The following is a 188686-nucleotide window of genomic DNA, read 5'->3' on the forward strand; positions in this document are numbered from 1 at the left end:
GACCTATCTCTTTTAGAAAGCGTTTACTTAACGCTAGCTATATTAGAATAGCAATTTCATTCAACATTGTCAAGAACTTTTATGAATTAACAATACTTGTTTGATACTCGCTGTTCCAACACAACTTAATAATCATATCTCATTAAATAATGATTGTCAACATTTAATTTCAATTGATTATTATTGAATTTAAATTAGGAATGTAATCTTTCCTCAAAACTCAACTTTTTAATAATACCGAATTTACAAAGTAATTGCAAGTGTTTTTTTGAAAGAAAATCAATCTAATTGCATAACACCCGTCATATCAACATTTTTCAAAAAATCAACAACATCTTTTGCATTAACAAATTGCAAACCTAGTAAACTCAATCGATCCAAATTCAATGCTTCTGAGTCAATAGGTTCAAAAGTATAAAGAGAAATTAAATCTTCAGTTGTTTCTAATCCTTGTGTATGCCACGCTGCTAATTCTCCAAAACGTAAGTTATCCATATTAATGCCTAATTCATCCTGCATACCATTAACGATTGAACCTAGAGCGGTATCACCATCATGCTTGTGCATTTTAACCGTATAAAACTTTGGCTCTGGTACTTCGTCCGTCACTAAAAAATAAGACTGTTCGTCCCGAGTAAATATTATTGTACCTGCAATGAGTGACATATCTGTCTCCTTATATTCTATTTTATCTATTGATGCAATCGTTCAAGAGCTTCGTTAATCATTGATTGTCCGGATTTGGAAATGGTCTCAAATCCAATATCTAGGTGTTGGTTAGTCCAATAATGATGTTGTGTATATTTATGTTCTTGATTTATTTTTTCAGTATAGGTCTTTTTTTTATCATAGCCATCAAGAACCGTGCGCCTCGAAAGAGATATCTTATGACTATATAAGTCAATATCTAGAATCATAACCCGGACTGGCTGTCCAACTTTTATTTCATCCTCAATCTCATGAATAAAAGCTGATCGACATTCAGATATATGGATTAACCCTTGATGCTTTTCATCAAGTTGTACAAAAGCTCCATACGGCTGTATGCCCGTGACAACTCCCTCCAAGACCTGACCAACATGAAACGTCATCGTTATACCTCCTATTAATTATTACTAAAATATATGTATCCGAGAACTTATCTCGGTCTGACAATTAATCTGTCACAGTTGCCTTTAAAATTTGAATAGCCGTCTTTGGCTTATCTGCAAAGTCAACTTTTTGAGTTGCCATATTATCAACCACATTCATGCCTTCGATAACCTGACCAAATACAGTATGGTGATTATCTAACCAAGGTGTACCACCATTCTCACTATATGCTTTTACAATTTCATCAGGCACAGCTCCTGAAAGTGATTGCAACATACGTTCTGGTACTTTGTGAGCTTGGACAATGAAAAACTGTGAGCCATTTGTATTAGGACCAGCATTGGCCATTGATAGTGCGCCACGTAAATTAAAAACTTCATCAGAGAATTCATCCGCAAACGATTTTCCCCAAATAGATTCGCCACCCATACCAGTACCAGTTGGATCACCACCTTGAATCATAAATTCATTAATTACACGGTGAAAAATGATGCCATCATAATATCCTTTTTTAATCAACCCAACAAAGTTTTCGACTGTCTTTGGGGCTTGCTCAGGAAATAGTTGTACTTTGATATCACCTAACGTTGTTGATAAAGTTGCAATTGGTCCTGAGACTTCACTCATATTTAATTGTGGAAAAGCCATTATATTTCTCCTCTTAAGTTATGTTAAATACACTGGGAATATTATAACATATAACTTACAGGGGCTTAAAAAAGTGCTAAACTAGTAGCTAAGTAATTTTTAGTCAATTGACAAAATATAGGAGTTTAAACACAAAATGGTTCAAATCATCGACATCTTCCTCCATCTTGATGTTCATTTAAATAATTTAGTAAATATGTGGGGTGGTTGGTCTTATGCCGCGTTATTTGCTGTAATTTTTATCGAAACAGGCGCTGTTGTTTTACCGTTTTTACCAGGTGATTCACTGTTATTCGCGGCTGGATCAATTGCCGCTTTATCAGGTAATTCACTTAACCACTGGGTTTTAATGTTATTATTTTGGCTTGCTGCGACCTCTGGAGATTCACTAAATTTCTGGTTAGGTCGAACCGTGGGGCTAAAATTAGTCCATCACCCAATTTTAGGACGCTTTATTAAAGAAAAACATTTACAAGATGCTAATGAATTCTTTATAAAGCATGGGAAAATGGCCATTATTCTAGGTCGTTTCCTGCCAATCATACGAACTCTAGTCCCTTTTACAGCTGCCGTATCTGGTTTTCGTTACCGTAGCTTTATCGGATTAGAAATGATTGCTGTTACCTTATGGGTGGTCATTGCTGTCGAAGCTGGTTACTACTTTGGTGGCAATCAGTTTGTGAGTGAACATTTTTCGTTAGTACTAATCGGTATTTTGCTTGTCTCAGCCTTACCTGCAATTATTAGTGCTGCCCGACAAATGATCGTATCTAAAAAACAAAAACAAATTAATAAGTAAACATTGTATACAAAAAGAGGAGGACCACTTAGGTTCTCCTCTTTTTAAGTACTACTTTAAATTATTTAGTTGTATCATCAATAACAACATTACCAGCTTCAATTTCTTCAAAAGCTTGTCCAATTGGTTTAACTGAATCAAACTTTGACAAAGTAGGTAATTCACCTTGTTCTAGCTCATGAGCCCGCTTTGCGCCCAGAGCGATCAGTTTATAACGAGAATCAACTTTCTCTAACAATTTATCAACAGATGGGTATAAAATCATGCTTCTAACTCCTCAATCATTTTAATATACTCTGGCAATACACGATTAACACGTAATCGCTCAACCTTAATAATATCCTTGATACGATTAACGGCTAATGAGACTTCATCATTAACAACTGCATAATCATAGTTTGCCATCATACGAATTTCTGCAGTTGCTGCTGATACACGGCGATCGATAACATCCATCGCTTCAGTGCCACGACCGATTAATCGTTCTTTCAGTGCAGCTAAATCAGGCGGTGTTAAGAAAATATATGCCCCTTCTGGCATCTTTTCCTTCACTTGTAGTGCACCTTGTACATCTATTTCCAATAGAACATCTCGTCCTGCCGCTAATGTTTGGTCAATAAACTTCTTAGGCGTACCATAATAATTTCCTACATATTCAGCATATTCCAACATATCGCCATTTGCAATTTCTGTTTCAAATTCATCGCGGGTTACAAAAAAATAATCTTCACCGTTTACTTCACCATTTCTAGGCTGTCTAGTAGTCATTGAAATAGAATATTGAAAATCAATATCTGGTTCCTCAAATAAGGCCTTCCGTACGGTACCTTTACCGACGCCAGACGGTCCAGATAGTACGATTAATACGCCACGTTTCATGGTACACTTACTCCTAACTTTTTATTTAGCTATTTAAGTAGTCATTTTACTCGTTTTTTCTTGTAGAGACAACTTTATTCATTCGAATTTTTATTGCCATGGGCTCTTTTTAACAGGTCACGTGCATTTTCCTTCGCAGCAGATGTCAATTCATTTCCTGATAGCATGCGTGCTAATTCATCAATCCTTTGATTCTCTGGCAATTGTCGAACAGTTGTTTCTGTACGTTCCCCAACAACCTGTTTCTCAATAAAAAAGTGATGATCAGCAATGGCCGCTACCTGTGGTAAATGCGTAATCGTAAGAACTTGGGAATAACGACCAATAACTGCAATTTTTTCAGCAATGGCTTGGGCAACTCTCCCAGACACACCCGTATCTACCTCGTCAAAGATGATTGATGTCACACCTTGCTCACGAGAAAAAATTGTTTTCATGGCCAACATCATACGTGAGAGTTCACCACCGGATGCAATTTTAGCTAACGGCTTGGCACCCTCACCTAAGTTTGTTTGAATATAAAATTCAACATTATCAAATCCAGTTGCGTTCAAACGTTGTTGCGCAAATTTCACCGAAAAAATAGCCTTTTCCATATACAAATCCTTTAACTGTTCATGGATTTGCTTTGCTAGTGATGTTGCAGCGTGACTACGAATATCATGTAGTTGAGTAGCAAGTTGACTGGCCTCTTTTTTGGCAAGTTGTAGCTCTTCTGCTAAAGCAGCAGCACTTTGCTCGCTACCACCCATCTGCGCTAATTCCGTATCTACCTTTTTCTGATGTTCTAGAACATCTTCAACCGTGGCCCCATACTTTTTTTCTAACGAACGAATTAAATTTAAACGGTCATCGACAAATCGTAACCGTTCTTCATCAAATTCCAATCCATCACGTACCGTCAAAATTTCAGAACTTGCCTCTTGTAGTTCATAATATGCACCACGAACAGCTTCGGTCAATTTTGCATACCTGGGAGATAATTCTTCAATATCTTCTAATTCACTCATGGCAGTTGCAACCGTTTCTAGGCCATTATGTTCCCACTCACCGTTCAATGCTTCATAAGCTGTTGACAAAGCTGTTAAAACATCTTGAAAATTTGAAAGCTCTTGATATTCTGTTTCAAGACGTTCCTCCTCACCAGCTACTAGCCCTGCCTCATTAAGCTCATTGCTTTGGAAACTTAACATGTCTAGACGTTGTGCCCAAGCTTGTTCATCTGCTTGTCGTTGATGATACGCATCTTCCAATTGTCGATACTTTGCGTAAGCCTGACTGTATGCAGTCATAACGGGCTGTATCTGATTCTTCGCAAACTCATCTAATAAACTCAAATGCTGTTCAGGTTGCATCAATGCCTGATGCTCATTTTGACCATGAATATCAACCAAATGACTACCCAATAATTTTAATGCAGTCGCATTGACTAACGTATTATTAACGCGAATAACATTGCGCCCATTTCGATGTAACTCTCGATGAATAAGCAATTGATTATCTTCCAATTTAATTCCTAAATCATCAAGGATTGCTGATAGCGCCGTATTCGGTTCAACATCGATCAATCCTTGTAAAACAGCAGTATCAGTTCCTTCCCGGATATAATCTTGCGATCCTCGCCCACCTGTTAACAACCCAACCGCATCAATAATAATAGACTTTCCAGCACCAGTTTCACCCGTTAAAACCGTCATGCCTGGTTCAAAACTAATATTTAATTTTGGAATAATCGCAAAATTTTGAATCGATAGTTCTTGTAACATGCGTCCTCCTCAATTTTATACAAATATTATTGTAACTGTTGCGTAACAAATTCCGTTGCTTGTATATTTTTCTTTAAGATAATTAAAACATCTGAATCATCCCCCAGCATGCCAAACAACTCATCAAAATCAGCTTCTTCTAAAGCCAATTTCAAAGCTGGACCTGTACCGGGTAACACTGTAATCATTACAAAATTATCCTGTGTACGAATCGTCGTGGTTGGTTCTTGAATGATTTTTTTAATACGTACTAAGGCATCCGTTTGTGCAACTACTGCATAGGCAAAGCCCCCCGCTTCAAGGGGAACTTTGACTAACTGCATTTCAGTAATATCCCGTGAAATTGTTGCCTGTGTCACTTCCCAACCAACACGATTTAATTCAATAACCAAGTCCTCTTGCCGTTGAATATTTTTTTGCGTAATCAACTCACGGATTGCTAATTGTCTTTCTTTTTTAGTTTTTCTCATCTATTTTACCCTCACGATGAGCATTTAATTGGGCGTGAGCAGATTGAACAACGGCTTCTCGTTCAGCCATAGTCATAGTACTTTCTCCACCATCTAATACTAGATGTGCTAGGAACTCAATATTCCCTGAACCACCCTTAATTGGTGAATAGTCTAGCCCAATCATGCTAAATCCGGCTTGCTTCGCATAATCAGCCACTTTATCAATGACTTGACTGTGTGTCGCCGCATCCTTCACAATACCATGCTTACCAACCGCTTCACGACCAGCTTCAAATTGTGGTTTAATCAATGTCGCTACTGATCCGCCCGCCACTAAAATTTTAGATAGTGGTGGCAAAATAAGATTTAGCGAAATAAAAGAAACATCGATAGTTGCTACTTCTGGTTGTCCGTCTTGGAAGTTAGCTAATTGTGAATAGCGAAAATTTGTATTCTCCATAACAACAACCCGTTCATCAGAACGCAAAGACCAAACCAATTGATTAGTACCAACATCCAATGCATAGACCAACTTGGCACCATTTTGCAATGATACGTCAGTAAATCCTCCGGTTGACGAACCGATATCTAAGATTATTTTATCTGACACGTCAATGTTAAATACACGTAACGCCTTTTCTAATTTGAAGCCACCTCGTGAAACATATGGCATGGGTGCACCTTTCAAATGAAGTTCTGTCGTTACTGGTATTTTTTCACCTGCTTTATCCATCCGCTGTTCATTCGCACCCAAAATTTCACCAGCCATAATCGCCCGTTTGGCCTGTTCACGTGAAGTAAATAATCCCTGTTGCACCGCTAAAACGTCAACACGCTCTTTTTCTATTCCCATGTTTGCTCCAATGTTTCTGTAAAATAATCCAAAAATGATGCTAATAATGTCTTATCCAAGCCTGTGATATCTTCAAACTTTAAAAGCAGACTTTGGGCAAGATCGACTTGCTTCTGTAATGCCACCACTGTTTCTGATAACCCAAGAATTGTTGGATAAGCTTGTGATTCAATCTTGCCAGGTTGATAATCATCAATATCGTCTTTTATTTGAAAAGCCAATCCATAGGCCATCCCAAAATCATGCAATATATTTTGAATATCTTCATTTGCATTAGCCATAATGGCACCTGCTTGTAGTGCGTATGCAATTAATGCACCTGTTTTATGATAATGAATGGCCTGTGTTTCAGCTAATGTCACTGCGGACGTTTTCATCGCCTCAATATCTAGTACCTGTCCAGCAACCATACCAGCTCCACCAGCAGCTTGCGCCATTGCAATAACTAGCTGTACTCGCTGGGCATCATTCAAAGGTTGATCTAAATCCGTTAACCATTCAAAAGCCAATGGCTGTAGGGCATCCCCAGCTAAAATAGCAGTATCCTCACCAAATGCCCGATGCGTTGTCGGCTTGCCACGTCGCAATTCATCATCATCCATTGCTGGTAAATCGTCATGAATTAAACTATAGGTATGAATAAGCTCGATTGCACTGGCTACTTTAAGATATTCATTAACTGGTAGCCCGTAAGTTTGAATAACAGCCAATGACAGCATTGGACGAAGCCGTTTACCACCAGCCATTACCGCATAGCGCATCGCTTCTTGTAATTCTGCTACCGAGGCACTCTTAGCAAGTTCATTTTCTAAAGTATGTTCAATTTGAGGGACAATATTTGTCGAGAATTCTTTAAATTGCATGACTTATTCTCCATCACCAAAGTCACTGATGCTACCATCCTCATTGACAATTTTTGCGAGACTTGTCTCAGCATTTTGTAATGTTTTTTGTAAATCTTGGCTAATTTTAATGCCAATTTCGAATTGTTTTAATGCCTCCTCTAGAGGGACATCACCCTTTTCTAACTCACTAACAATTTTTTCTAAGGTTGCTAGGTTTTCTTCGAATGTTTTCTCTGCCATTTTACTTCTCTTTCTTTTCCGTAACCCGTGCAAGAATTTCGCCGTCTGATACCTGAATTGAAATATTATCATCCAACGCAACCTGGTCTAATTGCCGAACTACTTCTGATTCTTTTTTTGTCACACTATAACCACGGGCTAAAATAGCTAGTGGACTTACCAGTTGTAAACCAGCTGCAGCTTGTCCAAAACGTTGCTGCGCCTGCTTCATTTCATGATCCATACTCATTTTTAGTCGGGGTTTCAGTGTCGCTACTTGTTGTTTTTGCTGATTGATTTGTAACGATGCCGTCCGAATTAATTTATCTTGCGCAATGTCCAGGCGTTGTAGATATCCTTCATATAATCGTTCAGGATTGGTTAACACGTAACTTTGTTGTAACCGTGACAGATAATCTTTCCGTTGCGCAATTTCGCGTTGCAGGATCATCACCAATTTTTGTTGGTCTTGTTGAATAGCTAACCATAAATCTGCTAATGGCATTGGTGTCGCTAATTCAGCAGCAGCAGTTGGCGTAGCTGCTCGTTTATCGGCGATAAAATCAGCGATGGTCGTATCAGTTTCATGACCGACAGAGCTAATAACCGGAATTTTTACTGTCAGTAATTGCCGCGCAAGTTTTTCATCATTAAACGCCCACAAATCCTCGATTGATCCCCCACCACGTCCAATAATCAGGACATCATAATCACTAGATTGATTAACAGCATCAATTTGCTGACATAGTGATGGCACTGCACCATCTCCTTGGACAACCGCTGGGTATAGCACAATTTCAGCAATTGGATAGCGCCTTTGTACTGTGGTCATAATATCACGAATAACCGCCCCACTTGGGGATGTAATCACTGCAATTTTTCGTGGAAATAACGGTATTTTAGCTTGTCTTGCTTGAAATAAACCTTCTTTTTCTAATTTCTCTTTTAATTGCTCATATGCTTGATACAATGCCCCAACACCATCTGGTTCAATTGTTTCAATAATCAAACTATATGAACCATTGGGTGCGTAAAGATCCATATGTCCAGTAACATTAACTTTCATCCCTGGTTCAAGTTGAAACTTCAAACGACTAAAAGCCGACTTAAACATTGTTGCTGAAACAACGGCTTGGTCATCCTTAATTTTAAAATATTGATGACCAGGTCGTTGGCGATAATTTGATATTTCTCCAGTCACATAGACTTTCTTTAGATATGGATCTGCTGTAAACTTACGCTTTAAATAGGCTGTTAATGCTGATACTGTTAAATATTCTGCCATCCTTGCTCCAATTCTATTTGGTGATGCTCAGCTGCAAGTTCGACAGTTGTTTGTAATAATGTAGCAATAGTCATCGGACCAACGCCACCAGGGACAGGTGTGATTGCACTTGCCACCTTCTCAGCAGTACCAAAATTTACATCTCCAACTAATTTATTATTTGGTAACCGGTTAATACCAACATCAATAACCACGGCCCCTGGTTTCAAATCAGCTCCCATTACCAAATCCGGGACACCTGTTGCAACCACAACAACATCTGCGGTAGCCAATAATTCACGACGTAATGCGGCTGGTGTGTAACGATGGAGTAGCGTGACACTTGTATCTGCCGCTTGTAATAAGGCGAACATTGGTCGACCGACTAAAATTGATCGACCAATAACTACTGCGTGTTTATTTAGCAGATCAATTTTTTCATGCTGTAGCATTGTCATAATGCCCCGCGGTGTATTAGCAATAGGATAATATCCTGCTTGGTTAGCATATAAACGACCCACATTTTCAGGATGGAAACCATCAACGTCTTTACTTGGAATGATCGCTTCTTGAACTTTTTGTTCATTGATTTGTGATGGTACAGGACTCTGTACTAAAATCGCATCGATTGTATCATCCGCATTCAATTCAGCTACCTTATCCAAAATTTCTTTTTCGGTAGCTGTGCTTGGATATTTAAAGGTTACTGCATGAACGCCAACCTTTTTAGCCGCACGTTCTTTGTTTCGTACATAAATTTCACTAGCCGGATCATCACCTACTAAAATCACCGCCAAACCAGGAATAACTGATTGTTCTTTTAAAATAGCAGCTTGTTCTGAAACTGCAGACCGTAATTTCTTAGCAATCTCTTTACCATCAATAATCTTTGCCATATCATCCTCGCTTTTATTCATTCTTGTGCATAAATTTTATCACACAATTACTTTTTTCACCATGTACAATTAAAGACAAAAAAACGAATGAATCGCTTAATCTTAACGGTTCATTCGCTTTTTATCTTTATTATATAATTTGGACTTAACTAATTGATGATGTGCATAAATATCAAGGTTAATCAACAGCATAATGCTGGTAAATTTTAAACAAGATGGTGCCAACAATTGCAATCGCCAAGAAATTCACAACAACAATTAAGCCACCTTCTTTCATTGATTCTAACAATGAGAGGTTATAAACCCAATGATCTCCTAAAGGTGCAATAATCAACCAAGCAACGACATTGGCAACTAATTGCCAGATATTAAATAACACTAACTTTCGTGTTGTTAACTTTCCAATAAAAATCGCTAATCGACGGGTAATCAGTCCGATGAATAATCCAAATAAACTATCTGCAATCGTCCATGTCCACCACACGGTCGACGTTGCACTATTAGTCAGCATATCGCTAGTTGCATGTCCGATAAAAGCGGTCACTGCTCCTGATACGGGACCAAATATCGCAGTTACTAACGACAACCATGCTGGTGCCAAAGTAGCATTGTCTTTGGTATCACCAATTTGTACTGCTAAATATTTAAACAGAATTATGAAAACAATAATACTAATGATCGTACCAATCACTTTATGTGATGCAATAACATTATGTTTCATCATTTAATTCCTCCAATGTGACAAAAGGGCACAACATAATATGACCCCACAAACTCAAAAATTTATCTCACCCTATTCAGGACCAAACTAATCGTCACATCCGTCAGTTTGATTCGTCATGTTCTGCTTGATCAACTGAATTCTCCTCAGCGTCTGCTGCTATTTTATTTTGATTAATAATTTCGATTTGTTCATTGAAAAATGATGCTATTTTTTCTTCAACAGAAGCCGAATCGTCTAAAAATGATTGTACCGAAGCTGCTTTTTTAATAATTAAATGCGACTTAGTAACTAGTGGATGTTCCACAATCATATACAATGACACTTCTGTTTCTGGATCATTGATAACAATTTTACGAATTGCATTTGTATAACGAATTGGCAAATTAATTAAACTTGTTTCCAAACGTAAACTAATTGGTTCTTCTTCATTGATTAATACTTCTGCGCTAAACAATTGATTTTCAGCTGTTGCCTTTTCAACAAAAGCAAATAAATCATCCAGGGCAATCGTTGCTTGGTCTGCAGCTTCAAACGTCTTTTTTGTATACGTTTCTTCAGTTAAGACCTCAATGAAATCATTTCCTGTCATTTCCATGGGTTAACCCCTCTTCTCTAACTTTATATACAAGTTTAGCACATAGACCATGTTTTACACTAGCCACCATCTATACGGGTAAGCGAATAATGAGCTTTTAAATTCAGACATCAGTAGTCAATATTTTCGAAGCACACAGACGTTAGTATAGAAATAGAAAACAATTATATTAATAGAGCGATTGAGATAGTAAACAAAAGGGGTTGGGACAAGATGATGTCCCAACCCCTTTTTGCTAAAAACGTCTTAATTATCAGCCTATAATTTTTACAGTACCGTGATATTTTCACGATTCTTAATTTTTGAAGCAGCTGCGTGATCAACAATTACGGTCACATCCGCATGTGTTTGTAAAGCACTTGCTGGCATATCTTCCGTCACCGGACCTTCAATCATAGCCGCAACAGCATCGGCCTTATTTTCTCCATAAGCAACTAGTAGAATTTTCTTAGACTTTAAAATACTACCAATTCCCATTGAAATTGCACGACGAGGCACTTCATTTTCATTCGCAAAAAAACGTGCATTAGCCGCAATGGTTGATGGTGTTAAATCAACTGCATGTGTTTGACTATCAAATGGTGTTCCAGGTTCATTAAATCCAATATGACCATTTTGACCTAAGCCCAATAATTGTAAATCGATTGGGTGATTAGCGATAATATTATCATAACGCGCTGTCTCTTCAGCAATGTTTTCAGCCAAGCCATTAGGTACATAGCTTTCTTTAAATGGTTTTGCATTGAATAAATTTTGGTTCATAAAATAACGGTAACTTTGATCATGAGTACCCGCTAAACCTTGATATTCATCTAAATTAATTGAAATTTTATCTGAAAAATCAACATCACTAGCAACCAATTCTTGATAAATTGAAATTGGCGTTGAACCTGTTGCTAACCCAAACACTTGCGCATTATCTGCTAATGCTTCTTTAAAGATATTAAATCCAGCCTTACCACCTGCTTGTTGGTCTTTTACTTCAATAATTTTCATAATTACACTCCATTTATAACGTTTTGGTATAGACCAATAATATACCAATCCCGTTAAAATTGCAATCAAAATACTTTGAAAAAATTAAAAGAGCTTGGAACAAAAAATGTTCCAAACTCTTCTTACTAAATTTGTCTGAATTATAAATCGATAATTTTTATAGCATAAACGCGTTTAAAAAGTTTGAAGCCTCTATGCAACGAAATTATTCGCCTTTAACTGCCTTTTCAAGGGTATCTAGTGCACGTGAATGATTAGCGATATCAGCAAGCAAGTCTGTCTCAAATTGATCAACTGACTTAACACTAGTATCACGTGAACCAAAACGACGAATCGTTACTGTATCATTTGATACTTCTTCATCTCCAATAACAAGGGTGTATGGAATCTTTAATGATTGTGCATTACGAATTAAGTAACCTAATTTTTCATTACGACCATCATAATCAGCACGAATATCTTGCTTAACCAAACGATCTGTCAATGCTTGTGCAAACTCACCGTGTGCTTCACGGTTAACTGGAATAATACGTACTTGATGAGGTGCTAACCATGTTGGGAATGCACCCTTGTACATTTCAGTTAGGTATGCGGTAAAGCGCTCCATCGTTGAAATAATACCACGGTGAATCATCACTGGACGGTGCAATTCACCATCTGATCCAACATATGTGACATCAAAACGTTCTGGTAATAGGAAATCAAGTTGAATCGTTGATAACGTTTCTTCACCACCTAAGGCTGTCTTGATTTGGACGTCTAACTTTGGACCATAAAAGGCTGCTTCACCTTCAGCTTCAAAGTATTCTAAGTCCATATCATCCATAGCACCTTTCAACATACGTTGTGCTTTTTCCCACATTTCGTCATCATCAAAATACTTTTCTGTATTTTTAGGATCACGATATGACAAACGGAAACGATAATCAGTAATGTCAAAGTCTTTATAAACATCAACCATTAACTGCAAAATCTTCTTAAACTCATCCTCAATTTGATCAAGCATCACAAAGGTGTGACCATCATTTAGCGTCATTTCGCGAACTCGTGATAATCCAGTCAAGGCACCTGACTTTTCGTAACGGTGCATCATACCAAGCTCTGCCACACGGAATGGCAAGTCACGATATGAACGTTGATGGTGCTTGTACACCATGATATGTGATGGGCAATTCATTGGACGCAATTCCAAGAATTCCCCGTCCCCCATATCCATTGGTGGGAACATATCATCACGATAGTGGTCCCAGTGACCAGATTGCTTGTATAGATTTAGATTTGACAAAACTGGTGTGTAAACATGTTGGTAACCGTCTTGTACTTCACGATCAACTATGTAGCGTTCTAGTGTGCGACGAATTGCTGCCCCATTAGGCATCCATACTGCTAACCCTGAACCAACTTCTTGTGACGTAAAGAAAAGATCCTGATCAGCACCAATCTTACGGTGATCACGCTCTTTAGCTTCCGCACGGCGTTTCATTTCAGCATCTAAGTCATCAGCATTCCAAAATGCGGTTCCGTAAATACGTTGTAGCATTGGATTAGATGACTTACCACGCCAATAAGCACCAGCAACAGATGTCAACTTAAAGTGCTTGATCCAGCCAGTTGATGGCACTAAACCACCACGGTCTAATTCAACATGTTCTCCTTGAACTGCAATTGAAATATGTTCATCAGCTGGCAAATCATTAATTAATTCAATCTTGTATGGATCATTTTTGAACATCTCTAAAGCTTCATCGCGACTAATCTCACGAGAAACAATTGGTAAATTTTCTTTGACAATACGCTTCATCATTTTTTCAATTTCTGGGAATTGATCAACTGATATTTGATTACCTTCAACCTTGTCCGTATCATAGTAGAAACCGTTCGCGATAAATGGTCCAACACCATAATGAATTTGGTCTGGATACAGACGATTCAATGCCTGCGCCAACAAGTGTGAAACAGAATGGCGAAGTAGTTGTAATCCTTCTTCATCATCTTTAGTGATTAATTCAAAATTACCACCTGTTGTCATTGCATCATTCATACCCACATATTGGCCATTAAGTTTTCCAGAAACTGCTTTCTTAGCCAATGATGAGGAAATGCTTTTTGCAATTTCCAATGGTGTCACATTTACTGGAAATGACTTTTCCGCACCATCTGGAAATGTAATTTGTACATCTGCCATAATTATTTCTCCCTTAATATCTGTTGTTGATTCAATCACATCAGTCATAAACAAAAAGCGCCCCGTCATCAGAATTTTTCTGATAACGGGGCGCTTGTACGCGGTACCACCCGAATTCATAACAGCATAACTGCTACACTCATATCCCTTAACGCGGGAAACGTTGCCATTTATATCACAGCACACTCGGAAATAGTACCACCTAACTTATGTTGCCAACTTACACCAACATTGGCTCTCTTTTAACATAACTTGTCAAGCGACATGTTTTCTTCAACGTTTTTATATTCGACTATTATTATACCCGAAAAGTTTAAAAATAAAAGGATTTTATTTTTCTTGTTGTTTTGCGGTCACAATAAGTTGCTTTGTGAAGGTCTGCAATGCTTCGGTAGCAGCTGCATCTGGGCTCAAATTGACCTTCACACCCTTAGCTCCCTTGGTTGCACCAGTTTTCTCAAATTGTTGTTCAAATTTATCGATGGCGACAGCAAAATCATCACCATAAAAATCATCACCTGACCCTGAAACACCATAAACAATGCCACTTAAATCTGTATCAACTAAATCCTCATAGAAGTCAAGTGCTTCATCAGGTAGTGAACCTTTATCAAACGTGTATGGCACCACAACAACAATATCCGTATCTGTGCTTGAAATATCCTGTGGGTCAATCAATTGAATATCTTCCTTAGTTACATCAACAGATTCATTTTTAAATGTATCCACAATAACGTCTGCAACATCTTCATTATTACCAGTAATCGTTGCAAAAAAAACTCTGGCTTGCATATACTTCTCCTCTTACTTATCTATATAAATTAAAATGGGTGATTATCATATTCAACCCATGATTCATGAGAATCCTGAATCCGCTTAAACATTTTTTCCATATCTGTATTTGTGAATGAAACTAATACTGGGCGTCCATGTGGACAATTATATGGATTTTGAGCTTGTGCCAATTGCTTTAATAAACCACGCGCTTCATAGTCGTTTAAAGCCCAATTTGCTTTGATTGACCGTTTGCACGACATCATGATTGCTGTTTTTTCACGAAAATCCTTTGTGGTGATATTACCATCACGTAATAACCAGTCAACCATCTCACGAATTGTCGCTTCCTCTTGCCCCTTTTCAATCCAGGCAGGATGTTCACGCACAATTACTGCATCATCCCCAAATGATTCTAGATTTAAGCCAACTTGTTCAAGCTGACTAGCATGTGCTTGTATTTTTAAAATATCTATTTTCGGATATGTCAGTACAATCGGTACCAATAATTTTTGACTTTCTAAACCGACCTTACCGATTTCTTCACGATAATATTCATATTTAATTCGTTCTTGAGCTGCATGCTGATCAACAATATAAAAACCTTCTGGCGATTGTGCAAATAAAAATGTACCATGCATCTGACCAATATATTGCAAATCAGGGAATGGTTTATCGTGCCGACTATCATCAACTAAATCAGTATTTGTGAATGATAAACTAACCTCTTCTGCAGCCACAGGATCAGCCGCTTCAGTAAATGGCAGACTAGGTGTTTCAGCTGTATACTTTGCAACAAAATCTCGGACTGATTTCTTTACTAAATCCTGCGACTTTGTAATCACAATTGGTACAACCTCATCATTTTGTGTTTGCGTTGTACTTAAATCAGGGTCATTAGCTATCGGTATTTCTGGTATCTCAATCTCATCACTACTTATATTTTGCAAGCTACGACCTGTTTCCTGATGAAAAGTTACTGAAGCTTCTTGTAACTGGGTCATAAATTGGTCATTATCATGTTCTGGTACGACATAACTATCGTGGTTCCCTTGCATGTAATTCTCATAAGCATTGGGAATAAGATTTTCGTTAACAAAACGCTGGACAACCATTTCTTCTATCAAAGACATCAATTGGGTTTCTTTAGATAAACGAACTTCATGTTTTTGTGGATGGACATTGACATCAACTAATAATGGATCCATTTTAATTTGTAAAATTGCAATTGGAAATCGTCCCACCATTAACTTTGATCCATAGCCTTTAACAATGGCCTTGCTCAAATTATAATTTTTAACAAACCGCCCATTGATTAAGATAGAAATATATGATCGGTTAGCGCGAGTTAACTCTGGTAAAGAAATAAATCCATTTATTTCAAAATCATTGTCATGGGCAGAAACTGATAACATTTTACGTGCTTGTTGCACGCCATATACACTAGCGATGACTTGCTGTAAATTGCCATTGCCTGCTGTCTGTAATAATTCTTTACCATTATGAACCAAATGAAAGGCAACATTCGGATAACTCATTGCTAAACGATTGATGACATCGACAATCTGGGATAACTCAGTTGCCTGTGACTTTAAATACTTTAACCGCGCTGGGGTATTAAAAAACAAATCTGACACAGTGATATCTGTTCCTTGTCGTGCATTCGTGCCGGTTTCCTCAATTATTTTACCACCCTGATAATGAATCTTAGCACCTTGTTCAGCATCAGCCGTTGCTGTTTGTAGAACAACATCTGCAACTGACGCAATGGAAGGTAGCGCCTCACCTCGAAATCCCAGTGACTGCACTCGGAACAAATCTTGTCTTGAGTTGATTTTTGATGTAGCGTGCCTTAAAAAAGCACGTGCAACTTGATTGCCAGGAATACCATCCCCATTGTCAATTACACGAATTGATTTAACACCAGCCTCTTCAACTAACACGTCAATTTGTGTTGCATGAGCATCCAAGGCATTCTCGACTAATTCTTTAACAACAGAACCCGGCCGTTCAATGACTTCACCAGCTGCAATTTGATTTGCAAGAATTTCCGATAATTCATGAATTTCAGCCATACGTCTTTCTCCCATTTATTGTACTGTTTGCTGCCACTCATTTAATTTCATCAACGCCTCCAATGGCGTCATAGTTGCAACATTAATGTTTTTCAATTCATCAACAACTTGTTTAGTTTCAGGGTCAATTGGATCAGGCAAATCAAACAAAGCTAGTTGTGCATTATCCGTTGATTTTTTCTCATGTGATGTTTTTTCATCATCCGTTACCATCGCCGTGGCAGTATCAGCTAATTGGGTTACCGGCATGGGTGCAGTTCTTAACGACACATCCTGCGATTCTAAATTGGCTAAAATTTTAGCAGCACGCTTAATTAATGTTTCTGGTAATCCAGCTAACTTGGCGACGTTGATTCCATAACTTTGATCAGCCGGTCCGGGCAATACCTTATGTGAAAAAATTAATTCACCATGCTCCTCGGTTGCACCAACATGTACATTACGTAACGCAGTCAATTCATCAGCCAGTGCTGTCAATTCGTGATAATGCGTTGAGAACAAGGTCTTTGCTTGAGTATGTTGATGAACATATTCAATAATAGCTTGCGCTAGCGCCATACCGTCATAGGTTGCGGTTCCTCTTCCTAATTCATCAAATAATATTAAAGAGTGTTTCGTGGCGTTCTGTAAAGCTGTATTTGCCTCAGACATTTCAACCATAAACGTAGAATTTCCTGAAATCAAATCATCTGCAGCACCAATACGCGTAAAGATTTGGTCAAAGATCGGTAACGTTGCTTCACTAGCTGGCACAAATGAACCGATTTGAGCCATCACAACAATTAGCGCTAATTGGCGCATATATGTTGACTTTCCAGACATATTTGGACCAGTAATCAATAAAATTGTATCATCCTGTTGCATATCCACATCATTAGCAACATAAGATTGATGACCTAACACCTTTTCAACCACTGGGTGTCGACCATCTTTAATAGCAATGGTTTGTTCATCAGTCAAAGTTGGTCGAACAAAATGATATTTCTCAGCAACTGTTGCTAAAGACTGGATCACATCCAATTGTGCTAAATTGGCCGCTAGTGTTTGAATCCGTTGAATATTGTCTTTAATAATTTGGCGTACCTTTGTAAATAGCTGATATTCCAATTCACTTGATTTTGATTCCGCTTCCAGAATCATTTGTTCACGTTCTTTTAATTCTGGCGTAATAAATCGTTCAGCATTAACCAAGGTTTGCTTACGTGTATATCTCTCTGGATCCAACTTTGGAATATTAGCCTTTGTTACTTCAATATAATAACCAAAAACCTTATTAAAACCAATTTTTAGTGAATTTATGCCTGTCTCTTCACGTTCATGTGCTTCTAACTCTGCTAACCAACTCTTACCATTCGTCATGATATCACGATAACTATCTAATTGTTCGTCATACCCCGCACGAATAACGCCACCATCAGTTACTGAAATTGGTGGTTCATCTGTAATTGATTCACTAATTAACGTTTCAATATCTGCTACCGGATCGATTTGTGAATGAAGTTCACCAAAAATTGCTGGATCAAGATCTGCTAAAATAGCTAGGATATCCGGAACTTGACGCAATGAGTTGCGTAATTGTAATAAATCACGACCATTTGCTGTACCATAAGCAACACGACCGGCTAATCGCTCTAAATCATATACCGATTGTAAAGCTTCTTGTAATGCCGAACGTCCAAAGAAATCTTCAATTAACTCGCCAATTTTGTCGTAACGCTGCATTAAGATGTCAGCATCCAACAATGGTTGCTCTAACCACTGTTTAAGCGCCCGTCCCCCCATTGCGGTTTTGGTTTCATCTAATAGCCACAACAAGGTCCCTGAACGTTGTTGTGTTCGCAAATTGACAGTTAACTCTAAATTCGCACGTGAATGTCGGTCCATTTTTAAATATTGCGCCACTTCATATGCGCTAGCTTGCTGCAAATGATCTAATGATCGTTTTTGCGTATCAAACAAATATTGCAACAAAGTTTCAGCTGCTGTTTTTTGCGCTGTCTCTGTCAAATGCTGTGTTAAAAAAGCAATCTCCGCATGTTCACTAGCTTGTTGATCAATTTTAGACACCAGAATTCCCAAGTTAGTTAAACTAGCTTGTAAATCACTAGGTAACTCATTGGCTGTCACAACTTCTTTAGTTTCTAAGCGACTAATTTCATTTAAAATACCATTAACACTTTGTAAATCAGTTGCCTTAATTTCACCAGTTGATAAATCAGTATAAGCTAGCCCATAATCATCCGGTTTCGTTGTTGCTAACCCAACTAAATAATTATTTTCCTTTGCCGCATCAGCTGTGGTCTTCATTCGCGTTCCTGGCGTAACTAATTGCACAACTTCACGCTTAACCATTCCTTCTGCGTCTGCTGGATTCTCCATCTGCTCAACCACAGCAACTTTATACCCCTTATCAACTAAAATATCAATATAGTTTTGGGCGGCATGGTGTGGCACACCTGCCATCGGGATCGGCTGTGCAGAATTTTTATTGCGTTGTGTTAATGTTAATTCGAGAATTTGTGATCCAACAATTGCATCCTCATTAAACAACTCATAAAAATCTCCCAGACGATAAAATAAGAAGGCATCAGGGTACTGTGCTTTTATCTCGTTGTATTGTGCCATCATCGGAGTCGTTTTTGATTTAGCCATTCTAAAGCAATCCTTTCTCTAACAAACAAGACCAGAACACGATTTGCTCTGGTCTTGTCCCTATTATATGTTTATCAACAAACAATTACCAAGATTTATTTTTCATCATCTTTAAATAGATCAGCTAAACCTGACAAAGGTGTATTTTGTTGTTTGGTTTCTTGTTTTTGGTTTTCATACGTTTCTTCTGAAATGACTGACCAATCTTTACCAGCAGGCATTGTATTGTTTTTTGCCTCTTCATCAGTCAAAACTTGTAGTGGGATTGATAGGACAATGTATTCAAGGATGGCTTCATCAAAATTAATTTTACCATCATCAACTAAAATCACTGATTCTTCATCACTGTAGCGATCTTCGTGTTGCTTATCTTGAATGTAAATCTCATCAATATCCAAATCAATTGGCAATGTAACTGGTTGCAATGATCTTGTTGAAGGGGTTACCAGCTCTCCTGTTACATGCGCATGAATAAAGACGTCATCATCTTCGGATTGTGCAAAACCAGAAACAGTTACTGGCGTTATATCCTTGATCACATCCCCAAATTTACTTAACAAGTCTTCCTTAAGCGTCACCGTTTCATTAAAAGGTAGTGGTTCATCTTTATAAGTTTGTAATTCTGAAAATTGCCACTTCATATACTTGTTTCCTTTCTTATTCACTAAATAGCGGAATACGACCTGTATCCATCGCTTGTTGTACTGGCTGTCTTGCCATTAATTCATACAACTTTCCGGCACGATAATCCAATGTCAAAATGCCCGTCGTATCCTCACTGGTCACTCGATTAATAACTGGCAATGATACGTCTTTTCGATGCTGTTTAATAAACAATCGACCTGCTTTACTAGCACCCAATAAGCGCAAGTAAGGCTGTGCTAAAGCAGTTTGCATCTCCTGCTGCTGAACATTCAATAACGTATATAGTAACGTTCGCTGCAATCTTGACCAAGTATATCGTTTACTCTTAAAGGTTGTCATAAAAGTTTCATAACTACTATCTGTTTGACGAGTTATTTGCTCTTTCAAGCGATTGGCTAACCCATCGTTCAGCTGATAAATTTGTTCTAACTCTTCAACTGGTGAGGTTAATACCTTGTATTGCAACAACGAATACCAAGCAGTCGACCAATCTTTTGTTTGCTGACCTTGGCTAAGCAAATTTGCTGCCTTTTTAGAAACAAACGCCCCATACTCTTCTATAGAAACTTGTTGCTGCATAAGACTTCGCAAAGCGGTCGCACTGGCAATTTGACTGTCAGTTATTTTAGTTTGATGATATGATGCCCCAATTCGCTGGATTGGTAATAATTGGATTTTATTTGCTAAACCAAGTTCTAAAACAGCTGTTGCATAGGCAAAACCAAGCAAGTCATTGGGTTCAGAAATACGTGCACCCGTTGCTTGTGCTAACACATCATTGAATACTGTTGCATAGGTTTGGGTATAATCCGATTGAAAAGCTGCATTATTCATTAATAAAGTATGTGCTTGCTTTGCCAAAGAGAGAAAATCTAATTGTGCATGTTCTGCACCAAAAACAATTGTATCAACTCCGGCATCGGCTAGTAGTTGGATTGCACCACGCGCAAATAAATGTGCGGGTTGTACCGCAAAGGCAAAGGGCAATTCGTAAACAACATCAGCACCACCTTCAAGCGCAAGTGCTGTGCGCTGCCACTTATCAAAAATGGCTGGTGTCCCACGCTGCACAAAATTCCCCGACATAACGACAACAGCAGTATTTGCACCAGTTAACAATTTTGCTTGCGCCAAATGGTACGCATGCCCATTGTGAAACGGATTATATTCTGCAATAATACCAACTGCTGTCATCACACATCTTCCTAACTTAAGCTTTTATCGCACTGAAAAACCAGCGATCTGACTCTGGTGTTACTGCGCTTCTACCAAAATCAGCTGAAATTTGGATATCTTTAAATCCTGCCTTTTTCAGTAACCGTTGATACGTTTCAATATCATATGTTCGTTCAGTATGAATTTCTTGAATTTGTTGATAACCATCAATATCTTCATTATAAACAAAGAAAGTCAACTCATGCTCAACTGTATGTTGACTACCTTCAACACCATATGATGACCACATAAATGCGGTCTCTTCATCATGCCAATTATACATATAACCTGGATAATATACATCCGTCTGCCATGGCGAGATAACATCAAAAAGGAATTGACCATTAGGTTCAAGGTGACTAGCAACTTGCTTAAACGTTGCTAACACTTCTTGTGTATTCGCTAAATAATTCAAAGAATCTGCAAATGAAGTAATTGTTACATACTTTTGTTTTAAATCCGACCATTCACGCATATCACCTTGAATTAAAGGTAAATCAATTTGAGCCGCTTCAGCATGTTCAGCAGCCAATGTCAGCATTTCAGGAGATAAATCAAATACGGATACATCCTTAAAACCATTTTGTTTTAACAAAATGGCCAAACGACCAGCACCACCCGCTAATTCAAGGAGCTTGCCGTCTTTTGATTGAATATGTGTTTGTGCATACGATTGCCAATCCGCATATGCTTCTTCATCAAATAAATCATCATATAATTTAGCGAATGTTTGGTAATTCATTAGAACTCTTCCTTAATAATCCATTGATCAATTGCGACTTCTGGAGCAGCTTGCCAATTTTTTTCGAGACGATAAAACTCACGGGTTTCCGTCTTAAACACGTGGACAATTAAATCACCAAAATCTAGTAGCACCCACTGCCCTTCACTACGTCCTTCTTGACGTACTAGGTCAAAGCCTGCTTCTGCCATCTTGTCGATTATTTCATCAGCAATAGCGATAACCTGTCGCTCAGTTGGGGCACTCAAAATTAAATAATCATCAGTAATGATGCTCATTTCATGAATATCTAATGCCACTAAATCTTCTGCACGTTTGCTATCAGCTGCTTTTACTGCTACTGCCAACATGTCATTAACATTACTTGTCATTTTTTTATTTAACACTCCATGTATTGTACGTTAGTAAGGTGCCAGGATAGATTCTTACTTGCTTACCCATAAGATAAGCCAGCGTATGTGCTGTTTGCCAGCCAACACTAGCACCCAAATCCTTAAATGCAAGTGCACGTACCTCAGTGACACCTGGGAAATCACGAGCCTCTTCAATATAATCAGCCATGTACAAAATTTGACTCAATTTAGTCATTGCCGATCCACCAGTGGTATGTTGACGAATCGCATTTAAAATATCTTCATGGTAAATGCCTAATTCATCTTTCACCATTTCAGCGCCGACCACACCATGCCAAACATTATTGCCCCAATTATTCAAATTAGGATCCAACTTTTTTTCACTAATTTTGGCCAAAAAATCAGCATCTGAACGCTCTTTTGCATAATCATGTGTCAGCGCTGCAATTGAAGCTAATTCCTCGTCAACTTGCCAACAATCAGCTAACTCTGTTGCCATTTTTTCAACACGTAAAACATGTTGAAAGCGTTTAGCTGATAAAGCTGCTTTTACTTCGTTTATTAATTCTTCTCGTGAACCATTATAAATATTTTTTGTATAAACTAATTTATCTGTCATTTAAATACAACCCATTTTCTACAATATACGCAGCGACCAAATCAGGTACCAGGTAGCGAACACTTTTATGATGTGTAATTCGTTGCCGAATATCAGTGGAACTTATTGCTAAATTAGGCACATCTACCCATAAAACGGGATAAACTGACTCCCGTGATTGACCAGGGCGATTGACACCCACAAACTTTACTAAATGCAATAAATCATCAATCCGATACCATGTATTCAGATACGCTACCTCATCCCCACCAATTATAAAATAATAATCATAGTTAGGATGTTCTATCGTTAATTGTAACATTGTATTATACGTATAACTTTTTCCACCACGTTGCACTTCTAATAACTCAATATCAAAATGACTGTTACCCGCAATGGCTGCTTGTACCATGCGCGCACGATCGATCGGATCAATGGCTTCTTTCGTGTCAATGTGGGGTGGCTTCGCATTTGGCATAAAATATACCTTGTCCAAGCCAAGTTTATCTGTAACTTGCTCAGCAATGATGAGATGACCAACGTGGGGCGGGTTGAAAGTACCACCGATAATCCCTATTTTTTTCTTTTTATCAGCAGATTCGGGTTCTACCTGAACCTGCGTAACAAATTCTTTCAATGTGGTTACCATACGCCATCTCCCATTGATTATTTCTTAAATTTTTTGAACAGTCACTGAATAGTGACGGTTCTCCTTTTCTTGAGATTCACCAAACAATACCAATGTATGTCCAATTGTTTGGACAACTTGAATATTTGAATTACTTTCAATAAAGTCTTTCAATTCCGTTGTATCAACATCAGAATTCGCTAGAATATTGACCTTAAAAAGTTCACGCTTATTAATCGCATCTTCTAATTGATTTAGCCAATTTTCAGTTAAACCTTGCTTACCCACACTAAATAGTGGTCGCATATCATGTGCTGCTGCTCGTAAATATCGTTTTTGTTTTCCGCGTATTGATATCATTTTAAATCATTGCCCTTCGTGTTAATACTGAAACACCCTTTGGTGCCCAGCCTGCGACTACGGTATTTGCTGGTACTGTTAACCAACCCAAACCATCAATCACAATATCTGTCTTTTCAGTTGTTTTAAATTCATGCCGTTGTAATGGTGGCAATTTATCTAAGTTTTCTGTTGTTGGTGGTGCTAATAATTCACCCGCATGCTTGTTATAGAAAGCATCCGCATTAGCGAGCTTAGTTCGGTGAATCAACAAGTTATTCTCAAAATAAGCAGTAATACCTGTACGATCACCTTGAATATAATCAAAACGTGCAAGAGCTCCCATAAATAATGTCTGCTCGGCGTTTAATTGGAATGTCTTTGGCTTAATTTCTTTTTGTGGTGACACATATTTCAGGTCTTTAACACCGAGATAATGTGCCATTTGGTCTTGATGAATAATTCCTGGTGTATCAATAATGTTACTATCATCATCCAATGGAATCTCAATCCGATCAAGTGTCGTACCAGGGAATCGTGATGTGGTGATAACGTCTGTGCGATCACCAGTCACTTCTTTGATAATTTGATTAATCAAGGTTGATTTACCAACATTTGTCACACCAACTACATAGACCGAACGACCTTTACGATACTTGGCAATTAAATCAAGTAGGTTCGCAATGGCATCCCCATTCTTACCTGAGGTCAGTGCAATATCAATTGGACGTAGACCAGCAATATTAGCCTGCTGTCTCATCCAATCTTTAATTTTTGTTCGTTTCAAAGAGCGTGGTAAGACATCCACCTTGTTACCAACGAGCAAAACGTCATTATTACCAACAAAACGATGTAATCCTGGAATAAGTGAGCCAGAAAAATCAAAAACGTCCATCACATACACAACAAGTGAATCCGTATCTGCAATTTGCTCCAGCAAACGGCGAAAATCATCATCTGTCAAATTAACTGGTTGAATTTCGTTATAGTGCCGTAGACGGAAGCATCGTTGACAAAACACCTCGTCATTTTCAAAGCTCTTCAAAAGCGCTGACATTGGGGTGTAGCCAATCTCATCTTTATTATCTGTTTGAATCAGAGCACCACAGCCAATGCACCGTAATCCTTCATCAATATACTGACGTACAGTCTCTTCACTAATCAAGCTCTTTCCTCCATTGCAATTGTGGGTTATTCTTCAACATATTGCGCTTCACGCCTTTCTCAAAAAAGCGATTGATTTTTGTATTCCATTGATCAGTTTCAATCAACGGCTTTACTAAAATGCTTCGTATCCCCGCATTATGGGCTGACCAAACATCCGTTAATAACTGATCTCCTACCATCACTACCTCACTGGGTTGTAACTGTAAAATTGTTGTTGCTTCTTTTAAACCACGTGTCATTGGCTTTAGGGCTCGAGAAACAAAGTTTAACTTTAATGGATCAGCAACTCGAGCGATACGACTTGCTGAATTATTTGAAACAATCATCACTGGTATCTCTGCTTGTTGCATTTCCAACAACCAATCATGAAGTTCTTGCGTGCCGTCTGGATTATTCCAAGCCACTAATGTATTATCTAAATCTGTTAAAACAGCTTTAATATTATGCTGACGTAATTGTTCTGGCGTGACACAATAAATTGCATCAATCATCCATGTTGGGGTAAATGAATTCGTCATTTTTTGTCCTTTTCCACTATTAATCTTATTATAAAGTATACGCTAAATGAACGATTTTATAAAGAACCCAGCTACTGGAATCCCTTGATAACTTCTGATGCCAACTGTCGTTTCAACAAAAAGTAATCCTTAATTTTTTACAGTTTGCAATCGTGTTTAAAATAAATAAACCACACCTCAATCGAGATGTGGTTTATTTATTTTCTTATTTAGCTACTTCAGCATTATACTTCTTTTCACCCATTTGTTCTTCGCCAAGAGAAACAAAGTCGTATGACAACTTGTTCTGACGGTCAAATTCAGCGATACCATATGCAATTAGTTCATCAATCAGATGTGTATAGCTAATGCCAGAAACTTCCCACATTTGTGGATACAATGAAATATTAGTGAATCCAGGTAATGTGTTAGGCTCACCAAGGTATGGCACCCCATTCTTATCAATCATGAAGTCCATACGTGTCAATCCAACTAATCCAAGAGCCTTGTAAGCCCTCAAGGCCATATCGGTAATTTCATCAGTTAGTGCTTGATCCAATTCAACAGGTAACTCAAATACCATACCTGAAGCGTCAACAAACTTATTGTTGTAATCGTACCAAACATCTTCCTCTGGTAGTACAATACCACCTAAGCGTGAAGCACGTGGATTCTCGTTACCTAAGATTGAGATAAATACCTCACGAGGCTTATCAAGAGCACCTTCCACTAAGATTTTATAATCATATTGGAATGAATCCTTCAAGGCTGCCTTGTACTCATCTTCATTGGTTACACGAGACACACCAACGGATGAACCTTGACTAGCTGCCTTAACAAACAAAACTTCTGAATCCAGTTCCTTAACTAATTCGTCGTAAGTGTAATCTTGATAATTTTGATCAGTTAATAGTACGTAGTTTGTATTACGCACACCAGCTTGGTTCAAAATTCGTTTCGTCAAGTCTTTATCAAATGACATGGCTGAAGCTGCAATACCAGGTCCTAAGTAAGGCTTTTTCAACAAGCGGAATAGCGCTTGTAGTGTTCCATCCTCACCCAAGTTTCCATGGACAACTGGGTAGAAGAAATCAATATTGGCCATTTCCCCCAAAACAGCAATTGGTGCAAGCGGATTAGATAGGTCCATCTTCTCCTTAGCTGCCGCTACGATTTCATCCTCATCTTCGCCTTCGAAAACACGCCATGAGTCTTCAGCATTAATCATAATACCGTCTTTTGAAATCAAAAAGACTGTGACATTGTATTTCTCCTTGTCCATAGCATCATAAATATTATGAGCTGAACGCTTTGAAACATCGTGCTCTGATGAGTTACCACCAAACAACATTGCAATATTTAATTTTTCTGACATAATGGTTGATCTCCCTTGTCTGTCAAACTGATTTGTCTAGAAACCTAAGTATAACATATAATTCCTGTTTTTGGGAACACTATGCCAAAAAATTCCGAGATTCATTTAAATAATTCAAAATTTTTTGTGGTAGATTCTCTCGCATGAGTAGTCCTTGTAGAAAACGTTGCTGATTATATAAACGGTGCCAATCACTTTCAGAGTCTGGCTGCATTTGGCGAGTCATCTCTTGTCGCCATTGCTTTAGTTGTTTCAAAAAGTATTGTGCATATAAATCATTCGTATTTACTAATTCGGTAATAAAGCCAATCAAACGACGATTCTCCCCCATAATCAAGGGCGTGTCTAGACGCTTTAATTTCTCAACCAAAATAGTCAACAAAAATATTTTATCAGCGCGCGGTAACTTATCATCATGAGCTAGTTCGTCCAATAGATTACCGATATGCATAAAAGCATGCGCCCAGCCCTTTTCACCAACAAATCCTCTTGTATCATGCTCCAATGCAATGTAAGTTGCAAAATTTAATAACAGCGTCTCTTCAACCTCTTCGCTGATAAAATGAACGCTGCCCTTACGGTTTGCATAATGCAACATTGATAAAATAAAGATACTAAATGATCGAAAAAAGACACCGTCATTTTCCATTTCAGTGATGTGATTAAACAGCACGTTATCTTGTAATAAATAGCGAACCATTAATAATAATTGATTTGGTTTAAATACGTTATTTTGTAACCCGTCACTAATAAAGAAAAAAGCTCCTTTATCACGGATTGCTGGGTCAGTTTGGCGCAAGCTATTCAGTAGGTCCAAAACATCCTGATTACTAATAGCAACTGGTTGTCCTGCGTAAAGTATTTGCTGCCAATCTAAGACCCGTTGCTTAATTTCTGTCGCTTCATTAGTTGATAATTGTGCAACATCAGTTGGCGTATCGTAATCGAATTGGTCAAGCAACCGACCAATTTCACTTCCTAACGAATCAAACAATGTTCCTGCATGTACACGTGATCGAATCATTTTTAATTCCTCACGAACATCATCAATCGTATATTCCATGTTTTGATCCTTTCTCTTATTATTTTAGTCTAATTTAGATTAACACAACCATATAAAATAAAAAACATACTAGTTCTTTCACCCAAAGATTTATGGGTTAAAAACCAATATGTTTTATTATTTATACTTTACTACTCTTTCAAATGGAAATAATAAGTTGACACGGTGATATCGCGAGATGCTAGTGCTGTACGTAATTTCAAACTATTTTGATTGTGTAACGCATTTTGCCAACTATGGTGTGGCACAAATTGTGGGATCAAAATTGTTAAAGAGTGATTTCGTTCTTTTGAACCCTTAGCAATTTCATCAACAAACCGCATGGCGGGTTTAGTAATTGAACGATAAGACGAATGAATATCAACATACCGTACCTCAGGAAACTCACGCTTAAATTCAACACCTAGGCGATGCTCCTTTTGTGGGTTTGAATCAAACGAGACGTGCATCGCTAACACTTTATCACCAATTGATTTTGCATAATCAACCGCATCAGCTGTTGCTCGTGTCAAATTTGATACTAACACAATAACAGTCGCCCCATCATAATGACTCCGCTTTATTGGTTCTTGCGACAGCACACGTAATTGCTTAGCCACCAACTTATAATGACGATTAATAACCCAAAACATTCGCAATAGAATTGGCATAATAATCAAATATGGCCAAACTGAGTTAAAGTGCAAGGCAAATAGGGTCACGACCAACACGGCTGATATTAAGGCCCCAACAAAATTAATCAATGACTTCATTAGCCAATGACCATCGCGTTCGCGCCACCAGTGAATAATCATCCCTGATTGTGACAATGTAAATGGGACGAACACACCCACAGCATATAATGGAATCAATGCCTCAGTCGATCCATTAAAAATAACTAGCAGCACAATCGCACCTAGAGCTAGTGACATAATACCATTTGAATATCCAAGTCGATCCCCTTTATCCATATAGCTATGTGGCATAAATTTGTCTCGTGCCAGATTGTAAGCTAACTGTGGGAAGGCTGAAAATCCTGTATTAGCCGCTACAGCCAAAATTAATGCGGTAGCAATTTGTAATACATAAAAGAGAACGCCATGACCAAATACTTGTTGACCAATTTGTGCCAATACAGTCACATGTGCATCAGGCTTAATACCATAAGTAAATGATAAAAATGTAACCCCGACCAAGAAGAATGCCAAAATAGTCGCCATAATGACCAGTGTGATCGATGCATTTCTAGGCTTTGGTTCCTTAAAATTCGGTACAGCATTCGAAATTGCTTCAACTCCGGTCAAAGACGATGACCCGCTCGAGAATGCCTTTAAGAACAATAAAATCGAAGCACTGCCTGTTGCAACATGCCCAGTAATGGTTGGTTGATAGTTAACATGTCCAGTCAAAATATTAACTAATCCCCAAACAATCATAACTACCATCACAACAATGAAGAGATAAACCGGTACCATCAAGGCACCTGCAGATTCGCGTAAACCACGTAGGTTAATCCCAGTTAAGGCAAGAATGATAATAACACCAATTGCGACATTATATGGATGCAATGCTGGAATAGCAGATATGATCGCCTCAGTTCCAGATGCAACCGAGACAGCGACGGTCAACATATAATCAACTAACAAAGACCCACCAGCTACCAGACCTGCATTACGTCCCCAATTTTTAGAGGTAACTAGATAAGCACCACCTCCAGTTGGATATGCATGGATAATTTGGCGATATGATAGCGTAATTGCCCCTAAAAGGACTAACACTAATGCCACAACTGGTAGCTGTAGCCATAGTGTTGCGACACCACCAACAGCCACAAGTACCGTAATAATTTGTTCCGTTCCATATGCAACAGATGACAAAGCATCTGATGATAACAGAGCCAACGCTTTTGTTCGACTAAGATGACGAGCACCTTCGTCTAAAGTTTTTAACGGCTTACCAATTAAAAACCTTTTAAATAGTGGCCACATGTTTCTGCTCCTCAATAAATGAATTTTTCCAGTAGAAGTTAAGAATAATCTTAATCATAATGGTCTATTTCTACAAGGGTCTATTTTAGTTCTCTGCCAATCGATTGTCTATCTTTTTATATCCTTTTTATTTTACTTTTTTATGACATAAAAAAATGGTAACGACTTACATAAAGTCATTACCATTTTACGTCAAACTGTGTGTAGCCTTCTTAGACCTAGACCAGTTTACATCATTCCTGGCATACCACCTTGAGCTGGCATTTGCACATCTGAATCATTCTTTGGTTGCTCAGCGATAACTGCTTCAGTCGTTAACAATAATGCAGATACAGAGGCAGCATTTTGCAAAGCAGAACGTGTCACCTTAGTTGGATCAACAATACCCGCTTTGATCATATCAGCCCATTCACCAGTTGCCGCATTGTATCCAATGCCAACCTTTTCGTTCTTCAATTGGTTAACAATTACTGAACCTTCAACACCAGCATTTTCTGCAATTTGACGAACTGGCTCTTCTAAGGCACGTTTAACAATATTAATACCAGTTTGTACATCACCATCTTCTGAAAGTGCAGCAACGGCAGGGATAGCATTAACCAAGGCAGTTCCACCACCTGAAACGAAGCCTTCTTCAACCGCAGCACGAGTTGCATTCAATGCATCTTCAATACGGTACTTCCTCTCTTTAAGCTCAGTTTCAGTTGCAGCACCGACATTAACAACAGCAACGCCACCAGCTAACTTAGCAAGACGTTCTTGCAACTTTTCACGATCGAAATCAGAGGTTGTCTCAGCAATTTGACCCTTAATGGTTTCAACACGTTCACTAATCGTTGCAGAATTACCATTACCTTCAACAATTGTTGTATTATCTTTTGTCACAGTAACCTTTGCTGCTTGTCCTAATTGGTCAACAGTTGTATCTTTCAAACTCAATCCCAAGTCATCAGTAATTACTGTTCCACCTGTTAGAATGGCGATATCTTCAAGTTGTGCCTTACGACGGTCACCAAAGCCAGGTGCCTTAACAGCAACAACATTAAATGTACCACGCATCTTGTTCAAAACAAGTGTTGGCAAAGCTTCGCCAGTAATGTCATCAGCAATGATCAACAAAGCACGACCTTGCTCAACAACACTTTGTAGCAATGGTAAGATTTCTTGGATATTACCAATCTTCTTATCTGTAATCAAAATATATGGATTATCCAATGATGCTTCCATCTTATCATTGTCAGTTACCATGTATTGTGACATATAACCACGATCAAATTGCATTCCTTCAACGACGTCTAGTGTTGTTTCAATACCCTTTGATTCTTCAATCGTGATGACACCGTCATTGCCAACCTTTTCCATTGCTTCAGCAATTAACTTACCAACTTCTGGATTAGCAGCAGAGATAGATGCAATTTGCGTAATCTCTTCCTTCGTTGAAACAGTCTTTGACATCTCATGCAATGACTTGACAGCGGCTTCAGTTGCCAATTCAACACCACGACGAACGCCAACTGGATTAGCTCCTGCAGTAACGTTCTTCATACCTTCATTAATAATGGCTTGTGCCAAAACCGTAGCCGTTGTTGTACCATCACCAGCAATATCATTTGTCTTTGAAGCAACTTCAGCGACTAACTTAGCCCCCATGTCTTCAAAGTGATCCTCTAATTCAACAGCCTTAGCAATTGTCACACCATCATTTGTAATTGTAGGCGCACCATAGCTTTGCTCGATAACAACATTGCGTCCCTTAGGACCAATTGTTGTTTTTACTGTATCGGCAAGCTTATCAACACCTGCTTGCATTTTTGCACGTGCATTTTCTGAAAATTCAATATCTTTTGCCATATTTACTACCCTCTATTTTATTAATTATTTAAATTACAACACTGCCACGATATCTTTTTCGTGAACAACCAAATAATCAACACCGTCAACACTAATTTCGGTACCAGCAAACTTATCAAAAATAACACTATCGCCTTCTTTTACAGCGGCTGGTGCTGTCAAGTCGCCAACTGTTTGTGTAGAAACAGCGACTACTTTTCCTGTAACTGACTTTTCTTGTGCATTAGAAGCTAACAAAATTCCCCCAACTGATTGCTCAGGTGCTTCTGATACTTGCAATACAACACGATCTCCTAATGGTTTCAACATGTTATCTGACCTCCACAGGTTATTTTTTCTTTTATTAGCACTCTTTGAGTTAAAGTGCTAATCAACACTATTAATAATAACACATTACCTATTATTTGCAAACATTTGTTAAAACTGGCTTGAATCTTAGTAAATTAAGTTAAAAGACGCATAAAGACCCAAAATCTTCCAAAATTGAGAAAGATTTTGAGTCTTTATGTTCAAGATTTATTTTTCCGCTATAAATGTTTCTAAAGCAATGCTTGCTTCAGTCCATTGATCCTCAATTTCTGTTAATGGGGCATCGAGGTCTGCTATTCTCTCTGAGAGTTCTGTTAATTTCGCTAAATCAGACCCATTTTCAGGATCATTCAAGGCAACATTTAACGTATCACGTTCATCAGTAAGAGCTGCCATTTTATCTTCTAATGCTGTAACAGCTCGTTCTAACCGCCGTTGCTCTCGTTGCTGATCTTTTAAAGCTGCCCTTGATAGCGTCTTTTGTTGCACATCTGATGATTCATCAATTGTTGTTTGCTGTGTGGTATCCGCTTTTGTTTCATTCTCGCCAGCAGTTTTTTCAAGATAGTAATCATAATCACCATCAAAAAAGCGTGTACCTGATGGTGACAATTCAACCACTTCAGTTGCCACTTCATTAATGAAATATCGATCATGAGACACAAAGAAAATAGTCCCATTATACTCATTCAATGCTGTTTCCAATACTTCTCGTGAATCTATATCTAAATGATTGGTTGGCTCGTCAAGAATCAAAAAGTTAGCGTGCTCTAGTGCCAGTTTAGTCAGCAAAAGGCGGGCTCGTTCACCACCAGATAGTGCGGCGACTAACTTTTCTACTGCTTCACCAGAAAACATAAACGATCCCAATATTGATCGTACATCCTTCTCAGCCATTTTGGGGTGTTCATCCCAAATCGTATCGATAACTGATTTTTTACTATCAAGCGTCTGTTGCTCTTGATCATAATAACCAACTGTAACATTTGCTCCTAGTTTTATTTGCCCCGCTAATAATGGTAATTTCCCTAAAACAGTCTTGATAAAGGTTGATTTACCAACACCATTTGGTCCAACCAAAGCAACCGCATGCTGCTTATCTACGGCAACATTTACGTTTTCAGCCAAAACATGTGTCATGTCATAACCTAATTTCACATCATTAACTCTTAGCACCTCATTACCAGAATCTTCATCAGCCATAAATTGAATATGTGCAACGCCAGATTCATTTTTAGGCGCTTCGATGCGATTCATCCGTGCCAACTGCTTGCGTCGTGATTGTGCTCGTTTCGTCGTTGAAGCACGCACAATATTACGTTTCACAAAATCCTCTAGTTTGGCGATCTCAGCTTGTTGCTTATCGTAAGCTTTCTGTTCTTGTAGTATCTTAGCCGCCTTCTGTGCCATAAATTCACTATAATTTCCTTTATAGTGATCTAATTGACCAGAATGCATATCATAAATCTCAGTTACCACACGATCTAAGAAATAGCGATCATGAGAGACAATCAACAAGGCCCCCTGATAGTTTTTTAGATATTGCTCGAGCCACGCTAGCGTTTGCATATCCAAATGATTCGTTGGTTCATCTAAAATCAGTAGATCAGGGGTTTCCAATAATTGTTTCGCAATAGCTAAGCGTGTCCGTTGACCGCCAGATAAGGCAGCTATTTTTTGATCATAAAATGTTTCATCAAAGCCAAAGCCATGTAACACTGACCGAATAGTCGCATCATAGCCGTAACCATTCTTTTCATTAAAATCATGTTGTGCTTGATCATAGGCCGCCAACAATTCTTTGTATGCATCACTTGCATAATCTGTTAATGTGGCCATTTGCGTTTCCATTTGTCGCATTCGTTCTTCCAATGCAATAACATCAGCAAATGCTGTTAACATTTCATTGTAAACTGACAGGTCAGAATCCAATCCAGAATTTTGTGCTAGATAAGCTAACCGAATGCCTTTTTTCATTGACACTTCACCTTCATCAGGTGTCGTTTCACCAATCAGCATCTTTAATAAAGTTGATTTTCCTGCCCCATTACGTCCAACCAAACCAACCCGCGCCTTATTTTGAACTTGCATCGAAATATTATCAAAAAATGTGACGCCGTTAAAACGACGTGCAACATTACTTGCTTGCAAAATAATCATATTTATCACTCCATCTTAGGCATAAATCTTCCATTCCTGCCCCATCTCATTTCTCAGTCTACTGTACCAAAACAATCAGTAAGGTGCCAGTTTTCAAAAAAACTTCAGTCTAATATTGAAAATGCTTGTCGTACTTCAGAGACAAAATACAAAGATCCTGTGAACAAAATCAAATCGTCTGCATGCATCTGTGATGTCACCGTTTCGTAACCTGTTTGCCAGTTTTTATGCAAAGTGATGTCATTCATTATCTTATCTTTCGCTAGATTCTTGGGGTCTATCGGTTCACGATTATTAGGTCCTTGGAATCCGACAATATGTAAATCAACATTGGGCAGCTCATTCAATAGTTGTAACATTTTGGGATAATTTTTATCAGACAATGCACCAAATAAAACATGGATTGTTCGCGTGCTAAAACGTGTCCGAAGTGTTTCTACTAATGCTTTGACTCCCGGTTCATTATGCGCCCCATCCAAAATAATTTCTGGGTCATTTGCAATTTTTTCAAAACGAACTGGCCAAGTGACCGTTTTCAACGCTGACATAATGATCGTCTCTGTTAATGAGCGATCAAAGTGCTCACAAACAATTTGGGCTGTCTGAATGGCGACTGCAGCATTGTCAATTTGATAGCGCCCGATTAAATCGACAAACAAATTTTGATAGTTGATTGTGCCAGTTATTTGAAATCTTTCTCCCCGTTCACCAATATTGGGTAATGCTGTCACATCAAACTGTTCTCCGAGCCGGTATATTGGTGCTCCCATAGCTGTGGCAACAGTATCAAGTACATGGTTGGCTTCCTCAGGTAAACGACCGATGACCACCGGACGTTGTCTTTGAATAATACCGGCCTTTTGCGTAGCAATTTGTGCAATAGTATTCCCCAGAACATGCATATGATCTAGGCCAACCGTTGTAATGACCGCGGCAATTTTATCTGGAATAACCGTTGTTGAGTCCCATGTACCCCCAACACCAACTTCTAAGACCACCACATCCACGGGATGTTCTGAAAAATACATAAACATTAATACCGTTAATGTTTCAAACTCAGTGAGACCAGTAGTGAGTTGTTTATCAAATTCGTCAATAATAGGCGCTAATTTTTGTACTAAGTGCAGCAAATCATCGTCTTTTATATTACCTTGATCATCTTGAATTCGCTCATTAAATTTTAAAATGTAAGGTGAAGTAAATAAGCCCACTTTTAACCCACTTGCCCGCAAGAGCTGTGCAATCATTTTACTTGTCGATCCCTTACCATTTGTACCTGTTACATGAACATACTGCAATTGTTTTTCAGGATGTCCTAAATAGGCAAGAATGCTATTCAAGCGTTCGAACGTTGGTGTTTTGGACCATTTATGCCGACCATGGATATAGTTAATTGCATCCTTAACCGTTTCAATTTTTACCATTATGAGCCCCATTTTATTCAAAGATAAACAAAAACGCCGTCTACATGGTAGATGGCGCTTCTGTTTGTGTAATTTACTGCATTGTAACGACGAACCGCTTAAATTCGTTATTCACAATATATTAAATTATACACTTAAATAATTTAATCGCAAGTACCTATTAACTATGCTTTTGCATCTTGTAATTGTCGTAAACGATCTTGTGTTGCTTGTAGCTTGTTCTCCCAATCCGCTAACTTTTCACGTTCTGCAGTGACAACCTGTTCAGGCGCATTGTTAACAAATTTTTCATTACTTAATTTACCAGTAGCACGCTTTACTTCGCCTTGGAACTTCTTTACCTCATCTTGCAAACGGGCAATTTCTTCATCCAAATCGATCAGCTCTGCTAATGGTACATAAATTTCAGCACCAGAAATAATTTGTGTCATGGCTAGATCGGGTGCAATAATATCAGCTGAAATTTGCAAATTCTTTGGCTTTACAAAACGATTAATATAGTCTTCATTTTCCTTGAAGATACGCTGTAAATTCTCATCAGCTGTTTTAATCAAGACATCAATAGTTGTTGACATTGGTGCATTTGCTTCTGTACGAATTGTACGAACTGCTTTGATTAAGTCAATCAAACTATTAAAATCTGTTTCAGCTTGTTGATTTGCCAACGTTTCATCAACTGTTGGGTATGTCGCCGTCACAATCGTCTCACCTTCGTGTGGCATTTCTTGCCAAATTGCTTCAGTTACGAAAGGCATGATTGGGTGTAGCAAACGTAACGTATTATCTAGTACATAAGCAAGGATAGATTGTACGGTTGTTTGTGCATCAGCATCATCCCCGTTTAACGTCTCCTTAGTCATTTCGATATACCAATCAGCAAAATCATTCCAGATAAAGTTGTAAAGTGCACGACCTGCTTCACCAAATTCAAACTTATCAAAATTCTTCGTTACAGCAGCAATTGTTGCATTCAAGCGTGACAGGATCCATTGATCAGCCAATGATAACTTTGTCCGGTCGGCTGGTAATTCTGCCTTTGTATCATCTGATAAATTCATTAGCACATAACGAGAAGCATTCCATATCTTATTAATGAAATTCCAAGCTGAATCCATCTTTGTATATGAGAAACGCACATCTTGTCCAGGAGTTGAACCAGTTGCTAAGAACCAGCGCAAGGCATCCGCACCATACTTTTCAATCACATCCATTGGGTCAATACCATTTCCCAACGACTTTGACATCTTACGACCTTGCTCATCTCGAATCAATCCATGAATCAAAACGTTCTTGAATGGCCGACGACCAGTAAATTCCTTTGATTGGAACATCATACGTGCAACCCAGAAGAAAATAATGTCATATCCAGTCACAAGTGTATCTGTTGGGAAATAACGCTTAAAGTCCTCTGCGTCTGTATCTGGCCAACCCATCGTTGAAAATGGCCAAAGCGCTGATGAGAACCACGTATCAAGAACATCCGAGTCTTGCTCCCAATTTTCAGCATCCGCTGGTGCTTCCATACCAACATACATTTCACCAGTTTCTTTATGGTACCAAGCTGGAATTTGATGTCCCCACCAAAGTTGACGTGAAATAACCCAATCATGAATATCATCCATCCAACGTGTGAAAGTCCCTTCGAAACGTGGTGGATAAAAATCAACGCGGTCATCTGACTTTTGCATAGCCAAAGCTTGTTCAGCCAGTGGCTTCATTTTAACAAACCATTGTGTTGATAAACGTGATTCTACCTGGACACCAGTACGTTCAGAATGACCAACCGCATGCACGATTGGTTCAACTGATAGCATCCAGCCGCCAGCTTCTAGATCGGCAACCATTGCTTTACGTGCATCAAAGCGATCCATACCAACATACTTACCTGCACGTTCATTCATTGTTGCATCTTCATTCATCGTGTTGATACGTTCCAAATTATGACGATTACCAACGCCAAAATCATTTGGATCATGTGCAGGTGTAATTTTAACCATTCCTGAACCAAATTCGGGATCAACATACTCATCAGCGACAATAGGAACTTCCCGATTAACTAATGGTACAAGTACTTTTTTACCAACTAATGCTTTATACCGTTCATCTGATGGATGTACAGCAACAGCCACATCCCCAAACATAGTCTCTGGACGCGTTGTTGCAATTTCAATGTAGTGCTTACCTTGATAGGTTGTCTCTTTATCCACAAATGGATATTGCACATGATAAAAAGCACCTTCATCGTCTTGGTGAATAACTTCGATATCTGACAAGGCTGTCCGTGCCTTTGGATCCCAGTTAATGATGTATTCACCACGATAAATCAAGCCTTTTTCATAAAGCGTCACAAACACTTTTCGAACTGCTTCTGACAATCCTTCATCCAAAGTAAAGCGTTCACGGTCATAGTCGAGTGACAATCCTAGCTTGCCCCACTGTGACTTAATCGTAGCTGCATATTCGTTTTTCCAGTCCCAAACTTGCTCAACAAATTTTTCACGGCCTAAATCATAACGTGAAATGCCATCTTCTGCTAAACGTTGTTCAACCTTCGCTTGCGTTGCAATCCCAGCATGATCCATACCAGGTAACCACAATGTATCAAATCCTTGCATACGCTTCTGGCGAATAATCATATCCTGTAACGTTGTATCCCAAGCGTGGCCTAGGTGCAGCTTACCAGTTACATTTGGTGGTGGGATGACGATCGAATAAGGACGTGCTTTCTTATTTCCTGATGGCTTAAATCGTTTTTCTTGGACCCACTTATCATAACGTCCAGCCTCAACAGCTGTTGGATTATACTTTCCAGGCATATCAATTTCTCGCATAACCTTCACTCCTTATTTTTTAATCACTCTTTTTCATTGTTGTTCATTAAAAAAGCCCTGAACACACATTACTGTATGTTCAGGGCGAAATTATCGCGGTACCACCTGAATTAGAGTTTATTCTCTATCTCATTTTGACTTAACGCGTCCTCACGTCATCGGCTACTACAATATTCACCGACAAAGCCCACTAGCTACTTTCTAAGTCAAAGTCCTCAAAATCTCACACCAAATGATTTTGTCGCTGTTAGATACTTTGCTTATACTCTCTAGTGCATTGCTATAAAAGCAATTTTACAATGATAGATTAACAAAATCAACCCTAAGGACTGTCATGAGTTCAATTCTGTTGGAATAAAGCCATTTTATTTAGAAGATGTCCAATAATGCTTCAACTAATAAGTAAGCACCATAAATCAAAACGATTAGTCCAGATATAATATTTACCCAAACAAGCACTTTTTTAGGTAGACGTTCTTTTAACAAATTCATGAGAATCGTAATCGTATTAAACCAAATAAAAGTCGCCATAATCACACCAATAATAAATGGCCACACAGCATCTTTTGCCAAGGTACCTCGTAAAGCACCCAGCAACAAACTACCGTCAATCAAAGCCTGTGGGTTGGCCCATGACACAATAAAGGCTGTCATAAAAGCTTGTTTTACTGGTAATTTATTTTGATGGGCATTTAACTGGACCCCATCAGCACTGCGCAAAATTCCCCAGCCGATCCAAATAACTAGCAAACCACCCACTAGCATAACCAATAATCTCAGCCAAGTCACTGAACTAATGATGGCCCCCATACCGAAAAACGCTGCTAACGAAAATAATGAATCCGCAATCCATACAAAAAGAACATAAACTAATGAACGTCGAAAGGAATTAGTCAACGCATTATTAAACACGTACAAATTTTGCATCCCAATTGGTGCCACAAAAGCAAACCCAATCATCATACCCTTTATTATCGTCATTAACATCTCTACAAACCTCACATATTCCTTATAACCATTTTATTTAGTTTACAAAACTAGATGTAACGGTTATGATAATCATAACAATTAATTTAATTTAATCGATAATGTCCTTAATTAGATAAAGGAGAACCCCTATGCCTACTTTAACAAAAGAAAATCGTCGCTACCTCATTACCTACGAAACTTTAAATGCCGTTACCCACGGGATTGGTGTTATCGCCGCAATTATTGGTGCAACCTTATTAATCATCAACAGTGTACAACACCATTTTTCAACCTTTACAATTGTTGCGTTAACCATTTATGCAATATCGATCATTAGTTTTCTACTTGCTTCGACTTTGTTTCACGCACTCATTTTTACAAAGGCTGGTAAAATTTTCCAATTTTTGGATCATTCTGGTATCTATCTTGTCATTCTCGGTAGTTATACCCCATACACCTGGCTATTTTTAGATACTAAAATAGGCTGGCCAATTTGGCTAACCATTCTATTATGCACTATTTTAGGCTTTATTTACGACCTATTTTTTGTTGGTCGTTGGCCATGGGTATCGGTTATTATCTATGTCATCATGGGTTGGCTGATTATATTGGCCTTTCCTGCCCTTCATGCAGCGTTAACACCCTTCGCATTTTACTTATTACTAGCAGGTGGCATTACCTATACGCTTGGTGCCCTATTATATCTCATGCCAAAGCTGCCACTTGGTCACGTTTACTGGCATTTATTTGTATTATTAGGTGCGACACTCATGTATATTTCAATTTATTCAATGCTATTCAACTAACTACAAGGCATAACTTTAACCGTAAAGGGCCGAAGTCTTCCATATTTGGAATTGACCTCGACCCTTTTATTATTTATAAAAATTGCTGCATGAAACATAATAATCTTTAAATTATTTGTTCTTCTCAATACCAGCCTGGACCCACTTATTAAAGCCATCATCGGTTGCTTCAACCTGACCACCTTGTTGATGATTTTGGTAGTCATTTTTTTGTTGCTGCGAGAATGCATCCCAAACCGCACCACCAATTGAGTAATGACTGGCACTCAGTAAGACGTCTTTAATAGCAGGTTCAGCAGCTAACTTGTTAACGGTTGCTAATTGATCCTTTTGCCATTTTCCTGCTACTGCATATTCTAGACCATCTTCTAGTTTAACTTGCCGCGCAATCATCACTGAACTAATTTTTGATTGTTGACCAGCTGCCTTTAAAACTAAGCCAGTTGCCTTAGCATATGCCTTCATAAAATCATCAAGTGATTGTGTCCCATCATCAGCAAAGATAACCGTTAACTCACCATTGTTTTGATTGACCGAGACAATAGCAGGAACATTATTTTGCCCTTTTAGTATGTTTTTAACATCTAAATTCTCTTCTGCGCCAGTAGAACTTGACGACTTGTCAATAGTTGTAGAAGTTTTTGAAACTGCTTTGCCCTGACTGTTTGACTGTTGCTTCTTGTTAACGGCCTTAGAACTGTGTGACGAAGTTGCTGCAGTTGCCGCTTCTTCATGCGGCGTACTATTAAATACAATCGCAAAAATAGCAATTATTGCTGCCACTGCCATAATTCCAATAATCATCGTGATTTGTCGTTTATGCATTATGATTTACCTTTCTTTTCCTTAAACCATAATATTCTATCATAGATAATTTTACGTTTTTAATGACTATGTCACAGTTCCATTAACAAATGCTAACTTTTTATTAAATGAACGCCTGTCTTTGTCATAAAATTAACCTTTTCGACCAAAAAGGCGGGCAAAGAAGCCCCTAATACCACCACGTTTACGTCTTTCAACACGTGATTCTGTTGCGGCTCTCTCATTGTTTTCAGAATCCTTAGCCTCAGAATGGGACGATGTCTCAGCTGTTTTATCCGTTTCTTCTACTGCATCAGAAACATCTTTGTCAGACTCACTCACTGGTGGCGTTGCAATTTCCGTAGATGTCGCTACTTTTTTACTAGCTTCGGCCTCAGACTGATGTTTAACTTCCTCATTATGAACATATTCTGCAATCATTTCATCTGTCAAAGCAGGCATAGCGACTGTCTTTGATGTCACGCCAAGGCCAACAACCGTTCGACCAGTCTTGCCAGTCTTTTGATTCGTTGCATGCACTTCTATCTGACTTGGCAAAATATCATCTGGTAAGACTAACTCAAACTCCAGCCCATTATCAATAGGTAATGAAATGACATGTTCATCACCAATGAAATGTACAGAAATCGAAACATCTCGCTGATTGACACGCCCTTCAAGCAATCGTTGTCCATTTTGAGTAGAAATTACTGCCGTTACAACTGGTGCCGGTTGATCAATGACTAATGACACAACCTCTTTAGCTGATTGATCAGGGAACATTGCTGTTAACGTTACTTCATTGTCTGTATTTTCTGTTGGTATTTTAACAACAAAGCTACCCTTTTCATCTGAAGTGGTTGTATCAACATCATCATTTGCATACTTTACAGTGATCACAACATTCTCTGCCGCCACGTGACCAATAATGGTTGTCCCCAAACTATTTGTCAATGTTGATGCTACCAAATTTAGTTTTGACTCACTCATATTGCGATCTCCATCCCTTATAAACTGTCAATAATATATTTATTGTACCAGATATTTAAACTAACAAGAAATAATAGCCCCAACAACATAAATTGGTTTTCGTACAAATACCAAAAATAATCAAAAAAGCTGAGACAGAAATTCTGTCTCAGCTTTTACTATAAATTAATCTTAAAACGCTACTCATCATCCTTTGTTCGACGAACAATTAACGTATCAACTGTTGCGACACGTGTCACGAACTCAGTAACAGAACCAATCAACAAACGCTCAATAGCATTTAACCCTGTAGCACCAATCATAATCAAATCAATGGCATACTTTGCTGGTGCCTGCGTTGCAATGACGTCCTTAGGTGAACCATATTCAATTGAATAGTCAACGTTCTCAACGCCGGCATCCTTAGCCTTCTGCAAATATGCGTCCAACGTCTTCTTAGCAGTACCTGCGACTTGCTCAACCATTGTTGTTCTAAAATCAGTAACATTTTGGAATGATCGGGTATCAATAACATGCAAAATATGCAACTTTGTATCTGATCCATTCTGCTTAGCTACCTTGATAGCACGATCTAATGCAGCCTCAGCCTCCTTAGATCCATCAACTGGTACCAATATATTCTTGTAGTTTACTTTTACATCAGCCATAACAGTTCCCCCTGTCCGATTGACCATATGCGACTTTTTCTACACTTTTATTATAACGCATCTGTCACATTTTTTCACATAAATAATGTTTATTTTTGCCATTTGCGATATATATAAATTATTTAAATAAAAGACGAACAACAACAATTGCCAATACAGTTGTTAACAAAGTAGCTACGATGACAAAGAGTCCGCCTGGTAATGCAGCCCCTTTTGTTAAAAAAGTACTTATTAGTAATGAAATAGCATCAATCGTAAACAGCCAGCCAAACCACAGTGCCGGTTGTTTCGCATGTTGCTCTGAGATGCCCAAAAAACCATGGCGATGCGTCAACAAATAAATGCCAAGTATCCCAACCACCACTGCAAACAAAACATAAAGTCCAATAATCATATTTATATTCCTTTTCTTTACTGATAAAAAAGCCGCCCACCTTCGATATGTATATCGAAAATGGCCGACTATCGTCACTCAAAAACTTAAAGTTTTGAGAAACTATGAACACTTGATTGGTGCCGTTAGTAAATTCGACTGAGTTGGCTCCAGTTAAAGGAAAGTGGGTGAATAAGTCCGCGTTTATAACTACTGAGTGAAACAGCATGTTATAGCGGCATCCCGACATCCCCGAGCAAAAAGGTTGTAAAGCAACTACAGATGGTAGAATTACGCGTACACCCAAGGAATTCATTTATATTTCCTATTATACTTATAATTATACAAAATAAAAGCCTTGACAGATCATTAGGCGCGCTATTCTTCATAAGTGCCTAGTTTCCTTTTAACCCATCTCGTTGCGCTTTTTTTAATTTGTCATATTGTTCTTTATAAGCACGTTCAACCTTAGAGTTACCGGCTGGCTTAAAGTAGTTGGCTCCCATCAACTTGTCAGGCAAATATTGTTGTGGTACCCAGTCGCCAGGATAGCCATGCGGATAGACATAGTCTACACCATGACCTAATTTTTTTGCACCAGAATAGTGCGCATCCTTTAAATGATCAGGCACATCACCTGTAGCACCCTTTTTGACATCACTAATTGCTGCATCAACTGCTGTAATTGCTGCGTTTGATTTTGGAGATAGCGCCAATTCAATGACCGCATTCGCTAACGGAATACGTGCTTCTGGGAAACCAAGCTGTAAAGCCGCCTGAATTGCTGTCACAGTTCGCGCAGCAACGGCTGGATTAGCCACGCCAACATCCTCATATGCAATCACTTGTAAGCGTCTTGCAATGATTGGTAAATCGCCAGCCTCAATCAAGCGTGATAAATAATGTAGTGCTGCATCAACATCACTACCGCGGATGGACTTTTGTAATGCTGAAATAACATTATAATGACCATCACCATCTTTATCAGCCGTGATTGCTTTTCGCTGCACAGTTTCTTCGATAATCGGTAAAGTAATATGAATCCGCCCATCTTCGCTTGGATTAGTTGACCTAACTGCTAATTCAAGACCATTCAATGCTGAACGCAAATCACCATTAGTTGCATAAATTAATTGTTGCTGTGCTTCTTGATCCAAATCAACATCAAAGTCGCCCAGACCACGCTCTTTATCGGCTAAAGCACGAGCGATTGCCATTTGCATGTCAGCTTCAGATAATGGCTTCACCTCAAATATTTGTGTTCTAGAGCGAATTGCTGGCAAAATTGTCAAATAAGGATTTTCCGTCGTTGCACCAATTAAAACAATGCGCCCACTTTCCAAATGAGGTAGCAAAAAATCTTGCTTGGTTTTATCTAATCGATGTATTTCATCCAATAATAAGACCACTGTCCCAGACATTTTAGCCTCTTCAGCCACAATCTGTAAATCTTTTTTAGTGTCCGTCGCTGCATTTAAAATTCGAAAGGCATATTTTGTCGACCCAGCAATGGCACTAGCAATACTTGTTTTCCCGGTTCCAGGAGGTCCATATAGAATCATCGATGACAACATTTTAGCAGTTACCATTCGATTAATAATTTTCCCGTCACCTACCAGATGTTGTTGACCAACAACTTCACTGATATTTCGTGGGCGCATGCGGTAAGCCAATGGCTGTTGCATCCAAATTACCTCCTTTAACCGTTTAATTAACTAAATAGTCTTTTATACCACGGTTTTTTCTCATCTTTTTGACCGCTACTAGTCTCACTACTATCAATGGTATCTTCAATGGAAACAGGCTCTTGATGAACCGCTGAATGTGCCGCAAGAACTGCTACCACATCAGACTGATCATAGATTGCATCACTTTTAAGTGTAAATTTTGCCTGTTGTTTCGCAGCTAACTCAATATACTGATCTAACACATTTTTATTTAAATGACCATTTAAATACAGCACTGCATCAGGATGGGCATGCAACTGTTGCTCCCAGGCTTTCATATAGCGATCTTCACCAGCAGTTTCACGCGTCTGTAGTACATAGATGCGTTCACGGAAATTACCTAAGTAATGGTGTTGTTCATCTGGATTAATTTCAGGTGTTCCATATAGTCCGGTTTTGACGTGTGGATCCATTTCTTGTTTGTCCATGAATGTCTCTCCTTTAATTATTAGGTTTATTTTAACATAATCAGCTTCCAACGACAATTTCACTAGGTATGTCAGTATGTAGCTACTAAAACAGCGCATCAAAAAGTGTGATAACACAATCATCATTTAAGTTTTTGGGAACAAGTGAAGGGCTACCCCTCCACCAACAAATTGGTAGAGTGATAACCCTTCAATATACAATGTTCACCTATGGTCAAAACACAATTGTTTATCAAAAAAGAACCAACTAATTTGCACTATTCTCTGGCATTTGGTGATATTTTCTCATCATCTCTGCCATGTGTACTTCATGAACAACAAATTCGTGTGTTCGACAAACAAAGTCATGTTCACGGCCTATTTTTGCAATATAACCATTGATGTAGTCAACCTCCGTTGGGCGTCCCTTTGAAAAATCTTGATACATCGATGGATAATGATATTTGTACTCTTGACTAACAGTGATAACTGAATCAACTTGTTCCTGACGCGTAGCAATCAGATATATGCCGGCTCGTTCACAAGCATCATAGGCTTCATCAAAGAGTTGCTTGGCCATTTCTCGGACACCTGCATACTCAATAAACTGCCCCATCTGCATTTCAAACATTGTACACAATGTATTTGTCACCGCATTAAAAACAACCTTTGACATACACATTCCCAACCAATCATCAGTAACCACCGGATTTAACTTTGCTCGTTTAAAATCTGCAACGATTGCTTGAAATATTTGATCTGCTGAATTGTTATCATATTTAGCTAAATGCATGACTTCCGTCCCTTCGGCACCCATAAAATCCACATTGGCAGGACCATCCAAGCGAGTTGCAATCATTGCCGTACCACAAACAATATGATCTCCAGCAAAATAATTTGCGATTTTTTCAAAGTGCCCCATACCATTCATCGCCGAAAATACATATTGATCTTCATGAAAAATGCCTGCTGCTTTGTCACGTTTTAATTCTTCAGCTAGTTGCATCTGCTTTTTAAAAATAATCCATACATCAGGGTATCCATGATATTCCTCTGGATAGAAAATATTAATAGGTTCTATATGTCGATTCTCATGATCACGGGCAACAGAAACGCCACCTTGTTCACGAACGGCTTCAACATTGCGCTCCCAAGTATCAATGAAGTCAACATCAACATTAGCATTTTTTTGTAACATTACCCCAAACCTATATCCCATTGCGCCTGCTCCAATAATGCCGTACTTCATATTGACCACCTCTTTTTTATTATTTTTAAATCAAACAACATCAATCATGAACCTTAAAAATGTTTTTTTAATTTAAATATTTAGTGTAGTGTAGTCTTTTATGGCAGGTAGCGTCAATGATATATTATAAAAAATATTTATTTTCTAATTTTGAATGAAATAATTTCATCGTTTTTTAATATAAAATAAAAACACTTGTGATTAACAAATAGCGCCATTGGCTTTTATAATTGATCACAAGTGTTTTAATTTTTAGCTAACTAGCAACGTTACCATTCCGGCAACAATTACATATATTAAATATGCCCCAAATAGCCAATGTAATGCATTGAATAATTTTGGAAACCGTTTTAATGCCGAATGACCAGCAAAGTAAACTGCTGTTGGCATTAATAATATCACGGAAAATACCAATGCTCCCATTAGCCAATTCGTTGGCATAACAGGTAACATTAACGTCATAACTTTGCCTCCAATTTAACATCTGGGTACTTATTTGCAAACCAACGTTCAGCAAATTGATTTTCAAATAGGAATACTGGCTTTTCATGTCGGTCACGAACAAGTAAGTTTCGTGAAGAAGCCATTCTTGGATCCAACTGCTCTGGATCTATCCAGCGAGCAATTTTAGATCCCATAGTTTCTAATGAGACTTCGGTATTATATTCATTCTCCATTCGGAATTGGAACACTTCAAATTGCAATGCCCCAACTGCACCAATAATATAGTCTCCGGAATCCCAAGCCGTATACATTTGAATTGTTCCTTCTTGAACCAGCTGCGTAACCCCTTTATGGAATGACTTCTGCTTCAAAACATTTTTTGCATGTACGCGCATGAATAATTCAGGTGTAAATGTTGGCAATTCTTCAAACGTGACTTCATGTTTACCAGCGTATATCGTATCGCCGATTTGGAAATTCCCGGTATCATAAATACCAATAATATCACCTGGATAAGCCGTCTCAACATTTTCACGAGTATCAGCCATAAACTGAGTCACATTTGCTAATCTAATTTTCTTTTGTGTCCGTTGTAGGGTCACATCCATACCACGTTCGAACTGACCGGATACAATACGCAGAAAAGCAATACGATCACGATGGTTCGGATTCATATTTGCTTGGATTTTAAAGACAAAACCAGTAAATTGCTCGTTATCTGGTGCAATTGCTTCACCAGTAATCGTATGCTTAGGTGCGGGAGCTGGTGCAAATTGCATGTATGTTTGCAAAAAGGTTTCAATCCCAAATCCCTGCAACGCTGAACCAAAGAAAACTGGCGTCAATTTTCCACTCATAACGGCTGATTCATCAAATTGGTTACCCGCATCTTGGAGCATCTCAATTTCATCACGAGTCTCGTCCCAGAGTGAATTATTTTGAATAGCATTTGGTGTTGCTAAATCAACACCTTCCTCATTAAGTGGCAAAAAGCGTTCGGCCTCACTAGTTGGTCGATAAACTTCCACATTATTATGGTAACGATCAAATAATCCCGCTAAGATTTGTCCAGAACCAATTGGCCAATTCATCGGATAAGCATTAATGCCTAAAGTTGACTCTAGTTCATCCACCAAGTCCAATGGTTCACGACCATCCCGATCTAACTTATTAAAGAAAGTGAAAATAGGAATATGTCGTTCACTAACAATCTCAAACAATTTTTTAGTTTGTGGTTCAATTCCCTTTGCTGAATCAACCACCATGATAACTGAATCAACTGCCATGAGTGTGCGGTAAGTATCTTCAGAAAAATCCTCGTGTCCTGGTGTGTCCAGAATATTAATGCGCTTACCATCAAAGTCAAATTGTAAAACTGATGATGTCACAGAAATACCACGTTTTTGCTCAATTTCCATCCAGTCAGATTTGGCAAAGTTTCCTTTACGTCCCTTAACGGTACCAGCCTCACGGACAACTCCTCCAAGCTTTAATAACTGCTCTGTAATTGTCGTTTTACCGGCATCCGGATGAGAAATAATAGCAAATGTACGTCGCGTTTGCGTTGCTTCTTTTAATGATGCCATAATTAATCGCCTTTTTATTTTTTTATATTATTTTTAAAAAACTTAACAATTCAGTATAACTAATATTGTCATTTGTTTCAATAGGCCCGGTTGCAACGCAATACACTGATACAAACCGTCAGTAGTTCTCCCAATCATTCTGACACAAAAAAAGACTGCCTTGAATCGGTAGTCTTAATTAGTTATATTATGACAACTATTGTTGACTATTTCGACGTTTAATTTCTAAATAACGTCGATACCACAAGTCAATATAGGCATCGGAAAATGGTCCTTGCTGATTATTGATCCAATCGACTAAGATTTTGACATGCTCACGCACAATATAATCAATATCTGCTGGATAATGCCAACGTGCTTTATGTAATTCATATTCGTCTGTATCTAACAAACGCTTCTCACCATTTGGAAAGACTTTCACATCCAAATCATAATCGACATACTTCAACGCTTCTTTATCCAACACAAATGGGGATGCAAGGTTGCAATAATAAGACACGCCATTCTCACGTATCATCGCAACGATGTTGAACCAATATTTACGATGAAAATAGACAATTGCTGGCTCCCTTGTCACCCATCGGCGACCATCATCTTCAGTCACTAATGTATGATCATTTAAGCCAATAATTGCATTCTCACTGGTTTTCAACACCATCGTGTCACGCCAAGTCCGATGTAAACTCCCGTCATGCTTGTAGCTCTTAATAGTTACGAAGTCGCCTTCACGTGGTAATCGACTATCTTTCATTATTTTGAGCTTTCTGTGAATTTCACCAAATTTTTTTCTATTTCATTGTATCACGCGAGACGTTAAAAAACACTGGCAACTTAGTCTCTTTGCTTTAACCACCGATCAACTAAATTCAAATCATAGCCTTTACGATACATGGCCGCTTTTAATTTGTTTTTAAATTCCCATCCTTCAAATGAAGCGTAGCGATTTGCTGCTATCGTCGCATCTCGATCTAGATTTTCCCATTCTTGATCAGCATCAGGCGCTTCAATTGCCCGATGTTCACTGATTGCTTGTTGTATGAGGCGCTGGTCAAAACCCTGTTGTAGCAATTTTTGCTGCGTTTTTTGTTCTGCCAGAAATGTTGAATGACGGGCATTTTTTTCTAACAATTGACCAACCCTTTCTGCCAATGCATCAACTTGATCTGTAATCGTATATGCAGCTAATGCATCCTCAATCACAAATTGGTCAATACCTGCTTGTTGTAATTTAAATTTCACACCCCGTGGACCTAACTTACCTGCTGACTTTGCTTGATCAACATAGGTCTCAGCATATGTGACATCATCAAGAACATGGTCATCCTTTAAACGACTGATTACGTCCTTAATAATTTGCTGGTCATATCCTTGTTCTTTCAGTTTAAGATAGACTTGCTGACTGGTACGCATTTGACCAGTTGCATAAATTAATGCTCTTGTATAAGCTTTCTGGCTAAATTCTGCTGACTTTATTTGTTCAATGGCTGCATCATCTAAGGTCGCCCCTTTAAACAAGTTATATGTAATTAATATTTTCTCATCAACTGCAAAGGCATACTCATCATCTAAATAAATATTGTAGCGTCCCATTCGTCGCTGCCGAGTCACTTTTGTCACTGTTTGCATCGTGCCCTCCATTCATTCACATCCATTTTAACCGAAATAGCAAAAAACAGCGAACTAAGATTTAAGCTCACTGTTTTAATATTATATGGTATTAGATGAATGAAGATGTCCCAGGATTTAACTCAACAATCTTTCCTGTTCGCTTATAAATAATCCATTCAGCAATATCCGTCACATAGTCAGACGTGCGCTTTAGATAGCCAGCAACCACTAAATAGTCAGTAGCCGCCGTTACCTGTTCAGGATCAGCCTTGCTGGCATCAATCGAGAGCTCACGAATATGTCTCGTCGCATCCGAAACCCCTGAAGCGACTTCAGATATTCCCTCAGCTGCTACAGCATCATCATTAACATAATAATCTAATACTTGCGAAACCATCTTGGCAACGACTGAACCAGTACTACCAATTGTTTTTTCGATTTCAGCAACACGCTTATTACCTTTAACATGGATAGTTGACATAGCAATGTTTCGTGCGTTATCCCCGATACGTTCCAAAACAGACACTGCTTTTAAAACCGTCATAATTTCACGCAAGTCAGTTGTTACTGGTTGATACAAGGCAATCATTTCAAAACTTTTCTTCTCAATTGCGATTTCGCGCTGGTTGATGGCCTTATCACGTTCAATAATGTCTTGGGCGACAACGCGATCATGATCTAAAAACGCCTGTACAGCTTCATCTAAAGTTTCAGAAACAAGTAACCCCATTTCTTTAAAGGATGTATCTAAGTCTGCTAATTCATCATCAAAATACTGTCGCATACCAATATTTCCTTTCTACTGTTTCTCTTATCATACCCTAAGAAGCAACTTATCCAAAGCGTCCTGATATATAATCTTGTGTTTCTTGTTTATCAGGATCTAAGAAAATCTTCTTTGTATGATTGAATTCAACTAACTCGCCATCCATAAAGAAGGCAGTCTTATCAGATATACGAGATGCCTGCGCCATTGAATGCGTCACAATAATCATCGTTAATTGATCGCGTAATTGCATCATTGTATTTTCAACTTTACTAGCTGACCCTGGATCCAAGGCAGCAGTTGGTTCATCAAGTAGTAAAATCTCTGGATTAGTTGCCAATGCACGTGCAATCGACACACGTTGTTGTTGACCACCTGATATTGATAGTGCAGATTTGTGCAGATTATCTTTAACTTCATCCCAAATGGCTGCTTGTTTCAAAGATTTTTCAACAATTTCGTCTAGTTCAGCTTTGCTTTTTTTCCCAGCCGTTCGAACACCAAAAGCAACATTATCATAAATTGAAAATGGAAAGGGGTTAGGTTGTTGAAAGACCATACCAATTTTTTGTCGTAAAGCAACTGTATCTGTATTCGGTGCATAAATATCATTGCCATTGAACATGAAAGTACCATTGACAGTCACATAATCTGTTAAATCATGCATACGATTTAAAGCACGTAAATAAGTTGATTTTCCTGAACCAGATGGACCAATCAAAGCTGTTATGTCATTTTTATTAAAGTCAAGGTTGATACCATGTAAGGCTTCTTTTTTCCCATAATAAAGATGAACATTCTCAGTTGTTAAAATTTTCTGTGTCATCTTCTAGCTCCCTTTTTAACCAAAGTTACCATTTACATAATCAATGGTCATTTGTACCTTAGGACGTGTAAATATCTTTCTCGTCAAATCATATTCAAGAACTTTACCAGTATGAAAGAATGCTGTGTAATCCGAAATACGACTAGCTTGTTGCATATTATGTGTCACAATAATAATCGTATATTGTTTCTTTAATTCCATCAATGTATCTTCAATTTTAGCACTTGAAATTGGATCCAATGCTGAAGCAGGCTCATCCAATAATAAAATGTCTGGCTTCATTGCAATTGCTCGAGCAATAACTAATCTTTGCTGTTGACCACCTGATAAAGATAAGGCTGAATTTTTCAAATCATCCTTCACTTCATCCCACAACGCAGCTTGTTTTAAAGATGTTTCAACAACTTCTGCTAATTTTTCTTTATCACGCATACCATGTTGCTTTAGAGCAAATGTAATATTGTCAGTAATTGACTTTGCAAATGGGTTTGGCCGTTGAAAGACCATGCCAATATGTTTTCGCATTTCATACACATCAATATCTTGTGAGTTAATGTCTAAACCACGGTACATAATATTCCCCTTTACCGTAGCAACATCATCATTCATTCGATTTAATGAACGTAAAAAAGTTGATTTCCCCGAACCAGATGCCCCAATCAATGATGTAATCTTAAATCTTTCAAAAGATAAATCGGCATCTTGTAATGCTAAATGATCACCATAATAAACTTGTAAATCTTTTGTAGACAGAGCAATTTCATGCTCATTTTCGTTCATATGATAAATATGACGATCCGGTTGTTCACCCGTTAAGTTTAATCCTGCTGCCATAAATACCAATCCTCTTTTCTATCTTGTCGCAGTCAAGCGTTTGTATAGAACGCTACTTAAGAACCGTGCTAAAAAGTTAAATAGCAACACGGCAATAATTAAAACGGCAGAAGCCCCGGCTGAAACTGCTGTTGCATCAGGCATAATTCCTTCCGAATTAACTTTCCAAATATGAACGGCTAAAGTTTCAGCTGGTCGCATAATATTTAATGGACTAGCCGTATTGAATGGATTCCAGTTACCAAAGTCCAAAGCTGGTGCTGATTGCCCAGCAGTATATATCAAAGCAGCGGCTTCTCCAAACACACGTCCTGCTGAAAGGACAACCCCTGTCACAATAGATGGCACGGCAGCCGGTAGAATAATGTGACCAACTGTTTCCCAACGTGACAATCCTAATGCAGAACCAGCCTCTCTTTGTAAGTCAGGTATGCTCCGCAAAGATTCTTCTACTGAACGCGTTAATAGCGGTAAGTTAAAGAAAGTTAGTGCAATGGCTCCTGATAAAATCGAGAATCCTAGCTTAAACTGAACAACAAATAGCAAGAAACCAAACAACCCAACAACTACTGAAGGCAGTGAAGAAAGAATCTCAATTGCCGTTCTAATTAGCTGAATCAATCGACTCTTTTGATTTGCATATTCATGTAGATAAATGCCAGCTCCCAAAGCAATTGGAAAAGAAATGATCATTGTAATAATCAGTAGATAAAACGAATTAAACAATTGCACACCGATACCACCACCAGCTGTAAATGAAGATGACGGTGCCGTTAAAAAGTGCCATGACAAGTGTGGTACACCTTGTACAAGAATATAGCCCACTAATGCTGCCAATATCAATATGACTAATCCAGCAATTGCGTACAAGATAGCACTTGCTAATTTATCACTTTGTTTTGGGTTTAACATCTTATATCGCTCCCTTCTTTGCAATTGCTCTAATAATGATATTAAAGATTAATGACATCAATAGTAAGATAAGCGCTAAACTCCACAATGCATTATTTTCTAATGATCCCATCACTGTATTTCCAATACCTTGTGTCAATATTGAGGTCAAGGTTGATGATGGTGATGTTAATCCTTTAGGCATCAAAGGTGCGTTTCCAATAACCATTTGTACGGCCAATGCTTCACCAAATGCACGCGCCATACCGAAAACAACGGCCGTTAAAATTCCTGGCGTTGCTGAACGCAAGATAACTTTATAAATCATTTGCCATCTGGTTGCTCCCAATGCCAATGCAGATTCCCGATAATGACGGGGCACAGATTTTAGTGTGTCTACAGTCATTGATGTTACTGTAGGCAAAATCATAACAAATAGCACCATAGCACCCGCTAAAATACCAAAACCAGAACCACCAAAAATATGGCGCATAACAGGTACAATGACTGATAAACCAATAAATCCATAAACAACTGATGGAATACCAACTAGTAATTCAGTAACTGGACCTAAAATTTTGGCACCACGCTTAGGTGATATTTCTGTCATAAAGACTGCTGTCCCAATCGCAAATGGTGTTGCGACCAGTGCCGCAATTAGGGTCACCAAAAATGATCCAGTAATCATTGGCAAAGCCCCCGCTAAAGGTTCTCCTTGCGCATTTTTTTGCCCAGGGGCCCATTTTGTACCGGTCAAGAAATCCCAAAGATTAACTTTATTAGTAAAAAATGTTGCCAAACCTTTTGAGGCGACAAACCAAAAAATAGAAACAACAACAACTACGATCAATAGCAATGCTGAAAAAGTAATTACGCGACCGAATTGATCTTTCTTAGTAGCTTTCGACTTCTTTAATAATGATTCACGGATTAAATCCATGGCCTAACTCCTTAATCTACTTTATTTAACTTACCATTTTCATCGCGAGAAACTTTCATATCGTGAATTGATATATATCCTAGCTTTGGAACAAGTGTTTTTTGAATATGTTCTGAATCAATATAAGCAAGGAATTTCTTAACTTCGCCGGTTGGTTGACCTTTCGTGTAGATATGCTCATAGGACCAAATTGGCCACTTTCCTGAGATCACATTCTCATTTGTCGCAGCGACACCATCAATTTTTGGTGCAATCACTGACTTATTTAAGTAACCAAATGAAACGTACGAAATTGCGCCTGGTGTTGAACTAACCATTGACTGAACAGTTCCTGAAGAATCTTGTTCTTGTGAATCCGCTGATTTAGCACCATCAAGACCCCACTTCTCAAAAGTAGCTCGTGTACCAGAACCAGTCACACGATTAATAAGTATGATTGGCAAATCAGCACCACCGACTTGGCGCCAATTTGTCACTTTTTTTGTAAAAATTGCAATTAATTGTTTTTTAGTTAAATGATCAACTTGTGCTTTTTTGTTGATCATTGGTGATATACCGACGACGCTGACCTTATGATCAACTAGTTTCTTGGGATTAATCCCCTCTTTTTCACCAGCGAACATATCTGAATTTCCCAGGTCGACGGCACCGGATTGGATTTGTGCTAATCCGGTACCCGTACCACCACCTTGCACGTTAATATAGACGCCAAGATTTTTCCCAGCAAAATCCTCTCCTGCTGCTTCTACTAGTGGCTGTAATGCTGTCGACCCGACTGCAGTGATATTCACGCCACTATTTTTTTGTCGCGTTGCGTAACCAAATGTTAATAGGCAGCCAGCAACAACCACGATTGCAGCACTTATCAACCAATTGCGTTTCATTCGTGAACGCCTCCTAAATTTATTTTGCTATGACCATATATTTATTATCTCTAATCTTTGTAAATGTGATACCTATTTTTTGTAAATTTTTCCTTTACATTTAATAATTTTCCCAAATAACCGTCCAACATTGTCGTGAACATTGTATTTTCCGGTGCTGACTCATCACGGTTAATGGTTTGCTTGGTTGCACGACCATTTGCTGATTTGTTTGCCTGATTTTTATTTTTTGGCCATCACGGTCGAGCGTTAATTCACGCCTACCTAATAAAGGTAATCGTGGCCAATTTTCAATAACTAATCGTTCATCTACAAAGCAACCACCAATTAGTTGCTGCCAAAACCCAGTAAGAATTGGTACCCAGTCACATTGCCAAGTCAAACAATTAAAATCCCCGGTAACGTCTAACGGTGGTGCCCACAGTAATTGTTGAATTTCTGCAATTGATTTTACGAAATGTATTTCATACATTAAACGACGATATAATCTTGCCCAACGATAACCTGTTTCCCAGTTAATATCAAATAATTGCCAGTAATCTTCCCATAATTGACGGTGATGGCCAAATGTTTTTTTAAATAATTGCGTTTCTATTACTAGTTTATCATGTGCCGCATAAAAAACGTGGTTCCCATTTTTTCGTAATGGACGATTACTTACCCACGCATCTTTGGTTGATAAGCCAATTGATATAAACACCGGTTTACTAGATGTCACCATCATTCGTTGTCCTACCCACTGATTAGTTTCAACTGAGCGTATTTTCAAGATAGTTAGTTGACAGTACTGGGTCAACATATACGTTATGATTTGACAGCCATATAAATACTCTTCGCTCACTGTCCAAATTGTCTGGTTATCAATTGATAGGTGTTTTTGATTTAAATAAATTGTACGCAAATCTGCTGGTTTTAATGCGAACGATTGATCCGCTATGCCATAACACTGGCGTTCACACCACATGGCACTATCATTCAATTCACGCCATCGATCAGACTGACATACTGTGATGTGACACAACGCCGCCCAATTATATGCCCAAATCTTTGTTAAAATTATCCACTTCATCGGATTACTCTTTGCAAATCCGTCATCGATAATTTGCATGTACCCATTTGAACCAAGTGACTCACACGTACCGCGAAATTTTAGATACATGGTTTGATTAGTTGCATCAGTCCACTTACCTAAATAGGTCGTCTGCTCATAAACACCCATTGTCGTTAAACGAAAGATAATCTTTTTCATCAAAGTATCCCCGACATGTTTTAATTTGCCATGATTATGGCGCAACAACAAAAATAAAACGCCAGCACTAGCTATTTTTTTACTAACCAGACTGACGATTCGTCAATGTTATTTTTCAATGGTCCAATCATCTAATGAATCAACCCAATGTGTTGGTTGTTTAGCTTGTTTTAATACATCATCTTTTTTCGAAACACCCGAATAAACTAGTAATGTATCAATGTCCGCACTCAACCCTGCCTTAATATCTGTATTATAGTTATCACCAACCATAATTGCTTCATGACGTTTAATTTGTAATTTATCTAGCGCACCATCCATAATGATATGCTCCGGCTTACCAATCACGATTGGTGCAGGTCTGACTGCTGTCGCCAAAAAGGCAACCACTGAACCAGCACCGGGCACCATCCCCCGTTCCGTTGGCAAATTGGTGTCTGGATTAGTTGCAACAAACATGGCACCTTGTTGGATAGCCAATGTACCTTGCAGAATTTTTTCGTAAGTAACCGCTCGATCTAAGCCAATTGCAACTGCATCAGCAGGTGCTTCAGTTACTAGCTCAAAGCCCTTGGCTAATAAGGCTTGTTCTAATCCTTCTTCTCCAATCATCAATACACGATGAATTTGATCAAATTTTTCTAAGTAATCAGCCAATGCCATGGCAGATGTATAAACCTGATCTGGCGTTGTTGGAATTTGGTGATTATTGGTTAAATTTTCAGCAACCGCCTCAGGTGTTTTCGTCGAATTATTGGTCACAAACAAATATTTTGTTTGACTAGCCGCTAAACGATTAATGAAACGACGGCCACTAGGAAATTGTTTCGTTCCTTGATAAATCGTACCATCTAGATCAATTAAATATCCATCGTAGTGTGTTACCATATTATGCCTTATCCTTTGTTTTATTTTTTGAACGTTCCCTTACTTGAAAATGGCGTCGTTTCTTTGAACCAGAAGTAGCAACCGAATTTGAACGGTTTGCAACATGCTTTTCAGGATTGTGTCCTGAATTGATCCGTTCTTTCGTCACTGGTGTACTTTTATGCTTTTTATTTTCATGATGCGTACCACCATGATTCTGTTGTTTATTGGCATGCTTTTTATTTGCCGATCCATTACTACTATGACGATGTTGGCGACGACGTCTCTTAGACTTAGTACTTTCTTTTTCTTCAACATCAACAACTTCATGAGGTGCCAAATTTTCTAAAACAAAAAATGGTGCGCCAAAATTAGCTTCCTCATACAAAAAATCTTGCAAAGCTGATATTTGTTGACTACGTGCGATGCCTTTTGTGCCATCCTTGTAGAACCCTTGTAGTCGTAGTTGATCTGCCGCAATATCTCCCACAATAAAATCATATTTTTCTAAGAAGTCACTAAAACGAGCTGCCATTTTTTGTTGATCATAAGCTTCCCGATAATCTTTTACTAATCGATAAGGACGTTCATTAATAAAAATATCCTCTGGTGTATCACCCGTAGTAATTGCTGTGCCAGCTTGACGCTCAATAAATTGGGCATCAGCCAATTCTTTCATACGTTCTCGATTCATAGTTTTTTCTTTCTATAATTATGGTGCAAATTCTTTGTGTAAATAATTTGCAAAGTCTTCTCTTAATACAGTATCGTATGACAATGTATTTTGGCCCATAATTTCCAAAGTTGGGAAATATGGAATGAACAAATAGTGATCTAATCCACCAATCGTATAGTAAGCTGCCATATCAATTGGTTGATCATGAATAAAGACATCGCCATTTTCATCAATCGTTAACCCTGACCAAACGACTTGACCCCATAGGTTACCACGGAATCCCATCCCCTTTAAGCGATGATTTTCCAAAAAACGATTATTTTTCATGATTTCATGAGCTAATCGCCATAACTCACGTCCCTGTAAAATTGTTCGCATCGGATGAACAGCATGCGGCAATAGAGAATGCAAATCATTGGCTGTCACGACACCAGCTGGTAAATCATTTAAAAACATACCTGTCGATAACATAGCAATATCGGTTTTAGTGCGGGCCATTAGTGCTGCTAAGCCCAAATCAATCAGCCGATGATCGAAATCTAATTCCATATGGTAATCTTCCGGTAATGTTGCGACTACCTGTTTCGTTAGTTGCTCCTCACCGCTTGCTTGATAACCATTAATTTCGATAGCATCACCATAAACAGCTGGCAAATCATCAGTGACAATTGTACGTGCTTGCATGCTAACTAATTTACCATCCTCAACCTCAATATCAATTCGTCCAATATGATCACCATAACGACCAGCGGCCGCTAATAACGAATTAGCATGCTTTTCACCATGCTCAAGTAAATGGTGGGTATGGGCGCCAATAATCACTTGAATCTCACTATATCGCTCCGCAATATAGCGATCCATTGGCAACCCCAGGTGAGAAAGTAATATATTAAAATCAGTTTTACCTGCTAATTCAGGCAATATCTTTGCTAAGGCGATATCGATGCGCTCAGGTGTCCAACCTAGTAATGGATAAGTCAACTCGAATGGCGCTGTAAATCCCAGAACGCCAATGCGGGTCCCTTTATTAGTGGTAATAATACGATATGGCATTGCCCAGGCAGGTAATTCATTAGTTTGACGATCACGTAAGTTTCCCAAAATAACAGGGAAATTTGCCTCGTCATATAAATGGTTAAGCTGATCATGGTTTAACCCAAGTCCCTCATTGTTACCAATGGTGACACCATCATAGCCAATTTCGTTCATTAAACTAATATTTGCTCGACCAAATGTTGCCTCTGTCAACGGATGCTGACGATCCATAAAATCACCAATATCAAAAGTTAAGACACTATGTCCATCACGGACTAATTGACGTTTACGAGTTAATAAATGACGACGAATTTTTGGCCAGCGTTCCAAATGAGAGTGCAAGTCATTCGTATGCAAAATTGCTATTTGATCCGACATTCTTTCACCTCCGTTTTGCAAAATCGTCATGTTTACGTTGCATAATCACTTCAACTTCTTCTAGAGATAGTGGACTACCCCAGATTGGCTTTTTATCAGCTGGCAGATAATCCAAGTCGGCACTATCAACACCAACGTTAATATTCTCGGGGATTGCAACCATCGTATGATGAATATGGCCATGCAAATTAATACTGTTTTGCGTTTGTCCAAGAATCAATGGGTAATGCGTTAAGAAAAATTGATGATGATTGGCTTTGACAATACGCCCCACATCTTCAAAATCAAATTTTGCATTGCCATCAGCTAAAACCGGGCTATGTGCTGCCAAATACTTAAATAGCGATCGCGAATCATGATTTCCTTTAATAAAAACAATATGTCCTTTTAGTTGATTCAAGATATCGGCCACAAGTTCATGCGCATGTTTCTCGGGACGGACGTGGTTCATCATCGCGATATCACCAAGATGATAGACTGTATCCTTTTCATCAACACGTTGATTCCAAGCATCAATCAAACCAGCATGTTCATCTGGTAAATTATTATATGGGCGTGGTGAAAAATGTTCACTTAATAATAATTTTTCATGATAAAAATGTGTATCTGCAATAAAAAATTCCATTGTCAGCCCCTTTTCTTAACGCAATTTACCACCCGCATAACTATTTAGCCACTGTACAAACTGCGAAAAATTTTCTGGATAATCATTATAACCAATGATTTGGTATGGTTTTTCTTCATTATCCCGCTTTACTGTCAATCCCCATTCTTTTACAGGACCAGGGGATTGTTGCTGATATTCTGGCTGCCAATCGGCAGTTATTAATTCCAGTTGGCGTTCAATATTCGGCCATTGAAAAGTAATATTTTGCCAAACCGATGAGAATTGTCGTAAATCTTTATCAGTCAAAATATTGCGTTGATTTTCTTGTGAAAAATCGAAACTCTCTGCTGTGATATCCATAATTGCTGCATCAAGGCTAGCCGGTGCATTAATATAGAATGCATGATTTTCAACTTTCTTTGCATAAATATAATCGAAGCCAGTTGCTAAATTACCTTGATAAAAAGTTAAATATTCTAATGCCATATTTTATCTATCAATCACAATCAAATCTGTTGTGATGCCCTCAGTTAAGTTTTCAAAGCCATCCGGCGTTACGATAACATCATCTTCAATTCTAACGCCACCTTTATCAGTAACATAAATGCCTGGTTCAATTGTTAGAATCATACCTGTCTTAATCTGCTCTTCTGCTGGTACATGACCAGAAAGAATCGGTCCTTCGTGGATATCTAAACCAACACCATGACCTGTCGAATGAGTATATTGCTCACCATAACCAGCATCAGTGATTATCTGACGAGCCACATCATCTAAATGACTGACCGAAACACCATCTTTAATAGCTGCAATCGTTGCTTTTTGTGCGCGTAGTACAACATCATAAATGTTTTGTGATTCGTTATCTAGCTCACCAAAAGCAATCGTGCGCGTAATATCGGAAGTATAACCCTCAACATAATATCCAAAATCAATCGTCACTAATTCACCTTGAGCAATTGGCTTATCTGAATAAGTACCATGTGGCAACGCCCCTCGGTATCCCGAAGCAACGATTGTATCAAATGAAGGCTTGTCGGCGCCATGTTGTTTCATCTTATAGTCTAATAGATTAGCGACTTCACGTTCAGTCATCCCAACATGTAGTTCTGACAACAAATCATTGAAGCCAGCAACCGCAACATCCGCAGCATGACGTAACTTATTCAACTCTTCAGCATCTTTGATTTCTCGTAATGCTTCGACTAAATCTGGAACTGGTGCAATGTCAGTGCCAACAAAATTTTCATCGATATAATCAAAGTCGCGAAAGGCTAATGTATCTTCAAATCCCAACTTTTCAATCTTAAAACGACGTGCTGCAGCCATTGCCACACCCCAATAGTTACGGGTGACTAATAATTCAACACCTGCTGGTAATTGATTACGGTATGCGTCCTCATATCGTGAATCTGTAATCAATGCGGCCTTATCCTTACCAATTAAAACGAGTCCATCCCCAGTACCGCCAGTAAATCCTGTTAAATACTGCATATTAGTCCCATTAGCAACTAGTAACCCATCTATCTTTAAGGGTGTAAATACTTGCCGTACATTTTCAATTCTCGTAGTCATATTAGCCCTCATTTCTATATTACTTTCATTATATCAAATTGTAACACTAGCTTATTGGTAAACGATGGGTTCATGTATTAAATACTTCGCCACGGTCTGCCAATCAATTGCCACACCAATCCCATTATGCTCAGGTAGTGGTAAACATCCTTGATGTACGTAAGGTAAATCGCGGCCAATATCGGCTTCAAAATAATGATCAAACTGTGCACTATCAGCAGGTACCTGGTTCGCTCCTGGTAGACTGGCCAATGCCAAATCCACCGCGCGACCCAGGCCACTTCCTAACATGCCACCAATCCATGGATTTAATTTGGCTTTCGTTGCTAAATTAATTGCTTGGTGCGCTTGATTAATGCCTCCTAGTTTGCCTTGTTTAATCGTCAACGCACGAGTAGTTTGCTCAGTAATGGCTCGTTTAACATCTGCTAACCCATTTAACGATTCGTCCAAACTCAATTGTAACTGATCAAGCTGTTGTTGGACGCTTTTATGTTCAAACCATGCACTAGCCGGAAAGGGTTGCTCAATCAATGCTAACCCGGCATGATCCAACGTTTTTAAACGTGCAATGTCGTCTATTGACCATGAAGCGTTCGCATCCAGTGAAAACATTTGTTCTGGAAATTGTGCTAGTAATTTTTTTATACTCGTGATATCCGTCTGCTGGTCAATTTTAATTTTAATTCGCTGGTAACCCTGCCCAATCAAATTATTGGCAACAGCTTGCGTTTGCTGCCAACTATCCTGTATGCCAATTACCGAACTGACAGCAATTTGTTTTTCTTGACCACCAATCATTGACCATAGTGGCTGCTTGACTTGTTTGCCATAGGCATCCCAGAAAGCCATTTCAACAGCTGACTTTGCAAATGATAAATGACTGCTGTTTGTTAACCAATTAGAAACCATCTGTGGCGTATCAAAATCTAACGAAATTAACTGTCTAGCCATTCGCTGAACCATTTGCAGAGACTGCATATGGGTTTCAGGGACATATTGATCATCTATAAACGACTGTATCTCGCCATAGCCAGTAACTCCATTGGTTAAAGTAATCGCCACCAATGTTATTGGCCGTTGCAAGGTCGTCCCATGAGCCGTTTTAAATGGTGACTTCAAGGTTAAGGATAGTGGATAAATTTTTATTTGTTGCACCTGCAAAACGAATACCTCCCAACTCTTCAATTAATGATGTATTGCATTCAAAATATCAATCACTTGATCAGGTCGTTCGAAATGAACATTATGTCCAGCTTGTGGCACTTGACACCATTGTACGTTTGGCAGTTGTTGCTGCATTTTTTGATTAATCTGAGTAAATTTATGATCATCCATACCAGTTATTAAAGTAACGGGTATATGCATATACGCTAATTCTGGCCATAAGTTTGGCATCGCCCCAGTCCCAAAAAAGCGTAATGAATTAGCAACATTTTGTGCATTTTGGTTTAGCCGTTGTTCATGCATAAATAACTGTTGTGCAGCCGACATACTTTTTTGACTTTTAAATAATGGTAGTTGCTCCCATTCACGGATAAACGTTGACATACCAACTTGCGTAACGTGATCTGCCTTATGACCATCCGCAATAATTCTTTGTTGTCGCAAATCTTGGGTCATCAAGCCAGCTGTACCACTTTCTAAAACTAAGTGGCCGACTCGGTTGGGGACAGTATGACCAAAAACAAGCGCTAATCTGGCGCCCATTGAATATCCAACTAAGTTCACTTTATTAATTGACAGTTTATCCAATAGTCGACAAATATCTGTCACTTGTTGATGTCCCATAAAACGTTGGGATTGCTTGATTGTTTTAAGCTTAGAACCAAATCCTAATAAATTCATATAAATACGAGTACCAGTAGGTGTAATGCCTTGATAATCCGCTAAACTCCCCATAAATCCATGGAAAAAAAGCCAAGTTGGTTTCCCTGTCCCCTGAATTTCTAACTCATATTCATAGCCATTTATGATGACCTTTTTTCTCATGACAGCGCCTCTTTAATTGCACTTGTTAAATCATGGTGTGCGGTCACGTTCTTTTGACGATCACTTTGTACTTCGATTATTCGTAGTCGTGTGGCTGGTTTACGAATTAATTCTGACAACGTTTCGAGCTGATCAACCAATTTATACTCTGCATCATATAAACGTGCAATCCGTTCTATCACAATAGGCAATGGTGTCCCAAACATTGGTTCAAAGTAAGCAGCTGCCTCAGCTTGTGGCAAAAATGAAAAAATACCACCACCTTGATTATTGATGACCACAATTGTCATTGGAACATGTGCCTGATGACTTAACATCAATCCGTTCATATCATGAAATAACGTCAAATCACCCGTTAATAACGTGGTTGGTTTGCCAGACATAGCCATACCAAATGCCGATGAAACCGTGCCATCGATACCATTTGCACCCCGATTAGCAGCAATTTGAATTTGTTGCTCTGGCACAAAATAATTATCCATATCTCTAATTGGCATTGAATTAGCAATAAATAGTTTGGCATTTTCAGGCAAAGTGGCTAAAGCAGCCGGTACTTGGTACTCTATTGAATCTGTCTTTTCTGCCGCGACAACTGCCATGAGTTTACTTGTTAATTCTTGCCACTGAGTTAAGAAAGCTGCATTCTTAACTCCGGGTTCAGCTAATAAATCCGAAACGACTGCATTAGGATCTGCAATAACGGTCGTATGTGTATGACGACCATGGTCGTGTCCAGCATGTTCTTGACCGATTTGAATAACTGGAATTTCTTGATCCCGTAACCATGCAACCACTTTTGCCGAGACTGGTGTCCCACCAAAACGTAGCACCACATCTGGTACCAATGAGTCATCAATGACATCAGCAGCTAACAGACTGTCAATCCCATTAATTGCATATTCACTCGGTCGGAAATTACTTAAGACATCAGCTAAAACAGGTAACTGGTAATGTGCAGCTAACTGTTCTAACTTTTCAATGTCCCACCCAATTTCATCGGGTCCCAATAACATCATTGCTTTTGGCTTACGTAACAGAGCTGCAATTGCTTGAGTGTTTTGCCAACCAGCTTGTCGTTGACCAACTAAAATTCTTTGTGGTGTCACGGTTGGCCATGATTCAGCCAATTTTGGCATTAATGGTTTACGCAGTGGTAAATTAATTTGTATTGGTCCCATTGGATGCGTTAGTGCCATCCCCACTAATTCCTGAACATGATAATCAATATATGCCGTCACATCTTCATGATCATCTTGCATTTCAATAGCTGCATATGCTTTCGTATGGTGTCCATACAAATTTTCTTGTTGGACAGTTTGTGGCGCCCCAATTTGTTGTAATTCAGTTGGTCGATCAGTTGTTAGTGCGATTAAAGGCACATGGGAGATACTGGCCTCCATAAAAGCAGGTAAATAGTTACCAGTAGCTGTCCCTGACGTTGCCAATAAAACAACCGGTTGATGACTAGTTTTTGCAATACCTAATGCGAAGAACGCTGCTGAACGTTCATCGACATCAACCGTTACTCGAACATCATCACGAAGCTGTTGCATCTCAGCTAACAATAATGCAATAGGCGTTGTCCTTGATCCTGGCGAAACAACAAAATCATGAACTCCTTGTAAAACAAGTGATGTTAGTAAGTGCTTAATATTGCGTGTTAAACTGTCAGTCATTATTTATCTGCTCCTTCAATAAATTCATCATGGGTAATAATTTTAATCCTGTTTCTTGGTACTCCATCTGCGCATCAGACGCTGCTAAAATGCCTGCTCCAGCGAATAAAGTTGCTAGATTTTTACGGTACCACATTGATCTAATACCAACAATAAACTCACCATCACCATCCATAGTCATCATGCCGATGGGGCCACTAAATAAACCTCGCGGCATTTTTTCTATCTGGGCTATTTCTGCAAGTGCCCAATCACGTGGCTTTCCTCCTAATGCAGGCGTCGGATGTAACTCAGCCGCAATTTCTAGCAAACTTGAATCTGATGCTAATTGACCAGTAATCGGCGTATATAGGTGTTGAACCTGTGGGGTTTTCAAAATTTGTGGTTCAGTTGGTACCTGTAATGATTTTACATTGGCTGCCTGCAATCGTTCCTTAATCTCAGCAACGACTGTTTCATGCTCAACACGATTTTTTGAATCATGCCACAATTCATCAGCCAGAGCTTGATCACTAACTGAATCGGCGCCTCGCTTAATTGTGCCTGCTACAGCTGCTGTTGATAGCTGACCCCCTGTAACCTTAACTAACCGCTCTGGTGTTGCGGATACAAACAGCTCGCCACAATGCTTTAAAACAAAGTGATAGCTTGTTGATTGTGAATTTTGTAACTTTGAAAGTAATCGTTGTTCATCTAGTGGATCTGACAAAGTAACTTGACGTTGTCGTCCTAACACAACCTTTTCATGTTGTTTATTTTGTTTCATGTCATCAATCGCTGTTTGAATCCGTGATGGCCAATCCGTTTCATCCGTTATTTGCATAACGTTTGTATCGAAAGTTGTTGTCTGGCGAACTAAATCAATTGGCAGACCCAGCATTTCGTGGTTGATCACATCATAAACAACTGCTGGTTGAATAAAATAACCATTCATCAATTTCGAATCTGCAATTTGCTGTTTATCGAAGGCAAAGCCACCGAAGACTGGTTTGTTTTCATCGTTTTTAAGCGTTGCAAGCCAAGTTTTTACCTGGGCAAAAGAAGCTCCAATTAATTCAGCCTGCTTACCAAATCCATAATACTTGGTCTGACCATCAGGTGTTGCAAAATATACTGCATCATTGGCTAACGCAAAAGTCTTTTGTAGCTCTTCTTCTGTCAAAAATTTCACCATGATACCTCACTTATTTTTAATAATTGTTTCACTGTTGCAACGTTTTTTCCAACATAATTTTCTAATTTGTTACCTTTTGAGCAAAGTTTAGCGTATACTAAATTCATACAGGATAACGGTAGCGTAATACCCCTAACTGTTTTCCTGTGTCCAAAGCATGGAGATTAAGAACTAATTATTCTTAGTCTCTTTTTTGTGCTTCATTCACAGTTGCCCTAAACGATTTCTTAATTTATCATCCGCTGCTGTTAAATATAAACCTCTTGTGCCACGGGTTAATAGTATGTTTAATACATGAAACATCACTGACTGCTTCATTTCTTCCATTGCTTTTTCATCAGTGATATGGGGTGTTTTCTTATATATTTCACGATGGGTCACTTTATCCGTATCAATAAATATCTGGTCGTTTTCCTCATCATACATAAATGGTGGCCCTAAAATAACACCCGCGTAGTTTAAATCAAATCCTTGAATTGTGTATATTGATCCCACTTCATTGATGGATGCAGGTCGTTCTGCCCACGGTGTCGTTTGAACATCATATTCATCCCAAGGCAAATTAAAATCATCGAGATAGACATTGTGCTCAGTTGCTGAACGTTTTACAAAACCAGTCGTCGCCAGCATCCGAGATAAACCGACTGCTTCATTTCGCTGTTTAATTGTTGCATGCATATCGGCAGCCCGTTCAAAAATTTTTAAATCATAATGCCCCATATCTTTTGGTAATGATAATATTGTCCCTGCGGCCAATGCTGATATCCATGTTTGAACACTGGCTGGTGCTTGCATTCGATATTGCATGGTCAATTCAAAAGTTTGGTGTGGATAAGGTGCTAGACATGTTTCTAGTAATGTGCGATTCCAAAACATTTTTGATTGCATGACCTGGTTAAAATCAAACACAACGATCACAACCCGTGCCAATTTAATTAACTCACTCAGCTGATTATCCTGTTTAAAGCGAATATAAGGTTCTGGTTTAGAAAGTAACAAATGCCCCTCATCAACAACAATCACATCATAACGTTGCTTATTTTTATGCGCCTGATTAATTAAAGATGTTGGTCGCATATAGTCGCTCTTTTTTAAACTAGTAACCGTCTCAGATAATTCCTGATAAACTTTCAGTAATTCTGGATGATTCACAGTAAACTTATTCTTCAATCCATAGTAAGCACTATCAGGTTCTTTGGTACCCCGCTGCAATTTTTCAAATAATTTTGTTAAAATGACACTTTTCCCAGTACCCGCAGCACCTTCAATAACCACGACGCTATTAGTCGCTTGCTGCAATTGTTTTTGGATATAATTTTCTATTTTTGTTAATTGTTCCACTTGATTTTCCGTCAAAGCGGTGACATTAAATTTTTCTAGTGCAGAATTTGTCATAGTTCTAGTATACAATATGCAAGCCAAGTTTCACGGGCCATTTCACTTTTTTAAGATTAGACAATGACAGAAAAAATGGCAAGAATTTAAAACAAATTCTTGCCATAACAAATGATATTTAATTCAAGATAAATCTTTAGAATGGGAACCCACTTGCTAAGTACATACCAAATAATCCCAGTAATAAAATTAGCACAATCACGACAATCGCAAAATTTCTGTTTAATTGCTGTCGCTTTTTCTTGGCAAAACTCATTTCGACGATTCCAATCAACAAAATCGCTAAAATCACCTTCACAATTGTCAATATAGGGTTTGACTGATAAGCATAATGAAATAACCCAATACCTGTTACAATCGCCACAATGTAATCCAGACGTGCAATCATCATGCTAACGACACTTACCCGCTTATTCGAGGTAAAAACGGCTAGTGATGCAACGATAATAAGTACTACCCACGTCATGAGATGCACCCACAAATTGATCATATCCTACCCTCCTGTAGAAAGATTACCTCTATCGTACACCATACATTGATAAATACCTAATTACCCTTTAACTGTAAATCGACGGTCCTTTAATTCAATTTGAACATCAGCTTCTTTCGCAATATCACGATCATGAGTAATCAATATGACGGTCTTACCATATTCATGGGCCAATTCTTTAAACAGATCAACAATCAATTCTGAATTTTCATGGTCTAAATTTCCGGTCGCTTCATCAGCAGCTACAATCGGTGCATCAACAAGTAATGCACGAACAATTGCCACACGTTGCTGTTCACCACCAGAAAGCTTTTGAACATTTTTAAATGCTTTTTCTTTATCAATACCAACCCGGGCTAATTGGTCGACAATATACTGTCGATCACCTTTATGTGAAGAATCAGTCACCGCTAGCGCCGTTTCAATATTTTGATAAGCCGTCATTGATGTCAGTAAGTTATACGACTGAAAGATTGTGGCAACATAATGCTGTCGATATTTGGTCAATCCAATTTCATTAATTGGTTGACCATCAATAGCGATTTCACCCTCACGTGGTGCATCTAAACCAGCCAGAAAAGATAAAATCGTTGTTTTCCCTGAACCCGATTCGCCAACAATTGCATAGAACTTACTTGGCTCAAATTCAAGATTAACATCACTATACAATTTATTCGATTCGTCTGTGTACCAATGCGTTAATTTTTTTATGGTTAATGTCATGTTATTTCCTCACTCTCAGACTAATCAGCCTGCAAAATTTTCTTTGGTTTCATGCGTAGAATCGTAATACCGGCACCACTAACAGATAACAAAGCGATTAATATTGCCATCCCACCTAACTCAGCAATTGCTCCCGGTGTTAATACAGTATTTATATTTGTCATCTTGCCAGTTGTTCCAGCCATTCTCATGCCACCACCATTCATTGGGGCGCGGTTGCCTTGACCTTGACCACCTGATTTATTCATGCCACCACCAGGTGCACCTTGACTCATGGCAGATTGTTGCGAACTTTGTTGTTGTTGCAAGAGACTATTTGAAATTGGACCTGAGACTGCAGTTCCTGCAGCAGTTGCAATGCCTAATGCGACTGCCAAAACGATTAATAATTCAGTAAATAACTGTGCAACAACTTTCATTTTGGTTTCACCCAATGAAACTAAAATACCAATTTCACGACGACGCTCCCGTGTTATTAAGAGAATAATCAACCCTAGAATCAGAACACCGGCTATTGCAACGACCCAAACAATCTTTGATGCAAAGCTAGCAACGCCTTTCATTTGCTTGGCAGCCGCCTTATAAGCTGCAGCATCACTCGTCAAAGTCATGTCTGAATCGTTCAAAATCTTCTTAGCAGCTTTTGTAAAGGCCTGTGTCTTTGATGGATCTGACATTGTGTAAGTCACATTTGAAACCTTGCCTTCAGTTCCTGCCAATTGGTTTGACAACGTATATGATGCATAGATTGTATTTGAAGGATCTTGACGTGAGAATCCATTTGTTGTTGTCTTAGCCTTATAGATACCAACAATCTTCACTGACGTTTTCTTCGATGAATCAGAAGAATCAGCAACTTTGATGCTATCACCAACTTTTAAGTTATTAGCTGTAGCCAATTCAGATTCGATCACAACATTATTTTTATTTTCATCACTGGTCTTGATACCACGACCACTAATAATTTTCGCTGTATTATCCGAAAAACTTGATGAACCAGCAGTCGTGCTTACACCATTAACCTGAATGTTTCCAGAGCTTGAAGAGTTACCAAAAATTTGTCCACCCATACCATTTTGATTTGATGAAGATGTTGTTGAAACTGCATTAAAGCCACTCGCATTAACAGAAGTACTTGTCGATATATTGTATGATGCAACATTTGATAATGCCGCAATCTTTTTTACCTTTGTCACTGTTGTCGTTGCCTGAGTAAACGTTGGTTTCTGATTACTTGATGAAGTAGCTGATGACATTTGCTTTTGCATCTTTTGCATCATTTTTTCACGATTTTGTGACAAGGTAACTGTTGATCCAACAGAATTAGTTGCGGTTTTGGCCGACGTTAATGCCGCATTTTGAATAATCAAACCTGCCATTACAAACATCAAAATAACACTGGCCGTAATCATTAACAAAATCGTACGGCCTTTACGGGCCCACAGAGTGATCCCTGCTCGCTTTATAAAATTCATCTTTGTTTCTCCCATTCCGAATAATTTCTGTAATTTCAATATCATTATTCTATGTGACCGAACTTTCATAAATGTTAAACCAGGCTCAATTGAAACTTAAGTTATCCGAATTAGTCGGTGAAAAACCAATAAAAAAGAGGGCGAGACAAAAAGTTGTTTGAAGCCGGTGTGTAACGTGATTTGCGCCGTTTTTGGCCGTAGCAAAGCGAAGGACAGAAACGGCGTAAATCACGTTACATTGAGGCTTCAGACTTTTGGAACGCGTTTATGCTACCAAACTTTCATACTGATAATTAATACATTTTTAGCAAAAAGAAGTTGGAACACATTCTTTTGTCCCAACTTCGAAAAACCAATAAAAAAGAACCCTACCAACCGAAATTAGTAGAGTTCTTTATAGTTGCTAATTACTTAGCGATGATTTCTTTGTATTCTTCGCGAGTTCTTTATCGGTGCTTATTAATTCAATGAAAACGTTGATATAAAGCGACATACGAGCGACAAGTGCCCTATTTCAGGTGACATTTGTTGTCATTTTTGAGGTCAATTTTGAACAGTTTTCTACATATGAATAGGCTCATTTTTCAACAGCAGAGAGTTAAGTTAGTATGAAACATCATCCCAACTACCCCGACATCCCCCAATACAAAAGCACGAAGCTATTCACTCCGTGCTTTACTAGATCATTTACGCTATATCATTCAATTGCTCAATCATGTTAGAGACTTCTGCATTACTGGTTTCCGGCATTACCTTGCGATAGAATTCATTGACCACTGTAATAGTGTCTCCCAATATTTGGCTAACCACCTCCACACTCATGTTACCAAAGTCTTTGGAAAGCATGACCGAGGCAAACGTCCTTCGCAACCCATGTGGCGCAATACAATCACTAGGATCCATTCCCAAAACTTCTTGTTGCAGCTTTCGAAAATGGTAATTCAGTGATGCTGAATCAGGTACACAACCATTGTCATTCCTAATGAGTAAGTGGTTATCATCATGAGTCTGATTATGAATATTATCCCAAGTCACTAACTTATTAAGTAATGATTGTGGTACCTTGATTGTCCGATATGAATGCCGTGTCTTGGGATCCTTTATCGAGTGGCTTGCCCGAGACCACGCTTGCTTAACAGTCAATGTTTGATTTTCCATATCCAAACAATCAGCCGTTAAGGCCTGTGCTTCCTGCGTACGTAGCCCCGTAGATAACATGACTAAAATCAGCATTTGCCAACAATCTAGTCTTGATACCTCTGTTTGATTAAGATAACCAACCAACCGCTTATATTGCGTAATTGATAGCACACTCATCTCTTTTGGCGGCCTATTTTTAGCAGCGCTTCGACAATCAACTAAGGCGACATAGTTTTTCAATAAGACACCATGTTGGACAAGCATGCTCAAAGCTGCGCTTATATTGCTCTTATGTTTCCGCAAACTACGATTTGATAGTCCAGATTTTCCTAATCTATTGAATAATTTAAGCATCATATCATGATTCAAATTACCCAACTTCAGATCCGGTACTTGTCTGGATAGCATTCGCAATGTACTCTCATACGACTTATACGTCGCTGCTGATACCACAGGTCGCTTATACTTTAAGATAAATACTTCAAACGCTGAACAAAATGACACATTAGCATAGTTTATTGTGCGCGTTGTACTACGTAATAGCTGCATCTTACCTTCCCATGCTAACGCCTCCCTTTTAGTTGCAAAAGTCCGACTCTTTCTGACACGATTAGTACCACTACCTGAAGAAATGACAACCTTGTATTTGCCACTACTAATTTTTTGCATATCACCTATCCTTCCTATAATAAATCATCAAGTGATAAGAACTCTCGATAGTTAGTTGCAACATAGTCTACCTTATCCAACAGACCTTGCTTTGGAAATCTAATAGCCCGACCTACCTTAATTCGTGGGAAATCATACATGTCAGATAATTGTTTGAACGTTGCCCGTGATATTCCCAACATCTTGGCGGCTTGCGAAGCACTAATTAGTGTCATGCTATCATCAGCTTCACCCATCTCATCAAATTGCTTCATCGTTTGTATCTCCTGTAATTATCAAGTTTAAGAATTTAGGTGACGTATGCGAATTATTTTCAACGACTTCGATACCATTATTTTTCAAAACTCGTCGAAGTTCAGGAAAAAAGCGTCTGGGACTATCAAAACCATTTTTAGGTATATCTCTTTTTACACAATAATCAACAAATGCATCCAAGAGCTCAATACGCGTAACACTCTCATCATTCTTTTGCTGTAATCTCTCTGTTGCAAATGATGCCACTGGTGAATTATCCTGTGTCATGCTAGCAAACCATGCTTTCTTATCAGCCAACATCTTATGGCTCTCTTTTGGAACCATATCGTCGCGTCCCTTCATTTCCTTTAACGTTTGAATTAGTAACCCACCCAGCTGAGGTAGTTCTTCAATCATTCTTCGACCCAGGTCCTCATCCATTTCTTCTTTAGAAAAGGACTTCTCAAATCGCAGCAAGCAAACTTTACGTTGTACTGCATAAGTTGTTTCAACATTGTTGGTCTGTACGTCCAATGTGTTCATCGCAAACGTACACTGAACATTCATAGGCAATAACAAACTACTAGTATTCTTACGATCAACATTCATCACAGCATTCACATCGGCCAATCGTTTGATTTTAGACCAATCAATGCCCTTGTTAATGGCGTTTTCGTCGACCAAATTAGCTCTGACTACCGTTTGACGATCACCTTGAAGTAGGTATTCCAAGCCAAATTGTCTATCCAGTTGATACGTGGGTACACTCGCTGTTAACTGTGGTGAAAGCATAGCCCTAATCGCATCGAGAAGGAGCGTCTTGCCTGAACCCCCTGGTGAATAGAGGAAGAGCACTTTTCCTGGATTTTGCAAAAGTAAATGTGTTGCTAACCATTCCAGAATAAACGTAACGGTCTCTTCATCATTTTTCCATTGACCGTCCAAATACTTCTGCCAAGCAGGTGGCATTACCTGAGCATCTAAATCTGGTGTTAAGTTCAGCTGATAAGACGTCATATGACGAGCATCAAATGGTTCTAATTCAAACGTGCTTAAATTAAGATCACCTGTGACTAAGGTCGTATACGTACTATTCAACTTGGCAAAATCGAATCTATGCGCAATCTTAGCTAACGCAATTAAAGTTTCAGATTCAGATTGGCTAGTTGCCTTGACTCCCAATATCCTTGTTAGTAACGTCAACCAAAAACCTCCAAATGTTACCTGAAGAGATTGATAGTAATGAAGTGAATTATTATAAACCCTGATAGACGTAACTTCTATCGCTGCTTCAGTTGCTGAAGTCACAACATTCATTATCGAACGTAATCCAACAGCCACTTTACCAGCATCGATAGGCGTTTGATGGCCATCTCTGTTACGTGGCAATCCCAAATGGGTAAATAAGGCCTGCTTCAACAATTCATTTAATAATTTAACTACAGCATGATCCGCTTGATCAGCTTGGCCGTTCCGGTAATGAACCATCTTATCTAACGTAGTCAAATAAATATTCATGAATGACATTAGTTTTTCACCGTAAATAATGACTAGCTTAGCACCAGCATCATTCATCATACTTGGTGTTACTTGCTCAAGCTGCTCTTTAACGGTATCACTCAGATTAAAAGGTCTAAGTTCAGTTAACTCTTCTATCTTTGCTTGAGAAAGCAAAGGGGCAATGAACATGGCCACATCGTCTTGTAGAGTCATTGTATATTTGCTAGTACTATTCATGGTTATCAACTCCAAATCCTAGTCCTTGCCCACCATGATTTTCTAGTGCTGGCATTTCGTGAATCTTTACTAAGTTAATATAGGGTAAGGTGCCACTTTTATTATAGGTAACTTCCACTACAAATGTTGCCCCAATTAAATCATCAGTGTCATACTCTAGCCTGTTATACTTTTCTGCTGCAAATTCATTAAAGCGCTGAATAATAGCCAAGAATTTATCTCCGATATTTTCAAATGTTGCGTCCTCATGATCTGCAAGATACATGCGTGTTTTAAACGGACGTATGGTCGTGTCATTAGGAACCAGTTCAAGAATGTACGCTCGCCATGCCACTTCGCCAAATGAACCTGTTTCTGTATGAGGCTCTAAACTTACTAATTTAACTTCTACATGTTCCTTATCATTAACCAATCGTGGTGTGACATTCTTACCAATTTTCATTAATTTTGTCCTCCGAAATTTTTTATTGTCATTATATGTTCGTCAATGGGGAACTGAAATTTGCAATCATCAATTGCCATTTTCAATGCCAAAATGCCTTGATTCAGCACTGTTCCATCAGTTTCTGATTCAGGTATACTTAACCACAAAGCATCCCTTGGTATTTCATGTACCCATATTTCTGGATTCAATTCAATAAGCCTAGTTGCCCAACGTTTTACCAGGGCCGCTATGATACTTGAAGCCAAGTAAGATCGTCGTTGATTAGGTCGTTTGTCTGAAACATCGATCATAGAGGGTTGTCCTTGTAAAAAAGCGACCTGCATCTTGCTAACTTTTTCTAACAGGGATGTAGATTTTGGAAATAATCCCTGAAGTTCATAAAAAATATGATGAGCGTACCCAGTATCCAGCGAGATTTCTGCCAAAGTAGCAGCCACGCCAGTTAGAGATTGTCCGTACAGGAAGCCCATGAATAGCCGTTTAACGATTTTACGTGGTATTATAATTCCCGTATGCTCCAGTAAAGAGTTACCCACTGATTCGTATAACCCTTCAGAGATTGCCATTCGTAATTTTTCATCATCAGCAACACCAGCTAACGCACGCGGCTCAGCTGAGCCAATATCTAAAGCAACAAATCGTCTTCCAGTAGGTGCAACTAAATAATTTCGGCACCATTTTGGGATAGCTTGTGTGTTGGGGGCACTAGTACTTATCTGCATGGGAATATTAGCATATGCCTCATGTCTACCAACAACATGTACGACTCCAGCAGTCTCGTCAATTACTCGACCTTGCATATTTAATAATCCAGTAGACCATCTTCGAAATTCAAACGTATCATCTATTATTAACTTGTCACTGAGATAATCCTGAATGATTTGATAATAACTAATGGTAAAACCCTTTGAATTAAGTTGTGGTAAAATGTACTTATCAAATTGATCATCTTTACCATAAATTTTTTCTTTCAACTTTACATCCTCCGTTACTAATTAATTCACTCCTTGAATAAACATGCAGGCCTGCGTCAAGGAATATAACCATTGTAGTTTGAAATGCTTTAAGTCTTTAGGCCACTCCGAATATTCAAAGTGGCTTTTTTCAAAAGGAAAATATTTATGCACAAATTTACTGAAGAAGAATGCAAGCGATTAGCTTTTGCTATTTCACTCATTGTTACTTTGGAAACCCAAAGTAATTCGACAAGTACATATAAAATTCAAATCAGGTTAGACCAAAAGGATAATCCATTTGTACTAATTACGAATGGAAATGAAATTGATGAAGATGTTCTTTCAACAAATACAAAAATATTTAATAACTTTGATAAATATTTAATAGAAGATCCTAAGCATAAATATCGCTTTACTGAAGAAAAACGTTCACGTACATTTCGAAAGGGAGCAAATATTTATTTTGAGCTATTTCATATCAACTATGATGAAACCTTATCAATTTCTGACTTGCTAATTTTTTTGCTGCTTGATTTACCATCAGATTTACTTGATAAGATTCTTCGAATAACATATAGCCATTGGGAAACCAATCGGCTGGATATTAAATCTGCCCGAACACTTTTGCATACTCTATTTAAAGAAAATAAGTCTCTAACGAACAACCAAAAGCAAGACATTATTGAATTATTCTCAGGCTTTTCAAATGTAATATTAGACAAAATACTAGAAATTCATCTGGATGAACAAACAAATTCAAGAATAAGTAAAATTAACTTGATCAAAATAAGCGCTTTGCTCAAACTTAGCCAATCATTAGAGTATGATTTTTCTAGCCACCTATCCGGTACGTCCATGAAAAGTTACCCATTTGCTCATTATAAAGAATTCCCCTACATTGCTAGTGCGATGATTATTTATAATGATTGGATTAATATTCCAGTAAGGGACATACAAAGTTTTGGAATCATCATTCATGCATTAAATCAAGTTATTGAAGAGCATGATAATTTAGACGGCCTATTCAATCCTCTTGCTGACAGCAAATTTAACTCAAATAATTGGGGTTCTATGTTCGAATTCCTACACGATGGCATCAAAGAACGTTGCCATCAAGAATTACTCCAATCACAAAAAAATGAAGACATTACAAGTACATACATTCATATGGAATGGAGCTTTCCCAGTGAGATATTTACACCATTTGTTTCAACCCTCACGTTTTCATCAATTGACCAAGTGACTTCCTTATTTGAATTTTTACGCAATAATCAACTTCTGAACGGAATGGCAGATTATGCAATTCAATTTATGGTCGACAAGCAAATAGAAAAAAAGAGCCACTAAGCTCTTAGATAACTTCCAAAGCATCACGAACCACATTGGCTTGTGATGCTTTTTCTTCTGGCATCAAGTGCGCATACACTTCTTGTACCATTGCTTGGGTATCACCTAATACATTAGCGACATACTGTAACGACTGATTACCACCTTCACGTGATAATAAGTAGCTCGCATAAGTATGTCGAAGTGAATGTGTTGAAGTTGTTTGCCCCACTGGTATCTGACAGATTGTATGTTCTAGTTTTTGTACATAGTAATTCACACTGCTTGCATCTGGTACATTACCAAACTTGGTGATGAATAAATGCTGCTCGTGATTTCGATGACCATTCAGCATTAACAACCGATTTTGTTCAAACCGCCATTCTCTTAAGCGCTGCAATAAAAATTTGGGTATCGGTATTGTCCGATATGAATTTTTGGTCTTAGGTGCTTTACTATCGTGCACCGTTCGTGAATAACTTGAGTCAACGCGTAACGTCAGTTTGATTTCGTCAAGATCATCCTGTCGCAAGTCAATGGCCTCACTTACTCGCATACCGGTACATAAAATAACCAGTATAACCATCGTGTAAGGTGTCATCTGTGATATTGGTCGTTGTTTTAGTGCTTGCAGTAACTGTTTGTACTGACTGATACTAATAAATTTTTGATTGGCATCCTTACCCAAACGTGCCCCTCGAATGTCTATTTCTTGCATGGGGTTTCGCTTGATAACTCCTTCCGTAACCAAACTGCGACAATACTTTCCGACATGTACCTTGATTTTCTTAATCGTATTTTTAGTATAGTTATCAGCGATTAATTGATTGAACAACTTTTGGCAATGTCGACGATCTAGTGTTTTCACTAACCAACCTTCACAATATTTTGCAAGGATCTTTCCCGTAAAATAGTAGCCTTTTTCTGTTGCTGGACTGACCTTACTAGTCACAAAAGTAGCCACCCATTCATTATAAGCATCCGTGATTTTGGCATCATCGCCAACATAGGTTGTCCCTGAATGCATATCCGCATTCATTTCCAGTAACCATGCTTTGGCATCACTCACCGTCGTAAAACTTTTTGATTTACGTTTACGTGTGTTACCCGATCCAATGCTAGCGGTTGCCTTATATTTGCCACTTGGCATTAAATCAATTCCCTTGGGCAATTTCATTTTTATGACCTCCTTCTACAAAAGATAAAAAAATAAAGCATCCTCATTTTCAGGATGCTTTATCTAACCAATTTTTACGTCGTTGTATGAAAATATAGCTAATTCACTTAACGTAAATTAGCACTTACTTCAATTAACGCTTTGCCAACTGCAATCATCATTTCTTTCACAATAATTGAGATAATGTCTACTGCCATGTACTTTCACCCACTTTCTTTTCAAAGGCAACATCACCATGATACAAAGCTGCTTTACCGATATAATTGCCAGCCAAATCATAATAAACGACTACCAACAATTCTTCTTTTTGGTTGATCGTCCCAGCTAACATAAAACAATTGACTGTCTGCTTGGATAATAAAAAAGATGGCACCATAGTCGGTTCCATCTCATCAATATCCAGTCTGACATTATCCAGCCCTGAAAAGTCTATTCGTTGCACATTTTGCATATCTAACAAACTCACGGCCAAATATACGATATCTAATTCTATTTCTGGCACTATACGTGTAACATCCATATCTTCCTCCTATACAAAAAAGAACCAACAATGACATGTTGGTTCTTATAATTAATGTACTAATCATACATTTTTAAGATATGTGTCTGAAAAATTGTTAACAACCTACCTGGTTGTTGCTAGTGGTCATGTGCTAATCATTATTGATCGCTGGCCATTTCTCTACTACTAAATTATCCTTTACCTCTTGTGCTTGTTCCAATGTTAACCCAAATGTCTGACCTGCTTCATCAACCCCTAAGACAACAATCCCTGTACCAACTTGTGGTAGCAAAGCCATCCCAAAATATTCTTGTCCAAATTGCACACGATAGGCACTTGCAATACCGGTCGCTAAGGCATCATCACGAACCCAAGCGTCATATCCTATTTTTTCATCTGTCGCTAGACGTAACGCAATAATATCAACTGCCCCTTCAAATGTTTTATATAGTTGGTCGTTGTTTCCATTACCTGACCATTTTGTAATTGTTGGCACAATATACTGGCCAATCATATCGTATACCACTGCATATTCCATTGTTTGTTTCTCCAATACAAATTTTTAACAGATTATACTGTCATCATTAAAATATGTATTTGATACTTCAAAATCGTACATTTTTGAATCAACTTCGTTGCTTTTTATTGAATAACTCTGAATGATTTTAGTACCTCACTATACGATACAGTCAGGTAATACATTCAGGAGGTGACCTTATGTCACAAAAAAACACTTTACTTTTTCATGAATACTATCTTCAGTGGATGACACTTTATAAGGAGGGAGCTGTTCGTCAAATAACCTACGCCAAATATCAACAAACGCACAAGCAGTTAAGAAAATTAGTTCCCGATTTATGCTTATGTGATTTAAATCGCCAAGTTTACCAAGCACTATTAAACACTTATGCGGAAACTCACGAAAAGCAAACTGTACTAGATTTTCACCATCAGGTAAAATCTGGTATATTAGACGCTCTTGAAGATGGTCTACTAACCGTAGACCCAACCAGAAAAATTGTCATCAAAGGGACCATAACGCAACATCACAAAATTAAATACCTTAACCAGCAACAGTTAACAAAACTTCTCGCTCAGCTTAACTTAGGTGAAGAACTTTCAATTGATTATTTTTTCCTATTAGTTGCAAAGACTGGTCTTCGTTTTAGCGAAGCCTTAGGAATTACACCTGATGACTTTGATCTATCAAGGCTAACGCTTTCGGTAAATAAAACCTGGGATTATAAGTCAAACGAAGGTAGTTTCTCGCCAACCAAAAATACTGCATCAATGAGAAAAGTACCCATTGATTGGCAAATCGCGATGCAGTTTGCTCAGTTAGTTAAGGATTTACCTAAGAATCAACCAATCTTCATTACAAATGGCAAAAAGTTTTATAACGAAACTGCTAACGATAAGCTTGCCCGTTACTGTCAAAAAGCTGGTATTCCAGAAATTAGTGTTCATGGACTGCGCCACACTCACGCATCATTACTACTTTATGCTGGCGTTTCCATTGCCTCAGTTGCACAACGACTTGGTCACTCAAACATGAATACAACACAACGAACTTATTTACACGTTATACAGGAGTTAGAAAATGCTGATACTGACAAAATTATGCGTTATCTAACGACATTAATGTAATACAAAAATTTCATTACAAAAATATTATTCAAGACCATGTAATTTCGACATAAACCATGGTCTTTTTCTTTAGTCTAACGCTTATGGTAGATAAAATTGCAGCGATAAGGTGTCATTTCGGTAAAAAAAAATAAGCTTACTAATTCGCTGGTTGACAGTTATTAGAGTATCAAGGTACTGAAATAATGTTCCTATCTTAACTTGTTCTTTGTACTCAGGTAAATGAACCTCAAATATAGATAACGCTTCTTTGGTTATTGTCTTAATAGTTCCACCAGGAGCTCTACGTTTCTCTATTTCAAATTTTTGTTGCAAGGTGTATGCCCAAAAATATTCATTAGTTGGTTTTACATAGTTTTCGAAAATAAGTAATGTGCGATCGACATATGAATCATATTGAGTAATGGCAACACGTCCAATACTCCCTTGTAGGGTAATAACCACTTTACCCTTAGGAACAAATACACTCTTTGACTGAGCTAACTTACTAATTTTTTGTTTTGTATCATCTACAAGCGTTAATTTATTAGTAACATCGACAACTTGCACAAAGGGCATAGAATCTTTTCCACCATACCATTCTTTATTTCCATATGGTTGTGGAAAAGAACCACGTCTATAATTAGCGTACTCTCCTAACCTACGCTTTTCCCAAGTTTATATTATTGAAGTAATGTGTCCTTCTGTTATTACTTGGGAAAAGCGTAAATTGGGCGATAATATTATTCAGTATAATGAACATACTATTGAAAATAATCAGTACCCTGTTTTTACATCTTCAAGAAAAGGACTGTTTTTTCAAAAAGACTATTATGATGGTCATCAAATAGCATCAGTAGATAATACGGGATACAATATTGTACCAAAAGGATACTTTACTTATAGGCACATGTCTGATGATCTTATCTTCAAATTTAATATAAATGACTTAGCTGATTATGGGATAGTAAGTACTTTATATCCAGTATTTACCACGACTGAAAATTTAGATGCAATGTATCTTATGTATCAGTTAAATGAGGGAACAGAATTTAAACGGTTTTCACTTCTTCAAAAACAAGGCGGTTCAAGAACATACATGTACTTCAGCAAGCTTAAAGAATTGAAACTAACAATACCTAATATTAAAGAACAAAAGTCCATCAGTGAGTTATTCAAACAATTGGATAGTCTCATAACTGTCAACCAAGATCGAATATTAATTTTACAAAAATCATCAATTTTTAAATTAACGCTTTAAAAAATGCCATCAGAATTGACTGATGACATATTAAAAATATTCCTTTTTAATCTAAATAGTTGATGTATATCATGAATAGTGATTATCTATAGAAACGCAATATTATAAAAAAGAATAAATCATACACTGATTTCAAAAAATATTTACACAAACATCTTTTGTAATAAGGCTTTTTTCTCTTGTTTTAGAAGATCTACTCTACGCTGGTTGACAGTTATGAGGAAATCAAATAAGTATAGTAGTTCACCAATTTTTTCCTGCTCATCCAGATTAGGTATAGATATAGATGTATTTAAAATGTTTTTATTATACAATCTCTTGATTGTGCTTCCTTCAACTCCAGACCACCTAACTATTTTATAAAATTGTTCAAGAAACTTGTTGTCTATTTGGCCATCATGTTCAAGCCATACAATGTTAGAATCCTGAAAGTATGCGTCTTCGCCATGGTACACAACAGTTTTGCCTATGCTACCTGATGCTGATATCAATACATCACCATTTTTAGGAAATGGATATTTAGCCTTGTATTCTGTAAATTTTTCCCTTGTAATAAATGAGTCTGCTATTTTACCGAAGGTTCCAATTTTATAAAATGGTACATCACCATAATCAAAGGTTTCTGACTTAAATATCCGTTTGTTCATAGCAACAGAACCAATGTCACCTAGCTTACGCTTTTCCCAAGCGTCAGTGTATCCCGCAAAACGTATTTGAGGATAATTTTCCTCATTTTTTGGAAACATTTTTTGTAAAAAGCCTTTTTTCAATTCTTTCAGCAAATCAACTTTACGCTGGTTGACAGTTATCAGCTTGTCGATCTGTTTAAAAAGTCTACCTATTTTTTTCTGTTCAAAAATTACAGGAACAGATAGTGGAGTTTCTCTAAGTGCTTTTAAACCTAAATTTTTGATTGTCGTCCCTGTAAGACTATTCATAAAATAACTATGAACAGTTTTTGTTTGTAGATAAGCATAAATAAACTCTTTATAAAAATCAGAAACAGTAATGAATGCCGCACTCTTTCCAAGAGATATTTTCTCCCCATGATAATAGGCTAAGTTCCCTATAGTTCCATTTATTGACATTAAGATTGTATTATTTGTTAGCCCTTGGTCTACAGACGATTGGGCTGTTTCAGCAACGTGTTTTGTCTCTTTTGTAATCTTTATTTCACCATCAATAAAATTATTGCCATTTACAAAATAAACATTTCCCTTTTCAAAATATTTTGGTGTTCCATGTAATCCATCTCCAATTTTTTCAGAGCCATCCAATAACTTACGCTTTTCCCAAGCGTCAGTGTATCCCGCAAAACGTATCTCTGGTTTATCCTTTGGCATGATCAGTACCTCCAATTAAGTTCTTGGCTGCATTGATTATGTCTTTGTTATCATCATTTACTGCTAATTCATTCATCATTTGTAATAGAGATTGCTCAGTAGCTGCAATTTCTTGATTAACTTCGGTCATCTCTTGACTAACTTTAACCAAATCGACTGGCTCTTCCTCTTCAAATGTATCAACATAGCGAGGAATGTTGAGGTTGAAGTCATTTTCCTTAATTTCATCGAACGTCGCTACATGTGCATACTTATCTGCATCTTCACGTTTTAAGAACGTCTCCACAATCAAATCAATATCTTGTGCACGTAGCTTATTGTTATTCTTTTGTTTTTCAAACCCTTTAGATGCATCAATGAACAAGACATCATCGCTTGTACGATTCTTTTCTAAGACCATAATAATCGTTGGAATACCCGTGTTGGTAAAGATTTTTTCTGGTAAACCAATCACAGCTGAAATATTATGATTTTCAAGTAGTTGTTTACGAATCCGTCCTTCTGCTGCGCCACGGAATAATACACCGTGTGGCAAAACGATCGCCATCCGACCATCTTGCTTTAAGTGATACAAACAATGTTGTAAGAAAGCAAAATCAGCTTTTGACTTAGGGGCTATACCCGACTTAAACCGTGGATCGTCTTCTCGATTCGTGTTATCCCATTTTAGTGAATAGGGTGGGTTAGCCATAACAGCATCAAACATCCGTGGGCTATCAACTCCCTCAACAACTCCGTCTGGCCAATCCATATTCAACGTATCCGCATTATGAATATGAATATCATTGTACTCAACACCATGCATCATCAAATTGATACGTGCCAAATTATATGTTGTCGTAATGACCTCTTGCCCATAATATTTAATTGCGCCACGGACACCATCATTATGCATATATGAAGCCGTGGTCAACAGTAATGAGCCTGATCCCAGCGCTGGATCATACAAACTGTATTCCGCCATATCTTCACGACCAGCTGTCAAAATTCGAGCCATAATATCTGAAACTTCATGGGGAGTATAAAACTCTCCCGCTTTAGCACCAGAGTTGGCTGCAAACATACCAATTAGGTACTCGTACAAGTCACCTAAAACATCCGAACTTTCGTCTAGTTCAATTTGATCAATAAGACTTATCCAGTCCATTAAAGTCTTCGTACGAGTTTGCGTATTACTCCCCAAGCGACTTGATGCTAGATCCATATCATCAAAGATACCTTCAAAAGTACCCTTAGCACCTTGCTGAATACCTTGATTAAAATGGGTTAAAGAATCAGCCACGTTTGTAATGTTAAACTGGTCAATGTTAATAGCTGCTTGCCAATCACTAAACATATCACCTGGTTGAATAACATACCCTAGTTTACTTTGCATAAAACTAGCTGCTTTTTCAGGATTCTGTTGCCAAACATTTTCCCACGTTTCTCCACGTAATTGCGTATTCAACCAACTTTGCGCTTTTTCTGACAGAAATTTGTAGAACATTAAGCCGAAAATATAATTCTTATATTCAGATGGTTCAATCTTACCTCTGGTCTCATTTAAAGTTTTCCAAATTAATGTCTTTTTATCAGCAGTCAATACCATATTATTTTTTTCCTTACTTATTTGTTGTTATATCTGCAAAATACTTTAGTAGTTCATTTTCAAAATCGGCAGTACCAAAGAACCCAATCGCTAATTTATCTTCAATCTCTTGTAGCTTAGTATTCAACTGTGGATTATCCACCAATTCAACACCGGGTAAGTATAACTGATAAGCACTCATGATTTCATTACCATTGTAATTATGGTCTGCCGCCCATTTATAAACTTTCAGCTCTTGTTGCTCATGACGAATTTGCTTACGTACCTTCTTCAGGATTTCCGTATCAAAATGTTCTTGATAAGTACCATCTTCAATACCATCTAATACTGAATTAATTTCATCCCGACTAACTTGATCTAATGGTTGTACATGATCTTCAATTGCCTGACGCTTTTCAGTAGTTATCTGATCCATATAGTCATTTAACAAATCAACTAGCAAATCGTAATCAATAATTTCACTAGCAAATGATTCCATAGCAATCTTAATATTGGTCACATCGATTTTCTTCTCTGGGGGTAATAACTCATTAACATCATTTAAGCGAGCTTGTAAAGTATTTAGCTGATCAATATCTGCAATATTTAACTTTGTTTCTTGCCCTTGCACATCTTCGACTGAACTGCCGAGCGCATAGCCTTGTTGCGTAATTCTTTGTACCTGGCCATTAACCTCGGCTGCTGTTATAGCAAATTCAAGCCTATCTTTTTCAGAACGTGGTAATTGTGAAAAATCATCACCAGCTAATTCTTGCAATCTGGCAATTTTGGGGTTCAATTCACTAATTTGGTCAGCCAATCTTGGTGCTAACACATCGTCATCCATTAATTCCTGTTGTTCTTGTGCATTAAGTGGCTTGGTTGCATCTGTTATTGTGTCATTACCACCTTTAGTATAGATAACCAACGCATTTTTGACATTTTCCGTCATGACCGAACCTTTACGATAGAAACGTACTTTTCCATATGGTTTTGCATTTTTATTAATCGTTCGGTTGGTACGTGACATTGCTTGAATTAACGGTCCTTCAGCCATAATTTTGTCCATATAAATCACATTAACATACTTTGAATCAAAGCCTGTTAATAGCTGGTCAGACACAATAATCAAATCTAGTCGATCGTCATCATTTCCTTTGTTATATGGTTTTTTACGGGCCAGTCGTTTCGTAATATCATTCAAGTAAGCCCGTTCAGCATCTTGATCTTCTAAAAAGTTCCGGGTACCATAACGATTCATGTAATCCTGCATACCTTGCTTCAAAGATGCTTGCAAATCCGAAGTACCTACACCATTATTTTCATCGCGTGAATAGGTCATAGCCACTCGAATTTCAGGCGCAATTTTCTTGAATAGGTTATAATATGCTACTACTGCTTGTTTACCTGAAACAGCTAAAATCCCCTGAAATTGATTAGGCTGGCGGACACCCATTTCGATAGGTCCACTGGCAATTTTATCCCAATTATCCTTAATATCCTGAACCACCAATTGACGGAATGGTAAACTTGTATAGACTTCTTTTTCCAAATCAGCTTCTGAAAGCTTTGCTTCATTATCGGTTTCATAAGTAGACTCATAGTAGGTAACGTCGAACCCAAGCACATTACCATCACCAATGGCATCTTTAATTGTATAACGATGTAATCGCGGACCAAAAATATCAAAGGTTGAAATGTTCTTCGATGTTTTGACTTCATTAACTTCATCGCTATAAAAGTTAGGTGTCCCTGTAAAGCCGAACCAAGTTGTCCGTGGTAGGTTCTTTTTAATACGGTCTACTGCATCACCACTAGCAGAACGATGTGCCTCGTCCATTAAAATAACCATGCGATTCTTTGACGCAAGACCAGACTTAACAGCTCGATCTAATCCTTGCACAGTAATCAAATAGATATGGGATGTCTGCGTGTGCTTTAGCTCTCGTTTTAGTTCATGACCATTAACAACTTTGATTCTGTTTTCAAAAGTTTTATACGCAAATGATTTAAAATTTTCAAAGGTTTGATTAACTAGATCCACACGATCAACAATGAACAATACATCTTGTACACGCGGCATTGATGCTAACAATTGTGCAACCTTAAATGACGTAACCGTTTTACCTGAGCCAGTTGTATGCCAGACATACCCGCCTTCCTTTTCAACCAAATCGTTATTATTCATTTCACGCATACGATCGAGAATTTTCCGAGTTGCTTGAATTTGATATGATCGCATGACCATCAAATTATCATTGGCTGCATCCGGAATCATATTAACAGTAACAAGGCGGTGTAGTGCTGGAATGCCCATCACTTCATGAATAAATGCCATCGTGTCAGTAACATCTTTTCCATTTTCATCTCGCCAACCAAAAACAAAGTCACGATTATATGATCGTTCATTTTTGGGGCGTGCGAAATAGTGCGCTGAGTGCTGTGATAGAATAAATTGCACCTGTACAAAAGAAAAGAGCCCCGTATACATTCCGTCACTATCATATTTTTGTAACTGTTCAAAGGCATTCCATTGATTCTGTAAAGATTCGTCTTTTTCTTCAATATGTGCGACTGGCAATCCATTAATTAACAGTAAAAGATCAATTCGCCTTTTCGTACTCAAACTAAACGCTAGATGATTAAATGTAACCTGGTTAACCAATTCATAGCGTGAATGACCACCAGCTACTTCATCTCCATAAAAAATTTCTAACTCTAACTGGCTGCCATCATCACGATTCAAAGGTAACGTTCCGACACCGCCTGCACCTGCTAACATAAGCTGTGCATCATAAGGGGTCTTATTCTGATTGAGTTCCAACTTAACCTGTTCAAACTCATTATCAGTTAATGGCACGCCGTCTAACCGCTGCGCATTATTTTGATTCAAAATATCACGCCAATGATCATATAATCTATCGACCGTTACTCCTGAATAATCGCGTAAATACTCCCAACCTTCAGCTCTTAACTTTTGAATTACGGCTTGTTCAAACTTATCTTCTGCCATTCTTGATTATCCCTCTAATAATCTTTCTTTTTTATACGTCATCACTGTAATTATCTTACCATAATTCAATTTCTATATTTCTGATATACAAATTCTTTTCCTAATTTTTTTGGGGTTCTGAAAAGTGAGAAGCGGGCATTCTATCTTAATCTAGATCATCATGTGAATTTCTATGCTTTGTCTCTTCAGAAATTAATTCATTAGCTATATAGGCTTCTATATCTGCTGTATCTTCAGATGTATCATCTGCCGTATTATTGTCGACAATGCTACCTTCAACGTGTGGCGGAATAGAATTATATTCCACTATTTTGTGAGCGAACTTCACAGATAAATACCCAAAAACGATACAGGCAGTTATATCTTTGATTTTCGGAAATGATAAGGATAACGTCACTAGATGGGAGATAAATTCCCAAGCCCCGATTGCTAAAGAAAAATAGCCAAATATCAAAAATATTGGTGCAACATCTTCTAGTTCGTACATTATTTTTTTCATAAGTCTTACCCCTCTAGTCCATAAATTGAATCAACTGCAAAATTTCTGGTACTACTTAATTACATTGTACACACTATTTGATCTTCTTCATTCATTTTTGGGGTTATTGGGATGATTGGGGTGATATTTTTTATTAGCCCAAAAAATATCAAGATCAACCATGATCCACCCATTGAATAAAAGTAGTGACAAGCAGGTGACAACTGGTGACATTTTTGGAGTCAATTAAGGTCAATTTTGAACAGATTTACGATAACCACAATTTTCCTATTCAATATAAGTCATACGCATCAATTCTCACAAATCCTATCATAGCAACAAAAAATGACCTTACTAACCGAAATTAGTAAGGTCATTTTATTAGCTAATTACTTAGCGATGATTTCTTTGTATTCTTCGCGAGATACAACTGATACTTGGCGCTTGTCACGGCCCAAACGACCGAACTTTACAACACCATCAGTCAATGCGAACAATGTATCATCGTTACCACGACCAACGTTAACACCTGGGTAGATGTGAGTACCACGTTGGCGGTAAATGATTGATCCAGCTTTGATGTCTTGACCGTCAGCACGCTTTGTACCTAGACGACGACCAGCTGAGTCACGACCGTTGGCTGATGAACCACCACCTTTGTGGTGAGCAAGCATCGTCAAGTTATTCAAATTTAATTGCATGATTTAAATCCTCCTATCCGATGGCTTAGGCAATTGAGTCAATGACAACCTTAGTATAAGGTTGGCGGTGACCTTGCTTAGCATGTGAGTGCTTCTTTGGCTTGTACTTGAAAGTAACAACTTTCTTTTCCTTACCTTGCTTCTCAACAGTTCCTGATACAGTAACACCTTCAACGTAAGGTGCACCTACTTTGCCATCAGCGAAGACAACTTTGTCAAAGACAACCTTGTCACCTTCTGCGGCATCCAACTTCTCGACGTAAATAACGTCACCGGCAGAAACTTTGTATTGCTTTCCACCGTTCTCAATGATTGCATATGCTGCCATGAGTCTGTAGACCTCCATAAAAATTTTTGTAAAAACTTAGACTCACCAATGCCCGCGAATTCAAAGAATTACTTAATACAGGCCATGAGTGGTTGCAGTTTGTGAGATTCCACAAACACAACGTATACTATTATAACCTAATCATTGATCAAATTCAATGATAACAAGTTGATTGCCTTAAATAAGTACCATAAATTTACTGCAAAATAAAAAACAAGTCTTAGAAACGCTGTTGTATCAACATTTCTAAGACTATATCAATGCAACTGGTGGGACTCGAACCCACAACCGCTCGGGTAGAAACCGAGTGCACTATCCAGTTGTGCTACAGTTGCATATCAAATAGATGGAGCAAATATGCATCCGCCTCATCTATTGTACGTTTATTTGCATAATGAATCAAGCATAGTTGTCATTAAAATTTTCCTGCACTGCAAGATGAAGATCATGTTGCGAAATTTTCAACTCCACTAAGCCCAATTTCAGAAAGGAACGCCAAGCGTGCGAGAAGTCTGCTTGTCGCTTTTGATGATAACTATTGAGCAACATCGTCTTAATGCCCATAAATTGATGTGCCAAATGCCTTTGTGGAAAACGTTCAAACTGTGCAATGTCTTCATCAGTCATGACCATTAGGTGTGTCCACTGTTGTTTTAAACTGATGGTTAAAAACTGTACAAAAGCCTGACTATATAAGGCTAATATTTCTTGTTCATCACGCAAAGGCTGTTGTCCAGGTACATTCAATAGTACTGACTGCGTTTTAACTGCTAGCTCACTTAAACTAACATCTAAATTCAAATAGTCATTCAACAAAATTTGTTTTGGACCAATTGGTGTTTCCCATTGCATACTGACGTCGTGCATCATGACTCTAGTTTGTCGCAAATACATTGCAATATCTAACTCTGTCATCTGACTACGACTCCTCTGATGTAGTGAGCGGCTGAGGAGACAATACTTCTGGTTGCACCGTGTCCTTTTTGGCCGCTGCTTCTTCGTGTGCAGTTGCTTCTTGTAAGTCCTGATCAAATACAAGTGGTGCACTTTCAACCTCAATGTATTGTCTTTCAACCAAGTACCAAGCACCAATAAAGTCATAATCTAATAGGACATCCAACCATGACACACTATCCTTGCCGTCGATAACTTGGAAGTGCCACCTTTGTGCATCGGTTGCTGTGGCATCATTAACATAAAAGACACGAACTTCAACATTATTTTCCAAAACTAATCCTGCACCATTTGGAATTGCTTGTAAGAAATAATCCGAATCGGCTGATAACACAAAGAGCCGGTCTAAGATTCCTGCAGGCATTTCTTTTTGGCGTAGTGGGTATAGGAAATCATCTGTTGTCTCCAAAATATTGTAATCCACTTGATAACCAAATGTTGCTGCCATATACCGACCAAAATCGGTTAATAGCGTAACAAGTGGCCGAATACGAGCAACCGTTGTTTTCTTACGGAAATTTTCCACCAACAAATCCGTAATTGCTTCTGCGTTAAAGAAAATTTGTTTCCGAGTTAATGACCAATAGAATAAGCGCTTATCAGTTCCTAACTCTTTAAAATAAGCACCCCCATTTTGGTCTTGATTAACTTCAAATTGGAAAGTTGCTGGTACATCCAATTCTGGAAATACAAGCGTCAATTCTTCACGATCTGCCGGTGTTAAAATATCATATGCTGAGACTTTTGCAAAACTCAACAAGCGATCGAGTGCTAACATATACCAATCCGCTTGTGAGTATTGACGTGGTACAACAACCCATTCAGTATCAAGGGTCGCTGTTGTTAGTTGTTGTGCAAGCAAATGTACTTTCTTAGGATCATCTGCATTAGCCAATTCATTAACTTGAGCCAATAATTGCTGAATACGGCCAATATCATCAGCCAGAATATTAACATATGAATCAACACGTTTTTGTAGGTGTTCAGTCATCTTAAACACCTCCTTGCTCAGAAGCAACCGCTAAGCTACCAACATATTCCTCATACAAATTACCAACTGCTTGTTGAAACGCTTCAAACGTCCCAAAAGTATCCGTGATTGCTCGTTGCTCATAAATTAAAATCGTATCTTCTTTTGAATAATTCAAAATTTGGGTATTATTTTCAGCAATCAGTGCTGGTACCGTTTGCGCTTTAGCATCAGCTGAGTCCAAATGCTTTAAACGTTCTTTCAATACTTCACGTTGCTCTGATTGACCGCGGTTCCCAAATAAGCCGCCACGCTCCTCAGATGCTGATAATTGTGCTAGCAATTGTGTACGTTCCGCATCACGTTGATTTTGTTCATCAACAATTTTTTGCAACGTCTCATTTGCTCGGGTAGTATCTTCAATAACTTGTGCGTTATATCGTTGTCCACGTGCTGATAGTTCCACTGCCTTGACGAGCTTTTCATATTCATCATCATTAAAAATAAACTTAACAGATAATGGATCCAGGATACCAAAGTGGCGCCGATCCCACCAGTTTCCAAAGTACAATTGGAAAACACCTAACTTTGTTTCTTCATAGTAAAAGAAAGGGAATTTTTCAGATAAATAATTAATTAACTTTTGTCCCAAATGATGACTCAGTTCATCTTTCATATCATCAACTAAAACTGATAATGGTCGATTTATCTCTGCTTCAGACTTTTGACGTATTTTTAGATCATATTTCTGACTATCTAATAGTTCATATACCTGTCGGTCGTCCCCCGCAACAACCGCTGATTGAATACTAGTCAAGTAGTCTAGTTTCATCTGCAATTTTTGTTGTAATACGGATTGATTCGACGGTAAATCTGTCTGAATGTATGGCGTACTTTCCATCTCAACCCCTCCTATTTTTATAATCATTAATAAATTGATTAGATTTGGCGATTAAAATAATGCCTACTACTATCATACAACCTAAACTTAAAAAACAGCGCGACTTGAGGACAAGTTAGCGCTGTTTTTTATAAGTTTTAAACAAATTTTAGTATTGTTCTAGGTATGTGTCAATTTCCCACTGTGAAACTTCACGACGGTAAGCTTGATACTCAAGACGCTTAGCATCAACGAACGTACGACCCATGTGTTCACCAATTGCTGCCATAACAACATCATCGCTATCCAAGAAGTTAATTGCTTCGAATAATGTGTCTGGCAAATCAGTAATACCTGCACGACGACGCTCAGCATCATCCATTAAGTAGATATTACGATCAACCGCATGATTTGGTTCCAATTTGTTCTCAATACCATCTAATCCAGCAGCCAAAATAGCTGCGAAAGCTAAGTATGGATTAGCGGTAGGGTCCACAGAACGTAATTCAAGTCGGGTTGAATTACCACGTGATGCTGGGACACGCACCATTGGTGAACGATTTGATCCTGACCAAGCAACATATACGGGTGCTTCATAACCAGGTGTTAGACGCTTATATGAGTTAACAGTTGGATTTGTAATTGCTGTAAAGTTAGCTGCGTGCTCTAATACACCGCCTAAGAAATGGTAAGCTGTCTCTGAAAGTTGTAATTCACCATCTTCATCATAGAATGCATTACCTTCATCAGTAAACAATGACATATTCGTATGCATCCCGTTACCATTGATACCAGAAATTGGCTTTGGCAAGAAGGTTGCGTATAGACCATGCTTGCGAGCAATAGTTTTAACAATCAATTTGAATGTCTGAATATTATCAGCTGCATCTAAAGCATCAGCGTACTTGAAATCTACCTCATGTTGTCCTGGGGCAACTTCGTGATGGGCCGCTTCAACTTCAAAGCCCATTTTTTCCATTTCAAGTACGATTTCACGACGAGTATTTTCACCCATATCCAAAGGTGCCAAATCAAAATAGCCACCTTTATCATTCAAATTCATTGTTGGCTTACCGTTCTCGTCCATCTTTAGCAAGAAAAATTCGGGCTCAGTACCAATATTGAATTTCGTAAAACCATCCGCAGTCATTTGCTGTAAGACACGCTTTAAGTTATTTCGTGGATCACCAGAAAATGGCTCACGATCAGATGTGTAGATATCAGCAATAAGACGTGCCACTTTTCCACCATGTTCATCAGTTGCCCATGGGAAAATCATAAACGTTGATAAGTCAGGATAAAGGTACATGTCTGATTCTTCAATACGCACAAAACCTTCAATAGATGACCCATCAAACATTAAATTATTAGCTAAAACTTTCTCTAATTGAGAAACCGGCACCTCAACATTTTTAATGTTGCCAAAAACGTCTGAAAATTGCAGACGTAAAAATTCAACATTTTCATCAACAATTTTCTGTCGAATATCATCTTTTGTGTATGCTCTACGTACCATTAGTTCAATTCTCCTTTATCCTATATCACAACATCTTAAAATCTTTGTTGACCGTTAAATCGACCAATATTTAATAATTCGTCAGCTAATATATGACGTAAACTTTCCTCGGAAGGATCTGTATTCTTTTGTTTACGCTGTTGTTTTTGATCAACTTCATGAATTTCAGCAACAGTGTAACCCGCATCCAAATACTCAGCAATCTGTAGCAGACGATCAACATCTTCCAATGAAAAACGCCGTTGTTTACCCGCACCTCTGTGTGGTTCAATTAACCCCTGCTGGTCATAATAACGTACTTGACGATCTGTTAAACCCGTCAATTCTCGCACAACGCTCATTGGTAAGACAGCTAAATCACGTCGTAATTCTCGTCCACTCATATCACTGACCTCCCTATGACTAGCATATTACCACTCTCGCGCACGTTGTTGGTCATTAATGTCAGCTATTCTAACATAAAGTTGTTTAATTGGTCCATAATTTGGTCTAGTTCGTCAGGTTGTTGCACTAGGTCAAACCAGCGAATATCCTGGAACTGGTTATTAAACCACGTCATTTGACGCTTTGCATATCGACGTGATGCCTGTTTTAACCTCATCACTGCCTCTGCATAAGACTCATCGCCTGTCAGGTAACCGAATAATTCTTTATAGCCAATTGCTCGTTTTGCCGTACTTTCAGCCGGTAAATGATAAACTAATTCTGCCTCAGCTAGAACTCCTGACATCATCATGTCATCAACCCGTTGATTAATACGTTCATATAATAAAGATCGCTCAGTTTTCAGGCCAATAATGAACGCATCATATTGGCGTTTGGGTTCTGGCTGTAATGAAGAAAATGGCTGCCCGGTCTGAGTACTAACCAATAGCGCACGGACCAATCGACGAATTTGTCCTGGTAAAATTCGTGCTTCACTGACAGCATCAACTTCTTTTAAAGCATCTCTGACAACCTGCTCACCATCCCTATGAGCAATTTCTGTCCAATGTTGTACGAATTCTGGATCATCAATATCAGATGTTTTCGCTAAAGGTCGATCCCCTAATAATGCCTGGACATAAAATCCTGTGCCACCAACCAATATCGGTAATTTTCCCCGTTCGCTAATATCAGTGATTGCCTTTTGTGCAGCAGTCACAAACTTTGCTGCAGAATAATTTTCATCAGGATCTGCAATATTAATTAAGTGATGGGGAACTTCTAGTTGTTCAGCAACCGTTGCCTTTGCTGTGCCAATATCTAAGTTACGATAAATTTGCATGGAATCCCCTGACACAATTTCACCGTTAAACTTTTTGGCTAATTTAATTGATAGTGCTGTTTTACCAACTGCAGTCGGACCCACAATGACAACAATTTTTTTCATAATTAATTTTTATTTCCTTCTTCGATATTTCAGTGCTTGGCTTATATTATCAGTGATAATTGCCGAAACTGCCGTATGCATCAACAGCCACGTCACGCTTGGTCGATTAATTGTCCACCAATAAGTTGGTAACCACCAAGGTGAAAATATACGCAGCGGCGCATAACGATAATCCAGGTTAACTTGCTGAATAATTTTATTTTTTGCCAATTGCCAACTTAGTCGATTTGGATAATGTCGCAAATAACCAATGGGGATTTCTTTATCCAATGCCCGCCATTCACGTAATGGTCGCTCCCAAAATGATTGCAACATCAGCTCGTTATCTAGTGCAGCCTCCTGCAACTGCTGATAGAGCTCCTGCGCCCCTTCACTGCCTTTCAATTCAATTAACAGAAAGCCATGATACTTTGATGCTTTGATTAAGTTTAAAAATTCCTGAAAGGTCGGTAAATTCGCAGTTTCTTCTTCATTTATATCGTGCTTTAATACTAATCGATGATTGGCCAATTGAACATCAAGCTCTAATCCTTCTGCATCCATATCAATTGCGCGTTGGAAGGCAGCTAATGAGTTTTCTGGTGTCCCATGATCATGCACACCACGATGGGCAATGATTGTTTGTTTTGATAAATGCATTTTAATACCTCTATTTATTAAATGCTGTTAAATATGTTAGAATAATCTTAATAAAAATTTGGAGGATCATCGTATGAAAAAATTTGGGGTTGGCGTTCTTACCGGAGTAGCAAGTACTATTGCAGCTGCAGCAACTGCGGCTGTGACTTTCCATAAGATTGCAGTAAAACCAATTACCGATGAAGAGGCAAAGTTTGAAGATACTGAGCGTAAGGCTGCTCGTAAAGCCGCTCAATCACACGGTAACCGTTTCTAATAATTACATGATAACAAAAAACCAGCTAGATGGCGTATTAACCTTTTTCATAAAGTTAATACAATATCTAGCTGGTTTTACTTTTACTGATTGGTCTTTACTTTACCTTTGTAGTCAACAAATCCATTTTTTAAAACATACAATTGGTTGTAGCCTTCTTTTTTTAACATCTTGGCTAATCGAGCGGCAGTCTGCATATTCTCATCGTACAAAAATACTGGTCTGTCCTTACGCAGTGCAGCATGGTTTTCCTTTAACATTACGTACTGAATATTACGGGCACCAAAGACATGCTTTGACTTAAACTTGGCAGGTTCACGTATATCAACAATATCATGTCCGTGACTCTGTGATTCAAAATCCTCGGATGATAGAACTGTCGCAGATTTTTTCAACATGTTGTTTGTCCACAACTTGTTACCAACGTACCACAAGAACCAAAGTAAAATAATCGTAAATAGCGTTATCCACATGCTATAATTCCTCATTTCTTAACTCATACTTATAATATCATATCAAAAATTCGAACAGAAATCTTTTAAAAATCCTAGAACACTCAAAAAAGCTAGGACTCTGTTCTAAGATCCCAGCTTTTTTGAAATTTACTTCTCATTTATTATTTAAGGGTAATAATTAATGGATGAATGTCAAACCTGAGGCAGAAATTGTACGTGTATGATAAGCCATACCAGCGTAGTTACCTTCAGAAATTGTAATTGAGTTGCCGTTAACTGAGTCAACAACAGCAACGTGTCCCAAAGCACCTGCACCTTGCACACCTGCGCCAAAGACAACTACTGAACCTGCTGATGGTTGACCATTAACAACACGGCCTGCTGCGGCAGCAGAAGCACCCCATCCAGAAGCATTTCCCCAGTTGTTACCAACCCATGATAATGCGTTCTTCACAAACCATGTGCATTGTCCAGCTGGATATGAATTACCTGCTGTACTGTAAGTTGGTGCAGCTGGTGTTGCTACTTCAGTAGTAGCAACTTGTGCTGTCGTAGTCGTTGCAGTTTTTTCAACGTTTTGAGTTTGTGTGTTTGTGTTGTTAGTTGATGCCTTGTCATTAGTTGTAGTTGCTGAAGCATCCAACTTCAAAACTTCGCCAACGTGGATTGTATTTACGTCTGACACACCATTTGCTGATGCAATTTCATCAACTGACAAATCAGTTGCAGCAGCAATTGTTGAAAGCGTGTCACCTGACTGAACAGTGTATTCCTTACCAGCTGTTAGTAAGACAGATTTAACATCTTCAACAGTTTTTGCACGCCATGAAGCATGTGAGTCATTGCTATCTTTTGTTTCATCAGCAGATGCAGTTGTTGTTTGTGTCATTGGTAAAATTGCAGCGGCAGCAGCAGTTGCGGCGGCAATCAACCAACCCTTATTTGAACGTTGTGCGTTTGAAGTCATGTGTTTATTCCCCTTGATTTGTGATTGTTCTCTCAGCGATGTTTTTATAATAGCAAGTTGATTTAACATCCGAGTTACATTGATATAACAGTATTTTAATAAAAATTTAGGGTTTACTTGTTATTAAAAAATCAAGCGCCCTTCAAAAATGTTGTTATATCAACGATTAAAAGGAATTTTAAAGACTTTATTAAGAAAATAGGCAATCTTTACAAAAAAATAATTTGTAACATTTTGTTACAAATTATTCAAAGGTGTATTTATTTTTTAAGCCTGGGCTTGCAATGCCAAGGAAGCTGCACCATAAGCGCCTGCATCATTACCCAATTCAGCTAATTTCACTTCTGTCACATCACGTGTCATCTTAAAGGCAAAATCATTGAAATTCTTTTGTACTCGCGTTAGCAAGAACTCACCTGCTGCCGAAACACCACCACCGATAACAATTGCTGATGGATTCAACATGTTCGCAATATTTGCTGTGGCTAGACCAAGGTAAAAGGCAACCTTATCAACAACCTCATTGGCTAGGTAATCGCCTTCCTTGGCCAAGTCAAATACGATCTTTGAGGTGATTTCATCACCATTTGAGACCATTGCCTTCAATTTTGAATCACCAGCATAGGCATCTGCATAGTCATGTGCTAAGTGCACAATTCCTGTTGCTGAAGTGTATTGTTCTAGACAACCATAGTTACCACAAGTACATAGGTAACCACCAGGCTCAACGATCATATGACCAATTTCACCTGCTGATCCTTTAACACCATGGATTAATTTACCTTCATTAACTAATCCACCACCAACACCTGTTCCAAGCGTCACAAAGACTACTTCCGGTTGATTGTTTCCAGCACCACGCCATTGTTCACCCAACGCTGCCGCATTTGCATCATTATCAATTGCAACAGGGAAACCTAACCCAGCTTCCAAATCTGCCTTTACATTTTGTGGTTCTTTCCAATTTAGATTGAATGCTCCCTGTACCGTACCGTTCTTTTCATCGACAGTACCTGGTGTCCCCATACCAACACCAATGATGCGATCTTTATCTAATTGATATAAATCAAGATGATAATTAATTGACTCAATAATATCAGGAACAATATGGCTCCCTTCGTCAAGAATATTGGTTTGAATAGACCACTTCTGTTGAATTTCACCAGTTGCCGTCATAATTGCAAATTTAATTGTGGTACCACCCAAATCAATACCAATTAATTTATCTTTCGCCATGATTTAAAACCTCTTTTTCAAAAAAATATTATAAAATCTCCAACACTTTCTGTACCATTATAACGGTATCTAAACGATTACACAATAGATTTGTGAAAACGTTTACAAATCATTCTTGCGACGTTATCCCTTGACGACGCTCCTCCATCTCATGTTCATGAGTTAATACTAATTTAATTTGCGCATATTTCTTATTTTCTAATAACCCTGCTTTATACAAGTTATCAATTTCAATTGCTGCTAATTCAATGTCCCACAAACGATTACCTAGATGAATATAAATATCATATTTTTTCAGTAGCTGTAAAACATCTAAAAAAGTTCTCATTATTTTTACTCCTCAATTTAACGGTAACCAAAACCAAGCGTTAACAATATACTGATATAAATGATCAATCCAAGTGCCGCCACGATTTTTTGTTTACCTGTGGCTTGCCCCCTTCTCAACAGAAGTGGTGCAATTAAAAAGCCACTAGCTAACCCACCAATATGCGCACTTATTGCGATATTCGTACCCCCAAATATTGGTATTAGGGACAATATAACAAATATGCCCAACGTCTTTGCCTGTGTCAACCAAAATCCTTGTTTATCCAGTAATCCTAAAAGAAAAATCATACCAAACAAGCCAAAAATTCCGCCTGAGGCACCAGCTGAAATCGCAGTTATCGACCCAAAAGCTAGTGAATTCAAACTACCGATAATAATAGCAGTTATATATCCAATAAAATATTTCAAACTACCAAGGTACTGTTCCAATAATCGTCCCACATAATACAGCGTTATCATATTGAGAATCAAATGCATGAATGTTACGTGTAAAAATCCTGCCGTAATCAATCGCCACCATTGATGCATCATCACAACTGCTGGTGTAAACATCGCTCCTAAATGATACAGTGTCTGCGTTGAAACACCCATTTGTCCACTCACGACAACTTCACCAATAAAAATGACAACCATGAATCCGATTAATGAAGTAGTTACTGGCGCTTGTTGCCATGTTATTTTAACGTTTCTCATCACGATTCACTATCCAATACGATTACCTGATCAACCACTTGGTCGGTTTCTTCAATTGGCCAAATTGGTTGTTCATACAAATTTTTTGTCACAGTCGTAGAAACTTTGATAGCTTTAACTTTCGGTAACCAACGATCATAATAGCCACCACCGAAGCCGATTCGGTCACCATGACGTGTAAATGCCAAACCAGGTACTAGAACAAAGTCAATTTCACTTGGTGAAACGACTCGACCACCAACTGGCTCTAACATACCAAATTTATGTCTAGCATATACAGTTTCACGATTTATCGTTGTAAATTCCATCTGTCGCTTGGGTAGAACACGAGGCAAAACCACTATTTTATTTTGTAATAGCGCAATTTGAATCAAAAGTTCAGTAGATAATTCTTCATCTTGCGACATTGTTAGTGCAACCGTCTTAGCTTGTTGCCAAGCTGGTAAGGCCGTCACTTTTTTGACCATATTCTGCATCAGGTAAGTTTTCATCATATCAGACATTCCTGATAAATTTGCTGAAGCTTGTTCTCGAATTGATAATTTTGTTGTCATATTTCCTCCATATAGTAAAAGCACCGAATGTTGTCCCTTTCTTGATGATTGGTCCTCACTCAGTGCTTTCATTATATACTATTTTGTTGCTGAACCTGAATCTTGTACATCTTTCCAATAGGCAGCGTAAATAGCTTTTGCAATTTTTTGATTAACATTTTCATTGGCCTGATCAACGCCAGGTACAACAATTGCCATTGCAACATCGGAATTAGGAACAAATGAAATCAATGAGCTAGTCAATGTTGAATGTCCATCAGTAAATGTCTCAGCCGTTCCAGTCTTTGCAGAAACTGCAGGTTTAATATCCTTTAGTCCAGTTCCAGTTGCATAACTCGAACTACTGTGAACAACTTCATTCATACCATCCCAAATCATCTGACGCTGTGCCGCTGTCCAGTTAACGGTTCCCATAACTTCTGTTGGTATGGTCGTTGTAATTTTATTATTATTTCGGTCACGTGTCGTAATTGCCTGTACGATATGTGGACGAATACGATAACCCCCATTTGCAATGGTTGCCGCATATTGGGCAAGCTGCATCGTTGTATAGGTATCATACTGACCGAATGATTCATCCAACGCCTTACCAATATCTGAACGCGATGTTGAACCACGAATACCTGTAATTTCACCAGGTAAATCGATACCCGTCTTAACTCCTAAACCAAAGCGAGAAAAGCCATCACGCATCGTTTGGAAAACACTAGTTGGTAATGATGCCAATGACATCCCCTCATAGTAGTTCAAACCACCAAGTTTCAGCATAACCTGCATAACATACGTATTAGATGACATCATCAACGCCTTGTCTGCAGTTAGTGGCATGTTACCACTACCATTTTGATTCCACCAAGATGTTTTAGCAGCAGTTCCGGCAACCTTAATTGGTTGGTCGGTCAATGTACTATTTTGTGGTGTAATCACGTTGTTCATAAATCCAGTTGTAATGGTTGCTGGCTTAACAACAGAACCAACAACATTAGCCTGATTAACCGTTGATAGAGCGTCTGATGTTAAGGAACCAGTCGACGAGTCACGATTAATTCCTGAAGATGCGTAAACGCCACCAGTCTTAGGATTTAGAACAACCGCATATGCACCTGTTGTATATCCACTAGGAATATTATCTTTTAAGATTTGTTCCACATCATTTTGGAATTTATTATTAATTGTCAAATTAAGATTTCCACCGGCTTGACCAGCATAGAGTGTTTCTTCTGTGGTCTTATCATCCTTACCAGTGGTGACCTTAACACGACCCTTAGAACCCTTCAACGTATCTTCATACTGTTTTTCCAAATATGATGTACCAACGATATCATCTCGTGAGTAACCTTTGGTCAATAATTCGTTAACTGAATCTGATGGTAAACCACTTTTAGAAGTTGATGTTGCACCAATTAATGACTTAATATCATTGCCACCTGGATAATCACGTGTGTAGTAAATACCAACACGCACACCTGGCATCTTAGATTGTCGTTCACCAATGTTAGCAATTTCTGATTGCTTCACGTCACTTTCCTTAAGATAAACAGTAGATAGTGAATAGGCATTGGCCATCTTTTGGAAAATTAGCGCCTTATTTAATTGCGCATCAGTCAACGTGAATTGATCTTGATGTTTTTCAACATATTTTGTCAATGCATTAACATAGGCATCTGTACCAGGTGCGGCCGCCGTACCAGAAGCTTTTGCAACTTTTTGAGCACGCTTTGTAGATTGGATATAATACATGGCAAAATTAGCTCCAGATAATTGCTCAGAGCTTGTATCAATCGTGACATATTTACCAACCTGATTAGCAACTTTATACATTTGCTTATTTGTAATCGTCCGTGGCTTCGTGTAAGTAATGGCCTGTGAACCCTTATTCGTAACCAATACTTTACCAGTACTATCGTAGATTAATCCACGTTGCACGTTGGTTTTCTCAATGCTGGATTCAGCGCTAGTTACCTCTGTTTTATATTTGGCACTATCCGTGATTTGTAAATTAACCAATCGCCATCCTAATGCTACCAACATTAAAATCACAATACCCATTAAAACATTTAGCCGAACTGGTATCCGAGACATTGAACCTTTTTTGGTTTTACGACGGCTACCATGGCGTTTAGGAGATCGCATAATCTAAACCCTTTCCTTCATTCTCTAGTCTACTCATTGTAGCATAAATCAAGACGACCAAGCCTTAATCGAGCAACTGGATTTTCAAAACTCTCTAACAACTGATTATAAATCATAGTCGAGTGCCTGTCATTTTTATGTTTTAATAGTATTAACTGAAATTAACTTGGAGAACTATTTTATGTTTACAAATATTAATCCTCTCAAATGGCGAACATCGACCAAGGCACTTTGGATTAGTTTCCTATTACCAATAGTGATTATGCTTACCTATTTTGCAAGTCGTCATATGGCACCATTTGGGTCAAGTTCCATATTAACAGTCGATCTTGGCCAGCAATACATTGACTTCTATGCTGGTTTTCGTCAAACAGTATTACATGATCCCTTGCGCATCTTCTATGATTTTTCTAAAGGATTGGGTGGTGAGTCTTATGGTGATTGGGCCTATTATTTACTAAGTCCAACAAACTTTTTATTACTTCCTTTCTCAAATGTACATTTACCAGCTGCAATCCTCTTGCTAACTGTTCTAAAATACGGATTAGCTGGTTGGAGTTTTGCTTTTGCATTACGCAAAATGCACTGGCAAATTGGCTGGCGCCTACCACTATTTGCCGTTTCTTATGCTTTCATGGGCTGGTTTGTTGCAAATGATTTAAACTTATTGTGGTTAGATGCTGCCATTCTTCTGCCACTAATTGTCACTGGATTAGAATACTATCTTACCCATGAAAAAGGCTGGCCATTCGTGCTCGCACTAACAGCGGTCATTATTATCAACTACTATATGGCCTACATGATTGGTATCTTCTTGATTCTGTACTTTATCTGGCGTCTAACTTGGCAACCCTATCGTTTAAAAGAGCGCTTGACGATGTTACGCCGCTTTATTTTAGGTGGTGTCATTAGTATTGGACTAGCGACATTTGTCTGGTTGCCAACAGCTTATACACTAATGAACAGTAAGGGCCAGCACATGTTGGCTAACTTAAGTTGGAAGTTTGACTATCAACCAGCAGATATTATAGGAAAACTTTTTCTAGGCACATTTAACTTTGAACAAATGCCTACCGGTTTACCTAATATCTTCATTGGTAGTCTTCCCATTATCATTCTATGGTTTTTCTTTACCTTAAAAAATATTCGCTGGCAAACACGGCTAACCGCACTTATTATTACTGCGATTCTTGTTATCTCAATGATGTATGCCCCATTAAATCTCCTTTGGCACGGATTCCAATTTCCTGTTTGGTATCCCTACCGCTTTTCATATTTGTTCAGTTTTTGGATTTTATGGTTGGTTGCATCTGTCTGGTCACCATATTTACGATTATCTTGGTTCCAGTTTTTAACATTATTGATTCTTACTAGCGGTGGTTTCATTTACTTATTCTCACGAATGTCGAGTCTCAATTTCTTGACAACTGCCCAACTATATATTGGTGGTGGTTTCTTTATTGTTCTGCTATTACTACACGTGATGCCTGCAAAAATTAAATTCTGGTTACCAATCGTTACCTTATTAGTGATTGGGGAAATGACAACCAGCACTGTTTGGACCTTAAATAATTTTAGTTACCTTACCAATACTGAATATCAAACATATATTCGTAGTCTTAACGCGATAACAAAGGATTTACCAAAAAGTAAAACTGACTTTTACCGGGTTGCACAGTCTTTCCAACGAACAAAGGGTGATCCGCTTCAAGGCAATTTTAATGGTGCATCGACGTTCAGTTCGGCATTAGAACACCAGCAAAGCGATATTATGGCTGCACTGGGACAGCCTGAAGGTGATAACTATATCGCCTACTCAAGCGGTACATTAATGACCGACTCCCTATTAGGTATGCGTTATCTACTGCAACCCACTGGTAGTCAACCAGCAGTTAATGGCACACCAACAAATATGCAAACATACTCCCGATCAGATACAAATGGCACGTATCGTTTAGTTAAGCAAACCAAACAGGTCATTCTATCCCAGAATCCGAATGCATTACCATTGGGATTTGCCGCAAGTGATAATGTTCGAAACGTCAAATTTAAGGAAAATGATCCTTTGCGCAACCAAAACATTTTGTGGGAGAGTTTAAATGGGTATAATCAACAACCCATTTTTACGAGTGCTAATTTTTCAAAATCAAGCGCAAGTAACTTGAATGCACCATCAACTATTACCGGTGCCTATTTAACAAAGATAAATGCTGGTGAAGGTGCCTCACTAACATTAACCTATGTACCAACATCAAATAATCCATACTATCTGACACTAGGTAATGCTGTGACAAATGATAATTTGGAAATTCAACTAAACGGGCAAACTCTACCTGCTATTCCAAGTCATCGCCATACGATTATTGTGCCACTGCCTGCCGATACAAAAGGACAATCTCAGGAAATTACACTTTCACTGAAAAAGAAAGATATCTGGTTACAAAACGTTTCATTGTACCAAGGTAATAAAGCACAATTAAATCGACAATCAAAATCATTGCAACAGCATCCATACAAAATTAAGCATCAATCACCGATTAAAATTAGTGGTGATATTACGATTCCTAAAAACGATAGTATGATGATGACAACTATTCCTAAGGCAGCCGGTTGGCAAGTTTATGTTGATGGCAAAGCAACGGACACCGTTACTGTTGGTAAATTCTTTATCGGTGTACCACTTGAACCTGGTCACCATGAGGTAATTTTCAAATTTAAAACGCCTTTGTTTAAACTCGGTGCGATTATAACACTAGGTTTTCTTCTAATTATCATGGGCTTCAAATGGTCTGAAAGTAAGAAAAGACAGCACACATTGTTTTAAAAACCCCGAAAAGTTCTTTACACACGCATGTCTGCGTGGTAATGTAAACCTTGAAACTTTGGGGATACCATTAGTCTAAATAAATTTTTAATGCACAGGAGAACTTAGTCATGGCTGAAGAAAAAACATTTCCAATGACTCTCGAGGGAAAAGCCAAAATCGAAGAGGAATTAAACACACTAATCACAGAAACACGTTCTGAAATTACCGGACGTATTCAACTAGCACGTAGTTTTGGGGACTTATCAGAAAATTCTGAATATGCTTCAGCAAAGGATGAACAAGCCTTCGTTGAAGGTCGTATCAAAACTCTACAAAACATGCTTGATAATGCTGAAATCATTGATTCTTCAGAGATTGCTGATGATGAAGTTGCTGTCGGTAAGAAAGTGACTTTTAAAGAATTACCAGATGAAGAACCAGAATCATATAGTATTGTCGGAGCTGTTGAAGCTAACCCATCAGAAGGTAAAATTTCAAATGAATCACCAATTGCGGCTGCCCTAATCGGTCACAAAGTTGGGGATACAGTTTCCGTAACATTACCTAATGGTTTTGACATGGAGATTGAAATTCTTTCTGTTGAAATTGCTTAATTCTTAAAAAATAAAAGGCGAGCACAAATTTCTTTTAAAATTTGTGCTCGCCTTTTTATTTAAAACAATATTTTTATTTTAATAACTAATTTAACTATATGCGGCAGCAATTACCTGTAGAACATCTCGCCCATATTTATCTGCTTTTGCTTGACCAATACCTGAAATATTAAGTAACTCAGATAGTGTTTTCGGCTGCTGGCGTGCTAATTCAACTAATGTCCGATCATTAAAAATGATAAACGATGGTATCGCTGTTTTCTTTGACAATTCTAAGCGCCACTTTCGTAATGCAGTGAATACAGCTCGTTCAGCTTCATTTAAATCATCTTGCGTCAATGGCGATCCTGTTGTAACCCGCTCATCAATCGTTTGTTTTGACTGTCGTCGCATAACCTGGTGTTCTCCACGCAAAACCTGCAAACCCGTTTTCGAAACCATTAAACCACTATATTCGCCAGTTACTTGTAAATAACCCGATGCCAACAAAAAATCAATTAATGATGTAATCCTAACTCGTGGCACACCATGCATTAAACCAAATGTTGGTAATTGATCAAAATGAGCCCATTTAAATTTTTCCGGTACATGTCCTCGCAAGGTATCAGCTGTCACCATCTTGCCAAAGGCATCTTTATTTTGATGAGCATTTCGCATACGGACAACATGACTCAATACCTTTTGTGCATCAGTCGTCACATCAACTGCCTGTCGTGTATCCAAACAATTAGTACAATGTCCACAAGGTAAAGTTTCTTCACCGAAGTAACGGGTAATATACTGTTGCAAACAAATTGTGGTTGCCCCATAGTTCGCCATTTCTTGCAATTTATTTTTTTGCAAACGCTGATATTCTGGCGTTTGGTTATCACTATTTTCAATAAAAAAGCGTTGTGTTTGCAAATCGGCCGCCGCGTAAAGCAAAATTGCTTCTGCTGGTAAATGATCCCGACCGGCACGCCCAATCTCTTGATAATAAGCCTCAACCGATCCAGGCATGCTGTAATGAATCACAAAACGTACATTGGATTTGTTGATTCCCATCCCAAAAGCATTCGTCGCAACAACCACATTCGCTCGATCAAACAAGAAATCATCTTGTGCTTGATTACGTTCATCATCTGTCATACCTGCATGATATCCCACAACTGATAAATGTTGACTAGCCAAAAATGTTGTTAAACTAGTCACCAACTTTCGTGTTGGTACATAAATAATACCAGCCTCGTCAGCATGTTTTTGCAAATAACGTTTTACATAATCATCTTTGTCCTTCTTTTTTAACCCAGTTTCAATCCGAATTGTTAGATTATCTCGAACCACACTTGTACGAACAGTATGATCTATTGCCAAACGTTCTTCCAAATCATTTTGGACACGTTTCGTTGCCGTAGCGGTTAATGCCATAATTCGTGGTGCCGAGTTAAGATTGTTGATTAAATGAACAGCTTCTAAATAACTTGGTCGAAAATCATGCCCCCATTGTGACAACACATGCACTTCATCGATGACCACTAATGAAATTTGCAATCGATTTAATAAGGCATAGGTGCCCTCACTTTTTAACCGTTCAGGCGCTAAATAAAGCAACTTTGCTTGCCCGTTCAATAAATGATTCATAGCGTGACGATAAGCTTCTTCATCTTGTGTCGAATTCAAAGTAACCGCATCAATGCCGTTGGCAATTAACTCATCAACCTGGTTTTTCATTAATGAAATCAACGGCGAGATAACTATAGTAATACCTGGTAACATTAAGGCAGGAACTTGGTAAGTAATTGATTTGCCACCACCCGTTGGCATGATGCCTAGCGTTCGTTCACCAGCCAGAACTGCATCAATAATTTCAGCCTGTCCTTCACGAAAATCATCATAACCAAATGATTGTTGTAATATCTCTCGTGCTGACTGCATGTTCTCGCTCCTTTGTTGATTAATTAAATGACAAATAGAAAAGTCACATGTTAAAGTTTGACGACATAACATGTGACTTTATCTGTGCTCCGAAAGATTAAATTTTAATACCTAACCTGTCGTCCTTCTTTTTAATTATCTGCACTATTTCCTACGGCAGTATTACCAGCTTCTAGGTCGCTAGATTTACCTAAGTGTTCGTCATAAGTTGCAGAGTAATAAACTTTACCCGTCTTCAAATTAGCAACAAAGTATAGATAATTCTTATCTCGGTCCTTTGGATTCAACACCGCTTCGATAGATTCAGCTGATGGATTATTAAATGGTCCTGGACCATAACCCGAATACTTATAAAGATTATATGGATTTGTACTTTGTACGTCTTTATTAGACAAATTAGTCTTATTAGTTTTAAGTGCATATTTTGTTGCAATATCCGATTGTAGGGGCATATTCTTGTCAATTCGGTTCAAGAATACACCCGCAATGGTACGTCGACTATCTTGGTCAATTCCTTCACGTTCAACCAGCGAAGCAAGTGTCAATGTTTCATGTACGGTCAAGCCAGCATTCTTGATTGCGTCAAACTTACCCTTTAATTGTGTGTATGATTGGGCAACCATTTGATTGACTAATTCACGAGCATTATTAGAATCTTTCCAGTTATAAGTTGCTGGATATAAGTATCCTTCTAAGCGATAGCGAATATCCTTTACTTGTTTACTAGATGCCTCAGAATCAAGCAATCCTGGGTATGCAGACTTCAAACGATTAAAGAATGCTTTATCGTTAACTGCCTTTAAAAATTCTGCCTTAGTAAACTTTGTCTTTTCGCCCACCTCAGTCGCAATATCATCAATTGTCTCACCTTCACGAACCGTAACCGTATCTTGATTATTTAATGGTGCAGAGGCGCCACCTTGACGTAAAGTTTTAACAATAGCACTAACGGAATCTGAAGGTGCAAATAGGTAATAACCTGACTTCAAATTAGAAATATTATGTGCTGAGAGATAGTGCATAAATGCCTTTTTTGAGCGGATCAAACCAGCTTTGTCCAACTTATTAGCAATCTCTTCTGAGTTTTCCCCGTCTTTAATTTTAACCTGCTTATTTTTCTTATCTTGGCTATTCAAAGCTGAATAATCGCGCTTATCTTGATAACTCATTACGAAGCTAACACCACCAGCAATAAGGGCTATCAATATCAGGAAAAGAATGATTAACCGTCCTTTTTCTTTCCGACTACGCCGCTTCCTATTACGCGTACGTTTACCGTTGTTCATAATTATTCTCCTAAAATCATCTTTAGTCCATAACGAAAACAGTCGCTATTACCCAAGTATATCAGTAATAGCGGCTATTTATATTTTTTTAATTAATCTTTAACGAATTTCGGCACCAAATTGTTCAGCTAAAGCACCGGCAATGCGATCAACTGTTTGATTGGTTTCATCATCAAGCATCGTTTGTTCTGCATTAATGAATGTTAGGCCAAAGGCGATTGACTTCATGTCACTTGGGACGTTTTCACCAGTATAGACATCAAAGGTAACAATATCGTGCAGATGCTTACCACCAGCTTGCTGGATAGCCTCCTCAATGCGTGATGCAGGCACATCGCGATTGACCAATATCGCTAAATCACGTGACACAGCTGGATAACGTGAAATGACTTCATAGCGTCCTTGATTCTTTGGCAAGGCAATAATAGCATCCAAGTCTAATTCAAAGGCAAATGTTTCATTGATACGGTATACCTTCGCCGTTGTTGGGTGAATTTGGCCAACAAAGCCGATCAAAGTATTACCAACATAGATATCAGCCGTACGACCTGGGTGCATATCTTCACGGACAGTATTTGCCACAAAATGAATAGGCTCAACAAAATCATAGTTCTTCAACAATCGTTCAACAATTCCCTTAAGCATATAAAAATCAGCAGCTTGTGCTTTTTGTGCCCAAGTACGCTCAGTAACATTGCCAGAAAGAACACCAGCAATGTGCTCAATTTCTGCTGGTTGCTTTGTCAAATCCCCATCAGAAACAAAGACACGTCCTTGTTCATATAAAGCAACATCCGTTTGCTTACGAGCCACATTATAGGCAACATCGTCTAAAAGACCCGTTAGTAAACTACTTCGTGTTTGTTGACGATCTTGTGACATTGGGTAATCCAATTGAATTGGTTCACCATCATGTAACTTAAAGCGGTTGGCCTTTTCTGGCGTTGTCAAAACATACGAAATTGCTTGATTTAATCCCAAGCCTTCTAGTGCATGACGACTAGCACGAATTAATTGTTGTTTTGGTGTCAACTTACCCGGTGTGGTTTCACCAGTAGGTAAAGTTGCTGGCAAATTATCAAAACCATACAAGCGAGCAATTTCTTCAATCAAATCTGCTTCAATGGTAATATCCCATCGACGGGCTGGAATTGTAACTGAAAAGACGCCGTTATTTTCTTCGTAATCAAAGAACAGACGATCAAAAATAGCTGAAATTTCAGCCGTCGTAATGTTCGTACCAAGCACATGGTTCACACGATCAACACTCACATCAACAACTGGTGCTTCATAGGCGTAATCTTGTGCGACCACACGTCCGGCAGTGACCTGTCCACCAGCCAATTCAGCAACTAAGGCTGCAGCATGATCTAGCGCTGTAAAGGTATCTTCAACATTGACACCACGTTCAAAACGCATTGAAGCCTCTGAATGTAGATTTTGATCACGCGCAGTATGACGAATTGATTTTGGTTCAAAAATAGCCCCTTCAAGGACAATGTCCGTTGTTTCACGGGTCACTTCTGTTGTTTCACCACCCATAACACCAGCAAACATCAAGGCTTCATCACCAGAGGCAATCACAATGTCTTCAGCAGCTGCTTCACGAGTTACGCCATCTAATGTCCTAATCATTTCCTTATCATGTGCCCGACGAACATGGACTTCTGGTTCAGGTAAGGCATTCAAATCAAAAGCATGCATTGGTTGACCGTACATTAATAACATATAGTTGGTGATATCAACAATATTTGAAATTGGTCGAATACCCATTGTCCACAAACGGCGTTGTAACCATAGTGGTGAATCCTTAACAGTGACATTCTTAACCACACGAACAGCATACTTGGTTGCCAATTCGGCAGGAGCCGTTGCTGAAATCAAGTCGCTTGTTTGCTCGGCTGTCTCAGTTAATTCAAAATTAGGTAAAGTTGGTTCTTCTGAAAGAATGGCAGCAACTTCCCATGCTGTACCATTCATTGAAAATAAGTCTGCTCGATTAGGTGTGATCCCTGTCTCAAGGACATCATCATCTAATCCAAGCACAGTCAAAGCATCTTCACCTGGTTTCAAATCGGCAGCATCAACATCATTGAATACCCAAATCCCCTCTTCAAAATCTTTTGGTGCAACTTTATCTTCAAAGCCAAGCTCTTGTAATGCAGCTAACATACCATTTGATACTTCACCACGTAGTTTACCTTTACGAATTTTTTTATTATCGCCAATGACCGATCCATGCTTGGCCAAGATAACAGTTTGGCCCTCAGCAACATTTGGTGCACCAGTGACAACTTGAATTGGTTCATCTTCACCAGCATCTAGTTGTGTAATTACCATATGGTCTGAATCTGGGTGTGGCACAACTGATAAGACCTTAGCAATAACAACCTTTTTCATATTCCCCTTTGGTTGATACTGTCCCTCGATTTCAACCGCTGTACGAGAAATTTTTTCTGCTAATTGTGATGCAGGTAATGCAATTGGTAAATAATCACGTAACCAATTTACTGAAACTTTCATTTTGTCTTATCCTTTCTGATCAAATTGCGTTAAGAAACGCACATCATTCAAGTAGAAGTTACGAATATCTTCTACCCCATACTTAAGCATTGCGAAACGATCAGGGCCAAGACCAAAGGCAAAACCGCCATAAACGTCTGGATCAATACCAGACTTACGCAAAACATTTGGATGTACCATTCCTGCACCAAGGACCTCAATCCACTCAATATCCTCTGGATTCATATCTGGTGTCACTGCATGCCATGAAATATCAACCTCAACGGATGGTTCAGTGAATGGAAAGTATGATGGACGCAAACGAATATCATGGGCTTCACCAAATAAATTATGGGCAACTGCTAATAAGGTACCTTTTAAATCACCCATGGTAATATGTTTGTCAATCACAAGACCTTCCATTTGATGGAACTGATGTGAATGTGTCGCATCATCAGTATCACGACGGTACACACGACCAGGAGAGACCATCTTCAAAGGTCCTTTGCTAAAGTCATGCGCTTCCATCGTACGTGCTTGAACTGGAGAAGTTTGCGTGCGCATTAAAATTTCAGGTGTGATGTAGAACGTATCCTGCATATCCCGGGCTGGGTGATCTTTAGGTAAATTCATGCGTTCAAAGTTATATTGATCTTCTTCCACCTCTGGTCCTTCAATTACTTGATAACCCATGCCGATAAATTGATCTTCCAGATTTTCAATAATTTGTTGTAGCACATGTGGCTGACCTTGTTGGACAGTACGTCCTGGTAAGGTGACATCAATTGCTTCAGCTGCTAACTGCGCATCCAAAGCAATTGCTTCTAAGCGTGTTTGCCGCTCAGCAATCGCTGCCGTCAATACATCACGTACCTCATTGGCCAATGCACCAACTACTGGACGTTCCTCTGGTGTCAAATTTTTCATACCGCGTAGCACTTCAGTTAGCGGACCTTTTTTCCCTAACCAATGTACTCGTACTTGATTCAATGCTTTAACATCGGCTGCATCATTAATTTGTGTTAATGCTTCATCGCGCAATGTCGTGAGCTCATCTTGTAAACTCATTTCTCTTCTCCCTTAATATTCATAAACTTTTGCAAATAAAAATCCCTTCGATAAATAACTTATCGAAGGGACGCTAATTAACGTGGTACCACCCAAAAAATTCAGTAATCTTACAAAGATTACCCTCAGTTATCTGTTAACGGTGATAGACCGCATCAACTTTTCACTGATGAACTCCTGACTGAAATTCAGTGCTTTCAAAGACAGGCTCTCACCACTTCCTGCTCGCTAATCTTTAAAAAGGTACCTACTAGGTCATTCATTGTTTCTTGCTCTATTGTACAAACTTTATTTTAACTTTTCAAGTTTCTATTTTGCAGGGCACTGCCACTTATCTGACCACTCATGAATTGCCGTCATCATATCACGCATTGATTCACCACGTGCTGTTAACGCATATTCAATCAAAGCCGAATCATCATAAGTACGTCGCTCAACAATATCTGCAGCTTCTAACTCCTTCAAACGTTCAACTAACACGCGGTCTGAACATTTTGATACTGATTGTGCTAGGTCTTTAAAACGGCGTGGTCCATTGACAAGCAACGTTTCAATAATCATACCATTCCATTTGCGACCAAGAATTTCAAAGGTTGCGACAAACTTATCACATAATTTATTTTCACATAATTCTGCAGCATCGGTCGCCTTATCGGTTACAACTACCATATTTTTTCTCCTTAACTAGCTATATTTCTCTTCTCGTATATTCATTCTATGCTTTACTTACAAAAAATGCACGGAATAACTTCTAATTCCCACATGACCCATTATATCGTCATTTATTGCGCACGAAAAGAGGCGATTTGACAGAAGGTGTATAGTTATTTAGGAAATTTTTTTGAAAGATAGGTACAGTATTACGTCAAATAGTGACTCCTCTAGCATTTTTAATGCAACTTTTATTCAATTGTTTATTATTCAAATTCTTAGTATGATGACTTTTTACAGTCTATTTGTCATCATTGGTCCATATGCGGTTCATACCTACCATGTTAGTACAACCATTGCTGGCTTAATAACTGGTATGACCATTATTGGTACAATGGTGGCCCGCTTTAGTGCCGGTATCATGACGGCAAAATTTAGTGCTAAAAAATTAACGATTCTAAGCATGATTATTCTCGTACCAATCCTACTTGCTTATCAATACGAAGGTGGGATTATCTACCTGTTGATCATTCGTTTTATTCAAGGATTAGCAGTGGGCTTAACTGGTACAGTTACTAACACAGCAGTCATTAATGTGATTCCTCTTGCACGACGAGCAGAAGGCATCGCATACTTCTCATTAGCCACTATCTTAGGAACCGCATTTGGTCCTTTCTTAGCACTATTGATTGAACAGCATTATTCATATACCATCTTATTTTGGTTAGAATTTGTTACCGGTGTGGTTGCTTTGATTGCTTCATTTCTAATTGACGCAAAAAAAGTCACTATTAAAGCAACGTCAACAAATAAAAAATTTAATTTAAAAACATTGATTGAGCCAAAAGTTCTGGGTATCTCTTTGACCCTTGGCTTTGTTACATTTGGTTATGCTGCTCTACAATCCGAACTAGATTTTTATGCCAGTGATTTAAACTTAGTAACTTTTGCATCTTATTTTTTCTTGGTATATGCCCTGGCCATACTAGTTTCTCGGCCGCTAGTTGGTCGATTAATGGATAATAAAAATGAAAATTATGTTGTTTACCCAGCATTAATTATCTTGGCGATTGGTTTATTTATTCTTGGTAAAATGTCAAACGGCTGGATGATGTTACTTGCTGCCATTTTGATTGGTTTTGGATTTGGTAATTTTCAGTCTGCCGTACAATCAACAACGACACAAATGGTGCCTGCTGATCGTTTAACACAGACAACCGCCACTTATTTTATTTGTTATGAATTTTCATTGGGATTTGGCCCCTCTATCATTGGTTTTATCCAGCCAATGCTTGGTTACCAAAACTTATTTATCGTGATGGCAGTGATTGCACTAATTGGTATTATCCTTTACTACTTTATTCACGGTCGCAAAGTCAGCGCTCACTGATTAAAACAATAAAAAATTAAAAGGCTAGCTTTATTCTGATGATCAATACATCAAAATAAGGCTAGCCTTTTCTATTTTCTGTCACTTTTATCGTTAGTTCGTATGGAATAAACGTTTCATACGAGCTGACGCTGGTGAGAAAAATTCAGCAACTGCCAAATAATCATCAACCAAATCAACTAATAAACTTTCACGATAATGTGGTAATTCACTCGTGGCACCCCACATATGTTTTAAAATAATATCCTTTTCCATTGGAGAAAGATTGGTTATTTTTTCAGCATTACGCAGAGCAACTCGCGGATGAATAAACGCATGTGAGCCTAGTTCAAACTTTGTTTCACACCAATCGTAGAAAAACAAATCATGCAACACTCCTGCGCGTGCGACTGCTGTAGCATTTAAACCAAAGCGTAAAGCTAAGCGATAACTAACGTAAGAGACTGTAATACAGTGTGTTAATCGATCAGAATGATGATGTTGTGTATAATTTGCCATTTCCTGTACTTGCGGATGTGACAACAAATCTTTCACAATATCACTATATACTTTATCTTTTTGCCAATCTAGCATTGCTCTTCCCCCTCGCACAAACCTAGATTACTTTATAAATCTTTAACGAGCCTTTAATGCAAACATTGCGATACCAGCTGCAACTGCAACATTTAATGACTCAGCCTGACCGGAGATTGGAATATATAGATTCTGAGTTGTCATCTTTGCCAATTCTGGTTGCATGCCTTGCCCTTCATTCCCCATAATTAAAGCAAATTGTGTCTGCGCTGGCACAGTAAAGACATCTGCAGCTTCTGGATCTAATTGCGTGCCATAGACGTTCATACCATTTTGTGTAAATGATGCTGTCCAGTCTGCTAAATTACCAGTTGTTGTTGTTAGATGGAATTGTGAACCTTGCATTGCACGCAATGCTTTTGGTGAATATGGATCAACTGAGCCATGACCAAATACAACACCCGTAAATCCAGCAGCATCTGCCGTTCTGACCATTGTACCGACATTACCCGGATCTTGAATCGCATCCAAAAACAGCCAAGCACCATCATGAATAAATTGTGGTTCACGCGTGGCACTAGGTAATGACACTTCTGCAAAAATGCCTTGTGGTGTCACCAAATCCGATAACTTTTTCGCAATGTCATCTGTAATTTCAAAAACGGGTACGCCTAGCGGTAATTCCTCCTGGTGTTCTGCTAATTGTTCTGCCGTTCCCATCACTGCGTGTAATTTACCATCATGTTGAATAGCTTCTTGCACTAAATGCCAACCATCAAGTAGATAAGTTTCACTGGCTTGACGGCCTTTTTTAGTCTGTAATTTTTGCCATGCTTTGACACGGCTATTTTTTGCTGATTTAATAGTTTCCATAAAGTTCATTATACGCTAAAAACAATTTTATTGCCTATGTTATAATTCATAAGGAGATCTAAATTAGCCATATGCTAAAGAAAGAAGGATAACATGCCAGTTTTAGATTTAAGTGACACGGCAGCTGTCAAAAAATATGAAGAATTTGTGCAACACTCACCTTATGGCCAAGTCGGACAAGATCTAGGTTGGGCAAAAATTAAAAATAATTGGGAGCCACGTTACGCTTACGTCACTGACGAAGCCGGTAATATCATTGCTGCGATTTCAATGCTATTGACCCAAACAAAATTAGGTAAAAAATTTGCCTATGCTTCAAAAGGTCCGGTCATGGATATTACTAACCTTGATTTATTAGAACAATTAATGACCGAAGCAAAAAAAGCACTAGCTGATGATGATGCTTATGTCATCCGCATGGATCCAGAAGTTCTTTATTCTGATGAATTGAATACGCAACTTCAGGAACATGGCTTCGAAACACGCAACCGTAATGTTGCTGATGAAGGGATGCATGCAACGATTCAACCCCGTCTAAATATGGTGTTGGATCTAAAAGCAAAACCAGATGCAAAAGAGACCTTTGATTTATACCCATCAAAAACAAAGTCAAAATTAAAACGACCAATGCGTGATGGTGTAAAGGTCCGCTATGGTAGCGATACCGCCGCAATGGATGCCTTTTATGAAACTTATGTCAATATGGCCAATCGTCATGGTATCACTTATCGTCCGAAGGATTACTTCGAACGTATGCGTGATGCTTTTGGTGACAATGGTATCATGCGCGTTTACATAGCAGAACGCGAGGGTGAGTTACTCTCAACTGGTATTGGTTTTAAATACGGTCGTAAAATTTGGTACATGTATGCAGGTTCAAATGATGGTCCTACTTACTATGCTCCTTATGCTGTTCAAACGGCAATGATTCAATGGGCTCTCGATGAAGGTGTCGACCTGTATGATATGGGTGGAATTGAATCACAATCAACTGACGATGGACTCTATGTCTTTAAGCACACTTTTATTAAGGCTGATCCGCTAGAATACATCGGTGAAATTGATTTAGTATTAGACGATGCTGCCTATACTGAATTAGTTCGTAAATAGATACTAAAATGAATGCAACAAAAAACTGAATCCATCAACCTGTCCATCTCAATTTGGTAGGTTGGTGGATTCAGTTTTTTTGCAATAACCTTCAACACACTTTTTATTCAGGGTTTTGTTCTGATAAACGCCAACGTAGGTAAGCATTAATAAATGGATCTAAATCACCATCCATCACTGCTTGCGGATTGCCCGACTCGAAACCATCACGATGGTCTTTTACCATACGATAAGGTTGGAAAACATACGACCTAATTTGCGAGCCCCACCCATTTTCTAAATGGTCACCAGCAATCGCTGCACGTTCCTTTTCTTTTTTATCCATCTCTAATTGGTACAGTTTTGCACGTAGCATGGCATAAGCTGTATCTTTATTTTGAAATTGTGAACGCTGTTGTTGTGAAGCAACCACAATACCAGTTGGTATATGCGTTAAGCGGACCGCAGATGATGTTTTATTGATATGCTGACCACCTGCTCCTGATGCACGATAAACATCCATCTTAACATCAGCCGGATTAATATCTACCTCTACCGAATCATCTAGTTCAGGCATCACATCAATTGACACGAATGATGTATGCCGACGACCAGCAGAATCAAATGGTGAAATACGCACAAACCGATGTACACCACGCTCTGAGCGTAGATATCCATAGGCATTATGTCCCGTAATCATTAGTGTCACTGAATCAACACCAGCAACATCCCCAGGATGATAGTCCATAATATCTACTTTAAATCCGTGTTGCTCTGCCCAACGTGTGTACATACGCTGCAGGTTGGCACCCCAGTCAGCAGATTCAGTCCCACCTGAACCAGGATGAATCTCTAAAATAGCATTATTTTTATCATATGGCTCATTTAGTAACTGTGCTAAGCGATAAGCCGATAAATCTTCACTTAGTTTATCCAAATCATCAGCCATCTCGGTTGCCATATCTTCATCATAAAGTTCACTTAACAGATCAATGGCTGCCTCTACATTTTCAACGCCGTTTGCCAATTTTAAATAATCATCACGGCGCCCCTTTAAGACATTATTTTCATCAATAATTTTTTGTGCCGCAACATTGTCTTGCCAAAAATCAGGTTCAACCATTTTTGCTTCATTTGCTGCGATCTCATCATTCAATGCGTCTAAATCCAACGAATCACCGAATTTTTCGATTTCTGCGGACATGTCAGCTAATTTGCGACGTGCTTCAGATATTTCCATTATTTCCTCCCTGTAAGCATTACAAATAAACGCCAGACAAATGATGTCTCTACCAAAAGGCCTCTTTTGTGACACATAAAAGCCCGCAATCTAACATTAACTACCGCCAGATTCCGGGCTTGCCCGACTAAGAAATTATTCATTATTCTTAATCGCATCACTTTGTTTCAATAGATGTTTATTTACCGAACATTTTGACGGATTTCTGACTTCATAAATAGTCGCGTGACATCATATTCAACACCCGCAATCATTTCATCAAACATACGGAAACCTTCATTCTGATACTCAATCAATGGATTCAATTGACCGTAACCACGCAGTTGAATTGCATCACGAAGTTGGTTCATCGCTTCCATATGGTCAGTCCATTGGGCATCGACCACACGTAGAATAACTACTCGAGTAAATTGTAAGAGACGTTCTTCATCGTCACCAAGCGCATGGCGCTTTTCATCATACATATCCTTAGCGCGACGATAGATTTCATCCTCAATTTCTTGGGCTGACTTACCTTGTAAATCTGCAACCTTAATTGAATTAACCGGTACGATGGTTGCTTGCGCAAATTCAACGATTGCATCAAGATGCCATTCTTTTGGTTTACCGATTGTTTGATTCTTGATCACTCGATGTATCGTACGTTCAACCATTGGTAGCAATACGTCTCTTAAGGACTTTTCCTCATCAATGACTTGATTTCGGTTTGCATAGAAGGCGTTACGTTGTTGTGACATGACGTCGTCGTACTGCAACACATGCTTACGAGAATCATAGTTATTTCCCTCAACACGCTTTTGAGCAGACTCAACTGAACGCGTAATCAAACCATTACGGATAACAGCATCTTCATCACCCATATTCATACTTTCCATCAAATTCTTAATACGTTCACCACCGAAGCGAATCATCAAATCATCTTCTAGTGACAAGAAGAACTGTGAGTATCCTTTATCTCCCTGACGTCCAGAACGACCACGGAGTTGGTTATCAATTCGACGAGATTCATGTCGCTCAGTACCAATAACCGCTAAACCACCCATCTCAGCCACACCAGGGCCTAATTTAATATCGGTACCACGACCGGCCATGTTAGTAGCAATCGTAACCGCACCACGTTGACCAGCATTAGCAATGATTTCAGCTTCACGGGCGTGATTCTTCGCATTCAACACATTGTGTGGAATACCTGCTTTATCCAATAATTGTGAGAGCAACTCTGAAGTTTCCACGGCAACTGTACCAATTAGAATTGGTTGTCCTTTTTCATGCAAGTCCATAACAAGCTGTAATACTGCGTTAAACTTTGACTTTAAATTAGGATACAACAAATCAGGTTCATCCACTCGTTGGATTGGCTTATTTGTTGGAATCGTCGTAATTTCCATATTATAAATTTCACGGAATTCATCCGCTTCAGTCTTAGCCGTACCAGTCATACCTGATAATTTGTTGTATTGACGGAACAAATTCTGGTAGGTGATTGACGCCATGGCACGATTATCTTCTTGAATTTGTACTTGCTCCTTTGCTTCCAAAGCTTGATGCAAGCCATCAGAGAAACGTCGACCTTCTTGAATACGACCTGAAAAGGCATCAACTAATACAACCTCACCATCACGAACAACATAATCTTTGTTATTAAACATGGTGTAATTTGCACGCAATGCTTGATCAATATGGTGAGTCAATGCGACATTCCCGGTACCATAAAGATTCTCTAGATTAAAGTATTTCTCACCCTTGGCAATTCCTTCATCGTTCAACAGAACTGATTTTGATTCATGATCAACCTTGAAATCTTCATCTTCAGTTAATGACTTTGCAAAACGATCTGCGCGAATATATAGTTGCGTACTTGTTTGTGCTGGTGCACCAGAAATAATCAAAGGTGTACGAGCCTCATCAATCAAAATAGAATCAGTCTCGTCAACTAGCGCAAAATTTAAGCCGCGCTGAACACGATCTTCTTTACGTGCCACCATGTTGTCACGTAGGTAATCGAATCCAATTTCTGAATTTGTTGTATAGGTAATATCGCAAAGATATGCTGCACGTTTTTCATCTGGTGATAACTCAGTCAAGTTGATACCAACTGTTAGTCCTAACCACTTGTAAAGTTGACCCATTTCTTCACCATCTCGTTGGGTCAAGTATTCATTGACTGTAACAACATGGACACCTTTTTGAGGTAAGGCATTTAAATAAACTGCCATTGTTGCCGTAAGTGTTTTTCCTTCACCAGTCTTCATTTCTGCAATATTACCACCATGCAAAACTGCTGATCCCATAATTTGTACCCGGAATGGATACAATCCTAACACACGTTTTGCACCTTCACGAACAACCGCAAAGGCTTCTGGTAAAATATCGTCTAATGTTTGACCATTTTTCAATAAGTCTCGAAAATATGGTGTTTTTGCTTGTAGTTCTTCATCAGATAAGGCTGCCATTTCGTCGGCATGGGCTTCCACTTTATCAGCCAAGTGACCCAAGCGGCGTAATTTTCCTTTATCACTTTCAATAATTGTACGTAATGGATTAGCCATCTTTATCTTCCCTCTCATCGGTCATTATTAGCTATTTTTCGCTAATTATACTAAGTAACATTCTAACATACTGATGACCATAGTGACATGACTTTTAGTATAAAAGTGCCTGAAACGTTATTAACCATATATAAACTGAAAAAGACCATCAGCCTACCGCTTTAAAGCCAGTAGACTGATGATCTTGAACAAATCTTTATTACACTTTCATCTAAACAAACATTTATTATAAGAACTCGCGGATATTTGCTAAGGTCTGCTCACGACCTAGTAATTCAAGCAATTCTCCTAGATTAGGACCTTGCTCTTCACGAGTTGTTGCAATACGTAATGGATTCCAAAGTGCGCGACCCTTAACATCCATTTCATTTTGAATCTCACGAATTGCATGTAATACTGCAGTCGCTGTAAAGATTGGCATTTTTTCAATCTTATCGATGAATAGCGTCAACATATCCTTTACATTATCCCCATTCATCCACTCTTTAGCAGAATCAGGAATATCAGCAGCTGCTGGCATTTCAAAGAATACTGGCTTAATAAGCGGTACAATTTGTGCAGTGTATGAAACACCGTCCATATAGACATTCATCACTGAACGCAACCATTGCATCTTTTCAGCTGTCAACTCAGCAGGATCAACAACCTTTGAATAAACCAATTGTTTAATCAACTTATCAAAAACCATATTTTGGTCAGCGGTCTTGATCCATTGGTTATTAACCCATTCCAGTTTCTTATTATCAAATTTAGCAGGTGACTTTGATAAACGATTTTCATCAAAAATCTTAACCAATTGTTTCTTGTTGAAGATTTCCTTTTCACCAACTGGTGACCATCCAAGCAATACGATGAAGTTCAACAAGGCCTCAGGTAGGTAGCCCAAAGAACGGTATTGTTCGATGAATTGCAAAACTGTTTCGTCACGCTTTGACAACTTTTTACCAGTATCACCGTTAATAATCAATGTCATATGCCCAAAGATTGGTGCTTCCCAACCAAAGGCCTCATAAATCATTAATTGCTTAGGAGTATTCGATACGTGATCATCCCCACGCAATACATGAGAAATCTCCATCATGTGGTCATCAACAACAACCGCAAAATTGTATGTTGGCATACCATCAGCTTTTTGAATGACCCAATCACCACCCACAGTTGATGAATTAATTGAGATTTTACCCTTAACAATATCATCCCAAGCATAATCTTTATCCTCAGGGACACGGAAACGAACAACATAAGGCAAGCCTTTTGCTTCAGCATCAGCTTGGAATGCAGCTATTTCTTCATCAGACATATCTGCATATTCATAAACATAGTGTGGTGCTTCCTTTGCAGCAACTTGTGCCTCACGTTCAGCAGCCAATTCTTCTGAGGTTTTAAATGAACGATATGCTAGCCCACGATCCAACAAGTCTTGAATAAGTGGCTTGTAAATTGACAAACGTTCAGATTGACGATAAGGACCATACTTTCCTGGATTAGCTGGAGATTCATCCCAGTCTAAACCAAGCCAAGCTAAATTATCTAACTGTGACTTTTCACCATCAGCAATATTACGCGTCTGGTCTGTATCCTCAATACGGATGATAAATTCACCCTTATGGTGACGGGCAAATAACCAGTTAAATAATGCAGTACGGGCATTTCCAATATGCAAATGTCCAGTTGGTGATGGTGCGTAACGCACTCGAATTTTCTTTTCGGTAGTCTCAGCCATGCTAATCGACACTCCTCTTTATCTTATATTTCTAAATATATACCGACTACTAATATACCGCGCTTTCTCGCACGATTCAATGTGTTCTATTGATTAAATGTTTAATTTTTTTAAATTAACTGTTATTTTTCAATAACCGTACCAAAAATCATACGACCTGCATCTGTTTGCAAGGCCGATGTCACTTCAACTGTCACTGTTTTTTGTAGATATTTGCGTCCTTCTTCAGCAACAACCATTGTACCATCATCAAGGTATCCAACAGCTTGCTGGCGTTCGGTACCATTTTTTACCAACAAAACAGATAAATGATCACCCACGGCCACACGTGGACGTAGTGCACCAGCTAATTCGTTAATATTCAAAACTTGCACATTTTGAAACTTGGTAACCTTGTTCAAATTATAATCATTAGTAACTAAAACACCATTGATATCTTCTGCTAAACGAATTAATTTCTCGTCAACTTCAGAAATATCTTCATAGTCACCTTCCCACATTTCAAGTGGCACATTATTGTTTTCACGTAACTCATTTAGAACATCAAGTCCTCTACGACCACGCACCCGCTTTAATGATTCACCTGCATCAGCAATATACTGTAGCTCATAAAGTACAAAGTTTGGTACTAATAGCGTTCCCTCAATAAAGCCAGTTTTAACAAGATCAAGGATACGACCATCTATCAAAATATTGGTATCCAAAATTTTGTAATGATGGTAATTTGTCTCAACCTCCGTCAAAACATCGCCGCGACTGATTTCATCTTGTGGACGTACCTTTTTTGTTCGTCCCGTTAGCGTTGGCAACAATTTTCGCCATTCATCAATTCTTGTCGTACCTAATCGGAACCCTAAATACCCCAGTAATGCCATAACGATAACTGGTACCACGCCACTTAAGAAAAAGTTGTTCATATGCTGTAAAGGCACAGTGATTACAACCGCAATAACCAATCCAATTAAAGTTGTTAATGAACCAATTAGTAATAATAGTGGCGATTGCTTGTTCAAATAATTTTCAATACGATGAATCATCTGATCAACTGGTCGCCATAGTGGCAAACTTAATAAATAAAAAATAATAGCACCTAGAATAAAATTGACAATAATGTTATTAATCCATACATGGTCCGCTAAATTAAAAATACGCCATACTATTGGAAGTAATGTGATAGCAATTGCCCCACCAGCAAGTAAAAAAATTCCCTGAATAATTCGTTTCCGTAACATATCATACTCCTTTCTGCATTATCCCAATGCGTTTTGTAATGCCTCTGACAAAGTCTTAGTTGGCATAATTTGAATGCCATCAATTCCTGCTAATTGTTCTGACACATGTTGTGGAACAAAAACTCGTTTAAATCCCAGCTTTTTTGCCTCATTTACACGTTCAACAACATTAGGTACGCGTCTAACTTCACCAGTTAGTCCAATCTCACCAATAAACGCATCTGTTGATCGTGTCTCAACATCATTGTAGCTTGAAGCAATCGCAATTGCGACAGCTAAGTCAATTGCTGGTTCATCAAGTTTAACACCACCGGCAGCTCGTACATAGGCATCTTGATTCTGTAGCAACAAGTTAGCTCGCTTTTCTAAGACTGCCATTAACAATGATACACGATTTCGGTCAATTCCTGAAGCTGTCCGTTGTGCATTGCCGAACACGGTTGGCGTCACCAATGCTTGGACCTCAACTAAAATTGGTCGTGTGCCTTCCATGGCCACAACGACTGCTGAGCCACTCGCATCTGCCAGGCGTTCTTCTAGAAAGAGATCTGATGGGTTCGATACTTCAACTAAACCGCCATGTTGCATATCAAAGACACCTAACTCATTGGTTGATCCAAATCGATTTTTAACGGCACGTAGTAATCTAAAACTTCGCTGATTGTCACCCTCAAAATATAGAACAGTATCGACCATATGCTCTAAAATTTTTGGCCCGGCAATCGCACCTTCTTTGGTAACATGACCAACAATAAAAATTGTAATATTATTGGTCTTTGCAATTTGCAATAACTCTGCAGTCGTCTCACGAATTTGGGCAACTGAGCCAACTGATGAACTGATATCTGGCTCTTGCATTGTTTGTATCGAATCAATGACAACAAATTCTGGCTTGGCTTCATCAATTGCCTGTCTGATTTGCTTCATGTCTGTCTCTGGGAACAGTAAAAAGTCTGAATCGCCACGAACACCTAATCGTTCTGCACGTAATTTAATTTGTGACGCACTCTCTTCACCTGCAATATATAGGACTTTATTTCCCATATTAGCTAGCTGACCAGAAATCTGTAGTAACAATGTTGATTTTCCAATTCCAGGATCACCACCAATCAGTACCATGGAACCGGGGACAATGCCACCACCAAGCACGCGGTTAAATTCCTCATTATCTGTCTTAATACGTGGTGTTTCTTCAATGTTGATTTCATTCAATCGTTCAACCTTAGCTACTTGGCCAGCTAGATTGATTCGTGACTTACGATCCACCTTTTCCGGTTGCATAACCTCTTCGACAAACGTTCCCCATGCACCACAATTAGCACATCGTCCCATGTATCGCTGTGAGACAAAACCACAATTTGAACAAACGAATTGGGTTTTTGTTTTTGCCATAATTCACCCCTTAGTTAATACCAGAGCTACCAAAGCCACCCTGGCGTGTTTTTTTAATCTGTTTTTGGTCATCGTCTGTAACCAGAAATGGCATAAAAATACCTTGACCAATCCGTTCACCCTTTTTAATTGTCACGTCATGTAGGCCAAAATTAATCATTTGAATAAAAATTTCACCTTCATTTTTAGGATTATCAACATAATCAGCATCAATGATGCCAACCCCATTTGGTAAAATTAATCCTCGCTTCAACGGATTTGATGAACGATTAGCAATCATCAAATACTCATCATCACCCATATAGGCTTTAATACCAGTTGGTACTAGTAATGGCTTGATAATTTTTGATGCTTGTTCGTCACTTTCAGACGTGACGACATCATTATGTCTTATCTGCCATAAAACTTTCAAAAATGGCATCCGCCAAATAGATGGTAATATAAAGTCCTCTGCTGCTTGAAAATCATATCCTGCAGCATGTTCTGTACTTCGACTTGGCAAACTCAAATTAGCGTTTGCATACTTATTAACGACAGCAAATCCTCGTTTCATCACAATTCCTCTCAAATAAATACTTAAGACTAAGTATAACTTAATTTCAAGGAAATTAAAAAGCACCCGTCGAAATAACGCGTGCTTTCAAAACAAACTTAATCTTTATAAGCTATTTTTTGATATTCTGGATTTCTAAAAAAGGCTTGTCGCGCGTAAGTACATACTGGTTTTAATTGTACATTAGCCTTTGTTGCACGATCAACGACTTCTGCCAACATTTGACCTGCAATGCCTTGTCCCCGAAGTTCTGGATCAACATACGTATGATCTATTGACCAAACTGCACCACCTAAAATTTCAGGAAATAATATTTCGGCATCAACAATGCCATCAGTTTCATGAAATAAGCGACCAGGTTCATAAGTAAATTCCATATTGAAACCTCCTGTCCTTATTATAACTGAAAAATGGCTTCATGACTGTTTTAACTACCTTATCGCACCAACAAAATCTGGTAACCATTTTCTTGAAATAGACTTAATTGTTACTTTTTCTGTAAATACGTCCACTGTCACATACTTACCACCGCCAATGTAAATACCGGCTGTTGTAGGCAACAGCGCACTTCCCCAGACTAATAAATCACCTGGTAAGGCCTCAGAAACCTGAAATTGTGTAACAGATTTCATTTGTTCACCAACTTCATGTGGAAACCCTACACCAACGACTTTGTTAAACATGTACTGAATTAAACCACCCGTATCGAATCCTTTATCGACACTCTGTCCATCCTTTAAATATGGTACATCAAGTACTTCTTCTAAAATCACTGTCAAACGCTCACAAATATTTTCCATAATCATTTGGAGCATTGTTCTTTGAATACGAGCTCCTGTTGTTTTACGAGCAAAATTAGAAGCAGTAATTTGTACTGGTTTATCTGCAACTGGTGGCTCAAATAAAATCTCTGCATCAGCTTGATCAAAATCATTAAAATGAACGACCCGTCCAGGTTCAATCTTAAATGGCATTTGTCTTTCACTCCTTTAATTATATAAAAAAAGACCCGCTAACGAGTCTCCTTAAATAATGGCTTTTATTGGTGAATGAATCCTGAAACTGATGACAAAGAAATTGTACGTGAATTGTACAACTTACCTGCATAGTTTGCTTCTGAAATTGTGATCGTACCATCTGAATTTACAGAATCAACAACAGCAACATGACCGTAAGCGCTAGCGCCACCAACACCAGGTGCGAAATATGCTACAGCTCCAACTGACGCTGTACTATTTACAGTATGACCAGCTGCAGTTGCTGATGATGGCCATGCTGAAGCATTACCCCAGTGATTACCGACCCAGCTTAAATCACCCTTAACGTACCACGTGCATTGTCCATATGGATAGGTGTTACCAGTTGTATCTGCTGAAACAACATTGTTACTTGCTGTAGAAGTTGCAACCTTTTGTGGTTGAGCTGCTGCTGAACTTGCTGCAGCCAATGACGCGTTTGCTGCTGACGTTGCAGCTGATTGTGCGGCTGCTGAGCTTGCTGCGGCCAATGATGCGTTTGCTGCTGACGTTGCAGCTGATTGTGCGGCTGCTGCATTTGCTGCTGACGTTGCAGCTGATTGTGCAGCAGCTGAGTTAGCTGCGGCCAATGATGCATTTGCTGCTGACGTTGCAGCTGATTGTGCAGCAGCTGAGTTAGCTGCGGCCAATGATGCGTTTGCTGCTGATGTTGCAGCTGATTGTGCGGCTGCTGAGCTTGCTGCAGCTAATGATGCATTTGCTGCTGATGTTGCAGCTGATTGTGCGGCTGCTGAACTTGCTGCAGCTAATGATGCATTTGCTGTTGACGTTGCAGCTGCTGAACTTGCTACTGGGGCACTACTTGCTTGAGTTGCTGAAGCAGTAAGGTTGATTGAATCACCAACATAGATAATTGATGAAGCTTGCAAACCTTGGTTAGCTGACAACAATTCTGACAAAGTCAAACCATTAGCATTAGCAATTGCCCACAAAGTGTCACCAGACTTTACAGTGTATGATGTTCCCTTTGCGGCTGGCTTTGTTGCAGCTGAAGATGCTGTTGATTGAGCTGACGTTGCTGATGAACCTGGTAATTCAATCTTTTGACCAGTAAGGATTAGATTTGCGTTAGCAATCTTGTTTGCTGAAACTAATTCGTCAACAGTCACGTGATGTGCGGCTGCTAAAGCATATAGCGTATCTCCAGATTTAACAGTAATAGAGTCAGCTGAAGCAACAACTGAACTTCCAGCCAATGCAGCTGCAGCTCCGGCGGTTGCTAATAGCGTATTTTTTACAGATGCGTGCATATTAAGTACCCCTTCAAACTAATTATTTGTTGTCTATATATTAAATAAGATTTGCCCACGAGAACATTTCTTAAGATTTTCTTTATTTTTACTACAAGCACTATTGTACGTTAGAGACTTTTCAAAAAGTTGCATTTAATGTTTCATTTATGTTACACAACACAAAAAGCTTAATTTCTGCTTTAATTTATGCACTTTACCCACTCAAAAAATTTCAACGACCTTGTCATTGTACAAAAAAAGACAGCGTTTGTAGTCGCTGTCTATATGATATTTATCTTTTTTTAAACATATTATGAATTTTATAGGGTACTTTTTGTGCCATCTTCAATCTGGATATTGTCATCCACTAGCTTAGTGGTTAATTGCTTAATATCTGGATTATCGAGATAAAAGTCTGCAATTTGATCTTCTAATTGTTCTTGAATAACACGACGTAGTGGTCTTGCTCCCATTTCTGGATTATATCCCAAATCAACGATCTTTTGCTTAACATCACTAGTAACATCAATGTGCAGTCCTTTTTCTGCAATTGCCGCATTCATGTCAGTAATCATTAAATCAACAATCTTCAACAGATTTTCTTTAGATAACGCATTGAATTCAACAATACCATCAAAACGGTTCAAGAACTCGGGCTTAAAGTATGGTGCTAGACGCTCTAATAGTTGTGATGAACCATGCTTATTTTCTGGATCAAAGCCAACCTTAGTATCCTTAACTCCGGTACCAGCATTCGATGTCATAATAATAATTGTATCTTTGAATGAAACAATATGACCTTGTGCATCTGTTAGACGACCATCATCAAGAATTTGTAGGAACATATTCATAACATCTGGATGTGCTTTTTCAACCTCATCTAACAAAATCAATGAGTATGGGCGCCGGCGAACTGCTTCTGTCAATTGACCAGCCTCTTCATAACCGACGTACCCTGCCGGAGCACCAATCAACTTTGAGACAGAATGCTTTTCCATATACTCTGACATATCGAAACGAATCATACTATCAGTTGTGCCGAATAATTCTTTTGCCAATTGCTTTGCTGTTTCAGTCTTTCCAACACCTGTAGGTCCAACAAACAAGAAACTACCAATTGGTCGTCCCGTTTTATTAAAGCCAACACGATTACGACGAATAGCACGTGCAATCTTTTCTGTTGCCTCATCTTGACCAATCACATGCTCTGCTAAATTATCACCTAAATGACGTAACTGTGTTTGCTCTGACTCAGCTAGTTCACCAACCGGAATACCTGTTTTCTCTTCAACGATTTTTTGAATATCCCCCACCGTTACCGTTTGGGCTGCTTCATTTTGTGGCGCCTGTTGCTTAACAGCTTGTAGCTGTAACTCTAAATTATTTACCTGATCACGTAATTGACTTGCTTTTTCATAATCTTCACGTTCGATTGCAGATTGCTTTTGCGCTTCTGTTGAGTGAATTTTATTTTCCAATTCCTTCGGATCTGCAATTTTTACGGACAAATTCTTTTTCGAACCTGCCTCATCAATTAAATCAATCGCCTTATCAGGCAAGAAACGATCTGAGATGTATCGATTTGAAAGGTTCACGGCGGCTTCTAACGCTTCATCCGCATACTTAACCTTGTGATAATCCTCATATCGTGAACGAATACCCTTTAAAATTTGCAGTGCTTCGTCTGTTGAAGGTTCATCAACTTGAACTGTTTGGAATCGACGAGCAATCGCTGCATCCTTCTCAATCTTACGGTATTCATTTAATGTAGTTGCTCCAATTAATTGGAATTCACCACGAGCTAACGCTGGCTTTAAAATGTTACCTGCGTCCATTGAACCTTCACCAGCAGTTCCGGCACCCATAATTTCATGAATTTCATCAATAAAGAGGATAACATCTTCACGCTTCGAAACTTCGTCCATCAATTGTTGCATACGCTCTTCGAATTGTCCACGTACACCCGTTCCTTGAACAAGTGATACCACATCCAATCGAATAACTTCCTTACCTTGTAACTTGCCTGGTACTTTAGCATTGACGATTGCCTGTGCTAATCCTTCAACAACCGCCGTCTTTCCAACACCAGCTTCTCCAATCAAAACTGGATTATTCTTAGTACGACGATTTAGTACTTCAATAACACGTGCAATTTCATCATCACGACCAATCACCGGATCAAACTTGCCCTTGCGTGCCATCTCCGTTAGGTTAATACCATATTGGTCAAGTAAACCATTGCCTTGTCCGCTATCGTTTCCACCGTTCCCACGTCCCATCTGTGTACGCGGTCCTTGCTGTGAACGCTGTGCTTGTTGTGTCCTTGCTGCTTCATTGTTCATCATACGAAAAATATCATCAAAACTTGAAAAACCAAATGGATCTTGTGCCATAATTACGGCCTCCTTACAATCTTTTTTATATTCATTACTCCCAGTAGGTCAACATTGACTCTCTTTTGACCTTTATTGACCTTGCTTACATTATCTATATTAGCACTCTAACACTGAGAGTGCAAATGTTTTTTATCGTTTTTTAGACAAAAAAAGAATGAATTTTAGTTTACATTAAAAATTCATTCTCTATCATTATTTTGTTCATTGATTAATATTTAATAACTAATTTGCCCAACATATTACCAGCAGAAACTTTTTGTTGTGCATCCTCTATGGTGGCGACTGATAGCCCATCAAGCGTTTGTGAAATGGTTGATTTAACAACTCCTGACGTGACTAGATTTGACAATAATTCCAGAGCGTCCCCTTGACTGGCAATATCTTGGCGAGCATTCGTTTTTGCAAACATAAATTCCCAATCTAACGATGCTGCCTTGTTTTTAATTAGACCTACTGGCAAAGGTTGTGTCGATTGTACAATGGCCCCAATATGGCCATAAGGACCAACCAACTCTGCTACTGCCTCAAAATGTTGATCAAGCGAATGCAGCACAGCAATATAAGGGACTTCATCGAATCCTAAGCGTTTCACTTCAGCCACATAATCTTTACGATGATTAACGACAAAATCAGCGCCCAATTGTTGCACCCATTCAATCGTCTCATCACGTGAAGCACTAGCGATCACAGTCATTCCTAACCACTTAGCTAATTGAATCATAATCGAACCTACACCACCGGCACCGTTAATAATAAGTAGTGCCTTACCAGTTGCAGACCCAGCTGTCATCTTAATGCCAAATTTATCAGCAAGCATTTCATAAGCCGTTAAAAATGTTAAAGGTAATGCGGCTGCTTCGACATCCGATAAATTATCTGGTGCTTTAGCAATTAAGTTCTCATTAACTGCTTCATACTCAGCATTAGATCCGGTACGACCTAGTTCGCCTGCAAAAAAGACCCGGTCACCAACTTTGTACTTTTTCACCTCACTACCAATTGAAACCACTGCACCTACGGCATCAAAGCCAAGAACACGCTCTTCTTTTGCTGCCATAGCTAACTCAAGCTGTTTAACATCAACTGGATTAACACTAGTAGCAGCCACCTTCACAAGAACATCATAGTTGCCAACACTAGGTAATGGTACGTTCTTTTCCGACAATGGTTCATTTTCGTCAATTGTTGTAACGACCGCCTTCATTAATTCTGTCATATTCATACTCCCTCAATGATAAATATTGAAATTTCTTTACGTACATCATACTATGAACGCCAAAAAATAGCGATAACAACACATTTGAGTATTGTTATCGCTAAATAATGATTAATCTTGTGATCCCTCTGCTGCGGCAACCCCTTCTTTTAGGCCATCCATATCAACATGGTGTTCACGGAATTCTTTATTATCAATTGGTAGATGCAATTCATAATTATCAAAGATCGTTAAATCTCCCTCAAGCTTATCAGCATCAAAACCAAGAACGTGACCACCAAAGGTACGATCATCACTTAGAAAATGCACGTGCCATCCAGCTGCAACAGTTCCTTGGTACAGCTCTGGTGAATAATAACCAATCAATGTACCACTAATATTTGTTTCTTCAAATTCACGTTGTGTTTTTGTAATTTCAGACAATGATGGATAGGGGCGTTCCGATTTCGGTGCCGAACGAACTTTCATATAAGCAAAGCTACCTTGCAAAATAACACCAGAAAATGTGTTTTCCAGTTCACGATCATCAATCAATGAGACCATTTCTTTCATATTACCAGCACTAAACTTCACTTTTTCTGAAGAATCACTAGCATGGTGTACTGTTGCAAATGGTACCGTTTTTGCCATATCAGTCACATGATGAATAGTTCCTTCACCATCCATATAATAAACCTCACCATTTGCCATGATCATTTCACCATCAAGACCATCAAATGTACCAATTCCTGTATCCCCATGTTCTTTTAGCTCGGCCAAGGTTGCTGAACCTCCAAGAACCTTGCCCATTAAAGCTGCTAATGTACTATGTTGATATACCGTCGACATTTCTCTGCTTCCTTTCCTTTTCTCAAGAAAAAACGTCCAGAAATCTGGACGCTTTTATTTTTTATTCTGCGTCATCAATTAATTGTGACATCAATTCATAATTATGTGAGTAATCTACTGGAATCTCAACAACAACTGGTCCTTCAGTTGCAAATGCTTCATCCAACACGGCATCCAATTGATCAGGTGTATCTACACGCAATCCTTTAGCCCCAGCTGATTCAGCAAATTTAACAATATCGATATCAGAGAACTTGACACCAGCTGATTCACCACCGTATTTCACTTCTTCTTGGAATTTAACCATATCATAGTGATAATTATCTTGCCAAACGATATGAACTGTATTTAGCTTCAATTGAACAGCTGTGGCCAATTCCATTCCTGAGAAGAAGAAACCACCATCACCAGATACAGAAACTGACTTAGCATTTGGACGAACCATTGCAGCAGCCATAGCCCATGGTAATCCAACACCTAAGGTTTGCATACCATTTGAAATCAAGAAGTGACGAGGAACGTATGACTTAAAGTGACGTCCTAACCACAAATAGTGTGAACCAATATCTGATGATAAGGTCATTTCATCTGTCATGTGCGCTTGCAATGACTTAATAATACTCAATGGGTGATTCAAATCTGGTTGAGCAGGTGTATAAGTTGGTTCTGCTGCTGCACGTAAATCAGCCTTTAATGCTGCCAACGTATCTTGAGACTTTGCAGGCAATTCATAACCCTTAATTTGCTCTTTCAAAGCACTTAATGTGTCTGCCAATGTACCAACCAATTGGCGTTCAGGCGTAAAGTGGTTATCAATTTGAACGGCTTGTGTGTCAATCGCTGCAATCCGTAGGTTAGCATTCTTGTTCCAGTTACGTGGTTCATATTCAATGGCATCATATCCAACTGTAATAACCAAATCAGATTGTGCCAATAAACGGTCACCAACCTGATTACGGAAGAACCCAATACGACCAAAGAATGTCTGCTCTTCTAATTCACGAGAGATGACACCAGCACCTTGGTATGTTTCCACAACTGGCAAAGTTGTTTGTTCTAGCAATGCATGCAATGCGTCAGTTGTTGCATCATCTGATCCGCGAGCACCAACTAACAAAACTGGTAACTCCGCAGTCTTAACTTGCTCAGCTAACCAAGCAATGTCATCAGTAGCTGCCGCACCAAATGTCGCTGGCTTAACAGCAGGTAATGCATCAATAGTAACTTCAGCTTCATCAACATCTTGTGGCAATGAAACGAAGGCTGCCCCTGGTTTAGGACCATTTGCAGCAGCGAAGGCATTAGAAATGATTTCTGAAATATTATTTGGATCTTGAATTTCAACTGAGTAATTTGTAATTGGCGCAAATAAAGTTGCTGAAGGCGTACTTTGATGCGTTAATCGATACAAATCCTTACGCTGTACTTGACCACCAATCGCCAATACAGGATCATTTTCAGCAGTTGCTGTCATCAATCCAGAAGCCAAGTTACCCACACCTGGACCTGAAGTAACAGCAACGACACCGGTCTTACCAGTGATACGTGAAAATGCTTGTGCCATGAACACAGCATTTTGCTCATGACGAGTAACAATCAACTTAGGTGCTTTGCTCCCCTCTGCTGGATGATCCAGTTTTTCAAACAAACGATCAATCTTAGCCCCAGGAATTCCAAACACCAAGTCAACGCCATGGTTGTTTAAACTGTCGACAACTAAATCGGCACCGGTTTTCTTCTCTTCAGACATGTACTCTACCTCTTTAAATATATTGCAATAAGCATCAATGGTTACATTGTAGCGCGTTCTTAACGTATTTAGTAGTAAAAAACCCGCACCAATTCAGCAGGAATATTAGTTCATATTTTCACAATCCTTACGGTATATGACAATATAACGCTTACACACTTAACGATATTTTATTTAAATTTTTTCAACATGCAAAAAAGCGTTAGACATTTTAAAAAAATGACTAACGCTTTCCGCATCTGTAAACTGGGCATACTGGATTCGAACCAGTGCATGATGGCACCAGAAACCATTGCCTTACCGCTTGGCTAATGCCCAAAAACAACTATTCCATCATACAACATACCCTAAACAAATACAAGCCCAATAATATGAAAAAGTATTTTTTAAAACACAAATCAAAAATGTTTTCAAAAACTACTGTCAATAGTGTTGCATTATATTTTTTGTCAGTGCTTTTTCATCAAATTTAATCATATATTTGAGTATTTCTGTTGCTCGCTCTTCACCTAGTGAAATTAACCAACTATCAAAACGACATTCAATACGGTCTGTTAGCTCCCGCTCGACTTCTTGCCCACGTTTCGTTAAATGCAATAGCATTCGGCGACGGTCAGTCACATCTGCTTCCTGCCAAATATATTGTTTTCGCAACAACATTCGAATTTGTCGTGAAACTGCGGCCCGTGTAACTTGACGCTTTGCCACAATATCGGTCAACGTTAATCCATCATGCTGCGCAATACCTTGCATAATTAAATATTGTTCAAAGGACAAATCATACTGTGCAGCCGGAACCGCTACCATTTCATTTAAGTATTTTATAGTTGATAAATAAGCATTAATGTATTTTGCTACTAAAGGCATTTTTCTTCTCCAAAAGAGTATTTTCGTACTATAAGTTATATTTTATAAAATAAGCAATACTCTTTCAGACTAATTTTTTTAAAAAAAGAGATTAGCACGCGAATTGCCAATCTCTAATGAATTTATTTTATTATTAGCGAACAATCATGACCGTTACTGGTGCATTATTTGCCACGTAACTTGATTGCGAACCAAAATACTTTTCAGTACCTTGCTGTGAATGAGAACCAATCACAACCATATCTGGTTTAACTGCTGGAATAACATCCTTTACAATGACTTCCCCCGGCTTACCTTCAGCAATACGTGTGTCCACATCAGTCACACCGTTTTCAAGTGCCATTTCACGATACCGCTTTAAAGCACGTTGCACATCATCTTCAGCTGCCGTCGTACTCTCTTTTGAGAAAAAGTCAAAAACATTTAATTGACCCTTTTCAAAAATAGAAATAATCGTTAACTTTGCATTGTCCTCTCTTGCTTGATGAATACCGTTAACTAAGGCCATTTGGCCAAGATTTGAATCATCAACAGCTACAAGAATATGTTTGAATTGTTTTCCTAATGCCATCTATACACTCCTATTCATATATGATCGTCAAAACAATCAAGCATATTGACTGTTTTGACGTTTACCGATAAATTCCCCGATCATCAGCCTGTTTAATCCACCCAAATTCTTAGCTAGTAAAACCGCCAAACTTGGACCATCACTTTGCTGCAACGGATCCTCTACTGAAAATAACACCATCAGTAAATATGCCTCCTTGTTTTTTGGTACACCTAATTATCTATCTAGCCTCATAAAAAGTAAAGTTATTATCAGTCTTTTATTTCATGGATAATCCTTATACAAAAAGGGTATGGCTTGACAAACAGCTAAAAATAATGTAATTTAGAACAGTTGAAAAAATTAGATTATTACACACTGCCTTCTTTCTAACACGGCGGTGTAAGGGAGGATATAACTATGGCAGTTCCTGCACGTAAAGTTTCAAAGCACGCAAAGCGCACTCGTCGCGGCGGTCAAGGCGGATTAAAGACGCCAGCTATTCACATGAACGAAAATGGTGTTTACGTACGTAACCACCACGTTGCTGCTGATGGCACTTACAATGGTAAGCAAGTTGTTTCACCTAAGTAAGCTCATTTATTAATCTATTTTAAAATAGATAAAAATAAACGATTATTAAGACAGAGAATGGTTCTAACCATTCCCTGTTTTTTTATTTTACCCACTTTTAAGACCTTTCTTCAACTTACTGTAAATAATACCACCCTACCGTCATTAACGCTTAAATCACGCCTTTAATACCTCTCACAAAGATTATAAACTGCGTGTCATCGAAACTTCAGACTTTTAGCTCTATTATATAAAAAACACACGCTAATAATTATTAGCATGTGTTTACTTGATTATCATATTAAATTTCTTGCTTAAAGTCTTCTGGCTTGTATAACTTAAATACCTTGGTAAATAACAAGTCAACAACAATTCCAGCGATGATTGGCACGATTGCCCAAACCAAGATAGCTGGGATAACACCAATTGTATTCGTTTGGAATGCTTTATCGGCAACGTCACGGACAACAGACTGAATTGGTGAAACAAATCCGATCCAACCAAATCCGGCTGACGTTGGTGTTCCTTGAACATTCAAGAAACTAATTGGCAATGCTGAAATTGCAGCAGCAACCATAAATGAGAATAACATAACTGGCTTCTTAAATACTGAAGGCATCATTCCCTTCATGGCACCTAAGAAAATGGCAACAGTTGTTCCAACTTTGTTAACACGAATTGAGTTAACTAATAGCACAACAGTTGTTGCAACGATACCGACACCAGCGGCTGCAGAACCTAATCCTGACAATGTAATTGCTAAAGCAATACCAACTGTTGAAACAGGTGTAACAATAATAACCGCGAAAGCCATCGCAATAATAATTGTCATTGGTAATGGTTGCAAATCAGTTGCTAATTGCACCATCTTACCAATCCAAGTAGTTACCTCACCAACATAAGGTGCGATTTCCTTACCAATTAAGCCAACGCCACCACCGACAACAATAGGGCTTAAGATAATAGCTAATGAACCAAATCCTCCTAGATATTTAGCAATTAGCCAAATAACAAGAACTCCGATTGCCGCAACGATCATTGCGTTGATAACATCTCCAGCTCCAGCTGCCATATATACTGTACTTGGAGATGTAGTAGTGACACCAGTTATCGGATTCTTAAATCCTGCTGGCACTGAAGCCCACTTGATTGATCCGCAGGCAACGCCAACAGCAATTGCCATAACACCAACGTCTAGTGACTTCATGTTAAATTGCATGGCAATTGCCAAACCAATCAACATTGGAATAAGTGATGAGAATAACGTCAAAATCGCACTCAGGTCAACAGCCCAACCCATTCCACTTTGTACAAACGGACGAATAACGTACTTCAAAACAGCTGATGGCAAAACACCAATCAAAATACCTTGAGCAGAACCAGACAACACCTTAAAGAAAAAATCTTTAAACTTTAGTTCGTACGAACCGTCAAAAACTGCACTAGCCATAATATTCAATTACCTTTCTAATGTGACTATGCCACATACCCACTCACAGTAACAAAATCCCACAATCATTACTGTAAAACTAATGATTAATACTTAACTTGGTTTGGTGTCTCTTCACCCTTAATAAAGGCAAGTGAGGCATCCATTGATTGTGTAACCATCTCATAGACAGCCTTAGTTGTATAGAAGGCTGTGTGAGGTGTTACCAAAACATTGTCGCGAGCAATTAAATCTGCAATCTTAGCATCTGGGAATTCTTTACCTGACCAGTCACTGTTAAACAAGCCAACTTCGTTCTCATAAACATCCATTGCAAGACCAAAGATCTTACCTGAATTCAAACCATCGATAACAGCATCAATATCCATCAAATCACCACGAGAAACGTTGATCAATACAACATCATCCTTCATCTTTGCAATTGACTCTGCATTAATCATGTGGTAGTTTTCTGGCAAACTTGGTACATGAAGTGAAATCGCATCAGCTTGTGCGTATAATTCATCTAATGTATCAACGTAAATACCTTCTGCTTCAAGCTCAGGGTTACGGTATACATCATAAGCAACGATTTTAGCTCCGAAGCCCTTCAAGATGTCGATCAACACACGACCAATGTGTCCAGTACCGATAATTCCGAATGTTTGCATGCGAACCTCACGACCAATTGTTGGTGCCCAACGCAAGTCATGGTTAGCAATCTTGTTATCTAATGCTTTTGTTTGACGTAGCACGCGTGCCCCTTGAATAGCTGCGTGTTCAGCAATCGCATTAGGTGAATAAACAGCAACGTTTGAGATTGAGAAGTCGAAACGACGAGCAGTCTCAAAGTCAATGTTATCTGTACCTACGTTACGTAGTGACATTTTATTAATGCCCAATTCATGCAAAGCGGTCAACGTTTCAGGTGTGTATGATAGTTGTTGGTAAACATCAACTGCATCTGCGCCTTCAGCTAACTTAGCAGTTTCTGGATCCAATAACTTATCAGTAAAGTCTACTTCTACTTCTGGGTGGTTTGACATCCACTCACGTAGTGCGGCTTGCTCATCTTCTCGAATACCATATGCAAAAATTTTCATTGTTCTTTTCCTCCAAAGCATGTCTTAACACTCTTAATTATAAATACATTTGTGAAATATTCAACATAATAAACACAAAATCTTCAAATTTGGCGTTTCAATATGGGACAAATCACTTTATTTCTAGTTAAACTATAATATATATTTTTAATTTAAAGCGCTTACACAATGTGCACAGGTTCACAATAAGGAAGTATTAACTTTTGATATCAAAGCACTTCCCAATTACAATAATACGGTGTAAATGACTGTTCTGTCAACAAAGAAAGCGCTTACTTAAACTTTGTGAAAAAAGAGGGCCTAACCCTTTTAAAAAACAGGGTAAAAGTCCTCTTTGTCAACATTAAATTTTATTTCAAGAGCAAAATTTTCTATGCTTTATCCTTAGCACTAGTCATAATTTTGTCAATCAAACCATATTCAAGTGACTCTTCAGCATCCAACCAGTGATCACGCTCAGTATCTTTTTCAACTTCTTCAAATGGCTTACCAGTATTATCTGCCAAAATTTGATTCAACTTCTTACGCGTCTTCAAAATTTCTTCAGCGGCAATGGCAATCTCAGTTTGTTGTCCTTGTGCACCACCTGATGGTTGGTGAATCATAAACTGTGAGTTAGGCAAGATAAAGCGCTTGCCTTTAGCTCCTGAAGAAGCTAGTACAGAAGCCATTGATGCTGCTAATCCAATCGTAATTGTTTGCACATCGGCACTAATGAAATTCATGGTATCGTAAATTGCCATACCGGCGTTAACTTCCCCACCTGGAGAGTTAATATACATATAAATGTCCTTATCTGGATCTTGGGCATCTAAGAATAACAACTGTGCAATAATTGCCGTTGCCATTTGTGATTCAATTTCACCATTAACCATGATAATACGGTCAATTAACAAACGTGAAAAAATATCATAAGAACGCTCACCATGTGATGATTGCTCAATAACATATGGAATTGGTGTCATTTTTTATTTCCTCCTAGTGTTCAAACTCAAGAACATAATATCATTTTATCATTTCGTCAAGAATGGTCAAACTTTATTTAACTAATTACACTATCCTCTTTGGATCTCTTTCGGAATTTGTCCAGTATCCCTAATTTCATCAGCCATTTTTGTCAACTTTCGCAAACGATGATTGACACCTGATTTCGAAATCTCGCCAGACGGGACATATTGTCCAAGTGCAGATAACGGTTCTTCACGGTGAGCCAAACGAACTTCAGCAATTTCACGTAGCTTTTCAGGCAGACGTCCCAGACCAATTTCCTCATCCAAAAACAAAATGTCATCAATTTGTTTTTGACTTGCATTAACCGTCTTATCCAAATTTGCATTTTCAGCATTTACTAATCGATTGACGGAATTGCGCATATCACGAATGATACGCACGTCTTCCATACGGAACATCGCATTTGTTGCACCAATCACCTTCATCATATCGCCAATCTTTTCTGCTTCTTTTAGATATACGATAAAGCCTGAGCGACGTTCAACCACCTTCGCATTCAAATCAAAACGATTCATCAAGTTCGCTAATTGTGTCGCTTGTTCTTCATATAAAGAGTATATTTCCAAATGATAGCGACTAGTTTCTGGATTATTAACGGATCCTGCCGCCAAAAAAGCGCCCCGTAAATATGAACGGGCTTTACCTTCTGGCTCTAACCATTCATCAGGTACAGTGGGCAATAGTTCAAAATCTTCGAAGATGTGTAAGTCATCAAGTAATTCACTAACACCTTGCGTAATACGAACAACATACAAATTGTTTTTCTTTAATTTCATTTGACGGCGTACAGATATTTCTGATGGCAAACGATAGAATTGCTGCAATAATCCTAATATTCGTCGCGCAGTTGCCGCATTTTCAGTTTGCACATTGAGCGTAAAATGTTGATTTGTTAGTCCCAGCGAACCATTCATACGTAACAAAGCTGACAATTCAGCTTTAGCATTATCTGGATTGCTAATTTCTAAGGTGGTTAATTCTTTTTTAACGTCACTTGCAAATGACATTATCGCCACCTCCTCATTCATTTTTTCTATTGTTTTTTCACTAATTGCATAATTAATTGTGCGACCGCATCCCCATCATGGAATGCACCATCATCACGCAAGGCTAGTAAGTCACCCAAAACTGGCTCAGCTCCCAGTGCTTGCACAGCCTCTGGATCTGAATGTACCTGGTATGAAATCTCATTCCAACGTTGCCAATCAATATAATCCTCAGGCACTGTGCCAGTATTCATGATCACGGCATCAACAATGCGTTCTCCGACATGCTTATTAATCGCCTCAACATGATCCGCATCCGTAAAATTATCTGTCTCACCTTTTTGGGTCATAATATTCGCAATGTACACTACCTTAGCACGCGTTGCTCGTAACGCCTCGGCAACATTCGGTACCATTAAATTAGGCAACACGCTAGTAAATAAACTGCCTGGTCCAAGCACCACAATATCAGCCTCTAAAATAGCATTCACAACTTGACTAGGTGATTGTACAGTATGTGCAGCAGATGTTTCTTGAGACGTCACCCAAATATGGTCAATCGCCTTATGTGCTGCTGTTATTTCAGCCTCGCCTGCTAGTTTGGTGCCATCCGAAAAAGCAGCATGTAGTACTAGTGGTTCATTAGCAACTGGATATACATGACCTTGAACTTGCATGATTTTTGTTAATAACTGTATCCCATCAAAAATATCATGTTCTTTTTCAGCCATTGCCGCAATAATCAAATTTCCTAAGGAGTGATGTGCCAGCATATCATCTTCTGGCTTAAAACGATATTGGAAGATATCAATTAAACTGGCTGGTAAATTTGACAATGTCGCAATCACATTCCTAATATCTCCAGGCGGTACCATTTTTAGATAATCACGTAAGGTGCCAGACGAACCACCATCATCAGCAACTGTGATAATTGCCGTTAAATCACTATCATATTTTTTCAATCCATTTAAAACAACGGGTTGACCGGAACCACCACCAATCACAACGATTTTAGGGACACGTTTAACTGTATATTTTTCTGTCATGATCGGTTACTACTCTCCTTTCGGCGTTCGATATCACGGTGTCGCTCATTGACAACCCAATTCTTCGCTAAATCTTCATGCAAACGATGTGCAAAAGCAACCGAGCGATGTTGACCCCCAGTACAACCAAATGCCACAGTCAAAGTACTCTTTCCCTCGGCTTTATATTTTGGTAGTAGCCACTTTATTTGCTCACTAATGCGTTCATAAAATTCCTTTGCATCATCTGTGCGCCAAACATAGTCAGCTACTGCTTTATCTAAACCTGTTAGTTGCCGCAAATCTTCTTGGTAATAAGGATTAGGCAAAAATCTCACATCAAAGACTAAATCGGCATCAACCGCAATACCATATTTAAAGCCAAAGCTCATGACCTGAATTGAAAACGTTCCTGCCTGGTCAGTTTCTGAACCAAAGTGCGCTTGAATATAATTTCGTAATTGTCGTGGTGCGTAATCGTCAGTATGAATGATTTCACTGGCTAAGTCACGAATTTTCGCCAGTTTCTCGCGCTCTAATTGGATACCATATAAGGTACCACCTTCCCCAGATAAGGGATGTGAGCGTCGTGTTTCTTTATAACGGGCAACTAGTTCACCATCAGAAGCATCGATATAAACAATTTTCAAATCATACTTGTCATAACTGTTTTTTCTTAGTTCCCGAACTTCGTGATCTAAGTCAGCAAAAAAACTTTGTGATCGTAAATCAATCATGACTGCTGCACGTTGGATATTTTCTTCATCTGAAATCATTTGCCAAAATTTTGGTAACATTGCAGGTGGTAAATTCTGAACTGTAAAATAACCAAGATCTTCAAATGCCTGAATGGCAACCGTTTTGCCAGCTCCACTCATACCAGTGACTATAACTAATTCTTTTTTGTCCATCTGGTTATCCTCCTCTTAATTTATCTTGTCCATTGTATCATTTTTAAGATACACCCGGGTATTCTCATTAATGAAAAAACTGGTTCCCAAACCTTGAGAACCAGTCAAATACTGCTATTTTTTAGTTGTTTGTCGACTTGCTTCGTGCAGTGCTTTCAATGCACGCTTACGAGTTTTGATATTAGGACTCTTCATTTTACGTCTAGCTGACGCAACATCTAACTTCTCTGCCATGATTGTTACCTCTCAATACATTGAATTTAACTTACAAAATATAAGTATAATACTTCGTGATAAAATTGCAAGTCAGACCTAATTTATTTCTTTTGCTCGTTGCCGATCTCGAACCATAATTGGCCCTAAATATTGTCCAGTGTATGAAGTTGGAGTTGCAGCAATTTTTTCTGGCGTTCCTGTTACCAAGACATTACCACCGCCTTCACCACCTTCGGGACCCATATCAATCAACCAATCAGCTGTTTTGATGACATCTAAATTATGTTCAATAATCAAGACTGAATTACCACCATCAACAAGCCGTTGCAGAACCTCTAACAACCTAGAAATATCTGCCACGTGCAAACCTGTTGTTGGCTCATCTAGTATATAGAATGTTTTCCCTGTTGATCGACGTTGCAATTCAGATGCCAACTTCATTCGTTGTGCCTCACCACCTGACAAGGTTGTTGCGGATTGACCCAACTTCACATATCCTAGACCCACATCAACCATTGTTTGCAACTTACGGTGAATTTTTGGAATAGCAGCGAAAAAGTCGACCGCTTGCTCCGCAGTTAAGTTCAATACATCCGCAATTGTTAAGCCACGATAAGTCACTTCAAGAGTTTCAGAATTATAACGGGTACCACCACAAACTTCACAAGTCACATATACATCTGGCAAAAAGTTCATTTCAATTTTAATAACGCCATCGCCTTTACATGCTTCACACCGACCACCTTTCGTATTAAATGAAAAGCGTCCTTTCTTGTATCCGCGCATTTTGGCTTCGTTTGTCTGAGCAAATAGTTCTCGAATGTCGTCAAAGACCCCTGTGTAGGTCGCTGGATTTGAGCGTGGTGTACGACCAATTGGGCTCTGGTCAATATCAACAATTTTATCAATATTTTCATAACCCGTTATTTTACGGTACTTACCAGGTTTCTCCGAATTATGATTAAGTTCCATTTTCAACGCCCGTTTAAGGATCGTATTAACTAAGGTTGACTTACCTGATCCTGATACCCCAGTCACTACGGTAAACTTACCTAATGGGAAATCAACTTTAATATTTTTTAGATTGTTTTCGGCAGCTCCTGAAATCGTAATCTTCTGTCCATTACCTGGACGACGTGTTTCTGGCACTGGAATAAATTTTTTCCCAGCAAGGTACTGTCCCGTTAACGACTGTGGATTTTCTTCAATTTCAACCGGTGTCCCGGTAGCCATAATTTCACCACCATGTTCACCAGCACCAGGTCCCACGTCAATAATGTAATCAGCTGCACGCATGGTATCTTCATCATGTTCGACCACAATCAATGTATTGCCTAAGTCACGCATTTGATGCAACGAATGAATCAAGCGATCATTATCGCGCTGATGTAATCCAATTGATGGTTCATCAAGAACATACATAACACCAGACAAATTTGATCCGATTTGTGTTGCTAAACGAATTCGTTGTGCTTCACCACCTGACAAAGTTCGAGCCGAACGTGACAACGTCAAATATTCTAGCCCAACGTTTTTCAAGAAACGTAATCGATCTTTAATCTCCTTAACAATTGGTGCTGCAACTTCTTGATCCTGTTGCCCAAATGACAATTGTTCAAAAAATGATAGTTCATGGTCTACTGATTGTTCAGAAATCTGACCAATATTTTGACCACCAATTTTCACAGACAATGCGCCCTCATTTAACCGATAGCCATGACATGCTTGACATGGTAATTCATCCATATAGCTACGCATTTGCTCACGTGTAAAATCAGAATTTGATTCACGATAACGCCGGTTAATGTTATTCATCACACCTTCAAAGACAACGTCAACGTCACGCACACCACCAAAATCATTTTCATAATGGAAATGAAATGTTTTTTCTCCTGATCCATATAAAATAAGTTCACGCTGTTCATCCGTTAACTCTTCAAAAGGTACATCCATTGGAATGTTCCTTGAATCGGCAAATTGACGAAGCATTTCAGGATAATATGATGAAGAAATTGGGTTCCAAGCGTCAATTGCTCCTTCAGCTAAAGTCTTACTCTGATCAGGCACAACGCGATCAATATCAACTTCCAATGTGATACCTAAGCCACCACATACTGGACAAGCTCCCAAAGGCGCATTGAATGAAAATAGCTGTGGTTCAAGTTTACCCACTGCAAAGTTTTTTAAGGGTCCAGTGTAGTGGTCTGAATACGTCAACTGTTGTTCTTCTCCTCTAACAACATCCACTGTTACCAAACCTTCCGCTAGCCGCATTGCAGATTCAAAGGATTCAAAAAGTCGTGCCCGTGAACTCTCACGGAGGATAATTCGATCGACAACAATCGCAATATCATGATATTTATTCTTATTTAAATCAATATCATCAGTCACCTCATGCATTTCACCGTCAACAATAAATCGAACAAACCCCTCCTTTTGAATTCTTTCAAAAGCAGTGGCATGTGAACCACGTTTATGGCGAATAATTGGCGCCAATATTTGTAATCGACTCCCTTCAGGCAATCGTTCTGAAAGATCATTTAACATCTGATCGATCGACTTTTTAACAATCGTACCATCTGCCGCAGGATCTGGTTTGCCGACACGTGCAAATAGTAAACGATAGTAATCATTAATTTCCGTAACGGTTCCTACCGTTGATCGCGGATTTTTTGATGTCGTTTTTTGATCAATTGAGATAGCCGGACTTAATCCATCAATTGCATCAACATCTGGTTTGTCCATTTGTCCCAAAAATTGACGTGCATACGCCGATAGGCTTTCAACATACCGTCTTTGCCCCTCAGCATACAACGTGTCAAATGCTAACGAACTCTTTCCAGAACCTGATAATCCTGTCATGACAACAAACTTATCTCTTGGGATATCCACATCTACATTTTTTAAATTATGAGCGCGTGCGCCATGAATTTTAATCCAATCATTGACCATAAAACGTCTCCTTTAATCTCGATTATGCTAACTGTATTATACCCCTTTTGACAACCGTATTGTTAATTAAAACTTAATAATACGCCATACCATTAATTTTAACAAAATTTTATTTTATAATTTGCGATATTTTCTACGTTTTTTGGCCACCGACCTTAATTTCACGTATAATGGAGCTTAGTATTAACTATTGGAGGTTGTCAACTCATGAATCACAAGACTGCCAAAGCATGGTCTTTGCGCTGGATTGCACAGCATCTTGCATCATTTATCCTATTGATTGGTGCTGTACTTGCTGCTGCTGCTGTACTAACAGTGCTAGTTATTGCGGTTGAAGAGGTTATCGCACTTGTCTTTGCACAACGTTTAATTAACACTTACACCAATGTGTATGGCAATGCCTGGACAACTATCGCTTGGCATTTTGTTATCGTATTTTCTCTGGTCACTTTTTGGTCAGCCGTCGATACATTCATTCCAGAACCAACAGAAGAATAATGATATAAAGCCTATGGAGTTGAAATGCATTCTCCATAGGCTTTTTCATTATCATTTTAAACTAGAAAAACTGTGGTGTTGTTGTCTGATGATTCATTTCTGAAATAAATAAAATAGCTAGTTCTTTTGGTGGTACAAAATTATTGCCTGCCAGTAATGCCTGACCGACATTTTGATGAGCTATTCGTTGGCTATAACTTTGCAACGCAGGTATTTGCTCTAATTCACGACTTGTATTTAATTGATGAACCAAATAATGCCCAAACTGACCTAATAATTCAACAGGTAAATCAAGTGGACTTTGCGTGGTCAACATTAAGAACAAACCCACTTTACGTCCTTCTCGAGCAATTCGAAAAATACCATTTGTTGCTAAATATTCCGTCATTAAGTAACGATGGGCCTCATCAATCAACAAGGTAACTGGCACACTTTGCCGCAATTGTTGCTTTTCACGTAATAATGCTGTTGTTAACAGTGATACAATCACCTGCCCAATTTCTAGGTCACCAGCAAATGAAGAACAGTCAATGACTAAAATTTTGTGGTCACTACGATGACTAGCAAACAATCGTAATAGGTACATTACATCTGTTTGCATATGAGATGGTTCAATCTCATCTTCTAACAAAGGCATATGAAAGAGTTGTCGGAAACGTCTTTGACTGGTTAACCGTTTAATACGCCGAACTAATGGTAAACATTTTGCGAAACCCGTCTCATCAATTTTTTGACCAATCAAATCAAAGTTATCCACTGGCATGGCATATTCTTGTCTGAGTTGCTCAGGAAGCGCTTCTAAATCAACTGGCTGTGGATAGTGATAGAGGCTATGCATGTCCTTTTCAAAAGTGTTCCAAGGACGGTCTACCTTTTTATATATGCCATTTTCATGGACAATATTTTTTTGTATTTTTAAGCTGTCCAATGCATCGGACAATTTTTCTTGTATATCATGGTCTGTTACACCAAATAATAAACTCAAATCCTGACCGGTTAATTTTTCGTAATCAATGTATGCGTTATAGCCTAATTTGGCCACAACAGCATTTGGAAGGTGCGTATATTCTCCAGTTGGGTCAATAATCATGGCGGTTTGATTTTGATCCATTAGACCATGCAAAATCGTCATGGCACTTGTTGATTTACCACTGCCAGTTGCCCCTACAATCAATAGATGTTGTTGTAATAGTTTATCTGCTGATACTGTTAGTTCTGCTGATAATGGTATTGATATCATATTTTCACCCTTCTTTGTCATATTAAATCAAACGAATTAAATCCCAAATAACGTTTATCAACCAGATAGCTGCTGTCGCAAAATATAGCCATTTTTCTTTTGTGCGGACACTAAAACCAATAATGCCAAATAAAACAACGACTACCAAGTGGTACCAAATAACCTGATTTATAAACACATCAAATAATGAATAAATCCCCAAAAGTATCATCATCAATGCAAATATGACCAGTACCCACTTACCAAAGTTAAATCCTTTTTTCACGCTTTACATTCCTCCAATAAAATCACTATCCTTATGTTACCGTTAGTTACAAAATAATGCGATAGCAACTACTTGCAAATTACTATTTTAAATGCGAAAGTAGATTTAGATTACTAAGGAGGTTTTTTATGTCGATTCCAAATATTACATTAAATGATGGTCACCAGTTACCTAACTTAGGACTTGGAACTTATCAACTAAAAGGAGGCGCAGGATTCCAACAAATTCTCGCAGCAATTAAAAGCGGTTATCGTCTAATTGACTCAGCTACTAACTATGATAATGAAGGAATTGTTGGTAAAGCAATTCGTCATTCTGGCGTACCACGTTCAGAATTCTTCATTACATCAAAGCTACCTGGTAAATATCATGACTATGAAAGTGCGCGGGATGCTATTCAAGAATCACTAGCCCGCATGGGGATTGATTATTTCGATTTGTTTATCATTCACTGGCCATTGCCAAAACGTGGTTTATACGTTGAAGCTTGGCAAGCTTTGGTAGATGCACAAAAGCAAGGTCTCATTCGTTCAATCGGTGTATCGAATTTCGAACCTGAACATTTAGATCGAATTATTGAAGAAACTGGGGTTAAACCCGCTGTCAACCAAATTGAAATTCATCCTTATTGGGTGCAAGAAGACAATGTTTTGGAAAACCTACGTCGCGGCATTAAGGTTGAGGCTTGGAGCCCACTTGGCCGTGGTAGCGCAGCTTTGAAAGAACCAGTGATTCAGAAAATTGCCGAAAAATACGGTAAATCAACAAGCCAAATCATTACTCGTTGGCATATTGACCGTGGTATTATCCCGGTTTTGCGCTCATCTAACCCTGCCCACCAACGTGAAGATCTTGATGTCTTTGATTTTGAACTAGAAAATAATGAAATTGCCGCAATCAACGACCTAAATCGCGAAGACGGTCGAATTGATGGTCAAGACCCAAATGAGTACGAAGAGTTTGAGTAATAAAAAGAGCTGATTAATTTTCGCTCTTGGAAGTGAATATAAGGCGTAACCTCGACGTATTCGCCGTAGCGACTGCGTAGGCATTACGGCGTGTTTATGACTTATATTCACTGGAAAGAAAATTTATCGCGTTTATGGAGAGCGTGACAATAAGCGCTTAGCGTTCTGGTATAAGGTCTGTTTTGTGCCCTGGCGCTGCAAGCGGCTGGGTCAAAATTGGACTTATATAAGGAATGCTGCTTATCGGAGCGCGTTTAGAAAAAGAGCTGATATGCTGCCGTTTTGAGGTCCAATAACTTTTCATTGAAGCTAATAAAAGCACAGATGTTTTGCACCTGTGCTTTTACTTTGCAATTTTACTTTTCATTCATCAACTCACGTACTCGAGCTTGTAATCTTGGTACAATGTCAGCTTCAAACCAAGGATTTTTGCGCAACCAGATATTATTTCTTGGTGATGGATGAACGATTGGCATAAATTTAGGTTCAAATTCTTGTGACCGTTTAATAACAGCTGTCATAGTTTCAGATTTTTTAATTGGTAAATAGAAACGTTGTGCATAAGCACCCACCAAAATAATCAATGAAACTTTTGGCATATCCGCTAGCATTTTAGGATGCCATTTTTCAGCAAATCCCTTACGTGGCGGTAAATCACCACTTTTGCCTTTACCAGGAAAATAGAAATCTAGTGGTAAATTACCAACTTTACCACTATTGTAAAATTCATCTGAGGTAATACCCATCCATTCTCGTAACCGATCACCACTTTGATCATTGAACGGAATACCCGTTTGTTCCACTTTTGCACCAGGTGCTTGACCAATAATCAATATACGAACATCTGGTCCTACTTGATAAACTGGTCCAATGCCCCGTTCAGTATAGGACTGATTTTGTTCATCAGCCATAATGGCCTGTTTGATATCCAAAAAATCACTCATTCGTCTAATCCTCTTCTGACGTATTTTTCAAATCATCTTCACTATATGGACTCATTCTAACACGTTGATTAATGCAATGCACTTGACCTACAAATTACAAAAAGTGTCCGTTTACCTCATGCCAAATTATCTTTACTTAACGCCAGTTTAACCAAATCAGATTTGTTATAATAGGAAACAAAATAACGAACACAGGAGTAATTTATTATGACTGAATCTATGAATTATTGGATTAAAAATCTCCATCTTGAACCACATCCAGAGGGTGGCTATTTTGTTGAAACTACCCGCAGTAATGAATCACTCGACTTGCCACAAGGAAGCCGTCCACTATTTACCTCAATTATTTTTTTATTGACCACTGATAACCCTTCACACTTTCATCGTTTATCTTCAGATGAAACTTGGTTTTACCATGCTGGTTCACCACTAACGGTACACTGTATTTTCCCAGATGGTCATTATGAGGCAATTAAAATTGGCCCAAACCTTACAAACGGTGAATGCCTTTCATATACTGTACCTAAGGGCACAATCTTTGGTTCAAGTGTTAGCGATAGTTTCAGCGTTGTCAGCTGTGTGGTAACCCCTGGGTTTGATTACAATGATTTTGAACTTTTTACCCAGTCAACATTAATTAATAAATATCCAGAACATACATCAGTTATTAAACAATTAGCTTATGAAGAGATTCTAAAACAATAAAAAACAATCAGTGGCCTATTTATTACCACTGATTGTTTTTTGTTAGCATCCAGCTGACTTCAACACGCCCGCTGTCTCATTAACTTATAGTTTTGCTTCAATTTCTTCAAAAACCTTTTGCGTACCAACACCAGTTAGCAAGGCAACCCCATTGATAACCTTATCTTTAATTGCACTTGGCACCATCGTTGTTGAAACCACAATATCATAATCATCATTTTCGATAGCACTAACTTCATCAGCAATTTTTGACTGCAAGAATTTTACCTGATCAATCTTGCCAACTGATTCAAGATAATCCTTAATTTTACCTGTTGCAACTGTTGAAGTTGCGATACCTGTTCCACAAACGACCATTAATGACTTTGCCATAATTATTTCTCCTTTTTACGAGTAACTTTTTATTCTTCTACTTTTGCAGTTTTCTTGAACTTGTTTAGCCAAATCATCAAACCAAGAACAATGACAAAGACGATAGCCATACCGCTCCATGACATTAGTTTTCCTAAGCCAACAATTAGCAATGTCGTCCAGGCACCACCATCTGACAAAACTGAAATTGATGATGCGCCATTCATTGCAAAATGCGCTGATTTTGCTGCAGTTGTTAGAAGTGGGGCAATCCAAGATGCAATATACAATGATACGGCAATGTCGATAATACCACCAACAACAATTCGGAACACGTTACCACCGAATACTGCGGCCATGACAGCTAACATAAATGGAATCGTTGCTAAATCTCCGAATGGTAAGACACGATTTCCTGGTAAGATAACCGCAATTAGTAATGAAACGGGTACCAAAATCAATGAAGCTGACAGTACGGCTTCTTGACCAACAGCCAAGGCTGAATCCATTCCAATATACAAATTACGTCCTGGGAAGTGCTTTTGTACCATGGTGTTTGCTGCTTCTGATATTGGTGACAAACCTTCCATCAAGATAGCTACCATACGTGGCATCAAAATCAAAACAGCAGATGTTGTAATTCCTAAGTTTAATATCTTAGTTAAATCATATTGTGCCAAAGCACCAATAACAATTCCAATAATCAGTCCCATGACAGCTGAATCACCAAAGACACCAAGTTTCTTTTGAATCGTTTCTGGTGTCCAATGAATTTTCTTTACACCAGGAATACGATCTAGAACCCAGTTAATTGGCAGAGCCAATACGAATCCTGGGGCAGAAGCTCCTTGTGGAAATGAAATTCCCTCTAATCCATAATGTTTCTGAATTGTTGGTGCAGCCAGATCTGCTAAGAAATAAATCCACATAGCATGTACGATCATCGTAAACAGACCCAAGCCAAAATTATTTGTTGCTGCATAGACTAGTGATCCTGAAAATGCAATGTGCCAATAATTCCACAAATCGACGTCCAATGTTTTAGTCAAGCCAATCACTAACAAGACCACATTCAAAGCAACACCAATTGGGATAGCTAAACTTCCTAATGTTGTCCCATATGAAATAGCTGAAGCTGCTGGCCAACCAACATCAATCGAGTTTAATGATAGGCCAAAATTTTTAACCATCGCTTGGGCTGCTGGACCTAAGTTATCAGTCAATAATTTAATAACTAAGTTCAACCCAGTAAAACCAATACCAACCATCAAAGCAGATTTAAAAGCCTTGCCTGGTTTAATACGTAATGCTAGTCCAAAAATAAATAGTAATAGTGGTAAGAATACTGTTGGGCCAGCATCTAATAACCATTTAATCACTCCCATAATTTTCCCTCTCTACTTTATTCCTGCGCTCTTTAATGTTTCAATAATTTCTTCTGCATTTTTTGCTAATAACAATTGTTGTATTTTTGATTCATTTTGAATCAAAGCAACTAAGGTTTGTAGCATACCTAGTTGTGCATGTGCTTCCTTTAGCGCTAACATAAATACAAATTTAACTGGAACTTTTTCACCATCCCCCATTTGTAAAAATGTCACTGGGTCTCGTAATCGTAAGACACCAATTTGATCATAATTAACATGCTCTGCATCTGTATGCGGTATTGCGATACCAATCTTATCTGTTGCCAAACCAGTTGGAAAGTCAATCTCACGTTGTAAAATGGCTGGTTTGTAAGAGGCTTTAACTGCCCCACTTGCAATTAATCGATCCGCTAATTTTGCGAGTGCTTCTTGATCATCCGTAGCACTTTCATCAAGTAAAACGATTTTATCTGATAACATTCAAACTCACCTCCTTGATAAATTTTTCTAATGCTTGTTGCGATGTAACTTGTTTTAATTTGATCAGCATTTCTGACTGTAAAAGCTCACCCAATATGCCAATCAATTGATTATCAGGGTTTTGACTATCAATAACTAAAATTAACGCATATTTTGATTGGGCATTAATAAATGATAATCCTTGGACAGCAAGATTTGGCAGTTCAACATGTGGCATAATCATATCTTCTGCAATCGCTGTACTCCCTAATGCTTCACGTGCCTGCATCACAGCCAACACATCTTTATTATTTAGATTGAATTGGTCTGCAATAATTTCTGCCATTGCAGGTATCGTTGGTAATGTCGCCATTGATAAAAATTTAATTTTAACCATATAACATCTCCTCAACTTTGCGACGATCGCTCTCGTTAAATAATGCACTGACCTGAATAACTGGCGATGCTGGTTGAAAATGAATAGCAACAGTTGAAATAACTAAATCAATCTGCTCAAATTTTTTGAGATGTAACTCATAATCTCGAGCTGAAATTGTGCCAACAATATCAAAATCAGGAAATGCCCGTCGCACCTTAGTCTGCAATAACTGTGCCGTGCCAATTCCTGTGGAACACATCAATAGCACACGTTTTTTCACGCTGGCTTCTTCTAATGCTCTCACAACATATAATGTTAAAAAGCCAATTTCATCTTCCGAGACATCATACTGTGTATGTTGCAAAACTTGTTGCACCTGAGAAAATGTTTCTTCATAACTAAAACGAATATCATTCAAAATTGGATTAACAATCAGCATATCTTCCTTCATACGATGAATCATCGGTCGGACATGTCCAATCAAAGCATTGCGTAAATTTTCGATATTAACATGGGGTGGTAAAGGCAATCCATGAATCAAATAGTCCACTAACTGACGTGCCTCGTCTTCTTGGCTGTTGTCCAATGTACGATCATATCGTAATCCGACTAAATATAGCATCAGGTTCTCAATTTCCTGACTGTTAATTTCAACATGAGCATATTCACTGATGTTATTAATAACCTGTCGCGCAACCCGTAATAGTAACTCATCGTAATGATGATTTATCTCAGTTGGTGTCGCCAATTCAACATTATGCGTCCTAACTCTATCTAATAAAATGTAGAGATGTGAAAAAATATTAACCGTATATGGGTCCAAAATCTCAACATCAAGTTCTTTTTCAATCAATGTCATTTGCGAGCTAATAAACGTTTGATCAGTTTTTGAAATATCTGGAAAAATGCCAGCCAACCCTTCAACAACTTGTTGCGTAACGGTATTCTCTAACAAAAAATAATTCAACGCTTTGCGAACTTGTACCTCAGTCCCCACAACTTTTGCCTCACCAGCAGATCGATCAATACTAATGTGAAACGAATGCAGCATGTCATTTAAAATACTTAAATCACGTTGCAATGTTGATTCTGAAATGTACAACTTTTCTAACAAATGCCATCGATTTAACCCATGCGGAAACGAATGCAATAAATTAATCGCTAAATCAAATTGCCGTTGTTCATCTTGCTCGGTCGTCGGCGTTGAAGGACGATTCTCTCGTAAACGGTATCCACGCCCACGTTGTGATTCAACCACTTTCTGTTCTTGATTTAACTTGTTAATCATGCGATATACGGTCTTTTTTGACACATCAAAAGTCTGTGAAATTGCTTGGGCATCAACAAAATCCGTTTGTTGCCCCAAAAACATCAATATTTTACTTTCTAAATTATTGGTGCTCATTTTTCCACTTCCTTTCTACAATTTATATTCTATCGTGTATCTGAAAGCGTTTTCTTAATTAAATGACCATTGCAATGGCCATTTAGTATTGGCTACATTTTAACAAAAATTTGAGCCAAAAAAATAGCATGGCATTTAATCTGCCATGCTATACATTTTACTTTCTTCTTAACGCTAACAAATCATGTGACAACTTAGCTGTTTGACCATATATCTGCTTGTATAATTCATAATATTTATGATACTTTGCAACATTTTCTGGAATTGGTTCATAAGTTTGACCAAAACTCATAAATGTATTGGCAGCCTCTTGCACGCTATCAAACCAACTAAGACCAACAGCTGCTAGGATAGCTGCTCCCATACCAGGACCTTGCTCATTCTGTAATGCCACAACTTTCGTATCAAAAATATCTGCCTGTATTTGTAACCAAAGTGGTGATTTTGCCCCACCACCAATGGCAACAACTGTATCAAAGTTAGCACCGGCTGCTTCATAAATTTCAAACAAATCTTTAAATGAGTAGATAATACCTTCTAACACTGAACGCACAAAATCCGCCCGATTCTGTGTACCATCAACGCCAATAAAGACACCACGAATATCACCGTCACCACGTTCACCAACAATATATGGTGTAAACAATAAGCCGTTAGCCCCAATCGTTGATGATTGTGCTGAATCAACCATTTCATTAAATGTTATTTCACTCGCAAAGTTTTTCTTAAACCAAGATAGTGAATAACCTGCTGCTAAAGTCACACCCATTGAATAGAACTTATTTGGAATTGCATGATTAAAGAAAGTTACCTTACCGTGATAGTTAACATCTGCAGTATCTTCATACTTTAAAACCACGCCTGATGTACCGATTGATGACATCACCATATTGGGCTTTAAAATGGCAGCTCCAATGGCACCCGCTGCATTATCAGCGGCACCACCAACTACTTGTGTATCAGTTGATAAACCAGAAAATTCTGCATAAGCTGCTGAAATTGCGCCAACGTTATCTATTGATTGAATAATTTCTGGGAACATTGTTGCCGGCAAATCAAACACTTCTTGAACTCGCTTCGACCAAGTTCCTGCAGCGACATCTAATGCAACTGTTCCCGCAGCATCAGATATCTCCATTTGTAATTTACCAGTCATACGATAACGTAAATAATCTTTTGGCGTCACGATTTTATCAATTCGCGCAAATGACTCTGGTTCGTTCTCTTTCAACCACAAAATAGCTAGGAGTGTGAACCCTTCTTGCGCACGATTACGGGTAATATTAATAAATTCATCACCCATTTTTTCATTGATCTCACGTGTTTGTTTAGATGATCGTGTATCGTTCCACAAAATTGCTGGTCGAATGATTTTGCCAGATTTATCCAATGTCACTAATCCGTGCATTTGCCCAGAAAATGAAATACCTTTAATTTGATCAGGACTTAAGTGGTCATTCAGAATCAAACGGACAATAGCGACCGTTGTACCACTCACCCATTCCTCTGGATTTTGCTCACTATACCCTGGCGCAGGTTGTGATAATGGATAATTATATGCCTCTTGTGCAACGATTGTTCCTTGGCGGTCAACAGCGGATACCTTAACTGCCGATGTGCCTAAATCGACACCTAATACAACTTCTTTTGTCATAATTTTTCCTATCTTTTATGGAAATTGGTACATTATTAAAGACATATCGAAATGCCAATACCAAATTCCTCGCCGCAAAATTTTTTTACTTGATTTTTTATAATTTCTCAAATTTAATTATTCTAATTTAACTTGTTTATAACTTTATCATACTTTTTAAAAATAAAAGATACTAAGACTATTCATAATTAATTACTGATTACAGTAGCATAGCGTACTGACTCATCATTTATCAAAACATTTATTGCTATTCTTTATCAAAACAAAGTAGTGTAAAATGGGGCTAACAACATTAGTTAGACTATAACGAAAGGTGTGATATCCATCATGGGAAAACTACAAGTCATCGGTCGATTAGCACGTGTTGCAGCAGCTGCACTTACTCCGGTCGCCCTAGATGAGGCTACCAAAATTATTAATCGCCAACTCGATAAAAGAAAAGATTACGTCAAAATACCAGATGTGAAATCATTATCTTTAGACGAAGCAGCGAAAGTACTTGAACAGTATGAATTCAATTACGCACTGGTTAAAGTAAAAGCTGACGTGAAATATGCCTACAATGATAGTGATACTGTGCTACGTATCCTACCTAAAGGTGGTGCAAGCGTTGATCCAACCACTTTTGTAAAAATTTACTATGCAGATGAAGAAACCATCCAACAAAGTAATGTTCTATTTAAAAATATGATGGATCAAAAAGTTGATAAGCAGGAAAAACGTCAACAGGCTGTCCGTGGCTTGACTGATAAAACAAAACAAGTTGCCACAGATGTTAGTGGTAAATTAGGGCTAACAAAAAAAGACAAGAATAGTGATATTTAAAATTAAAAATAAAGAGACTGACAGCTAAGGATTCCATCTTAACTGTCAGTCTCTTTCAATTACCCAATTTTACGATTAAATTTCTTGAATTCAAATAATTCATCTATTTGCTTCAAATACTCTGATGGATAAGTTTTACAGATTTATGATTCTGCCTTTTACAAAGTTTAATTTATATTAACCATAGTCCTCGTATTTCACGCACCTTTTATTACTCCTAAACTTAAAAAAATAGACAAAGGTGACAGGAATTCCATCGTCTTTTGTCTATTTTTATATAATCTTTTAAAACAATCCAATCAAGCAACCAATCGTAATAATAACGACCATAATCAAAATTACTTTAGTAGCTGACATTTGTTTACTTGAAACTAACCACCAACCAAGCATAACCATTCCTAATGGCAACAACCCTGGGAAAATGCCATTTAGGACACTTTCAAGTGAAGCTGTTTTACCACCCATTGGAATATGTGCGGTTGTCTTCAATACAATTGTATTAGCTGCTAAGGCACCAACAACCATCACACCCAAAATATTGAATGCATCAGTGATTCGCTTAGAGTTTTCACCAACAATTGTGTCAATGGCACTAACCCCTAGTCGATATCCACTTCTAAAGGCAATGTACGAAATTGAAACACCAACAACACCATATGCTAAAATGTAGAAAATTGGACCAAATACACTACCACCAGCAGCTAAACTCATTGCAATCGACAACAGGATAGGTACGATGATTCCTTGAATTATTGAATCACCAATACCAGCGAGTGGTCCCATCAAAGTTGTCTTGATATTAACAGGCATTTCTTCTGAGACTTCTTCACCCATCGCAATTTGCTCTTCAAGTGAAGCGACAATACCATTAATTAATTGACCAGTTTGTGGTTCCGTATTATAGAACATCGAATGGCACATGAGTAACCGGCGCTTTTTTTCGGGCTCATCCTTATAATGCTTACGAGCAAAAGGCAAATAGGCATATGCCCAAGAATGTCCTTGAATCTTCTCATAACTCATTGAACTCAGATGAGTAAATCCCCAACGTCGCCAAATTTGATTTAATTCTTTATTTGTTAGAATCGTTTCCTTTTTTTGTTCAACCATGATTTACTGCCCCCTCATCCTTAGAACAAATCATCATCTTCATAGACATCATCCGTATCAACATTTTGAGTAGTTTCAGCAGTAGTTGCTGCTTGACCACCACCCTTTGAAGATGATGCGTAGAAATACATGTATGCAACTAATGCTGCAATAAATACAATGGCAATCATACTTAGCTTTGCAAAGGCCAAAAGAACGAACCCTGCAAAGAAGAAAATCAAGTGTGACTTATTCTTAATAACAATTGACATTAACATCGCAATTCCTAAGGCTGGTAGAACACCACCCAATACCTGGATAATGTGCGTAACCATATCTGGAATACTTTGAATTAACCAATCTACAAGTCCCTTTCCAAAATAAATTGCTAAAAATACTGGTACTGCTCGAATTAGGAACGTTGTAATTTGTGGGAAAACCAAATGATTTAATACGATACCGTGATCATCATTATTTTCTGCTGCTTTTTCAGCTCGTGTATTCCAATATGAATAGAAAGCCATACGGAAGTTGTAAAAAATAAGTCCAAATGTTTGTCCAATTAAAATGGCCAGCGTCACTGCAATTGCAGGATCCTTAGTTGTTGCCATTGCTAGACCAATACCACCATAAGCTGCATAAGTGATTTCACTATTTGTTGCACCACCTGTCGAAAGATTAGCGATAAACACTGCTTGAACAGCTAATCCACAAAGTACTCCCGCTTTGATATCACCAAAGGCAATACCAACTAACAAACCGGCCACCAATGGTCGACCAACAATATAGAATCCGCCTGACATTCCAAACAGCCAGGGAGACTCAATCGCTCCTAAATAACAGAAAATTCCTGTTAATAATGCTGGTATAAACAAACTCATGGCATTGCCTCCTAGTCCATTGAATCGTATTTATTCTTTAATGTTGTCCAGCTACGAACGCTGTCATCAGGTAATAATTGGAATTGAATCTCAATGCCATGATCGTTAATATTTTGGAAAGCATCATAATCTGCCTGATCAATAGCAACCGTATTTCCCAACACCTTTGTATCAGGACGCGTGTTCATCGGACCAACATTCAGCTTCTGACCAAAATCAACACCCATATCTACCAATTGTGAAAATGTTTGTGGTGAATCACTAATCAAAAAGAAACGTTTCTTTGATGCCACACCATTGGCAATTTTTTCTGGTGCTTCAGCAACTGTATAGATTCCAACCTTTAAGTCATTGGCTGCAGCCTTTAAAACACGGCGCCGTAACTTATTATGAGCAATACTATCACCAACAACTAAAATACCATCAACCGGACGTGCTTTTGTCCAACGCGTCATTGTTTGTCCATGAATTACACGATCATCAACTCGTACTAATGAAATTGTCATAATTAAAATCCCCCTCTTGATTTAAAAATCAAGGTCATCTTCCTCTTCATCATCAACATTATCCGGAACTGATATCCCATTAACACCAGCTGCACGGACCAAATCAACTGCTTCATCTAGGCTACTCAAACCAGAAATCATCGTGGCAAGCTCAATCACCATGGGTAGATTCACACCACTAACAACTCGAATATCATCTGGATGTGCTAAGTAATATGCAAATGATTCATTGTATGGCGTACCCCCTTTTAAATCGGCCAATACAATTAAAGGTTCTGATGCTTCTGAAAATTTTTGTTGCAATCGATGCCTAAAATCTTCAATACCCATTTCATCTAATGCTACCGATTCAACATGATCTGTACTACCTGTGATGAATGATAAACCTGACATTAGCCCTTCTGCCAATTTACCATGGGTTGTAATTAAAATATCCACGATGTTTTCCTCCTATTTGTCATGACATATTTGTTTTTACGATTACATTATATGTAAACGTTTTCATTGTGTCAATAACGTGTTTTTCGAATATTAATTCTTTTAATATATACCAATTGACAATTTTAAAAAATAACATAAAATTAGTTATGTAAGAACATATAAGGATTCATATACGGGGGATTTTTAACATGAAATATACTATTGATGATTTTAGTCAGCTAATCGATCATACCAATCTACATGCTGATGCAAGTGCGGCAGATATGAAGAAACTATGCCAAGAGGCGAAGGATTACCACTTTAGAATGGTGGCCATTAATCAAGTACAATCAAAGTTATGTTCGGAAGAACTAGCTGACTCCGATGTACATACTGGGGCTGCAATTAGTTTTCCACTAGGTCAAATAACCATTGCATCAAAAGTCTTCGATACACGTGATGCCATCCATAATGGTGCGAATGAAATTGATTATGTCGTTAATTTAACGGAACTAAAAAACGGTAATTGGGATTACATCAAAGATGAGATGACCCAAATTACCGCTATTTGTCGTGAAAACAATGTTATTAGTAAAGTTATTTTTGAAAATTGTTATCTTGAAAATTCAGAAATTGAGCATTTAGCTCAAATTGCGAAAGAGGTTAAACCCGATTTTATAAAAACATCAACTGGTTTTGGAACTAGTGGCGCAACTGTTGCTGATGTTAAATTGATGAAAGAGACTGTTGGTGACGCGGTTAAAGTGAAAGCTGCTGGTGGTATTCGTAACTCTGATGATTTCTTAGCACTTATCGCTGCTGGTGCCGAAAGAATTGGTACAAGTTCCGGTATTAAAATTATCAATGTGTTAAAGGAAAGAATGACACAAGACGACGTTTCATACATTGAATTATAAAGTCATAATTCATAACCCTCTTGCGGCTATCATGCAACAAGAGGGTTATTATATTATAATTGTTTCTACATACATAAATTTAATTTCAATAAAAAATACCACCACTCAAAGTTATTTCGAGGCAAACTATGACACAAACACAAGCAAAATATCGTAATATCGCAAATAAAATTCTTGCTAGCATTCAAGATGGTACCTATCCTTTGAATAGTTTCATCCCCAAAGAGATGGACTTAGTCGAGCAATTTCAAGTGAGCAGACCAACCATTCGCCAAGCTATCCAAGTACTAGTGAACGAAGGCTATTTAGCACGGCGTAAAAAATTAGGCACTTGGGTAAAAGCAACTAAAATTGAACAAGGCTTCACCCATGTTATTAAAAGTTACTCCGATGAAATGGGAGAGAAAGGCGTTATTCCAAAGACCAAGGTCATTAGTTTGACCAAAATGCTGGTCACACCAGAAATTCAATCCGAGTTACAGCTAACTGACAAGGATACTGTTTTTGCACTAACTCGTTTGCGCTATGCAGATGACAAGCCCATTTTGTTGACAACCTCATATATTCCAACAAAATATATTCCTGATTTTGATCAACACGATTTTGAAAAAGAGTCCGTACTACACACGTTTGAAAATCATAATCTTTATATGACCCATGCTTCACGAGAATTGGAGCTACTTCGTGCTGACGAAACAACTGCTGCACTACTAGAAATTCCATTAGATGATCCGCTGTTCTACTTCCATACGATTACTTATACAAATCAAGATATTCCAGTAGAATATGCCCTTTCAAAATATCGTGGTGATATTAGTTCTTTTAAGATTGAAATTAATCAATAAAAAAGAGGTTAGTTTGTAGCTAGCGATTATAGACTAAAAGGGGCAATAATCTACCTATTTGATTTCGGTAGATTATTGCCCCTTAAACGTCTTTTGTCGCACTCTATTTATCTAAGCCTTAAAAGCTTCATCAATTGCCTTATATTCATCTTCTGTCAGATGAACATCAATTGACTTTGCTAAATCAGTTGCTTGCTCAGCATTACGGGCACCAGGAATAACTAAACCAATATTTGGATTTGCCATATACCATGCCAAAACGGCATGAGTTAGTGTCACATCATGTGCTTCAGCAACTTGCTTTAGGACATCAAGGCCTTTAATAATTTGATCAAACTTTGCGTCATCTAAGCGATCAAACTTGTCACGATCTGCTGCACCGTAACGTCCTGTCAACAATCCTGACTCTAGTGGGAAGTAAGGTACGAAACCGATACCATTCTCACGAAGATATGCAAAGCGTTCTTGCTCTTCATCACGATGTGCCAAACTGTAGTAGTCCTCATCAAAGTCAACTTTACCAGTAGCATTAGCTTCCTTTAATTGATCAAAACTAAAGTTTGAAACACCAATGGCTCGAATCTTACCCGCTTGCTTTAACTTATCAAGCGCTTCTACTGCTGCTAACTTATCAGATGTTTCATCTGGAAAATGAATATAGAAGATGTCAATGTAGTCAGTCTTCAAACGCTTCAAAGATTCCTCAACTGTTTTAACCAAGAACTCAGGACTATTATCTGACTTATAGTCATTATCTGGGTTCTGAGCACCCTTCGTTGCAATAATAATCTTGCTTCGATCATAATCTTGGATAACATCCCCAATAATTTCCTCAGAACGTCCTAAACCATAGACAAAAGCTGTATCCAATACGTTAATCCCTGCATCTAATGCTGCACGAACCAAATCATAACCATCTTGCTCATCTAGATCTTTAAATAAATTGTGTCCACCAACTTTATTAGTCCCCAAACCTAACTTATGTGTAAATTCTAATGTCATATTTGTACTCCCTCTAATCTAAGTATTGTGTCATGAAACAAGTGCTTCATTTCACTTACATGTTAACATACTTTTCTTAAGTTAGTAAAAAGAGAGCGTGACAAGAGACGTTTTGAATCCGGTTGTAACGACGGTACCACCATTTTTGATCGTAGCAGAGCGGAGATCAGGAAGGGTGGTATCTCGTTACATTAAGGATTCAGTCTCTTGGAGCGCGTTTATGCAGAGCGTGACAACAAGCGTTTAACATTCCGTCTCTACTCTTGAAAGTCTGCCTCTTCCAAAGTTAATAAGGCTTTTTTTCGCGCCAATCCTCCGGCATAACCGGTGAGTGACCCGTCACTACCTACCACACGATGGCAAGGAATAAAAATCATAAATGGATTGGCACCAATTGCATGACCGACTGCACGTGATAAGTTTTTTGCTCGTTGTTCATCATCTGTTATCAGATGGCAAATCTGTTGGTAAGTTACGGTATGACCATAGGGTAATTGCTGTAACGCTTGTAACACCTGCTGTTGAAATGACGTAACTTTAAGCTTAATTGGCAATGTTGCAATCTCTGGTGCCTTACCCGCAAAATAATCTGTTAACCACTGCTTAGCTTTTTGTAACACCAGTGTATCTGATTCTTCTGCCTTGGTTAGGTCGTACTTACCGCCAAAGTGCTTTTGGTTTTCAAACCAGCAGCCTAAAAAAGATTGACCATCACTTAACAATGTCACCTTTCCCAGCGGTGTTTGCATGACTTGAAAATATTCCATCTCCGATTACCTCGCTATCTGTTTATTGTTTCTCTTCAATCCGCTTCATTAAATATGCAATGACCTTTCGCACCATTTTTTTGGTTCCCGCATCCAATGAATACGTTAATAGACCTTCAAGTTTAAGAATAACCCACCAGTTAATTAAACGCACGCGATCAACATGTTGACTGACTTGCTCTGGCCAACTAATACATGGTAATAGCATTTTATCAAATCGATCACCGTGTCCAAAAGTATATTGCGTCATCCATAAACTGACAATCTTGGTTGCTATCAACTGTTTAATAAATTTATCTTTATGCTTTGCAATTTGCACCACCGTCCCATCACGAAGCACGACACACGTTCGCATACCTCGTGTTTGCACATTAACAATTTGACGAGCATTAATCCATGTCGTTGGACCACTTTTATAACTAGTGACTGGCACAAATGCATGATTCTGCATCACCCAGCTCCGCATTTGACCACGCAATGCTGGTGGCAATAAACAATAATAAGCTTCTACCTGGTCATGTCGTTTATAGCCTGTTGTTTTTTCTAATTGATCCATTAATCGATTCGTAGAGACTAATGTGTCAACAATCATACCATCTGCATAATAGATTCGTGAAACTGAACGCTGATAGCGATCACGAGCCGCAATGATTAACATTGTCTCATGTGGACAAATATCACTAGCTTCTGAAAGTTGCGACAAAACATCCTGAGAGTAACCTTTTTCTGAAATTATGATTGAATTTGGCATAATTATATGTTCCTTTATTGAAAATCTATGCAATATGATTTATTGATCATTTGCCGTAATAATTTTAAGTGGCGATAATATGTCATACGATGAATTTCCAGACGAATACACCGTTTTGTAACTAAATCATCTGGATATTTCATAAAATCTAATAATAACTGTCTGATTTTTTGCTGGCAAACTGATTGATTCAATAAATTTTCAATAATTACCTTTAATTCAGTATTTTCGAATGCTTGTTCCATTTGTACAACTTCAGGTGGTGTAATTATAAAATCATGACGCTCTTCATATTTTTGATTACTTCGTTGTATATCCCTTAGTCGCCACAATAACCAGCGAAATAAATTTGAATTATTGGTTGGTGCTAACTGATCACCTGCTAATAAGCGCTGAAGAATCAATAATCGCAATTCCTGCCGATAATCATCAAAATTTACATTCCGCCAATCGATATGCCCCGTTTTTAAAACACCACCAATGATAGGTTCATATTGCTCCCATCGATTAATAACTTCTGTCGTCATTTGAAACTCCTTTGGTTATATTTTTTGATACCATACCACCCAAGTCGTTCGCCTATCGCCAGAGAAAATCCATAAATAACCATAGTACTTAATCAATTACTTATAATGACAACGTTTGGTAAACTCTAATCACCAGACTTTTAGTCCTTTTTACTAGAAAAGAGGGGTAGACAAATAAAAAAGGCCTCATTTCGTAAAAAATATGACGGATACACATGAAAGTCTATCCGTCATATCATTTTTTATTATGAGTTAATCTAGATCCAAAACTGCTTCTAGACTGTAATTATCGTTACCACGAAGTAGCTGTGATACACAGCAACGATTTTCAACTTCTGATACCAATGCACGGGTTTGTGACAATGTCTGCCCTGGAACAGCAACCTGTGCATGAACTAAAAATTCATTATGTCCCTTTCCTCGAACGTATGAAATCTTTGCATGTGCTCTTGGTTCCACATCAATTTTATGTTCTTTCAGAATAACTTCCATCGTACCTACTAAACAAGTACACAATGACATTCCCAATAATTGTTCTGGATTTGTCCCTGGATTATCATTTAATGGGCTACTAGTCTGCACCTCAATGCCATTTTTAGCATAAGCATGGCCATCTAAACCTTCTATATTATAAGTATCTGTCGTATACAATGCCTTATCCCAACGCACATCATTTTTCATCTGACTTCTCCCCTTTTATAAAGCATATTACCATTGTAAGCGTTTTCGACAGATAAAACACCTATCAATTAATCAAAATGAAAAAGGTGCAATCCTCACCGGAATTGCACCTCATAAAACGTATTCAATTATTTACTTTTTTGTAACATCGCCATTGGCATTCTTAGTAACCTTCATCTCGTTTACTGGAATGTATCCCAATTTCTTTACTGTACTCTTCATTGAATTAGACTTCACAAACTTGATAAACTTTGTTGTATTCTTGTCAGGTTTCTTGGTCGTATACATATGCTCATATGCCCAGATCGACCACTTATTATCCTTAACATTCTTCACAGTTGGCTTAACTTTATCAATGGCAAGTGGCTTCAAATTTTTAGCCTGGTCACCAGTTGTGTATGAAAAGGCTAAATATGAAATAGCACCTGGTGTCTTAGAAACAATCTTTTGCACCGCACCATTATCATCTTGTTCCTGTGAAGTTTTTGTTGCTTGACCGTCCATCACTTCTTTTTCAAAAGTGAAGCGGGTTCCAGAACCTTGGGCACGGTTTACAAGTGAGATTTCTTGATCTTGACCACCAACATCTTTCCAGTTAGTGATTTTACCAGTGAAGATATCACGTAGTTGTGACATCGTTAATGATGACACTTTCACATCAGCATTTACGACTGGTGTAATACCCACGACGGCAACTTTATGGTCCTTTAATTTGTTTGCCTTGATACCATCTTTTTGTTCAGCAAAAATATCTGAATTACCGATAGTCACATTTCCTTTACCAACCTGGCTTAAGCCGGCACCGGAACCACCACCCTGCACATTTACTGTCACACCTGGGTTCTTACTTCCAAATTCATCAGCTGCCTGTGCTGCTAAAGGTTGTAACGCAGTTGAACCAACAGCAGTTACCTGCTTTGATGAGTCAGCATACACGTTACCGCCCAATAATCCTCCAGCAAAAACCAGTCCCGCTGTACTCATCAAAAATAATCCTTTTTTCATCACAAACTCCTTCTATTGTGGTTTATGTTTATAGTAGTCGCAAAGAGCAGGGTTCACTCACAATTGGCTTTTGGTCATAGCATCGGCGTGTTACTCCTTACGACACTTATTATTTTATAAAAAGAATGTATCGATTTTGCTTGAACTTCTTGTGCCTTTCGTGTGTATTACGTAAATAATTACGTTACAAACATTTTTTTATGTAAATATGAGCAGATTAAAAATCTCTAAATTTAAATTTTAACGCCCCATTTCAAGGCAACACATGGCATAATAGAGTAGTTACTGAATAAATAAATTTTTGGGAGTATAAATATGTTAAGTATGGACGAATTGATTCAACAATTAGAAGACATCCGCAATGCTGCATCAGATGTCAAGAAAGTACCCGGTGCACGGACCATCTATTTGGGAGCGGGTTGGTTTTCCGACCGTCAAATAGAGACCTTGCTTGCATCTTACAAAGCTTTGAACAATAATCCAACGATTAGTTATGTTCATGTGCCTTTGTTGAATCAATTTGGTGGTCAAGCATTTGACGAAAATGGTGATTTTAACCCTGATTTTACGTGGGCAGTGGCAACTTATAATGCTGATATTACTGCTATTCAAAATACAGATGTCACTTTAGGGGTCATTACCGCTGGTAATGAAGATAGTGGTACTGCATTTGAATTGGGTTATGCTGCTGCTTTGGGTCGTCCATCAGTCGCATTCTTTGACGGTGATTGGGAAGCTAAGCCAATCAATTTAATGCCTGCTATTGGACCATCTTCATACGTTCGTTCAACTGATGAATTAGCAACCTTTAACTTCATGAGCATTGCAACTCGTGTTTACGAAGGTAAGATTATTTAATTAAATACTTTGAAAATAGAAACAGATATTAAGGTTGGAACAAAAGAAAATGTTCCAATCTTTTTTTGTAAAATAATTTTAATTACGAGCCTGAAAATTTTATAACATAAATGCGTTACACACCAGCTTCAAACCAACTTTTATCTCGCTCTCGCAATGCCTGTTTTTTCATTTTCTTGTATATAAAAAATATTTTAAGCTCCAATTAATTAGTATATTTATACTTAGACATTAATCAAAAGTCTAAGGAACTTATATTATGAAAAAAATAATTAGTACACTCGTATCGCTCATTGTTCTAATTGCACTGATTATCGATGGCTATTGGTTATTCTTCAAACAAAAAATAACTAGTGCAACGACACAAACGACAACTTCACAAAGCGCTGCAAGCTCGCAAGATAATTCATCAACTACTAACCAGACAAACGCTAATCAATACAAAGACGGTACGTATACTGGTAAAGCAACCAGTACTCAGTGGGGTGACGTACAAGTCCAAGCTACTGTTAAAAATGGTAAGTTATCCGCCATTAATGTATTGGAGTATCCGAACGAAAATGGCCATGATCAGCAAATTAACCAACAAGCGCTTCCTATATATAAGTCAGAAGCGCTTAAAAAGCAAAGTGCAAAGATATCACTTGTTTCAGGTGCTAGTGAAACCTATAAGGGATTTACTGGCTCTCTACAAAACGCTTTAACACAGGCTGAGGGATAATTATGAATGATGCCAATGAAAATTATCAAATAAAAACCGTCACCATTGCTTCTATGGCTATGCCTTTTACTATTCAAACCGTCTCATATCCAAATCGTCCTTATCCATATGAAATCACAAAGCAAGCAATTCAATATTTACAAACTTATCTGGATCAAATTGATCAGGATTTTTCACCTTTTAAAAACAACTCGCTAGTCAGTCGCTTCCAAAATAACCAACTATTACCTAGCGAATTCACTGATCAGTTTCAAGAGGTATTGGGTCTTACAACGATGTTTGGTAATTTGACTGAAGGCGCCTTTGATCCTTATTTCAATAATCATTACGATCCAACAGGGTTAGTAAAAGGTTGGGCCATTCAACATGGATTCGAAGATTTTTTAAAACCATTACTACAACAAGATTCAATCGTTGCGATTGCTTTAAACGGTGCTGGTGATATGCAATTGAATACAAAAGAAAATAATCCTTTTCAATGGCACGTCGGTATTGAGAATCCAGCTGATCCACAAAGCATCATTCGCGAAATAACGATACAGGATGGTGCGATTGCTACCAGCGGCTTCAGTAAACGTGGTCAGCATATTAAGCGAATATCACCTGATGACTCCCTGACACAAGCCACAATTATTGCCAATGAACTCATTGTTGCCGATGTTATGGCAACCACTGCTATCGCTATGGGACGGCAAAAATTTGAAGCATTCGCCAACAAGCAAAATCTTCATGGTTTACTTATCACCAATACTTCGCAGCAAATAAATTTTTAGAAGGTAAGCACGATGCTAAAAAAAATTCCTTACATACAAGGATTGGTTTGGGGAACCATCCTATTTGTACTACCACTCCCCCTAATTCAGACATTAGCGATTGGTGTGCCGACCATCTACCAAAGTGAATTATTCGCCTTTCAACTCGGGTCAGTGGCTTATGTTTGGTTTTTGGTTGCTATCTATCTGAGTACACGGCCCAAATGGTTAGATCGTCTGATTGGCTTACCAAGCATCTACATGATCCATGGCATATTAAGTCTGGTGGCCATTTTACTAGCTTATTTACACAAAAGTCTGTCTTCGTCTAATGGACTAATTAAATTAACTGGTGATTGGGCATTCAATATTTTTATTGCGATCATGCTCTATTCACTGGTTTTCATGGCCGGATGGCTAACTACTAGATTGCCAATTATCAATAAAATCAAAAAATGGTTAGAAAAAGTTTTTAAACATGAAATTTCCGTCTGGCTACATCGTGTTAACTTGATAGCAGTCATCCTAGTATTTATACATGTACAATTAATTAGCTATATCACGGCAATCAAGCCTTATATCACGCTTTTTGATATTTACTCATTAGTTTTTGCGACAGTCTATCTATACGCAAAGTTCAAAAACAGTCGCTTACTCCCCAAAGCCAAGCTAATTGATAAACATGAACTGGCCAAAAATTTCTACGAATTTACTATTCGTTTTCCACGTTCTCAAAAAATCAATGTTCAAGCTGGTGATTTTGTCTTTATTAATGCCCCTGATAACAAGGCACTGCACGAATTACATCCGTTCTCAGTATTAGACTTTCAAACTGAAACACGCACGCTCAAGCTCGCAATCCGTGGCGATGGTGATTTCACGCGTGAGATTCAGCAGCTACCATTGGGCGCTTGGATTCAGGTTGATGGCAGCTATGGTCGCTTCACAACTTTCATTCATGATCACGGATCTAAAGATTTAGTTTTAGTTGCTGGCGGAAGTGGTATTGTGCCCATGATTTCAATCATTACTTCCTACCCAGACCGTCCAATTACGCTCTACTATTCTGCTCACCGTCAAGCTGATCTCGTGTATGCTAATGATCTGCAACAATACGCTGCAACTCATCCAAAGCTAACCCTGCATATACAGACTGGTCGGTTTAATAGCAATGTTGAGGCTAAGCAGTTACCACAGAAACAAACTATCTATCTTTTATCTGGTCCCAATCAATTGGGGCACGCCTGGCAGCAATCGCTTAAACGTAACAATATTTTACCTAATGATATTTACTATGAGGAATTTAGTTGGTAATGAAATTTAATTAAAAACATCCCCACGTTGCTAAAAATACGTGGGGATGTTTTTTGGGAAAAGTATGTTTTATGTCTGATGTTTTATGTCTGATTTCTTACCATTGATAATTTGTTTGATCTTGACGACCCTTGCCAGTTGCTTTATCTAATAGGACACGTTGTTCAAAGTGTGCCACATTATGCTTCGTTGTCTTAACCATGTCAGGGTTAACGGATACATAATCAATACCTTGTTGAATTAGGAATTCAGTAAATTCTGGGTATTGTGATGGCGCTTGACCACAAATTGAAACCGTCTTACCGTCCTTATGAGCAGCTGTAATCAAGTGGGCAATCGCACGTTTAACTGTCAAATTACGTTCATCAAACAATGATGCGACAGTATCATTATTACGATCTAACCCAAGTAATAGCATGGTTAAATCATTTGAACCAATTGAGTACCCATCAATAAATTGATTAAACTGATCAGCTAAAATAATGTTAGCTGGAATTTCAGCCATCATATAAACTTTAAAGTCAGCTGAACGTACTAGACCGGCGGCGGCCATAATATCCGTCACCTTTTGGGCTTCAGAAACTGTTCGCACAAATGGCAACATCACATTCAAGTTGGTTAGGCCAAACTCTTCACGTACCTTTTTCACCGCAGCTAACTCCAGTTTGAAAGCTTCAATAAAGTTAGGGTCGTAGTAACGTGATGCACCACGCCAACCTAATAGATCCGCTGGTTCATGTGGTTCGAACTCTTCGCCACCTTTTAGATTACGGTATTCACTAGACTTGAAATCTGATAAACGTAGCACAACTGGACGTGGATTCATTGCACGTGCCACTTTACTGATACCTTCAGCTAGCATATCAATAACTTGTTCAGACTTGCCTTGCTTAATCATATATAGTGGATGTTCGTGAATGTAGCTTGTCCAAATAAACTCTTCACGCATTAAGCCAACCCCATCAGCAGGTAAGTCAGCATACTTTTCTGCTAAGTCAGGGTCACCCAAATTCATCATGACCTGAGTTGCCGTTGGAGCGAAGTATTCGGCCGATGCTGTGCCTTCATTAGCAACAGCAGTTTGCTTAGCTGGTGCCAAAATTGATTGCACTTCGCCTTCATAAACAATTCCGTTCTTAGCATCGACAGTGATAACATCACCGGTCTTTAATACATCCATTGCCGCAACACCACGACTGGTGGTACCAACAACACAAGGGATTTGCATTTCGCGTGAAACAATGGCTGCATGACAAGTCCGGCCACCATTATTTGTAATAATCGCTTTGGCTTTCTTCATTACAGGAACCCAATCAGGTGACGTCATCGCCGTTACCAAAATTTCACCAGGTTGGAATTGATCAATATCTTCTGGATTTTCAATAACATGAACTTTACCAGTTGCTACACCTGGACTAGCTGGTAGACCTTTAACAAGCACTGTTTGATTTTCATTGGCAGCCATATGTTGTTCCTCTTTCTCTATTAATTGGTTCTTGTTTTTCTGTGACCAAACCGTCTCTGGACGTGCTTGTACTAGCCACAATTTATTTGTTTTTTCATCTAACGCGAACTCCATGTCCATGTAGCAACCGTAATGCTTTTCAATGGCTTTGGCATAACCTGCCAACTCCTTAACTTGTTCATCAGTTAATGAAGGTTGGTTAGCTTGGTCTGTCGGAACTATTTGTTCTGCAACACCACCATCAGGTAAACGTTTCAAGGCAATATTTTTCGTTGTCACATCTTTAGAAACAATCTTCAACGTTTCCTTATCAATAAGGAAATCATCCGGCGTTACTGTCCCCTGAACAAGATATTCGCCTAATCCCCAAACACTGTCGACAATAATTTTGGTGTCATCCCCAGTACCAACATTCACTGAGAACATGACCCCTGATGCTTTAGAAAAAACCATCATTTGAATCGTTGCAGATAAAGCAACTTGGTCATGTGGGAAATTCTGCTTATGACGATAGTAAGTTGCGCGTTCTGTATATAGTGAGGCAAAACACTCTTTAATTTTTTTTACAACATCATCTGCACCCTGAATGTTTAGGTAAGACTCTTGTTGACCAGCAAAAGATGCATCTGGTAGATCTTCAGCAGTTGCACTTGAGCGAATAGCAACGAACGGTTGTGCCTCACCAACTTTTTCTGCTAATTCAGCATAAGCTTGTTGGATTTCATCAACTAAGTCTGTCGGCATGTCGCTATCAATAATGATTTGACGAATCTTAGCGCTGACCTCGTGTAGTTCTTTAGAATTTTCATAATCATGAATACTGTCTAGGAGTGCTTTAATTTTATCAGTTGCCCCTGTCCGATTCATGAAGTCACGATACGCATGAGTGGTTGTTGCAAAACCATAAGGTACCGGAACATCTGTTGCAGAAGTCAGTTCACCTAAAGAAGAAGACTTTCCGCCAACTAAATCTACATCAGTACGATGTAATTGATCAAACCATAAAATATTAGCAGTTTCTCTATTTTCCATGAAAATATCTCCTTAATAGCTAAATATGCAACCGCTTACTTAGCAATTTAAATTAAAAGGTCGGTTTACCGACCTACTTCGTAATTGATGAAGTTCATTAATTTCAACTTTGTATCTGTTCACTTGCGATAATCATTTATGAATCCGCTTACCACTTATGAACAAATTTATTGTAACGGAGGTTTGAACAAATGTAAACACATTATTTGCACTTTTGTTCATGTGATTAAGAAAATGCCTGAAATTGTGATATAATTTACATAAATTCAATGGGGAGCTTCTAATCAATATGGTCAATACAGCAACTACCAATAAAACGCAGACAGCCTTAGAGATTTGCCATTTATACTATGAAGATGGCCTAAGTCAAAATGAAATTGCCAAAAAATTAAAAATTTCACGACCAACGATTTCTCGGTTTTTAACTTATGCCAAGGAAAATGGACTGGTCCAAATAAAAATCATGGATCCCAAACAAGATTTAAGTTTGTTACAAATGCAACTTAAGAAAAAATATCAGTTAAGAGAGGTCTTGGTCGCCGAAAATTTCATTGACGATACCCAAATCATCAATGAAAAGATTGGAAAGTTAACCGCTGAATATCTTAATCACATCGTTCATGACAATGATATTATCGGCATTAGTTGGGGACGTACTTTAAATGCCGTTGCTGCTAATCTCATTCCAAATGAGCATCATAATGTAAAAGTCGTTCAGCTTAAAGGTGGTATGTCAGAGTCAGACCTTAGTGACTACGCCAATGATATTAATCGTAAATTCGCCCAAGCATTTCATACAAACACGATTAATTTACCCCTACCGACATTTCTCGACAATGCAATCACCAAGGATATTGTCATTAAGGACAAGTTTATTCATCAAATTTATGAAACGGGGATGCAAAGTAATATTGCTATATATACGACTGGGACGGTTCAAGATCACGAAGAATTATTTGGCCTTGGCTATCTAAACCATCCTGAAATTGATTCATTACATCAACGGGCAGTTGGTGATATCGTATCGCGTTTTATTGATGAAGAAGGACATATTGTTAATCCGGAACTGGATGATCGGACAATTGGCATTGACTTAGAAAACTTGCGTCAAAAAGATTATTCAATTTTAGTTGCTGGTGCTAAAAAGAAATTGATTTCTATTCATGGTGCCTTAACTGGTCGCTATGCCAACGTCCTCATTACAGATAAACAAACAGCTGTCGACTTATTAGATAAATACTGACCATATAAAAACAGCGTTGCCACAAAAAGCAACGCTGTTTTCTATTTCAATTTTTTATTTCAATAACATAATCATATAGTTCATAAAACGTTCTAAGTAAAAAGGTACATCAACGTCAATTGCTGCATAGTTGTTAATATGTTCATCCTTCAACTTATCTAGATCACCAATTGTGCGACCATCGTCGGGAGTCACTGTCATATTAAGTGGTAACAAGGTGACAAATTTCGGATCGACCGCAACACCAACAGCTAGCGGATCGTGTAGGGCAGCCCCGTTTTTATTAATATCAAGGTCATAATAGGCATCGATATAATAATCAAAGATGTCAGCTAAGATGCGACCTTTTTCCGTTCCCAAATCACGCCACTGCTGTGTTTCTTTTTTAGTCAATAGCGTTCTCAATGTAACGTCTAATCCCACCATCACAAGATGCTTTGCATGTTTGAATACATAATCCGCAGCCGCCACATCTTGATTAATATTCGCCTCAGTATATGGTGTCACATTACCAGGGACAGTTAGTGCACCACCCATTAATGTGATATTACCAATTAATTGTTCAATTTCTGGGTCTTTTTTAAAAGCAGCTGCAAGATTGGTTAGCGGACCAGTCGGTACCATGACTAAATCATCTTGATACTGATGAGCAGCTTCAATAATGAAATCCACGGCATGTTGCTTTTCAACAGAACGAGATGCTTTTGGCACATCAACATTACCAACACCATTTTCACCATGGATAGCTTTTGAAATTGCCATTGTTTCAAAAGAATCCGTAGTTGATGAATGTGCTTCACCCAAGAAGACTGGTACTTCTGGTGCATCTAACAAAGCTAGTAAATTCAAGCTATTTTGTGCTGAATTTTCAACTAATGTATTACCATATGAAGACACAATACCAATCAAATCAGCATCTGGTGTTGCCAACGCATAAGCAATTGCTAATGCGTCATCGACGCCAGTATCCAAATCTAGGATCATCTTTTTCTTTGCCATGTTTTTCCCCTTTATTTTGGCATTCTTGCAACTTGCTTAATAAACCATTCATTAAACATCTCTGCATCGATATCAACACCCACATTTGCGTTGTAGGTACCTGGCTCATGCCATCTGTTTTGAATATCTGCAACTGTAGCCCCAATTGCTGGTCCGTCGGTTGCCACTTCAATATTCATTGGTTCTGTCGTAATTAATTCTGGATCAAGCGCATAAAGTATCGTGTTCACATCATGCATCGGCTTACCACCTTCATGCACATCCCCATAAGCAGAAATAATCTTATAAAGCATGTCACCCGACTTACCCATATCCTTGATTTTACCGACTGTTTCAGCAGTAATTAATGCTTTTAAAGTCACATCCAGACCAATCATCGTTTTTTCAATCGGTGCTGAAAAAACGATTTTAGTGGCATCCGGATCAGTGAACACATTAAACTCAGCGACCGAACTACAATTTCCACCTGAAATACTACCACCCATCAAAATCAAATGTTCAATTTTATCTAAATCATTGGGATATTTTTGAATGAACTGGGCAATATTTGTATACGATCCGGTGGCAATCAAGGTTATTTTGTCAGCGGACTGATTAATCGTCTGATGGATCGCTTCAACAGCCGGTAAATCAATTGGCTTCATTTGCGGTTCTGGAAAATCATAACCAGGCATTCCTGAACTACCATGAATTGCTGATGCATCAGCAAATGCCTTCTTTAATGGCGCTTTTGCACCCATGGCGACCGGGATATCCTTATTAAAAAAGGTCAATAATTTCAGCGTGTTGTCCGTTGTCTTATCTACTGAGACATTACCAGCAACCGTTGTGATCAATTTAACATCTAAATCTGGATGATTAATGGCAACTGCAATCGCTGCTGCATCATCAATTCCTGGATCCATATCTAATATGACAGATAGCATGACAAGTTTCCCCCTTGAATAATTTATTATACTAACTGATGATTACCAAACAAACATACCAGCTGTAGCAGCTGAAAGTAATGAAACTAGCACACCAGACAAAAGCATGTATCCAACACGTGAGCTGATGTATTCGTTCTTTTCTTTATTGACCAATCCCTTAAAGGCACCAAGAATCATACCAATCGTACCGAAGTTAGCAAAACTCGTTAAGAACACTGTCATAACAATTCTTGCGTGTTCGCTAGAGAACAATCCCTTGTTGGCCATAATTGACTTTGAAATCTCACCCATAACAACGAATTCGTTAGTAACCAACTTAGTTCCCATAAATTGTGCGATGTGGAATGCATCTTGAACATTGAAGCCCAACAACCAAGCAAATGGGAACATGATAACGCCAAAAATATTTTCAAGTGTCAACCAGTGGAATCCAGTTAGGCTAAATAATTGGTCAATCAATGCGGCCAGGGCAACGAAAGCAATAACTGTTGCGGTAATGATCAAGATCAATTTACCAGCACCAAGAATTGAATCACCTAGGAATGAGAAGAATGGCTCTTTCTTACCATTTTCTGAATCGACCTTAACGATGACATCATCTTCAGGTTCAACCTTTGTTGGATTTAAAATAGCTGAAATAACAATTGCGCCTAAAATATTAAGCGGTACGGCTGTTAAAACATATTGACCTGGCACCATTTGTGTATATGAACCAATAATGGCTGAAGTCACACAGCTCATCGACATCATCGCTAACGTAAAATTACGTCGTGCTGACATGCTCTCTAGCTGATTCTTAGAAACGGCTAACACCTCTGTATTACCAAGAAACATCATTTCAATTGAGAAAAATGCCTCGAACTTTGGTTGACCAGTAATAAAGGTCAAAGCCTTTCCAATCCACTTAATGATCCAAGGTAGAATACCAAAATAAGTTAAAATATCAAACAATGGCACAACTAACAAAATAGGTAGCAATGCCGAAGTTACAAAATTAGGACCACCATTATTTGCAGTTAACCAGTCTGGCAAAGCAAAGGCAATTCCCTTTGAAGCAACAGAAACTAACCAATTAAAGCCATCGGCTGCTCCTTGAACAGCAATTTGACCTGCTTTGAATTGGGTAAAGAACCAGGCTAAAAATACCTCTAGCACAAGAACAATCCCAACGGACTTCCATTGAATGTTCTTTTTATCATTAGAAAATAGATAAGCAACCCCGATAAAAACAAGGATTCCTATCACATTAATAGCAATTAACATTTTGTTTACCTCACAAAATTAATTTTTCTTTATTAAAACATTTAACTATGATAATATGATACCTGTAAATGAGTAAAACGTTTTACCAAGTATTAGTATAACAGTGTCTTGTTATTTTTGAAAGCGCTTTCTATCGTTGCTTATTTTTTGGTGATCAATCATACCACTAAAAAATGCTTTCAAAATATACGCAGACGCAAGCTATTCAACAATGCTTGGGTTTTGATACCATAATTGCCCAACTATTTTTTAGTAAAAGATAATTTTTAAATTCTTTAAATATAGAGGGATAGAAAAATGCAAAATGTTGTTATTATTGGCAGTTTAAACATTGACGTATTACAAAAACTAGATCGCTTACCTACTGTTGGTGAAACAATCAGCATTAACAGTAAATCAACTAACTTTGGTGGCAAGGGAGCAAATCAGGCAGTTGCTGCCGCTCGCCAAGGTGCAACCGTGTCCTTCATTGGGGGTGTTGGCGAGGACCCAGAAGGTCGCTCATATATTGACCTACTCAATGAAGAAGGTATTCATACCGATGCCATTTACACAAAATCAGTACCCACCGGTACCGCTTATATTATGCTCGAAAAAAATGGTCATAATACAATTTTAGTCTACGGTGGCGCAAACATGGCGCTATCCAGAGCAGATATTGATCAAGCACAAGATTTAATTAAACATGCTGATGTTGTGGTCGCACAACTAGAAGTTCCACAAGACGCTATCAAAAGGGGGTTTGAATTAGCGCATCAATATGGAGCCAAAACAATCCTAAATCCTGCACCTGTCACAGATCATGTTGATCCTGACATTTTAAAAAACACTGATTTATTGGTGCCTAATGAGACTGAAGCGGCTGCCCTACTTGGCTTAGAGCCAACGACAGACTATGAAAAGCTAGTTGCCCGGACACCACTATTCAAAGATAATTTGGCAATAGAAAATGTCATTATTACCCTCGGCGAACACGGTGCCTTCTATACAATCCATGGTAAGCCGGGGCTAATCAAAAGTTTTAAGGCTGATGCAATTGATACGACGGCCGCTGGTGACACTTTCATTGGCACAATTGCTGCCACACTTGCTGCTGACCTATCTAATATTGAAGAGACTTTAAAAAAGGCTAGTATTGCCAGTAGCATTGTCGTTTCACGACCTGGTGCCATTCCTGCCATTCCTTATCAAGATGAAATTGTCGCAAAATTATCATCAAATAACTAAGGAAGTATATCAACATGAATATTAATTTACAGAAAAAGAGCGCTGCACAAGCAGCTGTCAACTATATTGATGAAGGCATGATCGTTGGACTAGGTACTGGTAGCACGGCAAACTACTTTATTGAAGCTTTAAGTAAAAAAATAAAAGCCGCCAACTGGCACTTAACTTGTGTGACAACTTCTACAAAGTCACGCCAACTCGCTGAATCCTTAGGCATACACGTTGTTAGTATTGATGATGTTAATCACATTGATGTAACCGTCGATGGTGTTGATGAATTCGATCCACAATTAAATGGTATCAAAGGTGGCGGTGTAGCACTTTTATTTGAAAAAATTGTTGCACTTAGCTCTAACAAGAATATATGGATAGTTGATACCTCCAAAAAAAGTGATAAATTGGGTAGCTTTTTACTCCCTGTAGAAATTATACCATTTGGTTCTGTGCAACTGTTTACAAAGCTAAGTCAAATGAACCTAAAACCACAATTCAGAGTGGATAATCAAAACCAAAAAGTATTAACTGATTCCAAAAATTATATTATCGATGTCGACATCAGTCATGTCTCCGATATTCATAAATTGGCTGATACCCTCAAGTCATTGACAGGTATCGTAGAACACGGTCTATTCCTTGATCTTTGTCATACAGTGATTATTGGCGGCGAACATATTGAGAAGATTGACAGGTAAATTATGCTATATATTTTAAGTCTGTTCGCTGGACTTGTTTTAGCTGTCCAGAATCCTTATAACGTCAATCTTGGTAAACAATTACACTCCCCTATTCTAGCAGGATTCATGACATACATCATTGGTACCATCGAATTTCTTATTGCCTTGTTTGTACTAAAAATTAATGTTATTTCAGTTTTGTCGGAAACGTTTCAGAAGGGATTCCCATGGTTTATTGGTGGTATCCTAGGGGCAATTTATATTACAAGTATCATTATCCTTTTCCCAAAATTAGGTCCAATTAAAGCAGTGATTTATCCAACCCTTGGTCAAGTCACTTCTGGTATTTTAATTGATGCAATGGGTTGGTTTAATGTCCAACAAAGCCCACTAAATATGATTAAAATCATTGGCCTTGTACTACTCATTATTGGTGTGATTTTGAGTGCCTATACTCCCAGGGTAAATAAGTTGAACGATGTGAATTCTAATAACTGGTTGCTCTGCCTTTGGGGATTTATTGCTGGTGTCCTATCGACAATTCAAGGAATATTTAACGGTAATTTGGGGACGTTACTACATAAAACGGCTGAATTCCAAAATTCAGCTGAATTGGCTGCCTCGATTGCATCATCGTTTATCGCATTCTTGTTTGGAACATTATTACTCTTAATCGTCGTTAGCGTAAATCGAGAACTCACACCTGGTAAATTTGTATCCGGGGTTCGGTCTGGTACAGCATGGGCCGCATCTTCAATGGGCGCATCTTTTGTCCTATGCATGACTATTTTAAATCCAACAATTGGCCCCGGTTTAACAGTCAGTTTGAGTATTATTGGACTAATGATTGGTTCGATCACCATTGAACATAATGGTTTGTTCCAAGTTCAAAAAAATAAAACAACCCGACTAAAAATAATCAGTGTCGCTGTCTTCACTATCGGTATCATCATCATTAAAGTTGTTGGTTGATATTACAGCAAGTCTTCAGTCTTTTGGAACACGTTTAAGGGGGCATCAATCTACCCAATTTAAATGAGTAGATTGATGCCCCCCTTTCAGTTTATGATGCCTTGTTATAGCTCATTCACTTGTTTTCTATTTGCTCCAAGCTTGAATGTTTTGAAGTTTCGAGCATGCGGATATAAACCAACAAACTAACTAAAATTGCGAAGGAAACATAGAAAAAGAAAATATTTTCGTGACCGATACTTTTCGTCCATAGCGCAACATATTCAACAGTACCTCCAAAGATGGCAACAGTCAAACCATAAGGTAAGCCAACACCTAACGCTCGAATTTCAGTTGGAAACATCTCTGCTTTTACTATGGCATTGATCGATGTATAACCACTAACAATCAATAATCCACCCAACATCAATAGAAAAGCCATTATCGGACTTGAAAAATATTTCAAACCAATAAAGATTGGTACTGTGAGTAAGGTTCCCAAAATACCAAACCAATACAACAACGGCTTACGGCCAATTTTATCCGAAATAGCACCAAACAATGGTTGGATTGCCATAAAGATTAGCAAGGCCAAAAAATTGATCGCCGTTACTATTCGATTTGATAACCCAAGAGAATTAATCATGTACTTTTGCATATAGGTGGTGTACGTATAAAAGGCAATCGTACCACCAAAGGTCAGGCCAACAACCGTTAACACTTGCCTTGGATATTGCATGAGTATTCGTAATGAACCACGTGATGCCTTATCCTTTTGATTCGCCGTATTTTTAAATTGTTGCGTTTCATCCATTGATAAACGAAGATAGAGCACTAAGATTGCTCCCAATGCCCCAATTACAAACGGAATTCGCCAACCCCAAGCTTGTAGTGCTGATTCATTTAAGAAAAATTGCAAAATGCCTTGAATCGCAAGGGCTGCAAGTTGGCCACTAATTAATGTGACATATTGGAAAGATGCATAGTATCCACGCCGGTTTGACGAAGCCATTTCTGATAAATAGGTTGCTGAAATGCCATACTCACCACCTAGTGAAAGGCCTTGAACCATACGTACCAAAATCAAAATTGCGGGCGCAAAAATACCAATCGTTTTATAACTAGGAATCAGTGCAATAATCATGGAACATGTTGCCATAATTGTTACTGACAACGTTAGCGCTGCACGTCGACCACGAACATCAGCATATTTTCCCATGAACAAACTTCCCAATGGACGCATTAAGAAACCAACGGCAAAGACACCTGCCGCACTCAATAGTTCCGCGGTCTGATTAGTACTTGGAAAAAAAGATGGCGCGAAATAAACTGTAAATGATGCGTAAATGTACCAATCGAACCATTCAATCATATTACCTAAGGAACCTTTGATGATATTAGCAGTGATTTGCCGTTGGCTAAAGTTTTGCATGTCTGGCCTCTCTTTCTCATGTAATTAATTTTCTTCTAATAATAGTCACATATAAACGCGGTGTCAACTAAGTTATGAAACTTATTAATATCATATTTCATTAATAATAAATTCAAAAAACCACCGTATAATCATGAGCATTTTTCGCACTGTTGATTATACGGTGGTTTAAATTATGATTGACAATCGATTCCTACTGCAAAAATTCACGAGCAATTTTTTGATAAATTTTAATCAACGATAGATAACTACTAATGGTCGTGTATTCATTGAGTTGATGTGAAGATTTGTCCCCATCAGCACCTAAAATCACTGTAGGCAGACCTGGATTATTCTTCACAAAGACACTGGCATCGGTTGCACCATTCATCGTCAATAAATCAACTTGACGATCTGTAAACGTTTCTTGTGCCGCTTGTTTAACGATTTGAATAAAACCATTATCACTTGCTGTTTCAACTGGTTCAAAATTATGAATAATTTCCAAAGATAGTTGGGCATCATATTGCTGATTTAGTTCTTCCACAGCTGCTTCAATTCGCGCAATCACCTGTTGATTATCAAACGCTTGGGTGGGACGAATATTACCTAATAATTCAGCAGTAGCTGGGATAGTGTTAACCTGCTCACCACCGTGAATGACCGTAATACTGTGCTGCACCCGTCCCAAGTAAGGATCTTCTGGAGTATCTGCAAAAAGGTCTTTTTCTAAATTAATATAATTGACCAAACCTTGAATGGCATTAATCCCCTGGGCTGGACGTGAGCTATGAGCCGCTTGACCACGACTTGCAATGCGGTAATTAAAACTTCCTGAATGAGCAAAAATAATTTGACCATCTGTAGGTTCACCAATCACAAGTGCATCAGCATCATCGATGGCGTGTTGCTCATTTAAACGATATGCACCAGGCGTACCAAATTCTTCGCCTGCCGTCGCAATAAAACGCAGTGTTCCATTTAATGTGACCGCAGGATTTTCAGCTAATTCAATTAAGGCGATCACTTCAGCAGCTAAACCACTCTTCATATCCGCTGCCCCACGTCCATAAAGTTTATCACCAATTATCTGTGCCCCAAATGGTGGTTGTTCCCAAGCTGATTCATCATCAATTGACACTGTGTCTTGGTGACCAGATAATACCAGAATCTTCTGATCAGCATTTTTACTGCCAATTTCAGCTTGTAGATTTGCTCGTTTATCGCCAAATTCATCAATTGTTGCCTTAATTCCATGTTCAGCAAATACCTGTTGTAGATATGTCGCAACTGCTAACTCATTACCATTGACGGTATTGATATTAACCAAATCCTGTAAGATCTTAATTTTATCTGCTTTTTCCATAATGACATCCCCCATTAATTACATCTTTTTCTATTACTAGATATTCTCTAAACAAAAAAGCTTTCACCCCTTGTTCAAGGACGAAAGCTTCGCGTTACCACCTTAATTTGTACTCTTCTTACAAACAGTACCTCCATCACTTACCCAGTTAGCAAGTGAGACCATAACGAGTCTACCCGTAACCATTGCTTGCACAATGATTAATGCTCAGAGCTCATCTTCGTTTCTTTTCATTTGCGGTCTTCTCAGCTAACGACCTTCTCTGGACAAACTACTTAGAAATTACTCTTCTCATCATCGCAATTTTCTAATAATTATCTAATAAAGAAGTTACTCGCTTTGGCGGTTGTTTGCAAGTGGTTTTTGATAATTAAAGTAACCAAATTTTGTCAAAATACAGCTTATCGATACGCATTAAGTAGATTTTGCAATTCTGCCTGTGCCGCTTGATCTTCTGAAACTTTAAAAGTATACGATGGACCATACGGATTTTTTTGTCCTTCATCGGTATATTCAGCAAAACCAGCTGATAAACTTGCATCACCCTCAGCCAATTTTAGTTCATATACCTTGCCGTTATCACCAAGCATATACTTCGTAATTGGCTTGCTCATTTCGGCTTTATCCCCATAACCACCAGCAATCGTCACTACGGCATCATCTTGGCGACCAACAGATCCATCTTTCATTGTTAAGAAAACACAACCGCCGATCGCATGGATTGGAAACGCTGACGGACCAGGATTATTTTGGTCTTGTACTTGAATTTCACCATCCGTTGTATTAGCGTACCAATCTCCTGTCCCGGCTGCCCCATGATCAAAATACCAATCGGTCACTGCCATATTACCAACCTTTGCGCGCCCAGCTGCCCAATTCAAAAAATCCGCATTAACTGCCTGTTTCTGTGCTGTCGTTAATTGAACCGGTTCATTAGTCGTTGGTTCTTCAGAACTGGAAGAGGTCGAAGAAGTTGATGATGATTCACTCACACTTGACGATGTCTGGTGTGAACTAGACTTTTTTTCACTAGTCGCTTTCTTTTTATCCGCACTATCCATTTTTTTAGATAGTGAACTATTTTTAGCTCGTTCCTCCTTTAGGTCTCTATCCTGTGACTGTTGGTTAACGTACAACATACCACCTGCCCCGAGACCAATAGCTACTACGACAATAATCGTTCCTATCCAAGCTCCCTTACTCATTTGAAATCCCCCTTTGATTACAATGGTATATGAAAATTATAGCATTATATAGGTGATTCCTTTATTTGGGCGAACTATGGGTAATACGCTTTAAAACTGTCCATAATAAAAAGCCACCAAATATATCAAAAAATTTAGTGGCTAATATTGTTCGATAATTATTGCAGAGATGTAATCTAGTTTTCCCAGATTAACTAACTCGCTCTAACAAGTCCTTTTTAATTTGAGCTTCTTTTTTCTCAAACTTTGAATAAGTTAACATGATGGCAGCACCAATCATAAAGCAGATTGCTGGTAACCAAATAAATGAGAACTTAATACCTGCTAATGCAGATGCAGTTTGTTGTTTGTGAGCAACATAACCAGCAGCAGCCATAATCTTAGAAGGTAAGAAACCTCCTAGTCCTGATCCCATCTTGATGCAGAAAGCACTACCAATTGCTGTCAAGAAGCCCGCTGAACGGATGCCGTTCTTCCATTCACCATAGTCAACCGTATCTGACAACATAGCAAATGGCATTGATACAGCGATTCCCGTACCGATTGAAGTGAATATCCATGCAGCCGCAATTAACGCAAAATTGCTACCAACAAATCCCATTAGAATTTGACCAAGCGATGCGATTGAAAAACCAATAATCAAAGTTTGTCCCTTTGAGAATTTTCTAACCATAAATGGAATCAAAATGTTTCCGACGACTTGGAACAGAACCAATCCATTTAGTAATGATGCATAATTTAGATGTCCTAAATTATATTGTGCATAATAGATAACTGTTGATGTACGTACTGTATTTCCCAACCAGTACATCACATTGGCTAAAACAATAATAACCCATGGCCAGTTCCCACGCATTGCTTTAAAACTGTCTTTGATTGGAATACTTTGTACTTCTTGAGGACCTGAATTAACTTCTTGTGTCTTTGCAAAGGCGAAGATGAACATCAATAGTCCGATTACAGAGTAGACAGCAGCTGTAATTGCAAACCCTTTTTGGTCATTACCACCACCAAAGAAAGCGACCAATGGCAAAGTAAATGAAGCTGTCACGAAGTAACCAATATTACCACCAACCATACGGTAAGAATTCAATTTCACACGCTCATCTGAATCATTACTCAAATTAGGTAAAATTGAAGTAATTGGTGTTGAAATACCTGTATAAATAATTCCCGTGATTAAATATGTCACCAAGGCATAGATACCTTTTTGTGCCGCAGATAAATCTGGTGACAAAAATGATAGCGTTAAAAAGATTGCAAATGGCGCAGCAAGCCATAAGAACCACGGGCGGCTTTGCCCATACTTAGAATGCGTATGATCAATAATCAATCCCCAAATTGGTGCATCTAATGAATCAATCACTCGTGCAACTAGTAAAATCGTTCCAGCTGCACCGACAGAAATACCAAACACATCAGTATAGAAATATAGAATGAAACTTGTTAGTGTACAGTAAAGCAAATTTCCTGCCGTGTCAGTACTGGCATAAGCTAGGATATTTGTCAGGCTTAATTTTTTTTGCATTATGTTTCCCCAAAATTATTTTTTATAAGTGGCGCGATATGTCTTAGGCGCCATCCCCGTCATTTTTTTAAACTGATTTGTAAAAGAGATATAGTTTTCAAATCCGACTAATTCGGCAATATTCTTAATCAACTTGTTAGTGTGAATCAAATATTGTTTGGCCGTTTCAATACGAATTTCTTCTAAAAGTTCTATTGCCGTTTTCCCATAGACTTTAGTCATCACACGGGCAATATAGTTAACATGCAGATGAAATTCATCAGATAAGCGATTATTATCAATATGTTCAGCTAAATGTTCAGCCAAGAATAGGTGAACTTTTTCTGCTAGCATGGTGACACGATCTTTTGAAATACCACGAGTATCAATATATTTAAGAAATTTTAAAAATAATTCTTCTGTATACCAGATACTGTCAATTCGACTACTTTCGGTACTTTTTTGAATTTCATTTAGTAAATCAAAAATCAAATTTGGCTCAGTAATTTCACCTAGTTTTGGTAATTGCAATGTATAGGATTTTTGATGAAAATGTAATTCTGGAATCGGCAATTCAGATACAAAGCGCATTGGAAAATTACTTTGTTGCCATCTTGAAGTTGTATAGATATGCATCCAGAAAAAACTTGTTTCCTCTTCGCAAGGTTGCCAAGAATCGTGTTCACCATTTGGTAGAAGGATAAACATTTCATTTGCGTGAATTGTGTACTTTTTGCCATCTTCACGTAAAAATAACGCACCCTTCTTGACGAAAATTAAATCAAAGAAGCCAATATTATATCGATGATCATGGCTTTGCCCTGCTTTAAACGTAATATAATTTCCTTCGATAAAACTAGGAAATGGTGGCATTGAAATCGAAATAATTTGTTGATCCATCCTTTTTCCTCCGATACATCACCAAAATTAGTCACTAACTCATTATTTATTTATATCAAATAAGTAATTATCAGCCGAAGTTACTTCTGATAACTGTCGTGTACCAGTCTCATCAATCAACCAAAATTCCTTTTGATATGGTGCAAAACTAATAATGTTAATCTGATTTCCAACTTCCTCATAGGTACCATTAATGACTGACCAACTATCATTTTGATGAATCAAATAAGTTCTTTGACCGATACCATCTAGGTAAGCGACTAGTTCCTCACCCATATCCCAATCTGGTGTTTCATTCGCACTGTTAAATAATTTAGCAAAGATACCACCGTCTGAATAGAATGTTGATTGACCAAAACGGTTACGTGATAGATCAGGGCGATTAAGATGCGGACCAGCAACTGCATAAGTTGATGCAGCCATTCCCTCACTTAACTTTGTCGTGGTCACTGAGTTTGTATCATAGCAATACATAATGGCTGCTGTTGCACGATAACTAGCATCCAAATATGCCGTATCTTTAAGTGCTTCATAAACTTTAAAGGTTGCTGCAGCTGTTACACCACCCCAGAGCGAATGAATCATATAAGCTAATGCTTCCCACCATCGATCTGGATTTTGTGCTCTAAAATCATTTGAATAACCAATGTTTGCTAATAGCAATTGACCATATGTCTCAGCACCACTAACAAAGCCAGCTTCACTTAAAGCACCAGCAGTTGGACCAAAGCCAGCATTATCAAAATAGTGCTCAGTAATCGCTGCTTGATAGCCTAAACGATCATCGTCTAACTTTTTGGTCACTTGCTGCCATAGGTTATTGATTTTGTCATAATAATCAGTTAATCCATGTGACTTTAGCTTTTTAAGCAAATCCTGAATGTATAGGAAGTAAACTCCTAACATTTGCGCTTCTTCTTTACCACGCGCTGTTTCATGCAAATCAGGATTGACCCGTAACATAAAGACATCGGCTGCCCATTGTAGGTACTCTTCTGATGAATTCAGTAATAGCGTGTCATCATCAAACTCTGATAATAGCAGGAATAAATGCGCAATGTATTCAAAATCCATGCAGCGATAGAAATCACCATACAAATTACTTGGTTGTCTGAAATTACCATCTGTGAACCATTTTGGTCGGACATAGTTCACCGCACTTGCTTCTACTTGTCTGACTTGTTGCTGGTCTAAAGCACCCATCAAGTTTTTCTTCAAAACTAAACTTAACTTACCTAATGATTCACCCTGATTCGAAATCGGCGTAAATGCATATGGCACTTCTCCATCTGCGCCTTGGTAAAGTTCTTCCGAAATATACTGCACACGGCGATCAATAATTTCATTTAATGGCGTCATCACGTTCAGCACAACTGCATCTTGCGTACCATCTGCAAAATCAAAAGTAATCTGATGCTCGCCTAAAATCGTTGGTTTAAAAACTACTTGATAGTGGTCTGATGATTGTTGGAATTTTAGTTCAGTTGTTTGTTGCCCATTTTCACCAGCAACGGCTGTTACACCAACTAATTCATGACCGTTGCCTGCAATAGTCAAATAACTTGGTTGATTAACAATATTTAACGGTTGATATGAAATAGTTGGTTGTCCAACTTCACGTGCTTTTTGATAAAAATCTTGTTTAGAATCGGTTGGTTGCATGACATAATGCCACACTTTCGTTTCATTTGCTTTGATGATGATTGGATTTTTGTCATAAATCCAGTCATTATTTTCAAAATCTTCATCATAACCACCAGCTAGGATTAACTGATGGAATAACATACCATCCAAAGATGGTGAAACATTTTCAAAAAACAAATTGTTATAAGCCGCATAGGTTCCAACTGATAATGTTTTCCCTGCTGTTTGGTAAATACCAAGATTACCGGATTGATTATCCCGCCGAACTGCATTAATTTTTGTAAAATCACGCGAAATTGATGGGTAAACTGCCGCCGATTCATGGATATTTTTAGCAACATTTTTGTCACGGAACATCACATAAGCAAGTGATAACCAGACACCGAAATTATTAATTGTTAGTTCGTCAGTTGTTAGATTTTTTAGACTGATTTCCCAATCTAATTGATTATCATCAGCTAAATCATAGATAAAAATAACCTGTACTTTTTGCTGTAAATTATAGGTAACGACTGCCCGACTTGAATCACTTGTTATTGTTGGTTCTAAATCATGACTATCAATTTTTTGCCCATTGATAGTAATCGTAAACTCACCAAATAATTTATCTGATTCATCAAAATCTGTTTGTTTCAGATATTGATTATCAATGACCCAATTCATTTGATAAGGATCATCTTTCATGACTAATGATTCTACATAACCGCGGGGATGCACCTGCAATCGCAGTTTATTATTCTCCATTGTTTAACTCCTTAAGCCTTTTTAACTAAGCTACCCTTGTAGTTTAACACGTAAATGAGACCGCTTACATTACCTATATACAACTAAAAGTTATAGAATTTCACACAAAAAAACTCCAAAGGATTGGTTGATTATCACAATCCTTTGGAGTTTT

General features: G+C 38.3%; 182 protein-coding genes, 2 tRNA genes, 1 pseudogene and 5 other annotated features. Of the genes and pseudogenes, 25 read left to right on the plus strand and 160 right to left on the minus strand.

All coding sequences use genetic code 11. The features are described from left to right. Positions 1 to 279: 279 nt before the first annotated feature. The 3 genes from HMPREF0877_RS02865 to HMPREF0877_RS02875 all read right to left on the minus strand — a co-directional run bounded on the left by HMPREF0877_RS02865 (position 280) and on the right by HMPREF0877_RS02875 (position 1740). Entirely contained in the window at positions 280 to 666 is a 387-nt protein-coding gene (locus HMPREF0877_RS02865; RefSeq protein ID WP_002827700.1) for a hypothetical protein, read from the minus strand. Between the two features lie 26 nt (positions 667 to 692). Then, positions 693 to 1091 carry a CvfD/Ygs/GSP13 family RNA-binding post-transcriptional regulator gene (locus HMPREF0877_RS02870; RefSeq protein WP_002827702.1) on the minus strand — a complete coding sequence of 133 codons (399 nt, stop codon included), beginning with the start codon at positions 1089 to 1091 and terminating at the stop codon, positions 693 to 695. 64 nt (positions 1092 to 1155) lie between these two features. Beyond that, positions 1156 to 1740, minus strand: a complete 585-nt coding sequence (locus tag HMPREF0877_RS02875) for a peptidylprolyl isomerase (RefSeq protein ID WP_002827703.1) — start codon at positions 1738 to 1740, stop codon at positions 1156 to 1158. Positions 1741 to 1876: 136 nt separating this feature from the next. On the opposite strand from HMPREF0877_RS02875, the gene HMPREF0877_RS02880 reads away from it, so the two are divergent. Next, complete coding sequence (locus tag HMPREF0877_RS02880) at positions 1877 to 2539, plus strand: VTT domain-containing protein (RefSeq protein ID WP_002827704.1); 663 nt, start codon at positions 1877 to 1879, stop codon at positions 2537 to 2539. 61 nt (positions 2540 to 2600) lie between these two features. On the opposite strand, the gene rpoZ is transcribed toward HMPREF0877_RS02880, so the two are convergent. The 34 genes from rpoZ to HMPREF0877_RS03050 all read right to left on the minus strand — a co-directional run bounded on the left by rpoZ (position 2601) and on the right by HMPREF0877_RS03050 (position 39865). Beyond that, positions 2601 to 2804, minus strand: a complete 204-nt coding sequence (rpoZ, locus tag HMPREF0877_RS02885) for a DNA-directed RNA polymerase subunit omega (protein ID WP_002827705.1) — start codon at positions 2802 to 2804, stop codon at positions 2601 to 2603. After that, complete coding sequence (gmk, locus tag HMPREF0877_RS02890; RefSeq protein WP_002827706.1) at positions 2801 to 3418, minus strand: guanylate kinase; 618 nt, start codon at positions 3416 to 3418, stop codon at positions 2801 to 2803. Before gmk ends, rpoZ begins: the two co-directional genes overlap by 4 nt. A gap of 74 nt (positions 3419 to 3492) precedes the next feature. Next, a complete protein-coding gene (gene recN / locus HMPREF0877_RS02895) occupies positions 3493 to 5184 on the minus strand; it encodes a DNA repair protein RecN (RefSeq protein ID WP_002827707.1) in 1692 nt (563 codons plus the stop codon). A 26-nt stretch (positions 5185 to 5210) separates the two neighbouring features. Then, entirely contained in the window at positions 5211 to 5654 is a 444-nt protein-coding gene (locus HMPREF0877_RS02900) for an arginine repressor (RefSeq protein WP_002827708.1), read from the minus strand. Next, positions 5641 to 6489 carry a TlyA family RNA methyltransferase gene (locus tag HMPREF0877_RS02905; RefSeq protein WP_002827709.1) on the minus strand — a complete coding sequence of 283 codons (849 nt, stop codon included), beginning with the start codon at positions 6487 to 6489 and terminating at the stop codon, positions 5641 to 5643. Before HMPREF0877_RS02905 ends, HMPREF0877_RS02900 begins: the two co-directional genes overlap by 14 nt. Continuing rightward, on the minus strand, positions 6480 to 7352 hold the full coding sequence (locus HMPREF0877_RS02910) for a polyprenyl synthetase family protein (protein ID WP_002827710.1): 873 nt from the start codon (positions 7350 to 7352) through the stop codon (positions 6480 to 6482). Before HMPREF0877_RS02910 ends, HMPREF0877_RS02905 begins: the two co-directional genes overlap by 10 nt. 3 nt (positions 7353 to 7355) lie before the next feature. Further along, positions 7356 to 7574, minus strand: coding sequence for an exodeoxyribonuclease VII small subunit (locus tag HMPREF0877_RS02915; protein ID WP_002827711.1), 219 nt, complete (start codon positions 7572 to 7574; stop codon positions 7356 to 7358). A 1-nt stretch (position 7575) separates the two neighbouring features. Continuing rightward, positions 7576 to 8838, minus strand: a complete 1263-nt coding sequence (gene xseA / locus HMPREF0877_RS02920) for an exodeoxyribonuclease VII large subunit (protein ID WP_002827712.1) — start codon at positions 8836 to 8838, stop codon at positions 7576 to 7578. Next, entirely contained in the window at positions 8823 to 9713 is an 891-nt protein-coding gene (locus HMPREF0877_RS02925) for a bifunctional 5,10-methylenetetrahydrofolate dehydrogenase/5,10-methenyltetrahydrofolate cyclohydrolase (RefSeq protein WP_040760471.1), read from the minus strand. Before HMPREF0877_RS02925 ends, xseA begins: the two co-directional genes overlap by 16 nt. A 178-nt stretch (positions 9714 to 9891) precedes the next feature. Next, the gene (locus HMPREF0877_RS02930; RefSeq protein WP_002827714.1) at positions 9892 to 10437 is read right to left on the minus strand and encodes an ECF-type riboflavin transporter substrate-binding protein; all 546 of its coding nucleotides are present in this window, start codon (positions 10435 to 10437) and stop codon (positions 9892 to 9894) included. Positions 10438 to 10537: 100 nt separating this feature from the next. Next, on the minus strand, positions 10538 to 11032 hold the full coding sequence (locus tag HMPREF0877_RS02935; protein ID WP_002827715.1) for a hypothetical protein: 495 nt from the start codon (positions 11030 to 11032) through the stop codon (positions 10538 to 10540). A gap of 267 nt (positions 11033 to 11299) precedes the next feature. Further along, positions 11300 to 12028 (minus strand): glucosamine-6-phosphate deaminase, encoded by a 729-nt coding sequence (locus HMPREF0877_RS02940; protein WP_002827716.1) that lies wholly within the window; start codon positions 12026 to 12028, stop codon positions 11300 to 11302. 205 nt (positions 12029 to 12233) lie between these two features. Then, positions 12234 to 14213 (minus strand): threonine--tRNA ligase, encoded by a 1980-nt coding sequence (thrS, locus tag HMPREF0877_RS02945; RefSeq protein WP_040760725.1) that lies wholly within the window; start codon positions 14211 to 14213, stop codon positions 12234 to 12236. A gap of 83 nt (positions 14214 to 14296) precedes the next feature. Further along, positions 14297 to 14499 (minus strand) — a binding site (T-box leader). Between the two features lie 44 nt (positions 14500 to 14543). Next, complete coding sequence (locus HMPREF0877_RS02950) at positions 14544 to 15005, minus strand: flavodoxin domain-containing protein (RefSeq protein ID WP_002827718.1); 462 nt, start codon at positions 15003 to 15005, stop codon at positions 14544 to 14546. A gap of 29 nt (positions 15006 to 15034) precedes the next feature. Further along, complete coding sequence (mutL, locus tag HMPREF0877_RS02955) at positions 15035 to 17062, minus strand: DNA mismatch repair endonuclease MutL (protein WP_040760472.1); 2028 nt, start codon at positions 17060 to 17062, stop codon at positions 15035 to 15037. 15 nt (positions 17063 to 17077) lie between these two features. Beyond that, positions 17078 to 19714, minus strand: a complete 2637-nt coding sequence (mutS, locus tag HMPREF0877_RS02960; protein WP_002827720.1) for a DNA mismatch repair protein MutS — start codon at positions 19712 to 19714, stop codon at positions 17078 to 17080. 95 nt (positions 19715 to 19809) lie between these two features. Next, entirely contained in the window at positions 19810 to 20355 is a 546-nt protein-coding gene (locus tag HMPREF0877_RS02965) for a YceD family protein (RefSeq protein WP_040760473.1), read from the minus strand. A gap of 16 nt (positions 20356 to 20371) precedes the next feature. Beyond that, on the minus strand, positions 20372 to 21553 hold the full coding sequence (locus HMPREF0877_RS02970) for a nucleotidyltransferase (protein ID WP_002827722.1): 1182 nt from the start codon (positions 21551 to 21553) through the stop codon (positions 20372 to 20374). 16 nt (positions 21554 to 21569) lie between these two features. Beyond that, entirely contained in the window at positions 21570 to 22316 is a 747-nt protein-coding gene (locus tag HMPREF0877_RS02975; RefSeq protein ID WP_002827723.1) for a class I SAM-dependent DNA methyltransferase, read from the minus strand. Continuing rightward, entirely contained in the window at positions 22316 to 22687 is a 372-nt protein-coding gene (gene rsfS / locus HMPREF0877_RS02980; RefSeq protein WP_040760474.1) for a ribosome silencing factor, read from the minus strand. Before rsfS ends, HMPREF0877_RS02975 begins: the two co-directional genes overlap by 1 nt. A 4-nt stretch (positions 22688 to 22691) precedes the next feature. Further along, positions 22692 to 23288 carry a bis(5'-nucleosyl)-tetraphosphatase (symmetrical) YqeK gene (gene yqeK, locus HMPREF0877_RS02985; protein ID WP_002827725.1) on the minus strand — a complete coding sequence of 199 codons (597 nt, stop codon included), beginning with the start codon at positions 23286 to 23288 and terminating at the stop codon, positions 22692 to 22694. Next, entirely contained in the window at positions 23278 to 23916 is a 639-nt protein-coding gene (locus HMPREF0877_RS02990; protein WP_002827726.1) for a nicotinate-nucleotide adenylyltransferase, read from the minus strand. The genes yqeK and HMPREF0877_RS02990 overlap by 11 nt, the downstream gene beginning before the upstream one ends. Before the next feature lie 24 nt (positions 23917 to 23940). Beyond that, on the minus strand, positions 23941 to 24255 hold the full coding sequence (gene yhbY / locus HMPREF0877_RS02995) for a ribosome assembly RNA-binding protein YhbY (protein ID WP_002827727.1): 315 nt from the start codon (positions 24253 to 24255) through the stop codon (positions 23941 to 23943). Position 24256: 1 nt separating this feature from the next. Beyond that, positions 24257 to 25399, minus strand: coding sequence for a ribosome biogenesis GTPase YqeH (yqeH, locus tag HMPREF0877_RS03000; RefSeq protein WP_002827728.1), 1143 nt, complete (start codon positions 25397 to 25399; stop codon positions 24257 to 24259). Continuing rightward, on the minus strand, positions 25392 to 25919 hold the full coding sequence (locus HMPREF0877_RS03005; RefSeq protein WP_002827729.1) for a YqeG family HAD IIIA-type phosphatase: 528 nt from the start codon (positions 25917 to 25919) through the stop codon (positions 25392 to 25394). Before HMPREF0877_RS03005 ends, yqeH begins: the two co-directional genes overlap by 8 nt. A 205-nt stretch (positions 25920 to 26124) precedes the next feature. Further along, positions 26125 to 27273 (minus strand): D-alanine--D-alanine ligase family protein, encoded by a 1149-nt coding sequence (locus HMPREF0877_RS03010; protein WP_002827730.1) that lies wholly within the window; start codon positions 27271 to 27273, stop codon positions 26125 to 26127. Positions 27274 to 27352: 79 nt separating this feature from the next. Beyond that, the gene (locus HMPREF0877_RS03015; RefSeq protein ID WP_002827731.1) at positions 27353 to 28336 is read right to left on the minus strand and encodes a DUF2785 domain-containing protein; all 984 of its coding nucleotides are present in this window, start codon (positions 28334 to 28336) and stop codon (positions 27353 to 27355) included. Between the two features lie 131 nt (positions 28337 to 28467). Further along, positions 28468 to 30303 (minus strand): APC family permease, encoded by a 1836-nt coding sequence (locus HMPREF0877_RS03020; RefSeq protein WP_002827732.1) that lies wholly within the window; start codon positions 30301 to 30303, stop codon positions 28468 to 28470. A gap of 228 nt (positions 30304 to 30531) precedes the next feature. Beyond that, complete coding sequence (gene groL, locus HMPREF0877_RS03025; RefSeq protein WP_002827733.1) at positions 30532 to 32154, minus strand: chaperonin GroEL; 1623 nt, start codon at positions 32152 to 32154, stop codon at positions 30532 to 30534. 33 nt (positions 32155 to 32187) lie between these two features. Then, complete coding sequence (locus tag HMPREF0877_RS03030) at positions 32188 to 32463, minus strand: co-chaperone GroES (RefSeq protein WP_002827734.1); 276 nt, start codon at positions 32461 to 32463, stop codon at positions 32188 to 32190. A 207-nt stretch (positions 32464 to 32670) separates the two neighbouring features. Beyond that, complete coding sequence (locus HMPREF0877_RS03035; protein WP_002827735.1) at positions 32671 to 34623, minus strand: ABC-F family ATP-binding cassette domain-containing protein; 1953 nt, start codon at positions 34621 to 34623, stop codon at positions 32671 to 32673. A 104-nt stretch (positions 34624 to 34727) separates the two neighbouring features. Continuing rightward, positions 34728 to 36047, minus strand: a complete 1320-nt coding sequence (locus HMPREF0877_RS03040; RefSeq protein ID WP_040760476.1) for a bifunctional folylpolyglutamate synthase/dihydrofolate synthase — start codon at positions 36045 to 36047, stop codon at positions 34728 to 34730. Between the two features lie 164 nt (positions 36048 to 36211). Beyond that, complete coding sequence (locus HMPREF0877_RS03045) at positions 36212 to 38878, minus strand: valine--tRNA ligase (protein ID WP_002827737.1); 2667 nt, start codon at positions 38876 to 38878, stop codon at positions 36212 to 36214. Between the two features lie 77 nt (positions 38879 to 38955). Next, positions 38956 to 39165, minus strand: a binding site (T-box leader). 82 nt (positions 39166 to 39247) lie between these two features. Then, positions 39248 to 39865, minus strand: a complete 618-nt coding sequence (locus HMPREF0877_RS03050; RefSeq protein WP_002827738.1) for a LysE/ArgO family amino acid transporter — start codon at positions 39863 to 39865, stop codon at positions 39248 to 39250. Positions 39866 to 39996: 131 nt separating this feature from the next. Between HMPREF0877_RS03050 and trhA the strand changes: the two genes are divergently transcribed. Then, on the plus strand, positions 39997 to 40653 hold the full coding sequence (gene trhA / locus HMPREF0877_RS03055) for a PAQR family membrane homeostasis protein TrhA (RefSeq protein WP_002827739.1): 657 nt from the start codon (positions 39997 to 39999) through the stop codon (positions 40651 to 40653). A 111-nt stretch (positions 40654 to 40764) separates the two neighbouring features. Here trhA and HMPREF0877_RS03060 read toward each other — a convergent pair whose 3' ends face one another. The 37 genes from HMPREF0877_RS03060 to HMPREF0877_RS03240 form a co-directional block, all read right to left on the minus strand. Next, positions 40765 to 41478, minus strand: coding sequence for a hypothetical protein (locus HMPREF0877_RS03060; RefSeq protein WP_002827740.1), 714 nt, complete (start codon positions 41476 to 41478; stop codon positions 40765 to 40767). A 132-nt stretch (positions 41479 to 41610) separates the two neighbouring features. Continuing rightward, entirely contained in the window at positions 41611 to 42447 is an 837-nt protein-coding gene (locus tag HMPREF0877_RS03065; RefSeq protein WP_002827741.1) for a hypothetical protein, read from the minus strand. 179 nt (positions 42448 to 42626) lie between these two features. Beyond that, complete coding sequence (locus HMPREF0877_RS03070; RefSeq protein ID WP_040760477.1) at positions 42627 to 43094, minus strand: universal stress protein; 468 nt, start codon at positions 43092 to 43094, stop codon at positions 42627 to 42629. A 118-nt stretch (positions 43095 to 43212) separates the two neighbouring features. Continuing rightward, entirely contained in the window at positions 43213 to 43488 is a 276-nt protein-coding gene (locus tag HMPREF0877_RS03075; RefSeq protein WP_002827743.1) for a hypothetical protein, read from the minus strand. A 374-nt stretch (positions 43489 to 43862) separates the two neighbouring features. Beyond that, complete coding sequence (locus HMPREF0877_RS03080; protein ID WP_002827744.1) at positions 43863 to 45152, minus strand: replication-associated recombination protein A; 1290 nt, start codon at positions 45150 to 45152, stop codon at positions 43863 to 43865. Positions 45153 to 45178: 26 nt separating this feature from the next. Beyond that, positions 45179 to 45622 carry a YueI family protein gene (locus tag HMPREF0877_RS03085; RefSeq protein ID WP_131473311.1) on the minus strand — a complete coding sequence of 148 codons (444 nt, stop codon included), beginning with the start codon at positions 45620 to 45622 and terminating at the stop codon, positions 45179 to 45181. Between the two features lie 247 nt (positions 45623 to 45869). Continuing rightward, complete coding sequence (locus HMPREF0877_RS03090) at positions 45870 to 46850, minus strand: ketopantoate reductase family protein (protein ID WP_002827746.1); 981 nt, start codon at positions 46848 to 46850, stop codon at positions 45870 to 45872. Positions 46851 to 47102: 252 nt separating this feature from the next. Continuing rightward, on the minus strand, positions 47103 to 47312 hold the full coding sequence (locus tag HMPREF0877_RS03095; protein ID WP_002827748.1) for a hypothetical protein: 210 nt from the start codon (positions 47310 to 47312) through the stop codon (positions 47103 to 47105). Then, the gene (locus tag HMPREF0877_RS03100; protein ID WP_002827749.1) at positions 47309 to 48880 is read right to left on the minus strand and encodes a peptide chain release factor 3; all 1572 of its coding nucleotides are present in this window, start codon (positions 48878 to 48880) and stop codon (positions 47309 to 47311) included. Before HMPREF0877_RS03100 ends, HMPREF0877_RS03095 begins: the two co-directional genes overlap by 4 nt. Positions 48881 to 49076: 196 nt before the next feature. After that, positions 49077 to 49631 carry a nucleoside tri-diphosphate phosphatase gene (gene ntdP / locus HMPREF0877_RS03105; protein WP_002827750.1) on the minus strand — a complete coding sequence of 185 codons (555 nt, stop codon included), beginning with the start codon at positions 49629 to 49631 and terminating at the stop codon, positions 49077 to 49079. An 80-nt stretch (positions 49632 to 49711) separates the two neighbouring features. After that, a complete protein-coding gene (locus HMPREF0877_RS03110; RefSeq protein WP_040760478.1) occupies positions 49712 to 50506 on the minus strand; it encodes a RecX family transcriptional regulator in 795 nt (264 codons plus the stop codon). A gap of 91 nt (positions 50507 to 50597) precedes the next feature. Next, on the minus strand, positions 50598 to 51272 hold the full coding sequence (phoU, locus tag HMPREF0877_RS03115; RefSeq protein ID WP_002827752.1) for a phosphate signaling complex protein PhoU: 675 nt from the start codon (positions 51270 to 51272) through the stop codon (positions 50598 to 50600). Positions 51273 to 51321: 49 nt separating this feature from the next. Then, positions 51322 to 52080 (minus strand): phosphate ABC transporter ATP-binding protein PstB, encoded by a 759-nt coding sequence (pstB, locus tag HMPREF0877_RS03120; RefSeq protein WP_002827753.1) that lies wholly within the window; start codon positions 52078 to 52080, stop codon positions 51322 to 51324. A 15-nt stretch (positions 52081 to 52095) separates the two neighbouring features. Further along, on the minus strand, positions 52096 to 52860 hold the full coding sequence (gene pstB / locus HMPREF0877_RS03125; RefSeq protein ID WP_238334571.1) for a phosphate ABC transporter ATP-binding protein PstB: 765 nt from the start codon (positions 52858 to 52860) through the stop codon (positions 52096 to 52098). A 72-nt stretch (positions 52861 to 52932) separates the two neighbouring features. Next, positions 52933 to 53826 (minus strand): phosphate ABC transporter permease PstA, encoded by an 894-nt coding sequence (gene pstA / locus HMPREF0877_RS03130; RefSeq protein ID WP_002827756.1) that lies wholly within the window; start codon positions 53824 to 53826, stop codon positions 52933 to 52935. Between the two features lies 1 nt (position 53827). Further along, a complete protein-coding gene (gene pstC, locus HMPREF0877_RS03135; RefSeq protein WP_002827757.1) occupies positions 53828 to 54745 on the minus strand; it encodes a phosphate ABC transporter permease subunit PstC in 918 nt (305 codons plus the stop codon). A gap of 11 nt (positions 54746 to 54756) precedes the next feature. Further along, complete coding sequence (locus HMPREF0877_RS03140; protein WP_002827758.1) at positions 54757 to 55629, minus strand: phosphate ABC transporter substrate-binding protein PstS family protein; 873 nt, start codon at positions 55627 to 55629, stop codon at positions 54757 to 54759. A 100-nt stretch (positions 55630 to 55729) separates the two neighbouring features. Continuing rightward, entirely contained in the window at positions 55730 to 56878 is a 1149-nt protein-coding gene (locus HMPREF0877_RS03145; RefSeq protein WP_002827759.1) for a hypothetical protein, read from the minus strand. 108 nt (positions 56879 to 56986) lie between these two features. Continuing rightward, positions 56987 to 57766 (minus strand): TIGR01457 family HAD-type hydrolase, encoded by a 780-nt coding sequence (locus HMPREF0877_RS03150; protein ID WP_002827760.1) that lies wholly within the window; start codon positions 57764 to 57766, stop codon positions 56987 to 56989. A gap of 1 nt (position 57767) precedes the next feature. Beyond that, positions 57768 to 58439, minus strand: a complete 672-nt coding sequence (locus HMPREF0877_RS03155) for a YutD family protein (RefSeq protein WP_002827761.1) — start codon at positions 58437 to 58439, stop codon at positions 57768 to 57770. A gap of 18 nt (positions 58440 to 58457) precedes the next feature. Beyond that, complete coding sequence (locus HMPREF0877_RS03160) at positions 58458 to 59834, minus strand: bifunctional metallophosphatase/5'-nucleotidase (RefSeq protein ID WP_040760479.1); 1377 nt, start codon at positions 59832 to 59834, stop codon at positions 58458 to 58460. A 4-nt stretch (positions 59835 to 59838) separates the two neighbouring features. Then, positions 59839 to 60459, minus strand: coding sequence for a metallophosphoesterase family protein (locus HMPREF0877_RS03165; RefSeq protein WP_002827764.1), 621 nt, complete (start codon positions 60457 to 60459; stop codon positions 59839 to 59841). 15 nt (positions 60460 to 60474) lie between these two features. Continuing rightward, positions 60475 to 60927, minus strand: coding sequence for a hypothetical protein (locus tag HMPREF0877_RS03170; RefSeq protein ID WP_002827765.1), 453 nt, complete (start codon positions 60925 to 60927; stop codon positions 60475 to 60477). A gap of 3 nt (positions 60928 to 60930) precedes the next feature. After that, on the minus strand, positions 60931 to 62028 hold the full coding sequence (locus tag HMPREF0877_RS03175; protein ID WP_002827766.1) for an aminopeptidase P family protein: 1098 nt from the start codon (positions 62026 to 62028) through the stop codon (positions 60931 to 60933). Positions 62029 to 62067: 39 nt separating this feature from the next. Then, complete coding sequence (gene menC / locus HMPREF0877_RS03180; RefSeq protein ID WP_242446798.1) at positions 62068 to 63174, minus strand: o-succinylbenzoate synthase; 1107 nt, start codon at positions 63172 to 63174, stop codon at positions 62068 to 62070. Positions 63175 to 63204: 30 nt separating this feature from the next. Then, positions 63205 to 64008 (minus strand): 2-succinyl-6-hydroxy-2,4-cyclohexadiene-1-carboxylate synthase, encoded by an 804-nt coding sequence (gene menH, locus HMPREF0877_RS03185; RefSeq protein WP_002827768.1) that lies wholly within the window; start codon positions 64006 to 64008, stop codon positions 63205 to 63207. Beyond that, complete coding sequence (gene menD, locus HMPREF0877_RS03190) at positions 64005 to 65684, minus strand: 2-succinyl-5-enolpyruvyl-6-hydroxy-3-cyclohexene-1-carboxylic-acid synthase (RefSeq protein WP_002827769.1); 1680 nt, start codon at positions 65682 to 65684, stop codon at positions 64005 to 64007. Before menD ends, menH begins: the two co-directional genes overlap by 4 nt. Beyond that, on the minus strand, positions 65677 to 66858 hold the full coding sequence (locus HMPREF0877_RS03195; protein WP_002827770.1) for an isochorismate synthase: 1182 nt from the start codon (positions 66856 to 66858) through the stop codon (positions 65677 to 65679). The genes menD and HMPREF0877_RS03195 overlap by 8 nt, the downstream gene beginning before the upstream one ends. 204 nt (positions 66859 to 67062) lie before the next feature. Next, on the minus strand, positions 67063 to 68253 hold the full coding sequence (locus HMPREF0877_RS03200; protein WP_002827771.1) for a DUF2075 domain-containing protein: 1191 nt from the start codon (positions 68251 to 68253) through the stop codon (positions 67063 to 67065). A 136-nt stretch (positions 68254 to 68389) separates the two neighbouring features. Then, positions 68390 to 68743, minus strand: a complete 354-nt coding sequence (locus HMPREF0877_RS03205; protein ID WP_002827773.1) for a YisL family protein — start codon at positions 68741 to 68743, stop codon at positions 68390 to 68392. A 60-nt stretch (positions 68744 to 68803) separates the two neighbouring features. After that, positions 68804 to 69466: an ABC transporter ATP-binding protein gene (locus tag HMPREF0877_RS03210; RefSeq protein ID WP_002827774.1), complete on the minus strand. Its 663-nt coding sequence runs from the start codon at positions 69464 to 69466 to the stop codon at positions 68804 to 68806. A gap of 20 nt (positions 69467 to 69486) precedes the next feature. After that, the gene (locus tag HMPREF0877_RS03215) at positions 69487 to 70941 is read right to left on the minus strand and encodes an ABC transporter permease (protein WP_040760481.1); all 1455 of its coding nucleotides are present in this window, start codon (positions 70939 to 70941) and stop codon (positions 69487 to 69489) included. Positions 70942 to 71628: 687 nt separating this feature from the next. Continuing rightward, on the minus strand, positions 71629 to 72750 hold the full coding sequence (locus HMPREF0877_RS03220) for a tyrosine-type recombinase/integrase (RefSeq protein ID WP_002827776.1): 1122 nt from the start codon (positions 72748 to 72750) through the stop codon (positions 71629 to 71631). Positions 72751 to 72764: 14 nt separating this feature from the next. Next, the gene (locus HMPREF0877_RS03225; RefSeq protein ID WP_002827777.1) at positions 72765 to 73004 is read right to left on the minus strand and encodes a helix-turn-helix domain-containing protein; all 240 of its coding nucleotides are present in this window, start codon (positions 73002 to 73004) and stop codon (positions 72765 to 72767) included. After that, positions 72991 to 74721: a hypothetical protein gene (locus tag HMPREF0877_RS03230; RefSeq protein WP_002827778.1), complete on the minus strand. Its 1731-nt coding sequence runs from the start codon at positions 74719 to 74721 to the stop codon at positions 72991 to 72993. The genes HMPREF0877_RS03225 and HMPREF0877_RS03230 overlap by 14 nt, the downstream gene beginning before the upstream one ends. Further along, positions 74714 to 75163, minus strand: coding sequence for a hypothetical protein (locus HMPREF0877_RS03235; protein WP_002827779.1), 450 nt, complete (start codon positions 75161 to 75163; stop codon positions 74714 to 74716). The genes HMPREF0877_RS03230 and HMPREF0877_RS03235 overlap by 8 nt, the downstream gene beginning before the upstream one ends. Further along, positions 75163 to 76140: a hypothetical protein gene (locus HMPREF0877_RS03240; RefSeq protein WP_002827780.1), complete on the minus strand. Its 978-nt coding sequence runs from the start codon at positions 76138 to 76140 to the stop codon at positions 75163 to 75165. Before HMPREF0877_RS03240 ends, HMPREF0877_RS03235 begins: the two co-directional genes overlap by 1 nt. A gap of 147 nt (positions 76141 to 76287) precedes the next feature. Between HMPREF0877_RS03240 and HMPREF0877_RS03245 the strand changes: the two genes are divergently transcribed. Beyond that, complete coding sequence (locus HMPREF0877_RS03245) at positions 76288 to 77469, plus strand: hypothetical protein (protein WP_040760483.1); 1182 nt, start codon at positions 76288 to 76290, stop codon at positions 77467 to 77469. A 4-nt stretch (positions 77470 to 77473) separates the two neighbouring features. Here the strand turns inward: HMPREF0877_RS03245 and HMPREF0877_RS03250 are convergent, their stop codons facing one another. The 3 genes from HMPREF0877_RS03250 to HMPREF0877_RS03260 form a co-directional block, all read right to left on the minus strand. Beyond that, entirely contained in the window at positions 77474 to 78625 is a 1152-nt protein-coding gene (locus tag HMPREF0877_RS03250) for a tyrosine-type recombinase/integrase (RefSeq protein WP_002827782.1), read from the minus strand. A gap of 187 nt (positions 78626 to 78812) precedes the next feature. Further along, entirely contained in the window at positions 78813 to 79145 is a 333-nt protein-coding gene (locus HMPREF0877_RS03255) for a hypothetical protein (protein WP_002827783.1), read from the minus strand. A 133-nt stretch (positions 79146 to 79278) separates the two neighbouring features. Continuing rightward, a complete protein-coding gene (locus HMPREF0877_RS03260) occupies positions 79279 to 79665 on the minus strand; it encodes a hypothetical protein (RefSeq protein WP_002827784.1) in 387 nt (128 codons plus the stop codon). Between the two features lie 179 nt (positions 79666 to 79844). Between HMPREF0877_RS03260 and HMPREF0877_RS03265 the strand changes: the two genes are divergently transcribed. After that, positions 79845 to 80774 carry a site-specific integrase gene (locus HMPREF0877_RS03265; RefSeq protein WP_002827785.1) on the plus strand — a complete coding sequence of 310 codons (930 nt, stop codon included), beginning with the start codon at positions 79845 to 79847 and terminating at the stop codon, positions 80772 to 80774. Between the two features lie 81 nt (positions 80775 to 80855). Here HMPREF0877_RS03265 and HMPREF0877_RS03270 read toward each other — a convergent pair. Further along, a pseudogene (locus tag HMPREF0877_RS03270) lies at positions 80856 to 81419 on the minus strand (restriction endonuclease subunit S); the annotation flags it as partial. Between the two features lie 28 nt (positions 81420 to 81447). On the opposite strand from HMPREF0877_RS03270, the gene HMPREF0877_RS03275 reads away from it, so the two are divergent. After that, positions 81448 to 82014 (plus strand): restriction endonuclease subunit S, encoded by a 567-nt coding sequence (locus HMPREF0877_RS03275; RefSeq protein ID WP_002827788.1) that lies wholly within the window; start codon positions 81448 to 81450, stop codon positions 82012 to 82014. Positions 82015 to 82157: 143 nt separating this feature from the next. On the opposite strand, the gene HMPREF0877_RS10380 is transcribed toward HMPREF0877_RS03275, so the two are convergent. The 14 genes from HMPREF0877_RS10380 to HMPREF0877_RS03345 form a co-directional block, all read right to left on the minus strand. Continuing rightward, a complete protein-coding gene (locus HMPREF0877_RS10380) occupies positions 82158 to 83357 on the minus strand; it encodes a restriction endonuclease subunit S (RefSeq protein ID WP_002827789.1) in 1200 nt (399 codons plus the stop codon). Then, positions 83344 to 84945 carry a type I restriction-modification system subunit M gene (locus HMPREF0877_RS03285; protein ID WP_002827790.1) on the minus strand — a complete coding sequence of 534 codons (1602 nt, stop codon included), beginning with the start codon at positions 84943 to 84945 and terminating at the stop codon, positions 83344 to 83346. Before HMPREF0877_RS03285 ends, HMPREF0877_RS10380 begins: the two co-directional genes overlap by 14 nt. A 13-nt stretch (positions 84946 to 84958) precedes the next feature. Then, positions 84959 to 87937: a type I restriction endonuclease subunit R gene (locus HMPREF0877_RS03290; protein ID WP_002827791.1), complete on the minus strand. Its 2979-nt coding sequence runs from the start codon at positions 87935 to 87937 to the stop codon at positions 84959 to 84961. A 145-nt stretch (positions 87938 to 88082) separates the two neighbouring features. Further along, positions 88083 to 88436 (minus strand): hypothetical protein, encoded by a 354-nt coding sequence (locus HMPREF0877_RS03295; RefSeq protein ID WP_002827792.1) that lies wholly within the window; start codon positions 88434 to 88436, stop codon positions 88083 to 88085. A 368-nt stretch (positions 88437 to 88804) separates the two neighbouring features. After that, positions 88805 to 89116 carry a 50S ribosomal protein L27 gene (gene rpmA, locus HMPREF0877_RS03300; protein ID WP_002827793.1) on the minus strand — a complete coding sequence of 104 codons (312 nt, stop codon included), beginning with the start codon at positions 89114 to 89116 and terminating at the stop codon, positions 88805 to 88807. Positions 89117 to 89141: 25 nt separating this feature from the next. Continuing rightward, positions 89142 to 89444, minus strand: coding sequence for a 50S ribosomal protein L21 (gene rplU / locus HMPREF0877_RS03305; protein WP_040760485.1), 303 nt, complete (start codon positions 89442 to 89444; stop codon positions 89142 to 89144). Between the two features lie 28 nt (positions 89445 to 89472). Beyond that, positions 89473 to 89548: a sequence feature (ribosomal protein L21 leader region), on the minus strand. Between the two features lie 157 nt (positions 89549 to 89705). Further along, positions 89706 to 89779 (minus strand) — tRNA-Arg (locus HMPREF0877_RS03310). A 64-nt stretch (positions 89780 to 89843) separates the two neighbouring features. Continuing rightward, complete coding sequence (locus HMPREF0877_RS03315; protein WP_002827796.1) at positions 89844 to 90359, minus strand: hypothetical protein; 516 nt, start codon at positions 90357 to 90359, stop codon at positions 89844 to 89846. Between the two features lie 4 nt (positions 90360 to 90363). Beyond that, positions 90364 to 91389, minus strand: coding sequence for a hypothetical protein (locus HMPREF0877_RS03320; protein WP_040760487.1), 1026 nt, complete (start codon positions 91387 to 91389; stop codon positions 90364 to 90366). 1 nt (position 91390) lies between these two features. Next, complete coding sequence (locus tag HMPREF0877_RS03325) at positions 91391 to 92269, minus strand: hypothetical protein (RefSeq protein WP_040760488.1); 879 nt, start codon at positions 92267 to 92269, stop codon at positions 91391 to 91393. Between the two features lie 148 nt (positions 92270 to 92417). Further along, a complete protein-coding gene (gene glnA, locus HMPREF0877_RS03330; RefSeq protein ID WP_002827799.1) occupies positions 92418 to 93764 on the minus strand; it encodes a type I glutamate--ammonia ligase in 1347 nt (448 codons plus the stop codon). A 35-nt stretch (positions 93765 to 93799) separates the two neighbouring features. Next, complete coding sequence (locus HMPREF0877_RS03335) at positions 93800 to 94147, minus strand: MerR family transcriptional regulator (RefSeq protein ID WP_002827800.1); 348 nt, start codon at positions 94145 to 94147, stop codon at positions 93800 to 93802. 65 nt (positions 94148 to 94212) lie between these two features. Beyond that, on the minus strand, positions 94213 to 95136 hold the full coding sequence (gene miaA / locus HMPREF0877_RS03340; RefSeq protein WP_002827801.1) for a tRNA (adenosine(37)-N6)-dimethylallyltransferase MiaA: 924 nt from the start codon (positions 95134 to 95136) through the stop codon (positions 94213 to 94215). Between the two features lie 9 nt (positions 95137 to 95145). After that, on the minus strand, positions 95146 to 95775 hold the full coding sequence (locus tag HMPREF0877_RS03345; protein ID WP_002827803.1) for a glycerophosphodiester phosphodiesterase: 630 nt from the start codon (positions 95773 to 95775) through the stop codon (positions 95146 to 95148). A 73-nt stretch (positions 95776 to 95848) separates the two neighbouring features. Between HMPREF0877_RS03345 and HMPREF0877_RS03350 the strand changes: the two genes are divergently transcribed. Further along, positions 95849 to 96031: a DUF3042 family protein gene (locus tag HMPREF0877_RS03350; RefSeq protein WP_002827804.1), complete on the plus strand. Its 183-nt coding sequence runs from the start codon at positions 95849 to 95851 to the stop codon at positions 96029 to 96031. 83 nt (positions 96032 to 96114) lie between these two features. On the opposite strand, the gene HMPREF0877_RS03355 is transcribed toward HMPREF0877_RS03350, so the two are convergent. The 7 genes from HMPREF0877_RS03355 to HMPREF0877_RS03385 all read right to left on the minus strand — a co-directional run bounded on the left by HMPREF0877_RS03355 (position 96115) and on the right by HMPREF0877_RS03385 (position 102399). Further along, positions 96115 to 96504 carry a rhodanese-like domain-containing protein gene (locus HMPREF0877_RS03355; RefSeq protein ID WP_002827805.1) on the minus strand — a complete coding sequence of 130 codons (390 nt, stop codon included), beginning with the start codon at positions 96502 to 96504 and terminating at the stop codon, positions 96115 to 96117. A gap of 160 nt (positions 96505 to 96664) precedes the next feature. Then, positions 96665 to 97453 (minus strand): COG3942 and LysM peptidoglycan-binding domain-containing protein, encoded by a 789-nt coding sequence (locus tag HMPREF0877_RS03360; protein ID WP_040760490.1) that lies wholly within the window; start codon positions 97451 to 97453, stop codon positions 96665 to 96667. A 267-nt stretch (positions 97454 to 97720) separates the two neighbouring features. Beyond that, entirely contained in the window at positions 97721 to 98689 is a 969-nt protein-coding gene (locus HMPREF0877_RS03365; protein ID WP_002827808.1) for an ROK family glucokinase, read from the minus strand. Positions 98690 to 98798: 109 nt separating this feature from the next. Then, on the minus strand, positions 98799 to 99017 hold the full coding sequence (locus HMPREF0877_RS03370; RefSeq protein ID WP_002827809.1) for a YqgQ family protein: 219 nt from the start codon (positions 99015 to 99017) through the stop codon (positions 98799 to 98801). Between the two features lie 17 nt (positions 99018 to 99034). Then, positions 99035 to 99712, minus strand: coding sequence for a rhomboid family intramembrane serine protease (locus tag HMPREF0877_RS03375; RefSeq protein ID WP_002827810.1), 678 nt, complete (start codon positions 99710 to 99712; stop codon positions 99035 to 99037). Then, on the minus strand, positions 99712 to 100266 hold the full coding sequence (locus HMPREF0877_RS03380) for a 5-formyltetrahydrofolate cyclo-ligase (RefSeq protein WP_040760492.1): 555 nt from the start codon (positions 100264 to 100266) through the stop codon (positions 99712 to 99714). Before HMPREF0877_RS03380 ends, HMPREF0877_RS03375 begins: the two co-directional genes overlap by 1 nt. A 78-nt stretch (positions 100267 to 100344) precedes the next feature. Further along, positions 100345 to 102399: a peptidoglycan D,D-transpeptidase FtsI family protein gene (locus HMPREF0877_RS03385; RefSeq protein ID WP_002827813.1), complete on the minus strand. Its 2055-nt coding sequence runs from the start codon at positions 102397 to 102399 to the stop codon at positions 100345 to 100347. Between the two features lie 181 nt (positions 102400 to 102580). On the opposite strand from HMPREF0877_RS03385, the gene HMPREF0877_RS03390 reads away from it, so the two are divergent. Together HMPREF0877_RS03390 and greA are read left to right on the plus strand one after the other, a co-directional pair. Continuing rightward, positions 102581 to 105223 (plus strand): YfhO family protein, encoded by a 2643-nt coding sequence (locus HMPREF0877_RS03390; protein ID WP_002827814.1) that lies wholly within the window; start codon positions 102581 to 102583, stop codon positions 105221 to 105223. Positions 105224 to 105333: 110 nt separating this feature from the next. Continuing rightward, positions 105334 to 105819, plus strand: a complete 486-nt coding sequence (gene greA, locus HMPREF0877_RS03395; RefSeq protein WP_002827815.1) for a transcription elongation factor GreA — start codon at positions 105334 to 105336, stop codon at positions 105817 to 105819. 90 nt (positions 105820 to 105909) lie between these two features. Here greA and recQ read toward each other — a convergent pair whose 3' ends face one another. The 5 genes from recQ to HMPREF0877_RS03420 form a co-directional block, all read right to left on the minus strand. Then, positions 105910 to 107733: a DNA helicase RecQ gene (gene recQ, locus HMPREF0877_RS03400; protein WP_002827816.1), complete on the minus strand. Its 1824-nt coding sequence runs from the start codon at positions 107731 to 107733 to the stop codon at positions 105910 to 105912. A gap of 131 nt (positions 107734 to 107864) precedes the next feature. Then, positions 107865 to 109019, minus strand: a complete 1155-nt coding sequence (mltG, locus tag HMPREF0877_RS03405; RefSeq protein WP_002827817.1) for an endolytic transglycosylase MltG — start codon at positions 109017 to 109019, stop codon at positions 107865 to 107867. 99 nt (positions 109020 to 109118) lie between these two features. Then, positions 109119 to 111542 (minus strand): phenylalanine--tRNA ligase subunit beta, encoded by a 2424-nt coding sequence (pheT, locus tag HMPREF0877_RS03410; protein ID WP_002827819.1) that lies wholly within the window; start codon positions 111540 to 111542, stop codon positions 109119 to 109121. 6 nt (positions 111543 to 111548) lie between these two features. Continuing rightward, entirely contained in the window at positions 111549 to 112589 is a 1041-nt protein-coding gene (gene pheS / locus HMPREF0877_RS03415; protein ID WP_002827820.1) for a phenylalanine--tRNA ligase subunit alpha, read from the minus strand. Positions 112590 to 112652: 63 nt separating this feature from the next. After that, positions 112653 to 112861 (minus strand) — a binding site (T-box leader). A gap of 37 nt (positions 112862 to 112898) precedes the next feature. Further along, complete coding sequence (locus tag HMPREF0877_RS03420; protein WP_002827821.1) at positions 112899 to 113258, minus strand: winged helix-turn-helix transcriptional regulator; 360 nt, start codon at positions 113256 to 113258, stop codon at positions 112899 to 112901. 172 nt (positions 113259 to 113430) lie between these two features. Between HMPREF0877_RS03420 and HMPREF0877_RS03425 the strand changes: the two genes are divergently transcribed. Next, positions 113431 to 114630: an MFS transporter gene (locus HMPREF0877_RS03425; RefSeq protein WP_242648996.1), complete on the plus strand. Its 1200-nt coding sequence runs from the start codon at positions 113431 to 113433 to the stop codon at positions 114628 to 114630. A gap of 93 nt (positions 114631 to 114723) precedes the next feature. Here the strand turns inward: HMPREF0877_RS03425 and HMPREF0877_RS03430 are convergent, their stop codons facing one another. Both HMPREF0877_RS03430 and HMPREF0877_RS03435 read right to left on the minus strand, forming a co-directional pair. Beyond that, positions 114724 to 115203, minus strand: a complete 480-nt coding sequence (locus HMPREF0877_RS03430; RefSeq protein ID WP_002827823.1) for an HD domain-containing protein — start codon at positions 115201 to 115203, stop codon at positions 114724 to 114726. Between the two features lie 42 nt (positions 115204 to 115245). Next, positions 115246 to 116016, minus strand: coding sequence for a TrmH family RNA methyltransferase (locus tag HMPREF0877_RS03435; protein WP_040760495.1), 771 nt, complete (start codon positions 116014 to 116016; stop codon positions 115246 to 115248). A 93-nt stretch (positions 116017 to 116109) separates the two neighbouring features. Here HMPREF0877_RS03435 and femX point away from each other — a divergent pair, with 93 nt between their 5' ends. After that, entirely contained in the window at positions 116110 to 117126 is a 1017-nt protein-coding gene (femX, locus tag HMPREF0877_RS03440; RefSeq protein ID WP_002827826.1) for a UDP-N-acetylmuramoylpentapeptide-lysine N(6)-alanyltransferase, read from the plus strand. 103 nt (positions 117127 to 117229) lie between these two features. Here femX and prfB read toward each other — a convergent pair whose 3' ends face one another. The 17 genes from prfB to HMPREF0877_RS10095 all read right to left on the minus strand — a co-directional run bounded on the left by prfB (position 117230) and on the right by HMPREF0877_RS10095 (position 135871). Continuing rightward, positions 117230 to 118345, minus strand: coding sequence for a peptide chain release factor 2 (gene prfB, locus HMPREF0877_RS03445; protein WP_040760497.1), 1116 nt, complete (start codon positions 118343 to 118345; stop codon positions 117230 to 117232). Between the two features lie 182 nt (positions 118346 to 118527). Next, on the minus strand, positions 118528 to 120894 hold the full coding sequence (secA, locus tag HMPREF0877_RS03450; protein ID WP_040760499.1) for a preprotein translocase subunit SecA: 2367 nt from the start codon (positions 120892 to 120894) through the stop codon (positions 118528 to 118530). 226 nt (positions 120895 to 121120) lie between these two features. Continuing rightward, a complete protein-coding gene (gene gltX, locus HMPREF0877_RS03455) occupies positions 121121 to 122617 on the minus strand; it encodes a glutamate--tRNA ligase (RefSeq protein WP_002827829.1) in 1497 nt (498 codons plus the stop codon). 122 nt (positions 122618 to 122739) lie between these two features. Further along, the gene (locus tag HMPREF0877_RS03460) at positions 122740 to 123849 is read right to left on the minus strand and encodes a PIN/TRAM domain-containing protein (RefSeq protein WP_002827830.1); all 1110 of its coding nucleotides are present in this window, start codon (positions 123847 to 123849) and stop codon (positions 122740 to 122742) included. A gap of 18 nt (positions 123850 to 123867) precedes the next feature. Further along, positions 123868 to 125241 (minus strand): DNA repair protein RadA, encoded by a 1374-nt coding sequence (gene radA / locus HMPREF0877_RS03465; protein ID WP_040760502.1) that lies wholly within the window; start codon positions 125239 to 125241, stop codon positions 123868 to 123870. A gap of 10 nt (positions 125242 to 125251) precedes the next feature. Then, a complete protein-coding gene (locus tag HMPREF0877_RS03470) occupies positions 125252 to 125794 on the minus strand; it encodes a dCTP deaminase/dUTPase family protein (RefSeq protein WP_002827833.1) in 543 nt (180 codons plus the stop codon). A gap of 98 nt (positions 125795 to 125892) precedes the next feature. Next, positions 125893 to 126171 carry a GNAT family N-acetyltransferase gene (locus HMPREF0877_RS03475; RefSeq protein ID WP_002827834.1) on the minus strand — a complete coding sequence of 93 codons (279 nt, stop codon included), beginning with the start codon at positions 126169 to 126171 and terminating at the stop codon, positions 125893 to 125895. Positions 126172 to 126225: 54 nt separating this feature from the next. Further along, entirely contained in the window at positions 126226 to 126768 is a 543-nt protein-coding gene (locus tag HMPREF0877_RS03480; RefSeq protein WP_002827835.1) for an NlpC/P60 family protein, read from the minus strand. Positions 126769 to 126833: 65 nt separating this feature from the next. After that, the gene (locus HMPREF0877_RS03485; RefSeq protein ID WP_002827836.1) at positions 126834 to 128081 is read right to left on the minus strand and encodes a LysM peptidoglycan-binding domain-containing protein; all 1248 of its coding nucleotides are present in this window, start codon (positions 128079 to 128081) and stop codon (positions 126834 to 126836) included. Between the two features lie 302 nt (positions 128082 to 128383). Further along, on the minus strand, positions 128384 to 130456 hold the full coding sequence (locus tag HMPREF0877_RS03490; protein ID WP_002827837.1) for an ATP-dependent Clp protease ATP-binding subunit: 2073 nt from the start codon (positions 130454 to 130456) through the stop codon (positions 128384 to 128386). A 211-nt stretch (positions 130457 to 130667) separates the two neighbouring features. Continuing rightward, positions 130668 to 131675, minus strand: coding sequence for a zinc-binding alcohol dehydrogenase family protein (locus HMPREF0877_RS03495; RefSeq protein WP_050755309.1), 1008 nt, complete (start codon positions 131673 to 131675; stop codon positions 130668 to 130670). Between the two features lie 111 nt (positions 131676 to 131786). Next, positions 131787 to 132503 (minus strand): acetolactate decarboxylase, encoded by a 717-nt coding sequence (gene budA / locus HMPREF0877_RS03500; RefSeq protein WP_002827839.1) that lies wholly within the window; start codon positions 132501 to 132503, stop codon positions 131787 to 131789. 61 nt (positions 132504 to 132564) lie between these two features. Then, positions 132565 to 134253: an acetolactate synthase AlsS gene (gene alsS, locus HMPREF0877_RS03505; RefSeq protein WP_002827840.1), complete on the minus strand. Its 1689-nt coding sequence runs from the start codon at positions 134251 to 134253 to the stop codon at positions 132565 to 132567. Between the two features lie 246 nt (positions 134254 to 134499). Further along, a tRNA-Gln gene (locus HMPREF0877_RS03510) sits at positions 134500 to 134571 on the minus strand. 105 nt (positions 134572 to 134676) lie between these two features. Next, entirely contained in the window at positions 134677 to 135120 is a 444-nt protein-coding gene (locus HMPREF0877_RS03515) for a MarR family transcriptional regulator (RefSeq protein ID WP_002827841.1), read from the minus strand. A 133-nt stretch (positions 135121 to 135253) separates the two neighbouring features. After that, positions 135254 to 135691, minus strand: coding sequence for a universal stress protein (locus HMPREF0877_RS03520; protein WP_002827842.1), 438 nt, complete (start codon positions 135689 to 135691; stop codon positions 135254 to 135256). A gap of 36 nt (positions 135692 to 135727) precedes the next feature. Then, positions 135728 to 135871: a hypothetical protein gene (locus tag HMPREF0877_RS10095; protein WP_002827843.1), complete on the minus strand. Its 144-nt coding sequence runs from the start codon at positions 135869 to 135871 to the stop codon at positions 135728 to 135730. Positions 135872 to 136090: 219 nt separating this feature from the next. Between HMPREF0877_RS10095 and rpmF the strand changes: the two genes are divergently transcribed. Next, positions 136091 to 136264, plus strand: coding sequence for a 50S ribosomal protein L32 (rpmF, locus tag HMPREF0877_RS03525; protein ID WP_002827844.1), 174 nt, complete (start codon positions 136091 to 136093; stop codon positions 136262 to 136264). 280 nt (positions 136265 to 136544) lie between these two features. On the opposite strand, the gene HMPREF0877_RS03530 is transcribed toward rpmF, so the two are convergent. The 8 genes from HMPREF0877_RS03530 to uvrA all read right to left on the minus strand — a co-directional run bounded on the left by HMPREF0877_RS03530 (position 136545) and on the right by uvrA (position 145876). After that, a complete protein-coding gene (locus HMPREF0877_RS03530; protein ID WP_002827845.1) occupies positions 136545 to 137693 on the minus strand; it encodes a PTS sugar transporter subunit IIC in 1149 nt (382 codons plus the stop codon). A gap of 86 nt (positions 137694 to 137779) precedes the next feature. Further along, the gene (locus tag HMPREF0877_RS03535; protein ID WP_040760506.1) at positions 137780 to 138775 is read right to left on the minus strand and encodes a D-2-hydroxyacid dehydrogenase; all 996 of its coding nucleotides are present in this window, start codon (positions 138773 to 138775) and stop codon (positions 137780 to 137782) included. 371 nt (positions 138776 to 139146) lie between these two features. Then, positions 139147 to 139740, minus strand: a complete 594-nt coding sequence (locus HMPREF0877_RS03540) for an ATP-dependent Clp protease proteolytic subunit (RefSeq protein WP_002827847.1) — start codon at positions 139738 to 139740, stop codon at positions 139147 to 139149. Between the two features lie 90 nt (positions 139741 to 139830). Continuing rightward, the gene (gene whiA, locus HMPREF0877_RS03545; RefSeq protein WP_040760509.1) at positions 139831 to 140793 is read right to left on the minus strand and encodes a DNA-binding protein WhiA; all 963 of its coding nucleotides are present in this window, start codon (positions 140791 to 140793) and stop codon (positions 139831 to 139833) included. A 26-nt stretch (positions 140794 to 140819) separates the two neighbouring features. Then, positions 140820 to 141818 (minus strand): gluconeogenesis factor YvcK family protein, encoded by a 999-nt coding sequence (locus HMPREF0877_RS03550; protein WP_002827850.1) that lies wholly within the window; start codon positions 141816 to 141818, stop codon positions 140820 to 140822. Then, a complete protein-coding gene (gene rapZ / locus HMPREF0877_RS03555) occupies positions 141815 to 142708 on the minus strand; it encodes an RNase adapter RapZ (protein ID WP_002827851.1) in 894 nt (297 codons plus the stop codon). Before rapZ ends, HMPREF0877_RS03550 begins: the two co-directional genes overlap by 4 nt. 114 nt (positions 142709 to 142822) lie before the next feature. After that, positions 142823 to 142942 (minus strand): putative metal homeostasis protein, encoded by a 120-nt coding sequence (locus HMPREF0877_RS10100; protein ID WP_002827852.1) that lies wholly within the window; start codon positions 142940 to 142942, stop codon positions 142823 to 142825. A gap of 78 nt (positions 142943 to 143020) precedes the next feature. Next, on the minus strand, positions 143021 to 145876 hold the full coding sequence (uvrA, locus tag HMPREF0877_RS03560; RefSeq protein WP_002827853.1) for an excinuclease ABC subunit UvrA: 2856 nt from the start codon (positions 145874 to 145876) through the stop codon (positions 143021 to 143023). A 207-nt stretch (positions 145877 to 146083) separates the two neighbouring features. On the opposite strand from uvrA, the gene HMPREF0877_RS03565 reads away from it, so the two are divergent. Beyond that, positions 146084 to 146374 carry a hypothetical protein gene (locus HMPREF0877_RS03565; protein ID WP_002827854.1) on the plus strand — a complete coding sequence of 97 codons (291 nt, stop codon included), beginning with the start codon at positions 146084 to 146086 and terminating at the stop codon, positions 146372 to 146374. 61 nt (positions 146375 to 146435) lie between these two features. On the opposite strand, the gene HMPREF0877_RS03570 is transcribed toward HMPREF0877_RS03565, so the two are convergent. Next, positions 146436 to 147614 carry an ATP-binding protein gene (locus tag HMPREF0877_RS03570; RefSeq protein ID WP_131473296.1) on the minus strand — a complete coding sequence of 393 codons (1179 nt, stop codon included), beginning with the start codon at positions 147612 to 147614 and terminating at the stop codon, positions 146436 to 146438. Between the two features lie 22 nt (positions 147615 to 147636). Beyond that, positions 147637 to 147879: a hypothetical protein gene (locus HMPREF0877_RS03575; protein ID WP_002827857.1), complete on the minus strand. Its 243-nt coding sequence runs from the start codon at positions 147877 to 147879 to the stop codon at positions 147637 to 147639. 128 nt (positions 147880 to 148007) lie between these two features. Between HMPREF0877_RS03575 and HMPREF0877_RS03580 the strand changes: the two genes are divergently transcribed. Continuing rightward, positions 148008 to 148847: an aldo/keto reductase gene (locus HMPREF0877_RS03580; protein ID WP_002827858.1), complete on the plus strand. Its 840-nt coding sequence runs from the start codon at positions 148008 to 148010 to the stop codon at positions 148845 to 148847. A 356-nt stretch (positions 148848 to 149203) separates the two neighbouring features. Here the strand turns inward: HMPREF0877_RS03580 and HMPREF0877_RS03585 are convergent, their stop codons facing one another. Next, complete coding sequence (locus HMPREF0877_RS03585; protein WP_002827859.1) at positions 149204 to 149791, minus strand: uracil-DNA glycosylase family protein; 588 nt, start codon at positions 149789 to 149791, stop codon at positions 149204 to 149206. A 207-nt stretch (positions 149792 to 149998) separates the two neighbouring features. On the opposite strand from HMPREF0877_RS03585, the gene HMPREF0877_RS03590 reads away from it, so the two are divergent. Then, positions 149999 to 150496: a cupin domain-containing protein gene (locus HMPREF0877_RS03590; RefSeq protein WP_002827860.1), complete on the plus strand. Its 498-nt coding sequence runs from the start codon at positions 149999 to 150001 to the stop codon at positions 150494 to 150496. Positions 150497 to 150580: 84 nt separating this feature from the next. On the opposite strand, the gene HMPREF0877_RS03595 is transcribed toward HMPREF0877_RS03590, so the two are convergent. The 6 genes from HMPREF0877_RS03595 to xylB form a co-directional block, all read right to left on the minus strand. After that, positions 150581 to 150868, minus strand: a complete 288-nt coding sequence (locus HMPREF0877_RS03595; RefSeq protein WP_002827861.1) for a PTS sugar transporter subunit IIB — start codon at positions 150866 to 150868, stop codon at positions 150581 to 150583. Between the two features lie 29 nt (positions 150869 to 150897). Then, positions 150898 to 152232 (minus strand): PTS galactitol transporter subunit IIC, encoded by a 1335-nt coding sequence (locus HMPREF0877_RS03600; protein WP_002827862.1) that lies wholly within the window; start codon positions 152230 to 152232, stop codon positions 150898 to 150900. Between the two features lie 12 nt (positions 152233 to 152244). Beyond that, complete coding sequence (locus tag HMPREF0877_RS03605; RefSeq protein WP_002827864.1) at positions 152245 to 152694, minus strand: PTS sugar transporter subunit IIA; 450 nt, start codon at positions 152692 to 152694, stop codon at positions 152245 to 152247. Then, positions 152681 to 153070 (minus strand): PTS sugar transporter subunit IIA, encoded by a 390-nt coding sequence (locus HMPREF0877_RS03610; protein WP_002827865.1) that lies wholly within the window; start codon positions 153068 to 153070, stop codon positions 152681 to 152683. The genes HMPREF0877_RS03605 and HMPREF0877_RS03610 overlap by 14 nt, the downstream gene beginning before the upstream one ends. Continuing rightward, positions 153063 to 154457 (minus strand): BglG family transcription antiterminator, encoded by a 1395-nt coding sequence (locus HMPREF0877_RS03615; RefSeq protein ID WP_002827866.1) that lies wholly within the window; start codon positions 154455 to 154457, stop codon positions 153063 to 153065. The genes HMPREF0877_RS03610 and HMPREF0877_RS03615 overlap by 8 nt, the downstream gene beginning before the upstream one ends. Before the next feature lie 157 nt (positions 154458 to 154614). Next, complete coding sequence (gene xylB / locus HMPREF0877_RS03620) at positions 154615 to 156111, minus strand: xylulokinase (protein ID WP_002827867.1); 1497 nt, start codon at positions 156109 to 156111, stop codon at positions 154615 to 154617. A 327-nt stretch (positions 156112 to 156438) separates the two neighbouring features. Between xylB and HMPREF0877_RS03625 the strand changes: the two genes are divergently transcribed. Then, positions 156439 to 156936, plus strand: a complete 498-nt coding sequence (locus HMPREF0877_RS03625) for a PASTA domain-containing protein (protein ID WP_002827868.1) — start codon at positions 156439 to 156441, stop codon at positions 156934 to 156936. 285 nt (positions 156937 to 157221) lie between these two features. Here HMPREF0877_RS03625 and HMPREF0877_RS03630 read toward each other — a convergent pair whose 3' ends face one another. The 4 genes from HMPREF0877_RS03630 to HMPREF0877_RS03645 are packed head-to-tail and all read right to left on the minus strand — an operon-like array spanning position 157222 to position 159850. After that, positions 157222 to 158046 carry a PTS system mannose/fructose/sorbose family transporter subunit IID gene (locus tag HMPREF0877_RS03630; RefSeq protein ID WP_002827869.1) on the minus strand — a complete coding sequence of 275 codons (825 nt, stop codon included), beginning with the start codon at positions 158044 to 158046 and terminating at the stop codon, positions 157222 to 157224. Between the two features lie 20 nt (positions 158047 to 158066). Then, positions 158067 to 158906, minus strand: coding sequence for a PTS mannose/fructose/sorbose/N-acetylgalactosamine transporter subunit IIC (locus HMPREF0877_RS03635; RefSeq protein ID WP_002827870.1), 840 nt, complete (start codon positions 158904 to 158906; stop codon positions 158067 to 158069). Positions 158907 to 158917: 11 nt separating this feature from the next. Further along, on the minus strand, positions 158918 to 159412 hold the full coding sequence (locus HMPREF0877_RS03640; RefSeq protein ID WP_002827871.1) for a PTS sugar transporter subunit IIB: 495 nt from the start codon (positions 159410 to 159412) through the stop codon (positions 158918 to 158920). 21 nt (positions 159413 to 159433) lie between these two features. Further along, positions 159434 to 159850, minus strand: a complete 417-nt coding sequence (locus HMPREF0877_RS03645; RefSeq protein ID WP_002827872.1) for a PTS sugar transporter subunit IIA — start codon at positions 159848 to 159850, stop codon at positions 159434 to 159436. Between the two features lie 191 nt (positions 159851 to 160041). Here HMPREF0877_RS03645 and deoC point away from each other — a divergent pair, with 191 nt between their 5' ends. Continuing rightward, positions 160042 to 160749, plus strand: coding sequence for a deoxyribose-phosphate aldolase (gene deoC, locus HMPREF0877_RS03650; RefSeq protein WP_002827874.1), 708 nt, complete (start codon positions 160042 to 160044; stop codon positions 160747 to 160749). Between the two features lie 128 nt (positions 160750 to 160877). Next, positions 160878 to 161594 carry a GntR family transcriptional regulator gene (locus tag HMPREF0877_RS03655; RefSeq protein WP_002827875.1) on the plus strand — a complete coding sequence of 239 codons (717 nt, stop codon included), beginning with the start codon at positions 160878 to 160880 and terminating at the stop codon, positions 161592 to 161594. Between the two features lie 111 nt (positions 161595 to 161705). Here the strand turns inward: HMPREF0877_RS03655 and HMPREF0877_RS03660 are convergent, their stop codons facing one another. The 6 genes from HMPREF0877_RS03660 to HMPREF0877_RS03685 all read right to left on the minus strand — a co-directional run bounded on the left by HMPREF0877_RS03660 (position 161706) and on the right by HMPREF0877_RS03685 (position 166327). After that, the gene (locus tag HMPREF0877_RS03660) at positions 161706 to 162596 is read right to left on the minus strand and encodes an aldo/keto reductase (protein ID WP_002827876.1); all 891 of its coding nucleotides are present in this window, start codon (positions 162594 to 162596) and stop codon (positions 161706 to 161708) included. Positions 162597 to 162853: 257 nt separating this feature from the next. Then, complete coding sequence (locus HMPREF0877_RS03665; protein ID WP_002827877.1) at positions 162854 to 163363, minus strand: methylated-DNA--[protein]-cysteine S-methyltransferase; 510 nt, start codon at positions 163361 to 163363, stop codon at positions 162854 to 162856. A 22-nt stretch (positions 163364 to 163385) separates the two neighbouring features. Continuing rightward, on the minus strand, positions 163386 to 164114 hold the full coding sequence (locus HMPREF0877_RS03670) for a hypothetical protein (protein WP_040760511.1): 729 nt from the start codon (positions 164112 to 164114) through the stop codon (positions 163386 to 163388). Between the two features lie 14 nt (positions 164115 to 164128). Then, entirely contained in the window at positions 164129 to 164641 is a 513-nt protein-coding gene (locus HMPREF0877_RS03675; RefSeq protein WP_002827879.1) for a hypothetical protein, read from the minus strand. A 252-nt stretch (positions 164642 to 164893) separates the two neighbouring features. Beyond that, positions 164894 to 165322, minus strand: a complete 429-nt coding sequence (locus HMPREF0877_RS03680; protein ID WP_002827880.1) for an OsmC family protein — start codon at positions 165320 to 165322, stop codon at positions 164894 to 164896. Between the two features lie 132 nt (positions 165323 to 165454). Then, positions 165455 to 166327, minus strand: a complete 873-nt coding sequence (locus HMPREF0877_RS03685; RefSeq protein ID WP_002827881.1) for a phosphate ABC transporter substrate-binding protein — start codon at positions 166325 to 166327, stop codon at positions 165455 to 165457. A 315-nt stretch (positions 166328 to 166642) separates the two neighbouring features. Here HMPREF0877_RS03685 and HMPREF0877_RS03690 point away from each other — a divergent pair, with 315 nt between their 5' ends. From HMPREF0877_RS03690 to HMPREF0877_RS03705, 4 genes are all read left to right on the plus strand, one after another. Continuing rightward, positions 166643 to 167185, plus strand: a complete 543-nt coding sequence (locus HMPREF0877_RS03690; RefSeq protein WP_002827883.1) for a nucleoside 2-deoxyribosyltransferase — start codon at positions 166643 to 166645, stop codon at positions 167183 to 167185. 259 nt (positions 167186 to 167444) lie between these two features. Continuing rightward, positions 167445 to 167906 (plus strand): FMN-binding protein, encoded by a 462-nt coding sequence (locus HMPREF0877_RS03695; protein ID WP_002827884.1) that lies wholly within the window; start codon positions 167445 to 167447, stop codon positions 167904 to 167906. Between the two features lie 2 nt (positions 167907 to 167908). Continuing rightward, a complete protein-coding gene (locus tag HMPREF0877_RS03700) occupies positions 167909 to 168679 on the plus strand; it encodes an FAD:protein FMN transferase (protein ID WP_002827885.1) in 771 nt (256 codons plus the stop codon). 12 nt (positions 168680 to 168691) lie between these two features. Then, a complete protein-coding gene (locus tag HMPREF0877_RS03705; protein ID WP_002827886.1) occupies positions 168692 to 169972 on the plus strand; it encodes an FAD-binding oxidoreductase in 1281 nt (426 codons plus the stop codon). Between the two features lie 97 nt (positions 169973 to 170069). On the opposite strand, the gene ppsA is transcribed toward HMPREF0877_RS03705, so the two are convergent. After that, entirely contained in the window at positions 170070 to 172469 is a 2400-nt protein-coding gene (gene ppsA / locus HMPREF0877_RS03710; protein WP_002827887.1) for a phosphoenolpyruvate synthase, read from the minus strand. 289 nt (positions 172470 to 172758) lie between these two features. Here ppsA and HMPREF0877_RS03715 point away from each other — a divergent pair, with 289 nt between their 5' ends. Continuing rightward, the gene (locus HMPREF0877_RS03715) at positions 172759 to 173712 is read left to right on the plus strand and encodes a sugar-binding transcriptional regulator (protein WP_002827888.1); all 954 of its coding nucleotides are present in this window, start codon (positions 172759 to 172761) and stop codon (positions 173710 to 173712) included. A gap of 54 nt (positions 173713 to 173766) precedes the next feature. Here the strand turns inward: HMPREF0877_RS03715 and HMPREF0877_RS03720 are convergent, their stop codons facing one another. Genes HMPREF0877_RS03720 through HMPREF0877_RS03730 form a run of 3 tightly spaced genes read right to left on the minus strand, consistent with a single transcriptional unit; the run spans position 173767 to position 176903 of the window. After that, complete coding sequence (locus tag HMPREF0877_RS03720) at positions 173767 to 174711, minus strand: nucleoside hydrolase (protein WP_002827889.1); 945 nt, start codon at positions 174709 to 174711, stop codon at positions 173767 to 173769. 11 nt (positions 174712 to 174722) lie between these two features. Continuing rightward, positions 174723 to 175637 carry a ribonucleoside hydrolase RihC gene (gene rihC, locus HMPREF0877_RS03725; RefSeq protein WP_002827890.1) on the minus strand — a complete coding sequence of 305 codons (915 nt, stop codon included), beginning with the start codon at positions 175635 to 175637 and terminating at the stop codon, positions 174723 to 174725. Between the two features lie 42 nt (positions 175638 to 175679). Next, a complete protein-coding gene (locus HMPREF0877_RS03730; RefSeq protein WP_002827891.1) occupies positions 175680 to 176903 on the minus strand; it encodes a NupC/NupG family nucleoside CNT transporter in 1224 nt (407 codons plus the stop codon). Between the two features lie 297 nt (positions 176904 to 177200). Here HMPREF0877_RS03730 and rbsK point away from each other — a divergent pair, with 297 nt between their 5' ends. Genes rbsK through HMPREF0877_RS03745 form a run of 3 tightly spaced genes read left to right on the plus strand, consistent with a single transcriptional unit; the run spans position 177201 to position 179776 of the window. After that, entirely contained in the window at positions 177201 to 178130 is a 930-nt protein-coding gene (gene rbsK, locus HMPREF0877_RS03735; protein ID WP_002827892.1) for a ribokinase, read from the plus strand. A gap of 14 nt (positions 178131 to 178144) precedes the next feature. Next, positions 178145 to 178822, plus strand: a complete 678-nt coding sequence (gene rpiA / locus HMPREF0877_RS03740; protein ID WP_002827893.1) for a ribose-5-phosphate isomerase RpiA — start codon at positions 178145 to 178147, stop codon at positions 178820 to 178822. A gap of 3 nt (positions 178823 to 178825) precedes the next feature. Next, positions 178826 to 179776: a DMT family transporter gene (locus HMPREF0877_RS03745; protein WP_002827894.1), complete on the plus strand. Its 951-nt coding sequence runs from the start codon at positions 178826 to 178828 to the stop codon at positions 179774 to 179776. A 115-nt stretch (positions 179777 to 179891) separates the two neighbouring features. On the opposite strand, the gene HMPREF0877_RS03750 is transcribed toward HMPREF0877_RS03745, so the two are convergent. The 6 genes from HMPREF0877_RS03750 to HMPREF0877_RS03775 all read right to left on the minus strand — a co-directional run bounded on the left by HMPREF0877_RS03750 (position 179892) and on the right by HMPREF0877_RS03775 (position 188532). Beyond that, positions 179892 to 181187: an MFS transporter gene (locus HMPREF0877_RS03750; RefSeq protein ID WP_002827895.1), complete on the minus strand. Its 1296-nt coding sequence runs from the start codon at positions 181185 to 181187 to the stop codon at positions 179892 to 179894. Positions 181188 to 181380: 193 nt separating this feature from the next. Then, complete coding sequence (locus HMPREF0877_RS03755) at positions 181381 to 182532, minus strand: ArgE/DapE family deacylase (protein ID WP_040760518.1); 1152 nt, start codon at positions 182530 to 182532, stop codon at positions 181381 to 181383. Positions 182533 to 182605: 73 nt separating this feature from the next. Further along, positions 182606 to 182839: a binding site (T-box leader), on the minus strand. 94 nt (positions 182840 to 182933) lie between these two features. Beyond that, entirely contained in the window at positions 182934 to 183737 is an 804-nt protein-coding gene (locus HMPREF0877_RS03760; protein WP_002827898.1) for a lipoprotein precursor, read from the minus strand. A gap of 190 nt (positions 183738 to 183927) precedes the next feature. Beyond that, on the minus strand, positions 183928 to 185265 hold the full coding sequence (locus tag HMPREF0877_RS03765; protein WP_002827899.1) for a glycoside-pentoside-hexuronide (GPH):cation symporter: 1338 nt from the start codon (positions 185263 to 185265) through the stop codon (positions 183928 to 183930). A 15-nt stretch (positions 185266 to 185280) separates the two neighbouring features. After that, positions 185281 to 186144: an AraC family transcriptional regulator gene (locus tag HMPREF0877_RS03770; protein WP_002827900.1), complete on the minus strand. Its 864-nt coding sequence runs from the start codon at positions 186142 to 186144 to the stop codon at positions 185281 to 185283. Positions 186145 to 186186: 42 nt separating this feature from the next. Further along, complete coding sequence (locus HMPREF0877_RS03775; RefSeq protein ID WP_002827901.1) at positions 186187 to 188532, minus strand: hypothetical protein; 2346 nt, start codon at positions 188530 to 188532, stop codon at positions 186187 to 186189. Positions 188533 to 188686: the final 154 nt, after the last annotated feature.

The sequence above is a fragment of the Weissella paramesenteroides ATCC 33313 genome, assembly GCF_000160575.1.
In the GTDB taxonomy this organism is placed as follows: Bacteria; Bacillota; Bacilli; order Lactobacillales; family Lactobacillaceae; genus Weissella; species Weissella paramesenteroides.

Bases quoted from the DNA above. Each gene is read 5' to 3' on its own strand.
- HMPREF0877_RS02865 (WP_002827700.1), bottom strand. From the start codon at position 666: ATGTCACTCATTGCAGGTACAATAATATTTACTCGGGACGAACAGTCT.
- HMPREF0877_RS02870 (WP_002827702.1), bottom strand. From the start codon at position 1,091: ATGACGTTTCATGTTGGTCAGGTCTTGGAGGGAGTTGTCACGGGCATA.
- HMPREF0877_RS02875 (WP_002827703.1), bottom strand. From the start codon at position 1,740: ATGGCTTTTCCACAATTAAATATGAGTGAAGTCTCAGGACCAATTGCA.
- HMPREF0877_RS02880 (WP_002827704.1), top strand. From the start codon at position 1,877: ATGGTTCAAATCATCGACATCTTCCTCCATCTTGATGTTCATTTAAAT.
- rpoZ (WP_002827705.1), bottom strand. From the start codon at position 2,804: ATGATTTTATACCCATCTGTTGATAAATTGTTAGAGAAAGTTGATTCT.
- gmk (WP_002827706.1), bottom strand. From the start codon at position 3,418: ATGAAACGTGGCGTATTAATCGTACTATCTGGACCGTCTGGCGTCGGT.
- recN (WP_002827707.1), bottom strand. From the start codon at position 5,184: ATGTTACAAGAACTATCGATTCAAAATTTTGCGATTATTCCAAAATTA.
- HMPREF0877_RS02900 (WP_002827708.1), bottom strand. From the start codon at position 5,654: ATGAGAAAAACTAAAAAAGAAAGACAATTAGCAATCCGTGAGTTGATT.
- HMPREF0877_RS02905 (WP_002827709.1), bottom strand. From the start codon at position 6,489: ATGGGAATAGAAAAAGAGCGTGTTGACGTTTTAGCGGTGCAACAGGGA.
- HMPREF0877_RS02910 (WP_002827710.1), bottom strand. From the start codon at position 7,352: ATGCAATTTAAAGAATTCTCGACAAATATTGTCCCTCAAATTGAACAT.
- HMPREF0877_RS02915 (WP_002827711.1), bottom strand. From the start codon at position 7,574: ATGGCAGAGAAAACATTCGAAGAAAACCTAGCAACCTTAGAAAAAATT.
- xseA (WP_002827712.1), bottom strand. From the start codon at position 8,838: ATGGCAGAATATTTAACAGTATCAGCATTAACAGCCTATTTAAAGCGT.
- HMPREF0877_RS02925 (WP_040760471.1), bottom strand. From the start codon at position 9,713: ATGGCAAAGATTATTGATGGTAAAGAGATTGCTAAGAAATTACGGTCT.
- HMPREF0877_RS02930 (WP_002827714.1), bottom strand. From the start codon at position 10,437: ATGATGAAACATAATGTTATTGCATCACATAAAGTGATTGGTACGATC.
- HMPREF0877_RS02935 (WP_002827715.1), bottom strand. From the start codon at position 11,032: ATGGAAATGACAGGAAATGATTTCATTGAGGTCTTAACTGAAGAAACG.
- HMPREF0877_RS02940 (WP_002827716.1), bottom strand. From the start codon at position 12,028: ATGAAAATTATTGAAGTAAAAGACCAACAAGCAGGTGGTAAGGCTGGA.
- thrS (WP_040760725.1), bottom strand. From the start codon at position 14,213: ATGGCAGATGTACAAATTACATTTCCAGATGGTGCGGAAAAGTCATTT.
- HMPREF0877_RS02950 (WP_002827718.1), bottom strand. From the start codon at position 15,005: ATGCAAGCCAGAGTTTTTTTTGCAACGATTACTGGTAATAATGAAGAT.
- mutL (WP_040760472.1), bottom strand. From the start codon at position 17,062: ATGGCTGAAATTCATGAATTATCGGAAATTCTTGCAAATCAAATTGCA.
- mutS (WP_002827720.1), bottom strand. From the start codon at position 19,714: ATGGCTAAATCAAAAACGACTCCGATGATGGCACAATACAACGAGATA.
- HMPREF0877_RS02965 (WP_040760473.1), bottom strand. From the start codon at position 20,355: ATGAAGTGGCAATTTTCAGAATTACAAACTTATAAAGATGAACCACTA.
- HMPREF0877_RS02970 (WP_002827722.1), bottom strand. From the start codon at position 21,553: ATGACAGCAGTTGGTATTATTGCAGAATATAATCCGTTTCACAATGGG.
- HMPREF0877_RS02975 (WP_002827723.1), bottom strand. From the start codon at position 22,316: ATGAATTACCAAACATTCGCTAAATTATATGATGATTTATTTGATGAA.
- rsfS (WP_040760474.1), bottom strand. From the start codon at position 22,687: ATGACAAGTAATGTTAATGACATGTTGGCAGTAGCAGTAAAAGCAGCT.
- yqeK (WP_002827725.1), bottom strand. From the start codon at position 23,288: ATGACAGATAAATTAGTTTATACAAAAAATATTTATAATGGTTCACGA.
- HMPREF0877_RS02990 (WP_002827726.1), bottom strand. From the start codon at position 23,916: ATGGTAACCACATTGAAAGAATTTGTTACGCAGGTTCAGGTAGAACCC.
- yhbY (WP_002827727.1), bottom strand. From the start codon at position 24,255: ATGATATCAATACGCGGAAAACAAAAACGATATTTACGAGCAGCAGCA.
- HMPREF0877_RS03005 (WP_002827729.1), bottom strand. From the start codon at position 25,919: ATGACGAATTCATTTACCCCAACATGGATGATTGATGCAATTTATTGT.
- HMPREF0877_RS03010 (WP_002827730.1), bottom strand. From the start codon at position 27,273: ATGTCAGAAAAATTAAATATTGCAATGTTGTTTGGTGGTAACTCATCA.
- HMPREF0877_RS03015 (WP_002827731.1), bottom strand. From the start codon at position 28,336: ATGGAATATACGATTGATGATGTTCGTGAGGAATTAAAAATGATTCGA.
- HMPREF0877_RS03020 (WP_002827732.1), bottom strand. From the start codon at position 30,303: ATGTGGCCACTATTTAAAAGGTTTTTAATTGGTAAGCCGTTAAAAACT.
- groL (WP_002827733.1), bottom strand. From the start codon at position 32,154: ATGGCAAAAGATATTGAATTTTCAGAAAATGCACGTGCAAAAATGCAA.
- HMPREF0877_RS03030 (WP_002827734.1), bottom strand. From the start codon at position 32,463: ATGTTGAAACCATTAGGAGATCGTGTTGTATTGCAAGTATCAGAAGCA.
- HMPREF0877_RS03035 (WP_002827735.1), bottom strand. From the start codon at position 34,623: ATGATTATTTTGCAAGCAAGTAATGTTGCACGTCGTTTTAACGGCGTC.
- HMPREF0877_RS03040 (WP_040760476.1), bottom strand. From the start codon at position 36,047: ATGGTAAAAATTGAAACGGTTAAGGATGCAATTAACTATATCCATGGT.
- HMPREF0877_RS03045 (WP_002827737.1), bottom strand. From the start codon at position 38,878: ATGCGAGAAATTGATATGCCTGGAAAGTATAATCCAACAGCTGTTGAG.
- HMPREF0877_RS03050 (WP_002827738.1), bottom strand. From the start codon at position 39,865: ATGTTAATGACGATAATAAAGGGTATGATGATTGGGTTTGCTTTTGTG.
- trhA (WP_002827739.1), top strand. From the start codon at position 39,997: ATGCCTACTTTAACAAAAGAAAATCGTCGCTACCTCATTACCTACGAA.
- HMPREF0877_RS03060 (WP_002827740.1), bottom strand. From the start codon at position 41,478: ATGCATAAACGACAAATCACGATGATTATTGGAATTATGGCAGTGGCA.
- HMPREF0877_RS03065 (WP_002827741.1), bottom strand. From the start codon at position 42,447: ATGAGTGAGTCAAAACTAAATTTGGTAGCATCAACATTGACAAATAGT.
- HMPREF0877_RS03070 (WP_040760477.1), bottom strand. From the start codon at position 43,094: ATGGCTGATGTAAAAGTAAACTACAAGAATATATTGGTACCAGTTGAT.
- HMPREF0877_RS03075 (WP_002827743.1), bottom strand. From the start codon at position 43,488: ATGATTATTGGACTTTATGTTTTGTTTGCAGTGGTGGTTGGGATACTT.
- HMPREF0877_RS03080 (WP_002827744.1), bottom strand. From the start codon at position 45,152: ATGCAACAGCCATTGGCTTACCGCATGCGCCCACGAAATATCAGTGAA.
- HMPREF0877_RS03085 (WP_131473311.1), bottom strand. From the start codon at position 45,622: ATGGACAAACAAGAAATGGATCCACACGTCAAAACCGGACTATATGGA.
- HMPREF0877_RS03090 (WP_002827746.1), bottom strand. From the start codon at position 46,850: ATGAAGTACGGCATTATTGGAGCAGGCGCAATGGGATATAGGTTTGGG.
- HMPREF0877_RS03095 (WP_002827748.1), bottom strand. From the start codon at position 47,312: ATGACGTTAATGTTACCTGTTATGCCAACGAATTGGCTAATGGGAGCA.
- HMPREF0877_RS03100 (WP_002827749.1), bottom strand. From the start codon at position 48,880: ATGGCATCATTAAAAGAAGCAACGCAAACGCGACGTACATTTGCTATT.
- ntdP (WP_002827750.1), bottom strand. From the start codon at position 49,631: ATGAAAGATAGTCGATTACCACGTGAAGGCGACTTCGTAACTATTAAG.
- HMPREF0877_RS03110 (WP_040760478.1), bottom strand. From the start codon at position 50,506: ATGCAAACAGTGACAAAAGTGACTCGGCAGCGACGAATGGGACGCTAC.
- phoU (WP_002827752.1), bottom strand. From the start codon at position 51,272: ATGCGACAGTATTTTGATGATGAATTAGCAGACTTAGATACATCCTTT.
- pstB (WP_002827753.1), bottom strand. From the start codon at position 52,080: ATGACACAGAAAATTTTAACAACTGAGAATGTTCATCTTTATTATGGG.
- pstB (WP_238334571.1), bottom strand. From the start codon at position 52,860: ATGAACGAAAATGAGCATGAAATTGCTCTGTCTACAAAAGATTTACAA.
- pstA (WP_002827756.1), bottom strand. From the start codon at position 53,826: ATGTTAAACCCAAAACAAAGTGATAAATTAGCAAGTGCTATCTTGTAC.
- pstC (WP_002827757.1), bottom strand. From the start codon at position 54,745: ATGGATTTAATCCGTGAATCATTATTAAAGAAGTCGAAAGCTACTAAG.
- HMPREF0877_RS03140 (WP_002827758.1), bottom strand. From the start codon at position 55,629: ATGAAACGCAATTGGTTGATAAGTGCTGCAATCGTGGTTGTTGCTGGC.
- HMPREF0877_RS03145 (WP_002827759.1), bottom strand. From the start codon at position 56,878: ATGAAAAAGATTATCTTTCGTTTAACGACAATGGGTGTTTATGAGCAG.
- HMPREF0877_RS03150 (WP_002827760.1), bottom strand. From the start codon at position 57,766: ATGGTAACACACTACGATGGATATTTAATTGATCTAGATGGTACGATT.
- HMPREF0877_RS03155 (WP_002827761.1), bottom strand. From the start codon at position 58,439: ATGAATCGAGAACGTATGAAAGAATTGGCTGATGCCCAATTTATTGAG.
- HMPREF0877_RS03160 (WP_040760479.1), bottom strand. From the start codon at position 59,834: ATGTCGGATCAAATAGCAATTTTGCATACGAATGACTTGCACTCTCAT.
- HMPREF0877_RS03165 (WP_002827764.1), bottom strand. From the start codon at position 60,459: ATGGAATTTTTTATTGCAGATACACATTTTTATCATGAAAAATTATTA.
- HMPREF0877_RS03170 (WP_002827765.1), bottom strand. From the start codon at position 60,927: ATGGCATTAGAATATTTAACTTTTTATCAAGGTAATTTAGCAACTGGC.
- HMPREF0877_RS03175 (WP_002827766.1), bottom strand. From the start codon at position 62,028: ATGAGGGCTAATATGACTACGAGAATTGAAAATGTACGGCAAGTATTT.
- menH (WP_002827768.1), bottom strand. From the start codon at position 64,008: ATGAGAAAAAAGGTCATCATAAATGGCTATGAATATGAGTTAGAAATT.
- menD (WP_002827769.1), bottom strand. From the start codon at position 65,684: ATGACTGACAGTTTAACACGCAATATTAAGCACTTACTAACATCACTT.
- HMPREF0877_RS03195 (WP_002827770.1), bottom strand. From the start codon at position 66,858: ATGGTGAAATTTTTGACAGAAGAAGAGCTACAAAAGACTTTTGCGTTA.
- HMPREF0877_RS03200 (WP_002827771.1), bottom strand. From the start codon at position 68,253: ATGACAAATTCTGCACTAGAAAAATTTAATGTCACCGCTTTGACGGAA.
- HMPREF0877_RS03205 (WP_002827773.1), bottom strand. From the start codon at position 68,743: ATGATCAATTTGTGGGTGCATCTCATGACGTGGGTAGTACTTATTATC.
- HMPREF0877_RS03210 (WP_002827774.1), bottom strand. From the start codon at position 69,466: ATGACATTAACCATAAAAAAATTAACGCATTGGTACACAGACGAATCG.
- HMPREF0877_RS03215 (WP_040760481.1), bottom strand. From the start codon at position 70,941: ATGAATTTTATAAAGCGAGCAGGGATCACTCTGTGGGCCCGTAAAGGC.
- HMPREF0877_RS03220 (WP_002827776.1), bottom strand. From the start codon at position 72,750: ATGCAAAAAATTAGTAGTGGCAAATACAAGGTTGTCATTTCTTCAGGT.
- HMPREF0877_RS03225 (WP_002827777.1), bottom strand. From the start codon at position 73,004: ATGAAGCAATTTGATGAGATGGGTGAAGCTGATGATAGCATGACACTA.
- HMPREF0877_RS03230 (WP_002827778.1), bottom strand. From the start codon at position 74,721: ATGAATAGTACTAGCAAATATACAATGACTCTACAAGACGATGTGGCC.
- HMPREF0877_RS03235 (WP_002827779.1), bottom strand. From the start codon at position 75,163: ATGAAAATTGGTAAGAATGTCACACCACGATTGGTTAATGATAAGGAA.
- HMPREF0877_RS03245 (WP_040760483.1), top strand. From the start codon at position 76,288: ATGCACAAATTTACTGAAGAAGAATGCAAGCGATTAGCTTTTGCTATT.
- HMPREF0877_RS03250 (WP_002827782.1), bottom strand. From the start codon at position 78,625: ATGAAATTGCCCAAGGGAATTGATTTAATGCCAAGTGGCAAATATAAG.
- HMPREF0877_RS03255 (WP_002827783.1), bottom strand. From the start codon at position 79,145: ATGGATGTTACACGTATAGTGCCAGAAATAGAATTAGATATCGTATAT.
- HMPREF0877_RS03260 (WP_002827784.1), bottom strand. From the start codon at position 79,665: ATGGAATATGCAGTGGTATACGATATGATTGGCCAGTATATTGTGCCA.
- HMPREF0877_RS03265 (WP_002827785.1), top strand. From the start codon at position 79,845: ATGTCACAAAAAAACACTTTACTTTTTCATGAATACTATCTTCAGTGG.
- HMPREF0877_RS03275 (WP_002827788.1), top strand. From the start codon at position 81,448: ATGTGTCCTTCTGTTATTACTTGGGAAAAGCGTAAATTGGGCGATAAT.
- HMPREF0877_RS10380 (WP_002827789.1), bottom strand. From the start codon at position 83,357: ATGCCAAAGGATAAACCAGAGATACGTTTTGCGGGATACACTGACGCT.
- HMPREF0877_RS03285 (WP_002827790.1), bottom strand. From the start codon at position 84,945: ATGGTATTGACTGCTGATAAAAAGACATTAATTTGGAAAACTTTAAAT.
- HMPREF0877_RS03290 (WP_002827791.1), bottom strand. From the start codon at position 87,937: ATGGCAGAAGATAAGTTTGAACAAGCCGTAATTCAAAAGTTAAGAGCT.
- HMPREF0877_RS03295 (WP_002827792.1), bottom strand. From the start codon at position 88,436: ATGAAAAAAATAATGTACGAACTAGAAGATGTTGCACCAATATTTTTG.
- rpmA (WP_002827793.1), bottom strand. From the start codon at position 89,116: ATGCAATTAAATTTGAATAACTTGACGATGCTTGCTCACCACAAAGGT.
- rplU (WP_040760485.1), bottom strand. From the start codon at position 89,444: ATGGCAGCATATGCAATCATTGAGAACGGTGGAAAGCAATACAAAGTT.
- HMPREF0877_RS03315 (WP_002827796.1), bottom strand. From the start codon at position 90,359: ATGACAGAGTTAGATATTGCAATGTATTTGCGACAAACTAGAGTCATG.
- HMPREF0877_RS03320 (WP_040760487.1), bottom strand. From the start codon at position 91,389: ATGACTGAACACCTACAAAAACGTGTTGATTCATATGTTAATATTCTG.
- HMPREF0877_RS03325 (WP_040760488.1), bottom strand. From the start codon at position 92,269: ATGGAAAGTACGCCATACATTCAGACAGATTTACCGTCGAATCAATCC.
- glnA (WP_002827799.1), bottom strand. From the start codon at position 93,764: ATGGTACGTAGAGCATACACAAAAGATGATATTCGACAGAAAATTGTT.
- HMPREF0877_RS03335 (WP_002827800.1), bottom strand. From the start codon at position 94,147: ATGAGTGGACGAGAATTACGACGTGATTTAGCTGTCTTACCAATGAGC.
- miaA (WP_002827801.1), bottom strand. From the start codon at position 95,136: ATGAAAAAAATTGTTGTCATTGTGGGTCCGACTGCAGTTGGTAAAACA.
- HMPREF0877_RS03345 (WP_002827803.1), bottom strand. From the start codon at position 95,775: ATGCATTTATCAAAACAAACAATCATTGCCCATCGTGGTGTGCATGAT.
- HMPREF0877_RS03350 (WP_002827804.1), top strand. From the start codon at position 95,849: ATGAAAAAATTTGGGGTTGGCGTTCTTACCGGAGTAGCAAGTACTATT.
- HMPREF0877_RS03355 (WP_002827805.1), bottom strand. From the start codon at position 96,504: ATGTGGATAACGCTATTTACGATTATTTTACTTTGGTTCTTGTGGTAC.
- HMPREF0877_RS03360 (WP_040760490.1), bottom strand. From the start codon at position 97,453: ATGACTTCAAACGCACAACGTTCAAATAAGGGTTGGTTGATTGCCGCC.
- HMPREF0877_RS03365 (WP_002827808.1), bottom strand. From the start codon at position 98,689: ATGGCGAAAGATAAATTAATTGGTATTGATTTGGGTGGTACCACAATT.
- HMPREF0877_RS03370 (WP_002827809.1), bottom strand. From the start codon at position 99,017: ATGAGAACTTTTTTAGATGTTTTACAGCTACTGAAAAAATATGATATT.
- HMPREF0877_RS03375 (WP_002827810.1), bottom strand. From the start codon at position 99,712: ATGAGAAACGTTAAAATAACATGGCAACAAGCGCCAGTAACTACTTCA.
- HMPREF0877_RS03380 (WP_040760492.1), bottom strand. From the start codon at position 100,266: ATGACAACAAAATTATCAATTCGAGAACAAGCTTCAGCAAATTTATCA.
- HMPREF0877_RS03385 (WP_002827813.1), bottom strand. From the start codon at position 102,399: ATGCGATCTCCTAAACGCCATGGTAGCCGTCGTAAAACCAAAAAAGGT.
- HMPREF0877_RS03390 (WP_002827814.1), top strand. From the start codon at position 102,581: ATGTTTACAAATATTAATCCTCTCAAATGGCGAACATCGACCAAGGCA.
- greA (WP_002827815.1), top strand. From the start codon at position 105,334: ATGGCTGAAGAAAAAACATTTCCAATGACTCTCGAGGGAAAAGCCAAA.
- recQ (WP_002827816.1), bottom strand. From the start codon at position 107,733: ATGCAGTCAGCACGAGAGATATTACAACAATCATTTGGTTATGATGAT.
- mltG (WP_002827817.1), bottom strand. From the start codon at position 109,019: ATGAACAACGGTAAACGTACGCGTAATAGGAAGCGGCGTAGTCGGAAA.
- pheT (WP_002827819.1), bottom strand. From the start codon at position 111,542: ATGAAAGTTTCAGTAAATTGGTTACGTGATTATTTACCAATTGCATTA.
- pheS (WP_002827820.1), bottom strand. From the start codon at position 112,589: ATGAGTTTACAAGATGAGCTCACGACATTGCGCGATGAAGCATTAACA.
- HMPREF0877_RS03420 (WP_002827821.1), bottom strand. From the start codon at position 113,258: ATGGTAGTTGTAACCGATAAGGCGACCGATGCTGCAGAATTATGTGAA.
- HMPREF0877_RS03430 (WP_002827823.1), bottom strand. From the start codon at position 115,203: ATGCTAGATTGGCAAAAAGATAAAGTATATAGTGATATTGTGAAAGAT.
- HMPREF0877_RS03435 (WP_040760495.1), bottom strand. From the start codon at position 116,016: ATGGAAACTATTAAATCAGCAAAAAATAGCCGTGTCAAAGCATGGCAA.
- femX (WP_002827826.1), top strand. From the start codon at position 116,110: ATGCCAGTTTTAGATTTAAGTGACACGGCAGCTGTCAAAAAATATGAA.
- prfB (WP_040760497.1), bottom strand. From the start codon at position 118,345: ATGGAAATATCTGAAGCACGTCGCAAATTAGCTGACATGTCCGCAGAA.
- secA (WP_040760499.1), bottom strand. From the start codon at position 120,894: ATGGCTAATCCATTACGTACAATTATTGAAAGTGATAAAGGAAAATTA.
- gltX (WP_002827829.1), bottom strand. From the start codon at position 122,617: ATGGCTGAGACTACCGAAAAGAAAATTCGAGTGCGTTACGCACCATCA.
- HMPREF0877_RS03460 (WP_002827830.1), bottom strand. From the start codon at position 123,849: ATGTTACGGAAACGAATTATTCAGGGAATTTTTTTACTTGCTGGTGGG.
- radA (WP_040760502.1), bottom strand. From the start codon at position 125,241: ATGGCAAAAACAAAAACCCAATTCGTTTGTTCAAATTGTGGTTTTGTC.
- HMPREF0877_RS03470 (WP_002827833.1), bottom strand. From the start codon at position 125,794: ATGAAACGAGGATTTGCTGTCGTTAATAAGTATGCAAACGCTAATTTG.
- HMPREF0877_RS03475 (WP_002827834.1), bottom strand. From the start codon at position 126,171: ATGGAATTTACTTATGAACCTGGTCGCTTATTTCATGAAACTGATGGC.
- HMPREF0877_RS03480 (WP_002827835.1), bottom strand. From the start codon at position 126,768: ATGCCATTTAAGATTGAACCTGGACGGGTCGTTCATTTTAATGATTTT.
- HMPREF0877_RS03485 (WP_002827836.1), bottom strand. From the start codon at position 128,081: ATGCACGCATCTGTAAAAAATACGCTATTAGCAACCGCCGGAGCTGCA.
- HMPREF0877_RS03490 (WP_002827837.1), bottom strand. From the start codon at position 130,456: ATGGCACAAGATCCATTTGGTTTTTCAAGTTTTGATGATATTTTTCGT.
- HMPREF0877_RS03495 (WP_050755309.1), bottom strand. From the start codon at position 131,675: ATGACAGAATTAATGAAGGCGGTCGTTACAACAATTGACGAAAATGAA.
- budA (WP_002827839.1), bottom strand. From the start codon at position 132,503: ATGTCGACGGTATATCAACATAGTACATTAGCAGCTTTAATGGGCAAG.
- alsS (WP_002827840.1), bottom strand. From the start codon at position 134,253: ATGTCTGAAGAGAAGAAAACCGGTGCCGATTTAGTTGTCGACAGTTTA.
- HMPREF0877_RS03515 (WP_002827841.1), bottom strand. From the start codon at position 135,120: ATGCCTTTAGTAGCAAAATACATTAATGCTTATTTATCAACTATAAAA.
- HMPREF0877_RS03520 (WP_002827842.1), bottom strand. From the start codon at position 135,691: ATGGCATTAGGAAAACAATTCAAACATATTCTTGTAGCTGTTGATGAT.
- HMPREF0877_RS10095 (WP_002827843.1), bottom strand. From the start codon at position 135,871: ATGGTGTTATTTTCAGTAGAGGATCCGTTGCAGCAAAGTGATGGTCCA.
- rpmF (WP_002827844.1), top strand. From the start codon at position 136,091: ATGGCAGTTCCTGCACGTAAAGTTTCAAAGCACGCAAAGCGCACTCGT.
- HMPREF0877_RS03530 (WP_002827845.1), bottom strand. From the start codon at position 137,693: ATGGCTAGTGCAGTTTTTGACGGTTCGTACGAACTAAAGTTTAAAGAT.
- HMPREF0877_RS03535 (WP_040760506.1), bottom strand. From the start codon at position 138,775: ATGAAAATTTTTGCATATGGTATTCGAGAAGATGAGCAAGCCGCACTA.
- HMPREF0877_RS03540 (WP_002827847.1), bottom strand. From the start codon at position 139,740: ATGACACCAATTCCATATGTTATTGAGCAATCATCACATGGTGAGCGT.
- whiA (WP_040760509.1), bottom strand. From the start codon at position 140,793: ATGTCATTTGCAAGTGACGTTAAAAAAGAATTAACCACCTTAGAAATT.
- HMPREF0877_RS03550 (WP_002827850.1), bottom strand. From the start codon at position 141,818: ATGACAGAAAAATATACAGTTAAACGTGTCCCTAAAATCGTTGTGATT.
- rapZ (WP_002827851.1), bottom strand. From the start codon at position 142,708: ATGGACAAAAAAGAATTAGTTATAGTCACTGGTATGAGTGGAGCTGGC.
- HMPREF0877_RS10100 (WP_002827852.1), bottom strand. From the start codon at position 142,942: ATGGCAGAGAAGTTAGATGTTGCGTCAGCTAGACGTAAAATGAAGAGT.
- uvrA (WP_002827853.1), bottom strand. From the start codon at position 145,876: ATGGTCAATGATTGGATTAAAATTCATGGCGCACGCGCTCATAATTTA.
- HMPREF0877_RS03565 (WP_002827854.1), top strand. From the start codon at position 146,084: ATGAATCACAAGACTGCCAAAGCATGGTCTTTGCGCTGGATTGCACAG.
- HMPREF0877_RS03570 (WP_131473296.1), bottom strand. From the start codon at position 147,614: ATGATATCAATACCATTATCAGCAGAACTAACAGTATCAGCAGATAAA.
- HMPREF0877_RS03580 (WP_002827858.1), top strand. From the start codon at position 148,008: ATGTCGATTCCAAATATTACATTAAATGATGGTCACCAGTTACCTAAC.
- HMPREF0877_RS03585 (WP_002827859.1), bottom strand. From the start codon at position 149,791: ATGAGTGATTTTTTGGATATCAAACAGGCCATTATGGCTGATGAACAA.
- HMPREF0877_RS03590 (WP_002827860.1), top strand. From the start codon at position 149,999: ATGACTGAATCTATGAATTATTGGATTAAAAATCTCCATCTTGAACCA.
- HMPREF0877_RS03595 (WP_002827861.1), bottom strand. From the start codon at position 150,868: ATGGCAAAGTCATTAATGGTCGTTTGTGGAACAGGTATCGCAACTTCA.
- HMPREF0877_RS03600 (WP_002827862.1), bottom strand. From the start codon at position 152,232: ATGGGAGTGATTAAATGGTTATTAGATGCTGGCCCAACAGTATTCTTA.
- HMPREF0877_RS03605 (WP_002827864.1), bottom strand. From the start codon at position 152,694: ATGTTATCAGATAAAATCGTTTTACTTGATGAAAGTGCTACGGATGAT.
- HMPREF0877_RS03610 (WP_002827865.1), bottom strand. From the start codon at position 153,070: ATGGTTAAAATTAAATTTTTATCAATGGCGACATTACCAACGATACCT.
- HMPREF0877_RS03615 (WP_002827866.1), bottom strand. From the start codon at position 154,457: ATGAGCACCAATAATTTAGAAAGTAAAATATTGATGTTTTTGGGGCAA.
- xylB (WP_002827867.1), bottom strand. From the start codon at position 156,111: ATGACAAAAGAAGTTGTATTAGGTGTCGATTTAGGCACATCGGCAGTT.
- HMPREF0877_RS03625 (WP_002827868.1), top strand. From the start codon at position 156,439: ATGGGAAAACTACAAGTCATCGGTCGATTAGCACGTGTTGCAGCAGCT.
- HMPREF0877_RS03630 (WP_002827869.1), bottom strand. From the start codon at position 158,046: ATGGTTGAACAAAAAAAGGAAACGATTCTAACAAATAAAGAATTAAAT.
- HMPREF0877_RS03635 (WP_002827870.1), bottom strand. From the start codon at position 158,906: ATGAGTTTGTTTATACCAGCATTATTAACAGGAATTTTCTGTTATTTA.
- HMPREF0877_RS03640 (WP_002827871.1), bottom strand. From the start codon at position 159,412: ATGACAATTTCATTAGTACGAGTTGATGATCGTGTAATTCATGGACAA.
- deoC (WP_002827874.1), top strand. From the start codon at position 160,042: ATGAAATATACTATTGATGATTTTAGTCAGCTAATCGATCATACCAAT.
- HMPREF0877_RS03655 (WP_002827875.1), top strand. From the start codon at position 160,878: ATGACACAAACACAAGCAAAATATCGTAATATCGCAAATAAAATTCTT.
- HMPREF0877_RS03660 (WP_002827876.1), bottom strand. From the start codon at position 162,596: ATGACATTAGAATTTACACATAAGTTAGGTTTGGGGACTAATAAAGTT.
- HMPREF0877_RS03665 (WP_002827877.1), bottom strand. From the start codon at position 163,363: ATGGAATATTTTCAAGTCATGCAAACACCGCTGGGAAAGGTGACATTG.
- HMPREF0877_RS03670 (WP_040760511.1), bottom strand. From the start codon at position 164,114: ATGCCAAATTCAATCATAATTTCAGAAAAAGGTTACTCTCAGGATGTT.
- HMPREF0877_RS03675 (WP_002827879.1), bottom strand. From the start codon at position 164,641: ATGACGACAGAAGTTATTAATCGATGGGAGCAATATGAACCTATCATT.
- HMPREF0877_RS03680 (WP_002827880.1), bottom strand. From the start codon at position 165,322: ATGAAAAATGATGTGCGTTGGGATAAGGCATTGTATACGACAGATACT.
- HMPREF0877_RS03685 (WP_002827881.1), bottom strand. From the start codon at position 166,327: ATGAAAAAAGGATTATTTTTGATGAGTACAGCGGGACTGGTTTTTGCT.
- HMPREF0877_RS03690 (WP_002827883.1), top strand. From the start codon at position 166,643: ATGTTAAGTATGGACGAATTGATTCAACAATTAGAAGACATCCGCAAT.
- HMPREF0877_RS03695 (WP_002827884.1), top strand. From the start codon at position 167,445: ATGAAAAAAATAATTAGTACACTCGTATCGCTCATTGTTCTAATTGCA.
- HMPREF0877_RS03700 (WP_002827885.1), top strand. From the start codon at position 167,909: ATGAATGATGCCAATGAAAATTATCAAATAAAAACCGTCACCATTGCT.
- HMPREF0877_RS03705 (WP_002827886.1), top strand. From the start codon at position 168,692: ATGCTAAAAAAAATTCCTTACATACAAGGATTGGTTTGGGGAACCATC.
- ppsA (WP_002827887.1), bottom strand. From the start codon at position 172,469: ATGGAAAATAGAGAAACTGCTAATATTTTATGGTTTGATCAATTACAT.
- HMPREF0877_RS03715 (WP_002827888.1), top strand. From the start codon at position 172,759: ATGGTCAATACAGCAACTACCAATAAAACGCAGACAGCCTTAGAGATT.
- HMPREF0877_RS03720 (WP_002827889.1), bottom strand. From the start codon at position 174,711: ATGGCAAAGAAAAAGATGATCCTAGATTTGGATACTGGCGTCGATGAC.
- rihC (WP_002827890.1), bottom strand. From the start codon at position 175,637: ATGCTATCTGTCATATTAGATATGGATCCAGGAATTGATGATGCAGCA.
- HMPREF0877_RS03730 (WP_002827891.1), bottom strand. From the start codon at position 176,903: ATGTTAATTGCTATTAATGTGATAGGAATCCTTGTTTTTATCGGGGTT.
- rbsK (WP_002827892.1), top strand. From the start codon at position 177,201: ATGCAAAATGTTGTTATTATTGGCAGTTTAAACATTGACGTATTACAA.
- rpiA (WP_002827893.1), top strand. From the start codon at position 178,145: ATGAATATTAATTTACAGAAAAAGAGCGCTGCACAAGCAGCTGTCAAC.
- HMPREF0877_RS03745 (WP_002827894.1), top strand. From the start codon at position 178,826: ATGCTATATATTTTAAGTCTGTTCGCTGGACTTGTTTTAGCTGTCCAG.
- HMPREF0877_RS03750 (WP_002827895.1), bottom strand. From the start codon at position 181,187: ATGCAAAACTTTAGCCAACGGCAAATCACTGCTAATATCATCAAAGGT.
- HMPREF0877_RS03755 (WP_040760518.1), bottom strand. From the start codon at position 182,532: ATGGAAAAAGCAGATAAAATTAAGATCTTACAGGATTTGGTTAATATC.
- HMPREF0877_RS03760 (WP_002827898.1), bottom strand. From the start codon at position 183,737: ATGAGTAAGGGAGCTTGGATAGGAACGATTATTGTCGTAGTAGCTATT.
- HMPREF0877_RS03765 (WP_002827899.1), bottom strand. From the start codon at position 185,265: ATGCAAAAAAAATTAAGCCTGACAAATATCCTAGCTTATGCCAGTACT.
- HMPREF0877_RS03770 (WP_002827900.1), bottom strand. From the start codon at position 186,144: ATGGATCAACAAATTATTTCGATTTCAATGCCACCATTTCCTAGTTTT.
- HMPREF0877_RS03775 (WP_002827901.1), bottom strand. From the start codon at position 188,532: ATGGAGAATAATAAACTGCGATTGCAGGTGCATCCCCGCGGTTATGTA.